The 177,901-nt window shown below is 58.4% G+C and carries 155 protein-coding genes and 2 pseudogenes (1 of these 157 running past the window's edge); 98 read left to right on the top strand and 59 right to left on the bottom strand.

The annotated features are described in order from the left end of the window. The 7 genes and pseudogenes from bcsA to G9X48_RS17210 all read left to right on the top strand — a co-directional run. A pseudogene (gene bcsA, locus G9X48_RS17180) lies at positions 1-1,964 on the top strand (UDP-forming cellulose synthase catalytic subunit) (it extends 655 nt beyond the left edge of the window). A 10-nt stretch (positions 1,965-1,974) separates the two neighbouring features. Then, entirely contained in the window at positions 1,975-4,407 is a 2,433-nt protein-coding gene (gene bcsB / locus G9X48_RS17185; protein ID WP_029039098.1) for a cellulose biosynthesis cyclic di-GMP-binding regulatory protein BcsB, read from the top strand. 6 nt (positions 4,408-4,413) lie between these two features. Beyond that, positions 4,414-5,529: a cellulose synthase complex periplasmic endoglucanase BcsZ gene (gene bcsZ / locus G9X48_RS17190; RefSeq protein WP_007852866.1), complete on the top strand. Its 1,116-nt coding sequence runs from the start codon at positions 4,414-4,416 to the stop codon at positions 5,527-5,529. Continuing rightward, complete coding sequence (gene bcsC, locus G9X48_RS17195) at positions 5,511-9,014, top strand: cellulose synthase complex outer membrane protein BcsC (RefSeq protein ID WP_097641520.1); 3,504 nt, start codon at positions 5,511-5,513, stop codon at positions 9,012-9,014. Before bcsZ ends, bcsC begins: the two co-directional genes overlap by 19 nt. A 123-nt stretch (positions 9,015-9,137) precedes the next feature. Then, entirely contained in the window at positions 9,138-11,096 is a 1,959-nt protein-coding gene (locus tag G9X48_RS17200) for a sensor domain-containing phosphodiesterase (RefSeq protein WP_204353146.1), read from the top strand. Positions 11,097-11,276: 180 nt separating this feature from the next. Continuing rightward, entirely contained in the window at positions 11,277-12,563 is a 1,287-nt protein-coding gene (locus tag G9X48_RS17205) for a dicarboxylate/amino acid:cation symporter (protein WP_097641518.1), read from the top strand. A gap of 199 nt (positions 12,564-12,762) precedes the next feature. Beyond that, complete coding sequence (locus G9X48_RS17210; RefSeq protein ID WP_097641517.1) at positions 12,763-14,247, top strand: pitrilysin family protein; 1,485 nt, start codon at positions 12,763-12,765, stop codon at positions 14,245-14,247. A gap of 80 nt (positions 14,248-14,327) precedes the next feature. Here the strand turns inward: G9X48_RS17210 and G9X48_RS17215 are convergent, their stop codons facing one another. Further along, positions 14,328-15,266, bottom strand: a complete 939-nt coding sequence (locus G9X48_RS17215) for a sugar kinase (protein ID WP_097641516.1) — start codon at positions 15,264-15,266, stop codon at positions 14,328-14,330. A gap of 232 nt (positions 15,267-15,498) precedes the next feature. On the opposite strand from G9X48_RS17215, the gene pdeH reads away from it, so the two are divergent. Together pdeH and G9X48_RS17225 are read left to right on the top strand one after the other, a co-directional pair. After that, complete coding sequence (gene pdeH / locus G9X48_RS17220) at positions 15,499-16,272, top strand: cyclic-guanylate-specific phosphodiesterase (protein ID WP_004387638.1); 774 nt, start codon at positions 15,499-15,501, stop codon at positions 16,270-16,272. Positions 16,273-16,336: 64 nt separating this feature from the next. Beyond that, complete coding sequence (locus tag G9X48_RS17225) at positions 16,337-18,394, top strand: AsmA family protein (protein WP_014727855.1); 2,058 nt, start codon at positions 16,337-16,339, stop codon at positions 18,392-18,394. Between the two features lie 289 nt (positions 18,395-18,683). Here G9X48_RS17225 and G9X48_RS17230 read toward each other — a convergent pair whose 3' ends face one another. From G9X48_RS17230 to G9X48_RS17240, 3 genes are all read right to left on the bottom strand, one after another. Then, positions 18,684-20,012, bottom strand: coding sequence for an MFS transporter (locus G9X48_RS17230; protein WP_097641515.1), 1,329 nt, complete (start codon positions 20,010-20,012; stop codon positions 18,684-18,686). 274 nt (positions 20,013-20,286) lie between these two features. Then, a complete protein-coding gene (gene yhjD / locus G9X48_RS17235) occupies positions 20,287-21,321 on the bottom strand; it encodes an inner membrane protein YhjD (RefSeq protein ID WP_069681906.1) in 1,035 nt (344 codons plus the stop codon). 52 nt (positions 21,322-21,373) lie between these two features. Continuing rightward, positions 21,374-22,273, bottom strand: a complete 900-nt coding sequence (locus G9X48_RS17240; RefSeq protein WP_076727135.1) for a LysR family transcriptional regulator — start codon at positions 22,271-22,273, stop codon at positions 21,374-21,376. A 117-nt stretch (positions 22,274-22,390) separates the two neighbouring features. On the opposite strand from G9X48_RS17240, the gene G9X48_RS17245 reads away from it, so the two are divergent. Then, positions 22,391-23,149: an SDR family oxidoreductase gene (locus tag G9X48_RS17245; protein ID WP_097641513.1), complete on the top strand. Its 759-nt coding sequence runs from the start codon at positions 22,391-22,393 to the stop codon at positions 23,147-23,149. A 44-nt stretch (positions 23,150-23,193) separates the two neighbouring features. Here G9X48_RS17245 and G9X48_RS17250 read toward each other — a convergent pair whose 3' ends face one another. Beyond that, positions 23,194-23,592, bottom strand: coding sequence for a YdeI family stress tolerance OB fold protein (locus G9X48_RS17250; protein ID WP_007797247.1), 399 nt, complete (start codon positions 23,590-23,592; stop codon positions 23,194-23,196). 314 nt (positions 23,593-23,906) lie between these two features. After that, entirely contained in the window at positions 23,907-24,473 is a 567-nt protein-coding gene (locus G9X48_RS17255; protein WP_097641512.1) for a GNAT family protein, read from the bottom strand. 30 nt (positions 24,474-24,503) lie between these two features. Between G9X48_RS17255 and G9X48_RS17260 the strand changes: the two genes are divergently transcribed. Together G9X48_RS17260 and G9X48_RS17265 are read left to right on the top strand one after the other, a co-directional pair. Beyond that, on the top strand, positions 24,504-24,671 hold the full coding sequence (locus tag G9X48_RS17260; RefSeq protein WP_007871833.1) for a hypothetical protein: 168 nt from the start codon (positions 24,504-24,506) through the stop codon (positions 24,669-24,671). Positions 24,672-24,744: 73 nt separating this feature from the next. Next, on the top strand, positions 24,745-26,346 hold the full coding sequence (locus G9X48_RS17265; RefSeq protein ID WP_097641511.1) for an STY4199 family HEPN domain-containing protein: 1,602 nt from the start codon (positions 24,745-24,747) through the stop codon (positions 26,344-26,346). A 77-nt stretch (positions 26,347-26,423) separates the two neighbouring features. Here the strand turns inward: G9X48_RS17265 and gorA are convergent, their stop codons facing one another. Both gorA and G9X48_RS17275 read right to left on the bottom strand, forming a co-directional pair. Further along, entirely contained in the window at positions 26,424-27,776 is a 1,353-nt protein-coding gene (gene gorA, locus G9X48_RS17270) for a glutathione-disulfide reductase (RefSeq protein ID WP_097641510.1), read from the bottom strand. A gap of 74 nt (positions 27,777-27,850) precedes the next feature. Then, positions 27,851-28,693: a 23S rRNA (adenine(2030)-N(6))-methyltransferase RlmJ gene (locus G9X48_RS17275; RefSeq protein ID WP_004388308.1), complete on the bottom strand. Its 843-nt coding sequence runs from the start codon at positions 28,691-28,693 to the stop codon at positions 27,851-27,853. A 192-nt stretch (positions 28,694-28,885) separates the two neighbouring features. Between G9X48_RS17275 and prlC the strand changes: the two genes are divergently transcribed. Beyond that, positions 28,886-30,928 carry an oligopeptidase A gene (gene prlC, locus G9X48_RS17280; RefSeq protein WP_097641509.1) on the top strand — a complete coding sequence of 681 codons (2,043 nt, stop codon included), beginning with the start codon at positions 28,886-28,888 and terminating at the stop codon, positions 30,926-30,928. Positions 30,929-30,936: 8 nt separating this feature from the next. Then, positions 30,937-31,689: a 16S rRNA (guanine(1516)-N(2))-methyltransferase RsmJ gene (gene rsmJ / locus G9X48_RS17285; RefSeq protein WP_097641508.1), complete on the top strand. Its 753-nt coding sequence runs from the start codon at positions 30,937-30,939 to the stop codon at positions 31,687-31,689. 99 nt (positions 31,690-31,788) lie between these two features. Here the strand turns inward: rsmJ and uspA are convergent, their stop codons facing one another. Then, positions 31,789-32,226: a universal stress protein UspA gene (uspA, locus tag G9X48_RS17290; protein WP_004388310.1), complete on the bottom strand. Its 438-nt coding sequence runs from the start codon at positions 32,224-32,226 to the stop codon at positions 31,789-31,791. Positions 32,227-32,620: 394 nt separating this feature from the next. On the opposite strand from uspA, the gene uspB reads away from it, so the two are divergent. After that, positions 32,621-32,956 carry a universal stress protein UspB gene (gene uspB, locus G9X48_RS17295; protein ID WP_004388311.1) on the top strand — a complete coding sequence of 112 codons (336 nt, stop codon included), beginning with the start codon at positions 32,621-32,623 and terminating at the stop codon, positions 32,954-32,956. 50 nt (positions 32,957-33,006) lie between these two features. Here uspB and pitA read toward each other — a convergent pair whose 3' ends face one another. After that, on the bottom strand, positions 33,007-34,509 hold the full coding sequence (gene pitA / locus G9X48_RS17300; protein ID WP_004388312.1) for an inorganic phosphate transporter PitA: 1,503 nt from the start codon (positions 34,507-34,509) through the stop codon (positions 33,007-33,009). Between the two features lie 229 nt (positions 34,510-34,738). Between pitA and G9X48_RS17305 the strand changes: the two genes are divergently transcribed. Continuing rightward, entirely contained in the window at positions 34,739-35,929 is a 1,191-nt protein-coding gene (locus tag G9X48_RS17305) for an NAD(P)/FAD-dependent oxidoreductase (RefSeq protein WP_097641507.1), read from the top strand. Between the two features lie 137 nt (positions 35,930-36,066). On the opposite strand, the gene G9X48_RS17310 is transcribed toward G9X48_RS17305, so the two are convergent. Then, a complete protein-coding gene (locus tag G9X48_RS17310; RefSeq protein WP_097641506.1) occupies positions 36,067-37,482 on the bottom strand; it encodes a glutamine synthetase family protein in 1,416 nt (471 codons plus the stop codon). Between the two features lie 294 nt (positions 37,483-37,776). On the opposite strand from G9X48_RS17310, the gene G9X48_RS17315 reads away from it, so the two are divergent. Beyond that, positions 37,777-38,289 carry an NlpC/P60 family protein gene (locus tag G9X48_RS17315; RefSeq protein WP_097641505.1) on the top strand — a complete coding sequence of 171 codons (513 nt, stop codon included), beginning with the start codon at positions 37,777-37,779 and terminating at the stop codon, positions 38,287-38,289. 4 nt (positions 38,290-38,293) lie between these two features. On the opposite strand, the gene G9X48_RS17320 is transcribed toward G9X48_RS17315, so the two are convergent. After that, positions 38,294-39,358 (bottom strand): AI-2E family transporter, encoded by a 1,065-nt coding sequence (locus G9X48_RS17320; protein WP_014727870.1) that lies wholly within the window; start codon positions 39,356-39,358, stop codon positions 38,294-38,296. Between the two features lie 147 nt (positions 39,359-39,505). On the opposite strand from G9X48_RS17320, the gene G9X48_RS17325 reads away from it, so the two are divergent. Next, the gene (locus tag G9X48_RS17325) at positions 39,506-40,696 is read left to right on the top strand and encodes an MFS transporter (RefSeq protein ID WP_012126342.1); all 1,191 of its coding nucleotides are present in this window, start codon (positions 39,506-39,508) and stop codon (positions 40,694-40,696) included. A 39-nt stretch (positions 40,697-40,735) separates the two neighbouring features. On the opposite strand, the gene G9X48_RS17330 is transcribed toward G9X48_RS17325, so the two are convergent. Both G9X48_RS17330 and G9X48_RS17335 read right to left on the bottom strand, forming a co-directional pair. Next, positions 40,736-41,293 carry a DcrB family lipoprotein gene (locus G9X48_RS17330; protein ID WP_004386825.1) on the bottom strand — a complete coding sequence of 186 codons (558 nt, stop codon included), beginning with the start codon at positions 41,291-41,293 and terminating at the stop codon, positions 40,736-40,738. A 73-nt stretch (positions 41,294-41,366) separates the two neighbouring features. Then, positions 41,367-42,032: a 7-cyano-7-deazaguanine/7-aminomethyl-7-deazaguanine transporter gene (locus tag G9X48_RS17335; RefSeq protein ID WP_166499969.1), complete on the bottom strand. Its 666-nt coding sequence runs from the start codon at positions 42,030-42,032 to the stop codon at positions 41,367-41,369. Between the two features lie 205 nt (positions 42,033-42,237). On the opposite strand from G9X48_RS17335, the gene tusA reads away from it, so the two are divergent. The 4 genes from tusA (at position 42,238) to G9X48_RS17355 (ending at position 45,510) form a co-directional block, all read left to right on the top strand. Further along, positions 42,238-42,483 carry a sulfurtransferase TusA gene (gene tusA / locus G9X48_RS17340; protein WP_004386827.1) on the top strand — a complete coding sequence of 82 codons (246 nt, stop codon included), beginning with the start codon at positions 42,238-42,240 and terminating at the stop codon, positions 42,481-42,483. 187 nt (positions 42,484-42,670) lie between these two features. Further along, positions 42,671-43,654, top strand: a complete 984-nt coding sequence (locus G9X48_RS17345; RefSeq protein WP_097641504.1) for a TRAP transporter substrate-binding protein — start codon at positions 42,671-42,673, stop codon at positions 43,652-43,654. Between the two features lie 48 nt (positions 43,655-43,702). Then, a complete protein-coding gene (locus G9X48_RS17350) occupies positions 43,703-44,212 on the top strand; it encodes a TRAP transporter small permease (RefSeq protein WP_097641503.1) in 510 nt (169 codons plus the stop codon). Between the two features lie 11 nt (positions 44,213-44,223). Then, positions 44,224-45,510, top strand: a complete 1,287-nt coding sequence (locus tag G9X48_RS17355) for a TRAP transporter large permease (protein WP_032987542.1) — start codon at positions 44,224-44,226, stop codon at positions 45,508-45,510. A gap of 193 nt (positions 45,511-45,703) precedes the next feature. Here the strand turns inward: G9X48_RS17355 and zntA are convergent, their stop codons facing one another. Continuing rightward, a complete protein-coding gene (gene zntA / locus G9X48_RS17360; RefSeq protein WP_097640900.1) occupies positions 45,704-47,920 on the bottom strand; it encodes a Zn(II)/Cd(II)/Pb(II) translocating P-type ATPase ZntA in 2,217 nt (738 codons plus the stop codon). Positions 47,921-48,027: 107 nt separating this feature from the next. Beyond that, positions 48,028-48,654, bottom strand: a complete 627-nt coding sequence (locus G9X48_RS17365; RefSeq protein WP_004384836.1) for a lysoplasmalogenase — start codon at positions 48,652-48,654, stop codon at positions 48,028-48,030. A gap of 140 nt (positions 48,655-48,794) precedes the next feature. Here G9X48_RS17365 and G9X48_RS17370 point away from each other — a divergent pair, with 140 nt between their 5' ends. Continuing rightward, entirely contained in the window at positions 48,795-49,160 is a 366-nt protein-coding gene (locus G9X48_RS17370) for a DUF2500 domain-containing protein (protein WP_007871728.1), read from the top strand. 179 nt (positions 49,161-49,339) lie between these two features. Here the strand turns inward: G9X48_RS17370 and G9X48_RS17375 are convergent, their stop codons facing one another. Together G9X48_RS17375 and rsmD are read right to left on the bottom strand one after the other, a co-directional pair. Next, positions 49,340-49,609, bottom strand: coding sequence for a DUF1145 family protein (locus G9X48_RS17375; RefSeq protein ID WP_007871727.1), 270 nt, complete (start codon positions 49,607-49,609; stop codon positions 49,340-49,342). Then, the gene (gene rsmD, locus G9X48_RS17380; protein ID WP_080321494.1) at positions 49,599-50,195 is read right to left on the bottom strand and encodes a 16S rRNA (guanine(966)-N(2))-methyltransferase; all 597 of its coding nucleotides are present in this window, start codon (positions 50,193-50,195) and stop codon (positions 49,599-49,601) included. Before rsmD ends, G9X48_RS17375 begins: the two co-directional genes overlap by 11 nt. A 189-nt stretch (positions 50,196-50,384) precedes the next feature. Here rsmD and ftsY point away from each other — a divergent pair, with 189 nt between their 5' ends. The 4 genes from ftsY (at position 50,385) to rpoH (ending at position 54,776) form a co-directional block, all read left to right on the top strand. Then, complete coding sequence (gene ftsY, locus G9X48_RS17385; protein WP_097640901.1) at positions 50,385-51,938, top strand: signal recognition particle-docking protein FtsY; 1,554 nt, start codon at positions 50,385-50,387, stop codon at positions 51,936-51,938. Between the two features lie 2 nt (positions 51,939-51,940). Next, positions 51,941-52,609 carry a cell division ATP-binding protein FtsE gene (gene ftsE / locus G9X48_RS17390; RefSeq protein WP_004384842.1) on the top strand — a complete coding sequence of 223 codons (669 nt, stop codon included), beginning with the start codon at positions 51,941-51,943 and terminating at the stop codon, positions 52,607-52,609. Continuing rightward, on the top strand, positions 52,602-53,657 hold the full coding sequence (gene ftsX, locus G9X48_RS17395; RefSeq protein ID WP_004384843.1) for a permease-like cell division protein FtsX: 1,056 nt from the start codon (positions 52,602-52,604) through the stop codon (positions 53,655-53,657). The genes ftsE and ftsX overlap by 8 nt, the downstream gene beginning before the upstream one ends. 261 nt (positions 53,658-53,918) lie before the next feature. Beyond that, the gene (rpoH, locus tag G9X48_RS17400; RefSeq protein ID WP_004384844.1) at positions 53,919-54,776 is read left to right on the top strand and encodes an RNA polymerase sigma factor RpoH; all 858 of its coding nucleotides are present in this window, start codon (positions 53,919-53,921) and stop codon (positions 54,774-54,776) included. Positions 54,777-54,824: 48 nt separating this feature from the next. Here rpoH and G9X48_RS17405 read toward each other — a convergent pair whose 3' ends face one another. Beyond that, positions 54,825-56,318: a PLP-dependent aminotransferase family protein gene (locus G9X48_RS17405; protein ID WP_085045405.1), complete on the bottom strand. Its 1,494-nt coding sequence runs from the start codon at positions 56,316-56,318 to the stop codon at positions 54,825-54,827. Positions 56,319-56,436: 118 nt separating this feature from the next. Here G9X48_RS17405 and G9X48_RS17410 point away from each other — a divergent pair, with 118 nt between their 5' ends. From G9X48_RS17410 to livJ, 3 genes are all read left to right on the top strand, one after another. Continuing rightward, on the top strand, positions 56,437-57,702 hold the full coding sequence (locus tag G9X48_RS17410; RefSeq protein WP_038878906.1) for a 4-aminobutyrate--2-oxoglutarate transaminase: 1,266 nt from the start codon (positions 56,437-56,439) through the stop codon (positions 57,700-57,702). Positions 57,703-58,090: 388 nt separating this feature from the next. Continuing rightward, positions 58,091-59,332: an amino acid permease gene (locus G9X48_RS17415; RefSeq protein WP_004384847.1), complete on the top strand. Its 1,242-nt coding sequence runs from the start codon at positions 58,091-58,093 to the stop codon at positions 59,330-59,332. Between the two features lie 250 nt (positions 59,333-59,582). Next, the gene (gene livJ, locus G9X48_RS17420) at positions 59,583-60,686 is read left to right on the top strand and encodes a branched chain amino acid ABC transporter substrate-binding protein LivJ (protein ID WP_004384848.1); all 1,104 of its coding nucleotides are present in this window, start codon (positions 59,583-59,585) and stop codon (positions 60,684-60,686) included. A 187-nt stretch (positions 60,687-60,873) separates the two neighbouring features. On the opposite strand, the gene panM is transcribed toward livJ, so the two are convergent. Next, positions 60,874-61,266: an aspartate 1-decarboxylase autocleavage activator PanM gene (panM, locus tag G9X48_RS17425; RefSeq protein ID WP_004384849.1), complete on the bottom strand. Its 393-nt coding sequence runs from the start codon at positions 61,264-61,266 to the stop codon at positions 60,874-60,876. A 422-nt stretch (positions 61,267-61,688) separates the two neighbouring features. On the opposite strand from panM, the gene G9X48_RS17430 reads away from it, so the two are divergent. The 10 genes from G9X48_RS17430 to ugpQ all read left to right on the top strand — a co-directional run bounded on the left by G9X48_RS17430 (position 61,689) and on the right by ugpQ (position 71,225). After that, complete coding sequence (locus G9X48_RS17430) at positions 61,689-61,958, top strand: hypothetical protein (RefSeq protein WP_097641881.1); 270 nt, start codon at positions 61,689-61,691, stop codon at positions 61,956-61,958. Positions 61,959-62,025: 67 nt separating this feature from the next. Further along, complete coding sequence (gene livH / locus G9X48_RS17435; protein WP_004384851.1) at positions 62,026-62,952, top strand: high-affinity branched-chain amino acid ABC transporter permease LivH; 927 nt, start codon at positions 62,026-62,028, stop codon at positions 62,950-62,952. Further along, positions 62,949-64,229, top strand: a complete 1,281-nt coding sequence (locus tag G9X48_RS17440) for a high-affinity branched-chain amino acid ABC transporter permease LivM (RefSeq protein ID WP_004384852.1) — start codon at positions 62,949-62,951, stop codon at positions 64,227-64,229. The genes livH and G9X48_RS17440 overlap by 4 nt, the downstream gene beginning before the upstream one ends. Beyond that, a complete protein-coding gene (gene livG, locus G9X48_RS17445; protein ID WP_004384853.1) occupies positions 64,226-64,993 on the top strand; it encodes a high-affinity branched-chain amino acid ABC transporter ATP-binding protein LivG in 768 nt (255 codons plus the stop codon). Before G9X48_RS17440 ends, livG begins: the two co-directional genes overlap by 4 nt. Before the next feature lies 1 nt (position 64,994). After that, entirely contained in the window at positions 64,995-65,708 is a 714-nt protein-coding gene (livF, locus tag G9X48_RS17450) for a high-affinity branched-chain amino acid ABC transporter ATP-binding protein LivF (protein WP_007778906.1), read from the top strand. Positions 65,709-65,966: 258 nt separating this feature from the next. Beyond that, positions 65,967-67,286, top strand: coding sequence for a sn-glycerol-3-phosphate ABC transporter substrate-binding protein UgpB (ugpB, locus tag G9X48_RS17455; protein ID WP_097641882.1), 1,320 nt, complete (start codon positions 65,967-65,969; stop codon positions 67,284-67,286). Between the two features lie 397 nt (positions 67,287-67,683). After that, positions 67,684-68,571 (top strand): sn-glycerol-3-phosphate ABC transporter permease UgpA, encoded by an 888-nt coding sequence (gene ugpA / locus G9X48_RS17460; protein WP_004388002.1) that lies wholly within the window; start codon positions 67,684-67,686, stop codon positions 68,569-68,571. Beyond that, entirely contained in the window at positions 68,568-69,413 is an 846-nt protein-coding gene (gene ugpE, locus G9X48_RS17465; protein WP_097641883.1) for a sn-glycerol-3-phosphate ABC transporter permease UgpE, read from the top strand. The genes ugpA and ugpE overlap by 4 nt, the downstream gene beginning before the upstream one ends. A gap of 1 nt (position 69,414) precedes the next feature. Next, on the top strand, positions 69,415-70,488 hold the full coding sequence (locus G9X48_RS17470) for a sn-glycerol-3-phosphate import ATP-binding protein UgpC (RefSeq protein WP_007871694.1): 1,074 nt from the start codon (positions 69,415-69,417) through the stop codon (positions 70,486-70,488). Then, positions 70,485-71,225, top strand: a complete 741-nt coding sequence (gene ugpQ / locus G9X48_RS17475) for a glycerophosphodiester phosphodiesterase (protein ID WP_012126361.1) — start codon at positions 70,485-70,487, stop codon at positions 71,223-71,225. Before G9X48_RS17470 ends, ugpQ begins: the two co-directional genes overlap by 4 nt. Here the strand turns inward: ugpQ and G9X48_RS17480 are convergent. Further along, the gene (locus tag G9X48_RS17480) at positions 71,222-71,689 is read right to left on the bottom strand and encodes a DUF2756 family protein (protein ID WP_032971896.1); all 468 of its coding nucleotides are present in this window, start codon (positions 71,687-71,689) and stop codon (positions 71,222-71,224) included. The genes ugpQ and G9X48_RS17480 overlap by 4 nt on opposite strands. A gap of 128 nt (positions 71,690-71,817) precedes the next feature. On the opposite strand from G9X48_RS17480, the gene ggt reads away from it, so the two are divergent. Next, positions 71,818-73,581 carry a gamma-glutamyltransferase gene (gene ggt, locus G9X48_RS17485; RefSeq protein ID WP_097641891.1) on the top strand — a complete coding sequence of 588 codons (1,764 nt, stop codon included), beginning with the start codon at positions 71,818-71,820 and terminating at the stop codon, positions 73,579-73,581. Positions 73,582-73,735: 154 nt separating this feature from the next. On the opposite strand, the gene yhhY is transcribed toward ggt, so the two are convergent. After that, complete coding sequence (yhhY, locus tag G9X48_RS17490; RefSeq protein WP_004388009.1) at positions 73,736-74,233, bottom strand: N-acetyltransferase; 498 nt, start codon at positions 74,231-74,233, stop codon at positions 73,736-73,738. Positions 74,234-74,542: 309 nt separating this feature from the next. Between yhhY and G9X48_RS17495 the strand changes: the two genes are divergently transcribed. From G9X48_RS17495 to gntU, 5 genes are all read left to right on the top strand, one after another. After that, positions 74,543-75,583, top strand: coding sequence for an oxidoreductase (locus G9X48_RS17495; RefSeq protein ID WP_105536331.1), 1,041 nt, complete (start codon positions 74,543-74,545; stop codon positions 75,581-75,583). 121 nt (positions 75,584-75,704) lie between these two features. Further along, positions 75,705-76,400: a pirin family protein gene (locus G9X48_RS17500; protein WP_004388011.1), complete on the top strand. Its 696-nt coding sequence runs from the start codon at positions 75,705-75,707 to the stop codon at positions 76,398-76,400. A gap of 104 nt (positions 76,401-76,504) precedes the next feature. Further along, the gene (gntR, locus tag G9X48_RS17505) at positions 76,505-77,500 is read left to right on the top strand and encodes a gluconate operon transcriptional repressor GntR (RefSeq protein WP_085046629.1); all 996 of its coding nucleotides are present in this window, start codon (positions 76,505-76,507) and stop codon (positions 77,498-77,500) included. Positions 77,501-77,641: 141 nt separating this feature from the next. Then, on the top strand, positions 77,642-78,169 hold the full coding sequence (gene gntK / locus G9X48_RS17510) for a gluconokinase (RefSeq protein WP_004388013.1): 528 nt from the start codon (positions 77,642-77,644) through the stop codon (positions 78,167-78,169). A gap of 3 nt (positions 78,170-78,172) precedes the next feature. Beyond that, positions 78,173-79,513 carry a gluconate transporter gene (gene gntU / locus G9X48_RS17515; RefSeq protein WP_014727889.1) on the top strand — a complete coding sequence of 447 codons (1,341 nt, stop codon included), beginning with the start codon at positions 78,173-78,175 and terminating at the stop codon, positions 79,511-79,513. Between the two features lie 40 nt (positions 79,514-79,553). On the opposite strand, the gene G9X48_RS17520 is transcribed toward gntU, so the two are convergent. Beyond that, positions 79,554-80,147 carry a YhgN family NAAT transporter gene (locus tag G9X48_RS17520; protein ID WP_004388017.1) on the bottom strand — a complete coding sequence of 198 codons (594 nt, stop codon included), beginning with the start codon at positions 80,145-80,147 and terminating at the stop codon, positions 79,554-79,556. A gap of 168 nt (positions 80,148-80,315) precedes the next feature. On the opposite strand from G9X48_RS17520, the gene asd reads away from it, so the two are divergent. From asd to G9X48_RS17555, 7 genes are all read left to right on the top strand, one after another. Then, a complete protein-coding gene (gene asd, locus G9X48_RS17525; RefSeq protein WP_012126368.1) occupies positions 80,316-81,422 on the top strand; it encodes an aspartate-semialdehyde dehydrogenase in 1,107 nt (368 codons plus the stop codon). A 265-nt stretch (positions 81,423-81,687) separates the two neighbouring features. Further along, the gene (gene glgB / locus G9X48_RS17530) at positions 81,688-83,883 is read left to right on the top strand and encodes a 1,4-alpha-glucan branching enzyme (protein WP_004388018.1); all 2,196 of its coding nucleotides are present in this window, start codon (positions 81,688-81,690) and stop codon (positions 83,881-83,883) included. Continuing rightward, a complete protein-coding gene (gene glgX, locus G9X48_RS17535) occupies positions 83,870-85,852 on the top strand; it encodes a glycogen debranching protein GlgX (RefSeq protein WP_171964741.1) in 1,983 nt (660 codons plus the stop codon). Before glgB ends, glgX begins: the two co-directional genes overlap by 14 nt. 13 nt (positions 85,853-85,865) lie before the next feature. Further along, a complete protein-coding gene (glgC, locus tag G9X48_RS17540; protein WP_004388020.1) occupies positions 85,866-87,149 on the top strand; it encodes a glucose-1-phosphate adenylyltransferase in 1,284 nt (427 codons plus the stop codon). A 98-nt stretch (positions 87,150-87,247) separates the two neighbouring features. Continuing rightward, a complete protein-coding gene (gene glgA / locus G9X48_RS17545) occupies positions 87,248-88,681 on the top strand; it encodes a glycogen synthase GlgA (protein WP_004388021.1) in 1,434 nt (477 codons plus the stop codon). A gap of 12 nt (positions 88,682-88,693) precedes the next feature. Further along, complete coding sequence (gene glgP, locus G9X48_RS17550) at positions 88,694-91,141, top strand: glycogen phosphorylase (protein WP_012126372.1); 2,448 nt, start codon at positions 88,694-88,696, stop codon at positions 91,139-91,141. A 68-nt stretch (positions 91,142-91,209) separates the two neighbouring features. Next, positions 91,210-91,671, top strand: coding sequence for a hypothetical protein (locus tag G9X48_RS17555; RefSeq protein WP_097641885.1), 462 nt, complete (start codon positions 91,210-91,212; stop codon positions 91,669-91,671). Here G9X48_RS17555 and G9X48_RS17560 read toward each other — a convergent pair. Together G9X48_RS17560 and glpD are read right to left on the bottom strand one after the other, a co-directional pair. Beyond that, positions 91,662-93,221, bottom strand: coding sequence for a sensor domain-containing diguanylate cyclase (locus G9X48_RS17560; protein WP_097641886.1), 1,560 nt, complete (start codon positions 93,219-93,221; stop codon positions 91,662-91,664). The two genes, G9X48_RS17555 and G9X48_RS17560, sit on opposite strands and share 10 nt — an antisense overlap. Positions 93,222-93,368: 147 nt before the next feature. After that, positions 93,369-94,886, bottom strand: coding sequence for a glycerol-3-phosphate dehydrogenase (glpD, locus tag G9X48_RS17565; protein WP_004388025.1), 1,518 nt, complete (start codon positions 94,884-94,886; stop codon positions 93,369-93,371). A gap of 222 nt (positions 94,887-95,108) precedes the next feature. Between glpD and glpE the strand changes: the two genes are divergently transcribed. From glpE to G9X48_RS17580, 3 genes are all read left to right on the top strand, one after another. Next, positions 95,109-95,438 (top strand): thiosulfate sulfurtransferase GlpE, encoded by a 330-nt coding sequence (gene glpE / locus G9X48_RS17570; RefSeq protein ID WP_004388026.1) that lies wholly within the window; start codon positions 95,109-95,111, stop codon positions 95,436-95,438. 75 nt (positions 95,439-95,513) lie between these two features. Beyond that, positions 95,514-96,344 (top strand): rhomboid family intramembrane serine protease GlpG, encoded by an 831-nt coding sequence (gene glpG, locus G9X48_RS17575; RefSeq protein WP_007899829.1) that lies wholly within the window; start codon positions 95,514-95,516, stop codon positions 96,342-96,344. A gap of 25 nt (positions 96,345-96,369) precedes the next feature. Further along, on the top strand, positions 96,370-97,128 hold the full coding sequence (locus tag G9X48_RS17580) for a DeoR/GlpR family transcriptional regulator (protein WP_004388028.1): 759 nt from the start codon (positions 96,370-96,372) through the stop codon (positions 97,126-97,128). A 149-nt stretch (positions 97,129-97,277) separates the two neighbouring features. Here G9X48_RS17580 and malT read toward each other — a convergent pair whose 3' ends face one another. Further along, positions 97,278-99,983, bottom strand: a complete 2,706-nt coding sequence (gene malT / locus G9X48_RS17585; RefSeq protein ID WP_085046193.1) for an HTH-type transcriptional regulator MalT — start codon at positions 99,981-99,983, stop codon at positions 97,278-97,280. Positions 99,984-100,581: 598 nt separating this feature from the next. On the opposite strand from malT, the gene malP reads away from it, so the two are divergent. From malP to cspA, 3 genes are all read left to right on the top strand, one after another. After that, entirely contained in the window at positions 100,582-102,984 is a 2,403-nt protein-coding gene (malP, locus tag G9X48_RS17590; protein WP_085046192.1) for a maltodextrin phosphorylase, read from the top strand. Between the two features lie 11 nt (positions 102,985-102,995). Beyond that, a complete protein-coding gene (malQ, locus tag G9X48_RS17595) occupies positions 102,996-105,104 on the top strand; it encodes a 4-alpha-glucanotransferase (protein WP_097641888.1) in 2,109 nt (702 codons plus the stop codon). Positions 105,105-105,374: 270 nt separating this feature from the next. Then, the gene (gene cspA, locus G9X48_RS17600) at positions 105,375-105,587 is read left to right on the top strand and encodes an RNA chaperone/antiterminator CspA (protein WP_004386389.1); all 213 of its coding nucleotides are present in this window, start codon (positions 105,375-105,377) and stop codon (positions 105,585-105,587) included. Between the two features lie 159 nt (positions 105,588-105,746). On the opposite strand, the gene nfuA is transcribed toward cspA, so the two are convergent. Beyond that, positions 105,747-106,322: a Fe-S biogenesis protein NfuA gene (gene nfuA, locus G9X48_RS17605; protein WP_004386390.1), complete on the bottom strand. Its 576-nt coding sequence runs from the start codon at positions 106,320-106,322 to the stop codon at positions 105,747-105,749. Positions 106,323-106,380: 58 nt separating this feature from the next. Beyond that, positions 106,381-107,056 (bottom strand): annotated as a pseudogene (gntX, locus tag G9X48_RS17610) (DNA utilization protein GntX). Between the two features lie 39 nt (positions 107,057-107,095). Between gntX and bioH the strand changes: the two are divergent. Continuing rightward, on the top strand, positions 107,096-107,875 hold the full coding sequence (gene bioH, locus G9X48_RS17615) for a pimeloyl-ACP methyl ester esterase BioH (protein ID WP_097641889.1): 780 nt from the start codon (positions 107,096-107,098) through the stop codon (positions 107,873-107,875). 81 nt (positions 107,876-107,956) lie between these two features. After that, complete coding sequence (locus G9X48_RS17620) at positions 107,957-108,226, top strand: YdgH/BhsA/McbA-like domain containing protein (RefSeq protein ID WP_004386392.1); 270 nt, start codon at positions 107,957-107,959, stop codon at positions 108,224-108,226. A gap of 45 nt (positions 108,227-108,271) precedes the next feature. On the opposite strand, the gene feoC is transcribed toward G9X48_RS17620, so the two are convergent. The 5 genes from feoC to greB form a co-directional block, all read right to left on the bottom strand. Beyond that, positions 108,272-108,508: a [Fe-S]-dependent transcriptional repressor FeoC gene (gene feoC, locus G9X48_RS17625; RefSeq protein ID WP_004386393.1), complete on the bottom strand. Its 237-nt coding sequence runs from the start codon at positions 108,506-108,508 to the stop codon at positions 108,272-108,274. Then, a complete protein-coding gene (gene feoB, locus G9X48_RS17630) occupies positions 108,508-110,823 on the bottom strand; it encodes a Fe(2+) transporter permease subunit FeoB (RefSeq protein ID WP_097641890.1) in 2,316 nt (771 codons plus the stop codon). The genes feoC and feoB overlap by 1 nt, the downstream gene beginning before the upstream one ends. A gap of 26 nt (positions 110,824-110,849) precedes the next feature. Further along, positions 110,850-111,074 carry a ferrous iron transporter A gene (gene feoA / locus G9X48_RS17635; protein WP_004386395.1) on the bottom strand — a complete coding sequence of 75 codons (225 nt, stop codon included), beginning with the start codon at positions 111,072-111,074 and terminating at the stop codon, positions 110,850-110,852. Positions 111,075-111,743: 669 nt separating this feature from the next. Then, positions 111,744-114,071 carry a Tex family protein gene (locus G9X48_RS17640; protein WP_012126383.1) on the bottom strand — a complete coding sequence of 776 codons (2,328 nt, stop codon included), beginning with the start codon at positions 114,069-114,071 and terminating at the stop codon, positions 111,744-111,746. A 113-nt stretch (positions 114,072-114,184) separates the two neighbouring features. Next, a complete protein-coding gene (greB, locus tag G9X48_RS17645) occupies positions 114,185-114,658 on the bottom strand; it encodes a transcription elongation factor GreB (RefSeq protein ID WP_032987511.1) in 474 nt (157 codons plus the stop codon). Between the two features lie 341 nt (positions 114,659-114,999). Here greB and ompR point away from each other — a divergent pair, with 341 nt between their 5' ends. Both ompR and envZ read left to right on the top strand, forming a co-directional pair. After that, positions 115,000-115,719 (top strand): two-component system response regulator OmpR, encoded by a 720-nt coding sequence (gene ompR, locus G9X48_RS17650; RefSeq protein ID WP_004385525.1) that lies wholly within the window; start codon positions 115,000-115,002, stop codon positions 115,717-115,719. Beyond that, a complete protein-coding gene (gene envZ / locus G9X48_RS17655) occupies positions 115,716-117,062 on the top strand; it encodes a two-component system sensor histidine kinase EnvZ (RefSeq protein WP_004385526.1) in 1,347 nt (448 codons plus the stop codon). The genes ompR and envZ overlap by 4 nt, the downstream gene beginning before the upstream one ends. 60 nt (positions 117,063-117,122) lie before the next feature. Here envZ and pckA read toward each other — a convergent pair whose 3' ends face one another. Further along, positions 117,123-118,742 carry a phosphoenolpyruvate carboxykinase (ATP) gene (pckA, locus tag G9X48_RS17660; RefSeq protein ID WP_007871618.1) on the bottom strand — a complete coding sequence of 540 codons (1,620 nt, stop codon included), beginning with the start codon at positions 118,740-118,742 and terminating at the stop codon, positions 117,123-117,125. A gap of 428 nt (positions 118,743-119,170) precedes the next feature. Here pckA and G9X48_RS17665 point away from each other — a divergent pair, with 428 nt between their 5' ends. Next, a complete protein-coding gene (locus G9X48_RS17665) occupies positions 119,171-120,859 on the top strand; it encodes a DUF4153 domain-containing protein (protein WP_097641863.1) in 1,689 nt (562 codons plus the stop codon). 48 nt (positions 120,860-120,907) lie between these two features. Here G9X48_RS17665 and hslO read toward each other — a convergent pair whose 3' ends face one another. The 4 genes from hslO to G9X48_RS17685 all read right to left on the bottom strand — a co-directional run bounded on the left by hslO (position 120,908) and on the right by G9X48_RS17685 (position 125,092). Next, on the bottom strand, positions 120,908-121,786 hold the full coding sequence (gene hslO / locus G9X48_RS17670) for an Hsp33 family molecular chaperone HslO (protein WP_004385530.1): 879 nt from the start codon (positions 121,784-121,786) through the stop codon (positions 120,908-120,910). Between the two features lie 23 nt (positions 121,787-121,809). Next, the gene (gene hslR / locus G9X48_RS17675; protein WP_004385531.1) at positions 121,810-122,211 is read right to left on the bottom strand and encodes a ribosome-associated heat shock protein Hsp15; all 402 of its coding nucleotides are present in this window, start codon (positions 122,209-122,211) and stop codon (positions 121,810-121,812) included. Then, a complete protein-coding gene (gene yrfG, locus G9X48_RS17680) occupies positions 122,211-122,891 on the bottom strand; it encodes a GMP/IMP nucleotidase (protein ID WP_097641862.1) in 681 nt (226 codons plus the stop codon). The genes hslR and yrfG overlap by 1 nt, the downstream gene beginning before the upstream one ends. A 62-nt stretch (positions 122,892-122,953) precedes the next feature. Next, complete coding sequence (locus G9X48_RS17685) at positions 122,954-125,092, bottom strand: intracellular growth attenuator family protein (RefSeq protein WP_097641861.1); 2,139 nt, start codon at positions 125,090-125,092, stop codon at positions 122,954-122,956. A gap of 336 nt (positions 125,093-125,428) precedes the next feature. Between G9X48_RS17685 and nudE the strand changes: the two genes are divergently transcribed. Further along, positions 125,429-125,989 (top strand): ADP compounds hydrolase NudE, encoded by a 561-nt coding sequence (gene nudE / locus G9X48_RS17690; RefSeq protein ID WP_029039083.1) that lies wholly within the window; start codon positions 125,429-125,431, stop codon positions 125,987-125,989. Positions 125,990-126,077: 88 nt separating this feature from the next. Here nudE and mrcA read toward each other — a convergent pair whose 3' ends face one another. Further along, complete coding sequence (gene mrcA / locus G9X48_RS17695) at positions 126,078-128,630, bottom strand: peptidoglycan glycosyltransferase/peptidoglycan DD-transpeptidase MrcA (protein ID WP_004385535.1); 2,553 nt, start codon at positions 128,628-128,630, stop codon at positions 126,078-126,080. A gap of 119 nt (positions 128,631-128,749) precedes the next feature. On the opposite strand from mrcA, the gene G9X48_RS17700 reads away from it, so the two are divergent. The 12 genes from G9X48_RS17700 to trpS all read left to right on the top strand — a co-directional run bounded on the left by G9X48_RS17700 (position 128,750) and on the right by trpS (position 138,825). Then, complete coding sequence (locus G9X48_RS17700; protein ID WP_097641860.1) at positions 128,750-129,532, top strand: pilus assembly protein; 783 nt, start codon at positions 128,750-128,752, stop codon at positions 129,530-129,532. Beyond that, entirely contained in the window at positions 129,529-130,083 is a 555-nt protein-coding gene (locus G9X48_RS17705) for a PilN domain-containing protein (protein WP_097641859.1), read from the top strand. The genes G9X48_RS17700 and G9X48_RS17705 overlap by 4 nt, the downstream gene beginning before the upstream one ends. Then, complete coding sequence (locus tag G9X48_RS17710; protein WP_097641858.1) at positions 130,067-130,543, top strand: hypothetical protein; 477 nt, start codon at positions 130,067-130,069, stop codon at positions 130,541-130,543. The genes G9X48_RS17705 and G9X48_RS17710 overlap by 17 nt, the downstream gene beginning before the upstream one ends. 19 nt (positions 130,544-130,562) lie before the next feature. Then, positions 130,563-130,943 (top strand): HofP DNA utilization family protein, encoded by a 381-nt coding sequence (locus tag G9X48_RS17715; protein ID WP_032987496.1) that lies wholly within the window; start codon positions 130,563-130,565, stop codon positions 130,941-130,943. Further along, positions 130,852-132,105 (top strand): DNA uptake porin HofQ, encoded by a 1,254-nt coding sequence (hofQ, locus tag G9X48_RS17720; RefSeq protein ID WP_097641857.1) that lies wholly within the window; start codon positions 130,852-130,854, stop codon positions 132,103-132,105. Before G9X48_RS17715 ends, hofQ begins: the two co-directional genes overlap by 92 nt. Positions 132,106-132,399: 294 nt before the next feature. Further along, positions 132,400-132,921, top strand: coding sequence for a shikimate kinase AroK (aroK, locus tag G9X48_RS17725; protein WP_004386573.1), 522 nt, complete (start codon positions 132,400-132,402; stop codon positions 132,919-132,921). Positions 132,922-132,975: 54 nt separating this feature from the next. Next, the gene (aroB, locus tag G9X48_RS17730; RefSeq protein WP_004386574.1) at positions 132,976-134,064 is read left to right on the top strand and encodes a 3-dehydroquinate synthase; all 1,089 of its coding nucleotides are present in this window, start codon (positions 132,976-132,978) and stop codon (positions 134,062-134,064) included. 90 nt (positions 134,065-134,154) lie between these two features. Next, positions 134,155-135,468: a cell division protein DamX gene (gene damX / locus G9X48_RS17735; protein WP_069683111.1), complete on the top strand. Its 1,314-nt coding sequence runs from the start codon at positions 134,155-134,157 to the stop codon at positions 135,466-135,468. Between the two features lie 68 nt (positions 135,469-135,536). Further along, entirely contained in the window at positions 135,537-136,355 is an 819-nt protein-coding gene (gene dam, locus G9X48_RS17740) for an adenine-specific DNA-methyltransferase (protein WP_004386576.1), read from the top strand. A gap of 44 nt (positions 136,356-136,399) precedes the next feature. Next, complete coding sequence (gene rpe, locus G9X48_RS17745) at positions 136,400-137,077, top strand: ribulose-phosphate 3-epimerase (protein ID WP_007753071.1); 678 nt, start codon at positions 136,400-136,402, stop codon at positions 137,075-137,077. Further along, positions 137,070-137,828, top strand: a complete 759-nt coding sequence (gph, locus tag G9X48_RS17750; RefSeq protein WP_004386578.1) for a phosphoglycolate phosphatase — start codon at positions 137,070-137,072, stop codon at positions 137,826-137,828. The genes rpe and gph overlap by 8 nt, the downstream gene beginning before the upstream one ends. Further along, entirely contained in the window at positions 137,821-138,825 is a 1,005-nt protein-coding gene (gene trpS / locus G9X48_RS17755) for a tryptophan--tRNA ligase (RefSeq protein ID WP_004386579.1), read from the top strand. Before gph ends, trpS begins: the two co-directional genes overlap by 8 nt. Before the next feature lie 84 nt (positions 138,826-138,909). On the opposite strand, the gene G9X48_RS17760 is transcribed toward trpS, so the two are convergent. The 10 genes from G9X48_RS17760 to tsgA all read right to left on the bottom strand — a co-directional run bounded on the left by G9X48_RS17760 (position 138,910) and on the right by tsgA (position 150,611). Next, on the bottom strand, positions 138,910-139,080 hold the full coding sequence (locus tag G9X48_RS17760; RefSeq protein WP_087600416.1) for a YhfL family protein: 171 nt from the start codon (positions 139,078-139,080) through the stop codon (positions 138,910-138,912). A 152-nt stretch (positions 139,081-139,232) separates the two neighbouring features. Beyond that, entirely contained in the window at positions 139,233-139,964 is a 732-nt protein-coding gene (locus tag G9X48_RS17765; RefSeq protein WP_063265783.1) for a GntR family transcriptional regulator, read from the bottom strand. Between the two features lie 101 nt (positions 139,965-140,065). Further along, positions 140,066-140,851, bottom strand: a complete 786-nt coding sequence (frlD, locus tag G9X48_RS17770) for a fructoselysine 6-kinase (RefSeq protein ID WP_097641856.1) — start codon at positions 140,849-140,851, stop codon at positions 140,066-140,068. Next, on the bottom strand, positions 140,848-141,678 hold the full coding sequence (frlC, locus tag G9X48_RS17775; protein WP_097641855.1) for a fructoselysine 3-epimerase: 831 nt from the start codon (positions 141,676-141,678) through the stop codon (positions 140,848-140,850). The genes frlD and frlC overlap by 4 nt, the downstream gene beginning before the upstream one ends. Positions 141,679-141,729: 51 nt before the next feature. After that, entirely contained in the window at positions 141,730-142,752 is a 1,023-nt protein-coding gene (gene frlB / locus G9X48_RS17780; RefSeq protein ID WP_007899737.1) for a fructoselysine 6-phosphate deglycase, read from the bottom strand. Between the two features lie 21 nt (positions 142,753-142,773). Next, positions 142,774-144,114, bottom strand: a complete 1,341-nt coding sequence (gene frlA / locus G9X48_RS17785; RefSeq protein WP_007775036.1) for a fructoselysine/psicoselysine transporter FrlA — start codon at positions 144,112-144,114, stop codon at positions 142,774-142,776. A 284-nt stretch (positions 144,115-144,398) separates the two neighbouring features. Then, a complete protein-coding gene (cysG, locus tag G9X48_RS17790; RefSeq protein WP_014727918.1) occupies positions 144,399-145,772 on the bottom strand; it encodes a siroheme synthase CysG in 1,374 nt (457 codons plus the stop codon). 467 nt (positions 145,773-146,239) lie between these two features. Next, positions 146,240-146,566 (bottom strand): nitrite reductase small subunit NirD, encoded by a 327-nt coding sequence (gene nirD / locus G9X48_RS17795; RefSeq protein WP_097641854.1) that lies wholly within the window; start codon positions 146,564-146,566, stop codon positions 146,240-146,242. Continuing rightward, on the bottom strand, positions 146,563-149,109 hold the full coding sequence (gene nirB / locus G9X48_RS17800; RefSeq protein ID WP_014727919.1) for a nitrite reductase large subunit NirB: 2,547 nt from the start codon (positions 149,107-149,109) through the stop codon (positions 146,563-146,565). Before nirB ends, nirD begins: the two co-directional genes overlap by 4 nt. Positions 149,110-149,423: 314 nt before the next feature. Continuing rightward, positions 149,424-150,611 (bottom strand): MFS transporter TsgA, encoded by a 1,188-nt coding sequence (gene tsgA, locus G9X48_RS17805; RefSeq protein WP_085045423.1) that lies wholly within the window; start codon positions 150,609-150,611, stop codon positions 149,424-149,426. 275 nt (positions 150,612-150,886) lie between these two features. Here tsgA and ppiA point away from each other — a divergent pair, with 275 nt between their 5' ends. The 5 genes from ppiA (at position 150,887) to G9X48_RS17830 (ending at position 154,226) form a co-directional block, all read left to right on the top strand. After that, positions 150,887-151,459 carry a peptidylprolyl isomerase A gene (gene ppiA / locus G9X48_RS17810; RefSeq protein ID WP_004386589.1) on the top strand — a complete coding sequence of 191 codons (573 nt, stop codon included), beginning with the start codon at positions 150,887-150,889 and terminating at the stop codon, positions 151,457-151,459. A gap of 104 nt (positions 151,460-151,563) precedes the next feature. Further along, positions 151,564-151,734 (top strand): YhfG family protein, encoded by a 171-nt coding sequence (locus tag G9X48_RS17815; protein WP_007899722.1) that lies wholly within the window; start codon positions 151,564-151,566, stop codon positions 151,732-151,734. Next, on the top strand, positions 151,724-152,326 hold the full coding sequence (locus G9X48_RS17820; protein ID WP_032987479.1) for a putative adenosine monophosphate-protein transferase Fic: 603 nt from the start codon (positions 151,724-151,726) through the stop codon (positions 152,324-152,326). Before G9X48_RS17815 ends, G9X48_RS17820 begins: the two co-directional genes overlap by 11 nt. A gap of 29 nt (positions 152,327-152,355) precedes the next feature. Further along, complete coding sequence (locus G9X48_RS17825; protein ID WP_097641852.1) at positions 152,356-152,919, top strand: aminodeoxychorismate synthase component II; 564 nt, start codon at positions 152,356-152,358, stop codon at positions 152,917-152,919. A gap of 86 nt (positions 152,920-153,005) precedes the next feature. Further along, on the top strand, positions 153,006-154,226 hold the full coding sequence (locus tag G9X48_RS17830; RefSeq protein WP_038878866.1) for an aspartate aminotransferase family protein: 1,221 nt from the start codon (positions 153,006-153,008) through the stop codon (positions 154,224-154,226). On the opposite strand, the gene G9X48_RS17835 is transcribed toward G9X48_RS17830, so the two are convergent. Both G9X48_RS17835 and crp read right to left on the bottom strand, forming a co-directional pair. Then, positions 154,227-156,311 (bottom strand): YccS/YhfK family putative transporter, encoded by a 2,085-nt coding sequence (locus tag G9X48_RS17835; RefSeq protein ID WP_015387175.1) that lies wholly within the window; start codon positions 156,309-156,311, stop codon positions 154,227-154,229. A gap of 62 nt (positions 156,312-156,373) precedes the next feature. Beyond that, entirely contained in the window at positions 156,374-157,006 is a 633-nt protein-coding gene (gene crp, locus G9X48_RS17840; protein ID WP_000242758.1) for a cAMP-activated global transcriptional regulator CRP, read from the bottom strand. 310 nt (positions 157,007-157,316) lie between these two features. Between crp and G9X48_RS17845 the strand changes: the two genes are divergently transcribed. Continuing rightward, complete coding sequence (locus tag G9X48_RS17845) at positions 157,317-157,724, top strand: OsmC family protein (RefSeq protein ID WP_004386596.1); 408 nt, start codon at positions 157,317-157,319, stop codon at positions 157,722-157,724. A gap of 44 nt (positions 157,725-157,768) precedes the next feature. Here G9X48_RS17845 and G9X48_RS17850 read toward each other — a convergent pair whose 3' ends face one another. The 4 genes from G9X48_RS17850 to G9X48_RS17865 form a co-directional block, all read right to left on the bottom strand. After that, positions 157,769-158,638 carry a phosphoribulokinase gene (locus G9X48_RS17850; protein ID WP_004386597.1) on the bottom strand — a complete coding sequence of 290 codons (870 nt, stop codon included), beginning with the start codon at positions 158,636-158,638 and terminating at the stop codon, positions 157,769-157,771. Between the two features lie 48 nt (positions 158,639-158,686). Next, positions 158,687-158,905 carry a YheU family protein gene (locus tag G9X48_RS17855; RefSeq protein WP_004386598.1) on the bottom strand — a complete coding sequence of 73 codons (219 nt, stop codon included), beginning with the start codon at positions 158,903-158,905 and terminating at the stop codon, positions 158,687-158,689. Further along, positions 158,906-159,922 carry a hydrolase gene (locus G9X48_RS17860; RefSeq protein WP_050488307.1) on the bottom strand — a complete coding sequence of 339 codons (1,017 nt, stop codon included), beginning with the start codon at positions 159,920-159,922 and terminating at the stop codon, positions 158,906-158,908. Positions 159,923-159,994: 72 nt separating this feature from the next. Beyond that, the gene (locus tag G9X48_RS17865) at positions 159,995-160,714 is read right to left on the bottom strand and encodes an NUDIX domain-containing protein (protein ID WP_004386600.1); all 720 of its coding nucleotides are present in this window, start codon (positions 160,712-160,714) and stop codon (positions 159,995-159,997) included. Positions 160,715-160,910: 196 nt separating this feature from the next. On the opposite strand from G9X48_RS17865, the gene prs reads away from it, so the two are divergent. Together prs and G9X48_RS17875 are read left to right on the top strand one after the other, a co-directional pair. Continuing rightward, positions 160,911-161,768: a ribose-phosphate diphosphokinase gene (gene prs, locus G9X48_RS17870; protein WP_097641851.1), complete on the top strand. Its 858-nt coding sequence runs from the start codon at positions 160,911-160,913 to the stop codon at positions 161,766-161,768. 11 nt (positions 161,769-161,779) lie between these two features. Then, the gene (locus G9X48_RS17875; RefSeq protein ID WP_097641850.1) at positions 161,780-163,270 is read left to right on the top strand and encodes a nicotinate phosphoribosyltransferase; all 1,491 of its coding nucleotides are present in this window, start codon (positions 161,780-161,782) and stop codon (positions 163,268-163,270) included. Between the two features lie 77 nt (positions 163,271-163,347). Here the strand turns inward: G9X48_RS17875 and G9X48_RS17880 are convergent, their stop codons facing one another. The 3 genes from G9X48_RS17880 to G9X48_RS17890 form a co-directional block, all read right to left on the bottom strand. After that, positions 163,348-164,322 (bottom strand): 5-bromo-4-chloroindolyl phosphate hydrolysis family protein, encoded by a 975-nt coding sequence (locus G9X48_RS17880; RefSeq protein WP_097641849.1) that lies wholly within the window; start codon positions 164,320-164,322, stop codon positions 163,348-163,350. Between the two features lie 54 nt (positions 164,323-164,376). Next, positions 164,377-165,498, bottom strand: coding sequence for a toxic anion resistance protein (locus G9X48_RS17885; RefSeq protein ID WP_012126414.1), 1,122 nt, complete (start codon positions 165,496-165,498; stop codon positions 164,377-164,379). Positions 165,499-165,853: 355 nt separating this feature from the next. Beyond that, the gene (locus tag G9X48_RS17890; protein WP_007899711.1) at positions 165,854-167,764 is read right to left on the bottom strand and encodes an ABC transporter ATP-binding protein; all 1,911 of its coding nucleotides are present in this window, start codon (positions 167,762-167,764) and stop codon (positions 165,854-165,856) included. 126 nt (positions 167,765-167,890) lie between these two features. Here G9X48_RS17890 and kefG point away from each other — a divergent pair, with 126 nt between their 5' ends. The 4 genes from kefG to slyD all read left to right on the top strand — a co-directional run bounded on the left by kefG (position 167,891) and on the right by slyD (position 171,138). Then, positions 167,891-168,442 (top strand): glutathione-regulated potassium-efflux system ancillary protein KefG, encoded by a 552-nt coding sequence (gene kefG / locus G9X48_RS17895; RefSeq protein ID WP_004386606.1) that lies wholly within the window; start codon positions 167,891-167,893, stop codon positions 168,440-168,442. After that, positions 168,442-170,247: a glutathione-regulated potassium-efflux system protein KefB gene (gene kefB, locus G9X48_RS17900; protein WP_004386607.1), complete on the top strand. Its 1,806-nt coding sequence runs from the start codon at positions 168,442-168,444 to the stop codon at positions 170,245-170,247. The genes kefG and kefB overlap by 1 nt, the downstream gene beginning before the upstream one ends. Before the next feature lie 11 nt (positions 170,248-170,258). After that, positions 170,259-170,459, top strand: a complete 201-nt coding sequence (locus G9X48_RS17905) for a YheV family putative zinc ribbon protein (protein WP_004386608.1) — start codon at positions 170,259-170,261, stop codon at positions 170,457-170,459. A gap of 94 nt (positions 170,460-170,553) precedes the next feature. Beyond that, the gene (slyD, locus tag G9X48_RS17910) at positions 170,554-171,138 is read left to right on the top strand and encodes a peptidylprolyl isomerase (RefSeq protein ID WP_004386609.1); all 585 of its coding nucleotides are present in this window, start codon (positions 170,554-170,556) and stop codon (positions 171,136-171,138) included. Positions 171,139-171,193: 55 nt separating this feature from the next. Here the strand turns inward: slyD and G9X48_RS17915 are convergent, their stop codons facing one another. Further along, positions 171,194-171,412 (bottom strand): SlyX family protein, encoded by a 219-nt coding sequence (locus tag G9X48_RS17915; protein ID WP_007778724.1) that lies wholly within the window; start codon positions 171,410-171,412, stop codon positions 171,194-171,196. 212 nt (positions 171,413-171,624) lie between these two features. Here G9X48_RS17915 and fkpA point away from each other — a divergent pair, with 212 nt between their 5' ends. The 9 genes from fkpA to G9X48_RS17960 form a co-directional block, all read left to right on the top strand. After that, positions 171,625-172,452: an FKBP-type peptidyl-prolyl cis-trans isomerase gene (gene fkpA, locus G9X48_RS17920; RefSeq protein ID WP_004386611.1), complete on the top strand. Its 828-nt coding sequence runs from the start codon at positions 171,625-171,627 to the stop codon at positions 172,450-172,452. Between the two features lie 175 nt (positions 172,453-172,627). After that, positions 172,628-173,350 (top strand): transcriptional regulator, encoded by a 723-nt coding sequence (locus tag G9X48_RS17925; protein ID WP_004386612.1) that lies wholly within the window; start codon positions 172,628-172,630, stop codon positions 173,348-173,350. Beyond that, positions 173,350-173,736 (top strand): sulfurtransferase complex subunit TusD, encoded by a 387-nt coding sequence (gene tusD / locus G9X48_RS17930; RefSeq protein ID WP_007871518.1) that lies wholly within the window; start codon positions 173,350-173,352, stop codon positions 173,734-173,736. The genes G9X48_RS17925 and tusD overlap by 1 nt, the downstream gene beginning before the upstream one ends. Next, positions 173,736-174,095: a sulfurtransferase complex subunit TusC gene (gene tusC / locus G9X48_RS17935; protein ID WP_038878861.1), complete on the top strand. Its 360-nt coding sequence runs from the start codon at positions 173,736-173,738 to the stop codon at positions 174,093-174,095. Before tusD ends, tusC begins: the two co-directional genes overlap by 1 nt. Positions 174,096-174,103: 8 nt before the next feature. Further along, positions 174,104-174,391, top strand: coding sequence for a sulfurtransferase complex subunit TusB (gene tusB / locus G9X48_RS17940; protein WP_007871517.1), 288 nt, complete (start codon positions 174,104-174,106; stop codon positions 174,389-174,391). 126 nt (positions 174,392-174,517) lie between these two features. Beyond that, a complete protein-coding gene (rpsL, locus tag G9X48_RS17945; RefSeq protein ID WP_000246815.1) occupies positions 174,518-174,892 on the top strand; it encodes a 30S ribosomal protein S12 in 375 nt (124 codons plus the stop codon). A gap of 96 nt (positions 174,893-174,988) precedes the next feature. After that, positions 174,989-175,459 carry a 30S ribosomal protein S7 gene (rpsG, locus tag G9X48_RS17950; RefSeq protein WP_001138042.1) on the top strand — a complete coding sequence of 157 codons (471 nt, stop codon included), beginning with the start codon at positions 174,989-174,991 and terminating at the stop codon, positions 175,457-175,459. 94 nt (positions 175,460-175,553) lie between these two features. Beyond that, positions 175,554-177,668, top strand: a complete 2,115-nt coding sequence (fusA, locus tag G9X48_RS17955) for an elongation factor G (RefSeq protein WP_004386616.1) — start codon at positions 175,554-175,556, stop codon at positions 177,666-177,668. A gap of 67 nt (positions 177,669-177,735) precedes the next feature. Further along, on the top strand, positions 177,736-177,901 hold a 166-nt coding region (locus G9X48_RS17960; RefSeq protein WP_227514874.1), incomplete at its 3' end, for a GTP-binding protein.

The raw sequence follows: 177,901 nt of genomic DNA on the forward strand, positions 1-177,901 counted from the left end.
CCTCGACGCTGAACTGGAACGATCCGGTCAGCCTGGTGTGTGGTCTGGTGCTGCTGGTGGCGGAAACCTACGCGTGGGTGGTGCTGGTGCTTGGCTACTTCCAGGTGATCTGGCCGCTTAACCGCCAGCCGGTGCCGCTGCCGAAAGATCTCAAAGCGTGGCCTTCCGTCGATATTTTCGTGCCGACCTATAACGAAGATCTGCACGTGGTGAAAAACACCATTTACGCCTCGCTTGGCATCGACTGGCCGAAAGACAAGCTCAAAATCTGGATACTGGATGACGGCAACCGCGAGGAGTTTCGCCGCTTCGCGCAATCCGTTGGCGTGGAGTATGTGGCGCGTCCGACGCACGAGCACGCCAAAGCGGGCAACATTAACAACGCGCTGAAGCTCGCGAAAGGGGAGTTCGTGTCGATTTTCGACTGCGACCACGTCCCGACGCGCTCTTTCCTGCAACTGACGCTCGGCTGGTTCCTGAAAGATAAAAAGCTCGCGATGATGCAGACGCCGCACCACTTCTTCTCGCCGGACCCGTTTGAGCGCAACCTCGGGCGTTTTCGTAAAACGCCGAACGAAGGAACGCTGTTTTACGGGCTGGTGCAGGACGGTAACGACATGTGGGACGCGACCTTTTTCTGCGGCTCCTGCGCCGTGATCCGCCGCGGCCCGCTGGATGAAATCGGCGGCATCGCGGTAGAAACCGTCACCGAAGACGCCCACACGTCGCTGCGTCTGCACCGGCGCGGCTACACCTCCGCCTATATGCGTATTCCGCAGGCGGCGGGGCTCGCGACGGAAAGCCTGTCGGCGCATATCGGCCAGCGCATCCGCTGGGCGCGCGGCATGGTGCAGATTTTCCGTCTCGATAACCCGCTCTTTGGTAAAGGGCTTAAGCTCGGCCAGCGGCTGTGCTACGTCAACGCGATGCTGCACTTCCTCTCCGGCGTGCCGCGGCTTATCTTCCTGACCGCGCCGCTGGCGTTCCTGTTGCTGCACGCCTACATCATCTACGCGCCTGCGCTGATGATTGCGCTGTTTGTGCTGCCGCACATGGCGCACGCCAGCCTGACGAACTCCAAAATTCAGGGCAAATATCGCCACTCGTTCTGGAGTGAAATCTACGAAACGGTGCTCGCCTGGTACATTACGCGGCCCACGATGGTGGCACTGTTCAACCCGCACAAAGGGAAGTTTAACGTCACCGCTAAAGGCGGGCTGGTGGAAGAAGAGTACGTGGACTGGGTGATTTCGCGTCCGTATCTGATGCTGGTGTTGATCAACCTGCTCGGCGTGCTGGTCGGCGTCTGGCGTTATTTCTACGGCCCGGCCAATGAAATGCTGACGGTTATCGTGAGTATCGTCTGGGTCTTCTACAACCTGATTATCCTCGGCGGCGCGGTGGCGGTGTCGGTGGAAAGTAAACAGGTGCGCCGCTCCCATCGTGTCGAGATGGTGATGCCGGCGGCGATTGCCCGTGAAGACGGTCACCTCTTCTCCTGCACGGTGCAGGATTACTCCGACGGTGGCCTCGGCATTAAGGTGCACGGCGGGGCGCAGTGGTTACAGGGGCAAAAAGTGAACCTGCTGATGAAACGCGGCGCGCAGGAGTATGTCTTCCCGGCGAAAGTGGTACGCGTCTTCGGCGACGAAATCGGCCTCAACCTCGACGGCCTGACCACGCGCCAGCACATCGATTTTGTACAGTGTACCTTCGCGCGCGCCGACACCTGGGCGCTCTGGCAGGACAGTTTCCCGGAAGACAAACCGCTGGAAAGCATGCTCGATATCCTCAAGCTCGGTTTCAGAGGCTATCGCCACCTGGCGGAATTCGCGCCAGCGTCACTTAAAATTGTCTTTCGCACCCTTACCACGCTGGTTTCCTGGATAGTGTCGTTTATCCCCCGTCGTCCGGAGCGGACGGCGCTGGGGGAGCGTGCGCTCCCGGTTATGGCTCAACAATGATGAATATGCGATGAAAAGAAAACTCTCCTGGATGTGCGCTGTGGCAGTGGGAATGAGCCTGTTGCCCGGTGCCTACGGCGCGCCTGAAGCCACTAACGATCCGAACGCCACCGCCGCGCCGACTGCGCCGGTGGTCGCGCCTGCGACTGAAGGCGTCATGACCGCCACCCCTGCGCGCACCGAGGCGTTAACGCCCGCCACGCCGCCTGTCGCGGGCACCGAGCCTGCGCCTGCGACGGAAGGCGCGGTGCTCGGCCAGGTGATGCCGGGCGTGGAAGGTGCCGGTGCGCCTGTGGTTCAGGATGGCGCGCCCGCGCGCGATGTTACGCTGAGTTTCGCCAGCATCGCGCCGCCGCCAGGCAGCATGGTTCTGAAAGGCACCCGCCCGGACGGTTTTGTCGAGTTCGGGATGCGCAGCGATGAAATTATCTCGAAAGCCACTCTGAACCTGACCTACACCCCGTCGCCGTCGCTGCTGCCGGTGCAGTCACAGCTGAAGGTTTATCTGAATGATGAGCTGATGGATGTGCTGCCGGTGACCAAAGAGCAGCTCGGCAAGAAAACCACCGCCCAGGTGCCTATCGATCCGCTGTACGTCAGCGATTTCAACCGCGTGCGCCTGGAGTTTGTCGGCCACTATCGCGACGTCTGCGAAAACCAGGCCAGCAACACGCTGTGGATGGATATCGGACGCAACAGCGCCCTGAACCTCACCTTCCAGACGCTACAGCTGCAAAACGATCTGTCGCACTTCCCGGTGCCGTTCTTTGATTCGCGCGATAACCGTCCGCTGGAGCTGCCGATGGTCTTCGCCGCCGCGCCGGATCTCGCGACCCAACAGGCCGCGAGTATTGTCTCCTCGTGGTTTGGCTCCCGCTCCGGCTGGCGCGGTCAGCGCTTCCCGGTGCTCTATAACCAGCTCCCCACGCGCCATGCGATCGTCTTCGCCACGAATGATAATCGCCCGGACTTTCTGCGCGACCTGCCGCCAGCCAAAGGCCCGATGGTGCGCATGATGAGCCATCCGCAAAGTCCGTGGGTGAAACTGCTGGTGATTGAAGGACGCGACGATAAAGATTTACTCCAGGCCGCCAAAGGCATCGCGCAGGGCAGTCTGCTGTTCCGTGGCGATAGCGTCGAAGTGGGCGAGGTCAAACCGCTGCTGGCCCGCCAGCCTTACGATGCGCCGAACTGGGTGCGTACCGATCGCGCCGTGACGTTTGGCGAGCTGAAAGGCTATGAAGAGCAGTTACAGGCGACCGGCCTTGAGCCGAGCCCGATTTCGCTGACGCTTAACCTGCCGCCGGATCTCTATCTGCTGCGCAGCAACGGCATCGATATGCGTCTGAACTACCGCTATACGTCGCCCGCCACGCGCGATAACTCGCGCATGGATATCAGCCTGAACAACCAGTTCCTGCAATCTTTCAACCTGCTGCCGAAAGATGAAACCAACCGTCTGCTGCTGCGTCTGCCGCTGTTGCAGGGGCTGCTGGACGGCAAAACCGAAGTGACGCTGCCGACGCTGCGCCTCGGCGCGGCGAACCAGCTGCGGTTTGATTTCAACTATACCAACCCGCTGCCGGGCGGCACGCTGGACAACTGCGTGACCTTCCAGACGGTGCCGAACCGCGTAGTGATAGGCGATGATTCCACGCTGGATTTCTCCAACTATCATCACTTTATCGCGATGCCGGATCTGCGCTCTTTCGCCAACGCGGGTTTCCCGTTCAGCCGGATGGCGGATCTCTCCGATACGCTTATCGTGATGCCGAAACAGCCGAACCCGGCGCAGCTCACGACGCTTTTGGACACCGCAGGCACTATCGGCGCGCAGACCGGTTTCCCGGCGGTTAACCTCACCATCACCAACGAGGGCGGCGACATGCAGAATAAAGACGCCGACATTCTGGTGATCGGTACGTTGCCCGCGTCGCTGAAAGATGAAAAACGCATCGATATGCTGGTGAACGCCACGCAAAGCTGGGTGAAAACCCCGACGCGCGACGTGACGCTTATCGATACCGACGACCGCGACCGTCAGCCGCAGGTGCAAACGGAAATCACCTCTTCCGGGCCGATGGCCGCAGTCGTGGGCTTCCAGTCGCCGTATCACGATCAGCGCAGCGTCGTGGCGCTGCTGGCTGACAGCCCGCGCGGTTATGAGCTGCTCAACGACGCGCTCAACGACAGCGGTAAACGCGCCGCGATGTATGGCTCGGTCTCGATTATTCGTGAATCGGGCGTGAACAGCCTGCGCGTGGGTGATGTTTACTACGTGGGTCACCTGCCGTGGTTCGATCGTATCTGGTATGCGCTGGCGAACCATCCGATCCTGCTGGCGATTTTCGCGGCCATCAGCGTCGTGCTGCTGGCGTGGGTGCTGTGGCGTCTGCTGCGTATCCTGAGCCGCCGCCGTCTTGATCCGGGCAACCATGAGTAACGCGTCATGAAGAATCTGTGCAGATGGCTTGCGGCGGGGCTGCTGCTGGCGACCGTTTCAGCCCATGCCGCCTGTGGCTGGGCTGACTGGGACCGCTTTAAAGGCGGCTACATCAGCGAAGAAGGACGCGTGATTGACCCAAGCGATCCGCGCAAAATCACGACGTCCGAAGGGCAGAGCTACGCGCTGTTCTTCGCCCTTGCGGCCAATGACCGCGAGGCGTTCGATAACATTCTTCAGTGGACGGAAAATAACCTTGCGCAAGGCTCGCTGAAAAACACGCTGCCCGCCTGGCTGTGGGGTATGAAAGGGCCGGACGAATGGACGGTGCTCGACACCAATTCCGCTTCCGACGCCGATCTGTGGATAGCCTGGAGCCTGCTTGAAGCGGGACGCTTGTGGAAAGAGCCGCGCTACAGCGACACCGGCAAAGCGCTGCTGGACCGCATCGCCAAAGAAGAAGTGGTGAACGTGCCCGCGCTTGGCGACATGCTGCTGCCGGGTAAAGTGAGCTTTGCCGAGCCGACGCTCTGGCGCTTTAACCCGAGCTATATGCCGCCGCAGCTGGCGCGCTATTTCACCCGTTACGGCAAACCCTGGACGACCATCCGCGATACCAACCTGCGCCTGCTGCTGGAAACGGCCCCGCAGGGCTTTTCGCCGGACTGGGTGAGCTATGAGGCGAAGAAAGGCTGGGTGATGAAACCTGCGGCACCGCAAAAACCGCTGATTGGCAGCTACGACGCCATTCGCGTTTATCTGTGGGTCGGCATGATGAACCCGGCGGATGAACAGCAGGCGCCACTGCTCAAAAAACTCAGCCCGATGGAAACCGCCACAATCAAAGCGGGCGTGCCGCCGGAAAAAGTCCGTGTTATCGACGGTAAAACCCAGGGCAACGGGCCGGTGGGCTTTTCCGCCGCGCTGCTGCCGTTCCTGCAAAACCGTGATATCCAGGCGCTGCAACGCCAGCGCGTGGCGGATAACTATCCGCAGCAGGACGCCTACTTTAGCTATGTATTAACCCTGTTTGGCCAGGGATGGGATGAACACCGTTTCCGCTTCACCGTTGACGGTGAGCTGCAACCCGCCTGGGGAGAGTCATGCACAAGTTCGCGTTAAGTATCACCGCGCTGGCGCTCGGCGTCGCCCTCAGCGGGCCGGCGCAGGCGCAGACGGATATCCGACAGCAGTTGCTCGAACAGGTGCGGCTTGGCGAAACGGCCAAACGGGACGATCTGGTGCACCAGTCGCTCTACCGTCTTGAGCTGATGAACCCGGACGATCCCGATTTTATCGCCGCTAAAATGCGTTATCTGCTGCGTCAGGGCGATAACGCGGGCGCGCAGCAGCAGTTTGCGCGCTTGGGCAAGCTCGCTCCGCAATCCTCAGCGTACCAACAGGCGCGTATCACGCTTGCGCTGGCCTCGCCGGAAGGGCGTCAGCAACTGCAACAGGCGCGTCTGCTCGGCACGACGGGGCATACGCAGGAGGCGCTGGCGGCGTATCAAAAACTGTTTAACGGCGCGCCGCCGGATGGCGATCTGGCCGTTGAATACTGGGCGCTGGTCGCAAAAGATCCGGCGCGGCGTGACGAGGCCATTCGCCAGATGCAGGCGCTGGACGCCCGCGCGCCGGGCAATGACCAGCTACGCACGCAGCTTGCGCTACAGCTCTTTTCCGCCAACCGCCAGCAGGAGGGTTTCAGCGTGCTGGAGCAGATGGCGAAATCGGGCGGCGGGCGTGAAACGGCGGCAGACCTCTGGTATCAGCAGATTCAGGGGATGCCCGCAAGCGACGACAGTGTCGCCGCGCTGGAGCGTTTCTTACAGGTGTTCAGCAGCGGTGATACCGCCGATAAAGCCAAAGGGCTGCTCGCTGAACAGCAAACTAAACTCGCCGATCCGGCTTATCGCGCCAGAATGCAGGGCATCGCGCGGGTGGAAGAGGGCCAGGGCGCCAAAGCCGTTTCGGAACTGACCAGCGCCGTAAAAGCGAACCCGAATGACAGCGAAGCGCTGGGCGCGCTGGCGCAGGCGTATTCTCAGCAGGGCAACCGCGCGCGCGCCGTGCCGCTGCTGGAGCAGGCGCTCAAACAGGATCCGAACAGCCCTAACAGCGGTCGCTGGCAGAGCCTGTTACAGGTGAACCGCTACTGGCTGTTGATACAGCAGGGCGACGCGGCGCTGAAAGCCAACAATCTGGCGCAGGCGCAGCAGAAATATCAGCAGGCCGCGACGGTGGATAACACCGACAGCTACGCGGTGCTTGGCCTGGGCGACGTCGCCGTGGCGAAGAAAGACGACGCGGCGGCCGAGCGTTATTACCGGCAGGCACTGCGCATGGATAACACCAACAGCAACGCGGTGCGGGGGCTTGCGAATCTTTACCGTCGCCAGTCGCCGGAACGCGCCGAGGCGTTTATCGCCACGCTCTCCGCCAGCCAGCGGCGCAGCATTGACGATATCGAACGCAGCATGACGAACGATCGCCTTGAGCAGCAGGCCGCCGCGCTGGAGGCCGAAGGGCGCTTCGCCGCCGCCGCCGCGGTGCAGCGCCAGCGTCTGGCGCTCGACCCGGACAGCGTCTGGATAACCTACCGGCTGGCAAACGATCTGGCTTCCGCCGGTCAGCGCCGCGACGCTGATGCCGTGATGGGCCAACTGGCGCAGCGTAAATCGGGCGATCCGGAGCAAGTGTATGCCTACGGGCTTTATCTCTCCGGCAGCGATCGTCAGCGCGCCGCGCTAAGCCACCTCAATACGCTGGCGCGCGACAAATGGACGCCGAATATTCTTGAGCTGTCGCAGCGTTTACAGACCAATGAACTGATGGAGACGGCCAACCGCCTGCGCGACAGCGGCCAGGAGGCGCAGGCCATCGCGCTGTTACGCCAGCAGCCGGTCTCCGATCGCATCGATTTAACGCTGGCTGACTGGGCGCAGCAGCGCGGCGATAACGCCACGGCGCGCGCGCAGTACCAGACGGTATTAACACGCTCGCCTGCCAGTGAAGAGGCGCGGCTGGGGCTTGCGGAAGTGCTGATCGCGCAGGGTGATAACGCGGCGGCACGCGAGCAGCTCGCGGCGCTGCAAACGCCTGCCGCAGGCGGCGAACCGCGCTCGCCGGGCACGCAGCGGCGCATTGCCAATGCCGAAGCGGCGCTTGGCGACACCGCGCGTGCACAGCAGGCTTTCGCGGTGCTTGCCGCTACCGCGAAAACGCAGCCGCCTTCGCAGGAAAGCGCGCTGGTATTGCGCGACGCGGCGCGCTTTCAGCGTCAGAACGGGCAGCCGCAGCAGGCGTTGCAGACGTATCGTGACGCGATGGTCGCCTCCGGCATCACCCCGACGCGCCCTGGCGATAACGACGCCTTCACGCGGCTTACCCGCAACGACGCCAGCGACGACTGGCTGAAGCGCAGCGTGCGCGGCGATGCGGCGGATCTCTATCGCCAGCAGGATTTAAACGTCACGCTCCAGCACGACTACTGGGGCTCCAGCGGTACGCCGGGGTATTCGGATCTGAAAGCGAATACCACGATGTTGCAGGTGGATGCGCCGCTGCGCGACGGGCGGCTGTTCCTGCGTACCGACGCGGTGAACATGAATCCGGGCAGCTTTAGCGGCAACAGTTATAGCGAAACCTGGGGCACCTGCGCCGAAACGCCCTGCTCCGGCAACGCGAAACAGCGCGCCTCCGGCGTGAGCGTGGCGGCGGGCTGGCGCAACGACACCTGGGATATGGATATCGGCACCACGCCGATAGGCTTTGATGTTGTCGATGTGGTGGGCGGCTTAAGCTACAGCAGCGATCTGGGGCCGATTGGCTATACGCTGAATGCGCATCGACGTCCGATTTCGAGCTCCATGCTGGCTTTTGGCGGGCAGCGCGACGCGCCTTCTAATACCGGCACGACGTGGGGCGGCGTGCGCGCCACCGGCGGCGGCGCGAGCCTCAGCTACGATCGCGGCGAGGCGCACGGCGTCTGGGCCAGTCTTAACGCCGATCAGCTCACCGGTAAAAATGTCGCTGATAACTGGCGGGTGCGCTGGATGAGCGGCTATTACTACAAGCTGATTAACGAAAATAATCAGCGCCTCACCATTGGGCTCAACAACATGGTGTGGCACTATGAGAAAGATTTGAGCGGTTATTCTTTAGGCCAGGGCGGCTACTACAGCCCGCAGGAGTACGTCTCTTTCGCGGTGCCGGTCGCCTGGCGGATGAGAACGGAAAACTGGTCGTGGGAGCTTGGCGCGTCAGGCTCGTGGTCGCACTCCCGCACGAAGACCGAGCGCCGCTATCCGCTGTCGGGGCTTATCCCGACGCCTGTGATAAACGCGCAAAATCCGGCGTTAAGCCGTTACGCCGACAAGGACGCGCTGGAAGAAGGCAGCAGCAGCAGCGGCTGGGGTTATACCGCCAACGCGCTGATTGAAAGACGCATTACTTCAAACTGGTCGGTGGGTGCCGCCATTGATATTCAGCAGGCGAAGGATTATACGCCGAGCAATTTCTCGCTGTTTATCCGCTACTCGCAGGGCGGCTGGCAGGGCGATATGGATATGCCGCCGCAGACGCTGACACCGTACGCCGACCGGTAATAAGATTAATGCGCGTTCGGCCCGCCCGCGCGGTTAAATTCCACAACAATGCAGTATACTCCCGCCCGCAATGATAATTATGTGTGATTATCATGCGGGCAGTGGCATCAGTGGAGAATCAAGTTGCGAGTCAGTCGTTCCCTCACGATAAAACAGATGGCGATGGTTTCGGCCGTTTCCGTCTTTTTTCTTTTTATTTTCAGCGTCGTTTTGCTGTTTCATTTCGTGCAGTCGCATCGCTACCACACCGCCATGCAGATGGAGAGCATCGCCCGCTCGGTGCGCCAGCCGCTCTCTGCGGCCATTCTGAAAGCCAATATTCCGGAAGCGGAGGCGATCCTTCGCGAAATTAAACCCGCCGGCGTGATTAGCCGTGCTGATGTCGTGTTGCCTAATCAGTTCCAGGCGTTGCGCATGCGCTTTACGCCGGAGCGCCCGATTCCGGTGACGCTCGCCCGCGTCTTTGAGCTGCCGGTGCAGATCTCCCTGCCGCTCTATTCGCTGGAGCGGCCCGCCAACCCGCAGCCGCTCGCCTATCTGGTGTTGCAGGCGGACTCCTGGCGGATGTACCGCTTTATCATCAATGCGATTTCGACCCTGCTGACCACCTTCCTGCTGCTGGCGCTGATCCTCTCGGTGGCGATCACCTGGTGCATCAACCGCCTGATCCTGCACCCGCTGCGTGATATCACACGCACGCTGAACGCGCTGGACGCGCATGAGCTGGCGCATCATCAGCTCACTATTCCGCGTCTGCATAAGGATGATGAGATCGGTATGCTGGTGCGCACTTATAACCGTAACCAGCAGGCGCTTGCGCAACAGCTCGACGAGGCGCGCACCAGCGGCACCCGTTTCCCGCTCACCGGTTTGCCGAACCAGGCGTTGCTCGTCGCACTGCTTGAGCAGGCCGTCGCGGGCGGCGGTGCGACCGCGTTGCTGTATGTGGCTTGTGAGCCGCTGCGTGATATTGACGAATCGCAGCGCGAGGCGCTCCTGCGCGCGCGCGTTGAGAAGCTGCGCTCGGTGCTGACGCCGCGGATGGTGCTGGCGCAGATAAGCCAGGACGATTTCGCGATTATCGCGCACGGCGTGAAAACGCCGGAACACGCGGTGACGCTGACGCAACAGCTGCTGGCGGCCCTTAACGAACCGCCGGAGTCGGACAGCGGCGCGCCAGCGTGCGCGGCAAGCATTGGCGTGGCGATGTTCGATGGCCGCCAGAGCGCCTCGACGCTTTACCAGAGCGCGATTTCCGCCGCGCTGGACGCCCGGCGCAGCGGCGTCAATCAGGCGGCGTTTTTCGGCGAATCCCCGGTGAGCGCGCAGGAAAGCGCGATGCAAAATGCGCTGGCGCGCCGCCAGTACGCCGTCTGGCTGCAGCCGCAGGTGGATATGCGCAACGGCAACATTGTGGGTGCCGAAGCGCTGCTGCGCGAGCGCCAGCCAGATGGCGAGTGGACGTTACCGGTAGGGCTTATTGATAACATTGAGTCGAGCGGGCTTATCGTTACCGTGGGCGACTGGGTGCTGGACGAGGCGTGTCAGTTACTGGCGCGCTGGCAGGCGCACGGCATTATGCTGCCGCTGTCGGTGAATGTGTCGTCATTGCAGTTGTTAAAACGCGATCTGGTACAAACGATGCTGCAACGACTGGAACGCTACGCCATTGCGCCCGGCACGCTGATTCTGGAGATGACGGAAAGCCAGCGTATTGACGATACCGAAGCCGCCATAGCCATTCTGCGCCCCCTGCGCGAGGCGGGCGTGCGCATCGCGCTGGACGATTTTGGCATGGGGTATTCGAGCCTGAGCCAGCTACAGAAAATGAAAGCGCTGCCAGTGGACAGCCTTAAAATCGATAAGAGCTTTATTGATAACCTGCCGGACGATGACAGCGTGGTCGCGGCCATCATCAGCATGGCGAAAAAGCTTAATCTTGAACTGGTGGCGGAAGGCATTCAGAACGAGGCACAGCGTGACTGGCTGTTAAACGCGGGCGTGACGGTGGGCCAGGGGTATCTTTTCGGCAAGGCGGCGACGCCTGCGGCGTTTGAAGACGCGTGGCTGACAGCGCCGTGACATCGCTGCAAAAGGTGTAAGGCATTATGGGCTGACGCGTTTCAGCTCATAAATCTTAACATTTATGTTTCCAATTTGATGCTCTGATATATCTGACATGTTTTACGGGTGTTACTTTTAGCGCTGCAGGCGGGATTTTAACACACAATTCCTGTGGTTATTACCTTCAAGGACACCCCTATGAAACGCTCTCTTTTCAAAAGCCTCTATTTTCAGGTCTTGACTGCAATAGCCATCGGGATATTGCTCGGTCACTTCTACCCGGAGCTTGGCGCACAGATGAAGCCGCTGGGCGACGCCTTCGTGAAGCTGATTAAAATGATTATCGCGCCGGTGATTTTCTGTACCGTCGTGACCGGCATCGCGGGTATGGAAAGCATGAAGGCGGTAGGGCGTACGGGCGCGGTCGCGCTGCTCTATTTCGAAATCGTCAGTACCATTGCGCTGATTATCGGTCTGATGATTGTGAACCTTGTCCAGCCGGGCGCGGGCATGAACGTTGACCCGGCGACACTCGACGCTAAAGCCGTCGCGGTATACGCCGAGCAGGCGCAGCAGCAGGGCATCGTCGCCTTCCTGATGGATGTTATCCCTTCAAGCGTGATCGGCGCGTTCGCCAGCGGCAACATTCTGCAGGTATTGCTGTTCGCGGTACTGTTTGGGTTTGCGCTGCACCGTCTGGGCCGCAACGGTCAACTGATTTTCAACGTCATTGAAAGCTTCTCGCAGGTCATTTTCGGCATCATCAACATGATCATGCGTCTCGCGCCCATCGGCGCGTTCGGCGCGATGGCGTTCACCATCGGTAAATATGGCGTCGGCACGCTGGTACAGCTCGGCCAGCTGATCGTCTGCTTCTACATCACCTGTATTCTGTTCGTGGTGGTCGTGCTGGGCAGCATCGCTCGCGCCACCGGCTTTAACATTTTCAAATTCATTCGCTATATCCGTGAAGAGCTGCTGATCGTGCTTGGCACGTCGTCATCAGAATCCGCGCTGCCGCGTATGCTCGATAAAATGGAAAAACTGGGCTGTCGCAAATCGGTGGTGGGGCTGGTTATCCCGACCGGCTACTCGTTTAACCTCGACGGCACTTCCATTTACCTGACGATGGCGGCGGTGTTTATCGCCCAGGCGACCAACAGCCATATGGATATTTTCCATCAGATAACGCTGCTGGTAGTGCTGTTGCTGTCCTCAAAAGGCGCGGCAGGCGTGACAGGAAGCGGATTTATCGTGCTGGCGGCGACCATTTCCGCCGTGGGCCATCTGCCGGTGGCCGGGCTTGCGCTCATTCTTGGTATCGACCGCTTTATGTCGGAAGCGCGCGCGTTAACCAACCTGGTCGGTAACGGCGTGGCGACGATTGTGGTTGCGAAGTGGGTGAAAGAGCTCGATGAAAAACAGCTTAATGACACGCTGAATAACAAGAATTCTGCCGCTAAAACGCAGCAAATCTCCTCCTGATCTCACTCTTTAGCCCGCCGCTGCTTGCTCTGGCGGCGGGTGCCTGCGCATAATTAACGTTTATTTCACTCTATTGCGCGACATTTCCGCTTTTTTGCGGTCTAACGAAAAGTTTAAGCGCTATCTTTGGCGACGGGCCACAGCAGCCTTTTGTCGCCATTTGACTGTTTTTAACCAGGAATGTTGATCAGGGGTACACATGCAGGGCACAAGAATTCGACTTATCGCTGGCGGTTTACTGATGGCCGCCGCCAGCCTCGTGCAGGCAGAACCGCTCCAGCCCGACCCGGCCTGGCAACAGGGCACGCTGAGCAATGGGTTTCAGTGGCAAATTCTCTCCACGCCGCAGCGCCCGAGCGACCGCATTGAAATTCGCCTGACCGTTAACACCGGGTCGCTGGCTGAAAACACCCAGCAGAGCGGCTATACCCGTTTTCTGCCGCGTCTGGCGCTCACCCAGAGCGGCAGCCTACAGGCGGTGCAGGCGCGTTCTCTCTGGCAGCAGAGTATCGATCCGAAGCGCCCGATGCCCCCGGTCGTGGTTTCTTACGATTACACGCTGTTTAACCTGAGCCTGCCGAATAACCGCAACGACCTGCTGAAAGAAGCGCTGACATATCTCTCCGATACCGCCGGGCGGGTCGCCATTACGCCGGAAAGCATCACCAAAGCCCTGCAAACCCAGGATATGGTCGCCACCTGGCCGGACACGCAGGATGGCTGGTGGCGTCAGCGCCTGAAAGGCTCCACGCTGCTGGGCCACGATCCGTCCGTCGACCTGAAACAGCCGGTCGATGCGAAACAGCTCGAAGCCTACTACAAGAAGTGGTACACCCCGGACGCCATGACGCTTATTGTGGTCGGCAACGTTGACAGCCGCGCGGTGGCGGAGCAGATCAACAAAGCCTTTGGCGAGCTAAAAGGCAAACGTGAAACTCCGGCCCCGGTGCCAACGCTCTCGCCGCTGCGTCGCGAGCCGGTCGCTATCATGACCGACAGCGTGCGCCAGGATCGTCTCTCCATTATGTGGGATAACCCGTGGCAGCCGATCCGCGAATCTTCTGCGCTGCAGCGCTACTGGCGTGCGGATCTGGCGCGCGAGGCGCTGTTCTGGCACGTTCAGCAGAACCTGAGCAAAAACAACATCAAAGATATCGGCATCGGCTTTGACTGCCGCGTGCTGTTCCAGCGCGCCCAGTGCGCCATTAACGTTGAATCGCCGAATGATAAACTCGACAGCAACCTGGCGCTTATTGCTCGCGAGCTGGCGAACGTGCGCGAAAACGGCCTGTCGGTGGATGAGTTCAACGCGCTGATTGCCCAGAAAAAGCTGGAGCTACAGAAGCTGTTCGCCACCTATGCGCGCACCGATACCGATGTGCTTATCAACCAGCGGATGCGTTCGCTGCAAAATCAGGTAGTGGATATCGCGCCGGAGCAGTACCAGAACCTGCGCCAGAGCTTTCTTAATAACCTGACCGCCGCGGAGCTGAACCAGGATTTACGCCAGCAGCTCTCTCAGGAGATGGCGCTTATTCTGCTGCAACCGAAGGGTGAGGAAGAGTACAGCGTGAAAGCGCTTCAGGAGACCTGGAACCGCATTATGACGCCTGTCGCCGCCGCGCCGGATGACGCGCGCCCGGATGTCACCGACATTCCGCCGCCCGCTGACAAAAGCAATTAATGACCACCCGGCTCCGGCCGGGTTTTTTATGCGCGGCGGAAATAAAAAGCCCGGCGCGCAGGCCGGGCTCATCGAAGACGTCAGGTATAGCGCGGCATCGCCTCGCGCGGGATTATCGCGCCGCGATACTGAATCACGGTGCTGGCGGTCAGATGGCCGCGTTTTGCCGCCGCTTCGGCGCTGCCGCCCGTAAGGCGCACCGCCAGATAACCGGCGCTGAACGAGTCGCCTGCGGCGGTGGTGTCGATCACGTTCTCTTTCGGCAATTTCACCGCGGGGACCTCGCAGAGCGCTTCACCCGCCACCGCCACCAGGCACGATTCGGCACCACGCTTTATCACCACTTCACGCACGCCTGCCGCCTGGGTGCGCGCAATGACCTCATCAACCGGCTTCTCGCCCCACAGCGCGTCTTCATCATCCAGCGTCAGGAAGGCGATATCGGTGTAGCTCAGCATCTGCTGGTAAACCTGCTGCGTCTCTTCGCGGCTCGCCCACAGGCGCGGGCGGTAGTTATTATCAAAAATCACTTTACCGCCGTTCGCGCGGCAGGCTTTCAGCAGGCCGAGCAGTTTTTCACGGCTTTGCGGGCTTAAAATCGCCAGGCTAATGCCGCTCAGGTAAAGATAATCAAAGTGCGCCAGCTGCGCGCAGATGGCGTCGGCCTCGTCGCTCTCCAGCCAGAATTTCGCGGCGGCTTCGTTGCGCCAGTACCAGAAGGTGCGCTCGCCGCGTTCGTCGGTTTCGATGTAATAGAGCCCCGGCAGACGGTTATCCATACGCTGCGTGAGTTCGGTGTGCACGTTTTCGGCCTGCCAGGCATCAAGCATCTGCTGGCTGAACGGGTCTTTGCCAAGCGCGGTGACATAATGCACCGACAGCGCCTGCGGGCTCACCTGACGGGCGATATAGACCGCGGTGTTGAGCGTATCCCCGCCAAAGCCGCGGTTCATCTGCGCGCCTTTTTCCGACAGTTCAATCATGCATTCGCCAATCACGGCAATCTTGTGCTCTGACATAGTGACTCACTTGAAAACGAGAAGATGGGCATTAGTGTGTGCCGCCGCGATCGCGCAGTCAAACCTTTTAAAACGCTGTTCCATTATTTTTTGAGCTGTGCCCCTGTTTCTGAAGAAAAGCATTATTCTTTATAACCCTACGGGTCGGACAACTGTGCATAAAGTTCTCAACCGCAGCGCCGATAATTCCAGGACGAGTCCGGTAAACCCTCACATCACAGGACCCTTTACCATGAATTTAAAACAGGTCACTCACCGGCTGGCGCTGCCGTCGGCGAGTGTCGAAAGCCTGCAAGAGCGGCGTTACTGGCTGCAATGCGAGCGCACCTACACCTATCAGCCGATTTACCGCACCGACGGGCGTCTGCTGGCGGTTGAGTTGCTGACTATCGTCACGCACCCGAGCGATCCCTCGCGCCGCATCGCGCCCGACCGCTATTTCGCGGGGCTGCCGGTACGCTATCGCGTGGACGTCATTGAAGAGCAGCTACAGGTGCTGTCATCGCGCGCGCCGTTTTTCACAGAAAATAACATTCTCGCCTCCGTGAACGTTGATGGCCCGACGCTCATGGCGATGCGCGACATGCCGAAAATCCGCGCGTTAACGGAAGCGTTGCCGTGGGTGCGCTTTGAACTGGTAGAGCACATCAGCCTGCCGCAAGACTCGACGTTCGCGAGTTTCTGCGAATTTGGCCCGCTGTGGCTGGACGATTTCGGCACCGGCATGGCGAATTTTTCAGCGCTCAACGAAGTCCGTTATGACTACATCAAAGTGGCGCGCGATCTGTTCATCATGCTGCGTCAGAGCAGCGAAGGCCGCAATCTGTTCACCATGCTGCTGCAACTGATGAATCACTACTGCGAAGGCGTGATTGTTGAAGGCGTGGAAACGCTGGAAGAGTGGCAGGATGTGCAACAGTCGCCTGCGCTGGCCGCGCAAGGCTATTTTCTCTCGCGCCCGGTGCCTTTCGAAACGCTGGAAACGGTAATACTCAGACTCTCCTGATGAGCTTTGCGCTTTCGTCAACTATCTTTAGTTGAGGCAGGCATCATCAGGACGAGGTGTGAGGATGACAAAAACAACCAAAATTATCAGCGTGGTAGCAGGGGTTTTCTTGTTGCTGGTCGTGGTCGCCATCATCATTATCGCGACGTTTGACTGGAATCGGCTTAAGCCGACCATCAACCAGAAGGTCTCCACGGAGCTTAACCGCCCCTTTGCCATACGTGGCGATCTGGGCGTGGTGTGGGAGCGTAATAAAGACGAACCCGGCTGGCGAAGCTGGGTGCCCTGGCCGCACGTACACGCTGAAGATGTTGTGCTCGGCAACCCGCCGGATATTCCGCAAGTCACCATGATCCACCTGCCTCGCGTTGAGGCGACGCTCGCCCCGCTGGCGCTGCTCACCAAAACGGTTTACCTACCGTGGATTAAATTCCAGAAGCCGGACGCACAGCTGATTCGCTTGTCGGAAAAGACCAATAACTGGACGTTCGACATGAAGCAGAGCGAAGGCGAAGCGGCGCAGCAGCCATCTTCCTGGTCTTTCCGGCTCGACAATATTCTCTTCGATCAGGGCCGCGTGCGGGTGGACGATAACGTCAGCCGCGCCGATGTGGAGATCCTCATCGATCCACTTGGCAAACCGCTGCCGTTTAACGAAGTGACCGGTGACAAAGACAAAAAAGGGAACGATAAGGTTGGCGATTATGTCTTTGGCCTGAAGGCGCGCGGCACCTATAACGACCAGCCGCTGCGCGGCAGCGGGAAAATCGGCGGCATGCTGGCGCTGAAAAGTGAAGGCACGCCGTTCCCGGTGCAGGCCGATTTGCGCTCCGGCGACACCCGCGTGGCGTTTGTCGGGACGGTTAACGATCCGATGAACATGGGCGGCGTCGATTTACAGCTGAAATTCGCGGGTAATTCACTGGGCGATCTCTATGAGCTGACCGGTGTGCTGCTGCCCGATACGCCACCGTTTGAAACGGATGGCCGGCTGGTCGCTAAAATCAACAGCGACAAAGGCTCGGTCTATGATTATCGCGGTTTTAACGGGCGCATCGGTGAGAGCGATATTCACGGCTCGCTGACCTACAGCCAGCGCAAACCGCGACCGAAACTGGAAGGGGATCTGGAATCGCGCCAGCTGCGGCTTGCCGACCTCGGCCCGCTGATTGGCGTCGATTCCGGTGCCGGGGCGGAGAAGAGCAAAAATTCCGAGCAGAAAAAAGGCGAAAAACCGGCGCAGCCGGGCGATAAAGTGCTGCCGCACGACACCTTTGAAACCAACAAATGGGACGTGATGGATGCCGATGTGCGCTTTAAAGGCCGTCGTATCGAACACAGCACGCGCCTGCCGATTAGCGATCTCACCACCCATATTGTGCTCAACAACGGCGATTTGCATCTCAAGCCGCTGAAATTCGGCATGGCGGGCGGCACTATCGACGCCAATATCCATCTCGACGGCGACAAGCAACCGATGCAGGGCGCGGCGGAAATTCAGGCGCGACGGCTGAAGCTCAAAGAGCTTATGCCGGACGTCGAGCTGATGCAGCGCACGCTTGGCGAGCTGAACGGCGATGCGAAACTGCGCGGCACCGGTAACTCGGTCGCGTCGCTGCTTGGCACCAGTAACGGCAACCTGAAGCTGTTGATGAACGACGGCGTTATCAGCCGTAACCTGATGGAAATTCTGGGGCTGAACGTGGGTAACTTTATCGTTGGGCAGATTTTTGGCGACGACGAAGTGCGGGTCAACTGCGCGGCGGCGAACCTGAACCTGACCAACGGCGTGGCGCGCCCGGAGATTTTCGCGTTTGATACTGAAAACGCGCTGATTAACATCACCGGCACCACCAGTTTCGCCGACGAGCGGCTGGATCTCACCATTAATCCGGAAAGCAAAGGGGTGCGTATCGTGACGCTGCGCTCGCCGCTGTACGTGCGCGGCACCTTTAAAGATCCGGATTACGGCGTGAAGCCGGGGCCGTTGATTGCGCGTGGCGCGGTCGCGGCAGCGCTCGCAACGCTGGTGACGCCCGCCGCGGCGCTGCTGGCGCTGATTTCGCCATCCGAAGGCAACGAGAACCAGTGCAGCGCGATTCTGGGGCAGATGAAGAAGTAACAGGGTTTCATGGGGAAGGTGGGTGCGCTGCGCTTACCCACCCTACTCAAGAAGATAAACGCCTCAGTTTGTAGGGCGGGTAAGCGCAGCGCACCCGCCATAACGTAAAGGTGGGTGCGCTGGCGCTTACCCACCCTACCTGACTCGTACCCTGCATATCATCCGTAGGGCGGGTAAGCGCAGCGCACCCGCCGCCAGGCGGAGGCCGTCAAATCACCCGCCATTTTCGCTCTCAAATCCAAAAACAAAAAAGGCCGCCCGCGGGCAGCCTTTTCGTTAACGCGCCCAGTTACAGCGACTGGTGACGCGTCTCTTTGGTGGCAATCAGCGCGATAAGCGTCAGCGCCGCCATCGCCGCCAGATAAATTCCCACGTAAAACAGCCCGTAATTCGCCTGCAGCCAGGTGGCGATATACGGTGCCACCGACGCGCCGAGAATCGACGACACGTTGTAGGAGAACGAGGCACCGGTGTAGCGCACTTCGGTCGGGAACAGCTCCGGCAGCAGCGCGCCCATCGGGCCGAACGTCAGCCCCATCAGACTCAGGCCGATCAACAGATACGCCATCACCATCGCCTCACTGCCGGAACCCAGCAGCGGTGGGAACAGAAACAGCGCGAACAGCAGAATCAGCGTGGTGATAACAATCATGCTCTTACGACGCCCGAAACGATCCGCCAGCAGGCCCGCTACCGGCACCATCAGGCCAAAGCCAATTACTGCCATCATCAGCATCCACAGCACATCGTTACGCGGGAAGCCCAGCCCGCCCTGCGCCGCTGGCGTGGTGCTGAAGGTCATTGAATAGACTGTCATGATGTAAAACAGCGTATAGGTGGCGAGCATGATGAACGTGCCAAGTACGGTGACGCGCACATGTTTCGTCAGCAGCGTGCCGAGCGGCACTTTCACCTGTTTCTTCGCTTTGGCGATTTTGGCGAATACCGGCGTTTCATGCAGCGACACGCGCACATACAGGCCAATCAACACCAGCACGGCGGAGAAGATAAACGGCACGCGCCAGCCCCAGCTCATAAACTGTTCGTCGGTGAGCAGCCACGACAGCAGCAGGAACGTGCCGTTAGCGAAGAAGAAGCCGATAGGCGCACCGAGCTGCGGGAAGGAGCCATACAGGGCGCGTTTATGCGCCGGAGCGTTCTCGGTGGCGAGCAGCGCCGCGCCGCCCCATTCACCGCCAAGGCCCAGACCCTGGCCGAAGCGCGCCAGCGCCAGCAGCAGCGGAGCCATAATGCCGATAGATTCATAGCCCGGCAGCAGGCCAATCAGCACCGTGGAAATCCCCATGGTCAGCAGCGAGGCCACGAGCGTCACCTTACGGCCCACACGGTCGCCGAAATGGCCAAACACGGCCGAGCCTATCGGGCGCGCCACAAAGGCGATGGCAAACGTCGCCAGCGACTGTAGCGTGGCGGCGGTCGGGTCGCCCTGCGGGAAGAAAATGTGCGGGAACACAATCACCGCCGCGGTGGCGTAAATGTAGAAATCGAAGAACTCAATGGCGGTGCCGATGAGCGAGGCGATGACGACCTTACTACGCGAGTTGACGGGCGCGGCGTCGTGTTCGTTGTCGATGCTGGTGGCGATGGTTGCTTGCATAGAATTTTCTTATTGTAGTCACGTCGAAACCCCATATTAGCCACAGCAAAAACGACATTTCAATTCAGCGGGTGCCGCGAAAGTGTGCAAAAAACAGGCAAAAAGCGGATAGTTTTAGCGCCAGCTTATTCTCTTCTATGAAATGCTTCACAGAATTTCATATTCAGTCGATAAAACTGGTTTTAGGTTAAATAAAAGTTACACCCTGGATTTTTATACTGAAAGGGAGGCGGCGGGCTGAAAAAATGCGTTTTTCCAAGCCCGCACGGAGGGATTACGCGGGGTTTTTACCCGGCATTTGCGGATCGTCTTTGTACTGCGCTGTTGCAATCCAGGCGGAGCAGAACAGCGTCAGGCGCGCGAAGAAATAGAAGAACGCCATCAGCCCCAGCACCGAGCCGAATGCCGCGCCGGACGGCGATTTCACGAGCGACGGCAGCGTATAGGTCATAATGATTTTGATAACCTCAAAGCCAATCGCCGCAATCACGGTGCCGCGCAGCAGCGCTTTGCGGCGCGGCCGGTGGCGCGGCAGACGCCAGAAGATCCAGAAGAAAAGCAGATAGTTGGCACAGAAAGAGACGGCAAGGCCAATCAGATGCCAGACCGGCTTCAGCCAGCCGATGGCGTCCAGATGCAGCAGCCGGATAATCGTCTCCTGGGCGGAACCTGCGACGGACGTAATCGACATCGTGATGACCAGCGCCACCAGCAGCCCAATCAGGGAGATAAAATCGCGCAGGTATTTCACCCAGAATTTCTCTTTGTCGTCTTCCGCGCCGCGCTCCCAGTCGTCACGGAACTGCGCGCGGATCGCCTCTCGCAGGTAGCCCATCCAGTTCACACCGGAGTAGAGCGCTACGGCAAAGCCCACAATCCCGACCGTGGTGCGCTGCTCCACCGCGGCGTTAATGCTGCTGCTGAGCGTTTTGGCGAGCGTCGGGTCACTGACGCTTTGCAGAATTTTATTAAAAATGTCCTGAAGCAGGGTCGGGTGCGAGGCGAGCACAAAGCCTGCGACCGCAAACGACACCATCAGCACCGGGATCATCGATAAAAACGAAAAGTAGGTGATCGCGGCACCAAACTGGTTGCCCATACGTTCGTTAAACCGCTCAAAGGCGCGAAGCAGATGCGCGACTGCGGGACGGCGCTCCACTTTCTCGACCTTCTGTTTTACGTTACCGATGACGCCTTCGGCGGGTTTATCGTCGGCTTTCTTCTCCTCGGGGCGCGTATCCAGCTGCGGGACAGGCTGGTATTTCAGATCTTCGGTCGGGCGTTTAGCAGGCTGCTCCGGCGTGGTCATTAGCGTTGATTCCTTTTATTTTTTACAACTTGCTTCCAAGTATAGCCCGCGGCTAGTCAACGTAACCTTTCATGACGGTCGCCAGCCACTCCATAAACAGGTGAACGCGCCGTGAGAGGTGCCGACGGTGCGGATAAATCAGCGAGACCGGCATCGGCGCGGCGCGGTATTGCGGCAGCACTTCCACGAGTTTGCCGCTGCGCAGCGCCTCGCGAACGCCGATGCGCGGCACCTGAATAATCCCCAGCCCGGCGAAACAGGCGGCCTGGTAGGTTTCGGTGCTGTTCACCGTCAATACGCCGCCAGTTGGTATCCACTCACTACCGCTGTCACGCCCGATTTCAAAGCCTGCCGGACGCGTGCCGAGCGTTGGCGTGTAATGCACCAGCGCGTGCGAAGCGAGATCGTCGAGCGTTTCAGGAATGCCGAAACGTGCCAGATAATCCGGGCTGGCGCAGTTGACCTGGCTTAATTTGCCAAGCGGGCGCGCCACCAGCCCGGAATCTTTCAACTGGCCGACGCGTACCACGCAGTCGAAGCCTTCGCGCACCACATCCACCAGCCGGTCGCTGCTGCTCAGCTCAAGCGCAATGCCGGGGTAGTGGTGAAGAAACTCCGGCAGACGCGGGATCACCACGTTTTGCGCCACCGCGACCGGCATATCGACACGCAGCCGCCCGCTGACGCTCGCCGGATCGTGCAGAAACAGGCCGTCGAGTTCGTCGAGATTCGCGAGCAGATCGCGCGCGCGCTCGTAATAGACCTGGCCGTCCTGGGTGAGATGTACCCGTCGCGTCGTGCGGTGCAGCAGGCGCGTGCCGAGCGCGCTTTCCAGCGCCTGCACCTGCCGTGACACGCTGCCTTTCGGCAGGCTCAGCGTCTCGGCGGCGCGGGTAAAGCTCTCCAGTTCCGCCACTCGCACGAATAAACGCATTGCGTGAATTTTATCCATCGCTGCCCCTCATTGTTGTTATATATGAAACAGTAAAGCGTATTTTGCGCTCTTTATCGTTCTGTTGTCAGCTAATAAGCTCTTTTTAATCATCACCCAGACCATGACGAGGTATTTATGACGCAACGTATCGCAATCATCACCGGTGGCAGCCGCGGGCTTGGTAAAAACGCAGCGCTGAAGCTCGCAGAGCGCGGAATTGGCATTTTGCTGACGTACCAGCGTCAGCGTGAAGACGCCGAGGCTGTTGTGCGTGAAATTGAACAAAAAGGCGTGAAAGCGGCAGCACTGGCACTGAACGTCGCCGATAGCGCGTCCTTCCCGGCATTCGTTGCGCAGGTGAAGGCACAACTGCAACAGACCTGGCAGCGTGACAGTTTTGATTATTTAATCAACAACGCGGGTATCGGGATTTATGCGCCGTTTGGCGAGTTCAGCGAGGCGCAGTTTGACGAGTTAGTGAACATTCACTTCAAGGGGCCGTTCTTTCTGACGCAGCAACTGCTGCCGCTGATTAATAACGGCGGACGCATCCTGAACGTCTCCAGCGGGCTGACGCGTTTTGCGCTGCCGGGCTATTCAGCGTATGCCTCAATGAAAGGCGCGATGGAAGTGCTGACGCGCTATCAGGCCAAAGAGCTTGGCAGCCGTAATATCGCGGTGAATATCATCGCGCCAGGCGCGATTGAGACGGACTTCGGCGGCGGACAGGTGCGTGATAACGACGAACTGAACCGTTTTATCGCCTCGCAGACGGCGCTAGGGCGCGTGGGGCTGCCGGATGATATCGGCGCGGCGATAGCGGCTATTATCGGCGACGAGCTGGGCTGGATGAACGCGCAGCGGATTGAAGTTTCCGGCGGGATGTTCCTGTAAAGCGTTGCCTTGCCCGGTGCAACCGGGCAAGGCGTTCTGGCAGGTTACTCTTTCTGGAAGTGCGTCACGCGAATGCGGTACGGCTGCTGTTTTTTATCAAGCGTACCGCTGATGCCCACCAGTTCATCCGGGCTGACCTCTTTGCCCTGAAAAACCGCATGCGGGATCATGACGTCGATATCGCCGCCTTTATCGCGGAACTGATAAACGTCATCGCCTTTTTTCTTGATCAGATAGCCACGCAGCGTCACGGAGGCGCCATCGTGCATCTCTTTTGCCTGCTTCACGTCGATCGAGCGGGCATCGGTAATGCCGCGGTAGCCCTCTTTAAGCTGATGCGGCGGTGGCGGGGCTTCATCGTTCTTGAAGCCGCCTTTCTCTTCTGCCAGTGCAGGCAGGGCCAGTAACGCGGAAAGCGTGGCGATAATCACTGTTTTTTTCATACGTCTCCCTGTGTCGTTGCAGGTTTATGTTCTTTAAGCCTGGCACAAGGAAGCAAAAACGTCTTTCGGCGGAGTCGCATGTGGGGGCAGACGGCGGGTGCGCTGCGCTTACCCGCCCTACGGGTTAAAATCGGCGTATATTTTTTTGCGTCATGGCGGGTGCGTTACGCTTACCCGCCCTACGGGCTAAAACCGGCGTATCTATTTTTGCGTCATGGCGGGTGCGCTGCGCTTACCCGCCCTGCGGGCTGAAACCGGCGTATATATTTGTGCGTAGGGTGGGTAAGCGCCAGCGCACCCACCGTGCGTCAGAATTAACTCTCCGGTGAAGAGTCGCTTGCCAGCAGGCCAAACAGCCAGTCGTCATGCCAGCGACCGCCGATAAAGTAACTTTCCCGCAGCGTGCCCTCCTGAAGAAATCCCGCTTTTTCCAGCGTCTTTTTCGAGGCAATATTGCCGCCGGTGACGGTCGCCACCAGACGCCGCAGGCCGCAACCCTCAAAAGCGAGGCGGCAGATGGCGCGCAGCGATTCATAGCCGTAGCCCTGGCCCTGAAAGGCGCTCGCCAGCAGAAACCCGACTTCAGCAATCCCTTCACCGCGCATCACAAAGCCCGTCACGCCGACCGGCTGCCCGCTGTGCTTTTCGCTAATCAGTAAACAGAGCCAGCGGGTGCTTGCGGGCGTCCAGGGCGGCAGGCGCGACGCGAAATCCTGCATTCGCTGCGCGTCAGAGCGCGGGTCGGCCACGAAACGCATCACCGTATCGTCACGTTGCAGGCTTAAAAAGAACGGCCAGTCGTCGGGCGTGAGGGGCCGGTAATCGAGGCGTGTGGAATTAAACGTCAACAACGCGTCGTTAAAGGGCGTGTCGGGATGCATACAATCTCCGTGCGGTAAGGACAGCAAACAGTGTTGCCTGAAAAACGCGCCGCTGTCATTCGCGCCGCCATTTACCTGCTAATTCAGGCAGGAAAAGGCGATTTTTCACGCAAAAACCGACGTGTCACTTTTTTTCCGGCTATTTTCAGCTATGTTGTCTCACTGCCCGTCAGCGCAGATAAAAAAATTCAGAAATAACAAGATACTTAAGTGAAATTTCGCCCGCTCCGCCCACCTTTATGACGGGGCGTTGAGCGCAAAAGGATGCAACATGGCCCGCTTCACACAGCCTCTGGTAAGAGAAACATTTGAAACTGCGCTCACGGTGATCCGCCAGGCGTCGGTTGAAATTCTGGTTTTGCTTGGCGTTAACGTTGCGGAGGGCAAAGATCCGCAGTGGTTCTTACAACAGCTCGACCAGGCGCGTCTCAATCTCGGCAACTGGGCGACGGTCGCCCGCCGGCTGAACCTTAACGACGCCGATATGTCGCAGTTCACGTTGCAGCTGCGCCACTTGCAACAGCTGGTGCCGCAGTATGAGAGCGGCCAGGACGTGACGGAGAACCAGCTTCTCGCGGCGCTGCGTTTTGTGACGTGCCTTGAGAAAGTGCGTAACCAGCAGCCAAAACTGGGCTATTCCACTGAGATGAACGTCGATAAAACGGCGATGCAGTCCGACGCGCTGCGCCAGTTGCGCGCGCTCGATTTCACCCTGCGCGGCATGGTGCGCGAAGCCTGGCCGGACGAGCAGCAGCGCGTCAATCAGCTTAAACAGTTGTGCGGCGGCGATAAAGTGCGCCGCTGGCTGAAGATGGGCGACAAGGGCGACATCCTGAGCGGCATGTTATTCAGCGAGCTGGCGATGCTGGTGGTCGATAAAAAGCTCTTCGCCCGCCACTACGACAAACTCTTCCAGGGCGCGACATCGCTGACGCTGTTTGTCGAGCCACGCAAAACGCTGCAAACCCTGCTGGATGATATCCGCGAAATCCGCAACGTCGCCGCGCTCGGCAAACCGCTTTCCGGCGCGCAGGAAGTGATGCTGGATAACTATTTCAATGCCATCAGCGCTCCGCTGCATAAAGCCTGTGGCGAAGGGCGCACGCGCGTGAACCCGGCGGCGCTGATGAAAGCCGATGACGCACAGCTGAAAGCGTTTATCGATCATGCCGCGAAGAAAAACAGCGTGGTCGGCGGGGATATTTTTGACGTTCGCGATGCCATCGAAAGCCCGAGCCGTCGTCAGGACGGCAAAAAGCAGGAGACGCGCCAGCTGGTGATGGGGGCGGTCTGGGGCGCAGTAGGCCTCGGCGCTATCGCGATGGTGGTCGGCGCGCTGTTTGTCGCAAGCGATGCGCTTAAACCCCCAGCGGCAGAGGAAGTGACCGCGCCTGTCGCGACCGCCATGGCCGCAGAGCCTGAGAACAACGACGACAGCCCGCGTCATAAGCTCAGCAAAATGGGCATCACGTGGGATGAAGAGAACCTGCGCGCGGCTATCGATCGCGATGACAAACTGGTTACGCGCCTCTTTCTCGAGGCCGGAATGAACTGGAAAGTGGCCTGGACCGAGCAGGCGCTCGCGAAAAATCATGAAGAGACGCTGGAAACGCTGCTGCGCTATCGCCTCCAGATGGATGAGAAAAAACCGTGCCGCCGGATGATCACGACGTTAAGCCACGCGCTGTCGCAGGGCGAGAAAATGACGTCCATGCGTAAAGAGTATTTGCAGACGTTTTGCACCGTGCCCGCGGTCGTGGAGCGCCAGAAGCATGAGCTTGAGCAGGCGCAACTGCGCGCGCAGGCGAACCCGAATGATGAAACGAAGAAATGGGTGAAAATCCGCGAGGCGATTTACCAGACGATCCGGTAAATTCGCGGCGGTAAAAGCGCGGCAGCAAAAAGGGGAAGCAGACGCTTCCCCTTGTTTTTAGGCGCGGCGATGGGCGCTTAGCGCATCGTCACAAACTCTTCCGCGGCGGTCGGGTGGATGGCGACGGTGTTGTCGAAGTCTTTTTTGGTCGCGCCCATTTTCAGCGCCACCGCAAAGCCCTGCAACATTTCGTCCATCCCAAAGCCGATGCCGTGAATGCCGACGATTTTCTCCTCCGGCCCGACGCAGACCAGCTTCATGCGGCACGGCTGGCGGTGCGTGGTGACAGCGGTGTACATCGCGGTAAACGACGATTTGTAGATTTTCACGTTCGCATCGCCATACTGCTCGCGCGCCTGTGGCTCGGTAAGCCCGACGGTGCCGATAGGCGGATGGCTGAAGACCACGGTCGGAATATTGCTGTAATCCAGATGTTCATCCGGCTTGTTGTTAAACAGGCGCTCGGAGAGGCGACGGCCCGCGGCGACCGCGACCGGCGTCAGCTCGACCGCGCCGGTATTATCGCCGACCGCATAAATACCCGGCACGTTGGTATTCTGGTATTTATCAACGACGATATAGCCTTTTTCGTCGGTTTTAACGCCCGTTGCCGCCAGGTTGAAATTATCGGTTTCCGGCTCGCGGCCAATCGCCCAGATCAGCGCATCGACCGTTTCTGAACGGCCATCTTCCAGGTGCAGCGTCAGGCTGCCATCGCTGTTTTTCTCCACAGCTTTCGGCGTCGCATGCGTGTGAAGCTGCGGGCCTTCGGCCTGCATCACTTCCACCAGCGTTTCGGAAAGCATCGGATCGAACGTGCGCAGCGGCGCATGTTTACGCACAAACAGGTGCGTCTTTGCGCCCAGTGCGTTGATAACACCCGCCAGTTCAACGGCGATATAACCCGCGCCGACGACCGCCACGCGTTGCGGCATCGCCGACAGCGCGAAGAAACCGTCGGAATCGATACCGTATTCCGCGCCCGGAATGTCCGGGTGGCTCGGACGCCCGCCGGTCGCGATCAGGATGTGATCGGCGGTGATCCGCTCGCCGTTGACTTCAACGGTGTGCGCGTCCACAAAACGGGCGAAGCCCTGGATCACATCGACGTTATTTTTGCCCAGCACATTGTCATACGACGTATGAATGCGGTCGATATAGGCGGTACGGCTCGCCACCAGCCTCTGCCAGTCGAAATGGTTGACGGTGGTGTCAAAGCCGTAATCCGGGCCATACAGATGGATCGCCTCGGCGATTTGCGCGGCGTGCCACATGATTTTTTTCGGTACGCAGCCCACGTTGACGCAGGTGCCGCCCAGCGCTTTGGCTTCAATCAGGGCGCATTTCTGGCCGTACATGGCCGCACGGTTGACAGAAGCGATACCGCCACTGCCGCCGCCGATGGCGAGGTAGTCGTAGTGTCTGGTCATGGCTGTTACCTTTTAATGATTCGAATTAACGCGATTGTAGTCCTGACGAACAGGGGTTCCACCTATAGCTGCGATTACTCCGGCACGACCCATTTCAGCGTCGTGTGGCCGGTGCCCGCCGGCACCAGCGCCTTGTGCAGCCATGGCAACAGCGTCGCCATTTGCTGTTCCAGCTTCCACGGCGGGTTGATGACAATCATGCCGGAGGCGGTCATGCCGCGCTGATCGCTGTCCGGGCGCACCGCCAGCTCGATTTGCAGAATGCGGCGAATGCCAGTGGCTTCCAGATCGTTCATCATACGCTTGATTTGATTGCGCAAAACGACCGGATACCAGAGTGCGTAGACGCCGGTTGCAAAGCGTTTGTAGCCTTCGCTGATGCCCTGAACCACCGCCTGGTAGTCGGTTTTGATTTCGTACGGCGGGTCGATAAGGATCAGGCCGCGGCGCGAGGCGGGCGGCAGCTTCGATTTCAGTTGCTGATAGCCGTCGGCGCGCTCAACGCGGGCGCGTTCATCTTTCTGAAATTCGCCGCGCAGCAGCGGGAAATCGCTCGGGTGCAGCTCGGTCAGTTGCAGGCTGTCCTGCGGGCGTAGCAGCTGGCGCGCGATGAGCGGCGAGCCGGGGTAGTAGCGCAGCTGGCCGCTGCGGTTGAAGTGCGACACGGCGCTGATGTAAGGCGCAAGCTCGGCGGGCAAATCGTCCCGCTGCCAGATGCGCGCGATGCCTTCCAGATATTCCCCCGTGCGCTCGGCGTGTTCGCCGCTCAGCAGATAGCGCCCGGCGCCCGCGTGGGTATCCAGATACAGAAACGGTTTTTCCTTCTCTTTGAGCGATTCAATGATCAGGCTCTGGACGGTGTGTTTGAGGACATCGGCGTGGTTGCCGGCGTGGAAGCTGTGGCGGTAACTGAGCATGGAGGATGGGTTTCCAAAAGGCGTAAATGAACATCGATTTTGAACAGTATACCGGAAAGTGACCGCTTACGGGATGTGCTGTCGTGCCCCTTAAAGCCCAGCGCCAGCCATTGAAATTAACTACACTAAACCCCATCCTACAAGACATTGTCGCTGCAAGATGCGCTTAACAACACTAATCAGGACGCGCTTATGACCAATCCATTACTGACGCCTTTTGAACTGCCGCCGTTTTCCTCCATTAAACCCGAGCACGTGGTGCCTGCCGTTACGAAGGCGCTGGAAGATTGCCGCGCGCAGGTGGAGGCGGTAGTCGGCCGCGGCGCGCCTTACAGCTGGGAATCGCTCTGTCAGCCGCTGGCGGAAACCGACGACCGACTGGGCCGTATTTTCTCGCCGATAAGCCACCTGAACTCCGTGAAAAACAGCCCGGAACTGCGTGAAGCGTATGAACAAACGCTGCCGCTGCTTTCTGAATACAGCACCTGGGTGGGCCAGCACGAAGGGCTTTACCAGGCCTATCGCGATTTACGCGACGGTGAGAACTACGCGAAGCTCGACACGGCCCAGAAGAAAGCGGTTGATAACGCGCTGCGCGATTTCGAGCTTTCCGGCATTGGCCTGCCGAAAGAGAAGCAAAAACGCTACGGCGAAATCGCCGCGCGCCTCTCTGAGCTGGGCTCGCTCTACAGCAACAACGTGCTGGACGCGACCCAGGGCTGGACGAAGCTGATTACCGATGAATCTGAGCTTTCCGGGATGCCGGAAAGCGCGCTGGCGGCCGCGAAAGCGATGGCCGAAGCCAAAGATCAAGAGGGCTTCCTGCTGACGCTGGATATCCCAAGCTACCTGCCGGTGATGACCTACTGCGACAACCAGGCGCTTCGCGAAGAGATGTACCGCGCCTACAGCACACGTGCCTCTGACCAGGGGCCGAACGCGGGCAAATGGGACAACACGCCGGTGATGGAAGAGATCCTGGCGCTGCGTCACGAGCTGGCGCAACTGCTCGGCTTTGACAGCTACGCCGACAAATCGCTCGCCACCAAAATGGCGGAAAACCCGCAGCAGGTGCTGGATTTCTTAACCGATCTGGCCAAACGCGCCCGCCCGCAGGGTGAAAAAGAGCTCGCCCAGCTGCGCGCCTTCGCCAAAGAACACTTCAGCGTTGACGAGCTGCAACCGTGGGACATCGCGTACTACAGCGAAAAACAGAAACAGCATCTCTACAGCATCAGCGATGAGCAACTGCGCCCGTATTTCCCGGAAAACAAAGCGGTTAACGGCCTGTTTGAAGTGGTAAAACGCATTTACGGCATCAGCGCCAAAGAGCGCAAAGATATCGACGTCTGGCATCCGGACGTGCGCTTCTTCGAGCTGTATGACGAGAGCGGCGAGCTGCGCGGCAGCTTCTACCTTGACCTCTACGCGCGTGAGAACAAGCGCGGTGGGGCGTGGATGGACGACTGCGTCGGACAGATGCGCAAAGCGGACGGCTCGCTGCAAAAACCGGTCGCCTACCTCACCTGTAACTTTAACCGCCCGGTGAGCGGCAAGCCGGCGCTGTTCACCCATGACGAAGTGATCACGCTGTTCCATGAATTTGGTCACGGTCTGCACCATATGCTGACCCGTATCGAAACCCCAGGGGTGGCGGGTATCAGCGGTGTACCGTGGGATGCCGTCGAGCTGCCGAGCCAGTTTATGGAAAACTGGTGCTGGGAGCCGGAGGCGCTGGCGTTTATCTCCGGTCACTATGAAACCGGCGAGCCGCTGCCGCAGGAACTGCTGGATAAAATGCTGGCCGCGAAAAACTACCAGGCGGCGATGTTCATCCTGCGCCAGCTGGAGTTCGGCCTGTTTGATTTCCGTCTGCATGCGCAGTTCAGCCCGGAGCAGGGCGCGAAAGTGCTGGAGACGCTCGCCGAGATCAAAAAACAGGTCGCCGTGGTGCCAGGCCCAAGCTGGGGCCGCTTCCCGCACGCGTTCAGCCATATCTTCGCGGGCGGCTACGCGGCGGGCTACTACAGCTACCTGTGGGCCGACGTGCTGGCGGCGGATGCCTATTCCCGTTTCGAAGAAGAGGGGATTTTCAACCGCGAAACTGGCCAGTCGTTCCTTGATAACATCCTGACGCGCGGCGGCTCCGAAGAACCGATGGAGCTGTTCAAACGCTTCCGCGGGCGCGAGCCGCAGCTTGACGCGATGCTGGAACACTACGGCATCCAGGGCTGACGACACGCGTGAACATTTGTCTGATTGATGAAACAGGCGCCGGAGACGGCGCCTTATCTGTTCTGGCGGCCCGCTGGGGATTGACGCACGATGCCGATAACCCGATGGCGCTGGTGATGACGTCCGCGCATCTTGAGCTGCGCAAGCGCGACGAGCCAAAGCTTGGCGGGATTTTTGTCGATTTCGTCGAGGGCGCGATGGCGCACCGGCGTAAATTCGGCGGCGGTCGCGGCGAGGCGGTGGCGAAAGCGGTCGGTATTAAGGGTAGTTATCTGCCGCAGGTGGTGGACGCCACGGCGGGGCTCGGGCGCGACGCGTTCGTGCTGGCGTCGGTGGGGTGTCACGTGCGGATGCTGGAGCGCAACCCGGTTGTCGCGGCGCTGCTGGACGACGGTCTCGCGCGCGGCTATCAGGATGCGGAAATCGGGCCGTGGCTGCGCGAGCGGTTACAGCTCATTCACGCCTCAAGCCTGACGGCGCTTGAGGCGATAATGCCGCGCCCGGATGTGGTCTATCTCGATCCGATGTTTCCGCACAAGCAGAAAAGCGCGCTGGTGAAAAAAGAGATGCGGGTGTTTCAGTCGCTGGTGGGGCCGGATCTCGACGCCGACGGGCTGCTGGCACCGGCCCGCAGGCTCGCCATCAAGCGCGTGGTTGTCAAACGCCCGGATTATGCACCGCCGCTTGGCGACGTTGCGACGCCAAACGCCGTGGTGACGAAAGGCCACCGGTTTGATATCTACACGGGCACGCCAGCCTGACAGCCCCTTGCTTCAGTGTGGCGCTGCCGGAAGGCAGCGCCTTTTGCATCGTAAAAACGCCTGTAGGGCGGGTAAGCGTTGCGCACCCGCCGTCGCCACTTACGCCTCTTCGTCGTCGCGCAGCGGGACGATCAGCATATCGATGTGAACCGTGTTGATAAGCTGGCGTGCGGAAGACATCAGCTTGCTCCAGAAATCCTGATGGTGACCGCATACCACCAGATCCACATCGTATTTCTTGATGGCGTCGACCAGCACCTGGCCCAGATCGCCGCTGCCGCTCAGGGTTTCGGTAATCGGATAGCCCGCGTTGGTGGAAAGCTCGGTCAGCGCGTGGTGCGTCTCTTCCGAGATACGTTTCTGCATGTCGCCCAGGTTAACGTCAATCAACCCGGTGTAAAGATCGGAATAATTCACATCGACATGAATCAGAGAAATTTTCGCGTTGTAGGGACGCGCCATGGATACCGCTTTATCTACCAGTACCTTGCTCTCAGGGGACAGATCGACCGCGATAAGAATATGTTTATAAGCCATAGTGTTACTCCTTCCATAAGATGTCGATGACCAGTGGACTGGATGGCGCGTGGCTACCTGCGGCGTCATCCCCGTGCCCGCGTCCTGCGTACCACAATCGCGGGAACTCATTCCGGCGTAAAGACTTAGTGCTAAAGCTAATTTCACCTTATAGCGCCCTGGTACATCCGTCAATCCGCCGGGGTCGCATACATTGAAGCGGAAAATAGGTCAGCAAGCGTTGATAAGGATTAACGATGTGGTAAAAAAATTACCGGATCTCCTACACTATTAAAAAAGCCGTTCGGGTGAATAAATGTGAACCCGATCGACTTTCACGCATGCACGCTTCACAGAACAGTCTTTCAGGTATTGGAGAGCCATTGCTTTCCAGGCGAGTCGTCGGGGGGAAGGTATGATCAGCACCGTCGCGCTGTTTTGGGCCTTATTCTTGGTTTGCGTTATTAACATGGCGCGCTATTTCTCATCGTTACGCGCGCTGCTGGTGGTGCTCAGAGGATGCGATCCGCTGCTGTATCAGTATGTGGATGGCGGCGGTTTTTTTACCGCGCATGGTCAGCCCAGCAAGCAGATCCGCCTCGTCTGGTATATCTACTGGCAACGTTATCTTGATCATCATGACGACGAATTTATTCGCCGCTGCGAACGCGTGCGCCGCCAGTTTATTCTGACCAGCGCTTTATGCGGTCTGGTGATTATCAGCCTTATCGGGCTGATGATTTGGCATTAAAAAAGCGGGCCAGTTTCCTGACCCGCTTCTTAACGTTCACGCAAATTCGCTTACACGAAACGCAACGCAATCCAGTACAGCACGCCTGAGAGCATGATGGAGGCCGGCAGAGTGAAGACCCAGGCCATCAGAATGCTGGTGACGGTTTTGCGCTGCAGACCGCCGCCGTCGACGATCATAGTGCCCGCGACCGACGATGACAGCACGTGCGTCGTGGACACCGGCATACCGGTGTAGCTCGCGATACCGATGGACACGGCCGCCGTCATCTGCGCCGACATGCCCTGTGCGTAGGTCATGCCTTTCTTACCGATTTTCTCACCGATGGTGGTCGCCACGCGGCGCCAGCCAATCATCGTACCGACGCCAAGCGCCAGCGCGACCGCCATGATTATCCATACCGGCGCGTACTCGATGGTGCTGAGCATATCGGCTTTCAGGTTTTTCAACAGACGCTGATCGTCCGCGCTGGTGTCTTTGAGCTTCGCCACTTTATCGGTGGTGTCAGAGATACACAGCATGATGCGGCGCAGGTGGCTGCGCTGCTCAACGGTCAGTTTGTCGTAGCTGTCGATGTTGTTAAGCATCCCTTTAGCGCGATCCAGCGCCACGATGGCGCGGCTGGCGTCGCAGTGGAACTCTTTCGGATTATCCGTCGGGTTCACCTGCTCCGGCGTTGGGATCACCGGGTCTATGCCCGCCACCTGACGCAGCGCCGCCGGGTGCTGCTGGAAGTACGTTTCAACGTTGCTGATAGCATCGCGGGTGCGGGTGATGTCATAGCCGGAGGCGTTCATATTCACCACAAAACCCGCCGGTGCCACGCCAATCAGCACCAGCATAATCAGGCCAATGCCTTTCTGACCGTCGTTCGCGCCGTGCGAGAAACTCACGCCGATAGCGGAGAGGATCAGCGCAATACGCGTCCAGAACGGCGGCTTTTTCTTGCCGTCTTTCTTTTCACGCTCGGCAGGCGTCAGATGGATACGGGCGCGTTTTTTGGTGCCGCTCCAGTAACGACGCAGCAAGAACACCAGCCCGCCCGCGAACACCAGACCGACAATCGGCGACACAATCAGCGAGCCGAAAATGTTCAGCACTTTCGGGATATTCAGCGCATCCACAACGGACGTGCCGGTCATCAGGGCGTTGGTGAGACCAATCCCGATGATAGAGCCGATAAGCGTATGGGAGCTGGACGCCGGCAGACCGAGATACCAGGTGCCAAGGTTCCAGACAATCGCGGCCAGCAGCATGGAGAAAACCATCGCCAGGCCATGCGCGGAGCCCACATTCAGCAGCAAATCAGTCGGCAGCATATGCACAATCGCATAGGCTACGCTTAAGCCGCCAAGCAGAACACCGAGGAAGTTAAAGAGAGCCGCCATAGCCACCGCAAGTTGCGATCGCATAGCGCGTGTGTAGATAACCGTTGCGACTGCGTTTGCCGTATCATGGAAGCCGTTGATAGCTTCATAAAACAGTACAAATCCCAGAGCAAGCAATAGTAACAGGCCAGTGTGTAAATCCAGCCCGGCAAACAAATGTAGCATAGGACGTTACGCCATTTTGAGGACATGAACGCGGCGCATTATCTAAGACAACGGCGGCGTGGGCAAAGTGAAATATAGACTTTTTTTAATCGCCGTCACTGAAGTGTCAATTTCCCTAAAGAGATTACCTTTTAAATTCAATTTATTAGAATTTGTAACAGGGTTTTGTCTGGTGCGACCAGAGAGGAAACTTTACAATTCGCGGCCTTAACGGCAATGAGGAAGGGTTGTGGAACAGTTTGATGCCATCATCGTAGGGGCGGGCGCGGCAGGATTATTCTGCGCGGCGCTGGCAGGGCAGGCGGGCCGCCGGACATTAGTGCTGGATAACGGCAAAAAACCGGGGCGCAAAATCCTGATGTCCGGCGGCGGGCGCTGCAATTTTACCAATCTCTACGTTGAACCCGCCGCTTACCTCAGCGCTAATCCGCACTTCTGCAAATCGGCGCTGGCGCGCTACACCCAGTGGGATTTTATCGATCTGGTGGGCAAGCACGGCATCGCCTGGCATGAGAAAACCCTCGGCCAGCTCTTCTGCGATGACTCGGCGGAGCAGATCGTCACGATGCTGATGGCGGAGTGCGACAAAGGCGGCGTCACCGTGCGGCTACGCAGCGAAGTGCTGGCGATTGCGCGCGAAGACAGCGGTTATACCCTGACGCTTAATGGCGGCGCGGTGCAGACGCCGAAGCTGGTTATCGCCAGCGGCGGCCTGTCGATGCCGGGCCTCGGCGCCACGCCGTTTGGCTATAAAGTGGCGGAGCAGTTCGGCCTGAAAGTGCTGCCAACCCGCGCGGGCCTGGTGCCGTTCACGCTGCATAAGCCGCTGCTTGAGCAGATCCAGACGCTCTCCGGCGTCTCGGTGCCGGCGGTCGTCACCGCCGATAACGGCACGGTCTTTCGCGAAAGCATTCTCTTTACCCATCGCGGGCTCTCCGGCCCGGCGATCTTGCAGATCTCCAGCTACTGGCAGCCGGGTGAGTGGGTCACCGTTAACCTGCTGCCGGATACGGACGCTGCCGCGTTTATCGATGAACAGCGCGCCGCGCACCCGAATCAGAGCCTGAAAAACACGCTCGCCATGCTGCTGCCGAAGCGGCTGGTGGAGTGCCTGCAAAGCCTCGGGCAAATCCCGGACGTCACGCTGAAACAGCTCAACAGCCGCCAGCAGCAGGAATTGCTGGAGACGCTCCACGGCTGGCGCGTCCAGCCCAACGGCACCGAAGGCTACCGCACCGCGGAGGTGACGCTCGGCGGCGTCGATACCCACGAGCTTTCGTCGCGCACCATGGAAGCGCGCAACGTGCCAGGACTCTATTTTATCGGCGAAGTGGTGGATGTGACCGGCTGGCTTGGCGGTTATAACTTCCAGTGGGCGTGGAGCTCCGCCTGGGCCTGCGCCCAGGCGCTCGCTGAATAACGCCTCAGCAGAGAGTCCGGGGCGTGAAAACCCCGGATGTCGCGCAGGGCTTGCGCCTGCGCATCGGCACCGTGCGGTACGCCGCGGGGGCTGAATATCATGACGAAGCGAGACAGGATTCGCCTCTTTTCACGTGACTAGTGGGGATGGGCGCGTTTTTCCGCGTCGGTGACTTCGCTTTCAAACCGGGCCAGCTCCTGGCGTTTACAGGCAAGCCAGGCGTCGCTGAACGGCGCGCCCAGTTGTTCCTGTAACCACTTCGCCTCCTGAAAACGCGCCAGCGCGTCCGGCCAGAAGAGCGGCAGGGCGGGCAGCTCCGCGCTTGCGCCTGGTTCGGGCAGCGTTAACGGACGATCAAGGCCATAGAGAATGCCCGCGAGGGCCGCCGCCGCCACGAGATACGGGTTGGCGTCGGCGCTGGCGAGCCGGTATTCGATGCGCTGAGACGCCGGGGACGCGCAGGGCAGGCGCAGAGCCGCCGAGCGATCGTTGTAACCCCACGATGAAAACAGCGGTTCGTTCAGGCTCTTTCGCAGCCGCCGGAAGGCGTTGGCGCCAGGCGTGACCAGCGCGACGCTTGCGGGCATCAGCGCCAGCAGGCCGCTCAGACTGCGGCGCATCATCACGTTCGGGTTTTCCGCGTCACTGGCGAACAGATTATTGTCCTGCGCGTCGTTCAGGCTGATATGAATGTGCAGGCCGCTGCCGGCCAGTGCTGCTCGCGGTTTGGCCATAAAGCTTGCCCGGTAGCCCTGTTTTTCCGCCACCTGATGCACCAGCCGTCGCGCCGCCAGCACCCGATCGCACATCTCCACCACGCGCGGGGTGTGCGGAAAATTGAGTTCGAACTGGCCCGCTTGCGCTTCCGCCACGATACCGCAAAGCGGTAATCCCTGACGCCGCGCCTCGGTTTCCATCGCCTCCAGCAGCGCGCTGTCGCGCTCTGGCATGTCGATATCAAAACAGCGTGATGACGGCGGCGCGCCGTCCGCCGCCTGCAAATAAAACTCCACTTCCGGGGCTATCACCGGGTAGAGACCGCGCGCGTGAAACTGCGCCAGAAGGCGCTCCAGTACAACGCGCGGCTCCATCGCGCAGCCTGCGCCGTCCGGCTCCTGCATCGCAAGCAGCAACTGGGCGTGATGCGCTGGATCGCTTGCACAAGGGCGCAGCGTGCCGCTGACCGGCAGACAGAGCCTGTCCGGCTCGCGCTGCGCGAGGGCGCTTTCAACAACGTGCCCTTCCATATCCATGGCGTAGACCGACAGCGGAAAATAGCAGCCCTGGGCGAGCGAGCGCAGGCTCTCAGCGCTGATGCGCTTGCCGCGCCGACAGCCGTTCAGATCGTGCAGATAAATATCGACATGGCGGGTATGCGGATATTCCCGCAGGTAAGCATCGGCTTCCTGGCGAAAGGACATAAGTGCGCCCTGCGGCGTGCCCGCCAGCATCCAGGTATTCAGCAATGTAGAAAACATAATCGGTTCCTGACCAGAAGGCGCTGCGGTCGGGCTCGGGGTTTTAAACCAGGGAGTGAGTGCAAAGGAGAACATAGGTCACGCTTCTTGTGGGCCGCTCGGGCGATGGTCAAAGGCTAGCGCTTTCCAGCGTGCAGCGGCGTAAAAATCCCGTAAAAAGAAAGGGCTGGCGTATAAAAATGGCGTTTATTCGGTGTGGGATGAAGGGGTTATGACGGTCAATGAAAGAGGAGTAACAAACGAATGTAGTGAGAGTCGATAGTCTGTTTTATCGCCAGTCGTTAACGTTGCGGCCTGTCAGAGGAAGCACATATGGAGCGCACTTCCTGACCGGGTAAGGAGCAACAACACGAGACGGTAACGATCGCGATGCGTTTTTTATTAATGATACTTTTTTATTGTACCTCACTGCTTGCAGCCCCGGCGTTCAGCGCCGTACTGCCTGCGTCCTGGCATTATCACGATGATGATAATGACTATTCCTGGCACCTCACAGAGACGGCACCGCCGCACCCGCTGCTTAAACGCGCGCTGTTAAATCGCTATATCAGCTGGAAAGGCACCCGCTATCACTTTGGCGGTACGACGCGCCACGGCGTTGATTGCTCGGCACTGATGCAGCATCTGTTTGCCGAATCGGTGAGCGTGTCGCTGCCGCGCACCACCTCGCAGCAACTTAAAAAGGGCACAGCGGTAAGAAAAACGGCGCTGCAACCGGGCGATCTGGTATTTTTCAGTACCGGCCCGCAACAGCGCCATGTGGGAGTGTATATCGGCGATAATCAGTTTATTCACGCCTCAAAAGAGAAAGGCGTGACTATCTCCAGCCTCACAAACGAATACTGGCGCGCGCGTTATCTCGCCGCGCGCCGCGTAGTGTAATGGCCTAACCCGGCAGCCGGGTTTTCGGACGGCCTGGGCCAAGCAGCACGGCGAGCTTACTGCCGCCGTGCGTGGTTTCCATCCAGATCTTACAGACGCTGGTGAGCGGCACCGACAACAGCATGCCGACCGGCCCAAGTAACCACCCCCAGAACAGCAGCGAGAGGAACACCACCATCGTGGACATCCCGAGGCGGTGGCCCATCATGCGCGGCTCGACGATATTGCCCAGAATCATATGCACCAGCGAGAACAGCACCCCCACCATCACCACTTCATACACGCCATTAAACAGCAGCGCCTGGATCATGGGCGGGATTGCCGAGAGCACCGCGCCGATATTGGGAATGTAGTTGAGCAGAAACCCGAGCACGCCCCACATCAGCGCGAACTGGATATCGAGCAGCGTCAGGCCGAGCCAGATGATCACGCCGGTCCACAGGCTGATGAGCGTTTTCAGCGCCAGATAGTGGCTGACGCCTTTTAACGCACGGTGCAGCCCGGCGATATGCAGTTGCGGATTTGAGAGCGCGAAACGCAGCTTATAAGGCACGTGGCGCACTTCAAACAGCATAAAAACGACGGTCATCACCAGCAGCACGACGCTTGCCATCGCGCCGGAAAGCTGCGTCATCAGCGTCGTGGCGAAGGTCATCATCTTGTCGGAATCCATGCGTTGCAGCATACGCTCCGGCGAAAGATGCAGGTGCATAAACGGCACCATTTCCTGAAGATGCAGCAGTTTTCGCGTCAGTTCCTTATTATATTTCGGCATTAACGCGACAAATTCATTAAACGACGCCGCCAGCACGCCCAGCAGCAGCGTCAGGCCTATCAGCATCACAAACACGACGATAGTAATCGCGACAGGGCGGCGAAAACCGCGGCGCATAAACCAGGTCACCAGCGGGTTGAGCACAATCGCCAGAAACAGCGCCAGCAGTAGCGGGACAATCATATCCGCGGCGGCGTGAATACCGGCCAGAATAATCACCAGCGCCGCCAGCTTTTGCAGCATATGCAGGCCGACTTTATCTTGTTGGGGTTGGGGTCGTTGTGGACCAATCATAACCAATTCCTTTGATGAGGGCTTTCTTAGTGTAGTGTGCAATGGGCATTGCGCCGCAGGGAGGAAGTCTGAAACGCGGGCGTTTCCGTTGAAGGAAATTTCAGGTTTATACTGACGCTACCGCTGTTGCCAAAAAAGTGAAATGTCATGCCGGATGTAAGCGCCGAACCCGCATTAAGCGGCTTACGGCTGAACCTGAAAATCGTCTCCATCGTTATCTTCAATTTCGCTACCTTTCTGACCATCGGCCTGCCGCTCGCGGTACTGCCGGGCTATGTCCATGATGTGATGGGGTTTAGCCCGTTCTGGGCGGGGCTGGTTATCAGCCTTCAGTATATCGCCACGCTGATAAGCCGTCCTCATGCGGGGCGCTATGCCGATCTCTGGGGGCCGAAAACCGTGGTGATCGTCGGGATGTCCGGCTGTCTGCTGAGCGGCGCGAGCTATTTTCTGGCGTGGTGGGGGGCCGGCGCGCCGCTGGTGTCGCTGGCGCTGTTGTGTCTCGGGCGCGTGGTGCTGGGCTTTGGGCAAAGCTGTGCGGGAACCGGCTCGACGCTCTGGGGCGTCGGCGTGGTCGGCTCGACGCACATCGGCAAAGTGATCTCCTGGAACGGCGTGGTCACCTACGGCGCGATGGCCGTGGGCGCGCCGCTCGGCGCGCTGCTGTACCGCCAGGGCGGCCTGCCGCTGGTGGCGGGCGTCATTATGGGTGTTGCGCTGCTTGGCATTGTGTTAGCGCTGCCGCGCCCGGCCGTGAAGGCGAGTAAGGGAAAACCGCTGCCGTTTCGCGCGGTGCTCGGCAAGGTCTGGCCGTTCGGCATGGCGCTGGCGCTCACCACTTCCGGCTTTGGGGTGATCGCCACGTTTATTACGCTGTTCTATCAGGCGAAAGGCTGGGACGGCGCGGCGTTCGCCCTGACGCTTTTTAGCGGCGCGTTTGTCGGCACACGCTTGTTATTCCCTAACGCGATTAACCGGCTGGGCGGCATTAACGTGACGCTTATCTGCGGCGTGGTGGAAACGGTCGGGTTGCTGATGGTTGGGCTGGCGGTGGAGCCGTGGATGGCGAAAGCGGGGACGTTTCTCGCAGGCGCAGGGTTCTCGCTGGTTTTCCCGGCGCTTGGCGTCGTGGCGGTGAAAGCGGTGCCCCAGAGTAATCAGGGCGCGGCGCTCGCCACTTATACGCTGTTTATGGATCTGTCTCTTGGGATAACCGGCCCGGCGGCGGGTGTGCTGATGGCCTGGGCGGGCGTACCGGCGATTTATCTGGCGGCGGCGGGGCTGGTGCTGCTCGCTATTCTCTTAAGCGTACAGCTAAAAAAACGGCCCGCCCCGTAAAGGGCAGGCCGCGGTTTTAAGCGTCATTTTTACTGCGGATCACTTCACCACGATGGTGTTGATGATGTTCTCTGCGGTGCTCTGCGCCTGCTGCTGGTTATCGGCAGGCAGCGTGATTTGCAGGGTCAGCAGTTTGTCATCGACATTGCCCAGCACCACGGAGGAGTAAGCGGTCTGGCCTTTGGCAGAGATGACGGTGTCGAGCTGCTGCATCTTCTGGCCTTTGATTTCAATCGCTTTATTGGTCACGACCTGCAGTTGCGGGTCGCGGGCGCGCTGCTGATCTTCCAGACGCTTTGCCAGCACTTCCAGCGATTCCTGGCTTTTCTCGCCAACGATAACGATCACGGCTTTCTGGCCGGTCTGGTCAGAGTAGACATGCATGTTGTTCGCCTGGGTGCCCACTTTACCGCTCTGATCGGTCATATCCGACGGCAGGGAGAAGCTGAGTTTACCGTCCAGCAGGCTGACCGGCTGGCCGGAAGCTTCGCTCTGTGAGGCACCGGCGCTGGCCGGCGCGTTGCTGTCTTTGTTATCGCAGGCGGCAAGCCCCATCACCAGCAGGCCAATACCGACATATTTCACCAGATTGCGCATTCACTTATTCCTTTACAAGAGACGGTCAACACGACCCATCCCTGCATCTTAACACAAGAAATTCCGTGAACCTTTAACCGCGCTGCAGCACGTGGAAATCGGATTTATCCGCCAGCTTTTTCAACAGCATATTCAGCAGCACGCCATACATCGGCAGGAAGAACACCAGGCTGATAAGCACCTTGAAGGTGTAGTCCACCAGCGCGATTTCCATCCAGTGTTCGGCCATAAACGGGTCCGGGCTGCGCCAGAAGGCGATAAAGAAAAATGACAGCGTATCGCTGACGTTGCCGAGCAGCAGCGACGCGCCCGGCGCCAGCCACCAGCGCGGACTTTGGCGCAGGCGGTTAAACACATGCACGTCGAGGATCTGTCCGAGCGCATAGGCCATAAAGCTCGCGGTCGCGATGCGCGCGACGAACAGATTGAAGTGCGACAGCGCGCCAAACCCTTGCCAGCTCCCCATATAAAACAGCGAGGAGATCACGTAGGAGACCAGCAGCGCAGGCACCATCACGGCGAAAATAATGCGACGAGCCAGCGGCGCGCCAAAAATGCGCACGGTCAGATCGGTGGCAAGGAAAATAAACGGAAAGCTAAACGCGCCCCAGGTGGTATGAAAACCAAAAATGGAGACGGGCAGCTGCACCAGATAGTTGCTGGAGGTGATCACCAGCAAATGAAACAACGAAAGCCAGACGAGCGCGTTGCGGCGCTGACCAGGAGTAAAGGGCATCATATTGTGACCTTTTTGTTAGTTGGGGTGAGGGAACCCAGTTCATCTTCATGCTAAGGCAGACGCAGCGCGTTTGCGCAAAAGCCGCCGCATAATACTGCTTTGTCTCGCCAATGCAATGGTTAATTTTAACGCAATCGTTCACATGAGTTGCGTCACAAAAAACGGGGGGTAAACTAAGGCGGTTTTTGACAACGCCGAGACAAGCATGACCGATCTGTTCGCCAACCCTGACCACACCCTGGACGCCCTCGGGCTGCGCTGCCCTGAGCCGGTAATGATGGTGCGTAAAACCGTGCGTAATATGCAGCCCGGCGAAACGCTGCTGATCGTGGCCGATGATCCGGCGACGACGCGCGATATTCCTGGATTCTGCCGCTTTATGGAACACGAGCTGGTAGCCTCGCAAACTGAAACGCTGCCGTATCGTTATCTGCTGCGTAAAAATCAATAATTCCTGCCGTAAGCCGCGCGCATGCGGCTTTCTGAACTCACGTCACATTCTTTTTAAACCTTTGTTTCAAAGTTGTTGCTTTTGTGAGGCGCTTCACCCTGCCTTTACAGGACGTCGTCTAGTTTATAACCGACAAATCAAAACACCGTTTTATAACTAGCCTGTCCTTATCCTCTGGAGCGACCCGATGAAAAAGCGATTTATCCCGGCGCTGGCCGGTCTTTGCCTCTCCACCGCGTCACTGCTGTTTGCGCCCGCTCTCCATGCGCAAGTGATTAAAGCGGCCGATGTTCACCCGCAGGGCTACCCGAACGTTGTCGCCGTGCAAAACATGGGTGAAAAGTTAAAACAACAAACCAACGGCGATCTGGAAATTAAAACGTTTCCGGGCGGCGTGCTGGGCGATGAAAAGCAGATGATAGAGCAGGCGCAGATGGGCGCAATCGACATGATCCGCGTTTCAATGGCACCGGTTGCCGCGATTTTGCCGGAGATCGAAGTTTTTACACTGCCTTACGTGTTTCGTGACGAAGACCATATGCACAAGGTCATCGATGGCGATATCGGCAAACAAATCGGCGATAAACTCACCAGCAACCCGAAATCGCGGCTGGTCTTTTTAGGCTGGATGGACTCCGGCACCCGCAATTTGATCACCAAAAATCCGGTCGTGAAGCCGGACGATCTCAAGGGCATGAAAATTCGCGTACAGGGTAGCCCGGTCGCTATCGGCACGCTGAAAGCGATGGGTGCGAACGCCGTGGCGATGGGCGTAAGCGAAGTCTACAGCGGCCTGCAAACCGGCGTTATCGACGGCGCGGAAAACAACCCGCCGACTTACATCGCGCACAACTACCTGCCGGTCGCGAAGCACTACACCCTGAGCGGTCACTTCATCATCCCCGAAATGCTGCTCTACTCGAAAGTGAAATGGAACAAGCTAAAACCTGAGCAGCAACAGAAAATCCTGACGCTCGCCCGCGAGGCGCAAATGGAACAGCGTGAGCTGTGGAATGCCTATAACAAACAGGCGCTCGACAAAATGAAAGCGGGCGGCGTGCAGTTCCACGACATCGATAAAGCGTTTTTCGTTAACGCGACCGCGCCGGTGCGCGACCAGTATGGCGCGAAGCATCAGGATCTGATGAAAGCCATCGCCGACGTCAAATAACGTCTAACGCCGGGCTGGCCCCGGCACCTCATCCGCTGCAGAGTATTTATGTCCCGATTCTTTCTGGTCTGGATGGATCGCCTGTACCTGCTCGCCATGATGGTGGCTGGGTTCGCGCTGTTGATCATGACGGCCGTGATCCCGATAGGGATTTTCTCGCGTTACGTGCTCAACCGGGGTGAGTCCTGGCCTGAGCCGGTCGCCATTATCTGTATGGTGACGTTTACCTTTATCGGCGCGGCGGTGGGCTACCGCGCAGGCTCGCATATTGCGGTGAACATGCTGACCGATCGCCTGCCGCCGTTTGCGCAGCGGGTCTGCGCGCGCGTGGTCGATCTGCTGATGCTCATCATTTCCCTGGTGATGTTTTACTACAGCGCCCTGTTGTGCATGGAGCTGTGGGAACAGCCCGTCGCGGAGTTTCCGGTGCTTACATCAGGAGAAAGTTATCTGCCGCTGCCCATCGGCTCGGCGGTGATGATTCTGTTCGTCATCGAGCGGCTGCTGTGGGGTTCTCAGGAGAACCGCCCGGTCGTGCTCATTGGCAACCATAGCTAGCGGGGAACGTTATGGACGCATTTATCTTACTGGCCACGCTGGCGGTGCTGCTGGCGCTCGGGATGCCGGTCGCTTTCGCGGTGGGCCTGAGCGCCATCGTGGGCGCGCTCTGGATAGATCTGCCGCTGGAGGCGTTGATGATCCAGATTACCAGCGGTGTTAACAAATTCACGCTGCTGGCGATCCCGTTTTTTATCCTGGCGGGCGCGATTATGGCCGAAGGCGGCATCGCCCGACGGCTGGTGAACTTCGCCTATCTGTTCGTGGGCTTTATCCGCGGCGGGCTGTCGCTGGTAAATATTGTCGCCTCGACGTTTTTCGGCGCGATTTCCGGCTCGTCGGTGGCGGATACCGCGTCTATCGGCAGCGTGATGATCCCGGAGATGGAAAAGAAAGGCTACCCGCGCGAATACGCCGCAGCGGTCACGGCGAGTGGCTCGGTGCAGGCGATTCTTATTCCGCCCAGCCATAACTCGGTTATCTATTCGCTGGCGGCGGGCGGCACCGTATCTATCGCGACGCTGTTTATCGCGGGCGTGTTGCCGGGGCTGCTGCTGGGGCTGAGTCTGATGGTGCTCTGCATCGCCTTCGCGCGGCGGCGCGGCTACCCGAAAGGCGAGCGGATCCCGCTCAGGCAGGCGCTGAAAATTTTCATCGATGCGCTGTGGGGGCTGATGACGGTCGTGATTATCCTGGGCGGCATTCTGACCGGCGTGTTTACCGCGACGGAATCGGCAGCGGTGGCGTGCCTGTGGGCGTTTTTCGTGACGATGTTTATCTATCGCGATTACCAATGGAGCGAGCTGCCGAAGCTGATGTTCCGTACCGTGAAAACGGTGACGATCGTGATGATCTTAATCGGCTTTGCGGCGGCGTTCGGCGCGGTGATGACGTATATGCAACTGCCGATGCGCATTACAGAATTCTTCACGACGCTGTCGGATAACAAATATGTCATCCTGATGTACCTCAACATTATGCTGTTGTTGATTGGCACGCTGATGGACATGGCGCCGATCATTTTGATCCTGACGCCGGTGCTGTTGCCGGTCGCTAACCAGCTCGGTATTGATCCGGTGCATTTCGGGATGATCATGATGGTGAATCTTGGGATCGGGCTGATTACGCCGCCGGTGGGTTCGGTGCTGTTTGTGGCGAGCGCCGTGAGTAAGAAGAATATCGAAACCGTGGTGCGCGCCATGCTGCCGTTTTATGGGGTGCTGCTTATTGTGCTGGCGATGGTGACTTACATTCCGGCCATTTCGCTCTGGCTGCCGCGGGTGTTAGGGATGATGTAAGGGCGGCGGGTGAGCTTTTTGTGATGGCGGGTGTTCAGGTTGAGGTGGCGGGTGTACTTCGTTTACCCGCCCTACGAGTATTCCGGCCGCTGTAATGTAGGGTGGGTAAGCGAAGCGCACCCACCGTATCAACCCTCCGCCCTGAACGTAGGGTGGGTAAGCGAAGCGCACCCACCCTGTTTCATATTCCCCGTCAGCCGCGTTTATGCAACAGCCTTAACGCATTGGCGGTCACCAGCACCGTCGCACCCGTATCGGCCAGCACGGCCAGCCACAGGCCGGTCAACCCGAGCAGCGTCGTCACCAGGAAAACGGCCTTTAACCCCAGCGCAATCGCGATGTTCTGACGAATATTACGGTGCGTGGCGCGGGCAAGCGCGATCATCTCCGGCAGCGCCGCCAGCCGGTTGTGCGTCAGCGCCGCGTCGGCGGCCTCCAGCGCCACATCGGTGCCGCTGCCCATCGCAATGCCGATGGTCGCGGCTTTCATCGCAGGCGCGTCGTTAATACCGTCGCCGACCACCGCCAGCGGCGCGCGGGCGTTAAGCGCATTGACCGCTGTCACCTTATCCGCAGGCAGCAGCCCGGCGCGATATTCCATACCTAACTCTGCGGCAATTGCCGCCGCCGCGCGCGGGTTATCGCCGGTCAGCATCACACTCCCCACGCCGAGCGCCCGGAGTTTCTCCACCGCGTCGCGTGCGTCGGCGCGCTGCGTATCGCGAAGCGCCAGCGTGCCGAGAAGCCGATCGCTTGCGGTCACCACGATCACCGTCTGGCCCTGCGCCTCCTGCGCTCGGATACGCGCCTGCCAGTCCGCCGGAAGCGCAATGCTCACCTTATCCGGCGCGCTGATGCGAAGCAGGCGGCCCTCCACCTGCGCTTCAACGCCCGCTCCCGCCAGCGTGCGCTGCGCACCGGCGCGAAGCGTCGCCACGCCGCGCGTGGTCGCCTCGCGCACCACCGCCTGCGCCAGCGGATGCGTGCTGCCCTGCTCAACGGCTGCGGCGTAAGCCAGCAGCGCTTCCGCTTCCAGTCCGTCGACCGGATCGATTGCCGTGACTTGCGGCGTGCCCGCCGTCAGCGTGCCGGTTTTATCAAAAGCGATTTGCTCAACGCGCCCCAGCGCTTCCAGCGCGGCACCGCCTTTAATCAGCGCCCCAAAGCGCGTGGCGGCTGCAAGGCCAGACGTGATAGCCGCAGGCGTCGAGATCACCAGCGCGCACGGGCAACCAATCAGCAGCAGCGCCAGCGCTTTGTAAATCCACGGCAGCCAGGGCGCGGCAAACAGCAGTGGCGGAATAAGCGCCGTCAACAGCGCCGCCGCCATAATGACCGGGGTATAGATGCGGCTGAAGCGATCGATAAAGCGCTCAATCGGCGCGCGTTTCGATTCCGCCTCTTCAATCAGATGCAGAATGCGGTCAATAGCGCTGTCGCCGGGGCGCGACGTGACTTCGAGCGACACCAGACGATCGACGCTGGTCGCGCCAGCAGGGACTTTTTCGCCTGGCTGGCGCTCAACCGGCAGCGATTCGCCGGTCAGCGCGCTCTCATCGAAACTCGCCGCCGCGGCGAGCAGTTTGCCGTCTGCCGGAAGCCTGCCGCCTGCGGCCACTTCAATCACATCGCCGGGCTGGAGGTCGCTTATCGCCACGGTTTCGCGCGCCTCGCCGCGCAAACGCACCGCCGTTTCCGGGCGTAACGCCACCAGCGCGCTGACGCCGCTGCGCGCACGGTTCGCCGCCCATCCTTCCAGCCGCTCGCCGACTAAAAAGAGCAGCAGCACCATTGCCGCTTCTTCACTGGCCCCGATAATCAGCGCGCCGGTGGCGGCCACGCTCATCAGCGTTTCGATGGCGAACGGGTTGCCGCTGCGGATGAGCCGCCATGCCTGACGCGCGACCGGGAACAGCCCGACCAGCGTGGTGACGGTGAACGCGATGCGTCCCGCCAGCGGATGCACCTGCTCCAGCGCCCAGCTCAGCGCCATAAAGACGGCGATAACGATAATCGGCAGGTTTTCACGTAAGCCGGAAGGCGTCGCGGGCGCGGCGGCATTTGCCTCGCGCAGTGTATAACCGGCGGCGCGCACCGCCTGTTCAATCGCATCACGCTGTGAAGCGGGGGCGTCCACCACCAGTTTTTCGGTCGCGAATAATACCTGAACCTGACGCACCTCCGGCACCTGACGCACGGCGTTTTCCACTTTACGGGCGCAGGCGGCGCAGTCCATACCGGCGACCTGCCAGCGTAGCGCGCCTGCGGCTTCCTGCACCGGTTGCGGGTTTTCGCAAGAGTCGCTTTCACAGCAGGCTGCTTTGCTGATGGCCGGTTTTTGCGGTGCTGAAATCGGCGTCATTTTCGCGAACTGCGGCATCGCGCGAGGCTTTTCAGAAGGGGTGCGCATGGCGTCCTCCGGTAATGATAATTTTCTCATTACCAGAGCTTACACTCTGGAGTCGACTCCAGAGTCAAGGAGATTGTGGGCGGAATTTCACCGCCCGTCGTGGTTGTTTACAGGTACAGCGAGCGGACAATCATAAAGTGGCCCGCGAAATAGCAGGCGGCGGCAATGGCGCTGTCGGCAGTAAAGCGCTTACGGTAGTGGCTGCCGAGCCAGACGACCGCGTTCAGCAGCAGCAGCACTGCGCCGACAAAACCGGAAAAGCTGGTGTCGGTCGGGCGGAAGAAATAGAGCTCGCCCGCAAGCCACACCATTACCAGCGTCATGCCGATATAGGTACAAATCGGCCAGCGGAGATCGCCAAGGCGCGTCCAGATAGTCGCGATCAGCGCCGCGCCAATCACCAGCAGCGCCAGCGGCAACGGCCAGAAAAAGGAGAGCGTCATCTGGCTCGCGAACCAGACGGTATAAAGCAGGTGCGACAGGAAAAACGCCCCGAAGGCGTACAGCAACTGCTGGCGCGGCAGCAGCGTCAACGCATCACCCGCGAGCGTCGCCACCAGGCCTGCCAGCACCAGATAGCCTGTCGGGCTGGCGAGCGGCGCCTGCCAGCCGAGCAGCAGTAACAGCAGCAGCGTTAAAGGTTTAAAGATCCAGCGTTGCCAGGTGGCACCGCGGTAAGATGCATCGACATACAGCCAACCGGATAAAAAGACAGCAATAAACGACCAAAGCATGATAAGTCCCTGATTCAGTTATTGTAACGTGCGCATACCGCGCACGGCCCTTGATTTGAGTCTAGTGGTCAGACGGTCGAGATGACAACGCCTGGCGCTGCGGGGTATTCTTAAAAAGAGTTGAGCCGCCGGGATCTGTCATGAGTAAGCCACCGCTTTTTTTCATTATTATCATCGCGTTAATCGTCGCGGCCGCTTCATTTCGCTATGTGCAGCAGCGGCGCGAGAAAACAGAAAATGACGCGGCCCCGGTCACGCAGCAGGACGTGGTGGTGGCCAGCAAGCGGGAAAAACCCGTAAACGGGCGGCGTTCGCGCGAACAGCAGGTCGCGCCGCCTGCGCAAACCGTGCGGTATGAGGCGACGTTTCGCCCGCAGGAAGGCGGGGCGGAGATGCGGTTTCGGCTGGATGAGGCCCATTACCACCAGTTGACGGTGGGCGATGAGGGCCAGCTGGTGTATCAGGGAACGCGTTTTCTGGAGTTTGTTCCTGCGCCCGCGCGTTAACCTGGCACGGCGGGTGTGCTTCGCTTACCCGCCCTGGGGAAATGATGCGCCTGCGCGTTAACGTGGCATGGCGGGTGCGCTTCGCTTACCCGCCCTGGGGAAATGATGCGCCTGTGCGTTAACCTGGCATGGCGGGTGCGCGTCACTTACCCGCCCTGGGAAATTACCTGCCGCGTTTGTTAGCGCGGCTTCTTCTGATTTTTCTGCCAGGCGATCAGCTCAAACACACCGAAGATAAAAATACGCGCCTGCTGGAAACGGCTTAACGGCGGGGCGTCTTTCGGCTGCGTGGCGCGCAGCAGCGATAATTGCAGAATATGCATGATTATCATGAAAAAGAGCGCCACATTGACGAAAATATTCAGCGGGCGCGGGAACGGCTGGATCACGTTCAGCAGCAGAAAGCCCCACACGCCCAGCATCAGCAGGCGTCCCAGATTAATCAGCATTTTGCTCTCCTTGTGATTCGCGCAGATAAAGCCGGTACGCCACCTGACCCGCCACTTTCTCGCGATGCAGTTGCCAGTTTGCAGGCACCGGCGGCAGGCCGTTTTCCACTTCGCTTTCAACGTAAATCAGCGCCTGCGGCGCCAGCCAGCCGCGCGTCTCCAGCAGGTTCAGCGTCTCTTCCAGCAGCCCTTTACGAAACGGCGGATCGACAAACACGATGTCGTGCGGCTCGCCGTTCTGGTTCAGAAAATTAAGTGTGTTAGTGTTCACTACCTTTGCTGCGCTGGATTTGAGCGTAGCAAGGTTTTTCTGAAGCTGCTGCGCGACGCTGCGTTCCATCTCTAAAAGCGTGGCGTCGGCGGCGTAGCGGGAGAGCGCCTCCAGACCCAGCGCGCCGCTGCCGGCGAAGCAGTCCAGACAGCGCGCGCCCACCAGATACGGCGCCAGCCAGTTAAATAAGGTTTCGCGCACGCGGTCGGTGGTGGGGCGCAGACCGGGGCTGTCAGGCACCGGCAGTTTTCTGCCGCGCCACTGTCCGCCAATAATGCGGATCTGGCCGCTACCCGAGGAGGTTGGTTTCTTCATTATGCTCACACGCTTTTCTGTTCAGGCTGCTATTCTAGCGGCGCAAACGGGCGGGCGAAACCTCCGTGCGGCGGTATGCCGCCCCGGCGGGAAAGTGGTAGACTCACTTATTCATTCGCAATTTTTTCAGTACCCTGAGCCAGACGACGGGACTGCGCCATGTATTAACCGCGAGGAGTGCATTCGCCAATGGCAAAAGAGAAGAAACGTGGCTTTTTTTCCTGGCTGGGTTTTGGCCAGAAAGAGCAGGCAGAAACGGAAGCCGAACAACAAGAACAACACGTAACAGAACAACCCGCGGCGACAGAAGCGCGCGTTGAGCCTGACTCGCAGACGCAAACGACCGCGCAGGAGACCACGCACTCCCTGGCCGAGTCTGAAAAATTCGCCGATGACGTCGTGGCCGTCAGCGAAAGCGTGATTCATGAAGAAAAAGAGAGCGCACAGCCGGAAACTGTCGAGACGTCGGTTGAGGCAGAGCCGGAAGCCGTAAAACCAACGGCTGCGCAAGCGGAAGAGTGGCTGCCGGAACAGGAAGAAAACCTCACGCCGGTAGCGCTTGCGCCTGAAGTTGTCGCTGAACCACAGCCAGAGGCGGCCCCGGAAACGATTGTTGAAGAAGACGTCATTGAAGATGCGGCTGTTGAAGAAAAAGCCGTCGAGCCTGCGGTGGAAACGCCGCACGATGCAGACGAGATTGCTGAAGACGCGCCAATTAGCGAAGAAGAATTAGTCGCGCTGGCGGCTGACCCGGAAGCGGCGCTGGAAACCGAGCCGGAAGAGGAAGAAACCGTGCCGGTTGCAGAGCAGGAAAAACCCACCAAAGAGGGTTTCTTCGCGCGCCTTAAACGCAGCCTGCTGAAAACTAAAGAAAATCTCGGTTCCGGATTTATCAGTCTGTTCCGCGGCAAAAAAATCGACGACGATCTGTTCGAGGAGCTCGAAGAGCAGTTGCTGATTGCCGATGTGGGCGTGGATACCACCCGTAAAATCATCGCCAACCTCACCGAAGGCGCGAGCCGCAAGCAGTTGCGCGATGCCGAGGCGCTCTACGGCCTGCTGAAAGAAGAGATGGGCGAGATCCTGGCGAAAGTGGACGAGCCGCTGAATGTCGAAGGCAAAACGCCGTTTGTTATCCTGATGGTTGGCGTCAACGGCGTGGGTAAAACCACCACCATCGGTAAACTGGCGCGTCAGTTTGAACAGCAGGGTAAATCGGTGATGCTGGCGGCGGGTGATACCTTCCGCGCCGCCGCGGTGGAGCAGCTCCAGGTCTGGGGGCAGCGCAATAACATTCCGGTTATCGCGCAGCACACCGGCGCGGATTCCGCCTCCGTGATTTTCGACGCCATCCAGGCGGCGAAAGCGCGCGGCGTAGATGTGCTGATTGCCGATACCGCCGGGCGTTTGCAGAATAAATTGCACCTGATGGAAGAGCTGAAAAAAATCGTCCGCGTGATGAAAAAGCTCGACGAGAACGCGCCGCATGAAGTGATGCTCACTATCGATGCCAGCACCGGGCAGAACGCCGTCAGCCAGGCGAAGCTGTTCCACGAGGCGGTAGGGCTGACCGGCATTACGCTCACTAAGCTTGACGGCACCGCCAAAGGCGGCGTGATCTTCTCGGTGGCCGATCAGTTTGGTATTCCGATTCGCTACATTGGTGTGGGCGAACGTATTGAAGATTTGCGTCCGTTTAACGCGGGCGACTTTATTGAGGCACTTTTTGCCCGAGAGGATTAACCATGATTCGCTTTGAACATGTCAGCAAAGCCTATCTCGGTGGGAGACAAGCGCTGCAGGGGGTGACGTTCCACCTGCGGCCAGGCGAGATGTCATTTCTTACCGGCCACTCCGGCGCCGGTAAGAGTACGCTGCTGAAGCTGATTTGCGGTATCGAACGGCCGAGCGCCGGGAAAATCTGGTTTGGCGGCCATGAGATAAGCCGCCTGAAAAACCGTGAAGTGCCGTTCCTGCGTCGTCAGATCGGCATGATTTTCCAGGATCACCATCTGCTGATGGACAGAACGGTCTACGATAATGTGGCGATCCCGCTGATTATCGCAGGCGCCAGCGGCGAAGATATTCGCCGTCGCGTATCGGCGGCGCTGGATAAGGTCGGTCTGTTGGACAAAGCGAAAAACTTCCCGATTCAGCTTTCTGGCGGTGAACAGCAGCGCGTGGGCATCGCCCGCGCCGTGGTTAATAAACCTGCTGTGCTGCTGGCGGATGAACCGACGGGCAACCTGGATGATGCCCTCTCGGAAGGCATTCTGCGTCTTTTCGAAGAATTTAACCGCGTCGGGGTGACGGTATTAATGGCGACGCACGACACCGGGCTTATCTCACGGCGCAGCTACCCGGTGCTCACCCTGAGCGAAGGGCATTTGCATGGAGGCCGTGTTGGTGAATAAACGTGACGCGCTGAATGAAATCCGGCGCTTTAGCAACAAACTGGATAATTTCCGTAAACAGCGTTCTTCCGGTGAAACAGGACGGCCTGTGCAGAAGCGAAATAAAGGCTCCAACACCAAAGGCAAATCGCGTCAGGGCGGCATCAATGAACAGGTGCGTTACGCCTGGCAGGGCGCGCTTGCCGATCTGAAAAGCAAACCGCTCGCCACGTTTTTAACGGTGATGGTAATTGCTATTTCGCTGACGCTGCCGAGCGTCTGCTACATGGTTTATAAGAACGTCAGCGAGGCGGCGACGCAGTATTACCCGTCGCCGCAGATTACGGTCTATCTCGATAAAACGCTCGACGATAACGCCGCGCAGCAGGTAGTGGGGCAGCTCCAGGCCGAGCCGGGCGTGGCGAAGGTCAATTACCTCTCGCGTGACGAGGCGCTTGGCGAATTCCGCAACTGGTCGGGCTTTGGCGGCGCGCTGGATATGCTGGAAGAAAACCCGCTGCCCGCCGTGGTGGTGGTCGAGCCGAAGCTCGATTTCCAGAGCAGCGAAGCGCTCAACACGCTGCGTGACCGCGTGGCGAAGCTTCAGGGCGTAGACGAAGTGCGCATGGATGACAGCTGGTTTGCGCGGCTGTCGGCGCTCACCGGGCTGGTCGGGCGCGTCGCGGCGATGATAGGCGTACTGATGGTCGCGGCCGTGTTCCTGGTTATCGGCAACAGCGTGCGCCTGAGCATTTTCGCGCGCCGTGACACCATCAACGTGCAGAAACTCATTGGCGCGACGGATGGTTTTATCCTGCGTCCATTCCTGTACGGCGGCGCGCTGCTCGGGTTTACCGGCGCATTGCTTTCACTGATTCTGTCAGAAATCCTGGTGATGCGGTTATCCGCCGCCGTGACGGATGTGGCGAAAGTTTTCGGCACAACCTTTGAAATCAGCGGGTTATCCTTCGATGAGTGTCTGCTGCTGCTGCTGGTCTGTTCGATGATCGGCTGGGCGGCCGCCTGGCTTGCCACCGTGCAACATTTACGTCACTTTACCCCCGAGTAAAAAATATTTGTTATAATCATCCCCTGCTACGAGTTCCCGTCAGCAGGGGATGCGTACCGTGAACTTCCGCTTCTCCTGCCCACGCTTTTTCATAGCAATGTCACATTTTGTGCGTAATTTATTCACAAGCCTTACGTGAACTTGTGGATAAATTCACGGTCTGATAAAAGAGTGGCTGATATTCTCGTTGCTCAAACATGCTGGCCCGTTTGTTGCCTGATGGGGACGAACGCCAGTCCGATGTCGATTGAGAGGATTTGAATGACCAAAGAAATGCAAACTTTAGCTTTAGCCCCGGTCGGTAACCTGGATTCCTATATCCGGGCGGCCAACGCCTGGCCGATGTTGTCGGCAGACGAAGAGCGGGCACTGGCTGAAAAGCTGCATTACCAGGGCGATCTGGAAGCAGCGAAAAAGCTGATCCTGTCTCACCTGCGTTTTGTTGTTCATATCGCTCGTAACTACGCGGGCTATGGCCTGCCGCAGGCGGACCTGATCCAGGAAGGCAACATCGGCCTGATGAAAGCGGTGCGTCGCTTCAATCCGGAAGTGGGCGTGCGTCTGGTCTCTTTCGCCGTGCACTGGATCAAAGCTGAAATTCACGAATATGTGCTGCGTAACTGGCGCATCGTGAAAGTCGCCACCACCAAAGCGCAGCGTAAGCTGTTCTTTAACCTGCGTAAAACCAAGCAGCGTCTGGGCTGGTTTAACCAGGACGAAGTGGAAATGGTGGCCCGCGAGCTGGGCGTTTCCAGCAAAGACGTGCGTGAAATGGAATCGCGTATGGCCGCGCAGGACATGACTTTTGACATGTCCCCGGACGATGACGCGGGTGACAGCCAGCCGATGGCTCCGGTGCTGTTCCTTCAGGATAAGTCTTCTAACTTTGCCGACGGCATTGAGGATGACAACTGGGAAGAACACGCCGCCGACAAACTGACCGATGCCATGCAGGGTCTCGACGAGCGCAGCCAGCAGATCATTCGCGCGCGCTGGCTGGATGAAGACAACAAAAGCACGTTGCAGGAACTGGCCAACCGCTACGGCGTCTCAGCCGAACGCGTGCGTCAGCTTGAAAAAAATGCGATGAAAAAGCTGCGTGCCGCGATAGAAGCGTAAGCCGCGTCAGCCTGATGACACACCCCGCCTTAAGCGGGGTGTTTTGTTTTATGCGCGGCGTAAAAGCGCCGGGTAAGCCGCTTCAATACATGCCAGCAGGGCTTTAAACGCGCCCTCCATTTTCTCCTCCGCCACGCAGGCGAATCCCATCAGCAGGCCGCGACGCCGGTTTTCCGTCAGGTAATAGCGCGACAGCGGGCGCACCAGAATATCGCGCGCGTTGGCAAGACGGGCTATCTCCACATCGTCCGCGTCATCCGGCAGATTCAGCACCAGATGCAGCCCGGCGTTATCGCTGAAATCCGACAGCGCCTCCGGCCCCAGATAGCGCGTTATCAGCGCTGTCAGACACGCCCTGCGGCGGCCATACAGCAGGCGCATCCGCCGGATGTGGGCACTGTAATGCCCGGCCTCGATAAACTCCGCCAGCGCCGCCTGGATAATCGAATGGCCGCCGCGATAAAGCTCGGCATGCGCGGTTTTCATCTCGTGTGCCAGCGCGCGCGGCAGCACTACATAGCCGATGCGCAGGCCCGGATAGAGCGTTTTGCTGAAGGTGCCAATGTAAATCACCGGCGGGTCCGCCACCAGCCCCTGCAATGCCGGGATCGGCTGGCCGGAAAAGCGAAATTCGCTGTCGTAGTCGTCTTCCACGATCCAGCTGCCGGTCTGGCGCGCCAGTGTTAACAGGCGCTGACGCCGCTCAAGGCTCATGACCGCGCCCAGCGGATACTGGTGCGACGGCGTGACAAAAATCAGCCGCGGCGGTGTCCCGGCGCTCTCCGGTGGCACCATGCCCGCGCGGTCGACCGTCACCGGCGTAATGTTTACCTCATTCATCTGCAACACATGGCGGATGCCCCAGTACGAGGGCTCTTCCACCCACGCCGTATCACCGCCGTCGCACAGCATACGCGCCACCAGGTCGATAGCCTGATGAATGCCTTCGGTGATCAACACCTGATCCGCCGTGCAGTGAACCGATCGCGATACCCGAAGATAATCCACCAGCGCGCGCTGTAGCTCCGGCGTGCCGCCCTGACAGCTATAGGTGAGGCGCTGCGGGCTGGGACGGCGGCTGATCCGCGCCTGAATTTTGCTAAAGAGCTGATGCGGAAAGGCGTGTACGTCCGGCACGCCGGGGATAAACGCGCCCCACTGTTTCGGGCTGGCGCTGACCTGCCCAAGCAGCGTTTTCCCGCGTGAGGAGAACCCCGCATGCGCAACGCGATCGTGCTGCCCCTGGGCCACCGGCGGCGCAGATAACAGGCTGTCCGGCAGCATTCCGGCGACGAACGTGCCGCTACCGGCGCGAGAGGTCACATATCCTTCTGCGAGCAATTGTTCATAAACTGTTAACACAGTGTTGCGAGAAAGGCCGAGCTGCTGGGCGAGATCCCGCGAGGCGGGCAGGCGGCTTTGCGCAGGCAGGCTGCCGTCAAGAATAGTCAGGCGCAGCGCGTTATAAAGCCGCTTATGCAGGCGTTCATCGCGCTGTTCGCCGAGGCGAAGCAATAAGAGATCGGACACTAAAGAATGCAATTGGATCCCTCATTTATTCGAAACTGGTACTCGATTATAGGGCCATAGCCTGGGTAAATAAACGTCACTGTTTCAGGTTTGTTGCTAAAAAGTGACGTTTATCAGCAGGAGAATGCGGGTGAAAAATTCAGAATTGAACCAACGTCGTCAGAGCGCCACCCCACGTGGCGTCGGCGTCATGTGCGGCTTCTATGCCGAAAAAGCCGACAACGCCACCCTGTGGGACGTGGAAGGCAACGAGATTATCGACTTCGCAGCGGGGATTGCGGTGCTGAACACCGGCCATCGCCATCCGCGCGTGGTGGAGGCCATCGAAAACCAGCTGCGCGCCTTTACGCACACGGCGTACCAGATAGTCCCTTACGAAAGCTATGTGGCGCTCGCGGAGCGCATCAACGCCTGCGCGCCGATTGACGGCCCGGCGAAAACCGCGTTCTTCACCACCGGCGCGGAAGCGGTGGAAAACGCCGTGAAAATCGCGCGCGCGTATACCCGTCGCCCTGGCTTAATTACCTTCGGCGGCGGCTTTCACGGGCGCACGTTTATGACGATGGCGCTCACCGGCAAAGTGGCACCGTACAAAATCGGCTTCGGCCCGTTCCCGGGCTCGGTGTTCCACGCGCAATACCCGAACGCCCTGCACGGCGTGTCGGTGGATGACGCGATGGCAAGCCTTGAGCGTATTTTCAAAGCCGATATCGCGCCGGATCAGGTCGCGGCCATTGTGCTGGAGCCAGTACAGGGCGAAGGCGGTTTCAACGTTGCGCCGCCGGCGTTTATGGAGGCCCTGCGCGCGCTGTGCGACGAGCACGGCATTCTGCTGATTGCCGATGAAGTGCAGAGCGGCTTTGCGCGCACCGGCAAACTGTTCGCGATGGAGCATTACGGCGTGAAGCCGGATCTGCTGACGATGGCGAAAAGCCTTGCGGGCGGGATGCCGCTCTCGGGCGTGGTCGGGCGCGCGGAAGTGATGGACGCGCCTGCGCCGGGCGGCCTTGGCGGCACCTACGCCGGTAACCCGCTGGCGGTCGCGGCGGCGCACGCGGTGCTGGATGTGATTGAGCAGGAAAATCTCTGCCAGCGCGCGAACGAGCTGGGCCAGCATTTACAGGAAGTGCTCAACCAGGCACGCACCTACTGCCCGGCGATTGCCGAAGTCCGCGGGCAGGGTTCGATGGTGGCGGTAGAGTTTAACGATCCGCAGACCGGCAAGCCGTCGCCTGAATTTACGCAGGAGGTGCTGACGCGCGCCCGAGAAGAGGGGCTGCTGCTGCTGAGCTGCGGCGTTTACGGCAACGTTATCCGCTTCCTTTACCCGCTGACCATCCCGGATGCGCAGTTCAGCAAGGCGCTGGAGATCCTCTCCCGCGCGCTGGGGCGCTAAACCTGGGGCTTAAACGGCGGGTGCGCACGGCTTACCCGCCCTACATAAAAGCACAGCCCCTGGCCCGTAGGGCGGGTAAGCGCAGCGCAACCGCCATGTGAGGCAAAAAACAGTCCGTAGGGTGGGTAAGCGCAGCGCACCCGCCATGTAAGGCAGACCAAACCCTGCCACAAAACGAACAGGAATTACCCCGAGGGCGCCCGCTTTATGGCCTGGCCGCCGCGCAGCAGCGGGCCATAACGGCGCGTCTTTGGGATGACCTGCGAAGGAGCGCGCTTCGGGAGGCTGACAGGCCCGAAGCTTAAATATCTCACTTGCTAACACAACAACACACCGTGAACACAACCGCTTCCGGTGGTGATAGCCGCCGGATATTTAAGGAAGAACTATGTCTGAAAACACCACTTCCGCCTCACTGTGGGCGTCCCGAGAGCGGGCAGCGTCATCCCCTAAATCCCTGAGCTTCGTTGAAGGCGTCGCGATGATCGTCGGCACCAACATCGGCGCGGGCGTACTCTCCATCGCCTATGCCTCCAGTAAGGCGGGCTTTATGCCGCTTCTCTTCTGGCTCGCCCTTGTCGGCGTATTGACCACCATCACCATGCTGTATGTCGCGGAAGCAACGCTACGCACCCGCGCGCATTTACAGTTAAGCGGCCTCGCCGGGCGCTATGTCGGGCGCATCGGCGCCTGGCTGATGTTCGCGTCGGTGTGCGTTAACAGCGTCGGCGCACTCACCGCCTACATGACCGGCAGCGGCAAACTGCTTAGCTCGCTTATCGGCGTCTCGCCCGCCATCGGCAGCCTGATTTTCTTTATTCCGGCGGCAGGCATTCTCTGGCTCGGGCTGAAGGCTATCGGGCGCGGCGAGAAATTTATCAGTATCGGCATGGTGGTGATGATTGCGGTGCTGGTTGTCGCCACGCTTTTGCATGAATCGACACAGATGCAATGGCTGCTGGATGGCGACTGGCGCTACATGGTGCCGGTGTTTAACGTCACCGCCTTCTGCTTCGCGGCGCAGTACATTGTGCCGGAGATGGCGCGCGGGTTTGCTGATAAACCCGAAAAGCTGCCGAAAGCGATTATCGTCGGGATGGTGATTACCTTTACGCTGCTGGCGCTGGTGCCGCTGTCGGTTATCGCGCTGAGCGGGCTTGATAACATCTCTGAAGTGGCGACCATCTCCTGGGGCCGGGCGCTCGGCGAGTGGGCGTTCTTTTCCGCCAATATTTTCGCACTATGCGCGATGCTCACTTCTTACTGGGGGCTTGGCGGCAGTTTCCTGACCAATATCTTCGACAAATTCCGTCTCGGTGACGACGCGCAGCCGCTTAAACGCCTCGGCGTGCTGGCGGTCGTGGCGCTGCCGCCGTTCGCGCTGGCCTACAGCGGGCTGGTCTCTTTTGTGAACGCGCTCTACTTTGCAGGCGTCTTCAGCGGCGTGATCCTCTCCATTATGCCTATTCTTATTTTGCGCGGCGCGCGCCGTCGCGGGGAGATAACGCCCCGCTGGCAGTGTAGCTGGAGCACGCATCCGCTCATCCAGGGGCTGATTGTGTTGCTCTATGTCGCCAGCGCGGTTTACGCGGTGCTCTCCGCCTTCGGTTATCTGCCCGCGGGCTGGTAAAACCCGATAACCCGCCGCGTGACAGGCGCGGCGGACGTTTTTTCGCCACTTCCCACCATAATTGACGTTAAAAATAGTGATTCCAAATTCATAAAAATGGGGTATGTTTTTAGCAGAGTATGCTGCTTTTTGCCGGGCGGCAGGGCTTAAAACTAATATTAAATGCTGCGCTGATAAGCGAAGCGGAAATAAAGTAGCGAAAAACAACAACATCACAACTGCAATAACCACAAGAATGGGGAACCTCAGGATGAAAATGAAGGGCAAAGCGTTACTGGCAGGCGCAATTGCGCTGGCGATGAGCAGCATGGCGATGGCGGAAGACATTAAAATTGCCGTTGTGGGCGCCATGTCTGGCCCGGTAGCGCAGTATGGCGACCAGGAGTTTACCGGCGCCGAGCAGGCGGTGGCGGATATCAACGCCAAAGGCGGCATCAAAGGCAACAAGCTGGTTATCACCAAATATGACGACGCCTGCGACCCGAAACAAGCGGTGGCGGTCGCGAACAAAGTGGTGAATGACGGCGTGAAATATGTCATCGGCCACCTGTGCTCCTCTTCCACCCAGCCGGCGTCTGATATTTATGAAGACGAAGGCATTCTGATGATCACGCCAGCGGCGACGGCACCGGAGCTGACCGCGCGCGGCTATCAGCTGATCCTGCGCACCACCGGTCTCGATTCCGACCAGGGCCCGACCGCAGCGAAATACATTCTTGATAAGGTGAAGCCGAAGCGCATCGCTATCATTCATGACAAACAGCAGTACGGCGAAGGCCTGGCGCGCGCGGTGCAGGACGGCCTGAAGAAAGGCGGCGCGAACGTGGTCTTCTTTGACGGTATCACTGCGGGCGAAAAAGATTTCTCCACGCTGGTGGCGCGTCTGAAGAAAGAAAACATCGATTTCGTTTACTACGGCGGTTATCACCCGGAAATGGGCCAGATCCTGCGCCAGGCGCGTTCCGCTGGCCTGAAAACCCAGTTTATGGGGCCGGAAGGCGTGGCGAACGTGTCGCTGTCTAATATCGCTGGCGATTCCGCCGAAGGCATGTTAGTCACCAAGCCGAAGAACTACGATCAGGTGCCGGCGAACAAACCGATCGTGGACGCTATCAAGGCGAAGAAACAGGATCCGAGCGGCGCGTTTGTGTGGACCACCTACGCCGCGCTGCAGTCGCTGGCCGCAGGCCTGAACCAGAGCGACGATCCGGCGGCCATCGCCAAATACCTGAAAGCGAACTCCGTCGATACCGTGATGGGCCCGCTCTCCTGGGATTCAAAAGGCGATCTGAAAGGGTTTGAGTTCGGCGTGTTTACCTGGCATGCGAACGGTACCGCGACCGACGCCAAATAATTTCCCCGGCCTCTTTCGCACTACAGTTTTGTAGGGTGGGTAAGCGAAGCGCACCCACCTTACAGGTAAACCCGGCGGGTGCGCGGGCTTACCCGCCCTACAGCTGGGGCCTGAAGGAAATGTAGGGCAGGTAAGCGAAGCGCACCCACCTTATTACGCCACACCTTCTAACAACAGCAACCCGGCCTCACGGCTCCAGCCGCTTCACCCAGCCATCCTGCTGCGCCGCAAATCCCAGCGTCTGCATAAACGCGTTCATCACGTTGTAATCTTCCACGCCAATATCCATCACCCACCACTCCGTCATCGACGGGTTATCGCGGATCGTCTCTTCAATCAGGTAATGCCCAACGCCGCGCCGGCGCGTCACTTCGCGCACCCGCAGGGAGTCCATCGCGCCTTCGGTGCCTCGCAGCGTCACGCGCACCGCGCCCAGCAGCCGGTCGTTAAAACGCGCGGCGTAAATTCGGTGGTTCTCATCAAGACGTAACGATTCAGAAGGATATTCCGGCCAGATTTTCGCGAGGTCGATTTTGTCCTGTTCGCTCAGGGTATGCAGACGAAGAATGGTGAGTTTCATAATAGCCTTTCCGCCAGGGATGAATCTCTGAGTTTACCCGATTTTTTAGGGCCGCTGGACGCTCCGGTGAGATCTATTCGGTAGCTGATTAGTTTTTGTCTTATTCATTAGGTAGCGTGAAAGCGCGGGGAATGAAATTTAACCAGCAGATAACGCTGAATGGCAGCGTTTTATCTGGCTAATAATGCCGATATTTTATGCTGACTGCTGCTCTTTTTTTTGTTTATCTCGGGTATATTTCAGAATATTATCTTTGCTTAATAGACTGAAAAATAGATGTTTTAATTATAGTTTCGCTAAAAACCACGCTAACTCATTAAAGAGACAGGTAAAAGTAGCGTTGTCTATTAAAACGACAGAATATTTTTTAACCATAATAAAACTAATCAGCAACACACACATCACGAACGGGGATTCTGAGAATGAACAGCAACGCAAAGCGCTGGCTTGCGGGGATGGTTGCGCTGGCGCTATCTCAGGCAGTCAATGCGATGACCGTCAATACGGCGGTGGGAAGTGGCGTTAACAGTGCCGCGCCTGCCGCGCTAACAGGTAACCGACACGCTTTCAGCGCGAATGTCATAAACGGGCCGCTGAACTGGGATGAAAAAAGCGATCTGAAAGGATTTGTCTCTGAGGTTTTTGAGCGGCATACCAACGGGTCGTTAACCGTTCTGCATAACGAGTCGTAGTAAAGCACACCCGATGTTCATCCCGCCTGCTGGCGAGTTGTCCGGCAGGATTTAATAAGGTTACGTTATGTCCGAGCAGTTTCTCTATTTTCTGCAGCAGATGTTTAACGGCGTCACGCTGGGCAGTACTTACGCGCTGATCGCCATCGGTTACACCATGGTTTACGGCATTATCGGCATGATCAACTTCGCCCACGGCGAGGTGTATATGATTGGCAGCTACGTGTCATTCATGATCATCGCCGCGCTGATGATGATGGGCATTGACGCCAGCTGGCTGCTGGTTGGTGCCGCATTTATCGGCGCGATTGTCGTCTCCAGCGCCTACGGCTGGAGCATTGAGCGTGTGGCGTATCGCCCCGTGCGCAGCTCCAAACGCCTGATTGCGCTGATCTCCGCCATCGGGATGTCTATCTTCCTGCAAAACTACGTCAGCCTGACGCAGGGCTCGCGCGACGTCGCGCTCCCGAGCCTCTTTAACGGCCAGTGGACCATCGGCAGCAGCGAAAACTTCGCGGCCAGCATCACCACCATGCAGCTGGTTATCTGGGTCGTGACCTTTATCGCGATGCTCGCGCTCACGCTGTTTATCCGTTACTCCCGCATGGGCCGCGCCTGCCGCGCCTGCGCTGAAGATCTGAAAATGGCGAGCCTGCTTGGCATCAACACCGACCGCGTTATCGCGCTGACCTTTGTGATTGGCGCGGCGATGGCGGCGGTGGCGGGCGTGCTGCTCGGCCAGTTCTATGGCGTGATTAACCCCTACATCGGCTTTATGGCCGGGATGAAAGCCTTCACCGCGGCGGTGCTGGGCGGCATCGGCAGTATTCCGGGCGCGATGATTGGCGGCCTGATTCTGGGCGTCACCGAATCGCTCTGCTCGGCGTATCTGAGCACGGAATATAAAGATGTGGTGTCGTTTGCCCTGTTGATCGGCGTCTTGCTGGTGATGCCGACCGGTATTCTGGGTCGCCCGGAGGTAGAAAAAGTATGAAACCGATGCATTTTGTGGCGGCGCTGCTGGCCGCCGCCATGTTCTTCCTGCTGGCCGGGATTTTTATGGGCGTTCAGCTGGAGCTGGACGGTACGCGTCTTGTGGTCGATACCGCCGACAGCATTCGCTGGGAGTGGATTGCCATCGGCACCGGCGTGGTCTTTTTATTCCAGCTTTTACGTCCGCTGTTCCAGAAGGGCCTGAAAAACGTCTCCGGGCCGAAATTTATTCTGCCGGCGATTGACGGCTCGACGGTGAAACAGAAGCTGTTCCTGCTGGCGCTGCTCGTTGTTGCCGTGGCGTGGCCGTTTATGGTGTCGCGCGGAACGGTGGATATCGCCACGCTGACCATGATTTACGTGATTCTGGGCCTCGGCCTGAATGTGGTGGTGGGGCTTTCCGGCCTGCTGGTGCTCGGCTACGGCGGTTTCTACGCCATCGGCGCTTATACCTTCGCACTGCTGAACCACTACTACGGGCTGGGCTTCTGGACCTGTCTGCCGCTGGCGGGCCTGGTGGCTGCCGCCGCCGGTTTCCTGCTCGGCTTCCCGGTGCTGCGCCTGCGCGGTGACTATCTGGCGATCGTGACCTTAGGCTTTGGCGAAATCGTGCGTATTCTGCTGCTGAATAACACGGAGATTACCGGCGGCCCGAACGGCATCAGCCAGATCCCGAAACCGACCTTCTTCGGCCTGGAATTCAGCCGCACCGCGCGCGAAGGCGGCTGGGATACCTTCAGTAACTTCTTTGGCGTGAAATATGACCCGAGCGACCGCGTGATTTGGCTCTATCTGGTGGCGTTGCTGCTGGTGGTGTTCTCGCTGTTTGTGATTAACCGCCTGCTGCGTATGCCGCTGGGCCGCGCCTGGGAAGCGCTGCGCGAGGATGAGATCGCCTGCCGTTCGCTCGGCCTGAACCCGACGCGCATCAAGCTGACCGCGTTTACCATCAGCGCCGCGTTCGCGGGTTTCGCCGGAACGCTGTTCGCGGCGCGCCAGGGCTTTGTCAGCCCGGAATCGTTCACCTTCGCGGAATCGGCATTCGTGCTGGCGATTGTGGTGCTGGGCGGCATGGGCTCGCAGTTCGCGGTGATCCTGGCGGCTATCCTGCTGGTGGTCTCGCGCGAGCTGATGCGTGATTTGAACGAATACAGCATGCTGGTGCTGGGCGGCCTGATGGTGCTGATGATGATCTGGCGTCCGCAAGGGTTGCTGCCGATGACGCGCCCGCAGTTGAAACTGAAAAATGGTGTGAGCAGTAAAGGAGAGCAGGCATGAGTCAGCCTTTATTATCCGTCAGTGGCCTGATGATGCGCTTTGGCGGCCTGCTTGCCGTCAACAATGTCTCTCTTGAGCTGCGCGAGCGTGAAATCGTCTCGCTGATTGGCCCGAACGGGGCCGGTAAAACCACGGTGTTCAACTGCCTGACCGGTTTTTATAAACCGACGGGCGGCACCATTATGCTGCGCGACCAGCATCTCGAAGGCCTGCCGGGCCAGCAGATCGCTCGTCTGGGCGTGGTGCGCACCTTCCAGCACGTGCGTCTGTTCCGTGAAATGACGGTGATTGAAAACCTGCTGGTGGCGCAACATCAGCAGCTAAAATCCGGGCTGTTTTCGGGCCTGCTCAAAACCCCGGCGTTTCGCCGCGCGCACAGCGAAGCGCTCGATCGCGCCGCCACCTGGCTTGAGCGTATCAACCTGTTGCAGCACGCCAACCGCCAGGCGGGCAACCTGGCGTATGGCGACCAGCGCCGTCTGGAGATCGCCCGCTGCATGGTGACGCAGCCTGCGATCCTGATGCTCGACGAACCGGCGGCGGGCCTGAACCCGAAAGAGACCAAAGAGCTGGACGAGCTGATTGTCGAGCTGCGCAACCATCACAACACGACCATTCTGCTGATTGAGCACGACATGAAACTGGTGATGGGCATTTCGGACCGTATTTACGTGGTAAACCAGGGGACGCCGCTTGCCAACGGCACGCCGGAGCAGATCCGCAATAACCCTGACGTGATTCGCGCATACCTGGGTGAGGCATAAGATGGAAAACGTGATGTTATCTTTTGACAGGGTGAGCGCGCACTACGGCAAAATCCAGGCGCTGCATGAGGTCAGTCTGCATATCCGCCAGGGCGAAATCGTCACCCTGATCGGCGCGAACGGCGCCGGAAAAACCACGCTGCTCGGCACGCTGTGCGGCGATCCGCGCGCGAGCACCGGGAAAATCGTCTTTGATGGTAAAGACATTACCGACTGGCAGACCGCGAAAATCATGCGCGAGGCGGTGGCGATTGTGCCGGAAGGCCGCCGCGTCTTCTCCCGCATGACGGTGGAGGAGAACCTGGCGATGGGCGGCTTTTTTGCCGATCGCGCGCAGTATCAGGAGCGCATTCAGCGCGTGTACGATCTCTTTCCGCGCCTGCACGAGCGCCGCATCCAGCGCGCCGGTACGATGTCCGGCGGCGAACAGCAGATGCTGGCGATTGGTCGCGCGCTGATGAGCCAGCCGCGTCTGCTGCTGCTTGACGAACCGTCGCTTGGCCTGGCACCCATTATCATCCAGCAGATTTTCGACACCATCGAACAGCTGCGCAAAGAAGGGATGACGATTTTCCTGGTCGAGCAGAACGCCAACCAGGCGCTGAAGCTCGCCGATCGCGGCTATGTGCTGGAGAACGGTCACGTAGTGCTGGAAGACACCGGCGAGGCGCTGCTCGCCAACGAAGCGGTGCGCAGCGCGTATCTGGGCGGTTGATTCACCTGTACGGCCCGGCGGCGTAATGCATGCCGGGCCTTTTAATGCTTCTGTCGTAAGCCGCGTACACTTTCGGCTTCGCGCTTAACTCACGTCATCAGATCATCACCGGCGCGTCATTTCTCTGCCGCTCTTGCGTCACCATCTTGTCATTATCCAGTTATTTTTCTGTCATACGCGCATGTCATGTTAGCTCGCGAGCATAAAACGCGTGATTTCGCGCATCTCAAACGACGCATAATCAGAGAGATAACAGACATGACAGCTTCGTTACGACGTACAGCAATTTGTGTGGCTCTGGGATGGGCGCTGAGCAGCCAGGCGATGGCCGCCACCACCATTCCGTTCTGGCATTCGATGGAAGGCGAACTGGGTAAAGAGGTGAATTCACTGGCGCAGCGGTTTAACGAGGCGCACCCGGAGTACAAAATCGAGCCGGTCTACAAAGGTAACTACGAGCAGAGCCTCGCGGCCGGGATCGCCGCTTTCCGTACCGGCAACGCGCCCGCGATTTTGCAGGTTTACGAAGTAGGTACCGCCACCATGATGGCGTCCAAAGCCATTAAGCCTGTGTACGAAGTGTTCAACGATGCTGGCATTAAATTCGATGAGTCGCAGTTTGTGCCGACGGTTGCCGGTTACTACACCGACGCGAAAAGCGGCCATCTGCTCTCCCAGCCGTTTAACAGCTCCACGCCTGTGCTCTATTACAACAAAGACGCGTTCAAAAAAGCGGGCTTAGACCCTGAGCAGCCGCCGAAAACCTGGCAGGATCTCGCGGCCTATACCGCGAAGCTGAAAGCCGCCGGGATGAAGTGCGGCTACGCCAGCGGCTGGCAGGGCTGGATCCAGATTGAAAACTTCAGCGCCTGGCATGGCCTGCCGGTCGCCACCAAAAACAACGGCTTTGACGGCGCTGATGCGGTGCTGGAATTCAACAAGCCGGAGCAGGTGAAACATATCGCCCTGCTTGAAGAACTGAACAAGAAGGGCGATTTCAGCTATTTCGGGCGCAAGGATGAGTCCACCGAGAAGTTCTATAACGGCGATTGCGCTATCACCACGGCCTCTTCCGGTTCGCTCGCGGATATCCGCCACTACGCCAAATTCAACTACGGCGTGGGCATGATGCCCTACGACGCCGACGTGAAAGGCGCGCCGCAGAACGCCATTATCGGCGGGGCGAGCCTGTGGGTGATGCAGGGCAAAGACAAGGAGATGTACAAAGGCGTGGCGGAGTTCCTGAGCTTCCTCGCGCAGCCGGAAATCGCGGCCGAATGGCATCAGAAAACCGGTTATCTGCCTATCACCAAAGCTGCTTACGACCTGACCCGCCAGCAGGACTTCTATGAGAAGAACCCGGGCGCAGATATCGCGACGCGTCAGATGCTGAACAAGCCGCCGTTGCCGTTCACCAAAGGTCTGCGTCTGGGCAATATGCCGCAGATCCGCACCGTGGTTGACGAAGAGCTGGAAAGCGTCTGGACCGGCAAGAAAACCCCGCAGCAGGCGCTGGATTCCGCCGTTGAGCGTGGTAATCAGCTGTTGCGCCGTTTCGAGCAGTCAACGAAATCGTAACGCTGTAAGCGCGCTGGCGCGGTGGGTGTCGTTTCGAACGGCGGGTGCGCTTCGCTTACCCGCCCTACACGGGACCAGAAATCGTACCGCTGGTAGCGGGCTGGCGCGGCGGGTGTTGTTTCGAACGGCGGGTGCGCTTCGCTTACCCGCCCTACACAGCACCAGAAATCGTACCGCTGGTCGCGGGTTGGCGCGGTGGGTGTCGTTGCTAACGGCGGGTGCGCTTCGCTTACCCGCCCTACACAGCACCAGAAATCGTACCGCCTGTAGCGGGCTGGCGCGGCGGGTGCTGTTTCGAACGACGGGTGCGCTTCGCTTACCCGCCCTACACAGCACCAGATTAGTAGGCCGGGTAAGGCGCAGCCGCACCCGGCATTTTTCAGGAAAGCGTTTCTCTATGTCATCATCCCGTCCGGTGTTTCGTTCAGGCTGGCTGCCGTATGCATTACTGGCGCCGCAGCTGATTATCACCGTCATCTTTTTCATCTGGCCTGCGGGCGAGGCGCTCTGGTACTCCGTACAGAGCATCGATCCGTTCGGGCTTTCCAGCCAGTTTGTCGGGCTCGCGAATTTTACCCAGCTGTTTCACGACAGCTACTACCTGGATTCCTTCTGGACCACCATAAAATTCAGCGCGCTGGTGACCATCAGCGGCCTGCTGATATCGCTGTTTTTCGCGGCTCTTGTGGATTACGTGGTGCGCGGCAGCCGTTTTTACCAGACGCTGATGCTGCTGCCGTACGCCGTCGCGCCCGCCATCGCCGCCGTGCTGTGGATTTTCCTCTTTAACCCCGGACGCGGGCTTATTACCCATGTGCTTGAGCAGATGGGTTACTACTGGAACCACTCGCAAAACAGCGGCCAGGCAATGTTCCTGGTGGTCTTCGCCTCAGTCTGGAAGCAAATCAGCTACAACTTTCTGTTTTTCTTCGCCGCGTTGCAGTCGATCCCGCGCTCGCTGGTGGAGGCCGCCGCCATCGACGGCGCAGGCCCGGTGCGCCGTTTCTTTAAGCTGTCGCTGCCGCTTATCGCGCCGGTGAGCTTTTTCCTGCTGGTGGTGAATCTGGTCTATGCCTTTTTCGACACCTTCCCGGTTATCGACGCCGCCACCGCGGGCGGGCCGGTGCAGGCCACTACCACGCTGATTTACAAGATTTACCGCGAAGGGTTCGCCGGGCTCGATCTCTCCACCTCCGCCGCGCAGTCGGTGGTGCTGATGGTGCTGGTGATCATTCTCACCGTGGTGCAGTTCCGCTATGTGGAAAGTAAGGTGCGCTACCAATGATTGAAAACCGCCCGGGGCTGACGATTTTCAGCCATACCCTTTTGATCCTCGGCATCGCCGCCATTCTCTTTCCGCTCTATGTGGCGTTTGTCGCGGCGACGCTCGATAACCAGGCCGTGTTCGCCACGCCAATGACGCTTATCCCCGGCACGCACCTGTGGGAAAACCTGAAAGATATTTGGATTAACGGCGTCGGGGCCAACAGCGCGCCGTTCTGGCTGATGCTGCTGAACAGTTTCATCATGGCGTTCAGCATTACCGTCGGGAAAATCGCGGTGTCGATGCTCTCGGCGTTCGCCATCGTCTGGTTTCGCTTTCCGCTGCGTAACCTCTTCTTCTGGATGATTTTTATTACGCTAATGCTGCCGGTGGAAGTGCGCATTTTCCCGACGGTGGAAGTGATAGCCAACCTGAAGATGATGGACAGCTATACCGGCCTGACGCTACCGCTGATGGCGTCCGCGACCGCCACCTTTCTGTTCCGCCAGTTCTTTATGACGCTGCCTGAGGAGCTGATGGAAGCGGCGCGTATCGACGGCGCGTCGCCGATGCGGTTTTTCCGCGACATCGTGCTGCCGCTCTCGAAAACCAACCTCGCGGCGCTGTTCGTCATTACGTTTATCTACGGCTGGAACCAGTATCTCTGGCCGCTGCTGATTATCAGCGATCCGTCGCTCGGCACGGCGGTGGCGGGCATTAAAGGCATGATTTCGGTGGGCGAGGGCAGCACGCAGTGGAATCAGGTGATGGCGGCGATGCTGCTGACGCTTATCCCGCCGGTGGTGATTGTTTTAGTGATGCAGCGCGCGTTTGTTCGCGGGCTGGTGGATAGCGAGAAATAAGATGGCAGGACTCAAATTACAGGCAGTCACCAAAAGCTGGGACAACGGCAAAACGCAGGTTATTCAGCCGCTGACGGTGGATGTCGCGGATGGCGAATTTATCGTGATGGTCGGCCCGTCCGGCTGCGGCAAATCGACGCTGTTGCGTATGGTGGCCGGGCTTGAGCGCGTGAGTAGCGGCGATATCTGGATAGACCGCCAGCGCGTCACCGAAATGGAGCCGAAAGAGCGCGGCATCGCGATGGTGTTCCAGAACTACGCGCTCTACCCGCATATGAATGTCGAAGAGAACATGGCCTGGGGCCTGAAAATTCGCGGCATGGGCAAAGCGCACATCGCCGAGCGCGTCAAAGAAGCGGCGCGCATTCTGGAGCTGGATGGGCTGTTAAAACGCCGTCCGCGTGAGCTCTCCGGCGGCCAGCGCCAGCGCGTGGCGATGGGCCGCGCGATTGTGCGCGATCCGGCGGTGTTCCTCTTCGATGAGCCGCTCTCAAACCTCGACGCCAAACTGCGCGTGCAGATGCGCCTTGAGCTGCAACAGCTTCATCGCCGCCTGCGCACCACCTCGCTGTATGTGACGCACGATCAGGTCGAAGCGATGACGCTCGCCCAGCGCGTGATGGTGATGAACAAAGGCGTGGCGGAGCAGATAGGCACGCCGGTGGAAGTCTACGAAAAACCCGCCAGCCGCTTTGTGGCGAGCTTTATCGGCAGCCCCGCGATGAACCTGCTGGAAGGGCGCGTGAATGCCGAAGGCACCCATTTTGACGTTGACGGCGGGCTTTCCCTGCCGCTCGGGCGGCTGCATAAAACGCTCGCCGGGCGCAAGGTGACGCTGGGTATCCGCCCGGAACATATTGCGCTAAGCTCACAGGCCGCAGGCGGCGTGCCGCTGCCGCTCGATACGCTGGAGATGCTGGGCGCGGATAACCTCGCGCATGGCCGCTGGGGCAGCCAGAAAGTGGTGGCGCGCCTGGCGCATCAGGAGCGTCCGCAGCCGGGCAGCCAGCTGTGGCTGCACCTGCCGGAAAATCATCTGCACTTTTTTGACGGTGAAACAGGACAACGTTTATGAGCAACTGGCCATATCCTCCCATCGTCGCCCACCGCGGCGGCGGCCGACTGGCGCCGGAAAACACGCTGGCGGCGATTGAAACCGGCGCGCGCCTGGGCCACGCCATGATTGAATTTGACGTCAAACTCACGAAAGACGGCCAGATTTTCCTGCTGCATGACGACACGCTGGAGCGCACCAGCAACGGCTGGGGTGTGGCGGGCGAACTTAACTGGGATGAGCTGCTGAAAGTGGACGCCGGTAGCTGGTTTAGCGGCGCGTTTAAAGGCGAGAAACTGGCGCTGCTGAGCGACGTGGCGCAGCGCTGCCGCGAGCACCGCATGATGGCGAATATCGAAATCAAACCGACGACCGGCACCGATGCCGACACCGGGCGCGTGGTGGCGCTGGCCGCGCGCGCGCTCTGGCGCGACATGACCGCGCCGCTGCTCTCGTCGTTTTCCATCGAGGCGCTGGAGGCGGCGCAACAGGCCGCGCCGGAACTGCCGCGCGGGCTGCTGCTGGATGAGTGGCGCGATGACTGGCAGGCGCTGACCACGCGTCTTGGCTGCGTCTCCATTCACCTGAACCATAAGCTTTTGGATCAGGCGCGCGTCATGCAACTGAAAGACGCTGGGCTGCGTATTCTGGTTTATACCGTGAATTCGCCCCGGCGCGCGCTGGAGTTGCTCGCCTGGGGCGTGGACTGCATCTGTACCGATGCGATTGATGAGATCGGGCCGGATTTTCGCGCTTAAGGCGCGACGCTACCCTGCGTATTGAGCGTGGTGCCGTTCTGGCGCAGCATATCGCCATTCTGGCGCGGCTCAATCATGTGCGTCTGCTGTGTGCTGTTCAGCGTCGCGCCGTTGCTGTTGAGCATGTGCTGCGAACTTCCGCTGCTGCTGTTGAGCATCCCGCCATTGGTGTTCGGCAGCACCTGTTCTCTCTGCGGGTTCAGCATTCCCGGCTGGTTCTGCTGAATACGCTCGACGTTGTTGTTCATCTGGGTCTGCAACTGCTGCTGTTGCAGGCGGCTCTGCGTCTGGATCTGCTGATTGAGCATCCCCTTCTGCTGAAGCTGCTGGCTTTGCATCTGCGTCTGCAAACGCTGCTGGCTGGGGTTCACATACCCCGGCTGGTTTGGGTTGTTGATGACGTTGATCGGTTGGGCAAGCGCCGCCAGCGGAAGCGCTGCGGCAATCAGTAAATAGCGTTTCATGGTGTTTCCCTCCCCTGTGGAAGATCTTTTCAGTTTACCTCCTCTGTGCCGGCACGATGATCTTTTAAGAGTTGTGAACCAGACTTATTGCGGGGAGCGTCCCGGATAATAAGCGGAGAACAATAATGATGATGCAGTGGAAAACCGTACGCCAGAGCATGATAGCGGCGCTGGCGGTCACTTTTTGTTTAACGGCGGGAGCCGCGCCGCCGCCTGTCGCGGCACCAGCGCCTGCGCCGGTCTCTTATGGCGTGGAAGAAGATGTCTTCCATCCGGTGCGGGCCGAACACGGCATGGTCGCCTCGGTGGACGCGGCGGCGACGCAGGTGGGCGTCGATGTGCTAAAGCAGGGCGGTAACGCGGTGGATGCGGCGGTCGCGGTGGGGTTCGCGCTGGCGGTGACGCATCCGCAGGCCGGTAACCTCGGCGGCGGCGGCTTTATGATGCTGCGCACCAAAGACGGCAAAGTGACGGCGATCGATTTTCGCGAAATGGCACCGGAGAAAGCCACGCGCGATATGTTCCTCGACGCGCAGGGCAACGCCGACAGCAAAAAATCGCTCACGTCGCATCTCGCTTCCGGCACGCCGGGCAGCGTCGCGGGTTTTGCCCTGGCGCTGCAAAAATATGGCACGATGCCGCTCGATAAAGTCATCCAGCCCGCCATTGCACTTGCGCGCGACGGCTTTACGGTCAACGACGCGCTCGCTATCGATTTAAAAACTTACGGCGTGGAGACGCTCCCGAACCACCCGACCAGCAAGGCGATTTTCTGGAAGCAGGACGGCAATCCGTACCAGAAGGGCGACAAACTGGTGCAGGCGAATCTTGCAAAGAGCCTGGAGCTTATCGCTAAAGATGGCCCGGACGCCTTCTATAAAGGCCCGATTGCCGACCAGATAGCCGATGAGATGGCCAAAAACGGCGGGCTTATCACCAAAGCCGATCTGGCGAATTACAAAGCGGTGGAGCGCACGCCCGTGAGCGGCGACTACCGCGGTTATCAGGTCTATTCTATGCCGGCGCCGTCGTCGGGCGGGATCCACATCGTGCAGATCCTCAATATTCTTGAGAATTTCGACCTGCATAAATATGGCTTCGGCAGCGCCGACGCGATGCAGATTATGGCCGAGGCGGAAAAATACGCCTACGCCGACCGCTCCGAGTATCTGGGCGATCCGGATTTCGTGAAGGTGCCGTGGCAGGCGCTGACCAGCAAGGCCTACGCGAAATCGCTGGCGCAGCAGATCGATATCAACAAAGCGCGCCCGTCGAAGGAGATTAAACCGGGCAACCTCGCGCCTTATGAGAGCAACCAGACCACGCATTTTTCGGTCGTCGACAAAGACGGCAATGCGGTGGCGGTGACTTATACGCTTAACACGACCTTCGGCAGCGGCATTGTGGCGGGCGACACCGGCATTCTGATGAATAACCAGATGGACGATTTCTCCGCCAAACCGGGCACGCCGAACGTCTATGGCCTGGTGGGCGGCGATGCCAACGCGGTGGGGCCGAAAAAACGCCCGCTGTCGTCGATGTCGCCGACGATTGTCGTCAAAGACGGTAAGACATGGCTGGTGACCGGCAGCCCTGGCGGCAGCCGTATTATCACCACCGTGTTGCAGATGGTGGTGAACACGATTGATTACGGCATGAACGTGGCGGAAGCCACCAACGCGCCGCGATTCCATCACCAGTGGCTACCGGATGAGCTGCGGGTGGAGAAGGGCTTTAGCCCGGATACGCTGAAACTGCTGCGTGAGAAAGGACAGAACGTGGCGGTGAAAGAGGCGATGGGCAGCACCCAGAGCATTATGATTGGCCCGGACGGGGCGCTTTACGGCGCGTCCGACCCGCGCAGCGTCGATGATTTAACGGCGGGGTATTAAGGTAGCGCCGTGTCGCGTCCTGTAAATGGTGAGGGCGTCATGTAAACGGTGGGTGCGCTGCGCTTACCCACCCTACAAATTTGCATATCCCGGTGTAGGGCGGGTAAGCCATGCGCACCCGCCGTGCCGCGTTCTGTAAACGGCGCTGGAACCGTTAACCCGCCTTCATCCGCGCCATAAAATACGCGTCCACATACTCGCCGTTGCGCAGGCCGTAACGCTTGCCGGTGCCTTCCGTCTCAAACCCGAATTTACGGTACACCGCCAGCGCAGGCGCGTTATCGACAAACACCGTCAGTTCGATTCGCTCGATACGCAGCCAGTTATCGCACAGGTTAACCATTTCGCGCATCAGCGCCGACGCCACGCCGCGGTTACGCCAGCCAGGGTGAACACTCATCCCGAAGGTCGCCACATGGCTGCGGCGCGGGTTTTGCTCCACCGTTAAGGCCAGATGCCCGACGACCTCGCCATCCATACACGCCACCAACTGACGACGCCCTGGTTGCGGTGCGCCGAGCCGCTCACGCCACATCGCGAGCGACGGATGCGGGATTTGCAGCGTGTTGTAGATGACTTCCGACATCGTGTGGATCTGCTGCAACGCCTGTGCATCTTCTGCTTCCGCATGTCTTACGACGATTTCATTCATGACGTGCTCCCTGTGGTCGATGGGTGGAAGGCGAGGGCGCACGGCTTACCCGCCCTGGTAAATACGCTTCAACATCAAGGGTTTTTTCCTGGCGGTCAATTCCCAAATTTTTTTCAAAAAAGGCTGGACACATGCGAATGATAATGATTATTATTGTCATGCGTTCAGGGGGAACCCCAACGGATCATCCTGAAAGCACGACATTGCTCACATTGCTTCCAGTATTTCTTAGCCAGCCGGGTGCTGGCTTTTTTTTTGCCTGGTAATCTATGGTTAATGCCATCTGTTACTCTTAAAAAGGACCGGGCAATGACGATAAATTGCGCTTTTATTGGTTTTGGCAAAAGCACCACCCGCTACCATCTTCCCTACGTTTTACACCGCAAAGCGACTTTTCACGTCGCGCATATCTTCCGACGTCACCCTAAACCGGAGCTGGAAAGCCACCCGCGTTATCAGCATATTCACTTTACGAGCGATCTGGATGACATCCTGAACGACGACTCGGTAAAACTGGTGGTGATCTGCACGCATGCCGACAGCCACTTTGACTATGCGAAGCGTGCGCTGGAAGCCGGGAAAAACGTGCTGGTGGAGAAACCATTCACGACAAGCGTCGCGGATGCGCGTCTGCTGCTGGATCTGGCAAAAAGCAAAGGGCTTGTGGTCACGCCGTATCAGAACCGCCGCTTTGATTCGTGTTTTCTGACCACGCGTAAAGTGATTGAGAGCGGCAAGCTGGGCGAGATTGTCGAAATTGAAAGCCATTTCGACTACTACCGGCCTGAAGCGGAAACCAAACCGGGACTGCCGGAAGACGGCATGTTTTTCGGGCTCGGCGTGCATACGATGGATCAGATTATCTCGCTGTTTGGCCGCCCCGATCACGTCAGCTATGACATCCGCAGCCTGCGCAACAAAGCGAACCCGGACGATACCTTCGAGGCGCAGCTGTTTTATGGCGATCTGAAAGCCATCGTCAAAACCAGCCACTACGTCAAAATCGACTACCCGAAATTTACCGTTCACGGCAAAAAGGGCTCGTTTATCAAATATGGCATCGACCAGCAGGAGACCAGCCTGAAAGCCGGGATTATGCCGGGCGAACCCGGCTTTGCGGCGGATGAGAGCATCGGGCATCTGGAGTATGTCAACGCGCAGGGCGAAACGGTGCGCGAAGAGATTAAACCGGAGGTGGGCGACTATGGCCGCGTCTATGACGCGCTCTATGACACGCTCGTCAACGGCGCGCCAAATTACGTCAGAGAATCTGATGTGCTCACGAACCTTGAGATCCTCGAACGCGGTTTCGAGCAGGCGTCTCCCGCTACCGTAACCCTTGCGAAATAAGGCCTGTCGGCTCCTCTGTTCTTGTTCACAAAATTTGAACAGAGGAGTCAATTTTCACCCTCTATGATCGCGGACGTAACAGGTCCACACTTACCCCATCAAATCGCTAAGGGGGTACACGATGATCTATTTACGCAAAGCACAAGACCGCGGCCACGCCAACCACGGCTGGCTGGATTCCTGGCACACCTTCTCGTTCGCTAACTATTACGACCCGAATTTCATGGGCTTTTCCGCCCTGCGTGTCATTAACGACGACGTGATCGACGCAGGCCAGGGGTTCGGTACGCATCCGCATAAAGACATGGAAATCCTGACCTACGTGCTGGAAGGCGCGGTGGAGCATCAGGACAGCATGGGCAACAAAGAGCAGGTGCCTGCCGGTGAGTTCCAGATAATGAGCGCCGGGACCGGCGTGCGCCACTCGGAGTACAACCCGAGCGCCACCGAACGTCTGCGCCTGTACCAGATCTGGATTATTCCGTCTGAAAACGGCATTGAGCCGCGCTACGAGCAGCGCCGCTTCGACGCCGCCCAGGGCCGCCAGCTGGTCCTGTCGCCGGATGCCCGCGACGGCTCGCTGAAAGTGCATCAGGATATGGAACTGTCGCGCTGGGCATTGCTGAATGGCGAAGACGGTGAGTATGCACCCGCCGCTGGCCGCCGTGTCTGGATCCAGGTCGTGAAGGGCGATGTGACCATCAACGGCACCCGCGCGACCACCAGCGACGGTCTGGCCATCTGGGATGAAGCGACGCTTGCAATCCACGCCGACAGCGACAGCGAAATCCTGCTGTTCGATCTGCCGCCGGTCTGATAAATCCTGAACCTCTCTCGCAACCTTCCTCTAAACAGGGGAAGGTTGTTGCGCGTCCGTGATAAACTGGTTATTACCCATGACCTTATCCCCCCTTCAGGACGATGAAAAAGAGAAGACCGGTACTTCAGGATGTGGCCGATCGCGTCGGCGTGACCAAAATGACCATCAGCCGCTACCTGCGCAACCCCGAGCAAGTCTCTCTGGCGCTGCGCAGTAAAATCGCGGCGGCGCTGGATGAGCTTGGCTACATTCCCAACCGCGCGCCGGATATTCTCTCTAACGCGACCAGCCGCGCCATTGGCGTGCTGCTGCCTTCTCTGACCAACCAGGTGTTCGCCGAAGTCTTACGCGGTATCGAAAGCGTCATTGACGCGCACGGCTACCAGACCATGCTCGCCCACTACGGCTACAAGCCGGAGCTGGAAGAGGAGCGCCTGGAGTCGATGCTCTCCTGGAATATCGACGGCCTGATTTTAACCGAGCGCAACCACACGCCGCGCACCCTCAAGATGATTGAAGTGGCGGGCATTCCGGTGGTAGAGCTGATGGATAGCGTCTCGCCGTGTCTGGATATCGCCGTGGGGTTTGATAACTTCGACGCCGCCCGCCAGATGACGGCGACCATCATCGCGCGCGGCCATCGCCACGTGGCGTATCTCGGCGCGCGTCTCGACGAGCGCACCATCATGAAACAGAAGGGCTACGAGCAGGCGATGCTCGACGCGGGTCTCACGCCCTACAGCGTGATGGTGGAACACTCTTCGTCTTTCTCGACCGGCAGCGAACTGCTGCGCCAGGCGCGCCGTGAGTATCCGCAGCTCGACAGTATCTTCTGCACGAATGACGATCTCGCGATTGGCGCCGCGTTCGAGTGCCAGCGTCTGGGGTTGCGCATTCCTGACGATATGGCGATTGCCGGTTTTCACGGCCACGATATCGGCCAGGTGATGGAGCCGCAGCTCGCCAGCGTGCTCACGCCGCGCGAGCGTATGGGACGCATCGGCGCGGAGCGTTTGCTGGCGCGCATTCGTGGCGAAACCGTTACGCCGCAAATGCTCGATCTCGGTTTTACCCTTTCGCCAGGCGGCTCGATTTAATCCCACAAATTTGAACTGGCTCACACTTATTCATGCTGAGCACCTGCGGAAATTGCTAATTTTCAGTGTGAGCCAGACAATGTTACCGTTAACAGTTACCCGTAACATTATCCGTAATGCCTTTGCCAGGGGAGTACTGCAATGAGCACGACCAATCATGATCACCATATTTATATCCTGATGGGCGTTTCCGGCAGCGGGAAATCCGTTGTCGCCAGCGAAGTTGCGCATCGTCTGAAAGCCGCGTTTCTCGATGGCGACTTTCTGCATCCGCGCCGCAATATTATGAAAATGGCGGCGGGCGATCCGCTTAACGATGACGACCGCACGCCGTGGTTGCAGGCGCTCAACGACGCCGCTTTCGCCATGCAGCGCACCAACAAAGTGTCGCTCATCGTCTGCTCGGCGCTGAAAAAACGCTATCGCGATATTCTGCGCAGCGGCAACCCGAACCTCTCTTTCATCTGGCTGAAAGGCGATTTTGAAGTGATCGAAAGCCGCCTGCGCGCGCGCAAAGGGCACTTCTTTAAGCCGCAAATGCTGGTGACGCAGTTCGAGGCGCTGGAAGCCCCGCAGGAAGACGAAAAAGATGTGCTGATTGTGGATATCAACCCGTCGCTCGACGACGTTATCGACAGCACGATCGCGCTTATCAACAAAGGCGAGTAAGCCGTGAATACATTAACCCTCGTTTTAACGGCAGTAGGGTCTGTTTTGCTTCTGCTGTTCCTGGTGATGAAGGCGCGCATGCACGCCTTTGTCGCGCTGATGGTGGTTTCCATTGGGGCCGGGCTTTTCTCCGGCATGCCGCTCGATAAAATCGCCGCCACGATGGAAAAAGGCATGGGCGGCACGCTCGGCTTTCTGGCGGTGGTGGTGGCGCTGGGCGCGATGTTCGGCAAAATCCTGCATGAAACCGGCGCGGTCGATCAGATTGCCGTCAAAATGCTGAAATCCTTCGGCCACAGCCGCGCGCATTACGCGATTGGGCTCGCGGGCCTGATTTGCGCGCTGCCGCTGTTTTTCGAAGTGGCGATTGTGCTGTTGATTAGCGTCGCGTTCTCCATGGCGCGCCACACCGGCACCAACCTTGTGAAGCTTGTGATCCCGCTGTTTGCGGGCGTCGCGGCCGCCGCGGCGTTTCTGCTGCCGGGGCCTGCGCCAATGCTGCTCGCCTCGCAGATGCATGCCGATTTCGGCTGGATGATTTTAATTGGTCTGTGCGCGGCCATCCCCGGCATGCTGATCGCCGGGCCGCTTTTCGGTAATTTCATCAGCCGTTATGTCGAGCTCTATACGCCTGACGACATCAGCGAGCCGCATCTCGGCGAAGGCAAGCTGCCGTCTTTCGGCTTCAGCCTCTCGCTCATTCTGCTGCCGCTGGTGCTGGTGGGCCTGAAAACCATCGCCGCGCGTTTTACCGAGCAAGGTTCGACGCTCTACGAATGGCTGCAGTTTATCGGCCATCCGTTTACCGCGATTCTCGTCGCCTGCCTGGTGGCGATTTACGGCCTGGCGCGTCGTCAGGGCATGGAAAAAGAGAAAGTCATGGCGATCTGCGGCCAGGCGCTGCAACCGGCGGGCATTATTCTGCTGGTGATTGGCGCAGGCGGCGTGTTCAAACAGGTGCTGGTGGATTCTGGCGTTGGCCCGGCGCTCGGCGGCGCACTGACTGGTATGGGCCTGCCGATTGCGCTGACTTGCTTTGTGCTGGCTGCTGCGGTGCGCATTATTCAGGGCTCCGCGACCGTCGCTTGCCTGACGGCGGTAGGCCTGGTGATGCCGGTTATCGAACAACTGCACTTCTCCGGCGCGCAGCTTGCCGCGCTGTCTATCTGCATCGCAGGCGGCTCGATTGTGGTAAGCCACGTCAACGACGCCGGTTTCTGGCTGTTCGGTAAGTTCACCGGCGCCACCGAAGCGCAAACGCTGAAAACCTGGACGATGATGGAAACGCTGCTCGGCACCACCGGCGCGATTGTCGGAATGATTGCGTTTACGCTGCTTTCCTGAATCATCAACAAAAAAGGCTTCCCGTCGGAAGCCTTTTTTCTTATCCCTTCATCCATGCCCGGATGCCGTCGAGGAACATCTGGGTGGCGAGCATCACCAGCACCAGCCCCATCAGGCGCTCCAGCGCGTTGACGCCTTTCTCGCCGAGCAGCCGTAAAAAGAGCGAAGACTGCAGCAAGATAACAAACGTGCCGCCCCAGGCGAGCAGCAGCGCGATGACTAAATGCCCCATCTGGTTCGGGTACTGGTGCGACAGCAGCATCAGCGTCGCGAGCAGCGTCGGGCCTGCGACCAGCGGGATCGCCAGCGGCACGATAAACGGCTCCTCACCGGCAGGAAGGCCAGTGCTGTTGCCTTCGTGGCTCGGGAAAATCATCTTGATGGCGATAAGGAACAGAATAATGCCGCCGGAGATAGAGACGGTTTCGGCGCGCAGATTCAGGAACGCCAGAATCTTCTCGCCCGCGAACAGGAAGATAAGCATCAGCAGCAGCGCGATAAACAGCTCGCGCACCATAATCGCCCGACGGCGTTTCGGCTCGGTATGCTTGAGCACCGACATGAAAATCGGCAGGTTGCCCAGCGGATCCATAATCAGGATCAGCAGGACGGCGGCGGAGAGAATGTCATTCATAAAAGCGTCCTGATAACGGTAAACGTGACGCCTGATTAGCTCTGTTTCTGATGTTCAGGCGATCATTGATTAATTTCACTTGCCACTTTAGCTGCATTTTGTATGGTGAAAGTATCTCCGGGGCTCTCCCGACACGCACATAAAGCACATCTCGCAGGAACACGGGTTATGAAAAATGTTGGTTTTATCGGCTGGCGCGGTATGGTCGGCTCTGTACTCATGCAACGCATGGTGGAAGAGCGCGATTTTGACGCCATTCGTCCTGTCTTTTTCTCTACTTCCCAGCTTGGCCAGCCCGCGCCCACCTTTGGCGCACAGGGCGGCGGCACGCTTCAGGATGCTTACAATCTGGAAGCGCTGAAGGCGCTGGACATTATCGTGACCTGCCAGGGCGGCGATTATACCAACGAAATCTATCCAAAGCTCCGTGAAAGCGGCTGGCAGGGCTACTGGATTGACGCGGCGTCCTCGCTGCGTATGAAAGATGACGCCATTATCATTCTCGACCCGGTTAACCAGCATGTGATCACCGACGGGCTGAATAAAGGCGTGAAAACCTTTGTCGGCGGCAACTGCACCGTTAGCCTGATGCTGATGTCGCTGGGCGGCCTGTTTGCGGAAAACCTGGTGGAGTGGGCGTCTGTCGCCACATACCAGGCGGCGTCCGGCGGCGGCGCGCGCCATATGCGCGAACTGCTGACCCAGATGGGCCTGCTGCAACAGCACGTGGCGGCGGAACTCGCCGACCCGGCTTCCGCCATTCTCGATATCGAACGCAAAGTCACGCAGCTCACCCGCAGCGGCGAACTGCCGGTGGATAATTTCGGCGTACCGCTGGCGGGCGGGCTTATCCCGTGGATCGACAAACAGCTCGATAATGGCCAGAGCCGTGAAGAGTGGAAAGGCCAGGCGGAGACCAACAAAATTCTCGGCACGTCATCAACCATTCCTGTAGATGGCCTGTGCGTGCGCATTGGCGCGCTGCGCTGCCACAGCCAGGCGTTTACGCTGAAGCTGAAAAAAGATGTCTCGATTGCCACCATCGAATCGCTGCTGGCGGGCCATAACGACTGGGTGAAAGTGGTGCCGAACGACCGCGACATCACCGTACGTGAATTAACGCCTGCGGCGGTCACCGGCACGCTCAGCACGCCGGTCGGACGCCTGCGCAAGCTCAACATGGGGCCGGAGTATCTCTCGGCGTTTACCGTCGGCGACCAGCTTCTCTGGGGCGCTGCCGAGCCGCTGCGGCGTATGCTGCGTCAGCTGGCATAAACAACATTAAAAAAGAGCGCTTCGGCGCTCTTTTTTTACGTCCGTCACTAAAGAAAAGACGAATGTTTCATATTTTCTGAGGGGGAACAGAATCCCCTGGCTATGCTTAGCATAAGACGAGTCCTACTCGTCATACTTCCAGGTGGAACGGCACAGCCGCAGGAATGCTTCAGGCTCTGCCCGTTCAGGTCATTAAGAGTGTCGCTACCGGACGCGAAGGCGTAAGGCTGGAATGGGGCGACACCAAATAAACAGGATGATAACCATGTCTGATCGTGTCTCAAGAGACGTGATTAATGCGCTGATTGCGGGCCATTTTTCGGATCCTTTCTCCGTTCTGGGCATGCACACCACCGACGCCGGGATCGAAGTCCGTGCGCTGCTTCCCGACGCTACTGAAGTCTGGGTCATCGAACCCAAGACCGGGCGTAAAGTGGGCAAGCTTGAGTGTCTGGATTCTCGCGGTTTTTTCAGCGGCGTGATGCCGCGTCGTAAAAATCCTTTTCGCTATCAACTGGCCGTGGTCTGGCACGGACAGCAAAATCTGATTGATGACCCGTATCGCTTCGGGCCGCTGCTTCAGGAGCTGGATGTCTGGCTGCTTTCCGAAGGCACACATTTACGTCCTTATGAAACGCTCGGCGCGCACCCGGATACGATGGACGGCGTCACCGGCACGCGCTTTTCCGTCTGGGCACCGAACGCGCAGCGCGTCTCCGTGGTGGGGCAGTTCAACTACTGGGATGGCCGCCGCCACCCGATGCGTCTGCGTAAAGAGAGCGGCATCTGGGAACTCTTCATCCCCGGCGCGCACAACGGCCAGCTCTATAAATATGAAATGATCGACGCGAACGGCCATTTGCGCATGAAATCCGACCCGTATGCGTTTGAGGCGCAGATGCGCCCGGATACCGCGTCGCTTATCTGCGGCCTGCCGGAAAAAGTCGAGCCGAACACGGCGCGTCAGGACGCTAACCGCTTCGATGCGCCGATCTCGATTTACGAAGTGCATCTGGGTTCATGGCGTCGCCATACCGACAACAATTTCTGGCTGAGCTACCGCGAGCTGGCTGACCAACTGATCCCGTATGTTAAGTGGATGGGCTTTACCCATATCGAACTGTTGCCGGTTAACGAACACCCGTTCGACGGCAGCTGGGGCTATCAGCCGACCGGGCTGTACGCGCCGACGCGCCGTTTCGGCACGCGCGAAGAGTTCCGCTATTTCATCAACGCCGCGCACGCCGCGGGGCTGAACGTTATTCTCGACTGGGTGCCGGGCCACTTCCCGTCCGATGATTTCGCGCTGGCGAATTTCGACGGCACCGCGCTCTATGAGCACAGCGACCCGCGCGAAGGCTATCACCAGGACTGGAACACGCTTATCTACAACTATGGCCGCCGCGAAGTGAGCAACTTCCTGGTGGGCAACGCGCTCTACTGGACGGAGCGTTTCGGTATCGACGCGCTGCGTGTGGACGCCGTCGCCTCAATGATTTATCGCGACTACAGCCGCAAAGAAGGCGAGTGGATCCCGAACCAGTACGGCGGGCGCGAAAACCTGGAGGCGATGGAGTTTCTGCGCAACACCAACCGCATTATCGGCGAGCAGGTCAACGGCGCGGTTACGATGGCGGAAGAGTCCACCGATTTCCCTGGCGTCTCACGGCCGCCGGAATCGGGCGGGCTTGGCTTCTGGTACAAGTGGAACCTGGGCTGGATGCACGACACGCTCGACTACATGAAGCTCGATCCGGTCTATCGCCAGTACCATCACCACAAAATGACCTTCGGGATGATTTACAACTACACCGAAAACTTTGTCCTGCCGCTGTCGCATGACGAAGTGGTGCATGGCAAAAAATCGATTCTCGATCGTATGCCTGGCGACGCCTGGCAGAAATTCGCCAACCTGCGCGCCTACTACGCGTGGATGTGGGGCTTCCCGGGTAAAAAACTGCTGTTCATGGGCAACGAGTTTGCGCAGGGGCGTGAGTGGAACCACGACGCCAGCCTCGACTGGCATCTGCTGGAAGGCGACGACAACTGGCACCACGGCGTGCAAAGACTGGTGCGCGATCTCAATTCCACATATCGCCACCACAAAGCGCTGCATGAACTTGATTTCGATCCTTATGGCTTCGAATGGTTAGTGGTAGAGGATAACCAGAACTCGGTATTTATCTTCGTGCGTCGCGATTCGCAGGGCAATGAAATCATTGTCGCCAGTAACTTCACGCCGGTGGTGCGCCATAACTATCGCTTTGGCATTAACCAGCCGGGCGAGTGGCGCGAAATCCTGAATACGGATTCGCAGCACTATCATGGCAGCAACGCCGGGAACGGCGGCAAGGTGCGCAGCGAGGCCATCGCCAGCCATGGGCGCGACAACTCGCTCTCCCTGACGCTGCCGCCGCTTGCCACTATCTGGCTGGTCAGAGAGGCAGATGATGCAGCTTAACGCAGGCCATTCCGCTCCGCCTGGCGCCTGGTTTGACGGCGCGGGCGTGAATTTCACGCTGTTTTCCGCGCATGCGGAAAAGGTGGAGCTGTGCCTGTTTGATGCAAGCGGCAACGAAACGCGTTACGCGCTGCCTGCGCGTAGCGGCGACGTCTGGCACGGTTATCTGCCGGGCGCGCGTCCTGGCCTGCGCTATGGCTACCGCGTGCATGGCCCATGGAACCCGGCGCAGGGCCACCGCTTCAACCCGGCGAAACTGCTGCTCGATCCGTGCGCTCGCGGCGTGGAGGGCGATGTTATCGACGATCCGCGCCTGTACGGCGGCATCGACACGCCGGACCCGCGTGACAACCGCGACGCGATGCCGAAATCGGTCGTGATGGACGACCGCTACGACTGGGAAGACGATGCGCCGCCCAACATCGCCTGGGGCGAGACGGTGATTTACGAGGCGCACGTGCGCGGTTTGACGCGCCTGCACCCGGAAATTCCGCCTGCGCTGCGCGGCACCTACGCGGCGCTCGGCCACCCGGCGATGATCGCCTGGTTCCAGCGGCTCGGCATTACGGCGCTGGAGTTACAACCTGTTGCGAAATTCTGTAGCGAGCCGCGGCTGCAACGTCTCGGCCTCGCGAACTACTGGGGCTACAACCCGCTGGCGCTGTGGGCCATCGAGACGCGTTACGCCTCGCAGCCCGCGCCGCAGGCGGCGCTCAATGAATTTCGCGACGCCGTCAAAGCGCTGCATAAAGCGGGCATCGAGGTCATTCTCGATGTGGTGCTTAACCACAGCGCCGAACTGGATCTCGAAGGACCGACCTTCTCCCTGCGCGGAATTGATAACCGTAGCTATTATTGGATACAGGACGACGGCGATTATCACAACTGGACCGGCTGCGGTAACACGCTGAACCTGAGCCATCCGGCGGTGGTGGATTATGCCATCGGCTGCCTGAAATTCTGGGTGGAGCAGTGCCACGTTGACGGTTTCCGGTTCGATCTGGCGACGGTCATGGGCCGCACGCCGGAATTTCGTCAGGATGCGCCGCTTTTTGAGGCGATGCGCCGCGACCGGTCGCTGTCCGCGGCGAAGCTTATCGTTGAGCCGTGGGATATCGGCCCCGGCGGCTATCAGGTGGGCAACTATCCGCCGCCGTTCGCCGAGTGGAACGACCGCTTTCGCGACGATATGCGCCGCTTCTGGCTGCGAAGCGAGCTGGATGTGGGCGAAGTCGCCACACGTGTCGCCGCATCGGCGGATGTATACCGCAGAAACGGCCGTGAGCCGTGGGCGTGCGTCAATCTGGTGACGGCGCATGACGGTTTTACGCTGCGCGACTGCGTGTCGTTTAACGGCAAGCATAACGAAGCGAACGGCGAGGATAACCGCGACGGCGCGTGGGAAAACCACAGCAATAATCACGGTTATGAGGGCCTGGGCGGCGGGCAGAGCGTTCAGGACGCGCGGCGTGCGAGCACGCATGCGCTGCTGGCGTCGCTGCTGCTGTCGCAGGGCACGCCGATGCTGCTGGCGGGCGATGAACAGGGCCACAGCCAGCATGGCAATAACAATGCGTATTGCCAGGATAACGAACTGACCTGGTTTGACTGGTCGCAGGCGGACGAAGGGCTTGTCGCGTATACCGCGGCGCTGATTCGCCTGCGCAGACAGATCCCGGCGCTCACCGCTTCACGGTGGTGGGAAGAGAACGACGGCAACGTCCGCTGGCTGAACGCCGCAGGCGCGCCGATGCGACCCGAGGAGTGGCACAGCGGCGCACGCCAGCTGCAAATCCTCTTGTCCGATCGCTGGCTTGTTACCCTTAACGGCCGCGATGAAGTAAGCGAGATCGTATTACCTGAAGGGGAATGGCGCGCCGTTCCTCCATTTGCCGGAGAGGATAATCCGGTTGTCATGGCTGTATGGCATGGGCCTGCGCACGGTGTGTGCGTCTTCCGGAAGTCATAAACAGGAGTTCGTCATGGTCAGGCTTGAAAAGAAAGATCCGTTGATGCTGGCAAGGCAGTTGCCGTTGAAATCCGTGGCGCTGATTCTGGCTGGGGGCCGCGGCACGCGGTTGAAAGACTTGACCGCGACCCGCGCCAAGCCCGCCGTTCATTTCGGCGGTAAATTCCGCATTATCGACTTCGCGCTGTCGAACTGCATTAACTCGGGCATTCGGCGCATCGGGGTTATCACGCAGTATCAGTCGCACACGCTGGTGCAGCACATCCAGCGCGGCTGGTCGTTCTTCAGTGAAGAGATGAATGAATTCGTCGACCTTCTGCCCGCCCAGCAGCGCGTACACGGCGAAACCTGGTATCGCGGCACCGCGGATGCCGTGACTCAGAACCTCGACATCATTCGCCGCTACAAAGCGGAGTATGTGGTCATCCTCGCGGGCGATCACATCTACAAGCAGGACTACTCGCGCATGCTTATCGACCATGTCGAAAAAGGCGCGCGCTGCACCGTGGCCTGTCTGCCGGTACCGGTGGCGGAAGCACGTGCATTTGGGGTCATGGCGGTCGATGAGAACAGCAAAGTCATCGACTTCGTGGAAAAACCCGCCAACCCGCCTTCAATGCCAGGCGACGATACTAAAGCGCTCGCCAGTATGGGCATCTATATTTTTGATGCCGACTATCTTTATGAGTTGCTGGAAGAGGATGACAAAAACGAATCCTCCAGCCATGACTTCGGGAAAGACATTATCCCGAAAGTGACGTACAGCGGCGAAGCCTACGCGCATCCGTTCCCGCTTTCATGCGTGCAGTCCGATCCGAACGCCGAGCCGTACTGGCGCGACGTGGGGACGCTTGAGGCGTACTGGAAGGCGAATCTCGATCTCGCCTCGGTGACGCCGGAGCTGGATATGTATGACCAGGACTGGCCGATTCGTACGCACATGGAGTCGTTGCCGCCTGCCAAGTTCGTGCAGGACCGCTCCGGCAGCCACGGCATGACGCTGAACTCGCTGGTCTCCGGCGGCTGCATAATTTCCGGATCGGTGGTGGTGCAGTCGGTGCTGTTCCCGCGCGTGCGCGTGAACTCGTTTTGCAATATTGATTCTGCGGTGCTGCTGCCTGATGTCTGGGTTGGCCGCTCCTGCCGCCTGCGTCGCTGCATCATCGACCGGGCCTGTGTTATCCCTGAAGGAATGGTGATTGGCGAAAACGCCGAAGAGGATGCTCGCCGTTTCTACCGCTCCGAAGAGGGAATTGTTTTGGTGACCCGCGACATGCTGGCGCGTTTGTCAGCCTGAGTCGCACAAGGATTATGTGCGCACGGACGAGAATTTCCGCGCGCGATGGTTTCGCGTTCGGCGCGCCTGTTGCGCTGTGACTTTCAACGGGAGAGATAATGCAGGTCTTACATGTATGTTCTGAACTTTTTCCGCTACTGAAAACGGGTGGTCTGGCGGATGTCCTTGGCGCGTTGCCTGCTGCGCAGATTGCCGAAGGGGTGGATACGCGCGTGCTACTGCCAGGCTTCCCCGATCTCCGTCGCGGGGTCGCGGATGCCAAAGTGATTACGCGTCGTGACACCTTCGCCGGGCGTATCTCTTTGTTATACGGACACTTCAACGGCGTCGGCATCTATCTTATCGATGCGCCGCATCTCTATGATCGTCCGGGTAGCCCTTATCACGACACTAACCTTTACGCCTACGCCGACAACGTGATTCGCTTCGCCCTGCTGGGTTGGGTGGGCAGCGAGATGGCGGCCGGGCTCGATCCGTTCTGGCGGCCTGATATCGTTCACGCGCATGACTGGCATGCGGGCCTGACGCCTGCGTATCTGGCAGCGCGCGGGCGTCCGGCGAAATCCGTGTTTACCGTGCATAACCTCGCCTATAAAGGCATGTTTTATGCGCATCACATGGATGAAATCGGATTGCCATGGTCGATGTTTAATATGAATGGGCTGGAGTTCAACGGCGAGATTTCGTTCCTCAAGGCGGGCCTCTATTATGCCGATCATATTACGGCGGTCAGCCCGACCTACGCGCGCGAAATCACCGAGCCGCAGTTTGCCTATGGCCTGGAAGGGCTGCTGAAACAGCGCCACAGCGAAGGGCGGCTGTCAGGGATTCTGAACGGCGTCGATGAGAACATCTGGAACCCGGCGCACGATCTGCTGCTGGCCTCGCGCTACACCCGCGATACGCTGGAAGAGAAAGCGGAGAACAAGCGGCAGTTGCAGATTGCGATGGGCCTGAAGGTGAATGACAAAGTGCCGCTGTTCGCGGTGGTCAGCCGCCTCACCAGCCAGAAAGGGCTGGATCTGGTGCTGGAGGCGCTGCCGGGCCTGCTGGAGCAGGGCGGACAACTGGCGCTGCTGGGCGCAGGCGATCCGGTGCTTCAGGAAGGGTTCCTCGCCGCCGCGGCGGAACACCCGGGCCAGGTCGGCGTGCAGATTGGCTATCATGAGGCGTTCTCGCACCGCATTATGGGCGGCGCGGATGTGATTTTAGTGCCGAGCCGCTTTGAGCCGTGTGGGTTAACGCAGCTCTACGGCCTGAAATATGGCACGCTGCCGCTGGTGCGCCGCACCGGTGGGCTTGCGGATACCGTTTCCGACAGCTCGCTGGAGAACCTGGCGGACGGCATCGCCAGCGGTTTTGTCTTTGAAGACAGCAACGCCTGGTCGCTGCTGCGGGCTATCCGGCGCGCTTTCGTATTGTGGTCCCGTCCGTCCCTCTGGCGCTTTGTGCAGCGTCAGGCGATGGGGATGGACTTTAGCTGGCAGGTCGCGGCGAAATCCTACCGCGAACTTTATCAACGCTTGTTGTAAAGGAACACGTCGATGAATGAACCCTTTAGCTATGCGTCGCCAACCCTGAGCGTGGAGGCGTTAAAACACTCTATCGCTTACAAGCTGATGTTCACCATCGGTAAAGATCCGGCCATCGCTAACAAACATGAGTGGCTGAACGCCACGCTGTTTGCGGTGCGCGATCGCATGGTGGAGCGCTGGCTGCGCTCCACTCGCGCCCAACTCTCGCAGGAAGTGCGACAGGTTTACTATCTGTCGATGGAGTTTCTGATTGGCCGCACGCTCTCAAACGCCCTGTTGTCGCTTGGCATCTATGAAGATGTACGGGACGCGCTGGAGGGGATGGGCCTGAGCCTGGAAGAACTCATCGACGAAGAAAACGACCCCGGCCTTGGCAACGGCGGCCTGGGGCGTCTTGCGGCCTGTTTCCTGGATTCGCTGGCGACGCTCGGCCTGCCGGGCCGCGGCTACGGCATTCGCTACGACTACGGCATGTTTAAGCAGAACATCGTTGACGGGCGTCAGAAAGAATCGCCGGACTACTGGCTGGAATATGGCAACCCGTGGGAGTTCCAGCGCCACAACACGCGTTATAAAGTGCGTTTCGGCGGGCGTATTCAGCAGGAAGGCAAAAAGACCCGCTGGGTTGAAACCGAAGAGATTATCGCGGTCGCCTCTGACCAGATCGTTCCCGGCTACGACACCGACGCCACCAACACGCTGCGGCTCTGGAGCGCGCAGGCCAGTAGCGCGATTAACCTCGGTAAGTTCAACCAGGGCGACTACTTTGCGGCGGTGGAAGATAAAAACCACTCCGAGAACGTGTCGCGCGTCCTTTACCCGGATGACTCCACCTATTCCGGGCGCGAGCTGCGTCTGCGGCAGGAGTATTTCCTGGTCTCCGCGACGGTGCAGGACATCTTAAACCGCCACTATATGCTGCATAAAACCTACGCCAACCTGGCGCAGAAAGTGGCGATTCACCTGAACGACACCCACCCGGTATTGTCGATTCCGGAGCTGATGCGCCTGCTTATCGACGAGCATAAGTTCAGCTGGGATGAAGCGTTCGAAGTAACCTGTCAGGTATTCTCCTACACCAACCATACGCTGATGAGCGAGGCGCTGGAGACCTGGCCTGTGGATATGCTCGGCAAGATCCTGCCGCGCCATCTGCAGATCATTTTTGAAATTAATGATTACTTCCTGCGTACCATTCAGGAGCAATACCCGAACGATACCGGGCTCTTAAGCCGCGTGTCGATTATCGACGAGTCGGGCGGGCGTCGCGTGCGTATGGCCTGGCTTGCGGTCATTATCAGCCACAAGGTGAATGGCGTGTCTGAACTGCACTCGAACCTGATGGTCCAGTCGCTGTTTGCCGATTTCGCCAACATCTTCCCGATGCGCTTTTTGAACGTCACCAACGGCGTGACGCCGCGCCGCTGGCTGGCGCTGGCGAACCCGTCGCTCTCCGACGTGCTGGATGAGAATATCGGGCGCACTTGGCGCACCGATCTCAGCCAGCTGAGCGAACTGGAACAGCACATCGACTACCCGACGGTGAACCAGCAGGTGCGCGAAGCCAAGCTTGAGAACAAAAAGCGTCTGGCGATTTACATCGCGCAGCATCTCAATGTCGTGGTCAACCCGAAAGCGCTCTTTGACGTGCAGATCAAGCGTATTCACGAGTACAAGCGTCAGCTCATGAACGTGCTGCACGTCATTACGCGCTATAACCGCATCAAAGCCGATCCGGATCTGGAGTGGGTGCCGCGGGTGAATATTTTCGCCGGTAAAGCCGCCTCGGCGTATTACATGGCGAAGCATATTATTCACCTGATCAACGATGTGGCAAAAGTCATCAACAACGACGCGGACGTGAAGGATCGCCTGAAAGTGGTGTTTATCCCGAACTACAGCGTCAGCCTTGCGCAGCTCATCATTCCGGCAGCCGATCTCTCGGAGCAGATTTCTCTCGCGGGTACTGAGGCGTCCGGCACCAGTAACATGAAGTTTGCGCTCAACGGCGCGCTGACCATCGGCACGCTCGATGGCGCGAACGTAGAGATGCAGGAGCATGTCGGCGAAGAGAACATTTTCATCTTTGGTAACACGGCGGATGAAGTGGAAGCGCTGCGTCGCGCAGGCTATAACCCGCGCGATTACTACGAGAAGGATGAAGAGTTACGCCAGGTACTGACCCAGATAGCGACCGGCGTGTTCAGCCCTGAAGAGCCGGGCCGCTACCGCGATCTGGTGGATTCGCTGATTAACTTTGGCGATCACTATCAGGTGCTGGCGGATTACCGCAGCTACGTGGATTGTCAGGAGAAGGTGGACGAGCTTTATCTGCAGCCGGAAGTATGGACAACCCGCGCGATGCATAACATCGCGAACATGGGCTACTTCTCCTCAGACCGCACCATTCAGGAGTACGCGGAAAATATCTGGCACATCACGCCTGTACGCCTGTAAGATCGACGCGTTATCAACACAACCAGAGTGGCGACGCTCTGGTTTTTTTATGGGTGCGAAAGGCAAGGATGACGAAGAAAACAACATGGGCGGGCGCGCTGCTCGTCTCGCTGGCAGGCGCGCCACTACTGGCTCAGGTATACGGCGCGGTGGCGGATTTCGCGCTTTCAGGCGTGATGCGCACATATGCCTCAGCGAACATCGGTATCGCCGTACTGCTGGTGCTGCAAGGCGTGTCGCTGGCGCTGCTTGGCAAACACCAGGCGACACGACGCCCCGACAGCGCGCGGGTGTTCTGGGCGGTGCTTGTCTGGTATCTGCTGTGTGCCGCCGTGTTCAGTACCAGGGCGGCGTTTTTGCCAGACGCGCCGCGGGGGGCGCTATTCTTTGCCGGTTGGCTCCCGAGCGCATACGTCTGGCTGCTCGCGAAGGACGTTTTCTTTGTATGGCCGCTGTGGCTGCCCGCCGCCGCACAGGCATCCTTACTTGCCGGATTTTATTACGGACGCCGCCGCGCCCGTCACGCGTGATAGGGTGTGGCCAGCGGCGTGTGGCTTACGCCTGTGGCACCCACCACGCAGTTGCGGCCCGCGCGTTTGGCCTGATAAAGCGCCTCGTCGGCCTGGTTTTTCAGCGTCTCGGCGTTGGCGTCGTCACCTGTCATCGTGGCGGTGCCAGCGCTAATCGTCAGTACTTTCTCCACCATCGGCGTCGCCGGATGCGCCAGCCGGGCCTGCTGAATCGCCTGAAGCGCGCGCATCGCCACCTGTTCAGCAGCATGTGCGTTCGCACCCGGCAGAATAATGGCAAACTCTTCGCCGCCGTAGCGCGCCACTCTGTCAGATTTGTGCAGCGGCAGATGATGCAGAATTTCACCCACCGCTTTCAGGCACTCATCGCCCGCCACATGGCCCAGCGTGTCGTTGTAGCTTTTAAAATAGTCGATATCGCACATCACCAGTGACACCGGCGCGCCGGTTGCCTGCGCGCGCGTCATACATTGTTCCAGATAGATATCGAACTGGCGACGATTAGGCAGCCCGGTTAAGCCATCCAGCAGCGCCAGATCCTGAAGAATATGATTAGAGCGCGTGAGATCGTCACGCAGCACAATAAGCTCGCGTTGATAGCGCAGGCTGGCGCGGATCTGGCGCAAAACCAGCACGCCGAATACCAACACCACACCAAGCAGCACGGCGTTAAGCGCCAGTGTCGGAATATTGTTACGCCACCAGGCGGCGCGAAGCTCATCGACGTCATAACCGGCCGACACCACCAGCGGATAACGCGCAAGCGTGGCGTAACCGAAAATGCGCGGCACGCCGTCGATAGCCGATTTCCAGGCACCGCCACCGGTCGGGGCGATTTTCAGCATCCGCGTAAACAGCGGGCTGGAGGAGAGGGTGCGGTTAATATAGGAATCGGGGAAAGGGCGCACATACAGCACTGTGCTGTCGGTGAAGGTGATCCCCAACGTGTCGCCTGGCCCCATTTCGTAATAGCCATAAAACTGGCGGAAATAGTCGAGTTTCACCGTTGCCAGTAACACGCCGCGAAAGCGGCCTTCCGGGGTATTCAGCCGCATCGAAACGGGCACCACCAGTTCCCCCGTAGCACGGCTGCGGATCACATGGCCGATGCGTATGCCGGTGTCGCTGTGCTGGCTGTGCCAGATGAAATAGTCGCGGTCGGCGCTGTTCGCCTGCGCCGGAAAGCCGCTCGCCGAGGTGGCGAGCCAGTCGCCGCGGGTGTCGTAGACAAACAACCCCTGCAGTTGCGTCAGCTGGCGCTGTTGTTGGGCGAGCAGGCCGCGCGGGCCGTTCCATTCGGCAGGCTGCAGGAAAATATCGTCCGCACGCCGCGAGAGATCATCCAGCGTCAACTGAACCTGGAAAAACGTATCTTCTGCCTGCCGCGCCAGCGAAATTGCCTGGTTACGCGCCTGACGCTCTGTCTCCTCGACACTGTGTCGCCACGATTGCCACAGCGATCCGCCGCTGACCGCCATCACCAGCAGCGAAATCAGCAGTAAAAAAGCCAGCATTACGGCATCCGGCGAACGGGATGTTGCCTTGCGCAAGCGGCGCTCTCCTGAGAGGGGGTTTAATAACCCATAGTAATACGATGTTATTAATTGTAGCGACAGAAATACACGTTAATGCGGGGAGTTAGCAGATAAAAAGACGCGGCCGCGCAGGAGAAGACACGGCCGCGAAAGGGGAAGGGGTTACGACGCCAGCGACAGCTTCACATTGGCTTTTTTGCCGACGTTTTCAGTGAGCCACTGCGCTACGCGCGACTGTTCTTCACCGTTGAGCCACATGCCGAGTTTGGTACGACGCCAGATGGCGTCATCCAGACGGCGCACCCATTCGTGCTCGACCAGATAGCGCAGTTCCGCTTCGTAAAACTCATGGCCGAAGTGTTCGCCAAGCGCGTGGATATCTGCAGCATCGCCCAGAATCAGCTCGCTGTTACTGCCGTAGGTACGCGCGTAGTGGCGCGCCAGCGTTTCACTGATGAACGGGTAACGACGACGCAGTTGTGCGGCGTAGTCGTCGCGCTCGCCCTGGAAAGCACCACCCGGCAGCACGGCGTTGCGGGTCCACGCCGGGCCGATATTGCTGTAATAGGACGACAGTTTTTCCATCGCGTGTTCGGCAAGCTTACGGTACGTCGTGAGTTTACCGCCGAAGACCGACAGCAGCGGCGCTTTGCCGTTCTCATCGTGAATATCGAGCGTGTAATCACGCGTGATCGCCTGCGGCGAATCCGATTCGTCATCGCACAGTGGACGCACGCCGGAGTAAGTCCAGACCACGTCATCACGGGCAAGCTGTTTTTTGAAGTGCGCGTTATAGACTTTGAGCAGATAGCTGATTTCGGATTCGTCGATCGCCACTTCTTTCGGGTCGCCTTTATATTCGACGTCGGTAGTGCCGATTATCGAGAACTCATCCATCCACGGGATAACAAACACGATACGCTTATCTTCGTTTTGCAGGATGTAAGCCTGTTTCTGGTTATGCACGCGCGGCACGACGATATGGCTGCCTTTGATCAGGCGGATACCATAAGGCGATTTCAGTTTCAGGCCGTCATCGAAGAAGTTTTTCACCCACGGGCCGGTGGCGTTCACTAAGCCGCGCGCCTGCCAGGTGTAGGTTTCGCCGGTATCGATATCTTCCGCTTCCACGATCCACATGCCGTTTTCGCGACGCGCGGAGGTGGCGCGGGTGCGAGTCAGCACTTCGCCGCCTTTTTTAACAACCATCTGGGCATTTGCGAGCACCAGACGCGCGTCATCCACCCAGCAGTCGGAATATTCGAAACCGCGCACGATTTCCGGCTTCAGCACGGAATCCGAACCAAAACGCAAACCGGTGGAACCCGGCAGACTGGTGCGTTTGCCGAGGTGATCGTACATAAACAGACCGGTGCGGATCATCCACGCCGGGCGAAGATGCGGGCGGTGCGGCAGACGAAAGCGCATCGGGAACGCGATGTGCGGCGCCATTTTCAGCAGCACTTCACGTTCTGCCAGCGCTTCGCTGACCAGACGGAACTCGTAATGTTCCAGATAGCGCAGCCCGCCGTGGATCAACTTGGAGCTGGCGGAAGAAGTGGCGCACGCCAGATCCTGCGCTTCCAGCATCAGCACAGAGAGTCCACGCCCTGCGGCGTCTGCCGCGATACCGGCACCGTTGATGCCCCCACCTATCACAATCAGATCTTTGGTTTCCATGCTGCTGCCCTCACGCACTTTCGTTAAAGCTCATAAATGTTCGTTATCGCTCATAATAGCAAACAAACGCGCTTTTGATAACAACAAAAAAACATTTCCGTGTGATGTGAATAACATTATGGCGTTACAGACGGAGGAAGCCTTACACTTACGTTATTATCGGCATAGCGCCTCGCGCGGGTGGCCAGCCTTACGCCCCCTTTAAAGATGAAAGAGAGCACCATGGATCAGTTTGAATGTATTAATGTCGAAGAAGCGCACCAGAAACTGCAGCAGGGGAACGCCGTGCTGGTGGATATTCGCGATCCGCAAAGTTATGCGATGGGCCACACGCCTGGCGCGTTTCATTTAACCAACGCCACGCTGCCCGCCTTTATGCAGCAGACCGATTTCGACGTGCCGGTGCTGGTGATGTGCTATCACGGCAATAGCAGCAAAGGAGCGGCGCAGTATCTGCTTCACCAGGGCTATGACCAGGTCTACAGCGTGGACGGCGGTTTCGACGCCTGGCATCGCCATTTCCCGGCGGAAGTGGCGCACGGCGAGAGTTAAGCATCGTCTGCGCGTCGTTCGCAGGTATACTGTTTGCCTCATGTGGAGATACCTTTCTGAAAAGAACGACTTGCTATGTTGATGATTAACTCGTTTGACAACCCGCGTCTTGCACAGGCGTTTGTTGATTATATGGCCACCCAGGGCGTGATACTGGAAATCCAGCGGCATGACACCTGGGATATCTGGCTTGCCGATGAGGCGCAGGCGGAAAGGGTCAAAGCGGAGCTGAGCTATTTTCTCGCGCACCCCGGCGATCCGCGCTATCTCTCCGCGAGCTGGCAGACGGGGCAACTGAACGCCGGTTTGCGCTATCGCTCGTATCCGTTTATGGCGAGCGTGCGCGCCCACGCAGGCCCGCTGACGCTTGGCATGATGGCGCTGTGCGTCGTGGCGTATCTCGCGATGAGCATCATTGGTTCTCCGCAAGTGGCCGTCTGGCTTGCATGGCCGTTCGATCCCTCTCTCAAATTTCAACTCTGGCGCTATGTCAGCCCGCTGCTGTTGCACTTTTCCCTGCTGAGCCTGATCTTCAATCTGCTATGGTGGTGGTATCTTGCCGGTCCGCTGGAGCGTAGCGTCGGCAGCGGTAAACTGCTGACGCTAACGCTGGTGACGGCGCTGGTGGGCGGCGTTATCCAGTATCAGATTGCCGGCCCGTGGTTCGGCGGCCTCGGCGGCGTGGTCTATGCGCTGGTGGGCTATGTCTGGCTGCGCGGCGAACGCGAGCCGGAAAGCGGGCTTTATCTGCCTCGCGGCATTCTGGTGTTTATGCTGCTGTGGCTCGCTATCGGCGGCCTGGGGCTGTTTGGCAACAAGACGGCGAATGCCGATCTGGTGGCGGGGATGCTGATTGGCCTGGCGATGGCCATGACAGATACCCTGCATGCGCGAAAACGAAAATAATACGGCAACACGTCAGGAGAAGGGTGTGAAGCAAACACAACGTCACGATGCCATTATTGAACTGGTAAAAAAACAGGGCTATGTGAGTACCGAAGAGCTGGTGGAGCAGTTTGCCGTCAGCCCGCAAACCATCCGTCGCGACCTCAACGATCTCGCAGAACAAAATATGATCCTGCGCCACCACGGCGGCGCGGCGTTACCGTCAAGCTCGGTCAATACCTCCTGGCATGACCGCAAGGCGACCCAGACGGCGGAAAAAGAGCGTATCGCCTATAAAGTGGCAAGCCAGATCCCCAACGGCGCAACGCTGTTTATCGATATCGGCACCACGCCGGAGGCGGTGGCGCACGCGCTGTTGAATCATGAGAATCTGCGCATCGTGACCAATAACCTGAACGTGGCGAATACGCTGATGGTGAAGGACGATTTCCGTATCATTCTGGCGGGCGGCGAGCTGCGCAGCCGCGACGGCGGGATTATCGGTGAGGCGACGCTCGATTTTATCTCTCAGTTCCGGCTCGATTTCGGCATTCTGGGTATCAGCGGCATCGACAGCGACGGCTCGCTGCTGGAGTTCGATTATCACGAAGTGCGCACCAAGCGCGCGATTATCGAGAACTCGCGCCACGTGATGCTGGTGGTGGATCACTCCAAGTTTGGCCGCAACGCGATGGTGAATTTAGGCAGTATCAGCCTTGTGGACGCGGTTTATACCGATACCATGCCGCCCGCCGGTGTGATGCAGGTGATTACCGCCAATAAGGTGCAGTTAGAATTGTGTTAATGCCTTTGCGGTGACGTGGGGTTTGCGGTGTGGTTGTTGATGGAATGGCGGGTGCGCCTCGCTTACCCGCCCTACGGTGTAGCTCATGCCGATTTTTGTAGGGTGGGTAAGCGCAGCGCACCCACCATTAACGTGGATTACTGCTCACCCTAAACCCCATACCCCATCATCTTCAACAACTGCTGGGCGTGCTGTACGGCGTCCTGACGGTGCGCCACACCAAGCTTCTGATACAAATTGCGGATATGCGTTTTAATCGTGGTCGCCGCCACATCAAGCTCACCGGCAATCTGATCGTTGCTGTAACCGGAGTAGATAAGCCCCAGCACCTGCCATTCGCGTTGGGTCAGCGGGCTGGTGCGGATCAACTCCGGCACTTCAGGGTGATTCAGCAGCTTATTAACGAAGTTCTCGTCAAAATGCGCGAATTTATGGCGATGATGCTGGTTAATGTCGCGCAGAATGCGCTGCGCGCGATGCTGTTCAATCTCCGGCAGCGTATTGAGCTGCAACAGCTGACGCAACTGTTGCGCCATTGCTTCGCCTTCAATCACGAAATGGCTGATAAACCCGGTGCGGTTGGCCAGCGTTAACGCCTCCATCAGCACGCGCTGGGCGTCGCTTTTGCGACCGGCATTCCAGTAAAGCTGATTCAGTAACAGCAGGTTGCGGTTGATATCGCTCATCAGCCGCAGGCTGCGGGCGTTTTCGTTGAGCTCTTCAAGCACCATCTCTGCGGGCTCGTAATCGCCAAGCAGGATTTGAACGCGCGCGATATTGCGCCACTGGCTTTGCAGGAAATGGTTATTGGCGAAGGCCGGTTTAGGCGTCTGACGCAGCCAGGCCGCGGCGGCGGCTTTATCGCCCGTCATCTGCCAGTAAATTACCCGCACTTTGTCGGCGTTAGAAACCCAGTCGCTGTGGTAATGGCCGTTACCGAGCAGATTTTCGAGACGGTTCAGATGGCTGCGGGCGTTGTCGAGATCGCCGCGCGCCAGCGAGCACTGCACCAGCAGCGCCAGGCACTGCAACTGCTGCTGCGGCTGGTAGTTCGCGAGCACGGTCATTCCGGTGCGCGCGCAGGCTTCCGCTTCATCCAGCCGCGCCCAGGCCCACAAGAGCTGCGCGCGAATACGCAGCAGGAATTCATGCAGGGGCAACTGTTCGAGATGCTGCTCCTGGATAAGCGTAAAGGCTTTTTCCTGCGTCTCCCAGGCCGCCTGCAAAAAGCCCTGGGCGAAGAGAATTTCGCTCTGCTGGATAAGGCTCCAGAGCGCGTAGTGCCAGACATCGTGACGGCGCGCCATCAGCTCGGTCTGCTGCATCACCGACAGCGATTTCGTTAAATCGCCTTTGCAGTGCAGCACTTCGCCGTGGACGGATGTCGCCACGATGCGGCTGTAGAAATTCGCCAGCGGCAGCGTCTCCAGCGCGACCATCGCCAGCCGCTCGGCTTCGTCCGGGTCGCCGTCGTTAATCGCCACCTGCGCGCGCAGGGCGTTGAATTCGCCATGCAGCGTGTCGTCCATTTCGCCTTTCATCTCCTGCTCGGCGCGCGCCAGCAGGGTGTTGACTTCGCTGTAGCGGTGCTGGCTTTGCATCAGCCAGGCCTGCAACAGCACGAGGCGCGGGTTCGCCAGCAGGCTTTCCCAGGGCAGGGCTTTTAAAGACTGTTCCAGCAGAGTGAGTTCACTGTGGTTGAACAGCCCCCAGGCGTGATTAAGCAGGATGTCGCGCAGCATACTGGCGTCGCCCGCCGCGAGCGCGTGGTGAATCGCCTCGCTCGGGAACCCCTGCGCCATCCAGCTCTCCGCCGCGGCGCGGTGGATATCCGGCAGCTCGGTCGACAGCTCCCACTGGCAGCGCTGACGCAGAAAACTACCGAACAGCGGGTGATAGCTGAACCATTCACCGGAATCATCCATCCGTTGCAAAAACAGCCCCTGGCGTTCGATCTCTTCCAGCCGCATCTGGCCATTTTCTTCGCCGGTCACGCGCGCAATCAGCGCGTCGTTCATTGAGCGCAGCAGGGCGCTTTTCAGTAAAAACTGACGGGTGTCGTTATCGACGTTATTCAGCACTTCATCGACAAGGTAATCGGACAGGTGGCTGGCGTTAATGCCTGCCAGCCGGCGCGCCGACTGATGCACCGCGCCGGTATTCTGCCGTGCCGAAAGCGCAATGAGTTGCAGCGCGGTGGCCCAGCCTGCGACGTCGTCGCAAAGACGGTTGCTTTGCGACGGTTCGATGGGCTGGCTCAGGCGGCAGTCGAAAAACTGGCGCGCTTCCTGGTGCGTAAAGGCGAGCTGCTGGCTGCCGATTTCGAGCAACTGCTCGCGCACGCGCAGGTTAGCGATACCCAGTTGCGGCAGGTTGCGTGAAAGCACCACCAGCGTCAGATGATCGGGCTGATGGCGCAGGAAGAAGCGCATCGCCTCATGAATAACCGGATTGGTGATGAGATGGTAATCATCAATCACCAGAAAGAGCGGGCGCGGCCAGTCCGCCAGTTCGATGAAAAGCTGCGCAAAAAGGGAAGAGAGGCTCGCGTACTGGCGTTTCTGGGCCATCACTTCGCTGCTGGCACAGTGGCCACCGGTCGCCTGCTGAATAGCGGCGATAAGATAGCTGGCGAAGCGCTCCGGTTGGTTATCGCCTTCGTCAAGCGAATACCAGCCCAGCTCCGTCTTACCTGCGGCCCACTGGGAAATTAACGTCGTTTTTCCGTAGCCGGCGGGGCTGGTGATTAGCGCCAGCCGGTAGTTGCTAGCGCCGGATAATTTAGCCAGCAGACGTTCACGAACCACAGTGTGTTCAAGACGAACCGGGCGACTTAACTTAGACGGTATCAACATAGGATCACTTCACTGTGCAGGAGGCAAAGAGATGACGATTTTTTTTGAGCTTCGTAATTAATACTAAATTAAGGTCGGACAGAATCAGCATGAATGCAAGTTATGTCCTTTTTTGGGCACGTTAAAGTTGCACTCTGTCACATTTCCATTTTTTCTGTGAATATTTCACCCCTGTTCGCCTGCAAAGGCCGTTGGCTCTGGCTTTGCGTTAAGGTGTGGATGAGTTTTATTTCGCCACTGGCACAGTAAACCTTGCAAACCTGCCATATTTTCAGTGGGTTTTGTGCGCAGAATCACCGTAAAAATGCGCCGGAAGGGAGCTGAAGCGTTATTTTTAGTGAGAATTCGTTTCTACTGTAACAGCGCTTCCGCTTTCGAATGCTCGCAAGGGGAATATATCGAGTGAAGCGGTACGTTTTGCAGATGTTCCCGCAGGTTTTAACGCTTTTTGTGGGGGTTTTAGTGCCGTAGATCACAGTTTTTGCTACTCCCCGTTTCTCCTCCCTGGCTAATCCTGCGCAGGAGGAGGAATTCACTCAGGGGGCGGGGCAAACTAGCGAAAATTCTCCTTATTTTTGCTACAGGACTCCGATTTACTATGTCACAGCCCACCTTTAATCCGACCGAATTCGAGGCTGCGCTGACCCGTCAGTGGCAGCGTTTTGGTTTACACAGCGCCAAAGAAATGACGCAGCGCCAGTGGTGGCAGGCGGTCAGCGGCGCGCTCTCAGACATGCTCGTGGCGATCCCGGCGCATCAGCCGCAGGCGAAACAGCGCCACGTGAACTACATCTCGATGGAATTCCTGATTGGTCGTCTGACCGGCAACAACCTGCTCAATCTCGGCTGGCACGATGAGGTGAGCCGCATTCTGGAAAGCCACAATATCCATCTGGGCGATCTGCTGGAGCAGGAAACGGATCCGGCGCTTGGCAACGGTGGTCTGGGGCGTCTGGCGGCCTGCTTCCTGGATTCGATGGCGACCGTAGGACAGTCCGCGACCGGTTATGGACTGAACTACCAGTACGGTCTGTTCCGCCAGTCTTTTGAAGACGGCAAGCAGATGGAAGCACCAGACGACTGGCACCGCCGCAGCTACCCGTGGTTTACCCATAACGAGGCGCTGGATGTGCAGGTCGGCATCGGCGGGAAAGTGGTCAAAGAGGGAAAAACCGCGCGCTGGGTGCCAGGGTTTATCATCACCGGCGAAGCGTGGGATCTGCCGGTGGTGGGCTATCGTAACAGCGTGGCGCAGCCGCTGCGTCTGTGGCAGGCGACGCACGCCCATCCGTTTGATCTGACCAAATTTAACGACGGCGATTTCCTGCGTGCCGAGCAGCAGGGCATCGACGCGGAAAAACTGACTAAAGTTCTCTACCCGAACGACAACCATCAGGCGGGTAAAAAGCTGCGCCTGATGCAGCAATATTTCCAGTGCGCCTGTTCCGTGGCCGATATTCTGCGCCGCCATCATCTGGCGGGCCGCAAACTGGCTGAACTGCCGGATCACGAAGTCATCCAGCTCAACGACACGCACCCGACCATCGCCATCCCGGAGCTGCTGCGCGTGCTTATCGACGAGCATCAACTGAGCTGGGACGACGCCTGGGCGATCACCAGCCGCACCTTTGCCTACACCAACCACACTCTGATGCCGGAAGCGCTGGAGTGTTGGGACGAGCGCCTGATCCGCACGCTGCTGCCGCGTCATATGCAGATAATCAAAGAGATCAACACGCGCTTTAAAAAACTGGTGACGAAAACCTGGCCTGGCGACGAGGCGGTCTGGGCGAAACTTGCCGTGGTACACAACGGCCAGGTGCGTATGGCGAATCTCTGCGTGGTGAGCGGTTTTGCGGTGAACGGCGTGGCGGCGCTGCACTCCGATCTGGTCGTTAAAGACCTGTTCCCGGAATATCACCAGCTCTGGCCGAACAAATTCCACAACGTGACCAACGGCATCACGCCACGTCGCTGGATCAAACAGTGCAACCCGGCGCTGGCCGCGCTTATCGACAAAACGCTGAAAAAAGAATGGGTGAACGATCTCGACGCGCTGGCCGGCCTTGAGAAATATGCCGACGACGCGGCATTCCGCAAGGCTTACCGCACCATCAAGCAGGAAAATAAACAGCGTCTGGCGGCGTATATTCACGCCCGCACCGGCATTGAAATCAACCCGAACGCGCTGTTTGATGTGCAGATCAAACGTCTGCACGAGTACAAACGCCAGCATCTCAACCTGCTGCACATCCTGGCGCTGTACAAAGAAATTCGCGAAAACCCGAAGGCGGATCGCGTGCCGCGCGTCTTCCTGTTTGGCGCAAAAGCCGCGCCGGGTTACTACCTCGCGAAGAATATCATCTACGCTATCAACAAAGTCGCGCAGGCGGTGAATAACGATCCGCAGGTCGGCGATAAGCTGAAAGTGGTCTTCCTGCCGGATTACAACGTCTCGGTCGCCGAGATGATGATCCCGGCAGCGGATATCTCCGAGCAGATCTCAACTGCCGGCAAAGAGGCATCCGGCACCGGCAACATGAAGCTTGCGCTCAACGGCGCGCTTACCGTTGGCACGCTGGATGGCGCGAACGTCGAGATTGCTGAGCAGGTGGGTGAAGAGAACATTTTTATCTTCGGTCACACGGTTGAAGAAGTGAAAGCGCTGAAAGCCAAAGGGTATGACCCGGTGAAATGGCGCAAGAAAGACAAACTGCTGGATGAAGTGCTCAAAGAGCTGGAAAAAGGCGTCTACGCAAACGGCGACAAACACGCCTTCGATCAGATGCTGCATAGCCTCGGGAAACAGGGCGGCGACCCGTACCTGGTGATGGCGGACTTCGCGGCCTATGTTGAAGCCCAGAAGCAGGTGGATGTGCTCTACCGCGACCAGGAAGCCTGGACTCGTGCGGCAATCCTCAACACCGCGCGCTGCGGCATGTTCAGCTCTGACCGCTCCATCCGCGATTATCAGCAACGTATCTGGCAGGCAAAACGCTAAAAGGAGCCGCCATGGAAAGCAAACGCCTTGACTCCTCCGCCCTTGCGGCGGGGATTAGCCCTAACTACATCAATGCGCACGGCAAACCGCAGGCGATTGGCGCTGAGACCAAACGGCGTTTGCTGGAAGCGATGAACCCGGAGGCCGCGCTGAAAGCGGCCGATAAATCGCCGCTGCCGCCGGTAAAAGTGGTGGCAAAGAGCCGCCGTATGCAGTTAACACCGCAGGGCCGCGGCGATTACCACTGGCTGCTCACCAGCGAAACCGGCGAGCAGTTCAGCGGCAACGCGCGCGGCGGCGAGGCACTGACGCTCCCGGCAAAGCTTGACGAGGGGTATCACACGCTGACGCTCACGCGTGACGACAGCCGCTGGCATTGCCGGCTTATTGTCGCGCCGAAGCGCTGCTATGAGCCGCAGGCGCTGCGTGAGGGTAAAAAACTCTGGGGCGCCTGCGTCCAGCTTTATACGCTGCGCTCGCAAAATAACTGGGGCATTGGGGATTTCGGCGATCTGCAAGCGATGCTGAATGAAGTGGGCCCGCGCGGCGGCGCGTTTATCGGTTTAAACCCGATCCACGCGCTCTATCCGGCGAACCCGGAGAGCGCAAGCCCGTACAGCCCGTCGTCCCGCCGCTGGCTTAACGTTATCTATATCGACGTGAACGCGGTGGAGGATTTCCGGCGCAGCGATGAGGCGCAGGCGTGGTGGAAGCTTAAATCCACCCAGCAGGCGCTGAAAGCGGCCCGCGAGTCGCAGTGGGTCGATTACTCGACCGTGACCATGCTCAAGCTCACCGCGCTGAAAATGGCCTGGGCGCGCTTCTCCACGCGTGGCCCGGATGATGACGATGTGGTGGCGTTTCGCGATTTCGTGGCGCGCGCGGGCGAAAGCCTCTACTGGCAGGCTGCGTTCGACGCCATCCACGCCTGGCAGGCGCAGGAAGATCCGATGCGCTGGGGCTGGCCCGCCTGGCCGAAAGCGTATCAGAACACCAGCAGCCCGGAAGTGCAGGCGTTTTGTAAAAACCGCGCTGATGAGGTCGATTTCTACCTCTGGCTGCAATGGCTCGCGTATGAGCAGTTTGCCCGCTGCTGGCAGACCAGTCAGTCGCACGGTATGCCGATCGGGCTGTATCGCGATCTGGCGGTCGGCGTGGCGGAAGGCGGCGCGGAAACCTGGTGCGACCGTGAGCTGTACTGTCTGAAAGCATCGGTTGGCGCGCCGCCGGATATTCTGGGGCCGCTCGGTCAGAACTGGGGCCTGCCGCCGATGGATCCGCACGTGATGCAGGCGCGCGCTTACGAGCCGTTTATCGAACTGCTGCGCGCCAACATGACGAATTGCGGCGCACTGCGCATCGACCATGTGATGTCGCTGCTGCGTCTGTGGTGGATCCCCTATGGCGAAACGGCGGATAAAGGCGCTTATGTGCAGTATCCGGTCGACGATCTTCTGGCGATCCTCGCACTCGAAAGCCAGCGCCACCGCTGCATGGTGATCGGCGAAGATCTCGGTACGGTTCCGGCGGAAATCGTCGGCAAGCTACGCGACAGCGGCGTCTATTCGTACAAAGTGCTCTACTTTGAAAACGAAGGCGGCAGCCGCTTCCGCGCGCCGAAGCGCTGGACGTCGCAGGCGATGGCGGTCGCGACCACTCACGATCTGCCGACGCTGCGCGGCTACTGGGAAAGCGGCGATTTAACGCTTGGGAAAACGCTCGGGCTTTATCCCGACGAAGAGGTGTTAAAGGGACTGTTCGCCGATCGCGAGCGGGCCAAACAGGGGCTGCTGGAGAGCCTGCACCAGCATGGCTGCCTGCCGAAACGCGCAGGGCATCACGCCGCGCGCATGAAAATGGGCGCCACGCTTAACCGCGCGCTCCAGCGCTATATCGCCGACAGCAACAGCGCGCTGCTCGGTCTGCAGCCGGAAGACTGGCTGGATATGGCGCAGCCGGTCAACGTGCCGGGCACCAGCGACCAGTATAAAAACTGGCGGCGCAAGCTCACCGTCGGGCTGGAAGCGATGTTTGCTGATGACACCGTGAACCGGTTGATTAAAGATCTGGATAAACGTCGCCGCGCCGCGTCGGCGGGTAAGCCAGCAAAACGTAAGTAATCGCTCGCCCCTGCGTCGCATACACCGCGCAGGGGCGACTATTTTTCACAGATGCAATAAAAAGCTTGCGTTGTGTGAGCCATCATGCGTTAATGCACTCCTCGGTTTGCGAGACAGACCCGTCGAAAAGCAGTTTAGTAAAGCAGTTCTCATTTCAAGTGTTATCCCAAGATATCCCTTCTTTTTGAGTCTCCTCCATAAGCGCTAAGTAAATTCTGTTATGCAGGCCACGCAACGCCGTAAGGCTCAATGATTTTTTAAGGTGATAACATGTCTGACAAAATGACTGGTTTAGTAAAATGGTTTAACGCGGAAAAAGGTTTCGGCTTCATCACTCCGGACAACGGCAGCAAGGACGTTTTCGTTCACTTCTCCGCTATCCAGAACAACGGCTTCAAAACCCTGGAAGAAGGCCAGAAGGTCTCTTTCTCCGTTGAAAGCGGCGCGAAAGGCCCGGCAGCTGCGAACGTAACTGCCATCTAATCGCTCGCTCTGCGCGGTTTCCGACAGCGATGACGGGTCAGCCCTGAGCAGTGAAATCGACGCAAAAAAGAACCCGCCTCGTGCGGGTTTTTTTATTCCGAGGATACGCGAAAAAAAAGCCCGCTGAAAGCGGGCTTTTTTAATGGCGGGCGATAGCGCTTAGTAGTAAGAGTGCTCGCCGCGCTGGTGTTCGGTGAGATCGCGCACGCCTTTGAGTTCCGGGAACTCGTTCAGCAGTTGCTTCTCGATACCTTCTTTCAGGGTCACGTCCACCATAGAACAGCCGTTACAGCCGCCGCCGAATTGCAAAATGGCGTAGCCTTCGTCGGTGATTTCCATCAGCGTGACACGACCGCCGTGGCCTGCCAGCTGCGGGTTAATCTGCGACTGCAGCATATACTCCACGCGCTCCATCAGCGGCGCGTCATCCGCCACTTTACGCATTTTCGCGTTAGGCGCTTTCAGCGTGAGCTGCGAGCCCAGCTGGTCGGTCACAAAATCGATTTCCGCATCTTCCAGATACGGCGCGCTCAGTTCGTCGACATACGCGGTGAGCAGGTCGAATTTCAGTGCGGTATCCGTAGCTTCCACGGCGTCGGGCGGGCAGTAAGACACGCCGCATTCAGCATTCGGGGTGCCTGGATTGATAACGAATACGCGGATCTGCGTCCCTTCTTCCTGGCTTGCCAGTAGCTTGGCAAAGTGTGCCTGGGCGGCATCGGAAATACGGATCATAGCAATGGCCTAATAGTTGACTATTTTAGTTGGTTATAATACGCCCATCATCGAGGCTCTACAAGGTTCGACACAGGCACCATACCTGGACAGTCGCCGCGCCGTTGCGCTTAAGCAGGCGCGCGATTTGGGCAACAGTACTCCCTGTTGTGACGACATCATCCACAATAACGATATGGAGACCCGCCACCGGTAATTCAACCCGGAAGGCGTTTTTCAGGTTGCTGCGCCGCTGCCGGGCGCTGAGCTGCCGTTGGGGCGGAGCCGCTTTGATTCGCGCTACCGCGTCCGGCGCGTAGCGTATCCCAAGCCAGCGTGACAGCGCCCTGGCGATAAGTGCGCTTTGGTTAAAACCACGCCGCCAGGCGCGTGCGGTGCAGTGGCACGCTGATGATAAGATCCGCTTTGGGAAGGGCGTCTGCGCGTTTCGCCGCCAGGATTTTTAACAGCAACAAACGGGCGAGTGCGGGCGCAAGCGCGGTGCGTCCCTGAAATTTCAACTGATGCACCAGCCCGCTTACCGGCGGCGCGTAATCGCTCGCGGCGAGCAGCCGTTGCCAGACGGGCGGTTTTTGCAGGCAGCGGCCGCATGGTTGCGTCTCAAGCGCGGCAGGCATGCCGCACTGTGGGCACACCGCCACCTGCCGCCGCCGCTGGCAGCGCGAACAAACTCCCCATCCCGGCACGCGCAGCGGCATCCGGCATAGCCAACACATCCCCGGTATTGTTAGCATGACGACCTCCTTGTACATCAATCATGAGAAGAGTAACGGATGAACGACATCTGGTGGCAGACCACGGGCGAAGGAAATTGTCATCTTGTGCTGCTGCACGGGTGGGGGCTGAATGCCGAAGTGTGGCGTTGCATTTCGCAGGAATTAAGCTCGCACTTTACGCTGCACCTGGTAGACCTGCCGGGTTACGGGCGCAGCCAGGGCTATGGCGCGCTGACGCTCAATGAGATGGCGCGCCTGGTGGCGAGCCGCGCGCCCGAACGCGCCATCTGGCTCGGCTGGAGCCTCGGCGGGCTGGTGGCAAGCCAGGTCGCGCTCAATGAACCGTCGCGGGTTGACGCGCTGGTGACGGTCGCTTCATCCCCCTGTTTTCAGGCGGGCGACGACTGGCCCGGTATCAAGCCGGAAGTTTTAAGCGGTTTTCAGCGTCAGCTGAGCGAGGATTTTCAGCGTACGGTCGAGCGTTTTCTCGCGCTGCAAACGCTCGGCACCGAGACGGCGCGCCAGGACGCGCGCGTGCTGAAATCCATCGTGCTGGCGCAGCCGATGCCTGGTGCTGACGTATTAAACGGCGGGCTGGAGATCCTGAAAACCGCCGATCTGCGCGAGGCGCTCACCGCCTGGCAGGGGCCGTTTTTACGCCTTTACGGGCGTCTCGACGGGCTGGTGCCGCGCAAGGTCGCTGCGCTGCTTGATGCACGTTTTCCTGACAGCGAATCGCAGGTATTTGAGAAAGCGGCTCATGCGCCGTTCATCTCTCACCCGCGCGAATTCTGCGATGCGCTGCTGGCGCTGAAGGCTCGCCTGGCAAACCGGTAAAAGCGCGCCATACTTTAGATGTCATTGTTATCGGGCGTTTTTATCCCGCCCTTCACATCATCTGAGCAGGGAGTCATTCATATGAAATTACGCACCGGTATGCTGTTGTCTGTGGTTGTGGGGTCGCTCTCTTTTGGCGCGATGGCGGCACAGGAGCTGCAAAAAGATAAAGTCAAAGAGATGAATCTCACCAAAATCGGCACTATCGTCTCTGACAAAGGCACCGCGCCGATGGATGCGAAAGCCGAACTGGTTAAGAAAGCCGATGAAATGGGTGGCAAATATTATGTCATCACCAGCGGCGAGAAAACCGGCAAAGACATTCACGCCACGGCGGACGTGTATAAATAACGCGTTTATCAATAAAAAGGGCGGGCATCAGGCCCGCCCTGTCTGTTAGCGCAATTGCCACACCTCTTTACGGCACGCCTTGCCTTCCGGGCAGTGGCGACAGCTACCGCTCAGGCAGCCCGACAGCCACTCCTCCTGACGTTCCGCTTTTCCCATCGCTTCCAGGCGACTGAGCATCGCGTTGACCAGCGGCAGCGGCGTCGCGAGCTGTTCGCTGATGCGCTGCGCGTCCATTCTGCCCGAGAGCGCCAGCAGATCGCGCACTTCGATTAGCGTTGCCATCAGTGACACTCTCCGGCGGTGGTTTCGCAGCAGCGCGCCTCGCGGCGTGGCGCCAGCAGGCTGACATCGACCCGGCTGCGCGCCCGGCGCAGCGCGGTCAGCAGCGCTATGTTAAACAATACCACCGCCAGCATCGCCGTCAGGCTAAAGAGCGGATGCGCCTGGAAAGTCGCACCCTGGTAGAACAGGGTCGCCAGCGAATACGCGATATTCAGCCCCCAGAGAATCGAAAAGCCCATCCAGCCGCGGCTCGATTCACGAGCGATAGCGCCCATCACCGAAATGCAGGGAATGTAGAGCAGCACGAAGATCAGATAACTATAAGCGGCGGCTTCGCTGCCAAATTTCGCGCTCATCACGCCCATCGCGCCCGTTGCCATTTCGCCGTCGCCTTTGCTTGCCTCAATCGGGTTCGCCAGCACGCTCAGGCTAAAGGTATCTTTCAGGCTCTGCCAGGTTTCCGCCAGCGCGGCGGTCAGTTCGTCCTTCAGACTGAAACTGGCCGCGTCAAATGGCGCTTCATGAATATTCTCGGCGGTATAAAGCGTGTTCAGCGTGCCGACGACCACTTCTTTCGCCATCGCGCCAGTGAATAACCCAACGGTGGCCTGCCAGTTATCTTCATGAACGCCGATCGGCGTTAAAAGCGGCGTCAGTACACGGCTGACGGAAGCTAGCGCGGAGTCGTTAATGTTGTCTACGGTCTTGCCGCTGAACGAAAAGCTGTTCAGCGCGCCAATGAACACACTGACAATGACGATGACTTTCCCGGCGCGCAGTACAAAGCCTTTCAGACGCTGCCAGGTTTGCAGCAGCAGGCTTTTCAGGTGCGGCACGTGGTATACCGGCAGCTCCATCACGAACGGCGTGGCTTCGCCGCGCATGATCGTATATTTCAGCATCAGGCCGGTCAGGATGGCCATGACAATGCCGAGCAGATAGAGCGAGAAGACCACCAGCGCGCCCTGCTGGCCAAAAAAGGCAGCGGCAAACACGGCGAAAATCGCCAGACGCGCGCCGCAGGACATAAACGGCGCCATCATAATCGTCATCAGCCGTTCGCGCGGCGCATCGAGCGTACGGGCACCCATCACCGACGGCACGTTGCAGCCAAAGCCGACAATCAGCGGAACGAACGATTTACCCGGCAGGCCCAGCGCCTGCATCAGGCGATCCATTACAAACGCCGCGCGGGCCATATAACCCGAATCTTCAAGAAATGACAGAAACAGGTACATCATGCCTATCTGCGGCACAAGCGGCAGCACGGTATTTATACCGCCGCCAATCCCCTGGGCCAGGAACAGCGTCAGCCAGGCGGGAAAATGCAGCGTATAGCCGACCCATTGCAGCCCGTGAATGAACACGGCTACAGAACCCGCGTCGAAAATTGGCTGCAACGCGCCGCCGATGTTAATGGCGAGCAGAAACATCAGATACATCACGCCAAGAAAAATGGGCAGGCCCAGAAAGCGGTTGAGAATGATGTTATCCAGCGCGGCCGTGAGGCGGTGCGGTTCGGCGGTGAGGCTGTTGCTGACCGCATCGCAAATCGTCGAAATACTCTGATAACGGGCGTCAACGATGTGCAGCGCCGGGTCGTCAAGCTCGCTTTCAAGCTGCGCCTGGATTTGCGGGAGCCGTGCGGCGGCATCACCCGCGATGCCGCGGCTGTAAATATCGCCTTCAAGCATTTGCAGGGCGAGCCAGCGGCGCTGCTGGAGGGTGAGTTCGTGAGGCATCGCCGCCGCCAGCGTTTCGGCCGCGTCAACGAGCGGGGCGGGGTAATGCACACGCTCGATAGTCTCGTTGCGCGTGTGGCGATCAAGCGTGAGCTTCAGGCTGTCTATCCCGCGCGCGCGGGTGGAGACCAGCGGCACCACCGGGCAGCCGAGGCGTTTCGCCAGCGCGTCGATATCAATGCGAATATTTTGCTTTTCAGCGATATCGAGCATGTTGAGCGCGACCACGCACGGGATGCCGAGCTCCAGCAGTTGCAGCGTCAGGTAGAGGTTGCGCTCAAGGTTGGAGGCGTCCACCACGTTTATCAGCATGTCCGCCTCGCCGCTAAGGATGTAGTGGCAGGCGATCTGTTCATCGAGCGAGGTTTGTGAGGAGATGGTGGTCAGAGAGTAGGTGCCAGGCAAGTCGACCAGCGTTACCTGATGATCGGTCGTCGCGAAGCTGCCTTCTTTACGCTCGACCGTTACGCCCGCCCAGTTGCCCACGCGCTGCCGCGCACCGGTGAGCTGGTTAAATAGCGTGGTTTTGCCGGAATTGGGATTGCCGATTAAGCCGATGGTTAATTTTTTCATTTGCGTTAACTCAACACAGAAATAGTTCAGCGGGCTGCTTCAACCTGCAAAAGCGCCAGATCTTTTTTTCGCAGTACCAGGCTTACGCGTCGGGTTTCGATATGAATCGGGTCACCCAGCGGAGCCACGCGTTTTACCTCAAACGATGAGCCTGGCAGCATGCCGAGTGACAATAGTTTCTGGCGATAGGCCGGGCTGATTTCTCGGGCGAAACCCGTAATTTTCCAGCTGCTATTAGGTGTGAATTGCATAGGACCTGCTTATTCCGAATGCGCTCAGCGGCGGTGAACCGTGGCGATACAACGGCCGGGAGCCGATTATTGCGCGGGAAGGCGTTGTTTATCTGCTTAAGATGGTAATGAGAATGGTTTTTATCTTCAATAGAATATTGCAGCGCGGCGAGACTTTCTGACGTTTATTTGTTCTGGCGCAAAAAATGCGGCATGGGGTATTTGCAATAAAAGTTTTCAATTTATTTATGCTTTATTTTTCATTTAATTAAATTTAAACGTACAGGCAATTTATTCCTGTGCGCGTTCGGCATGTTATTTATTAGTGCCTGTTGTTATTAAAATGAAAAATGTAACCGCGCACATGTTGGCGTTTATTTCCGGATGTGAGGTTTTTTAAGGCGGCGAGGTGTTTTACCTGTCGAAGAAAGGCGGGTGCGCTGCGCTTACCCACCCTACAAATACGCAAACTGCCCTTTATGATGTGGCGGGTGCGCTGCGCTTACCCACCCTACAAATACGCAAAATGCCTTTTATGGTGTGGCGGGTGCGCTGCGCTTACCCACCTTACTGAACCAAAACGTCTGTCAAAACGTAGGGCGGGTAAGCGAAGCGCACCCGCCAATGGCACCCTCCAAAAAATAATAAAAAAGGCCGGTTTCCCGGCCTTTCTTGTTCCACGACTGCGGATTACCGCTTTTTACCGAACGCGGCGGCGAGCGCGTCGCTCATCGCGCTGTTGCCGCCTGCGTTGCTGTCGCGCGCCGGTTTACGGTTATTCTGCGCCGGACGCTTCTGCGCCTCGCGGCTACTTCCGCCGCCGCGCCGCGCGTTGCCTTCGCCGGGTTGCTCGTCAAGACGCATGGTTAGCGCGATACGCTTACGCGGCAAATCGACTTCCAGCACTTTCACCTTTACGATATCGCCCGCTTTCACCACGGTATGCGGATCCTCGACGAATTTGTCGGAGAGCGACGAGATATGCACCAGACCATCCTGATGCACGCCGATATCCACAAACGCGCCGAAATTGGTCACGTTGGTCACCGCGCCTTCCAGCACCATGCCTGGCTGCAGATCGTTCATCGTCTCCACGCCTTCGGCGAACTGAGCGGTTTTAAATTCCGGACGCGGGTCGCGGCCGGGTTTTTCCAGTTCTTTGATAATGTCGGTCACGGTCGGCACGCCGAAACGCTCATCGGTAAAATCTACCGCCTTCACGTTACGCAACGCGCTGCTGTTGCCCATCAGATCACGCAGCGACTGCTCCGTCGCCGCCAGAATGCGCTCCACCACCGGATAGGCTTCCGGGTGAACCGTTGAGGCGTCGAGCGGGTTGTCGCCGTGGTTAATACGCAGGAAGCCCGCGCACTGCTCAAACGCTTTCGGCCCCAGACGGCTGACTTTCAGCAACTGCTGGCGGTTGCGGAACTGACCGTTCTCATCGCGCCAGGCCACAATATTTTGCGCCATCATGCGCGTCAGGCCCGCCACGCGGGTCAGCAGCGGCACCGACGCGGTGTTGAGATCGACGCCCACGGCGTTCACGCAGTCTTCCACTACCGCGTCCAGTTTACGCGCGAGCTGGCTCTGGCTGACGTCATGCTGATACTGACCCACGCCGATAGATTTCGGGTCGATTTTCACCAGTTCCGCCAGAGGATCCTGCAGACGACGGGCGATAGAGACCGCGCCGCGCAGCGATACATCGAGATCCGGGAACTCCTGCGCCGCCAGCTCAGAGGCGGAATACACCGACGCACCCGCTTCGCTGACAATCACTTTCTGCGCCGTCACTTTCGGGAACTGCTTCTGCACGTCGAGGAAGAAACGCTCGGTTTCGCGCGAGGCGGTGCCGTTGCCGATAGCGACCAGCTCCACATTGTGCTTCTCGCACAGCGCGGCGATGACGACCGCCGCTTTCGCCGCCTGGCCGGTGTGCGGATAGACGGTATCGGTCGCGACCAGTTTGCCGGTGGCGTCAACCACCGCCACTTTAACGCCGGTACGCAGGCCCGGATCGAGGCCCATTGTGGCACGCAGCCCGGCAGGCGCGGCCATCAGCAGGTCGTGCAGGTTACGGGCGAACACGTTAATCGCCTCGTCTTCGGCGCGCTCGCGCAGCGTGCTCATCAGCTCGGTTTCCAGATGCATCAGCACTTTGATGCGCCAGGTCCAGCTCACCACGCCTTTACGCCAGCTGTCGGCCGGGGCGTTATTCAGGCGCAGCCCTAAATGATCGGTAATAATCTGTTCGCAGTAGCTTTCGCGCGGCGGCTCGTCGAATTGCGGATCGGCGTTCAGCGAGAGCTGCAATACGCCCTCGTTGCGACCACGGAACATGGCCAGCGCGCGGTGCGACGGCACCGTGGCGATCGGTTCGTGGTGGGCGAAGTAGTCGCGGAATTTCGCGCCTTCTTCCTCTTTGCCTGGCACCACGGTAGAAACCAGATGCGCGTTTTTCCACAGGTAGTCGCGCACTTTGGCGAGCAGCGCCGCGTCTTCGGCAAAGCGCTCCATCAGGATATAACGCGCGCCGTCGAGCGCGGCTTTGGTGTCGGCCACGCCGTTATCGGCGTTAATAAATTTTGCGGCTTCCGCTTCCGGGTCGTGAGACGGCTCGTTCCACAACAGGTCAGCGAGCGGCTCAAGGCCCGCTTCAATCGCTATCTGCCCGCGGGTACGGCGCTTCGGTTTGTAAGGCAGGTAGAGATCTTCAAGCTCGGTCTTGCTCTGGGTGCCGGTAATGGCCGCCTGAAGTTCATCGGTCAGCTTGCCCTGATCGGCAATCGATTTGAGGATAGCCGCACGGCGCTCTTCGAGTTCGCGCAGATAACCCAGACGCGTCTCCAGCTGGCGCAACTGGGTGTCGTCCAGACCGCCGGTGACCTCCTTACGATAGCGTGCGATAAACGGCACGGTGTTCCCTTCATCAAGCAGGCGAATGGCAGCGTCTACCTGTTCAGCCCTGGCCTGAAGCTCACTGGCGATAATACGACTGAGCGAATCATTCATCATGGCAATATCATCTGTTATGTACAAAAAGTCAGGGCACAGTTATACGGACTGAAGGGTAAAAATGCCAGCCGTAGCCGCGCCCGCGGCGGGTTTCGGAGCTATCCGCAAAGGGCTTACTTCACATACTCAATGGCGTTTACATACCAGATGGCTTCGCCGCCCGGCGTCTGGACGGTCGCCACGTCGCCTTCCTCTTTTTTGAGCAGCGCGCGGGCCATAGGGGAGTCGATGGAGATGTAATCTTTGCGCCCGAAAATCTCGTCATAGCCGACGATACGAAAACGCTTCACGTCGCCGTCATCATTTTCCACCTCAACCCAGGCACCGAAAAAGACTTTGCCTTCCTGCTGCGGCGAATAATCGACGATTTTCAGGTTCTCAAGGCATTTGGTGAGATAGCGCACGCGGCGGTCGATTTCGCGCAGGCGCTTTTTGTTGTACTGGTAATCGGCGTTTTCACTGCGATCGCCAAGACTTGCCGCCCAGGTCACTTTTTTGGTGACTTCAGGCCGCTCCTCGCGCCACAGATAATCGAGCTCTTTTTTCAGTTTTTCGTAGCCTTCGCGGGTTATTAACGGCGTTTTCATCGGCTGGCCTTCGCTGAGAATTTTAACGTCCGTACCTTAGCGGGCGCGGTAGCGAATGTGAAGCGCCTGGCGCGTGAAAACGCGCCTGTTCCACATGCCAGAAACAACCCGGCCAGCATACGAAATGCGCCAGTTCGTTTATGATGAAAGCTGAGGTTAGCAGCGTCGTCATATCGCCCCCTGGGGATACGTCGGTTTTGTGATGAAAAGTGAAGATAAGCTGCTGTTAAATATGCTTTGTAACAATTTCGACTACAATATATACCAGATTTAACTCACCGGCTGACGCACACTTTTTTAGAATGGCGTTACAACTGTTTGAGCCTTTGGGAGTAAACACAATGCAGGAAAATTACAAGATTCTGGTGGTGGATGACGATATGCGCCTGCGCGCGCTGCTTGAGCGTTACCTCACCGAGCAGGGCTTCCAGGTGCGCAGCGTGGCAAACGCCGAACAGATGGACCGCCTGCTGACCCGCGAGTCCTTCCACCTGATGGTGCTTGATCTGATGCTTCCTGGTGAAGACGGGCTTTCTATCTGCCGCCGTCTGCGCAGCCAGAGCAACCCGATGCCTATCATCATGGTCACCGCGAAAGGCGAAGAGGTCGATCGTATCGTGGGGCTGGAGATTGGTGCCGACGATTACATTCCTAAACCGTTCAACCCGCGTGAACTGCTGGCCCGCATCCGCGCGGTTCTGCGCCGCCAGGCCAACGAACTGCCGGGCGCGCCGTCGCAGGAAGAAGCGATTATCGCCTTCGGGAAATTCAAGCTCAATCTGGGAACGCGCGAGATGTTCCGCGAAGATGAGCCGATGCCGCTCACCAGCGGTGAATTCGCCGTCCTGAAAGCGCTGGTCAGTCACCCCCGCGAGCCGCTGTCGCGCGATAAGCTGATGAACCTGGCGCGCGGGCGTGAATACTCCGCGATGGAGCGCTCCATCGACGTGCAGATCTCTCGTCTGCGCCGCATGGTGGAAGAAGATCCGGCGCATCCGCGCTATATCCAGACCGTCTGGGGCCTGGGCTACGTCTTTGTGCCGGACGGCGCTAAAGCATGAGGAAGCTGCGCTTCTCGCCTCGCAGTTCTTTTGCCCGCACGCTGCTTCTTATCGTCACCCTGCTGTTCGCAAGCCTGGTGACGACATACCTGGTGGTGCTTAACTTCGCCATCCTGCCGAGCCTCCAGCAGTTTAATAAAGTCCTGGCCTACGAAGTGCGTATGCTGATGACCGATAAACTGCAGCTGGAGGACGGGACGCAGCTGGTGGTGCCGCCGGCGTTTCGTCGGGAGATCTACCGCGAGCTGGGGATTTCGCTTTATGCCAACGAGGCGGCGGAAGAGGCGGGTTTGCGCTGGGCGCAGCATTATGAGTTCTTAAGCCAGCAGATGGCGCAGCAGCTTGGCGGCCCGACGGAAGTGCGCGTCGAGGTCAATAAAAGCTCGCCGGTGGTGTGGCTGAAAACCTGGCTGTCGCCCAACATCTGGGTGCGCGTGCCGCTCACCGAAATCCATCAGGGCGATTTCTCGCCGCTGTTCCGCTATACGCTCGCGATTATGCTGCTGGCGATTGGCGGGGCCTGGCTGTTTATCCGCATTCAGAACCGGCCGTTGGTGGAGCTGGAGCACGCCGCGCTGCAGGTGGGTAAAGGCATTATTCCGCCGCCGCTGCGCGAATATGGCGCTTCCGAAGTGCGTTCGGTGACGCGCGCGTTTAACCATATGGCGGCAGGCGTGAAGCAACTGGCGGACGACCGCACGCTGCTGATGGCGGGCGTCAGTCACGATTTACGCACGCCGCTGACGCGAATTCGCCTCGCCACCGAAATGATGAGCGAAGGCGACGGTTATCTGGCGGAATCTATCAATAAAGATATCGAAGAGTGCAACGACATCATCGAGCAGTTTATTGACTACCTGCGCACCGGGCAGGAGATGCCGTTGGAAACCGCCGATCTTAACGCGGTGCTGGGCGAGGTGATCGCCTCGGAAAGCGGCTATGAGCGTGAGATAGAAACGGCGCTGCAAAGCGGCGAGATCCCGCTGCGCATTCATCCGCTCTCCATCAAGCGCGCCGTGGCGAATATGGTGGTCAACGCTGCGCGCTACGGTAACGGCTGGATCAAAGTGAGTAGCGGCACAGAACTCAACCGCGCCTGGTTTCAGGTGGAAGATGACGGGCCGGGCATTGAGCCTGCCCAGCTCAAGCACCTGCTGCAGCCGTTTGTGCGCGGCGACAGCGCCCGCAGCACCAGCGGCACCGGGCTGGGGCTCGCGATTGTGCAACGTATTATCGACAATCACCACGGCCTGCTGGATATCGGCAAGAGCGAGCGCGGTGGGTTACGCATTCGCGCTTGGCTGCCGGTGCCGGTAGGCACGACGGTAGTTAAAAACAGCTAGTTTTCTCTTCACGCCATAAAAAAACGGCTCCTTTACGGAGCCGTTTTTACATTTAACCCGTTAGCGCTGTGGGCCTGCGCTCACCAGCGCGGCACCGGCAGGCGTGTCGGTATATTTCTCAAAGTTGCTGATAAAGAGCTGCGCCAGCTGCTGCGCTTTCTCCTGCCACTGTTCCGGCGAGGCGTAGGTGTTGCGTGGGTCGAGAATGCGCTCATCGACGCCAGGCAGGCTGGTCGGAATCGCCAGATTAAACAGCGGCAGCGTAAAGGTTTCCGCGTCGTCCAGCGAACCATTGAGGATGGCGTCGATAATCGCGCGCGTGTCCTTAATGGAGATGCGTTTGCCGGTGCCGTTCCAGCCGGTATTGACCAGATACGCCTGCGCGCCCGCCGCCTGCATACGTTTTACCAGCACTTCAGAGTACTGCGTCGGGTGAAGCATCAGGAACGCCGCGCCGAAACAGGCCGAGAAGGTCGGCGTCGGCTCGGTCACGCCGCGCTCGGTGCCCGCCAGTTTCGCCGTAAAGCCGGAGAGGAAGTGATACTGCGTCTGGCTGGCCGTCAGGCGCGATACCGGCGGCAGAACGCCGAACGCATCGGCGGTCAGGAAGATAACTTTCGTCGCGTGGCCCGCTTTCGACACTGGCTTCACGATGTTATCGATGTGGTAAATCGGGTAGGAGACGCGGGTGTTTTCGGTTTTAGAGGCATCGTCAAAATCGATGCTACCGTCGTCACGCACGGTGACGTTTTCCAGCAGCGCGTCGCGGCGAATGGCGTGATAGATATCCGGCTCGGCTTCTTCGGAGAGGCGAATGGTTTTGGCATAGCAGCCGCCCTCGAAGTTAAACACGCCGTCATCGTCCCAGCCGTGTTCGTCATCGCCAATAAGGCGGCGTTTCGGATCGGTGGAAAGCGTCGTCTTGCCGGTGCCGGAGAGGCCAAAGAATACCGCTACATCGCCTTTTTCACCGACGTTCGCCGAGCAGTGCATCGAGGCGATGCCTTTCAGCGGCAGCAGGTAGTTCATGATGGAGAACATGCCTTTTTTCATCTCGCCGCCGTACCAGGTGCCGCCAATCAGCTGCATCCGTTCGGTCAGGTTAAAGGCTACAAAGTTCTCGGAATTCAGCCCCTGCGCCTGCCAGTCCGGGTTCGTGCATTTCGCGCCGTTCATCACGATGAAATCGGGCTCGAAGCCTTCCAGTTCATCCTCGGACGGGCGAATAAACATGTTTTTAACGAAATGCGCCTGCCAGGCCACTTCGGTAATAAAACGCACCGACAGGCGGCTGTCCGGGTTAGCGCCGCAAAAGGCGTCGATGATGAAAAGACGTTTACCGGAGAGCTGCTGCGTCACCAGACCTTTCAGATGCTGCCAGGTTTCCGGCGTCAGCGGTTTGTTGTCGTTTTTGCCTTTGCCGTTATCGGACCACCACAGCGTATCGCGCGTGGTGTCGTCGCGAACGATGTATTTATCCTTCGGCGAACGGCCGGTAAAAATGCCCGTGTCGACGGCGACCGCACCCAGATCCGTCAGTACCCCGCGCTCGTAACCCTCAAGCGACGGGTCGAGCTCTTCGCGATAAAGGGTGTCGTAATCGGGGTTATAAACCACCTCCTGGACGTCGTTAATACCGTAAGCCTTGAGATCCTGCGGGGTTATGCCTGTAACTCGCATTTCACTGCTCCTTAGCCAATTTATACTATCTGAAATTGTAGGGTCATTCCGGGGGCGTTAACCGCGACAGGCTTCATAGATTTACGTTACTGATGGGTTGCCAGGCGCGCCATAGTGGAAAATTCTGTGAGACCGGTCACGACGGGTCTCAGAGTATGGCAACATTTTATCTGTGTACGCGTTAATTGTTCCGAATATGTTATAAAAGCCACCCGCCAAACCCGCACTTTGTGACTGTAAGCGCTTTCCTGAAGAAAATTATCTTTTCTGTGAAAACCAAAACCGGCGGGGGATCGCACAGGATAAACAGACTTTTGCGGATACGCGTCCGGCTCTGGCCTGCGAAACGCGTCTTTTCCCACTTCACGCTCACTTCACGCAGGCGCGTTATCTTCACCGCGTGAATGCGTTTTTAAAGGATTATCGTCATGTCTGAACTTCATCCTCTGGCACCCGCGACGCGCTGGGGTATTGTGATTATTGCCGCGCTCTGCGGCCTGCTGATGTTTTTAACCGGTCCGCACAGCCTGATAGCGATGAGCCAGGGATCGGCGCTGGTGCTGCACTCGCTGGCCATCACACTCTGCGCGAGTGTGGCGCTGGCGGCGACTCGCCTGCGCGCGCCGCGTTTCTGGTGGATGACGGGCGCGCTGCTGGTGCTGGTAGGTGTGATGTCGGGCTGGATGCGCTGGTCTGTTTCGGGCGTCGATGAGCTGGACGCTCGCGAGATGATCGTCACCTGGTATTTCCACCTGGCGGCGACGCTCTTTATGGCGCTCCCCTGGCTGCAGCGTGACAGTACCTCCGGCGCGCCCGTTTCACGCCGCCTGGCGCTGTGGAATAACGGCGTCGCGCTGCTGCTGGCGCTGGCGCTCGCCGGTGTGTTCTGGGGCGTGCTGCTGTTGTGGGCGAAACTCTTTAACGCGGTGGATATCCGCTTCTTTGACATTCTGTTTTTCGACACGCCGCTCTTTGTTTATGTCACGGCGACGGTTTCCGGCGCGGTATGCTTGCTGCTGTGCCGCAGCCAGACGCGCATCACCGAGGCGCTGATGCGTTTTCTGACGCTGGCGGCATCCGGCCTGCTGCCGCTCGCCGCGCTTATCGCGCTGCTTTTTCTCGCGACGCTGCCGTTTGTTGGCCTGAGCGGCCTTGCGGCGCGCACCTCCTGTAACGCGCTGCTGAATACGCTGGCGCTGGTCTTGCTCGCGCTTTCCGGGCTGGCCTGCGCGCCGTCGCCGCATAAAGCGCTACGTCTGCTGAACAGCACCGGCGTTGTCGTTACACCGCTTTTCTCGGCGCTCGCCGGGTGGTCGCTGTGGCTGCGCGTGCAGCAATATGGCTGGACGCCGTGGCGCGTTTACGCGGCGCTTATCACGGCGACGATGCTGTGCTGGGCGGTGTGCGCCACGCTGCAGGCGATTAGCCGTATGAAGGGCAATGAACCGGCAGGCGATCGCGGCGGCCGTGTTGTCATGCTCTTCTCGCTCGCGCTGCTGGTCTTAAGCCATACGCCAGTGCTCGACCCGTGGCGCATCAGCGTGGAGAGCCAGATGGCGCGTTATGAGAGCGGGGCGCAAAAGGCCGACCTGATGAGCCTCTATATGTTGCAACACGCCGGACGCCGCGGCCAGGCGGCACTGAATGAACTTCGCCATAACCCGGCTTTTATGGCCGATAAAGAGAATCGTCAGGCGCTGCGCGATCTGCTGGACAGCGACTCGACGGTGGCCGATGACGACCTGCGCGACGCCATTACGCTTGCCGCAGGGGCGCAGGCACCTGCAGAGAGCTGGTGGCAGTGGGTGCGCAAAGAAGACACCTACAGCGTGCGCGGCTGTTTATATGAGAAGGGCAGTTGCGTTGTGGCGGCGCTCGATTTGAACCATGACGGGCAAAATGAAGTGCTGCTGTGCAGTAGCGACACCCGAAGCTGTAGCGTCACGATGCGCGAAAACGGCCAGTGGCGGCAGGCGGGCTGGAGCCAGGAGATTCCCGGCAGTCTGACGCGCGAAAAATTCGACAAGGCGCTGCGCGAAAATCAGATCAAAGGAAAAGAGAAAACCTGGCAGGATGTGGAAATTGGCGGGGTGAGGATCCCGATAAACTATCAGTAAGCGTAAAAAAAGCGCTTCCCGCCAGGCGGCGGGAAGCGTCAGCAGGCTTTAGTGTACCTGCGGATCGGCCGGGGAGGCATTTTTGCGGATCCCGGCGATATCCATCGCGTCGAAAACATAGTGGGTGCCGCAGTAGTCGCAGTGCATATCCACTTCGCCGTCTTCTTCCAGAATCTGCGCGACTTCTTCATCCGGCAGCGTGCGCAGCGCATCGGCGCAACGCTCGCGGGAGCAGGTGCATTTGAACTCCACCGCCTGCGGATCGTAAACGGTCACTTCTTCTTCGTGGTAGAGACGCCACAGCACATCGTTGGCAGGCAGCGTGAACAGCTCGTCCGCCTTGATGGTTTCGGTCAGCGTCGCCAGATGGTTGAAATCATCCGTCTGGGCGTCCTGCGCCGGCAGCACCTGCAACAGCATGCCGCCTGCGGCAGGCTGGCCCTGCGCTTCACCGGTGCGGATAAACAGACGGGTCGGCAGCTGTTCGGAGCGCATGAAGTAATCTTCCAGACACGCGGCCAGCGTATCGCCTTCCAGACCGACGACACCCTGATAGCGCTCGCCTTCTTCCGGCGTAATGGTGATGACCAGATAGCCATTGCCCACCAGCGTTTTCAGACTGGCATCCGCCGGAACATCGCCCTGTACGCGCGCGACGCCGCGCATCTGCTGGCGGTTGTTGCCGTTAATCACGGCAAGCGTCATCGGGCCGTCGCCCTGCAACTGAACGGTGATATCGCCCGCGAATTTTAGCGTCGCGGTCAGCAGGCTGGTGGCGACCAGCAACTCGCCGAGCAAGGTTTTAACCGGCATCGGATAGTCATGGTTTTCAAGGATCTGTTTCCAGGTTTCTGAAACCGTCACCAGTTCGCCGCGCACGGCATAATTTTCAAAAAGATAGCGGTGTAGTTGGTCGTGTTGAGCCATTATTCTCTCTCCTGGCGTGACGGTTATTCGCTGTCGCCAAATTTAAATTTGATCAGATCGCGGCGCTCTTTTTTATCCGGGCGGCGATCCGGATGCGGCATGGAAAGGGCGTTGAGTTTACGCGCCAGCGCGAGTTTTTCGCGCTTTTCGATACTTTCTGCCGTCTCTTCGTACAGCAGTACCGCCTCGCTTGCCGGTCGTCGCTGATCGGTAATGCCTTTTACCACCAGCGTGCGTTCATCGTTTCCCTGGCGCAGCGTTAATACCGCGTTCGGTTCGATAATTTTACTCGGCCTGGTCCGTTGCCCGTTGTAGTGCACCTTGCCGCCTTCGATCATCTCGCGGGCCAGCGTGCGGGTTTTATAGAAGCGCGCCGCCCAGAGCCATTTGTCCAGGCGAACCCCTTCGGTGGATTTCTCTTTCATCACGACTCCTCGGTTTGCAGCGAGGGAATCAGACGCCGGTAATCGCCAAGCGCCGGGTGGCGCTGATAGCTTTTATCCGCAACGCCTGAATCGGGATTGGTGACGCCAAGGCAGTAGCGAATACCAAACCGCGCGGCGGCATCGAGAATCGGCTCGCTGTCGTCAATAAACAGCGTGCGCGACTTATCAAGGCCGGTGTGCCGGGCAACGGCCTGCCATAACCGCTGATCCTCTTTTGGATAACCAAATGTGTGGGTGGAAAGTAATAAATCAAGGTGTTGAGCAAGCCCGGTATGCTCAAGCTTGACCGCCAGATTATGCGGATGCGCGTTGGTCAGCAAAATACGCCGCTTGCCGCAGGCTTTCAGCGCGTCGAGAAACGGCACGGTATCTTCACGTATCAACGCGCGCGGCCCTTGCTCGGTCGTCATGGCGCAGATATCGAGCCCCAGGCGCTCGCTCCAGTAATCCAGACAGTACCAGTTTAGCGTATGCTGCACGGCGTGATATTCGGCGCGGATATGATTGTGGGCGTCATCCAGCGAGATGCCGCACTGCTGGCTTAGCGTTTCGGGCACCAGCTTCTGCCAGAAGAAGGTGTCGAACGCCAGATCCAGCAGCGTGCCGTCCATATCCAGCAGAACGGTATCAACGTCCTGCCAGGCGATATCAATAGTCATGGGAACTCCCGCCTGAGGAAAAAGGGGCGACAGGTTACCATAAACCTGTCACCGCCGGATTATCAGAACAGGGGGCGAATATCCGCGGAAGGGACCAGTTGCGGGTTGAAGCAGTTTTCGTAGTAGCGCTGAATTTCTTCGATACGGGTGCGGCTGCGCTGCCAGCGGCGCAGCGCGACGACGCCGTTATACAGCGCACAGATGAGCATCACCAGCATCAGGAGTGTGGTGCCGAAATAGCGCCACAGCCCGGCGCTGTCAGGGATACTGCTGAGCGTCACATGCTGGGTGCCGTTGGCGTCGGTGCGCAGGCTGGTAACGACGCCTTCCGCATGGAATGGCGTCTGCATCAGCATACCCGCCAGCCGCTGGAACTCTTTCCACTGCTCCTGCGGCGGCAAATCATACAGCGACGTCGGCGGCAGTGGCTGGTTCACCATATCTTTGCCTTCATCGCTGATAATCATAAAGCCGCCCGGTGGCGGGCTGTTGAGCGACTGCGCGGCGCGGCTGGTTTCACGTACGAAGAACGGCGCGGTGGAAGCAATCACCAGATTATCGAGCGATTCAGCGCTGACCGGGCGCAGCAGGACGTTAATGCCGTCGAGCTTGCCTTCGCTGGCGCGTTTCACGAGCGACGGCCAGTCTTTGGTGTTGCCGAGGTTCACCAGCGCGTTTTTCAGCCTGACGCACTCTTCTTCGCCGGTACACAGCGCTTCGGTTTTCAGCACGATCTCCGCGAAATCATCGAGCAGCACCATGCCCGATTTCTGAATCGCCGACGCCAGCTGCGGGTTGATTTTAGTGTCGCCTTCCTGCGGATGCAGCTGGCGGTTTACTGCTTCTGCCAGCGCCGTGGCTTTGGTCACCGTGTCGGATTCCGGCAGAGGCAGCGGGCTTGCGTTATTCCAGAGAATTTGCGAGCAGTCGAACGGCATAAACGGGTAATTCTGGCGGGTGGTATAGCGCCCCGGCAGATGAATATTACACATGCCTGTGCCGTTAATCCGCAGCGTATCACCAACGCGCAGGCCAGCTTCTTCAAGCTTCGCCACGCTGGTCGCTTCGACCGTTTGTGCGCCTTTAAGCCAGGAGAGAGTCAGCTTAAACGGCATATCGAGCGGCACCCAGATAGTCAGCAGCAGCAATACCAGCAGCGCGCCTGCGCCGATCACTGCGCTGCGCAGCCAGTGCTGAAGCGGGAAATGTTTTACTTCGTCATGCAGCGACAGAAAACGACCCTGGCGCACCACATGCCTGTCCATATAGATATCGATATCCGTTTTCTGGCCTAAATCATGCGCGATAAACGGCTGCCAGTGCGGCGGATAGATCAGGTCGATAATACCGAGCGAAATATTATTAAGCTGTTCCTGGTTGGTTTCGCCAAACAGCCCCCAGCGTTTCGGCGTGCCGCGCAGACAATGGATTTCGCGCAGCGCTGTTTTCGCTGGCGGCGCATACAGCCCCCACAGGCCTGCGCCCAGCAGCAAAATGGCGCCGCCAGCCAGCCAGGGCAGCATCATCGGCGGCGTGACGAGGCAGAAGAAAAAGAGCACAAACGCGGCGCAGATCAGCAGCGCCTCGCGCAGTCCATCCGGACGCCCGAGCGCATGCTCCTCCTGCGTCTCCTGCCGGATATTCAGCAGCTCAATCTGTTCGCTCTCTTCGCCGCGAATGGACGCCAGGCCGGATGCCGGGCCTTCCAGCACGTAGCCGCGCGCTTCATGCACATGTTCCTGAATAGAATGGCCATTCAAAGAGATAACCAGCGGCAGCGTCGCGGTGCGGATAAGCTCGACGCTATTATCATCAGTGATGTATTGCTCGCAGAAGGGCGGCAGATGCACTTCTACCGAGTCCAGATAGTAACGCCATTTGTTCGGATCGTCAGACGAGAGGCCGTAGCGGGTAATAGCCCGACGGATGCAATAGACGGTGCTGCTTTGCGGCGTCAGCGTTAACCGGACTGGCGGCTTAATGGCGCCGGTCGGCGTCGGCGAATCCTGAAAACGCAAGAGCGTTTCCAGATAGCTTTCGATGGCGCTACGCTCTTCACTGCTGAGTTTACGGGTAGTGGCACCAGCAAAAACCTGGGCGGGTAAACGAGGATGACGGGGGCGAATTTTGCGCTTTATCCACCAGCCTGCAATGACGATGCAGGCCAGCATAGCAGCGACTAAAATCAACAAGGTGCTCATGCTTTCCCCATCAAATCACGGTACTCGATGCAAATGTAAACAAGTATTGCCTATGCAACATTAAGGCAGAACAATGAACAAAAATCGACAGGTATGGAGTCAATTTGAGTGAAATTATTTGAGGCATACCAGCGGTAAATCAATGTTAGCAAAGCGGGAAGCGTGGAAATATCAGCAAATTCTTATTTTAAATTCAACCTCTTGACATAAATGGGTATTTAGGTTTTGCGTGCGCGTGAAGTTGCAGGAATGTAAATAAAAAACGATTCACATTGCCCGAACCGTGCGGTGTGTCGCACAATGAGCAAAGATATGGTTACCCGGTGGCCGGTTAATATGAATAAACCTCTGCAAAAACCCACTATTTTAAATATTGAAACGGTCGCCCGTTCGCGTCTTTTCAGCGTTGAGCAGGTAAGCCTCGCCTTCAGCAATGGCGAGCAGCGCGTTTATGAGCGTATGCGTCCTTCGGAGCGCGAGGCGGTGATGATCGTGCCCATTATTGATGATCATCTGATCTTAATCCGTGAATATGCTGTCGGCACCGAATCCTACGAGCTGGGCTTTTCCAAAGGGCTTATCGATCCGGGTGAAAATATTTACGAAGCGGCCAATCGCGAATTAAAAGAGGAAGTCGGCTTTGGTGCGAACCAACTGACATTCCTGAAAAAACTCACTATGGCGCCGTCTTATTTCTCCAGCAAAATGAATATTCTGGTGGCGGAAGATCTCTATCCGGAAACGCTGCAGGGCGACGAGCCGGAGCCGCTGATTCAGGAGCGCTGGCCGCTCGCGCATATGATGGATCTGCTGGAAGATCCGGATTTCAGCGAGGCCCGCAATGTCAGCGCGCTGTTCCTGGTGCGCGAATGGCTGAAGATGCACGGCAGGCTGTAATCGCCTTACAAAAAACGCCCGGCAAAGGGCGTTTTCATCTGCGTGATACTTAAAAAAAACGCCCCATGACGGGGCGTTTGTTGTTTTATCAGAACAGCTCGTGGGTTTCCCCGTTATCGATAATTGTCGTGCCGACTTCATGCACCGCCTGCTGAGTCGGCTGCGTGCCTTCGATAAAGTACTCTTCACGGCTGTTGCCGCCATTCGCCAGCTGGCCGGTACTGCGGTCGATATTGACCGTCACGATGCCCGGCGGCGGTGTTAACGGCTCTTCCGGCACGCCTTCCAGCGCGGCCTTCATATACGCATCCCACGCAGGCTGCGCGCTTTTCGCACCGCCCTCATAGCCGGAGATCTGGTCTTTAATCGCACCCGAGGCCGTGGTGCGGCCGAGATCGCGGCGGTGATCGTCAAAGCCAATCCAGACAGACGTCACCACGCCCGGACCATAACCGGAGAACCAGGCGTCTTTTGAGCTGTTGGTCGTACCGGTTTTACCGCCGATATCGCGACGTTTGAGATCGCGTCCGGCGCGCCAGCCTGTTCCCTGCCAGCCCGGCTCGCCGAAGATATTGCTGTTCAGCGCGCTTTTAATCAAAAACGACAGCGGCGTGCTGATGACGTGCGGCGCATACTGCGGTGCCGGGCTCTGCGCCACCAGATCGCGGTTCGCCTGCTCAAGCTGCGGCATTGGCACCGGCGCGTTCTGCTGTTCTGCGGAGGTGGCGACGTTTTCCACGTCTTTGTTTTCCAGCACGTTTGATTTCGGCGTTTCGCCGTAAATCACCGGGATATCGCAATCCGGGCAGGCGATTTTCGGCTTCGCTTCAAACAGCGTTTCGCCCTGAACATTGGTGATTTTGCTGATAAACCACGGGTCCACCAGGAAGCCGCCGTTCGCCATTACCGCATAGCCGCGCGCGACCTGTAACGGCGTAAAGGACGCGGAGCCGAGCGCCAGCGATTCGGTATGCACGATATTCTGCGCCGGGAAGCCGAAACGCTGGAGATATTCCGCCGCGTAATCGACGCCCATCGCGCGCATGGCGCGAACCATCACCACGTTTTTCGACTGGCCAAGCCCCTGGCGCAAACGAATCGGCCCGGCATATTCCGGCGGAGAGTTCTTCGGACGCCAGTCAGAGCCCGCACCGGCATCCCAGCGCGAAATCGGCACGTCGTTCAGAATGCTCGCGAGCGTCAGGCCCTTGTCCATCGCCGCCGTATACAGGAACGGCTTAATGTTCGAGCCGACCTGGCGCAGCGCCTGGGTCGCTCGGTTGAACTTGCTCTGGTTGAAATCAAAGCCGCCCACCAGCGCCAGTATCGAACCATCTTTCGGGTTGATGGAAACCAGCGCCGAGTTGACATCCGGCACCTGCGCGAGCCACCAACTGTCATCGACCTTACGCACCCAAATCTGCTGGCCTGCCTGCAATACGTCGGTGACGCGGCGCGGCGTCGGGCCCTGCGCGGTATCGGAGCGGTAAGGGCGCGCCCAGCGCACACCGTCCATTTTCAGCGACACCGAGGAGTTGTCGGCAAGCAGCGCCGTCGCTTCGTCAGGATTCGCCGAGGTGACCACCGCAGGCAGCAGCGGCCCGTAAGTCGGCAGATTTTTCAGCGAGTCGGTGATTTTCTTGCTGTCCCACGCCACTTCGCCCACGCGCCACAGCACATTAGACGGACCGCGATAACCGTGGCGCATGTCGTAATCCATCACGTTGTCGCGCACCGCTTTTTGCGCGGCCTGCTGAATGCGGCGGGTAATGGTGGTGTAAACCTTATAACCGTCCTCGTAGGCATTTTCGCCATAACGGCTGATCATCTCCTGACGCACCATTTCTGTCAGGTACGGCGCGGAAAACGCGATTTCCGGCGCGTGATAATTGGCGTTAATGGTTTCGCTGCGCGCCTCGTCATACTGCGACTGGCTGATATAGCCCTCGCTCAGCATACGTGAGAGCACGACGTTACGGCGCGCCGTGGCGCGCTCAAGCGAGTAGAGCGGGTTGAACGTTGACGGCGCTTTCGGCAGGCCAGCTATCACGGCAATTTCGCTTAAGGAGAGTTGATCCACCGTTTTGCCGAAATAGACCTGAGCAGCCGCGCCCACGCCGTAAGCGCGATAGCCGAGATAAATCTTGTTCAGGTAAAGCTCAAGGATCTCATCTTTCGTCAGCAGTTGCTCAATACGCACCGCGAGAAAAGCCTCCTTGATTTTACGCATCAGGGTGCGTTCCGGGCTTAGAAAGAAGTTACGCGCCAGCTGCTGCGTAATAGTACTTGCGCCCTGTGAAGCGTGACCGGAGAAGAGCGCCACGCTCGCGGCACGGAAAATACCGATCGGATCGACGCCGTGGTGATCGTAGAAGCGGCTGTCTTCTGTGGCGATAAACGCTTTCACCATTTCCGGCGGGATCTGATTAAGCGTCAGCGGGATACGGCGCTTTTCGCCGTACTGCGCGATCAGCTCGCCGTCAGCGCTATAGATCTGCATAGGAATTTGCAGCCGCACATCTTTCAGCGTGGCGACGTCAGGTAACTGGGGCTCAATAAATTTATACAGGCCGTATATCGAGCCGGCTCCCAGCAGAATGCAAAAGACTGCAAGGAAGAATAAATACTTTACGAACTTCACCGAGGATTTCCCATTTAGTTTCTGTTGGGCAGTTTATAAACAACCGCGCGGTAGTATAAAGGCAAGCCTGAAGCATTGATATGGCATTTTCATTTTGCGCGACAGGGAGAACGTCAAAAATGATCGTCGGGAAATGGCAGATAGGCTTGCATATTCAATCAGATAGCATCGTTGCCGTGGCGCTGGTGCGAAAGCGAGGCGGCTGGCGACAGCAGCGCTGGTGGAGATTCCCGCTGGCCCCTCATCACGACGGCGAACCGCGCCGTCAGGCGTTAATCGAGGCGCTGACGCCGTGGCGCGCGCAACTGCCGCGCTACTCCTCCATCCGGCTTGGGTTTCCGGCGCAGCGCACGTTACAGCGCGAACTTCCCAGGCCTGCGACCACGCTGTGTGAGCCAGAGTGCGAGGCCTGGCTTGGTGCCGTGGCCGCCCGTCAGCTCTCTTTGCCGCCCGATGCGCTGGCGTTTGATTATGCCGAACGCCAGGACGGCTATGCCGTAACTGCTGCGCGCGCTGCGGAAGTGGCGGAGCTGATGGCGTGCGCCCGCGCGCTGCGTTTTACGCCTGCCGCGCTGACGCCGGATGCGAGCGCGCTGACCTGCCTCTTGCCCTATACCGATGATGCCTGTCAGGCCATCGTGGCGCAGACGGGCACGCAGTGGCTGTGGGCGATGCGCGATCGCTGGGGCGTCTGTGCAACGCCAGGCGTGGAAGGGCTGAGGTTGCTCGGCGCGCAGCTTGGCATACAAGCACAGGAAATCGCGCTGTGCGGTGCATCCTGGCAAGAGGGTGACTGGCAGGCGTTTGATCCGTGGCAGGTTATCACCTGGCCCTGTCTGCCAAAGCCCGAAGACACCGGGTGCTTCGCCGTCGCGCTTGGTCTGGCGCTGGGAGCGGCGTGATGAGGCGGCATATTAATCTTCTGCCGTGGCGGCATGTCAGGCGGCGCACCCGGCTGATGCGCTGGGGCGGTTTTTTTCTTCTCGCAGCGCTGGTGGTTTTGCTCGCGGCTATGGCGGGCCACTACGTCATCAGGCACCAGCAGCGCGCGTTGCAGCAACAGCTTGATGCGTTGCTCATTACGTTGACGGAGCAGAAATCGCGGCTGCGAGAGGCACAGCGTGCCGCGGCGGAATATGAGGCATTACGCGCGCGCTGGCAGCGTCGTGAAAGCGACCGCCAGGAGGTCGCGGCATGGCGGCAGCGTCTGCTGACGCTTGCCGATGCCTTGCCGGCATCGCTCTGGCTCACCACGCTGCGTTTTCATGATGGCCGTCTCGAGCTCACCGGCAATGCGTATGAGCCCCAGGCGCTCAGCCTCTTTGAGGAAAACGTGCGAGCGCTTGCGCCTTTTACGCAGATAACGCCGGGGGAAACGCGCCGGGAGGCGGAAGGCTACTGGCACTTTTCGCTCACATTACAAAAGGAGTCTGCCGATGCGGCTTCTCATTGATCGCTGGCTTTCCGGCCCCTCATCGCGGCGTGCCGCGTGCTCTGGCGTCTGGATAGCGCTGCTGGTCGCGGCGGCTTACGCAGGGCTGATGCCTCTCACCAGGGACTTTCGCCAGCTGCAAGCGCAGCTTGAACAGCGCCGGGCCGAGCTGCAAACGCTTAAGCAGCGGCAGGCTGCGCAATCTGGCGAGCGAGGCGCTGTGGCAGCGCTTGAGGCACAACTTGTCATGAAGCCCTTTTCGCCGCTGGCGGTGGATCCCGGCCCCGAAGGGCATCTTATTCACTGGCAACCGCAAGGGGATACCGGCGAGCTGGAACTGGCATTAGCCTGGCCGCATGTGCCTGATATTTTTGAGGCGCTCGCGCAAAGCGACATGCGGGCGCACGGTTTTACGCTGAGCAGAGAGGGCGACCAACGCCTGCGGCTCACGCTACAGCTGGAGCGCGCCCATGAGAAGTAGCGCGCTATGGATCTTACTGATGCTGGCGAGTTGCCCGGCCTGGGCTGCGCGAGACCCTTTTGCGCCACCGCAGGCGCGCTGTCAGCTGCATCAGGCCGATCTCTGGCGTTACGGCGGCATGGTGAAAAGGGGCGAGTCGGTGCGGGTGCTGTTACAGACGCCGGAGAAAACGTGGCTTCGCGTCAGCCCAGGCGCGACGCTCCCGACCGGCTGGCAGCTTACCGGTGTTGAGGCCAATAAGGTGATGTTAAAGAGTGGCGACGGGTGTCGCCCTTCGGTTCTGGTATGGACACTTAAGGATACGCATCATGATAAGGAAATCCCTTCCTTTATTATTACTCGCGGCGACAACCGTCTTCGCCGCGCCCACGAGCCCGGGCGTCTCGCTGGTGGCGGATGAAACGCCGGTCGTCCAGCTGTTACAGGCGCTGGCTGAAAGCGAGCAGTTAAACCTGGTGGTCGCGCCGGGTGTGGAGGGCGTCGTCTCTTTGCATTTGCAGGATGTGCCCTGGCAGCAGGCGTTCCAGATGGTGACGGAGAGTGCGCGGTTGCGCTGGCGTAAAGAGCGCAACATTTTGCGCGTCTACCCTGAAAGCTGGGAGCAGCAAAATCAGGCACAGCGGGACGCCGCGCGCCAGCAGCAGGAACGGAATCTGCCGCTGGTAAACGACACCTTCACGCTGCGTTATGCCGAGGCTTCGGAGCTTGCCGCCGCGATGGCCGCGCTCGGCGATAAACTGATAACCCCGCGCGGTAGCGTCACGGTAGATAAGCGCACTAACCGCCTGCTGGTATGTGATACCGCCAACGCGTTGCGTCAGGTACGGGAGTGGGTCGCGAAAATGGATATCCCGGTAGGTCAGGTGGAACTGGCCGCGCATATCGTCACCATTAACCAGCAGAGCCTGCGTGAGCTTGGTGTTAAGTGGAGTACCGCGGATGCCGACGGCCCCACGACGCTCTATCACCCGACGACCATTTCCGCGGATCTGGCAGTGGCGAATGCGACCACGCGGCTTGGTTTTAATATCGGGCGTATCGATGGGCGCATGCTGGAGTTTGAGCTTTCGGCGCTGGAGCAAAAACAGAAGGTGGAGATTATCGCGAGCCCCCGGCTGTTAGCGGCACATCAACAGCCAGCCAGCATCAAGCAGGGCAGTGAAATTCCGTATCAGGTGTCGAGCGGCGAAAGCGGGGCGACCTCCGTGGAGTTCAAAGAAGCGGTGCTGGGGATGGAGGTAACGCCCACCATTGGGCAGGATGGGCGTATCAAGCTTAAGCTGCGCATCAGCCAGAATATGCCGGGCCAGGCGCTACAGCAGGCCGATGGCGAAGTGTTAGCGATTGATAAACAAGAAATCGAAACGCAGGTTGAGGTCAAAGACGGCGAAACGCTGGCGCTTGGTGGAATTTTCCAGCAAAAAAATAAAGCGGGGAATGAACAGGTGCCGGTTTTGGGAAATATTCCGCTCTTCGGGAGTCTTTTTCGCCACGCCGGTAAAGATAACGAAAAACGTGAACTGGTGGTGTTTATTACGCCGCGCATCATCAGCGGGGCCTGAGTTCACAGGAGTTTTTAGCCATTATCGTCGCCGGATGTTTGACGCAGGGGTGGAATTAGCATACAAGGAGTACCGATTTGAGAGTCGGTCAAAGGCGGTGCATCCGTTGTTGTTTTTTCACTCCTGTGCGTCAGACGCGGTGATTTATTCGGTTGCCAAACTACCTTGAGTGTTGAGATAATTTTTGATCTGACTCTCGCACTATCGCTTAAGAGGTTTCAGTTCATTTCCCGCAGCTCAGGGTTATTGCACGCGGGTTTATCATCAACGAATTGTCTTAGTAGTACCGAAAAAATGGCAGAGAAACGCAATATCTTTCTGGTTGGGCCTATGGGTGCTGGCAAAAGCACTATTGGGCGTCAGTTAGCACAACAGCTCAACATGGAATTTTACGACTCCGATCAGGAGATCGAAAAACGTACCGGAGCTGATGTCGGCTGGGTCTTCGATGTAGAAGGCGAAGAAGGTTTCCGCGATCGCGAAGAAAAAGTCATCAATGAACTGACGGAAAAGCAGGGTATTGTACTGGCGACCGGCGGTGGCTCTGTCAAATCCCGCGAAACCCGCAATCGTCTCTCCGCGCGTGGTGTGGTGGTCTATCTGGAAACCACTATCGAAAAGCAGCTCGCCCGTACTCAGCGTGATAAAAAACGCCCGCTGTTGCAGGTTGATACGCCGCCGCGTGAAGTGCTTGAGGCGCTCGCCAACGAACGTAATCCGCTGTATGAAGAGATTGCCGACGTCACCATCCGTACTGACGATCAGAGCGCAAAAGTCGTGGCTAACCAGATTATCCATATGCTGGAAAACAACTAATTCCGGCGAATCCTTACTCACCTGCGGGTAAAGCACAGAAGGTTACTGAACGTCATGGAGAGGTTAACGGTTACTCTCGGGGAACGTAGTTACCCTATCACCATCGCAGCCGGATTGTTCAACGATCCGGCTTCCTTTTGGCCTTTGCGTGCAGGTGATCAAACCATGCTGGTCACCAATGAAACGCTGGCACCGCTGTGGCTGGATAAAGTCCGCTCCGCGCTGGAGCAGGCGGGCGTGAAGGTTGACCAGGTGATTTTGCCCGACGGCGAGCAGTATAAAAGCCTGGCGGTGCTGGAAACCGTGTTCAGCGCGCTGCTGGAAAAACCGCATGGCCGCGATACCACGCTTATCGCCTTGGGCGGCGGCGTTATCGGCGATCTCACCGGCTTTGCCGCGGCGTGCTATCAGCGCGGCGTGCGCTTCATCCAGGTGCCGACCACGTTGCTTTCGCAGGTCGATTCCTCCGTTGGCGGCAAAACTGCCGTAAACCATCCGCTTGGCAAAAACATGATAGGTGCCTTCTGGCAGCCCGCCTCCGTGGTGGTCGATCTCGACTGCCTGCAAACCCTGCCTGCGCGTGAGCTGGCCTCCGGGCTCGCGGAAGTCATCAAATACGGCATCATCCTTGACCGCGATTTTTTCCTCTGGCTGGAGGAGAATATCGACGCGCTGCTGGCACTCGATGGCGCGGCGATGGCGTACTGCATCCGCCGCTGTTGCGAGATCAAAGCCGATGTCGTCGCGGCGGACGAGCGCGAAAGCGGTATGCGCGCCTTGTTGAACCTGGGCCATACTTTTGGTCACGCGATCGAAGCGGAAATGGGTTACGGCAACTGGCTGCATGGCGAAGCGGTCGCCGCGGGCATGGTGATGGCGGCGCGTGCCGCCGAGCGTCTCGGCCAGTTTGAGACGCAGGATGTCGAGCGCATTATCGCGCTGCTCAAGCGCGCGGGACTGCCCGTCACCGGCCCTGAATCCATGCCACCGCAGGCGTATCTGCCGCACATGATGCGTGATAAAAAAGTTCTGGCTGGCGAGCTGCGCTTAGTGCTGCCGCTGGCTATCGGGAAGAGTGAAGTGCGCGGCGGAGTGCCGCACGATCTGGTTTTAAGCGCGATTGCTGATTGTCAGCAGGCGTGAATGAAAAGTACTGTTCGCCAGTCAATGGCGTTTTTACTATCGGGCAATAGCGTGGCGCAGGCCGCAATGAGCCTTCGAGTGGGGTGTTAAATGGATGAATTCAAACCAGAAGACGAGCTGAAACCCGATCCCAGCGATCGTCGTCCTGGTCGTTCTCGTAAATCTGCTGAGTTCGATAACGAACCGCAAATCAACATTGATGACGTTGATCTTGATGCAGACGATCGTCGTCCGGCGCGAGCGCGTCGCGAGCAGGCGCAAGAGACTTACGAAGCGGATGAATCGCTGGCGGATGATGAAGAAGTCCAGGAGCGTCGCCCGCGCAAGCGTAAAAAAGCGCCCCCGAAAGGGCCCATTTCTCGCCAGCATCTGATGATGGCGCTCGGTATTTTTGTTCTGGTGCTGCTGATTATCGGCATCGGTTCGGCGCTGAAAGGCCCGGACGCTACGAAAACCGACGATGCGCAGGCGCAAAACGCCGAGAAGAATATCGATCTCTCCGGTAACGCAGGCAGCGCTTCAGATCAGGCCAACGGTGCGCAGCCGCAGCCGGGCAACACCTCTGCCGCAAATCAGAACAGCGCTAACGCGCCGCAGGATATCTCTCTGCCGCCGGTTTCCTCAACGCCGACTCAGGCGGAATCCCCGTCTGCGCCGCAAGGCCAGCAGCGTGTCGAAGTTCCGGGCGATCTGAACAATGCGCTGACGCAGCAGCAGGGCCAGATTGATAACGCCGTGGCAGGCTCTACGCTTCCCACCGAGCCTGCAACTGTCGCGCCGGTGAACGGCAGCGCCGCAGCCTCTCAGCCGTCGCGCGACACCGCGCAAAGCGAGAAACCTGCGCGTCATAACGCCGCTACCACCACGCGTCCTGAGCGTAAGCAGATGGTGATTGAGTCTGAGCCGCGTAAAACGCAGACTACCCAGAGCAAACCGCAGCAGACACCGGCGAAAACCGCCACCACGGAGCAGAAACCGGCCAGCACGCCGAAACGCAGCGAGCCTGCGACCGGCACCGCCTCCGCACCGGTAAAAGCGCCAGCGACCACCGCCACGCAAGCGCCGAAGAGTACGCCTGCCGCGAGCCAGCCTTCCGCCCCTGCGGGTGGTGCGAGCGCGGGTAATGTCGGTGCGCTGAAATCCGCGCCGGGCAGTCACTACACGCTTCAGCTGAGCAGTTCGTCGAACTACAACAACCTGAACGCGTGGGCGAAGAAAGAGAATCTCAAAAACTACGTGGTCTATCAGACGACCCGTAACGGTCAGCCGTGGTATGTGCTGGTAAGCGGCGTGTATGGCTCGAAAGATGAAGCGAAACGCGCGGTTTCTTCGCTGCCAGCCGACGTGCAGGCGAAAAACCCGTGGGCTAAGCCGATTCACCAGGTCCAGGCCGATCTGAAGTAATGAGTAAAGCGCAGTATGCTGTCGGAGCCTCCTCCACAGCGTGGGAAGGTATGAGTTAATCAGGCAGCATGAAAAAATATCGCGCTTTTCTTAAATGGGCAGGGGGGAAATACCCCCTGCTCGATGATATCAAACGTCACCTCCCTGAAGGGGAGTGTCTTATCGAGCCTTTCGTTGGCGCCGGGTCGGTTTTTCTCAACACCGATTATTCGCGCTATGTGTTATCAGACATCAACAGCGATCTGATAAGCCTCTACACCACGGTTAAAGATAAAACTGACGATTACGTCAGCGAAGCGCGTCTGCTGTTTACCGCCGAGCATAATCAGGCCGAGGTGTACTATCAGTTGCGTGAAGAGTTTAACCAGAGCCGGGACGAGTTCCGCCGCGCGCTGCTCTTTTTGTATCTTAACCGCCACGGTTACAACGGGCTGTGCCGCTATAATCTGCGCGGCGAGTTCAACGTGCCGTTTGGTCGTTACAAAAAGCCCTATTTCCCGGAGACGGAGCTGTACCATTTTGCGGAGCGCGCCCAGAACGCGCTATTTATCTGCGAATCCTACGACGCCAGCATGGCGCGGGCGCAGCAGGAAAACAGCGCGGTGGTCTATTGCGACCCGCCTTACGCGCCGCTTTCCGCTACCGCGAATTTTACGGCTTACCACACGAACAGCTTTAATCTGGAACAGCAGCGGCATCTGGCGCAGCTTGCGGAAGGGCTGCAAAGCCAGCGCATTCCGGTGCTCATTTCCAACCACGATACCGAGCTGACCCGCCAGTGGTATCAGCAGGCGAAGCTGCATAAGGTGCGGGTACGACGCAGCATCAGCAGCAATGGCGGCACGCGCAGAAAGGTGGACGAACTGCTGGCGCTCTACGAGGCCTGAGCCGGTTCCGCCCGCCATACACACAAGACTTAATGGAGAAGCGGATGAAACAGTATTTGATTGCCCCCTCGATTCTGTCGGCCGACTTTGCCCGGCTGGGTGAAGACACCGCACGGGTGCTGGCCGCCGGTGCCGACGTCGTCCATTTCGATGTTATGGATAACCACTATGTGCCAAACCTCACCATCGGGCCGATGGTGCTGAAGGCGCTGCGCGATTACGGTATTACCGCGCCCATCGACGTGCATCTGATGGTAAAACCGGTGGATCGCCTGATCCCCGATTTCGCCGACGCGGGTGCCAGCATCATTACGTTCCACCCGGAAGCCTCCGAGCATATCGACCGTTCGCTGCAACTGATCAAAGAACACGGCTGCAAAGCGGGCCTGGTTTTTAACCCGGCGACGCCGCTGAGCTATCTCGATTACGTGATGGATAAACTGGACGTGATTCTGCTGATGTCGGTCAACCCCGGCTTCGGCGGTCAGTCATTTATCCCGCAGACGCTGGAGAAGCTCAAAGAAGTGCGCCAGCGCATCGACGCCTCAGGGCGCGACATCCGCCTGGAAGTGGACGGCGGCGTGAAGGTCAGCAATATCGGCGCTATCGCCGCGGCGGGTGCCGATATGTTTGTCGCGGGATCGGCCATTTTCAACGAGCCGGATTATCAGAAAGTCATCAACGATATGCGTAGCGAGCTGGCAAAGGTTTCTCATGGATAAGCTGCAAAAAATCCGCGCTGTCGCTTTCGATCTCGACGGTACGCTGGTAGACAGCGCGCCGGGCCTGACCTGGGCGGTGGACAACGCGCTCTATGCGCTGGAACTGCCGACCGCGGGCGACGCGCGCGTCATTACCTGGATTGGCAACGGTGCCGATGTGCTTATTGAGCGCGCGCTGACCTGGGCGCGTCAGGAGAAAGCCGCGCTTCGGGCCGCCGCGGGTAAACCTGCGCAAACCGACGACATCCCGGAAGAAGAGCAGCGCCGCATGATGCGCCGTCTGTTTGACCGTTATTATGGCGAGGCCGTCGAGGCGGGCAGCGCGCTGTTCCCGGATGTGGCCGAGACGCTAGACGCGCTGCGCCGTCATGGTCTCGCGCTCGGGCTGGTCACCAATAAGCCGACGCCGTTCGTAGCGCCCATGCTGGAATCGCTCGGTATCGCAGACCATTTCAGCATTATTATCGGCGGCGATGATGTGCAGAATAAAAAACCGCACCCGGAGCCGCTTCTGAAAGTTATGGACGCGTTGCAGGTGACAGCGCAGGAGTTGCTCTTTGTCGGCGATTCACGCAATGATATTCAGGCGGCGCAGGCCGCTGGCTGCGCAAGCGTCGGCCTGAGCTATGGCTATAACTACGGTGAAGCGATAACGTTAAGCCACCCGGATTTCGTCTTTGACCATTTCCGCGACTTACTGCCCGCGTTCGGGCTCCCCCACAGTGACAATCAGGAATTGAAAAATGAGTAAGCCCATCGTTTTTAGTGGCGCACAGCCATCCGGAGAACTGACCATCGGTAACTACATGGGTGCGCTGCGTCAGTGGGTTAACATGCAGGACGACTACCACTGCATCTACTGCATCGTGGATCAGCATGCCATCACTGTGCGTCAGGACCCGGCCGCGCTGCGCAAAGCCACGCTGGATACGCTGGCGCTCTACCTCGCCTGCGGCATCGACCCGAAAAAGAGCACCATTTTCGTGCAGTCTCACGTGCCGGAGCACGCGCAGCTGGGCTGGGCGCTGAACTGCTACACCTATTTCGGCGAACTGAGCCGCATGACGCAGTTCAAAGATAAATCCGCGCGCTATGCGGAAAACATCAACGCCGGTCTGTTTGATTACCCGGTGCTGATGGCGGCGGATATCCTGCTGTACCAGACCAATCTGGTGCCGGTGGGCGAAGATCAGAAACAGCACCTGGAGCTGAGCCGCGATATCGCGCAGCGCTTTAATGCCATCTACGGCGACATTTTCCGCGTGCCGGAGCCGTTCATCCCGAAATCGGGCGCGCGCGTGATGTCACTGCTGGAGCCGACCAAAAAGATGTCCAAGTCGGATGACAACCGCAATAACGTCATCGGCCTGCTGGAAGATCCGAAATCCGTTGTGAAGAAAATCAAACGCGCGGTGACCGATTCCGACGAGCCGCCGGTGGTGCGCTACGATGTGGCGAACAAAGCGGGCGTCTCTAACCTGCTGGATATCCTCTCCGCCGTGACCGGCCAGAGCATCCCGGAACTGGAGCAGCATTTTGAAGGCAAAATGTATGGCCACCTGAAAGGCGAAGTGGCGGATGCCGTCTCCGGTATGCTCACAGAGCTTCAGGAGCGCTATCACCGCTACCGCAACGACGAAGCCTTCCTGCAAAGCGTGATGAAAGAAGGGGCCGAGAAAGCCCGCGCGCATGCTGGCGAAACGCTCAAGAAAGTGTATGAAGCCATCGGGTTTGTGGCGCAGCCGTAATAAAAAACCGGGCTGGCCCGGTTTTGCGTGTCACAGTGAAACCACCTCTCAGGAGGTGGTTTTTTATTGCTCAGCGCAGCCGTATTACTCGTCCGCTGCCGGGCCGCAGCCGCCGATCATTTTCGAAATAGAAATCGCCGGGTGAAGCAGATAGTCATAGCTGCAGGTTTTGTTTTTATTTTCGACATGGCCGGTACAGGCGGTCAGTGAGGAGAGTAAGGCGGCCAGCATCGCGAGTTTAATGACGTGTTTCATTATGCATCCCTATAGATAAAGTGTCCTAAATAGCTGATATGAATGTTTTTATGACGATTCATAACGGGACGACTTTATGCGGTTTCAGGCAGGGGAAGTCAACGTCAGTAACAGGACTTGCACAACAGGAAAAATCACGCGGGCGCGGGTGTTCAGCGCCGCTGGTTGTCGATGGTCAGCGTGACGCGATTAGCGCGGCAGAACAACTCGGAATAGTGTACGGGTTTCTGGTGCTGGTCGTAGGCGATTTTGCTGATGCGAAACAGCGGCTCGCCCAGTTCGCATTTCAGCCACTGCGCTTCGGCTTTGGTGGCGGTGAAAATGTCGATGGTCTTTTTATCGCTGACCACCTGCGTATCGAAGCGTTCCTGAAACAGCTGATAGGTTGACGCGCCCGCGCTGTAAAACGCGTCAAACTGCGGGTAGCGGGAGAGCGGGATCCACGAGGCGTCGATAAACAGCGGTTCGCCATCGAGATACATCACCCGGCGCAGCAGGAACATCTCGCCGCCGCCCGGGATATTCAGGCGTTCGCAGAACGGATCGGCGCTGACGCGCGTCTGTTCAATCACTTCTTCTTTAGTGGGCTTGCCCTGCGATACGCCGAAATCGGTAAAGCCGCTCACGGTCAGCAGGGCATTTTCCACTTTCTTGCTCTGCACGAACGTGCCTTTGCCCTGCCAGCGGATCAGAACGCCATCTTTCACCAGGTCGCTAATCGCCTTGCGAATGGTGATGCGGCTGACGTTATAGAGCGTACACAACTCGCTTTCAGTGGGGATCTGCTGGCCGGCCTGATAAACGCCTTGCCCGATGTCATCAAGCAGACGCTGGCGGACGGTGGCGTAAAGGAGTTGATGAGAGTAGCGCTCCGTAGCTGGCATGTATCGACCCTGAAGTTGTAGAAAACGTGCGGATGATTATAAGAGCGTTTATTGAGGAGTGACAGGGCGTTGGCGTGAGTTGCGTCACGCCAACGCAGACCTTACCAGGCGCCGTGATAGCCAAGCGTTCTCGCCGCGCACTGCGTACCCTGTTTCATGGCATCGATGAGCGGCAGCCCGGCGGCGACAGCGCAGAGGAAACCGGCGATGTACGAATCTCCGGCTCCCATCGTATCCACCACCTCAACCTGCTCCGGCGGCATGCGCCAGAACTGCGCGCCATCCCACGCCAGACTGCCGTTCTCGCCGAGCGTGGCGATGGCGACGCCCGCGCCGCACGCCACCACCGTTTGCAGACGGTCACGCAGCCAGGGCGTCTCGTCATGCGCGGAGGCAAACGCATAATCCAGATGCTCCGGCAGCGTGCGCCACAGCGGGCTTTCCCATTTGTCGGCAAAATCAAATGACAGCGTCTTACCGGCGGCGTGAAGCGCCGGAAAAGCAGCGTCGGCATGGCCCCAGATGGCGGAGTGAATCATATCGAACCCTGTGAGCCAGCGCAGATCCTCATCGCTCACCGTAAAGCCCGCCATCACGCCTTCGGTGTAGTCGCCAAGAATGCGGTCATTGTTGCGAAGCTCCACCTGGGTCTGCGCCGTGACGCCCGGTCTGGTATGCAGGTGTGAGATATCGACACCGTGGCGCGCCAGATCCTGTTTCAGCATGTCGCCATAGTCGTCATCGCCGACCCAACTGACGCAGGCGGGCCGCATTCCGTAACGGGTGCTGTACACCGCCACGTTAACCGCGTTGCCGCCGGAGAACGCTTTGCCAAGCTGCGGATAGATATCCACGCAGTTATCGCCGACTGTCGCCAGTGTTTTCATAGCGCCTCCTGTGGCAGCAGGTCGCGAAAGCGCGCCAGCGCCTGGCGAGCGTAAAGCCGCGGCTCATTCATATACATCGTCACCAGCTCGATAGTGCAATAGCCGTCGTAGCCGCGATCGATAATGTCGCGCATCAACTCGCGCAGCGGCATTTTGCCTTCGCCGGGGATGTAGTGGCTGTCGCTCGCGCCGTCGCTGTCGACGATATGCAGATGACGCAGCTTATCGCCGAGCTTGTCGAAGTAACTCATCACCGGCTCGCCCTGCACAAACGGCGCGCAGATATCAACCATGCTGTAGAGGCGCGGCGACGGCACCAGCGAGAGCGCCCGCAGCACGTCGTTCGCCTTGCACACGACGTTAGATTCATACGGCGTGAGCGGCTCCAGCAGCAGATCGATGCCGATCTCTTCGGCGAATTCGCACAGCTCGCGCAGGTTATCGGCGAGGCGCTGCCAGATGGCGTCAGGCCCGGTGAGATAGCCCGCGTGGGCCGCGGAAATCAGCGTAAAGCCTGCGTCCATCTCTTTGGCCATTTCCATGGCGAGTTTGATCATGTCGAGGCTTTCGCGGCGCATCCGCTCGTCGCCCAGCATCATGTTATAGGGATAGCCGTTGGTTTCCGGCGTGTAGCCGATGATCGGCATCTGATAAACGCGGGAAAGTTCTTTTACCTGACGAATGCCGCCTGCGTTGAGATCCGGCGCAAACGCGTGCGGCCTGCCGCCCCACAGCTCCAGCCCGTCATAACCCAGTTCGTGCGCGTCGCGAAAGGCGTGCTCCAGCGGCAGCCGCTGATGCCCGCAGGTAAACATACCCGTTTTCATAACCCTTCTCCTTGCATCAATGCCCGACCCCCGCAGGGGCCGGGTCGGGGATTAATATTCAACAATGCCGCCGTAGTAGCGACGGTCGTCCGGGTTGTGGTCTTTGTAGATGGAGAGGTAGTAGCAGAGCCACTCCATCGGCACGAACATCAGGAACGGCGCGAGCCACGGGTGCAGCCCCTGGGAAATCTCCGCGTAGTCGATGACGATGACGTTATCGGTACGCTCGCGTACAAAGCGGATCGCACGCTCGGTGGTGTGGCGGCTCTCATCGTTGCCAAGCAGGAACAGGAACGGCACGCCCGGCTCGACAATCTCCAGCGGCCCGTGGCGGAATTCGCCGCTCTCAATCACCGAGCCATGCGTCCAGGTAAACTCCATCAGCGTCACGATGCCCTCTTTGTAGCCGAGCGGGCGAAGCGGGCCTGCGGAAACGGTGTAGATCATCGGCCACTGCGACGCCTGCTCGCCGAGCTGGCGGCCTTTGTCTTCCCAGGTGCGCACCAGATGGCCCAGCGCCTGCGGCAGCTTGCGCAAGTCATTTTTGATTTTGCCGATCTCCGCGTGCGGCGCCTGACGGGTGATCATCTCCAGCACCACGCTGTAGCAGAGCAGCAGATGAATTTCCCAGATGCAGTCGGCTTCATACGCCACCACATGTTCGGCGGCCTGCACGATCGGGCTGTCCGGGCGCTTGGTGAACGCGGCGGTCAGCGCGCCGCAGGCCGCACCCAGCGCCAGCGCCTTAATAACTTCTTCGGTTTTGCCGTAGTCGGAGACGCCAATCACCGCGCACTTCGCATCGAGGCGGTGCGGCGTGTTGTCGCAAAACTCCCAGCCGGAAAGCGCGTAAACCTGAAGGCTTGAGTAACGATCCGCCAGGTGCTTCGCCGTCTGCGCCGCGTTTAGCGGCGAGCCGCAGGCGACGAAATAGATGCGGTCAATGCCGCGCTGGATCATCTCATCCACAATGGCGTGTACGCGCGGCACATCCTTTTCCAGAATTTTTTCTACTTCCTGAACCATATTTTCGGTAACCAGGAAATCCACGGTGCTTTTATCGATATTCAACATGAAACAACTCTCCAGACAGGGTTAAGAAACATGAGCCAGACGGCGGTTGCGCTTTTCCCAGAAGGCGTAAGCGGGCAGGCCGGTGGCGATAACAATCAGGGCGCAGATAAGGCCGGGAACCGGTGCCCATACGAAGGTGGAGGCGACCAGAATCAGGCTTGAGGCGATGGCGGCGAAGGTCATGAGGCCGAAGGCCGGGGTGCGCCACAGCGGTTGGTAATCCTCACGCTTGCGACACCAGATGATGGAGCCGAAGGTGAGCGTGTTTTTAAAGCACATCACCAGGGTGAAATAGCCGAGCAGGCTGGTGAGGTCTGACACGAAGATGAAGAAAATGCCCAGCGCGCACTGCAAAATGATGGAGACATCCGGCGTGTTGTATTTCGGGTGCACGTGGCCGAAGCATTTGAAGAACAGGTTATCTTTCGCCATCGCGTATTCCAGGCGCGGCTGGTACATCACGCAGCTGGAGAGCGAACCCAGAATAACGATCATGGCGGTAATGGCGACAAACACGCCCGCCACGCTGCCGAGCGCCGGAATGTAGGTCAGCGCGTCGGAAATCGGCGTTTCAGAGGCAGCGAGCTTGTCAAACGGCATCAGCCCGGAGATAACCAGCGCCAGCAGCGAGTAGAGCACCAGCACCAGCAGACAGGAGCCAATCAACGCCCGCGGCATGGTTTTGCCGGGGTTTTTGATTTCGCCGGTCATGTAGCAGATGGACGCCATGCCGGTGTAGGACCAACTGGTAGCCGAGATCCCCGCCAGCAGCGCCATGATGCCCGCCGCCGCGCTGGTGGTGGCGCTGCTGGCAGGCGCTGTGAAGTTATCGCCCTTCAGCCAGAAAACGCCGATGCCAATGACAATCGCGAAAGGAATGATTTTGGCGATGGTAATCAGCGTCTGGAACGTCGCGCCGCCCTCCACCGAGCGCAGGTGCAGCAGCATAAACGCGAGGATAAGCGCGGTTGCGACGAGTTTGCCGGTAAGCGGATCGAGCGGCACCAGAAACCCGAAGTTACTGACAATGGCGAGCGCCATGATGGAGAGCGACGGCGCGTCGTTGGCCCAGAAGCTGGCCCAGCCGGAGAGGAACGCCAGCGGGCGGCTGCCGGCGTTTTTGAGATACACGTAATCAGCGCCGTTCTCGGGGTAAGCGGTAGAAAGCTCCGCGTAAACGCACATCTGCGGGATCACAATCAAACCACCAATGACAAACGCGAGCACCGTGAGCCACGGCGTGCCTGCCGCTTTCGCCACTTCACCAACCGAAACGAAAATACCGGAACCGACGGTCGTTCCGACGGAAATGGCCAGCACGGCCCAGAAGCCGAGCTTGCGTTGGAGTTCCTGGCCTTCCATATCGTTACCTTTTTAGTATTGAAGAGGGTTGTAGGATTCAGAGCGCGTCGCCCGGATGAAGGCAGCAGGAGGCCGCACGACCCGTCAGATGGGGTCGCGGAATGCCGTCAGGCTGTTTTCATGATGAGATGACGCATAACGAATATAACAACACATAATGAATTGTGTTGACGAGGCAGATCACAAAATCACCGCATGTTAGCGATATGTAATATATTTTAATGCTATGTCTTTGAAAGGTAAGGAAAGAAAGTTTCAGGCCAGCGGGGCTGGCCTGAGAGGGGTTATTTAGACGAGAACCAGTTGAGTTTATCGCGCAGCGCCACGACACGGCCGACGATAATCAGGCTCGGGCTTTCCACGCGTTGCGCCAGCGCGCCAAGCTCGGTCAGCACACCGGCCACCACGCGCTGTTTGACGCTGGTGCCGTTTTCCACCAGCGCTATCGGCATCTGCGGATCCATGCCGTGTTCAATCAGTTTTTCCTGGATGGCGGCGGCCTGGTTTAACCCCATGTAGAACACCAGCGTCTGTTTTTCCGCGGCGAGATTATGCCAGTCAAACTCACCGCCGTTTTTCAGATGTCCGGTGATAAGCCGCACGCTCTGGGCGTAATCGCGGTGGGTCAGCGGCAGCCCGGCGTAGGCTGAACAGCCCGACGCCGCGGTAATGCCCGGTACCACGGAGAAAGGAATGCCCGCGTCGCAGAGCGTTTCCAGCTCTTCGCCGCCGCGCCCGAAGATAAACGGATCGCCGCCTTTCAGGCGCACCACGCGTTTGCCGCGCTGGGCTTCGCGCAGCAGGATCTGGTTTATCTCCTCCTGCGGCACGCAGTGATAGCCCGCGCGTTTGCCCACGAACACGCGATCGGCGTCGCGGCGCACCAGATTCATAATCTCATCGGAGACCAGACGGTCGTAGACCACGATATCCGCCTGCTGGATCTGCTGAAGCCCTTTGAGCGTCAGCAGGCCCGGATCGCCAGGGCCCGCGCCCACCAGTACGACTTCGCCGCGATCGTCAAGCGGTTCACTCAGCAGCGTTTCGGTAATACGGTTGACGGCCTGTTCATCGTCATTGGCGAGCGACTGCGCGAGGCGGTCGTTAACGAAAAACTTCTCCCAGAAGCGGCGGCGTTCGCTCATGGAGGCGAAGGTTTGCTTCACGCGGCGGCGCAACTGTCCGGCATATCCCGCGACTTTACCGAGGTGTTGAGGCAGCAGCGCTTCGAGCTTTTCGCGCAACAGGCGTGCAAGCACGGGTGACGTGCCGCCGGAAGAGATGGCCACCATCAGCGGCGAGCGGTCGATAATCGAGGGCATGATGAAGCTCGCCTGTTTTGGCGCATCCACCACGTTGCAGAAGATACGGCGCGCTTCGGCGGCCTCGCTGACCTGATTATTTACCGCATCATCGTCCGTGGCGGCGATAGCCAGCCAGCAGTCGTCGAGCAGGCTTGCGTTAAATTCGCCCTGCACCAGGCGCAGCATGCCCTGTTTTGCCCAGGCTTCAAACTGCGGCGCGAACGCGAGCGCGTTGACCGTAAGCGCTGCGCCTGCCTCCAGCAGCAGACGCGCCTTACGTTCTGCGACATCGCCGCCGCCGACCAGCAGGCAGGCGCGATGACGTAACTGACAAAATATCGGCAGGTGATCCACGGCGTATCCTTCTTCTCGGGCTTAATGAGCGGGTTGTGGGGCGGTGTGGGCGACAGGCTGCGGGCGCTTCGCTTTCAGGGAGCATATCAGTAACCCAAACCCGTGAACACGGCGTCAGGAGGCGTATTCGCGGGGATTACCCCCAACAGGTTATGCGCGATACCCCTGAATATGAAGGGCCTCTGGCCCAATACGCCACCAACGCTCCCGGAATGTGAACGCTGGTAGCGTTTTCATAAGTAGCGCTTTTGGCTGACTTCCTTAAAACACCGTGGTGGATGCGCTGCGCTTATCCACCCTACGGAACTGAGGCTCTTACATGGCCCTGGTGGATACACAGCGCGTATCCACCCTACGAACTGACGTTCTTACATGGCGCAGGTGGATGCGCTGCGCTTATCCACCCTACGGAACTGACGCTCTTATATCGCGCAGGTGGATACACAGCGCGTATCCACCTGGGATATTTACGCCTTCACCTGTACCTGACCGTCTTTCACGCGTGACTCAAAGTGCGGCACAGAGCGGCTTTCGTCTTCCATGCACAGCCCATCGCGCAGGCGGAAGCGCTGCTTTTTCAGCGGGCTTGCCACCCATAACTCGCCCTGATGTTCGGCGATGATGCCGCGTGACAACACGCTGGCCTCAAAGAACGGGTCGATATTGCTGATGGCATATACCTCGTCGTTCGCGCGCGGGCGGAAAATCGCCACCTGGTGTTCGCCGACCAGCGCGCAAACGCCGGTCGCCGGAATGATCTCATCGAGCGAACAAATCGTGTTCCACTGACTCATACGGTTTCCTCCACGAAGGTGACAGGGATGCGCTCATACGGCGTGGCCGGACGGTGCTGCTGGCGCTCCGGCACCACCTGCACGTTAGGGTCACGGCGATCGCTGTTCACGAAATGTTTAAAGCGGCCCTGCGCCTGCGGATCGTTGACCGTTTCGGTCCACTCGCAAATCACCGCCTCGCGCAGACGCGTCATTTCGGCTTCGAGCTGGCTGTTCAGGCCCAGCTTGTCGTCAATGATGACGCTTTTCAGGTAGTCGATGCCGCCTTCCATATTGTCCAGCCACGGCGCGGTACGGGTCAGTTTGTCTGCGGTGCGGATGTAGAACATCATGAAGCGGTCGAGATAGCGCACCAGCGTTTCTTTATCGAGATCCGCCGCCAGCAAATCCGCATGACGCGGTTTCATGCCGCCATTACCGCAGACATACAGGTTCCAGCCTTTTTCGGTAGCGATAATGCCGACATCTTTGCCCTGCGCCTCGGCGCATTCACGCGTACAGCCGGAGACGCCGAATTTCATTTTGTGCGGCGTGCGGATGCCTTTGTAGCGGTTTTCCAGCTCAACGCCGAAGCCCACGCTATCGCCGACGCCATAACGGCACCAGGTGCTGCCGACGCAGGTTTTCGCCATGCGCAGCGCTTTGGCGTAGGCGTGACCGGTTTCGAAGCCTGCGGCAATCAGTTGACGCCAGATTTCCGGCAGGTCGTCTTTCTGCGCGCCGAACAGGCCGATGCGCTGGGAGCCGGTGATTTTGGTATAGAGGTTAAATTCGCGAGCGATACGGCCCACTTCCATCAGTCCTTCCGGGGTGATCTCGCCGCCAGCCGAGCGCGGGATCACGGAGTAGGTGCCGTCTTTCTGGATATTCGCCAGGAAGTTGTCGTTAGTATCCTGAAGCGGCGTGTGCTGCGGCTTGAGAATGTATTCATTCCAGCAGGACGCCAGCAGCGAGCCGACGGTCGGCTTACAGACTTCACAGCCGTAGCCTTTGCCATATTTCGCCAGCAGCTCCTCGAACGATTTAATGCCTTCGACGCGAATGAGGTGATACAGCTCCTGGCGGGAGAACGCGAAGTGCTCACACAGGTTGTTGTTCACTTCGATGCCCTGTTTCGCCAGTTCAGCGTTCAGCACCTGAGTCACCAGCGGGATACAGCCGCCGCAGCCGGTACCGGCTTTGGTTTCGGCTTTCAGCGCCGCGACGGTATGACAACCTTTGTTGATAGCGGCGATCAGCGCCCCTTTGGTCACGTCGAAGCAAGAGCAAATCTGCGCGCTGTCCGGCAGTTTATCAACACCAATAGACGGCTTACCGCTGGCGGCGTGCGCCGGGAGGATCAGGGAATCCGGGTTTTCCGGCAGCTCGATGCCGTTCAGCACCAGTTGCAGCAGGTTGCCGTAGTCGCTGGTGTCGCCCACCAGCACCGCGCCGAGCAGCGTTTTGTTATCTTCACTGACGATAAGGCGTTTGTAGATCTCTTTGCTCTCGTCGAGGAACACATAGCTGCGTGATTTCGGCGTGCGGCCATGTGCGTCGCCGATGCCGCCGACGTCAACGCCCAGCAGTTTCAGCTTGGCGCTGAGATCTGCGCCTTCAAACTGGTTGCCCGCGTTGCCGAGAATATGGTCAACCGCCACCTGCGCCATTTTGTAGCCCGGTGCGACGAGGCCATACACGCGGCTGTTCCAGCTGGCGCATTCGCCAATGGCGTAGATATCCGGGTCGGAGGTCTGGCACTGGTCGTTAATCACAATGCCGCCGCGCGGTGCGATGTCGAGATCGCACTGTTTCGCCAGTTTGTCGCGCGGGCGGATACCGGTGGAGAAGACGATGAAATCCACTTCCAGCTCGCTGCCGTCGGCAAAACGCATGGTTTTACGCGCTTCAGTGCCCTGCTGGACAATCTCCTGGGTGTTTTTGCTGGTGTGAACTCGCACGCCCATGCTTTCGATTTTACGGCGCAGCTGCTCGCCGCCCATCTGGTCAAGCTGTTCGGCCATCAGCATCGGCGCGAATTCAATCACGTGCGTTTCGACGCCCAGGTTTTTCAGCGCGCCCGCGGCTTCCAGACCGAGCAGACCGCCGCCAACCACCGCGCCGCGTTTGCTGCGACGCGCGCAGGCTTCAATCGCGTTCAGATCTTCGATGGTGCGGTAAACGAAGCAGTCCTGGGTGTCGGAGCCTTTAATCGGCGGGATCCACGGGTAGGAGCCGGTCGCCATGATCAGTTTGTCGTAGAAGACGGTGCGCCCGGCGCTGGAGTGGATCACTTTCTCCTGGCGGTTAATGGTGATGGCGCGCTCGCCCACCAGGACTTTCACACCGTGTTTGTCGTAGTAGCCTTCACGGACCAGCGACAGCTCTTCCGCGGTGTGATGGGAGAAATAAGAGGAGAGGTGCACGCGGTCATAGGCGATGCGCGGCTCCTCACAGAAGACGGTGATGTCGAACTGGCCTGGTTCGGCTTTATCGAGAAGGTCTTCGATAAAGCGGTGACCAACCATGCCGTTACCGATAATAGCGAGTCTGACTTTGCTCATTTTTGCCTCGATTTCTTTTCTATTACCGCCTACCTTAACGATTCAGCACCCTCGCTTATTGATGTAAATCAATTACATCTTTGTATACCCCTTAATGGTTATATTGTTGGTTTTAGTGGTATTTCCTAAGTGCAGGAATTAACAGAGGTTTTGCAGGTGTCGGTTTTTTGTGCCGCAATGGCGCAAATTTTCACCAGAAGTATTGATGGCGTGAAGGCGTTAAAGTGAGGCGGGAGAAGAGGGCAAACTGCAAAGGGTGAGGGAAACGAAAGAGGAAAAGCGTCCCTTCCCGGCAGGGAAGGGACAGATAAGACTTAGTGCGCCGCTTCTGTCTTCGCGTGCTGGCGATGGCGGGTAACAAAGCCCAGCGCGAAGCACATCACGAACACTACAGCGTAAAGGCCGTTGGCGGTAAACAGCGCCGCCTGCGGGCCGTGATTCGCCACAATCGGGCCAGTCACGATAAAGGTCAGCATGGTGCCGACGGTGCCGCAGGTCAGGATGAAGTTAACCAGTTTCGGCGAGGAGACTTTGGTCTGCTGCGAGCCGAGCGTAATGATGGTGGTGTAAATCGCGCTGGAGAAGAAGCCCAGCGCCAGAATGAACCACGCCATATGTTCCGGCTTGCTGGTAATAAAGAAGTACATCAGCACCGTGGCGAGACCCGCCAGCACGGTCAGAATGCGCTGCAAATCAAAGAAGCGCAGCACGAAGCTGAAGACCCACATGCCGACCATGTAAGACATCCAGAAGTTGCTCACCAGCGTGCCGGCGTCGTTCAGGTTCATGCCGAGGCCTTTGGTGGCGTATTCCGGCACCCAGCCGATAAAGCCGAGCTGTCCCAGAATGTAGCAAAGCGCCGCGATGGAGAGGAACAGCACGCCCACGCCCCATTTCTCTTTCACGACCGGCTGGTTTTCCTTCACGGCATGTTTGCCGAGCACCGGGAAATCGCAGCCGAACGTCAGGATGAAAATCGCGACATAAACCAGACCAATGCAGGCGTAGACCCAGTACCACTCGATGCTGCGCGCCAGCAGGAAGGCGGCGACCATCGGGAAGATCATCCCGGCCATGCTGAAGAAGGAGTCGGTAAACAGCAGGCGCGAGCCGCGCTGACGGCCTTCATACATATGGGTAATCAGGAACGTCCCGATCGACATCGTGATCCCACTCACCAGGCCAAGCACGAACATCGCGGCGGAGAAGAGCGTCAGGCTCTGGCTGAACATCAGCGCCACCACGGCAAGCACCATCAACACGAAGCCAAAGCGCAGCTGAGTTTTAAGCGGCACGATTTCCATCAGCCAGGCGTTTAAAAAGATAGAGATCAAAATCCCGGCGTTCAGGAAAGTGAAGGTGTTACTCATGCTGGATACGGGCAGTTTGAAATATTCTGCGATATTTCCCATCACCATCCCGGTGACGATTACCAACGCGCCAGTAAGGGCGTAGGAAAAAAAGCTGATCCATGTGAGCTTAATACGATTGCTGTTAGTCATGACTGGCCTGTGAATAGAAGTGTAAAGCGCGTTGACGGCGCCGGGAACCCAGGCATTCTAGGTGGTATTGTGATCCAATAAAACATTCATTGATCACATGTCGTGTAAAACGACATGCTTTATATGACGGGGCTCACAGAATTTCACGCATCAGATCCGATGAGCGCTTTGTCGCTGCGCGCTGGTTCGTAAATCCAGGTAAATCGCTGGCACGTCATGCAATCGCTATTTAGAATCGACCCACTCGCTTATTTCTGCTTCGTAAGGAATTCTTCATGCTCAAATCCACTCTGGCGGCTGTTGCGGCTGTATTTGCTCTCTCTGCCCTGTCTCCTGCTGCGCTGGCGGCAAAAGGCGACCCGCACGTTCTGCTGACGACCTCTGCGGGAAATATTGAGCTGGAGCTGAACAGCCAGAAAGCGCCGGCGACCGTGAAAAACTTCGTTGATTACGTCAACAGCGGTTTTTATAACAACACGATTTTCCATCGCGTGATCCCAGGCTTTATGGTGCAGGGCGGCGGCTTTACTGCGGATATGCAGCAGAAGCCGACCAACGCGCCGGTGAAAAACGAAGCGGATAACGGCCTGCCAAACGCGCGCGGCACCATCGCGATGGCGCGCACCGCAGAGAAAGACAGCGCCACCAGCCAGTTCTTTATCAACGTGGCGGATAACGCGTTTCTGAACCACGGCCAGCGCGACTTCGGCTACGCCGTTTTCGGTAAAGTCGTGAAGGGCATGGATGTGGCGGACAAAATCGCCCAGGTCCAGACCCACGACGTCGGCCCGTACCAGAATGTGCCGTCCAAACCTGTCGTTATCCTCTCCGCGAAAGTCCTGCCGTAATCTTCCTCACGCGGGCTTTGCGGCCCGCGTTGCTTCTCCTCCCGGCAAACCCGCCTGTTGCTGCTTATACTTGTGGCACACGGGGTTACGCTCAGGGAGGCAAAATGCCAAAGAAACTCACCGACAAACAAAAGTCCCGTCTCTGGGACGCGCAAAAGAATCACAATTTTCAGGCCAGCAACCGGCTGGAAGGCATTGAGGTGCCTCTGGTGACCTTGTCCCGCGAAGAAGCGCTGGCGCGCATTGACGAGCTAAGGGGGCATTATGAGCGATAAATTCGGCGACGGGCGCGACCCTTATTTCTGGTCCGGCAGCGATGTGCTGCGCAACCGGCTGAACATTCATGCCGCGAAGGATCTGCAACATGCCGAGCGTGAACTGACCTCGCTGCGCGCGGCGACGCTGGAACTCGGCCCGGTACAGCGCGGGCTGCCGCACCTGTGCGCCATTCACCGCCAGCTTTTCCAGGATATCTACGACTGGGCGGGCGAACTGCGTGAAGTGGACATCTATCAGGGTGAAACCCGCTTTGCGCATTTCGAATATCTGGAGACAGAGGGCAACGCGCTGATGCAGGCGCTGGAAGATGAGGACTATCTCATTGGTCTGGAGCCGGAGGCGTTTGTCGCGCGCCTCGCGCACTACTACTGCGAAATCAACGTGCTGCATCCGTTCCGTATCGGTACGGGCCGCGCCCAGCGTATCTTCTTCGAACAGCTGGCGCTGCATGCGGGCTACAGCCTCGACTGGCGCGGCGTGGAGGTTGAGGCGTGGCGTGCCGCCAACCAGGCGGGCGCGATGGGCGATCTGGCACCGCTTGAGAAAATCTTCGCAAGCGTAGTGAGCGAAGCGCGGGAAAGCGAGTAAACTGGCGCGGTTCTTTTTCCGGAGCCGCCATGTTACTGCTTATCGACAACTACGATTCTTTCACCTGGAACCTGTTTCAGTATTTCAGCGAGCTGGGCGCGGAGGTGGTGGTCAGGCGCAACGATGAACTGGCGTGCGACGATATCGAGGCGCTCGCCCCGGCGCGCCTCGTGATCTCCCCCGGTCCCTGTACGCCGAATGAAGCCGGTATTTCACTGGCGGCGATCCGGCGTTTTGCCGGTCGTCTGCCGATCCTCGGCGTTTGCCTCGGGCATCAGGCCATCGGACAGGCCTTCGGTGCGGCCGTGGTGCGAGCCGAAAAGGTTATGCACGGCAAGACCTCAGTGATTTCGCACACCAACAGCGGCGTGTTTGCCGGGCTTAACAACCCGCTGACCGTGACCCGCTATCACTCGCTGATTATCGACCGCGCCACGCTGCCTGCGGAGTTTGAGATAACCGCCTGGACGGACGCGGGCGAGATCATGGGTATTCGTCACCGCCACCTTGCGCTGGAAGGCGTGCAGTTCCACCCGGAAAGCATTCTCAGCGAGCAGGGCCATCAGCTACTGGCGAACTTCCTTTCGCGCTGAATTTTTATTGCCTTTTAGTGATTTTTTATTCATATTTTGTGCTTATCTTTTCATGTGCGATGGCACATTTACTGGATGGGCATGAAATGGCAACTGAAAAAACAGCAATTACGCGCGCCACCTTTGATGACGTGATCCTGCCGATTTATGCACCGGCTGAATTTATCCCGGTGAAAGGCAAAGGCAGCCGCGTGTGGGATCAGCAGGGCAAAGAGTATGTCGATTTCGCGGGCGGTATCGCGGTAACGGCGCTCGGGCACTGCCACCCGCGGCTGGTAGAGGCGCTGAAAGCGCAGGGCGAAACGCTCTGGCATACCAGCAACGTCTTTACCAACGAGCCTGCACTGCGCCTGGGCCAGAAGCTGGTGGACGCCACCTTCGCCGAGCGCGTGGTGTTTATGAATTCCGGCACCGAAGCCAACGAAACCGCGTTCAAGCTCGCCCGCCACTACGCCATCACCCGCCACAGCCCATACAAAACCAAAATCATCGCGTTTTATAACGCCTTTCACGGACGTTCGCTGTTTACCGTCTCCGTGGGCGGCCAGGCGAAATACTCCGACGGTTTCGGCCCGAAACCGGCTGATATCATTCATGTGCCGTTTAACGATCTCGATGCGGTCAAAGCGGTGATGGACGACCACACCTGCGCGGTCGTGGTCGAGCCGGTGCAGGGCGAGGGCGGTGTGACCGCCGCGACGCCGGCCTTCCTGCGCGGCCTGCGCGAGCTTTGTGATAAGCATCAGGCGCTGCTGGTGTTCGATGAAGTGCAGTGCGGCATGGGCCGCAGCGGCAAGCTGTTTGCTTATATGCACTACGGCGTGACGCCGGACATCCTGACCAGCGCCAAAGCGCTCGGCGGCGGCTTCCCGGTTAGCGCGATGCTCACCACTCATGATATCGCCTCGGCGTTTCACGTCGGCTCGCACGGCTCCACTTACGGCGGCAACCCGCTCGCCTGCGCGGTGGCGGGCGAAGCGTTTGATATCATCAACACTCCGGAGGTACTGGGCGGTGTAGCGCATAAACGCGAGCAGTTCGTACAGCATCTGGCGCAGATTGGCGAGCAGTACGGCTTATTCAGCGATATTCGCGGTATGGGCCTGCTGATCGGTGCCGAGCTGACGCCCGCCTTCCACGGACGCGCGCGCGATCTCCTCTACGCCGCGGCGGCGGAAGGGGTGATGGTGCTGAACGCCGGGCCGGATGTGCTGCGTCTTGCGCCGTCGTTGCTGGTGGAGCGCGCGGATATCGACGAAGGCATGGCCCGCTTTGCGCGCGCCGTCGCGCGCGTGGTCAACGGCTAATCATGGTGACTGGCTCAGGCGTCGTCTGAGCCAGATCCCGTGATGCGGGCGCTGACGCCACGCCACGGAAGAGATGGTATGCATGGTGCGCAGGTGATCGAGAATGCGCAGCAGGTGATGTTCCATCACGCCCGGCGCGCCTTCCGGCAAAACGTCTTCGCCCTCCAGTACCGCCTCGTTTTGCGTATCGCCCGGCGCGTCATGCTCAAGCCGCTGCTGGCAGCGCTGTAGCGCAATCTCACACGCCTGTAAGTAGCGCGCTGCGGTTTCTGGCGGCAGCGCGGTTTGCTCGCGCGCCATCGTCGTTATCGCGTTGATGTGCTCGACAATAAACTGGCTGTGTGTCACCCACAGGCGCATATCTTCCAGATAACGGCTATTAAAGCCGGGCTCCTGCATGGCCTGATTAAGCGAGTTATAGAGCGCGTTATGCGCCTGGTTGACCTGCATACGCTGCCAGGCGAGCGGGCCGGGTTGCGGGTCGCCGCTCAGGATCAGGCGCAGCGCCTCCTGGTCTGCCTCCAGCGCGTCATGCGCGTTCTGGCGCAGCAGGCCGCTTTGCCACTGGGGCCAGAGCCAGACCATGCCGCCGAACGCGATAAGACAGCCGGACAGGGTGTCTATCAGGCGCGCCACGATATACTGCTCGCCGTTGAGCGTCAGGATTTGCAGCGAATAGACCGCCGTGACGGTAAAGCCAATCATCGCCCAGCCGTAGTGCCGCCGGATTATCAGATAACTGATTAACGTCACCAGCAGCATGCCGAGCAGGGTATAGCCCTGCGGCACTTTCAGGTGCAGCGTGATGCCCGCGATAATCAGGCCCGCCAGCGTGCCGCCCGCCCGGTGCAGGATACGCACGCGCGTCGCGCCATAGCCGTTTTGGGTGACGAACAGCACCGTCATCAGGATCCAGTACGGCTTCGGCAGCTGGAACGCGCTCCCTAACAACCCCGCCGCCGCCAGCATCACGCCCAGACGCGCGGCGGTGCGCAGCGCGGCGGATTTCAGCGACAAATAGCTTTTCAGCGCCCGCAGCAGCGGCAGGCGGCGCTTACCGCTGTCCATCAGGTCACGGGCGTAGAGCGGGCGCTGGGTGCGCAGGACACGTGCGATGCGGCTGAAATGGTATTCGCAGAACTGGCCAACCGGGTTATCCGGGTGCTGGCGGGCGATTTTAGCCAGCGCCTCGACCTGCTTATCCATTGAGAAGCGGTGCGAATAGCGGTGGTAGAGAATGTCGTCAGAGAGCGTGCGCAGGCGCGTGGCGACAGTCTGTGCCGTCCAGCGCAACACCGCTTCGGCGTGGCTGCGCTCCACCAGTTTTTGCACTTCGCCGGGCTGATGCAGCGACACCGAGATGTGCTCCTGGAGATCCAGCGCCACCTGAAACGTGCGCAGCAGGCGCTTATAACCGTTCTGCTTAGTGGCGGAAAGCATCTGCAACTGCTGATAGCACTGGCTTATCTGATCCACTACTTTTTGCTGATGCACCAGCAGCGGCGGCAGCGCCTGTTCCGGCTCGGTGTGGCGCGTCAGCAGGCTGTATTTGGCTTCGCAGTAGTCGGCGAGGCTTTTATAAATCAGGCTTAACGATTCACGCAGCGGCTGCTCGCGCCACAGCCAGAACCAGAAACCGTTAAACGCGCCATACCAGAGCGTGCCGAGCACATAGAGCAGCATGGGCTGCCAGATGGGCATATTGCCGGCGAGGCTTAACGTAAAGATGGCCGCGATGAGCGACGCGGGCAGCAGACGCGCATGCAGCGGGCTGATCTCCGCCGTCACGCCAAGCAGCAGCGCCAGCATCAGCAGAATGAGCGGCAGCGGCACAGACTGCAGCAGCAACAGCTGCACCGCCAGACTGCTCAGCGCAAACAGCGATGCGCCGATGATCAAGCGTTTAAAAAAGCGTTTGTGCGGGGTATCGAGACCGGCAATGTTGCAGCAGGCGGGAACGAGCGAGAACAGCAACCCTTGTTGAAGATGGCCCAGCATCAACCCGACCGCCACCGGCAGGCTTAAGATGAGCGTTTGCCGTAAAGCGTAATTAATTTCAGGGTGATAGATAAGACGACGCCACATAGGGGAGAAGTATAGATACAAAAACGGCGTGTTACCGAAGCGACACGCCGTTTTTTGCTTTTTTAGCGGGTTCCGTAAACCACGATGGTTTTCCCGTGGGCGGAGATCAGGTTTTGATCTTCGAGCATTTTCAGAATGCGGCCAACGGTTTCGCGGGAGCAGCCGACGATCTGGCCGATTTCCTGACGCGTGATTTTGATCTGCATCCCGTCCGGATGGGTCATCGCGTCCGGCTGTTTCGCCAGATTCAGCAGGGTCTGCGCGATGCGGCCAGTCACGTCGAGGAAGGCGAGGTTGCCCACTTTCTCAGAGGTAACTTGCAGGCGGCGAGCCATCTGCGAGGAGAGACGCATCAGAATATCCGGGTTAACCTGGATCAGCTGACGGAATTTTTTGTAGGAGATTTCAGCCACTTCACAGGCAGTTTTAGCGCGAACCCAGGCGCTGCGCTCCTGACCTTCCTCGAACAAACCCAGTTCGCCGATGAAGTCACCCTGATTCAGGTACGAGAGGATCATCTCCTTGCCCTCTTCATCTTTGATCAGCACTGCCACTGAGCCTTTAACGATGTAATACAGCGTCTCCGCTTTTTCACCCTGGTGAATCAGCGTGCTCTTAGATGGATACTTATGAATGTGGCAATGTGACAAGAACCATTCAAGAGTCGGGTCTGTTTGCGGTTTGCCAAGCACCATGCGCGGTTATCCTCTGTTTTAAACTGGCTCCAAAGACAGGGCGCGTAACCCCTGTCTGGCTTTGCATTCATCATCTTCCCGAGTCCTGGGAAGTTGGCTGTCCGTGGACGTCGCAGCCGATAAATTCTCTTCTCCTCTGCATACATGCGTAACATCAATGTATCGCCGCTGCATCCAGACTGTTTTAGCATAGCTTTTCTCAGGTGTCTCCTGTTGTCTCGTTTCAGCTTGACGCAGGTCGCCCTTCCATTGCCTCTGACGTCGCGCGCGCGTAATCTGTCAGAAAAATGAATAGCCTGGAGTGATTAACATGCATGCACGAGTGAAATGGGTGGAAGGATTAACCTTCCTGGGCGAGTCCGCCTCCGGGCATCAGATCCTGATGGACGGCAACTCTGGCGACAAAGCGCCGAGCCCGATGGAAATGGTTTTGATGGCCGCGGGCGGCTGCAGCGCGATTGATGTTGTCTCTATTCTGCAAAAAGGCCGTCACGACGTGACCGACTGCGAAGTGAAGCTGACGTCAGAGCGTCGCGAAGAAGCGCCGCGTCTGTTTACGCATATCAATCTGCATTTTGTGGTGACGGGCAAAGCCCTGAAAGACGCGGCAGTGTCGCGCGCGGTGGATCTGTCGGCAGAGAAGTATTGCTCGGTAGCGCTGATGCTCGGCAAAGGGGTTAACATCACCCATTCGTATGAAGTGATTGAAGCGTCATGAGATGACGGACGGCCCGGCAGGCGCAGCGCCACCGGGCATCGCCGTCACGCTATCTGTTTTCCTTCCATCAGCCGCTGCACCAGCGGCAGCATAATAAGCTCCATCGCGAGCCCCATCTTCCCGCCCGGCACCACCAGCGTATTGATATGTGAGATAAACGAGCCCTGCAGCATCGCCAAAAGCCACGGATAATCGATGTTATCCAGATTGCGGAAGTGAATGACCACGAAGCTTTCATCAAGCGACGGAATGCCTTTCGCGGCGAACGGATTGGAGGTGTCCACCGTCGGCACGCGCTGGAAGTTAATGTGGGTGCGTGAGAACTGCGGCGTGATGTAGTTAATGTAGTCTTCCATTGAGCGCACCACGGAATCCATCACCGCCTCGCGCGAGTGGCCGCGCTCGCTGGTATCGCGGATGAGCTTCTGTATCCACTCCAGGTTGACGATAGGCACCACGCCCACCAGCAGATCGACATGCTTCGCCACGTCATGCTGCGGCGTCACCACGCCACCGTGCAGCCCTTCGTAAAACAGCACGTCCGTCGGCTCCGGCAGCGGTTGCCAGGGCGTAAACGTGCCGGGCACCTGGTTCCACGGCACCGCTTCGTCATAGGTGTGCAGATATTTACGCGACTGTCCTTTGCCGGTCAGCCCGTACTCCACAAAGGTTTGCTCCAGCAGGCCGAAATCGTTCGCCTCCGGGCCGAAGTAACTGATATGGCGGCCAAGATCGCGCGCTTTGCGAATAGCCATGTCCATTTCCGGGCGCGTGTAGCGGTGAAAGCTGTCGCCTTCCACTTCGGCGGCACGAAGATTCAGCTGGGCGAAAATTTTACGAAACGCGAGGCTGGTGGTGGTGGTTCCCGCGCCGCTGGAGCCTGTGACGGCGATAACCGGATGTTTGGCAGACATAGCGAGACAACTCCCTGAAGCGGCGGGGCAAGGCTCCGCCTGGCAACGTTAACCGCGAAACTGCGAACGCGGCATGATATTGACCGTTTCGTGCAGCTCAGACCACACCAGAACGGCTTCGCCACTTTGCAACTGACGCCGCACGTCGGCGACCTTTTGCTCAAGCGAGCGTTCATGTTCACCATAATCGGTGCCTTCGCGCAAGACGAAGGCTTCAATCAGGCGCTCCAGGGTGTCGGGCGCGATCTCTTGCCAGGGAATGATCATTTATCGGTCCAGATAAGACGTTAACCAGTCAGGAATGCGCTGTTCCAGCCACATTTTGGGCTGACGCAGCGTGCCGCCGACAAAGCCCACGTGACCGCCATGCTCTGTCAGTTGATATTCAATATTAGCAGGCAGCGTGGTGGTGTCGGGGATCACGTGATGATCCATAAACGGGTCGTCTTTGGCGTGGATAATCAGCGTCGGACGGGTGATGCTGGCGAGACGCGGCATCGCGCTGCACTGGCGATAGTAATCGACGGCATCGCTAAAACCGTGAATTTTCGATGTAATCAAATCATCGAAATCGCGGATGCGGCGCAGGCGCTTAAGCTGGGCGAGCTCAATCGGCAGCGTGCCGGGCCAGGCCTTCAGCTTGCGGGTGGCGTTGGCTTTCAGCAGGTTTAGCAAATAGAACTGATAAAAGCGTGAAAAGCCTTTTTCCATATGGTTGCAGCAGTGTTCGAGCATAAACGGCGCGGACACAATCACGCCTGCCGTCAGCGGGAAGCTGGCGTCAATCTCCGCCATCAGGCAGCCGAGCATATTGCCGCCGAGCGAATAGCCCACCGCTGCCGTCGGCACGGTGCCGTAGCGCTCATCCAGCCAGCGCAGGAAAAAGGTGCCGTCTTCGGTTTCGCCCGAATGATAGATGCGCCCCAGTTTGTTTGGCACGCCGCTACAGCCGCGAAAGTGCATCACCACGCCGAGCCAGCCGCGCGCTTTCGCCGCATGGATAAGGCCGTGGGCGTAAGGGCTGTGCAGGCTGCCTTCCAGACCGTGAAACACCACCAGACGCGGTTTATGACGCGCCTGGTCAGGGTTTTCGCTAAACGCCAGGTCGACAAAATCGCCGTCCGGCAGATCCAGACGCTGCCAGTGCGGCTCAAACTGCAAACGGCGGCGCAGCACGCGCGGCAGCATGGTTTGCAGGTGTGGATTGCTGACTCCCGGCATTGGCTGAAAGTGTGAGGAATCGGTGTTCAGTGCAGGAAGTTCTGCGGGAGTAATGTCGGCCATAGCTGATGTCTTTTATTAGTTCGCTAATTACTATACCGGTTGTGATTCATTTTGTTGATGCTTTGGTGCGGATCACTCGGCCAGTAAATTACGCGAGAACAGGTGAATATCGGCATCCGGCTTGCGTCGCCAGAGCCTGGCCTTACGCGCGCCGGTGGCGACGCTCTCGCCGGTCTCTTCAAACATGCCGGACGCCTCAAAGCGCCGGATAAGGCTTTTACGCTGGATGGGCTGGCCGAGAATAATCTCCGTCGCCTCCTGAAGCTGGCTCAGCGTAAAACACTCCGGCAGACAGTAGACCGGCAGGAGCGAATACATCGTTTTCTGGCGCAGGCGGCGCAGCGCGGCCTCGATAATCGTCTGGTGATCGAACGCCAGCTCGATAGCGTCAAGCTCCGCCACCGGCACCCACTGCGCATCGCTGACGGAGGCGATATGCGGCTGACAGTCGACCCAGGCGATAAGCGCAAACCAGGCGGTGGTGAGGCTCCAGCCGCGCGGGTCACGATCCGGGCCGGAAAACGTCTCCAGTTGCTCCAGCCAGGACGGGCGCACGCCGGTTTTTTCGGTCAGCTTACGCAGCGCCGTCGCGTGGGTGGAATCATCTTTCTGCATATCGATAAACCCGCCGGGCAGCGCCCAGCGGCCCTGCTGCGGCTGACGGGCGCGCTGTACCAGCAGCACGCAGAGCGCCTGGTCATGCAGGGTGAACAGCACGCTGTCGACGGTCACCAGCGGGGAAGGGAACCGCGCAGGGTCATAAGTTTCCAGATATTCCGCTTCAGTGGTCATGCGCCGCTCCGTTTAATTGTCTCAGAGACAAGTTTAACAGCCCTGAACGCCGGGACAAAGCAAACCTGTAATGTTTTAATTTTCAGCGACATGCTTTTTTTTAGCCAGCGCGGCGAAAATTTCGCTTGCTTATTAGTGTCTCTTGGACAATATTAAATGTGTCACAAGGACATAAACTAATTAACCGGGGGCGAAAATGATGCAGCCGCAACTGATGGTAGACGGACAAGAGATTGCAACACAGACCGGGCGTTTTCCTGACGGCGCCGTGTGGGCGAAAGTGACCGGCGCACTGCCGCGCGTCGCCTCGCTGATGCGTATTCGCGCCGCCGCCATGAAAACGATGGACGATTTCATGCTGCTGGCGCAGCTTACCGACGCGGTGCGCCAGCACTGTGACGTGCGCTTCAGCCATCTGGAACTGCCGTGGCTGCCGTATGCCCGCCAGGACAGGCACATGCAGCCGGGTGACAGCTTCGCGCTGAAAGTCTTCGCCCGCCAGCTGAACACCCTCGGTTTCGATAAAGTGATCGTACTTGACCCGCACAGCGAAGCCGCCGCTGCCGCGATTGAAAATCTGGTGGCTATCCCGCAGGAGCGTTGCCTGTTACAAAGCAAGACGCTGGAGCGCGCCCTGAAGGCTGGCGAGTTAATGCTGGTGGCACCCGATGCCGGGGCGCTTAAAAAAATCCATGCCGTCGCGCAGGCGGCGGGCGTTCATGAATTTGCCATTCTGACCAAACATCGCAACGTCGCGACCGGCGAGCTGACCGGTTTTCGCCTGGTGGACGGCGACGTGAAAGGCAAAGCGGTGCTGATTGTGGACGATCTCTGCGACGCGGGCGGCACGTTTATCGGCTCAGCACAGGTACTGCGTGACGCCGGGGCAAGCAGCGTCAGTCTCTACGTCACCCACGGCGTGTTTTCTAAAGGCGTCGAAAACCTGCTGAATAACGGCATTGATAAGCTGTATACGACCACCTCCTTCGCGCCCGCTGAACTGGCGCAGGAACGGGTAGAAATGATTGATATCAATACAATTTATAACGCGTAAGGAGAAGGGCGATGAACATGAATCCGATTCTGGCTATTGATGGCTACAAAGTGTCGCACCGCGAGCAGTATCCGGCAGGCACCACTAAAGTCTATTCCAACTTTACGCCGCGCAGCGACCGCCATTTCCACTCTCCTGTCGCGGACGGCAAACTGGTGTTCTTCGGCCTGCAGGGATTCCTGCAATGGTTCCTGGTCGATCTGTTTAACGAGCAGTTCTTCGCGCGCCCTGAGGCGGAAGTGGTAGATGAGTATCAGGCGGTGATGGACAGCTATATCGGCAAGGGCGCTGTCAGCGCGGACCACATTCGTGCGCTGCATCAGCTCGGTTATCTGCCGCTGCATATCAAAGCGCTGGATGAAGGCAGCAAAGTGGCGATGAAAGTGCCGGTGCTGACCATTACCAATACCCTTCCGGAATTCTTCTGGCTGGTGAACTACCTGGAAACCGTGCTCTCGGCGGAGCTGTGGAAATCCTCCACCAACGCCACTATCGCGCATCACTACCGGACTATCTGCGAGCGTTGGGCAGAGAAAACCTGCTCTGACGTAAGCCACCTCGATTTTCAGTGCCACGATTTCTCGTTTCGCGGCATGTCCGGCCTTCAGGATACCGCGCAGGCGGGCTGCGGCCACCTGCTGAGCTTTAAAGGCACCGATAATATTCCGTCGATGCTCTACGCCCGCGATTACTACACCCAGGGCCAGGAGTGCTTTATTGCCGCGTCCATTCCGGCGACCGAGCACAGCGTGATGTGCATGGGTGAAAAAGAGAGCGAAATCGAGACGTTCCGCCGCCTGATTTGCGATCTCTACCCGAACGGCTTTGTCTCGATTGTCTCGGACACCTGGGATTACTGGCGCGTTATCACGGAATATACCCGTGAGCTGAAAACGCAGATTATGGCGCGTGAAGGTCGCGTGGTGTTCCGCCCGGACAGCGGCGACCCGGTGGAGATCCTCTGCGGCACCGGTGCCGATGACGACACGCGCGCCGATCGCACGCCGGAAGAGAAAGGCTCTGTAGAAGTGCTGTGGGAAATTTTCGGCGGCACCGTGAATGACAAAGGCTTCAAAGTGCTCGACCCGCATGTGGGGCTGATTTACGGCGATTCCATTACGCTTGAGCGCGCCGAAGAGATCCTGCGCCGTCTGGCGGCGAAAGGCTTCGCCAGCTCTAATGTGGTGTTCGGCGTCGGTTCGTTTACCTATCAGTACAACACCCGCGATACCTTCGGGTTTGCGATGAAAGCGACATACGGCGAAGTGAACGGCGTGGGCCGCATGATTTTCAAAGAGCCGAAAACCGACAGCGGACTGAAACGCTCAGCGCGCGGGCTGCTGCGCGTCGAGCGTGACGACAACGGCGACTATCAGCTGTTTGACGAACAGACGCTGGAACAGGAACAGCAGGGTGAACTGAAAACCCGTTTCCTGAATGGCAAACTTCACGGCGTGGAGCATCTGGAAACCCTGCGCCAGCGCCTGGCGGCGCAGCGTTAATTCCGCCTGCCGGGCGTTCGCGCCCGTGTGGTATCCCTTCTGACGGCGCCTGTGTATGCAGGCGCACATTCATTAAATTACACGTAACCGTCGGTTTTCAGCATTTTGTCGAGCGTGCTCATTTCAATGGCGAGTTCGGTCTTATCGTTTTCTAACAGGCGGGCATGATGCTGGCTGAAGGCGGAATGTAGTGTTTTCAGCATGGCGGCGCTGCGGGCGTTAATTTCAGCGGCGTCGCTATTCTCCACTTGCTGCTCCACAAGACGATGGCTTTTCAGCGTAATCTCTCTTACCGCAGGCAAATAGCGCTGCAGGAATTTGGTTCCCGGCTCCACATCCTTAGGATCGGTTTCAATACAGTGCATGATCAGATGCGTGTAATTGATGATGCCGTCAATTTCCGTCTGCAGCTCCGGTGCCAGTCCTTGTAAAGAGACCAGATAATTGATCTCACGTTGAGGGTCGAACTCGGCAGACGACTTCTGCACTGCCTGAGGTTGCCCGACGACGGGCGAGGCCGTTTTCCCGAAGCGTTTATTTTTGAATGCTGCGATGCGCTGGCGAAGGGCATTGTAAATCGGCGTCCAGCCCATCCCGATGGCGACAAGGGCGACGGCGAAAATCAGATACCCTGGCGATAATGACTGCGTGTCAAAAGCCTCGAAGTAAGCCTGACAGGCTATCCCACCAAGGACGAGATACCAGATATAGACTTTTTGAAAGGGCTTCAGGTTGCGCAGGAGATAGGTCACCAGCGCCACGCTGCCTGCCCAGAAGGCGAAGCCGGCATTCGCCCCCGGCCAGAAAAGCCCCGCAAGCACACCGACGGTAAACGCCACGCGATCGTAAAACAGCGTGCGGGCAAGCAGGATAAACCCCATCCAGCACGAAACAGAAAGCGCGCTCCTGAAGGCATCGGAGGTGTCATGCGTTCTTGCTACGGCATCCGCCAGCTGTGTTGTCACGAAGCTTGAAGAAAATAGCAGAATAAACAGCTGGATAACGACACGCTTCCAGCGTTTGTTATGAAACGCGTCTAAAAAAGTAGCCATGCTTTTTCTCATCACATACGGGACGCGGCGACATCCGCGTCCGGCGGGAAAGATTTATGCCTGATGCGCGGTGCTGCTGGCGATATTTGACAGGCGCGTGCGCAGTTCGTCTTCCATCACAGAGAGCTCTTTTTCAACGCTCTGACGGCTTGCGCGGGCATTGCTGGCGATAGCGACAGACTCTTCAAGGGTCGTTAACAGGCGAGTATGGACATCGCGTAGCGTGTCGATATCCACGACAGAACGTTCCACTTCGCGAGCCGTTTCTATTGTGCCGGTCTGAAGCAACTCTGCGTTGCGGCGCAGCATGTCATTGGTGGTATCTGCGACATCTTTCTGCAGTTTTGTCGCCTGCCGCTGGGTATTCAGCGACAGCGCCAGCACCAGTTGGGTTTTCCACACCGGGATGGTGGTAAGCAGGCTGCTCTGGATTTTCTCCGCCAGCGACTGGCTGTTGCTCTGCATCAGGCGAATCTGTGGCGCGGTCTGGACGGCAATCGTGCGGGAGAGCATCAGATCATGCAGACGACGCTCAAAGCGTTGAATATTGGCGGCCAGGTCGCGCGCGGTCTGCATCTGCAGTGCATCACCAGACGCGCCTTGCTCCGCAAGCGGCAAATCGGTGTTTTGCAACTGAGCGATTTTTAGCTTGCCGGCGATAATATGCAGATTGATTTGCTGGTAATAGTCGCGATTGCGAATAAAAAGCTGCTCGAGCGTGGAAATATTACGCAGTAAATCGACCATCGCGTCTTCGAGCTTACCGGAGATGTTTTCCACCTGACGGGCCAGCGTTTGATAGGTTAATAGCGTGCGCTCAAGGCGATTAAAGAGTTTGCCGACCAGGGGCACGGAAGCCAAAAAGCCCGGTTTTTCGCTGAAAGCGGTTAAATCGACCTCTTTAACCTTACTCAGCAAGTCGGTCAGCTGTTCGCCCACGACGCCAGCATCCTTCGCCTGCACCTGTTCAAGCAGGGCATCGGAAAACCGGGAGATCTCACCCATGGTTTTCGCACCCCAGGAAAGCGACATCACGGGATCGGTAATGTCTATCTGGTTGACGAGCTTTTCGACTTCCTGCTGTTGTTCAGGGGTTAATACTTCCCCTGCAGGTAAAATATCTTGCATCGCCGCCGGCAGGGGCGACAGGTCAGTGACCGGGGTCGTATCTGTCATTAACGGTTTCCTTTTTATCGTCGCCACGGCGGCGGCAGTATTACCCCGACGCCTGGCAGGCAGGGGAGAGTCATCAGACAGAGCGACAGTTTTTATCGACGGGCTAAGGGATAACCGCGCTGCATAATACGCGTTGCCTGTGTGCAGAATGCCTGGAGAGTAAGCAAAGATGATCTTTGTTTCAACGGTTTTGAAAGGGTATTAATTGCCGTATGCAATTGGCATATTTCTGAATGTGCGTCTCAGGGCGGTATAACGCGTAATCAAAGACGGCCCGCTGCGCCGGGTTTACAAGTTTTGTCTGCGCCCGACGCAGCCCTTGCCACGCTGGCAGGCGGGCTGCCAGCGCGGGAGGTTATGGCTGATTTAACATCTGCTCCAGCGATTCCTGGGCGTCCAGCCAGGCCATTTCGCACTCTTCCAGCGCAGCTTTGGTCTTCGCCTGCGTTTGCAGACACTCATTCATCTCCGCTTTGCGAGCCGGATCGTAAATGGCGCTGTCGGCGAGTTTCTCCTCGACGCTTGCAAGCGTGGCGTTGAGCTTTTCCATCTCCTTTTCCAGACGCGTTATCTCTTTACGCAGCGGTTGCGTCTGGGTGCGCAGCTCCGCCTCGCGGCGCTTCTGATCTTTACGCGCCTGCGCGCTGTTGCCGTTTTCTTTCTCGCGGCTGGCGTCGTCGCTCTGGCTCTCCTGCTTCTGCACGTCGCTGAGCCATTGCTGATAATCGTCCAGATCGCCGTCGAACGGTTCGACTTTGCCGTCGTGCACCAGATAGAGATCGTCGGTGGTGGAGCGGATCAGGTGGCGGTCGTGCGAGACCACGACCAGCGCGCCTTCGAATTCTATCAGCGCGTCGGTCAGCGCCTGGCGCATGTCGAGATCCAGGTGGTTGGTCGGTTCATCGAGCAGCAATAGATTAGGGCGCTGCCAGACGATCAGCGCCAGCACCAGACGCGCTTTCTCGCCGCCGGAGAACCGCTCGGTAACTTCCGTGACTTTATCGCCCTGGAAGCCGAAGCCGCCGAGATAGTCGCGCAGCTGCTGTTCGGTTTCACGCGGGGCGATGCGCGCCAGATGCTGCAACGGCGATTCGTCGGCGCGTAAAAACTCCAGCTGATGCTGCGCGAAGTAACCAAGCTTGATGCCTTTGGCAAGCCCAATGTCACCGCTGACTGGCGCAAGTTCGCCCGCCAGCAGTTTGATGAGCGTCGATTTGCCTGCGCCGTTGCGCCCCAGCAGACCGATGCGCGAGCCAGGCACCAGGTTGAGTTTGATAGAGTTCAGAATGATGCGTTCGCCATAACCGGCGCTGACTTTTTCCATTTTCAGCAGGGGATTAGGCAGGCTCTCCGGCGCGCGGAAGCTGAAGTGGAATGGGTTATCCACGTGGGCAGGCGCAATCAGCTCCATGCGCTCCAGCATTTTAATGCGGCTCTGCGCCTGCTTCGCCTTAGACGCTTTCGCTTTAAAGCGGTCGATAAAGCTTTGCAGATGCGCGACGCGCTGCTGCTGGCTTTCATACGTTGCCTGCTGCTGGGCAAGACGCGTGGCGCGCTGGCGCTCGAACGAGCTGTAGTTGCCGGTGTACTCGAACATATTTTGCTGTTCGATATGAATGATTTTGTCGACTACCGGATCCAGGAAATCGCGGTCGTGCGAGATGAGAATCAGCGTGCCGTTATAGCTTTTCAGCCATTTCTCCAGCCAGATGACCGCGTCGAGATCGAGGTGGTTGGTCGGTTCGTCAAGCAGCAGCAGATCGGAGCGGCAAATCAGCGCCTGCGCGAGGTTAAGACGCATGCGCCAGCCGCCGGAGAAATCGCTCACCGGGCGCGTCAGCTGTTCATTGCTGAAGCCCAGCCCGTGCAGAAGGCTCGCGGCGCGCGAGCGAATGGTCCAGGCGTCGATGGCGTCCAGCTTGCCGTGGGCCGCGGCGATGGCGTGACCGTCGTTGCGCTCGGTGGCGTCGTTCAGTTCACGCTCAAAAGCGCGGTATTCGCGGTCACCGTCAATCACATACTCCATCGCGGGCTGCGCGAGCGCGGGCGTTTCCTGATTTACCCAGGCGAGCTGCCAGGTGCCGGGAAAGGTGAAGCTCCCGCCGTCGGCGCTTATCTCGTTTTTCAGAAGCGACAGGAGCGTGGATTTGCCACAGCCGTTTTTGCCGACCAGGCCCACTTTCTGGCCCGGATTGATCGTGGCGGTGGCGTTGTCCAGCAGCACGCGGGTGCCGCGACGAATTTGTAACGAGGAGAAAACAATCATAAGGCGCCGTAGATTCAGACTATGTTAAATTGTCATTATATTCATGTAACGTGATGCTTTGGGCACCGCGTGGGGCCGCCATGGTAGCCCAAAATAGTAACAATGACGACGCCCTGGAGGGGAATGATGTCACAGACAGCGAAAGTTTTGCTGCTGTATGCCCATCCGGAATCTCAGGACTCGGTGGCCAACCGGGTTTTGCTTAAGCCGGCTCTGCAATTACCTAATGTCACGGTGCATGACCTCTATGCCCACTATCCCGATTTCTTTATTGATATCAGCCATGAGCAGGCGTTGCTGCGCGATCACGATGTGATTGTTTTTCAGTTCCCGCTTTATACCTATAGCTGTCCGGCGCTGCTAAAAGAGTGGTTCGACCGCGTGTTAAGCCGCGGTTTCGCGAGCGGCGTGGGCGGCAATCAGCTTGCCGGCAAATACTGGCGCTGCGTCATTACGACCGGCGAGCCGGAGACGGCCTATCGCCCGGACGGGTTTAACCGCTACGCCCTGAGCGACATCCTGCGGCCTTTCGAGCTGACCGCCGCCATGTGCCGTATGCACTGGATGACACCGCTGATTATTTACTGGGCGCGGCGTCAGTCGCTTTCCGAACTGGCGTCTCATGGCCGCGCGTATGAACGCTGGCTGGCGGACCCGTTAACGCCGGGAGGCTTTTGATGGAAGGTTCGGATCTGCTGCTGGCAGGCATTCTGTTTCTTTTCGCCGCGGTGGTGGCGGTGCCGATCGCGGCGCGCCTGGGGATCGGCGCGGTACTCGGCTACTTGCTGGCGGGAATTGCCATCGGCCCGTGGGGGCTTGGCTTTATCAGCGACGTCGACGAGATCCTGCACTTTTCAGAACTCGGCGTTGTGTTTCTGATGTTCCTGATAGGGCTTGAGCTGAACCCGTCAAAACTCTGGAAACTGCGGCGCTCTATTTTCGGCATTGGTGCAGCCCAGGTGTTGTTAAGCGCCGTGGTGCTGGCGGGGCTGCTGATGCTCACTGATTTCGCGTGGCAGGCAGCCGTGGTAGGCGGTATCGGCCTTGCGATGTCGTCTACCGCGATGGCGTTGCAGCTGATGCGCGATAAAGGCATGAACCGCACCGAAGGCGGCCAGCTAGGATTCTCCGTGCTGCTGTTTCAGGATCTCGCGGTGATCCCGGCGCTGGCGATGGTGCCCCTGCTGGCGGGCAACGGTGATGAACACCCGGACTGGCTGAAAATCGGCATGAAAGTGCTCGCGTTTGCCGTCATGCTGGTGGGCGGGCGTTATCTGCTGCGTCCGGTGTTTCGGTTTATTGCCGGTTCCGGCGTGCGCGAGGTGTTTACCGCCGCCGCGCTGCTACTGGTGCTGGGCTCCGCGCTGTTTATGGATTTGCTTGGGCTTTCCATGGCGCTCGGCACGTTTATCGCGGGCATTCTGCTGGCCGAGAGCGAATATCGCCACGAACTGGAAATCGCCATCGAGCCGTTCAAAGGCCTGCTGCTGGGGCTGTTTTTTATCTCCGTCGGCATGGCGCTGAACCTGGGCGTTCTCTATACCCATATTTTGTGGGTCGTGATGAGCGTGGTGGTGCTGGTGAGCGTCAAAATGGCGGTGCTGTATGGTCTCGGGCGTTTTCAGGGGCTACGGCGCACCGAGAGGCTGCCGTTCGCGGGCGTGCTGAGCCAGGGCGGGGAGTTCGCGTTTGTGCTCTTCTCCAGCGCCTCGTCGCAGAAGCTTTTCCACAATGACCAGATGGCGCTGCTGCTGGTGACGGTAACGCTCTCGATGATGACCACGCCGCTGGTGATGAAAGGCATCGACCGGCTGCTGGCGCGCCACTTTAACGTACCGGATGAAGACGCTGAAATGCCCTACGTGGAAGATGATAAACCGCAGGTGATTATCGTCGGCTTCGGGCGTTTCGGGCAGGTGATTGGCCGCCTGCTGATGGCCAACAAAATGCGTATTACGGTGCTGGAGCGCGACATCAGCGCGGTCAACCTGATGCGAAAATATGGCTATAAGGTTTACTATGGCGACGCCACCGAGCTTGAGCTGTTGCGCGCCGCCGGGGCCGAATCGGCGCAGTCTATTGTCGTCACCTGTAACGATCCGGAAGATACGATGCGCATCGTGCATCTCTGCCAGCAGCACTTTCCGCAGATGGAGATCCTGGCGCGGGCGCGCGGGCGCGTTGAGGCGCACGAGCTTTTGCAGGCCGGCGTGAAGCAGTTTTCGCGCGAGACGTTCTCCAGCGCGCTGGAGCTTGGCCGTAAAACGCTGATTTCGCTAGGCATGCATCCACATCAGGCGCAGCGCGCACAGCTCCATTTCCGCCGTCTTGATATGCGGATGCTGCGCGAACTGATGCCGGTACATACCGATAACGCGCAAATTTCCCGTGTCCGCGAGGCGCGTCGCGAGCTGGAGGAGATTTTCCACCGTGAGATGCAGCAGGAACGACGCCAGCTCGATGGCTGGGACGAATTTGAATAGAAGGTGAACCTATGGCTGTGCGTAAACGTTTTATTGCCGGGGCCGTCTGCCCGAAATGCCAGGCGCAGGATTCTCTCGCCATGTGGCGTGAAAATCAGGTCGATATTGTCGAGTGCGTAAAGTGCGGGCATCAGATGCGCGAGGCGGACAAAGAAGTTCGCGAGAAGGTTCGCAAAGATGAGCAAGTCATAGGGATTTTTCATCCCGACTAGCGAGATGCCCCAGGTTTCTTTAAGCTAAAGGGTACACAGGCGTCGATTTGGGCTACAATCGGCGCCAGTCTTTTTTCCTCACTCAGGAGATATCATGAAAGTAGCAAAAGACCTGGTGGTCAGCCTGGCCTATCAGGTACGTACAGAAGACGGTGTATTGGTTGATGAGTCTCCGGTGAGTGCGCCGCTGGACTACCTGCATGGTCACGGCTCCCTGATTTCCGGCCTGGAAGCAGCGCTGGAAGGCCATGACGTTGGCGATAAATTCGATGTGAACGTAGGCGCTAACGACGCTTACGGCCAGTACGATGAAAACCTGGTACAGCGCGTACCGAAAGACGTCTTCATGGGCGTTGACGAGCTGCAGGTTGGCATGCGCTTCCTGGCGGAAACCGATCAGGGCCCGGTACCGGTAGAAATTACCGAAGTGGGCGACGACCACGTTGTGGTTGACGGCAACCACATGCTGGCGGGCCAGAACCTGAACTTCAACGTGGAAGTCGTTGCTATCCGCGAAGCGACCGAAGAAGAACTGGCTCACGGCCACGTTCACGGCGCGAACGGCCATCATCATGACCACGATCACGACCATGACGGTTGCTGCGGCGGTCACGGCCATAGCCACGACCACGAGCACGGTAAAGGCGGTTGCGGTAACGGCGGCTGCGGTTGCCACTAAGCCTGATAAAAAAGGGGCGCTCCGGCGCCCCTTTTTACTGCCCGCGATTTACCCGTCAGTAATGCGGCGGCGGCGTTTCTTCTGCCTGCGATGCGATCATTGACGGCTGCGAGGCTTTGATTTTCTCCACCATAATTTTGAGCTGTTCGCGCATCTTCGCGAGCTCCAGCTCATGCTTTGTGATGGCGGCGTTTAAGTCTTCAATAGTGGTTTCCTGAAACGCCAGCCGGCTCTCCAGTTCAGCGATACGATGTTCAGTCGATTCGTTGTGCATGATGTTTCCCCCTTTGCGTCGCGATTCTACGCAACTTTTCCGGATTCTGCCGGGTTGCTTCAACAGAAAGAAACTTATTTAAACAAATTAAGTCTGAAATAACGCCCGAAACGGAAAAGTGGTTATGTTGATTTCCGCTGCGACGTTTTATAGTACGACTTTCGTTTTTAAGATAACCCTGGGGTGAGAGGCCCCAACCCTGGAGATAATGGATGAAATCACTGTTTAAAGTAACGCTGCTGGCGACCACGATGGCTGTGGCGTTCAACGCGCCTCTGACTTTTGCTGCGCCAGCCGCACAGCAGCAGACGCCTGCTGCCGCTGACAGCAAAGCTGCATTCCAGAACGACGATCAGAAATCGGCTTACGCTCTGGGTGCATCACTGGGCCGTTACATGGAAAACTCCCTGAAAGAGCAGGAAAAACTGGGCATCAAACTGGATAAAAACCAGCTGATCGCCGGTGTCCAGGATGCGTTTGCTGATAAGAGCAAACTCTCTGACCAGGAAATCGAGCAGACTCTGCAGGCTTTTGAAACTCGCGTAAAAGGCGCCGCTCAGGCGAAAGTCGAGAAAGACGCGACTGAAAACGAAGCGAAAGGCAAAGCCTTCCGTGACAAATTCGCCAAAGAGAAGGGCGTGAAGACCTCTTCTACCGGCCTGCTGTATAAAGTTGAGAAAGAAGGTACCGGCGCTGCGCCGAAAGAGAGCGACACCGTTGTGGTTAACTACAAAGGCACGCTTATCGACGGCCAGGAGTTCGACAACTCTTACAAGCGTGGCGAGCCGCTCTCTTTCCGTCTTGACGGTGTGATCCCGGGCTGGACCGAAGGCCTGAAAAACATTAAGAAAGGCGGCAAAATCAAGCTGGTCATCCCGCCTGAGCTGGCTTACGGCAAAAACGGCGTTCCGGGTATTCCGGCTAACTCCACCCTGGTGTTTGACGTAGAACTGCTGGATATCAATCCGGCGGCGAAAGCAGACGCCGCACCGAAGGCCGCCGCGGGCGATAAAGCCGACGACGCTGCCAAAGCGAAGTAACGCTTCGCAGACCGCCGCCTCCGGGCGGCGGTTTTTTTTATCCGTGCCACGTATAATAAAAGCTGGCTAGTGTTGCGCCCGCTGTATTACTTTAGCGAGTTACGTAACAACTGAATGATGAGTCTGCCCAGACCTTGAGAGACGACAGGCTCGCTGTAAAGGGTGGTATGTTTTCATGTCCAATTCGCTATTAACCAATGAGGCCAGCGAACTCGATCTGCTGGATCAGCGTCCCTTCGAACAGACCGACTTTGATATTTTGCGTTCCTACGAAGCGGTCGTGGACGGGTTAGCGATGCTCATCGGCTCCCACTGTGAAATTGTGCTGCATTCCCTGCAGGATCTGAAATGCTCGGCTATCCGTATCGCTAACGGCGAACACACAGGACGCAAAATCGGCTCGCCGATTACCGATCTGGCACTGCGTATGCTGCACGATATGACCGGCGCTGACAGTAGCGTCTCAAAGTGCTATTTCACCCGCGCGAAAAGCGGTGTTCTGATGAAATCGGTGACTATCGCTATTCGTAACCGGGAACATCGTGTGATCGGTCTGCTGTGCATTAACATGAACCTGGATGTGCCGTTCTCCCAGATTATGAGCACCTTTGTACCGCCGGAAACGCAGGAAGTGCCGTCTTCCGTAAACTTTGCCTCGTCCGTGGAAGATCTTGTGACCCAGACGCTGGAGTTCACCATTGAAGAGGTGAACGCGGATCGCAATGTCTCGAACAACGCCAAGAACCGGCAGATTGTCCTTAACCTTTACGAGAAAGGCATTTTTGATATTAAAGACGCTATTAATCAGGTGGCCGACCGGCTGAATATCTCCAAACACACGGTTTATCTGTATATCCGTCAGTTTAAGAACGGTGATTTTCAGGGGCATGAACGTTAATGCGCTTTGCCCTGATGGTGACCGGCCCGGCCTATGGCACGCAACAGGCGAGCAGCGCCTTGCAGTTTGCGAAAGCGTTGCTGGCAGAAGGCCACAGCCTTGAGAGCGTCTTTTTTTATCGGGAAGGGGTCTATAATGCGAACCAGTTCACGTCGCCCGCAAGCGACGAGTTCGATCTGGTGCGTGCCTGGCAACAGTTGCACGATGAAAACGGCGTCGCGCTGCATATCTGCGTGGCGGCTGCGCTGCGTCGCGGCGTGACGGATGAAAATGAAGCGCGAGCGCAGGGGCTGCCTGGTGCGAACCTTCAGCCCGGCTTTCAACTGAGCGGCCTGGGCGCGCTGGCCGAAGCCGCGCTGACCTGCGACAGAGTGGTAGAGTTTTAATGAAACAGGTGGCTTTTGTCTTTACCCAGGCACCGCATGGCACCTCGGCGGGCCGCGAAGGGCTCGACGCGCTGCTGGCGATGTCTGCGTTAACGGAAAAGATTGGCGTCTTTTTTCTGAGCGACGGCGTTTTTCAGATTCTGCCAGGTCAGCATCCACAGGCGGTCCTGAGCCGCGATTATATCTCTACGTTTAAAGTTCTGCCGTTGTACGATATTGAGCGCTGCTATATCTGTCGGGAATCGCTGCAGGAGCGCGGGCTTAGTGAAGAACACGCCTTTGTGATTGATGTCGAGGCGCTGGACGCCGCAGCGCTGCGCGAACGCCTCGATGATTACGACGTCGTGCTGACATTTTAAGGAACGCCATGTTGTATACGCTTTCTCGCTCGCCCTGGCAGGTGGATATTCACGCGCTGCTGCGCCTTGTGCGTTCGGGCGATAACATTCTTCTGATGCAAAACGGCGTGGTCGCCGCGCTTCACGACAGCCGCTATCTCGCCGCGCTGCTGGCGTCGCCCGCCCGGGTTGTCGCCTTAGAAAACGATGTGGAAGCTCGCGGACTTGCCGCTCAAATTTCGAGCAGCATCGATACGATTAGCTATACTGAGTTCGTCAACCTTACCGTAAAACACGCAAGCCAGATGGCCTGGTAACGTGCAAACGCTGTATATTTCTTGACACCCTTAAAGCACAGCCCTAAAATTCCGCGTCCTCATATTATATGAGGGCGATTTATTACGTGTTTACGAAGCAAAAGCTATAAAACCAGGAGCTATTTAATGGCAACAGTTAACCAGCTGGTTCGCAAACCTCGCGCTCGCAAAGTTGCTAAGAGCAACGTGCCGGCGCTGGAAGCTTGCCCGCAAAAACGTGGTGTATGTACTCGCGTATATACCACCACTCCGAAAAAACCGAACTCCGCACTGCGTAAAGTATGTCGTGTTCGTCTGACTAACGGTTTTGAAGTGACTTCCTACATCGGTGGTGAAGGTCACAACCTGCAGGAGCACTCCGTGATCCTGATCCGTGGCGGTCGTGTTAAAGACCTCCCGGGTGTTCGTTACCACACCGTGCGTGGCGCGCTTGACTGCTCCGGCGTTAAAGACCGTAAGCAGGCTCGCTCCAAGTATGGCGTGAAGCGTCCTAAGGCTTAATGGTTCTCCGTTAAGTAAGGCCAAACGTTTTAACTTTAATGTCAAACTAAACTCGTAGAGTTTTGGACAATCCTGAATTAACAACGGAGTATTTCCATGCCACGTCGTCGCGTCATTGGTCAGCGTAAAATTCTGCCGGATCCGAAGTTCGGATCAGAACTGCTGGCTAAATTTGTCAATATCCTGATGGTAGATGGTAAAAAATCTACTGCAGAATCAATCGTATACAGCGCGCTGGAGACCCTGGCTCAGCGCTCTGGTAAATCTGAACTGGAAGCTTTCGAAGTCGCTCTCGAAAACGTGCGCCCGACTGTAGAAGTTAAGTCTCGCCGCGTTGGTGGTTCTACCTACCAGGTTCCGGTTGAAGTCCGTCCGGTTCGCCGCAATGCTCTGGCAATGCGTTGGATCGTTGAAGCTGCTCGTAAACGCGGTGATAAATCCATGGCTCTGCGCCTGGCGAACGAACTTTCTGATGCTGCAGACAACAAAGGTACTGCAGTTAAGAAACGTGAAGACGTTCACCGTATGGCAGAAGCCAACAAGGCGTTCGCACACTACCGCTGGTAATCCCTGCGGCATGTTAGTCACCAGACGGGCGCTTCAGGTAAGCCGCCCGCTCTGGGTAACTTATCCTGAACGCCTAAGGCAATAGAGGAATCAAATGGCTCGTACAACACCTATTGCACGCTACCGTAACATCGGTATCAGTGCGCACATCGACGCCGGTAAAACCACTACTACCGAACGTATTCTGTTCTACACCGGTGTAAACCACAAAATCGGTGAAGTTCATGACGGCGCCGCAACTATGGACTGGATGGAACAGGAGCAGGAGCGTGGTATTACCATTACCTCCGCTGCGACTACCGCATTCTGGTCTGGTATGGCTAAGCAGTATGAACCGCACCGTATCAACATCATCGACACCCCGGGGCACGTTGACTTCACCATCGAAGTAGAACGTTCCATGCGTGTCCTTGACGGTGCGGTAATGGTTTACTGCGCAGTTGGTGGTGTTCAGCCGCAGTCTGAAACCGTATGGCGTCAGGCTAACAAATACAAAGTTCCGCGTATTGCGTTCGTTAACAAAATGGACCGCATGGGCGCGAACTTCCTGAAAGTTGTTGGTCAGATCAAAACCCGTCTGGGCGCGAACCCGGTTCCGCTGCAGCTGGCGATTGGTGCTGAAGAAGGTTTCACCGGTGTTGTTGACCTGGTGAAAATGAAAGCCATCAACTGGAACGATGCAGACCAGGGCGTAACCTTCGAATACGAAGATATCCCGGCTGACATGCAGGACCTGGCTGACGAATGGCACCAGAACCTGATCGAGTCCGCAGCTGAAGCTTCTGAAGAGCTGATGGAGAAATACCTGGGTGGTGAAGAACTGACTGAAGAAGAGATCAAAAAAGCTCTGCGTCAGCGCGTTCTGAACAACGAAATCATCCTGGTAACCTGTGGTTCTGCGTTCAAAAACAAAGGTGTACAGGCGATGCTGGATGCGGTAATTGATTACCTGCCATCCCCGGTTGACGTACCTGCGATCAACGGTATCCTGGACGACGGTAAAGATACTCCGGCTGAGCGTCACGCTAGCGATGAAGAGCCGTTCTCTGCACTGGCGTTCAAAATCGCTACCGACCCGTTCGTTGGTAACCTGACGTTCTTCCGCGTGTACTCTGGTGTGGTTAACTCTGGTGATACCATCCTGAACTCCGTGAAATCCGCACGTGAGCGTTTCGGTCGTATCGTTCAGATGCACGCTAACAAACGTGAAGAGATCAAAGAAGTTCGTGCAGGCGACATCGCGGCTGCTATCGGTCTGAAAGACGTGACCACTGGTGACACCCTGTGTAACCCGGATCATCCGATCATTCTGGAGCGCATGGAGTTCCCAGAGCCGGTAATCTCTATCGCGGTTGAACCGAAAACCAAAGCTGACCAGGAAAAAATGGGTCTGGCTCTGGGCCGTCTGGCTAAAGAAGACCCGTCTTTCCGCGTATGGACTGACGAAGAATCTAACCAGACCATCATCGCTGGTATGGGTGAGCTGCACCTCGACATCATCGTTGACCGTATGAAGCGTGAGTTCAACGTTGAAGCTAACGTAGGTAAACCTCAGGTTGCTTACCGCGAAGCGATTCGCAGCAAAGTTACCGACATCGAAGGTAAACATGCTAAGCAGTCTGGTGGTCGCGGTCAGTACGGTCACGTTGTGATCGACATGTACCCGCTGGAGCCGGGCTCTAACCCGAAAGGTTACGAGTTCATCAACGACATTAAAGGTGGTGTGATTCCTGGCGAATACATCCCGGCCGTTGATAAAGGCATCCAGGAGCAGCTGAAGTCTGGTCCGCTGGCAGGTTACCCGGTAGTAGACATCGGTATCCGTCTGCACTTCGGTTCTTACCACGACGTTGACTCCTCTGAACTGGCGTTTAAACTGGCAGCTTCTATCGCCTTTAAAGAAGGCTTTAAGAAAGCAAAACCAGTTCTGCTTGAGCCGATCATGAAGGTTGAAGTAGAAACTCCGGAAGAGAACACTGGTGACGTTATCGGTGACTTGAGCCGTCGTCGCGGTATGCTGCGTGGTCAGGAATCCGAAGTAACTGGCGTTAAGATCCACGCTGAAGTTCCGCTGTCTGAAATGTTCGGATATGCAACTCAGCTGCGTTCTCTGACCAAAGGTCGTGCATCATATACTATGGAATTCCTGAAGTATGATGATGCGCCGAACAACGTTGCTCAGGCCGTTATCGAAGCCCGTGGCAAATAAGCCTTAGGGTTAAAACCAAAGTCCCGTGCCCTCTCGGCGAGGGGGCACTATAGTAAGGAATATAGCCGTGTCTAAAGAAAAATTTGAACGTACAAAACCGCACGTCAACGTCGGTACTATCGGCCACGTTGACCATGGTAAAACAACGCTGACCGCTGCCATCACTACCGTTCTGGCGAAAACCTACGGTGGTTCTGCTCGTGCATTCGACCAGATCGATAACGCGCCGGAAG

The sequence above is a fragment of the Cronobacter sp. HA18006 genome (assembly GCF_011605445.1).
Lineage (GTDB): Bacteria > Pseudomonadota > Gammaproteobacteria > Enterobacterales > Enterobacteriaceae > Cronobacter > Cronobacter sakazakii.

Bases quoted from the DNA above. Each gene is read 5' to 3' on its own strand.
- bcsB (WP_029039098.1), top strand. From the start codon at position 1,975: ATGAAAAGAAAACTCTCCTGGATGTGCGCTGTGGCAGTGGGAATGAGC.
- bcsZ (WP_007852866.1), top strand. From the start codon at position 4,414: ATGAAGAATCTGTGCAGATGGCTTGCGGCGGGGCTGCTGCTGGCGACC.
- bcsC (WP_097641520.1), top strand. From the start codon at position 5,511: ATGCACAAGTTCGCGTTAAGTATCACCGCGCTGGCGCTCGGCGTCGCC.
- G9X48_RS17205 (WP_097641518.1), top strand. From the start codon at position 11,277: ATGAAACGCTCTCTTTTCAAAAGCCTCTATTTTCAGGTCTTGACTGCA.
- G9X48_RS17210 (WP_097641517.1), top strand. From the start codon at position 12,763: ATGCAGGGCACAAGAATTCGACTTATCGCTGGCGGTTTACTGATGGCC.
- G9X48_RS17215 (WP_097641516.1), bottom strand. From the start codon at position 15,266: ATGTCAGAGCACAAGATTGCCGTGATTGGCGAATGCATGATTGAACTG.
- pdeH (WP_004387638.1), top strand. From the start codon at position 15,499: ATGAATTTAAAACAGGTCACTCACCGGCTGGCGCTGCCGTCGGCGAGT.
- G9X48_RS17225 (WP_014727855.1), top strand. From the start codon at position 16,337: ATGACAAAAACAACCAAAATTATCAGCGTGGTAGCAGGGGTTTTCTTG.
- G9X48_RS17230 (WP_097641515.1), bottom strand. From the start codon at position 20,012: ATGCAAGCAACCATCGCCACCAGCATCGACAACGAACACGACGCCGCG.
- yhjD (WP_069681906.1), bottom strand. From the start codon at position 21,321: ATGACCACGCCGGAGCAGCCTGCTAAACGCCCGACCGAAGATCTGAAA.
- G9X48_RS17240 (WP_076727135.1), bottom strand. From the start codon at position 22,273: ATGGATAAAATTCACGCAATGCGTTTATTCGTGCGAGTGGCGGAACTG.
- G9X48_RS17245 (WP_097641513.1), top strand. From the start codon at position 22,391: ATGACGCAACGTATCGCAATCATCACCGGTGGCAGCCGCGGGCTTGGT.
- G9X48_RS17250 (WP_007797247.1), bottom strand. From the start codon at position 23,592: ATGAAAAAAACAGTGATTATCGCCACGCTTTCCGCGTTACTGGCCCTG.
- G9X48_RS17255 (WP_097641512.1), bottom strand. From the start codon at position 24,473: ATGCATCCCGACACGCCCTTTAACGACGCGTTGTTGACGTTTAATTCC.
- G9X48_RS17265 (WP_097641511.1), top strand. From the start codon at position 24,745: ATGGCCCGCTTCACACAGCCTCTGGTAAGAGAAACATTTGAAACTGCG.
- gorA (WP_097641510.1), bottom strand. From the start codon at position 27,776: ATGACCAGACACTACGACTACCTCGCCATCGGCGGCGGCAGTGGCGGT.
- G9X48_RS17275 (WP_004388308.1), bottom strand. From the start codon at position 28,693: ATGCTCAGTTACCGCCACAGCTTCCACGCCGGCAACCACGCCGATGTC.
- prlC (WP_097641509.1), top strand. From the start codon at position 28,886: ATGACCAATCCATTACTGACGCCTTTTGAACTGCCGCCGTTTTCCTCC.
- uspA (WP_004388310.1), bottom strand. From the start codon at position 32,226: ATGGCTTATAAACATATTCTTATCGCGGTCGATCTGTCCCCTGAGAGC.
- uspB (WP_004388311.1), top strand. From the start codon at position 32,621: ATGATCAGCACCGTCGCGCTGTTTTGGGCCTTATTCTTGGTTTGCGTT.
- pitA (WP_004388312.1), bottom strand. From the start codon at position 34,509: ATGCTACATTTGTTTGCCGGGCTGGATTTACACACTGGCCTGTTACTA.
- G9X48_RS17310 (WP_097641506.1), bottom strand. From the start codon at position 37,482: ATGTTCTCCTTTGCACTCACTCCCTGGTTTAAAACCCCGAGCCCGACC.
- G9X48_RS17315 (WP_097641505.1), top strand. From the start codon at position 37,777: ATGCGTTTTTTATTAATGATACTTTTTTATTGTACCTCACTGCTTGCA.
- G9X48_RS17320 (WP_014727870.1), bottom strand. From the start codon at position 39,358: ATGATTGGTCCACAACGACCCCAACCCCAACAAGATAAAGTCGGCCTG.
- G9X48_RS17325 (WP_012126342.1), top strand. From the start codon at position 39,506: ATGCCGGATGTAAGCGCCGAACCCGCATTAAGCGGCTTACGGCTGAAC.
- G9X48_RS17330 (WP_004386825.1), bottom strand. From the start codon at position 41,293: ATGCGCAATCTGGTGAAATATGTCGGTATTGGCCTGCTGGTGATGGGG.
- G9X48_RS17335 (WP_166499969.1), bottom strand. From the start codon at position 42,032: ATGATGCCCTTTACTCCTGGTCAGCGCCGCAACGCGCTCGTCTGGCTT.
- tusA (WP_004386827.1), top strand. From the start codon at position 42,238: ATGACCGATCTGTTCGCCAACCCTGACCACACCCTGGACGCCCTCGGG.
- G9X48_RS17345 (WP_097641504.1), top strand. From the start codon at position 42,671: ATGAAAAAGCGATTTATCCCGGCGCTGGCCGGTCTTTGCCTCTCCACC.
- G9X48_RS17350 (WP_097641503.1), top strand. From the start codon at position 43,703: ATGTCCCGATTCTTTCTGGTCTGGATGGATCGCCTGTACCTGCTCGCC.
- G9X48_RS17355 (WP_032987542.1), top strand. From the start codon at position 44,224: ATGGACGCATTTATCTTACTGGCCACGCTGGCGGTGCTGCTGGCGCTC.
- zntA (WP_097640900.1), bottom strand. From the start codon at position 47,920: ATGCGCACCCCTTCTGAAAAGCCTCGCGCGATGCCGCAGTTCGCGAAA.
- G9X48_RS17365 (WP_004384836.1), bottom strand. From the start codon at position 48,654: ATGCTTTGGTCGTTTATTGCTGTCTTTTTATCCGGTTGGCTGTATGTC.
- G9X48_RS17370 (WP_007871728.1), top strand. From the start codon at position 48,795: ATGAGTAAGCCACCGCTTTTTTTCATTATTATCATCGCGTTAATCGTC.
- G9X48_RS17375 (WP_007871727.1), bottom strand. From the start codon at position 49,609: ATGCTGATTAATCTGGGACGCCTGCTGATGCTGGGCGTGTGGGGCTTT.
- rsmD (WP_080321494.1), bottom strand. From the start codon at position 50,195: ATGAAGAAACCAACCTCCTCGGGTAGCGGCCAGATCCGCATTATTGGC.
- ftsY (WP_097640901.1), top strand. From the start codon at position 50,385: ATGGCAAAAGAGAAGAAACGTGGCTTTTTTTCCTGGCTGGGTTTTGGC.
- ftsE (WP_004384842.1), top strand. From the start codon at position 51,941: ATGATTCGCTTTGAACATGTCAGCAAAGCCTATCTCGGTGGGAGACAA.
- rpoH (WP_004384844.1), top strand. From the start codon at position 53,919: ATGACCAAAGAAATGCAAACTTTAGCTTTAGCCCCGGTCGGTAACCTG.
- G9X48_RS17415 (WP_004384847.1), top strand. From the start codon at position 58,091: ATGTCTGAAAACACCACTTCCGCCTCACTGTGGGCGTCCCGAGAGCGG.
- livJ (WP_004384848.1), top strand. From the start codon at position 59,583: ATGAAAATGAAGGGCAAAGCGTTACTGGCAGGCGCAATTGCGCTGGCG.
- panM (WP_004384849.1), bottom strand. From the start codon at position 61,266: ATGAAACTCACCATTCTTCGTCTGCATACCCTGAGCGAACAGGACAAA.
- G9X48_RS17430 (WP_097641881.1), top strand. From the start codon at position 61,689: ATGAACAGCAACGCAAAGCGCTGGCTTGCGGGGATGGTTGCGCTGGCG.
- livH (WP_004384851.1), top strand. From the start codon at position 62,026: ATGTCCGAGCAGTTTCTCTATTTTCTGCAGCAGATGTTTAACGGCGTC.
- G9X48_RS17440 (WP_004384852.1), top strand. From the start codon at position 62,949: ATGAAACCGATGCATTTTGTGGCGGCGCTGCTGGCCGCCGCCATGTTC.
- livG (WP_004384853.1), top strand. From the start codon at position 64,226: ATGAGTCAGCCTTTATTATCCGTCAGTGGCCTGATGATGCGCTTTGGC.
- livF (WP_007778906.1), top strand. From the start codon at position 64,995: ATGGAAAACGTGATGTTATCTTTTGACAGGGTGAGCGCGCACTACGGC.
- ugpB (WP_097641882.1), top strand. From the start codon at position 65,967: ATGACAGCTTCGTTACGACGTACAGCAATTTGTGTGGCTCTGGGATGG.
- ugpA (WP_004388002.1), top strand. From the start codon at position 67,684: ATGTCATCATCCCGTCCGGTGTTTCGTTCAGGCTGGCTGCCGTATGCA.
- ugpE (WP_097641883.1), top strand. From the start codon at position 68,568: ATGATTGAAAACCGCCCGGGGCTGACGATTTTCAGCCATACCCTTTTG.
- G9X48_RS17470 (WP_007871694.1), top strand. From the start codon at position 69,415: ATGGCAGGACTCAAATTACAGGCAGTCACCAAAAGCTGGGACAACGGC.
- ugpQ (WP_012126361.1), top strand. From the start codon at position 70,485: ATGAGCAACTGGCCATATCCTCCCATCGTCGCCCACCGCGGCGGCGGC.
- G9X48_RS17480 (WP_032971896.1), bottom strand. From the start codon at position 71,689: ATGAAACGCTATTTACTGATTGCCGCAGCGCTTCCGCTGGCGGCGCTT.
- ggt (WP_097641891.1), top strand. From the start codon at position 71,818: ATGATGCAGTGGAAAACCGTACGCCAGAGCATGATAGCGGCGCTGGCG.
- yhhY (WP_004388009.1), bottom strand. From the start codon at position 74,233: ATGAATGAAATCGTCGTAAGACATGCGGAAGCAGAAGATGCACAGGCG.
- G9X48_RS17495 (WP_105536331.1), top strand. From the start codon at position 74,543: ATGACGATAAATTGCGCTTTTATTGGTTTTGGCAAAAGCACCACCCGC.
- G9X48_RS17500 (WP_004388011.1), top strand. From the start codon at position 75,705: ATGATCTATTTACGCAAAGCACAAGACCGCGGCCACGCCAACCACGGC.
- gntR (WP_085046629.1), top strand. From the start codon at position 76,505: ATGAAAAAGAGAAGACCGGTACTTCAGGATGTGGCCGATCGCGTCGGC.
- gntK (WP_004388013.1), top strand. From the start codon at position 77,642: ATGAGCACGACCAATCATGATCACCATATTTATATCCTGATGGGCGTT.
- G9X48_RS17520 (WP_004388017.1), bottom strand. From the start codon at position 80,147: ATGAATGACATTCTCTCCGCCGCCGTCCTGCTGATCCTGATTATGGAT.
- asd (WP_012126368.1), top strand. From the start codon at position 80,316: ATGAAAAATGTTGGTTTTATCGGCTGGCGCGGTATGGTCGGCTCTGTA.
- glgB (WP_004388018.1), top strand. From the start codon at position 81,688: ATGTCTGATCGTGTCTCAAGAGACGTGATTAATGCGCTGATTGCGGGC.
- glgX (WP_171964741.1), top strand. From the start codon at position 83,870: ATGATGCAGCTTAACGCAGGCCATTCCGCTCCGCCTGGCGCCTGGTTT.
- glgC (WP_004388020.1), top strand. From the start codon at position 85,866: ATGGTCAGGCTTGAAAAGAAAGATCCGTTGATGCTGGCAAGGCAGTTG.
- glgA (WP_004388021.1), top strand. From the start codon at position 87,248: ATGCAGGTCTTACATGTATGTTCTGAACTTTTTCCGCTACTGAAAACG.
- glgP (WP_012126372.1), top strand. From the start codon at position 88,694: ATGAATGAACCCTTTAGCTATGCGTCGCCAACCCTGAGCGTGGAGGCG.
- G9X48_RS17555 (WP_097641885.1), top strand. From the start codon at position 91,210: ATGACGAAGAAAACAACATGGGCGGGCGCGCTGCTCGTCTCGCTGGCA.
- glpD (WP_004388025.1), bottom strand. From the start codon at position 94,886: ATGGAAACCAAAGATCTGATTGTGATAGGTGGGGGCATCAACGGTGCC.
- glpE (WP_004388026.1), top strand. From the start codon at position 95,109: ATGGATCAGTTTGAATGTATTAATGTCGAAGAAGCGCACCAGAAACTG.
- glpG (WP_007899829.1), top strand. From the start codon at position 95,514: ATGTTGATGATTAACTCGTTTGACAACCCGCGTCTTGCACAGGCGTTT.
- malT (WP_085046193.1), bottom strand. From the start codon at position 99,983: ATGTTGATACCGTCTAAGTTAAGTCGCCCGGTTCGTCTTGAACACACT.
- malP (WP_085046192.1), top strand. From the start codon at position 100,582: ATGTCACAGCCCACCTTTAATCCGACCGAATTCGAGGCTGCGCTGACC.
- malQ (WP_097641888.1), top strand. From the start codon at position 102,996: ATGGAAAGCAAACGCCTTGACTCCTCCGCCCTTGCGGCGGGGATTAGC.
- cspA (WP_004386389.1), top strand. From the start codon at position 105,375: ATGTCTGACAAAATGACTGGTTTAGTAAAATGGTTTAACGCGGAAAAA.
- nfuA (WP_004386390.1), bottom strand. From the start codon at position 106,322: ATGATCCGTATTTCCGATGCCGCCCAGGCACACTTTGCCAAGCTACTG.
- bioH (WP_097641889.1), top strand. From the start codon at position 107,096: ATGAACGACATCTGGTGGCAGACCACGGGCGAAGGAAATTGTCATCTT.
- G9X48_RS17620 (WP_004386392.1), top strand. From the start codon at position 107,957: ATGAAATTACGCACCGGTATGCTGTTGTCTGTGGTTGTGGGGTCGCTC.
- feoC (WP_004386393.1), bottom strand. From the start codon at position 108,508: ATGGCAACGCTAATCGAAGTGCGCGATCTGCTGGCGCTCTCGGGCAGA.
- feoB (WP_097641890.1), bottom strand. From the start codon at position 110,823: ATGAAAAAATTAACCATCGGCTTAATCGGCAATCCCAATTCCGGCAAA.
- feoA (WP_004386395.1), bottom strand. From the start codon at position 111,074: ATGCAATTCACACCTAATAGCAGCTGGAAAATTACGGGTTTCGCCCGA.
- G9X48_RS17640 (WP_012126383.1), bottom strand. From the start codon at position 114,071: ATGATGAATGATTCGCTCAGTCGTATTATCGCCAGTGAGCTTCAGGCC.
- greB (WP_032987511.1), bottom strand. From the start codon at position 114,658: ATGAAAACGCCGTTAATAACCCGCGAAGGCTACGAAAAACTGAAAAAA.
- ompR (WP_004385525.1), top strand. From the start codon at position 115,000: ATGCAGGAAAATTACAAGATTCTGGTGGTGGATGACGATATGCGCCTG.
- envZ (WP_004385526.1), top strand. From the start codon at position 115,716: ATGAGGAAGCTGCGCTTCTCGCCTCGCAGTTCTTTTGCCCGCACGCTG.
- pckA (WP_007871618.1), bottom strand. From the start codon at position 118,742: ATGCGAGTTACAGGCATAACCCCGCAGGATCTCAAGGCTTACGGTATT.
- G9X48_RS17665 (WP_097641863.1), top strand. From the start codon at position 119,171: ATGTCTGAACTTCATCCTCTGGCACCCGCGACGCGCTGGGGTATTGTG.
- hslO (WP_004385530.1), bottom strand. From the start codon at position 121,786: ATGGCTCAACACGACCAACTACACCGCTATCTTTTTGAAAATTATGCC.
- hslR (WP_004385531.1), bottom strand. From the start codon at position 122,211: ATGAAAGAGAAATCCACCGAAGGGGTTCGCCTGGACAAATGGCTCTGG.
- yrfG (WP_097641862.1), bottom strand. From the start codon at position 122,891: ATGACTATTGATATCGCCTGGCAGGACGTTGATACCGTTCTGCTGGAT.
- G9X48_RS17685 (WP_097641861.1), bottom strand. From the start codon at position 125,092: ATGAGCACCTTGTTGATTTTAGTCGCTGCTATGCTGGCCTGCATCGTC.
- nudE (WP_029039083.1), top strand. From the start codon at position 125,429: ATGAATAAACCTCTGCAAAAACCCACTATTTTAAATATTGAAACGGTC.
- G9X48_RS17700 (WP_097641860.1), top strand. From the start codon at position 128,750: ATGATCGTCGGGAAATGGCAGATAGGCTTGCATATTCAATCAGATAGC.
- G9X48_RS17710 (WP_097641858.1), top strand. From the start codon at position 130,067: ATGCGGCTTCTCATTGATCGCTGGCTTTCCGGCCCCTCATCGCGGCGT.
- G9X48_RS17715 (WP_032987496.1), top strand. From the start codon at position 130,563: ATGCTGGCGAGTTGCCCGGCCTGGGCTGCGCGAGACCCTTTTGCGCCA.
- hofQ (WP_097641857.1), top strand. From the start codon at position 130,852: ATGATAAGGAAATCCCTTCCTTTATTATTACTCGCGGCGACAACCGTC.
- aroK (WP_004386573.1), top strand. From the start codon at position 132,400: ATGGCAGAGAAACGCAATATCTTTCTGGTTGGGCCTATGGGTGCTGGC.
- aroB (WP_004386574.1), top strand. From the start codon at position 132,976: ATGGAGAGGTTAACGGTTACTCTCGGGGAACGTAGTTACCCTATCACC.
- damX (WP_069683111.1), top strand. From the start codon at position 134,155: ATGGATGAATTCAAACCAGAAGACGAGCTGAAACCCGATCCCAGCGAT.
- dam (WP_004386576.1), top strand. From the start codon at position 135,537: ATGAAAAAATATCGCGCTTTTCTTAAATGGGCAGGGGGGAAATACCCC.
- rpe (WP_007753071.1), top strand. From the start codon at position 136,400: ATGAAACAGTATTTGATTGCCCCCTCGATTCTGTCGGCCGACTTTGCC.
- gph (WP_004386578.1), top strand. From the start codon at position 137,070: ATGGATAAGCTGCAAAAAATCCGCGCTGTCGCTTTCGATCTCGACGGT.
- trpS (WP_004386579.1), top strand. From the start codon at position 137,821: ATGAGTAAGCCCATCGTTTTTAGTGGCGCACAGCCATCCGGAGAACTG.
- G9X48_RS17760 (WP_087600416.1), bottom strand. From the start codon at position 139,080: ATGAAACACGTCATTAAACTCGCGATGCTGGCCGCCTTACTCTCCTCA.
- G9X48_RS17765 (WP_063265783.1), bottom strand. From the start codon at position 139,964: ATGCCAGCTACGGAGCGCTACTCTCATCAACTCCTTTACGCCACCGTC.
- frlD (WP_097641856.1), bottom strand. From the start codon at position 140,851: ATGAAAACACTGGCGACAGTCGGCGATAACTGCGTGGATATCTATCCG.
- frlC (WP_097641855.1), bottom strand. From the start codon at position 141,678: ATGAAAACGGGTATGTTTACCTGCGGGCATCAGCGGCTGCCGCTGGAG.
- frlB (WP_007899737.1), bottom strand. From the start codon at position 142,752: ATGTTGAATATCGATAAAAGCACCGTGGATTTCCTGGTTACCGAAAAT.
- frlA (WP_007775036.1), bottom strand. From the start codon at position 144,114: ATGGAAGGCCAGGAACTCCAACGCAAGCTCGGCTTCTGGGCCGTGCTG.
- nirD (WP_097641854.1), bottom strand. From the start codon at position 146,566: ATGAGTCAGTGGAACACGATTTGTTCGCTCGATGAGATCATTCCGGCG.
- nirB (WP_014727919.1), bottom strand. From the start codon at position 149,109: ATGAGCAAAGTCAGACTCGCTATTATCGGTAACGGCATGGTTGGTCAC.
- tsgA (WP_085045423.1), bottom strand. From the start codon at position 150,611: ATGACTAACAGCAATCGTATTAAGCTCACATGGATCAGCTTTTTTTCC.
- ppiA (WP_004386589.1), top strand. From the start codon at position 150,887: ATGCTCAAATCCACTCTGGCGGCTGTTGCGGCTGTATTTGCTCTCTCT.
- G9X48_RS17815 (WP_007899722.1), top strand. From the start codon at position 151,564: ATGCCAAAGAAACTCACCGACAAACAAAAGTCCCGTCTCTGGGACGCG.
- G9X48_RS17820 (WP_032987479.1), top strand. From the start codon at position 151,724: ATGAGCGATAAATTCGGCGACGGGCGCGACCCTTATTTCTGGTCCGGC.
- G9X48_RS17825 (WP_097641852.1), top strand. From the start codon at position 152,356: ATGTTACTGCTTATCGACAACTACGATTCTTTCACCTGGAACCTGTTT.
- G9X48_RS17830 (WP_038878866.1), top strand. From the start codon at position 153,006: ATGGCAACTGAAAAAACAGCAATTACGCGCGCCACCTTTGATGACGTG.
- G9X48_RS17835 (WP_015387175.1), bottom strand. From the start codon at position 156,311: ATGTGGCGTCGTCTTATCTATCACCCTGAAATTAATTACGCTTTACGG.
- crp (WP_000242758.1), bottom strand. From the start codon at position 157,006: ATGGTGCTTGGCAAACCGCAAACAGACCCGACTCTTGAATGGTTCTTG.
- G9X48_RS17845 (WP_004386596.1), top strand. From the start codon at position 157,317: ATGCATGCACGAGTGAAATGGGTGGAAGGATTAACCTTCCTGGGCGAG.
- G9X48_RS17850 (WP_004386597.1), bottom strand. From the start codon at position 158,638: ATGTCTGCCAAACATCCGGTTATCGCCGTCACAGGCTCCAGCGGCGCG.
- G9X48_RS17855 (WP_004386598.1), bottom strand. From the start codon at position 158,905: ATGATCATTCCCTGGCAAGAGATCGCGCCCGACACCCTGGAGCGCCTG.
- G9X48_RS17860 (WP_050488307.1), bottom strand. From the start codon at position 159,922: ATGGCCGACATTACTCCCGCAGAACTTCCTGCACTGAACACCGATTCC.
- G9X48_RS17865 (WP_004386600.1), bottom strand. From the start codon at position 160,714: ATGACCACTGAAGCGGAATATCTGGAAACTTATGACCCTGCGCGGTTC.
- prs (WP_097641851.1), top strand. From the start codon at position 160,911: ATGATGCAGCCGCAACTGATGGTAGACGGACAAGAGATTGCAACACAG.
- G9X48_RS17875 (WP_097641850.1), top strand. From the start codon at position 161,780: ATGAACATGAATCCGATTCTGGCTATTGATGGCTACAAAGTGTCGCAC.
- G9X48_RS17880 (WP_097641849.1), bottom strand. From the start codon at position 164,322: ATGGCTACTTTTTTAGACGCGTTTCATAACAAACGCTGGAAGCGTGTC.
- G9X48_RS17885 (WP_012126414.1), bottom strand. From the start codon at position 165,498: ATGACAGATACGACCCCGGTCACTGACCTGTCGCCCCTGCCGGCGGCG.
- G9X48_RS17890 (WP_007899711.1), bottom strand. From the start codon at position 167,764: ATGATTGTTTTCTCCTCGTTACAAATTCGTCGCGGCACCCGCGTGCTG.
- kefG (WP_004386606.1), top strand. From the start codon at position 167,891: ATGTCACAGACAGCGAAAGTTTTGCTGCTGTATGCCCATCCGGAATCT.
- kefB (WP_004386607.1), top strand. From the start codon at position 168,442: ATGGAAGGTTCGGATCTGCTGCTGGCAGGCATTCTGTTTCTTTTCGCC.
- G9X48_RS17905 (WP_004386608.1), top strand. From the start codon at position 170,259: ATGGCTGTGCGTAAACGTTTTATTGCCGGGGCCGTCTGCCCGAAATGC.
- slyD (WP_004386609.1), top strand. From the start codon at position 170,554: ATGAAAGTAGCAAAAGACCTGGTGGTCAGCCTGGCCTATCAGGTACGT.
- G9X48_RS17915 (WP_007778724.1), bottom strand. From the start codon at position 171,412: ATGCACAACGAATCGACTGAACATCGTATCGCTGAACTGGAGAGCCGG.
- fkpA (WP_004386611.1), top strand. From the start codon at position 171,625: ATGAAATCACTGTTTAAAGTAACGCTGCTGGCGACCACGATGGCTGTG.
- G9X48_RS17925 (WP_004386612.1), top strand. From the start codon at position 172,628: ATGTCCAATTCGCTATTAACCAATGAGGCCAGCGAACTCGATCTGCTG.
- tusD (WP_007871518.1), top strand. From the start codon at position 173,350: ATGCGCTTTGCCCTGATGGTGACCGGCCCGGCCTATGGCACGCAACAG.
- tusC (WP_038878861.1), top strand. From the start codon at position 173,736: ATGAAACAGGTGGCTTTTGTCTTTACCCAGGCACCGCATGGCACCTCG.
- tusB (WP_007871517.1), top strand. From the start codon at position 174,104: ATGTTGTATACGCTTTCTCGCTCGCCCTGGCAGGTGGATATTCACGCG.
- rpsL (WP_000246815.1), top strand. From the start codon at position 174,518: ATGGCAACAGTTAACCAGCTGGTTCGCAAACCTCGCGCTCGCAAAGTT.
- rpsG (WP_001138042.1), top strand. From the start codon at position 174,989: ATGCCACGTCGTCGCGTCATTGGTCAGCGTAAAATTCTGCCGGATCCG.
- fusA (WP_004386616.1), top strand. From the start codon at position 175,554: ATGGCTCGTACAACACCTATTGCACGCTACCGTAACATCGGTATCAGT.